Source organism: Sediminihabitans luteus (genome assembly GCF_002797595.1).
Lineage (GTDB): Bacteria > Actinomycetota > Actinomycetes > Actinomycetales > Cellulomonadaceae > Paraoerskovia > Paraoerskovia lutea.
Genome location: NZ_PGFE01000002.1, coordinates 570,721 through 801,406, shown reverse-complemented (window position 1 = coordinate 801,406; position 230,686 = coordinate 570,721). Strand labels below are relative to the sequence as shown.

The following is a 230,686-nucleotide window of genomic DNA, read 5'->3' as shown; positions in this document are numbered from 1 at the left end:
GAGGCCTGGGCCGCACACCTGGCCGAGTCGCTGCTCGCGGACTTCTGGGGACCCCGGCAGCTCGCGGCGCTGCGCCGCGTGCACGTCGAGCGTGACAACCTCGGGCAGGCGCTGCGCTGGGCGATCGCCGACGAGCGTCCCGACGCCGCCGTGCGCGTCTACGCGCTGCTCGCGCGGTACTGGCTCATGCGCAGCGCGGTCGGCGAGATGGCCGAGGTCGCGCTCGACGTCACCGACGCGCTCGCGGGCACGACGCTCACGGGCGCGGACGCCGCGTGGTCGGTCTGGGCGCTCATGGTCGGCGGGTCCCCGCTCGGGGCCGTCATGGACGCCTCGCGGTCGGCGCGCGCGCACGCCCGCCTGCGCGGGCTCCTGCGGCGGGACCGCGCCGAGGCCGTGCTGACACCCGCGGGCCGGGTCTACGCGCGGTTCGTCGAGGCCGCGACCAGCGAGCCGACGGACTTCGCGGGCGCGGTCGGCGTGCTGCGGTCGGGCGACGGGTGGAGCCTCGCGATGGTCGCCGACCTCCTCGCGTCGCAGCTCGCGGAGAACGAGGGCCGGATCGCCGACGCGGTCGAGCTCGCACGCCGGGCCCGCACGGTCGCGACCGACCACGCGGACGCGTGGGGCGCGGCGGCGGCGGCGCAGTCGCTCGCCGAGCTGCACGCGCAGCACGACGAGCCCGCGCAGGCGTTGCACTGGTCGGCCACGGCCCGCGCGGGGCTGTCCGCGTTCGACGCCGCACCGTTCCTGCTCCAGCTCGAGGCGGTCGACGCGGGCGCGCTCACGGCGCTCGGGCGTCTCGACGAGGCCGCGGCGCTGTGCGAGCGGATGGTCGCGACGCCCGACGGGGCGCCGACCGAGGCGGCGGGCCGGAGCGCGGACGAGTCGATGTACAGCCCGGCGGACCGTCGGACCGCGGGTCTCGTCGGGCTCGCCCAGGTCGCGTTCGCGCGCGGGGACGCGGCGGCGGCGCTCGCGCTGTCGCAGCGCGCGATCGACGAGGTGCGTGCCCAGCGTGAGCGCGGGGGCTTCCAGGCGCGGATCCTGCACTGCGCGTCGCGGCTCGCGATCGCCGTCCTGTCACCCGGTGTCACGGCGCCCGGTGTCGCGGCGCTCGGTGTCTCTGCGCCCGGTGCCACGGCGTCCGGTGTCACGGCGTCCGGTGCCACGGTGCCCGGTGTCTCTGCGCCCGGTGTCCTGTCGCCCGGTGTCTCTGCGCCCGGTGCCACGTCGTCGCACGAACGTGAGGCCTGGGCGCGCGACCTGCGGGCCCGCACGCGCGCGGTGCTGCGCGCCGGTCGCGGATTCACCGACCGTCCGGTGCTCGGGGCGGCGGCGCTCGTGCTCGGCACGTACCTGTGGTCGTCGCCCGGGATCGGCCGCGTCGACGACGGGCTCGAGCTGCTCGGGATCGCGGAGGTGCTGACGTCGCGCGAGGACTGGCTCGCGGTGCGCCGCGAGCGTCACCGTGCGGCGGCGCTCGCGGCGACGTCGGCCGACGCGGTGCGGGCGGGGCTGGGGAGGGCGCGCGAGCTCCCGGACCCGGTCGCCCGGGTCCGGGAGCTGCTGGAGACCGGCCCGTGGGGGCCGGCGGCCTGAGCCGTCAGGCCTTGCGCATGTAGGCGCGCACGGCGAGCGGTGCGAAGACCGCGACGATCACCGCGGACCCGAGCAGGGCGATGCCCACCTCGTGCGTCAGCGTCCCGCTGCCGGCGAGCTCTCGCACCGCGGTCACGAGGTGGGAGACGGGGTTGACGTTCACGAACCCCTGGAGCCAGCTCGGGAGCGTGTCGACCGAGACGAACGCGTTCGACAGGAACGTCAGCGGGAACAGGACCATGAACGAGATCCCCTGGACCGAGGACGCCGAGCGGGCGATCACGCCGAAGAACGCGAAGATCCAGCTGATCGACCAGGCGCACACGACCACGAGGAGTCCGGCGAGGGCGACGCCGACGAATCCGCCGCCCGGGCGCCAGCCCATGACGAGGCCCATGGTGATCGTGATCGTCGTGGCGATCAGGTAGCGCAGCACGTCGGCCAGCAGCGCACCGGCCAGCGGGGCGATGCGCGCGATGGGCAGCGACTTGAAGCGGTCGAACACGCCCTTGTCCATGTCCTCGCGCAGCTGCACGCCCGTGACGACCGACGTGGTGATGACGGTCTGCACGAGGATCCCGGGGATCACGATCGGCAGGTAGCTCGCGACGTCGCCGGCGACGGCGCCGCCGAACAGGAACGTGAACATCACGGTGAAGATGATGGGCTGCAGCGTGACGTCGAACAGCTGCTCGGGGGTGCGCCGCACCTTGATCAGGCCGCGGCGTGCCATCGCGAGCGAGTCGCGCACCGTCTGGCCGGGCGTGACGCGGTTGCGCAGCGTGCGCTGCGCGCCGGGGACGATGGTCGGGCGGGTCGGGTCGAGGGTCCGGGTGCTCATGCGCTGACCTCCATCGTGTCGGAGCGGGTCTCAGGGTGCGTCTTGGTGCGGGTCTCGATGCGAGTCTCCGTGCGGGACCCCGCGGCGGGGACGTCACCGGCGGGGACGTCACCGGCGTCGTCGGTGCCGGTGACGTCGGTGTCGGTGGGGGAGCCGGTCAGGGCGAGGAACACCTCGTCGAGCGTCGGCTTGTCGAGGCTCAGCCCCGCGAGGTCGATCGCGGCGGCGCGCAGCGCGGTCAGGACGTCGGTCACGCGCGTCGCGTCGTCGACCGGGACGGTGAGCCGGCGGGCCTCGGGCGACGCGACGGGGCTCGTGCCCAGGACCTGCTCGACGGTCCGGCTCGCCGCGGTGACGTCGTCCGCGTCCACGAGCGTGAGCTGGAGCGACTGCGCCCCGACCGAGGCCTTGAGCTCGTCGCCCGTGCCCTCGGCCACGACGCGACCGTGGTCGATGACCGCGATGCGGTCGGCGAGCTGGTCGGCCTCCTCGAGGTACTGCGTGGTCAGCAGCACGGTCGACCCGGTCGCGACGAGCCGGCGGATCGTGGCCCACATCTGGGCGCGCGTGCGCGGGTCGAGCCCGGTCGTGGGCTCGTCGAGGAACAGCAGCGGCGGCTGGGCGATGAGGCTCGCCGCGAGGTCGAGGCGACGACGCATGCCGCCCGAGAAGTTCTTGAGCGGCCGGGTGGCCGCCTCGGTCAGGTCGAACTCCTCGAGCAGGTCGTTCGAGCGGCGTCGCGCCGCGGCGCCGTGCAGCCCGTTGAGCCGGCAGAAGAGCTGGAGGTTCTCGGTCGCGCTGAGCGTCTCGTCGACCGACGCGTACTGGCCGGTCACGCCGATGAGCTGGCGGACGACGAACGGCTCGCGGCCCACGTCGTGGCCGAAGATCGTGGCGCTGCCCGCGTCGGGACGCAGGAGCGTCGCGAGCATGCGGATGGTGGTGGTCTTGCCGGCCCCGTTGGGGCCGAGGACGCCGTAGACGCTCCCCGTGCGGACGGAGAGGTCGACGCCGTCGACGGCGCGGTGGGAGCCGAAGGTCTTGACGAGGCCGTGGGCCTCCACGGCCCGGTCGGTGCTCGACATGGTGCCTCCTGAGGTCTGGGTTCCGGTGGTGCTGGTCCCCAGCCTCGAGGAGGCCGCTGTCAGGCCGGTGTCACCCGGCTGTCACGCCCGCTGTCACGTCGTCCGTGGCGCGAGGGTCGGCGGAGGTCGTTGCCCGCGTGCGCATCGTCAGCGGCACGCGCACGGCCCCCGCGACGAGCAGCGCCGCGCCGAGCATGTGGATCCCGACGAGCACCCAGGGCAGGCCCGTGAAGTACTGCACGTACCCGACGACGCCCTGCGCGAGCGTGATCGCGAGCAGGATCCACAGCGACCGTCGGACGGCGTCCGGCGCGGCGGTCCGCAGCGCGACGACGACCGTGGCGACGAGGACCGCGACGAAGAGCCACACCGACGCCGCGTGGAACCGGGTCACGAGCGCCGGGTCGACCGCGATGCGGTACGCGATCTCGTCGTCGCCGCTGTGCGGCCCGGCGCCCGTGACGATCACGCCGAGCACGACGACCGGGACCATGAGCACCACGAGCGTCGTGCCGAGCGCGTGCAGGCGTGGACCGACGGTGGGCACGGGCGGGCCGTCGCCCTCGCCCGACCGGTGCAGCAGGTAGAGCGAGAGCGCGACGAGCGCTCCCGAGATCAGGAAGTGCACCGAGACGAGCGCGGGGTGCAGGTGCATGCGCACCACGATCCCGCCGAGCACGGCCTGCGCGACGACGCCGAGCAGCGGGGCGAACCCGAGCAGGCGGTACGAGCGCGTGCGCGTCCGGTCGGACCACACGAGGATCGCGACCGCGATCGCGATGACGCCGAGCACGCCGGTGAGCGTCCGGTTCCCGAACTCGACGTACTGGTGGTACGACGTCTCGGCGTGGAACTTGGCGGTGAACTGCCCGGGCTCGCACTCGGGCCAGGTCGAGCAGCCCAGCCCCGAGCCGGTCAGGCGCACGGCGCCGCCCGTGACGATGATCCCGATCTGCGCGACCAGGTTCGCGACGAGCACGGGGTGGGTCCACCGCCGGGCGGCGGCGAGCCCCCGGCCGAGGGCGGACGGCGGTGCCGCGGCGGAGGGCGGCGTGGTCTGGGTCGGCTCGCTCACACGCCCACGGTAGTCGGCGCGGGGGTGCCCGTGCGCCGCGCGGGGTGTGAGATTCCCAGGATCGTCGGCACGTGGCGGGCGCGGACGTCGAGCAGTCGCAGGCCGCGCGGCAGGCCGAGCGGGACCGCGACGGCGGCGACGGTGAGCACCCACGCGCTGTAGTCGAGGCCGAGGAACGCCCAGATGCTCGTGTGCATGACGGCGACGGAGACCGCGAACGGGATGCGCGCGACCCGCACCGCGAGCCAGACGGGCGCGCTGAGCTCGAGCAGCAGCGCCCCGGCGGCGAGCAGGGACGGCAGCAGCGGGAGGTTCGCGACGGCGTGCGTGAACCCGTCGCCGAACGGCGACGTCCCCTGCAGCATGACCCAGCGCATGTTGTCGCTCGTGACCCACGAGATCCCGCTGACCCGGAGCTTCTGGACCCCGCAGAACAGGTAGACGACGGCGATCACCGCGAGGGCTGCGCGCGGGGGCCAGCCCCAGCGCGCGTCGTCGGGCACGCGCCCTGTCCCACGGCGCGGCGGGACGGGCCCGAGGACGAGCACGAGCCCGACCAGCACGGTCAGCACGTCGTTGTGCATGACCTTGCCCGAGCTGCCCCACAGGGCCGTGAGCACGAGGTACGCGGACCACGCGACGACGAACCCGGCGCGCGGGGCCCGGCCCGCGACGACGAGCGCGACCGCGGCGAGCCCGGCGACCTGGAGCGCGACCAGGACGCTCGCGGGCAGGGGCGCCGGCAGCCAGCTCATGACCGTGAGGTTGCTCGTGAGCACCGCGGGCCGGTCGGCGACCAGGGTCCAGTCGCGCGTCGCGAGGCGCAGACCGATCACGAGCGCGACGAGCGTGCGGACCTCGACCAGCCGCGACGCCTCGCCCGCCGCCAGGAGCGCGCGGTCGACGCCGCGCACGATCGCGCTCACGGCCGGACCTCGGTCACGAGCTCGCGCGCGTCCTCGTGCCAGACGCCGTCGGGGTCGGCGAGCCGGTGCACGCGCTCGAGCCGTACCGCGGAGACGTCCGCCGGGTCGACGTGCGCGGCGTCGAGCCACGCGGCGACCATGCGCCGCTGGTCCGCGGGCGTCGCGCCGGGCAGGTCCCCGAACTCGTGGGCGGTCGTCACGAGGACGGGGTGCGCCGGGTCGAGGACGACGGGGGCGCGCGACCCGTCGTCCGCGACGGCGACGAGCTCGAGCCCGACCGACGTCCCGGTCCGCACCGCGCTGAACAGGTGGAACGACGTCAGGGGCCAGACCTCGACCTTCGCCAGCGCGCCGACCACGAGGACCCCGACGAGCCCGTACGTCACGACCCGCGCGCGCACGCGGGCACGCCGGTCGGGGCGCGGAGCCTCCGGCACCGTCGCCGTGTCGTCCATGTCGTTCTCCTGCCCCCGGGATGCTCGTGCGACGCCGTCGCCGGGCCGCTGCCGTGGGAGGATACCGGAGCAGCGGGGCAGGACGTGCGAACGTGTCATGCCACGGAGAACGGGTGAAGCAGACGATTCACGGCGCGCGTCGCCGGGGCGGGGGCAGGATGGCCGTGAACAGCTCGGGCAGTCCGTCGGGCGGGGACGGCGCGACAGACGTCGTCGTGGTCGGCTCGGGCCCCAACGGGCTCGCCGCCGCGGTCACGCTCGCACGGGCGGGCCTCGGCGTCGTGGTGCTCGAGGCCCAGCCGACCGCGGGCGGGGGAGCGCGCACGCTCGCGCTCGGGCTCGCGGACGGGGTCGTGCACGACGTCTGCTCCGCCGTGCACCCCATGGCCTGGGCGTCGCCGTTCTTCCGCGCGTTCGACCTCGCGGCGCGCGGCGTCGAGCTGCTCGTGCCCGAGGTCTCGTACGCGCAGCCCCTGCCCGGCGCCCGGGCGGGCCTCGCGTTCCACGACCTCGACCGCACGGTCGAGCACCTGGGGGCGGACGGCGCGCCCTGGCGCGCGCTCGTGGGCCGGCTCTCGCAGCACTGGCCGCACGTCGCGCGGGCTGCACTGTTCGACAAGCGCAGCGTCCCGGCGGGCCTGCTGCCGGGCGGGGCGCTCACGGCGGCCCGGTTCGGCGCGGCCGTGCTCGAGCAGGGCACGCGCGCGTGGGACCGCCGGTTCTCGGGCGACGTCGCCCCGGCGCTGCTCACGGGCGTCGCGGCGCACGCGATCACGCCCATGCCCTCGCTCGCGGCGGCGGGCACCGCGCTGCTGCTCGCGTCGCTCGCGCACGCGCCCGGCGGGTGGCCCGTGCCGCGCGGCGGGTCGGGCGCGATCGTGGCCGCGCTGCGGGCGGACCTCGAGGCGCACGGGGGAACCGTCCGCACGGACCGTCGCGTGACGGGCGTCGCCGACCTGCCGCCGGCGCGCGCCTACCTGTTCGACACCACGCCGCGCACGCTCCTGGACGTGCTGGGTGCGCAGGTCCCGGCCTCGGCCGCCCGGGCGCTCGACGCGTTCCGGTACGGCGACGCGGCGGCCAAGGTCGACTTCGTGCTGTCGGGCCCCGTGCCGTGGGCGGTGCCCGAGGTCGCGCGCGCGGGCACCGTGCACGTGGGGGGGACGCGGCCCGAGATGGCGGCCGCGGAGGCCGACGTCGCGCAGGGCCGGCACGCGGCGCGGCCCATGGTCCTGGCGAGCGACCCGACCGTCGTCGACCCGTCGCGCGCCGCGGGCGGTCTGCGACCGCTGTGGACGTACGCGCACGTGCCGCGCGGGTCGGACGTCGACGTGACCGAGGCCGTGACCGCGCACGTCGAGCGCTACGCGCCGGGGTTCCGCGACGTCGTCGTGGGCTCGCGCTGCGTGCCCGCGGCGCACATGGACCACCACAACGAGAACTACGTGGGCGGGGACATCGCGGCGGGTGCGGTGAGCATCCGGCAGATGTTCGCCCGGCCGACCCTGCGGTGGGACCCGTACCGGGTGCCCGTCGAGGCGGGCCCGCTCGGCGGTGCGGCCGGGCCGGCGCCCGCGGTGTACCTGTGCTCGGCGTCGACGCCCCCGGGCCCGGGGGTGCACGGCCTGGGCGGCTGGTACGCCGCCACGCGTGCCCTGCGGCAGGTGTTCGGCGTACGCACGCCGCCCTCGCTCGCGCCCTGACGCGCGCCGGTGCCCGCGGTCGGCGCGGCTACTGCCAGCGGAACAGCTTGCCCGCGCCCCAGCCGAGCGCCGCGGTCCAGCCGAGCAGGACCACCACGGAGAACGCGGGCACCGACCCGTCGAGGAACGCGCCGCGCATCGCCTCGCCGAGCGCCCCGGACGGCAGCACGACGGCGACGTGCTGCATGATCCCCGGCATCTGCTCGGGCGGCACGAGCACGCCACCGCCGACCGCGAGGAGCACGAGCACGAGGTTCGCGACCGCGAGCACGCCCTCGGCCCGCAGGGTGCCCGCGAGCAGCAGCGCGAGCGACGTGAACGCCGCGGTGCCCAGCAGCACGGCGAGCAGCGCGGGCAGGAAGCCCGAGAGCTCGGGCTCCCAGCCGAGCAGGAGCGCGACCGCCGAGATCACGACGACCTGCACGAGCTCGACCAGCAGGACGCCCAGCACCTTGCCCGCGAGCAGCCCGCCGCGGCCGAGCGGCGTGGTCGCGAGCAGGCGCAGCACGCCGTTGCGCCGGTCGAACGCGGTCGCGATGGCCTGCGACGTGAACGCGGTCGACATCACGGCGAGCGCGAGCACGCCGGGTGTCAGGAAGTCGACGCGCGACGCGCCCTGCGTGTCGAGGTCGATCACGTCGGTCTGCGTGAGCCCGACGAGGATCATCACGGGCAGGATGATCGTGATCAGCAGCTGCTCGCCGTTGCGCAGGATCATCCGCGTCTCGAACGCGGTCTGCGCGGCGACGCGGCGCCAGACGGGCGCGGCGCGGTCCTGCACCGGGCGGTCGTCGGTCGTGGTGCTCATCGCAGGTGCCGTCCCGTCAGGTCGAGGAACACGTCTTCGAGGGTGCGGCGGCCCACCGTCAGCTGGGTGAGCAGCGCGCCCTGGTCGGCGAGCCACCGGGTGGTCGCGGCCACGGTGACCGGGCTGACGTCGCCCCGCACGGTGTAGGCCCCCGGCTCGTCCTCGGTCACGACGAACGGTGCGGGCGACGCGCCGTCCGCCCGGGAGGTCGTCGCGGCCCCCGTGCTCGTGGTCGTCGTGCCCCTGGCCGCTGCGCCCGCGAGCACCGTCGCGAGCGCGGCGACGTCGAGCCCCGGCCGCGTGCGCACCCGGACCGCGGTCTCGCCCGCGGCGAGGAGCTCGGCGGTCGCGCCCGAGGCGATCACCTGCCCGTGGTCGACGACGTACACGTGGTCGGCGAGGTCCTCGGCCTCGTCCATCAGGTGCGTGGTCAGCACGATCCCGACGCCCTGCCCGCGCAGCTCGCGCACCAGGTCCCACACGGCGTGCCGCGACTGCGGGTCCATGCCCGCGCTCGGCTCGTCGAGGAACACGACCTCGGGGCGCCCGACCACCGCGGCGGCGAGTGCGAGGCGCTGGCGCTGGCCGCCCGAGAGCCGGCGCACCGTGGTGCGGGCGAAGCTCTCGAGGCCGAGGCGCTCGGCGAGCTCGTCGACGTCGCGCGGGTCGGCGTACATCGCTGCGACGTGGCGCAGCATCTCGAGCGCGCGGACGCCGGTCGGCAGACCGCCGTCCTGCAGCATGACGCCCACGCGCGGGCGCAGCGCGCGCGCCTGGGCGACGGGGTCGAGGCCGAGCACGCGGACCTCGCCCGCGTCGGGGGTGCGCAGGCCCTCGCAGCACTCGACGCTCGTGGTCTTGCCGGCGCCGTTGGGGCCGAGGACGGCGGTCACGGCGCCGCGCTCGGCGACGAGGTCGAGCCCGTCGACCACGGCGCGGCCGTCGTACCGCTTGACGAGGCCGCGGACGACGACGGCGGGGGAGTCGGGCACGGGCCGAGTCTAGGCGGGCCGAGGGAGGGCCGGGGTGCCGGGACGCCCAGGTGGCTCCCAGGAACGCGCTCCCGCGGTGTCGCGTGCGCCACATCCCGGGGCGCCCGGGGGTGTGCGGGGCGGCTCGGCGCGGTGCGCGAGGGTTGAGGTGAGGCGCACCTTCCTTGCCACGGCCGAAATAGGGAACGAAGATGTTGTCAATATCGACGACGTCCTCGACGGCCGCGTCGAGCCCGCACGACGCACCCGCCGGAAGGAGCAGGCCATCTCACCGCAGACCGCGACCCGTCCGCCGAGCCCGGCGCTGCGTCCCGCCGCGGACGACGTCGACACCTCGACGCGCGAGCGCGTCCTGACGCACGTCGTCGCGGACGGCCCGGTCAGCGCCGCGGCGCTCGCGCGCACGCTCGGGCTCACCCCGGCGGGCGTGCGCCGTCACCTCGCGGGCCTCGAGACCGACGGGCTCATCGCGCCGCACGTCGCGCCGGCGCCCACGGGCAGCCGCGGGCGCCCCGCGCGCCGGTTCGTCGCGACCTCGACCGGTCAGGCCGAGCTCGCGGGCGCCTACCCGGACCTCGCCGCGCAGGCGCTGCGGTTCCTGCGCGACTCGGCGGGGGAGGCCGCGGTCGAGGCGTTCGCGCACGCGCGACTCGACGAGTTCGCCCGCCGGCACGCGCACGCGATCACCGCGCCCGACGTCGAGGGGCGCGCCGCCCAGCTCGCGGCCGTGCTCGTGGCCGAGGGGTACGCGGCGAGCGTGCGCCCCGTCGGCGGCACCCACACGGTCCAGCTCTGCCAGGGGCACTGCCCCGTGCAGCACGTCGCGCAGGAGTTCCCGCAGCTGTGCGAGGCCGAGGCGCAGGTGTTCTCCCGCCTGCTCGGCACCCACGTCCAGCGGCTCGCGACCCTCGCGGGCGGCGGGCACGCGTGCACCACGAGCGTCCCGATCCACGACCCACCGAGCACGACCGCACCACCCGCAGGACCCACGCACGAGACCACCCCCCCAGCACGTCCCAGGAACGCGGAAGGACTGACATGAGCGCTCCCACGCAGGACAACGTCACCCCGCAGTCGGACGAGGAGATCATCGCCTCGATCGGCTCGTACGAGTACGGATGGCACGACAGCGACGCCGCCGGCATGAGCGCCCAGCGCGGGCTCTCCGAGGACGTCGTCCGGAACATCTCCCACCTCAAGAGCGAGCCCGAGTGGATGCTCAAGCGTCGGCTCAAGGCGCTGAGCCTCTTCGACAAGAAGCCCATGCCGAACTGGGGCTCCGACCTGTCGGGCATCGACTTCGACAACATCAAGTACTTCGTCCGCTCGACCGAGAAGCAGGCGACGAGCTGGGACGAGCTCCCCGAGGACATCAAGGCGACCTACGACCGCCTGGGCATCCCCGAGGCCGAGAAGCAGCGCCTCGTCGCGGGCGTCGCCGCGCAGTACGAGTCCGAGGTCGTCTACCACCAGATCCGCGAGGACCTGGAGGAGCAGGGCGTCATCTTCGTCGACACCGACACGGGCCTGCGCGAGCACCCCGAGCTGTTCGAGGAGTACTTCGGCACCGTCATCCCCTCGGGCGACAACAAGTTCGCGGCGCTCAACACCGCGGTGTGGTCGGGCGGCTCGTTCGTCTACGTGCCCCCGGGCGTCCACGTCGAGATCCCGCTCCAGGCCTACTTCCGGATCAACACCGAGAACATGGGGCAGTTCGAGCGCACCCTGATCATCGCCGACGAGGGCTCGTACGTGCACTACGTCGAGGGCTGCACCGCGCCGATCTACTCGAGCGACTCGCTGCACTCGGCCGTCGTCGAGATCATCGTCAAGAAGAACGCCCGCGTGCGCTACACGACCATCCAGAACTGGTCGAACAACGTGTACAACCTCGTGACCAAGCGCGCCACGGCCGCCGAGGGCGCGACCATGGAGTGGGTCGACGGCAACATCGGCTCCAAGGTCACCATGAAGTACCCCGCGATCTACCTGCTCGGCGAGCACGCCAAGGGCGAGACGCTCTCCATCGCCTTCGCGGGCGAGGGCCAGCACCAGGACGCGGGCGCCAAGATGGTCCACGCGGCCCCGCACACGTCGTCCTCGATCGTGTCCAAGTCGGTCGCGCGCGGCGGCGGGCGCACCTCGTACCGCGGGCTCGTGCAGGTGCTCGAGGGCGCCGAGCACTCGGCCTCGACCGTGCTGTGCGACGCGCTGCTGGTCGACCAGATCTCGCGCTCCGACACGTACCCGTACGTCGACGTCCGCGAGGACGACGTCTCGATGGGGCACGAGGCCACGGTCTCGCGCGTGAGCGAGGACCAGCTGTTCTACCTGATGTCCCGAGGCATGCCGGAGACGGAGGCCATGGCCATGATCGTGCGCGGGTTCGTCGAGCCCATCGCGCGCGAGCTGCCCATGGAGTACGCGCTCGAGCTCAACCGCCTCATCGAGCTCCAGATGGAAGGTTCCGTCGGCTGATGACGACCACTAGCACTGTGAACACGCCCACGCCCGAGGAGTCCGCGGCGTTCGGCGCCGAGGAGCCCGCGGGGCTCACGACCGACCACTCGCGCGCGAGCGCGGACGCCGCGCACTCGCACGGCACGGGCGGCACCCCGCAGGGCTCGCGCGCCGAGCGGCTCACGTCGTTCGACCTCGCCGACATCCCCGTGCCCACGGGGCGCGAGGAGGAGTGGCGCTTCTCCCCGGTCTCGCGCATCGCCCCGCTGTTCGACGAGGCGATCTCCGGCCGCGGCGTCATCACGACGGTCGTGGACGCGCCCGAGGTCACGGTCGAGATCGTGCCGCGCGACGACGCCCGCCTGGGCACCGTCGGCAAGCCGGGCGACCGCACCGCGGTCGTCGCGTGGAACGCCGTCGCCGAGGCGACGGTCGTGACGATCCCCGAGGGCGTGACCGCCTCGGACGTCACCTCGATCCGCGTCGAGGGCACCACGTCCGACCCCACGGCCACGCACCTGCTGGTGCACGCCGAGGCGAACAGCTCGGCCGTCGTCGTGCTCGACCACGTGGGCGACGCGACGCTCACCGAGACCGTCGAGGTCGTCGTCGACGAGGGCGCGCACCTCACGCTGGTCTCGGTCCAGGACTGGGAGGACGGCGCGGTGCACACGAGCTCGCACCGCTCCCGCATCGGCAAGGACGCGCGCCTCAAGCACGTCGTGGTCACGTTCGGCGGCGACGTCGTGCGCGTGACCCCGGACGCCGAGTTCGGCGGCGAGGGCGGCGAGGTCGAGATGGTCGGCCTGTACTTCGCGGACACCGACCAGCACCAGGAGCACCGGCTCTTCGTCGACCACAACCTGCCGCGCAACAAGTCGCGCGTCACGTACAAGGGCGCGCTGCAGGGCGAGGGTGCGCACGTGGTGTGGGTCGGCGACGTGCTGATCCGCGCCGAGGCCGAGGGCACCGACACGTACGAGCTCAACCGCAACCTCGTGCTGACCGACGGCGCGCGCGCCGACTCGGTGCCGAACCTCGAGATCGAGACCGGTGAGATCGAGGGTGCGGGTCACGCGTCCGCGACCGGCCGCTTCGACGACGAGCAGCTCTTCTACCTGCAGGCCCGTGGCATCCCCGAGGCCGACGCGCGTCGGCTCGTGGTGCGCGGGTTCTTCGCCGAGCTCATCCAGGAGATCGGCGTCGCGTCGGTCGAGGAGCGACTGCTCGCCTCGATCGAGGACGAGCTCGCCAAGTCGATGAGCGTGATCGAAGGCGCCGGAGCATGACCGCGCAGCTCGTGTGCAGCACCGGCGACCTCGCACCCGAGGAGGCCATGAAGGTCGAGGTCGACGGCGCGAACGGTCCGGTCGAGGTCGCGCTCGCGCGCGACGCCGACGGCGGCTGGCACGCGATCTCGGACGTGTGCTCGCACGGCGCCGTGTCGTTGTCCGACGGCGAGGTCGAAGGCTGCCTCGTCGAGTGCTGGTTGCACGGGTCGCAGTTCGACCTGCGCACCGGCGCCCCCCTGCAGCTGCCCGCGATGCGTCCCGTCCCGGTGTACCCGGTGACGATCGACGGCGACCGCGTCCTCGTGGACGTCGACGTCACCGTCACCGCGGGCACCCACTGACACCCCGAAACTCCAGGAGAAACCCGAATGTCCACTCTTGAGATCCGCGACCTGCACGTCAGCGTCGAGACGAAGGAGGGCCCCAAGCCCATCCTCCGTGGCGTCGACCTGACGCTCGACAGCGGCCACACGCACGCCATCATGGGCCCCAACGGCTCGGGCAAGTCCACGCTGGCCTACTCGCTCGCCGGGCACCCCAAGTACCAGATCACCCAGGGCACGGTCACGCTCGACGGCGAGGACGTCCTCGCGATGAGCGTCGACGAGCGCGCCCGCGCCGGCCTCTTCCTCGCGATGCAGTACCCCGTCGAGGTTCCCGGCGTGAGCGTCTCGAACTTCCTGCGCACCGCCAAGACCGCGCTCGACGGCGAGGCCCCCGCGCTGCGTCACTGGGTCAAGGACGTCAAGGTCGCCATGGAGCAGCTGCGCATGGACCCGGCGTTCGCCGAGCGCTCGGTCAACGAGGGCTTCTCGGGCGGCGAGAAGAAGCGTCACGAGATCCTCCAGCTCGAGCTGCTCAAGCCGAAGTTCGCGATCCTCGACGAGACCGACTCGGGTCTCGACGTCGACGCGCTGCGCATCGTGTCCGAGGGCGTCAACCGCGTCAAGGAGAACACCGACGCGGGCGTGCTGCTCATCACGCACTACACGCGCATCCTGCGCTACATCAAGCCCGACTTCGTGCACGTCTTCGTCGACGGTCGCATCGCCGAGGAGGGCGGCCCCGAGCTCGCCGAGCGCCTCGAGAACGAGGGCTACGACCGGTTCCTGACGCCGGCCGCGACCGCGTGACCTCCGGTGCCGGCCCGCGAGGGCCGGCACCGCACCCGGGCGGCACGCGCCGTCCGCCACCGGCCGACGACCGGCCGACCCACCGCCCAGCACCCCGGAGGACCAGATGACGACACTCGCCGACCGGCCGCGCCTGAGCGCCGCCGAGCTCGCCGCGGTCCGCGCGGACTTCCCGATCCTGGACCGCAGCGTCCGGGGCGGCAAGCCGCTCGTCTACCTCGACTCGGGGGCGACGTCGCAGAAGCCCGACCCGGTGCTCGACGCCGAGCAGGACTTCTACGTGCGGCGCAACGCGGCCGTGCACCGCGGCGCGCACCAGCTCGCCGAGGAGGCGACCGAGGCGTTCGAGGACGCCCGCGCGCGCGTGGCCCGGTTCGTGGGTGCCGACGTCGGCGAGATCGTGTGGACGTCGGGCGCGACCGCCGCGATCAACCTCGTGACCTACGCGCTGTCGAACGCGACGCTCGGGCGCGGGGGAGAGGCGGCCCGACGCTTCGCGCTCGCTCCCGGTGACGAGATCGTCATCACCGAGGCGGAGCACCACGCGAACATCGTCCCGTGGCAGGAGCTCGCGGCCCGCACGGGCGCCGTGATCCGCTGGCTCGGGGTCGACGACGACGGACGGATCCGCGTCGAGGAGGCCGCCGACGTCGTGACCGAGCGCACGCGCGTGCTCGCGTTCACGCACGCCTCGAACGTCACGGGCGCGATCACCCCGGTCGCGCCGCTCGTCGCCCGGGCGCGCGAGGTCGGGGCGCTCACGGTGCTCGACGCGTGCCAGAGCGTGCCGCACCTGCCCGTCGACCTGCACGAGCTCGGCGTGGACCTCGCCGCGTTCTCGGGCCACAAGATGCTCGGGCCGACGGGCGTCGGCGCGCTCTACGGGCGTCGCGAGATCCTCGAGGCGCTCCCGCCCGTGACGACCGGCGGGTCGATGATCGAGGTCGTCACGATGACCGAGTCGACGTACATGCCGCCCCCGCAGCGGTTCGAGGCGGGCACGCAGATGGTCGCGCAGGTCGTGGGCCTGGGCGCCGCCGCGCAGTACCTCGACGAGCTGGGGATGGAGGGCGTCGCGGCGCACGAGGCCGAGATCGCGGCCGAGCTGCTCACGATCGGCGACATCCCGGGCGTGCGGATCATCGGACCGCGCGAGGCCACGGACCGCCTCGCGGTCGTGTCGTTCGTGGTCGACGGCGTGCACGCGCACGACGTGGGCCAGGTGCTCGACGACGCGGGCGTCGCCGTCCGCGTGGGCCACCACTGCGCGCAGCCCCTGCACCGGCGCTTCGGGATCGCCGCCACGGCGCGCGCGTCCGCGTCGGTGTACACGACCCACGAGGACGTCGAGGCGTTCCGGGAATCCCTCGCGGGTGTCCGGGCGTTCTTCTCCCTGTAGCGTCCAGCAGCACCGGTCGCCCGGCACCAGCCGCCGGGCGGACCAGCGGCCAGACAGCCAGACAGTCCGACAGACCAGCCGACCAGCAGACCGACAGGAGCCGACCCACCGATGAGCTCGCTCGAGCAGATGTACCAGCAGGTCATCCTCGACCACGCCAAGCGCCCGCACGGCAAGGGCCTCGTCGACCCGGCCGACGGCACCGCGCACGGCGAGTCGCACCAGGTCAACCCGACCTGCGGCGACGAGGTCACGCTGCGGGTCGAGGTCGCGGACGTCGTCCCCGCGGACGGCGGCCCCGCGGTCCCGACCGTCACCGGCCTGAGCTGGGACGGGCAGGGCTGCAGCATCTCGCAGGCCTCGATCTCGGTCCTGACCGACCTCGTGGTCGGGCAGCCCGTCGCCGAGGGCGAGCGGCTCGGCGAGCTGTTCCGCGAGCTCATGGGCTCGCGCGGCAAGGGGCTCGACGAGTCCACCGAGGACCTGCTCGGCGACGCGACGGTCTTCACCGGGGTCTCGCAGTACCCCGCCCGCATCAAGTGCGCGCTGCTCGGCTGGGCCGCGCTGCGCGACTCGCTCGTCCTGACGGGCGTGCCGACCACCAAGGAGCACTCATGAGCACCGACACGCCCGCGGCGCCCGCCGCCGGCCCGACCCCGCCGACCGCGGCCGACGTCGAGGAGGCCCTGCGCGACGTCATCGACCCCGAGCTCGGCATCAACGTCGTCGACCTCGGCCTCATCTACGGCGTGCAGGTCGACCAGAACAACCACGCGGTCATCGACATGACCCTGACGTCCGCGGCGTGCCCGCTGACCGACGTCATCGAGGACCAGTCGGCGCAGGCGCTCGACGGGCTCGTCGACGGGTTCCGCGTCAACTGGGTCTGGATGCCGCCGTGGGGCCCGGAGAAGATCACCGACGACGGCAAGGAGCAGCTGCGCGCGCTCGGCTTCAACGTCTGAGTCCCGCACGCTCCCGACGGCTGCCCCTCGCGAGAGGGGCAGCCGTCGTCGTGCCCGCCCGGACCACGGGCGGACCGTAGACTCGTGGGCGGCCTCCGGCCGTCCACCCCACCCTTCTTGGAGGAACCCTTCCGTGATCACTGCCCAGGGCGTCGAGCTGCGCATCGGTGCACGCGTGCTGCTCGAGAGTGCGACCTTCCGCATCGCCCCGGGGGACCGGATCGGTCTCGTCGGGCGCAACGGCGCCGGCAAGACGACGCTCACCAAGACGCTCGCGGGCGAGACCCAGCCCACGGCCGGGACGATCGTGCGCGGTAACGAGATCGGTTACCTGCCGCAGGACCCGCGCACGGGCGACCTCGAGACCATCGCGATGGACCGCGTGCTCTCGGCCCGCGGCCTCGACCAGATCGTGCGGCAGATGCGCGAGACCGAGGGCGCCATGGCCTCGGCCGACCCCGAGACGCAGGAGGCCGCCATGGAGCGGTACCCCAAGCTCGAGGCCCGGTTCGTCGCCGCCGGCGGGTACGCCGCCGAGTCGGAGGCCGAGACCATCACGTCGAACCTCGGCCTCGAGGACCGTGTGCTCGCGCAGACCCTCGGCACGCTCTCGGGCGGCCAGCGCCGCCGCATCGAGCTCGCGCGCATCCTGTTCTCGGGCGTCGAGACCCTCCTGCTCGACGAGCCGACGAACCACCTCGACGCCGACTCGATCATCTGGCTGCGCGAGTACCTGCGGAACTACTCGGGCGGCCTGATCGTCATCAGCCACGACAACGACCTGCTGCGCGCGATCGTCAACAAGGTGTTCCACCTCGACGCGAACCGCGGCGAGATCGACCAGTACAACATGGGCTGGGACGCGTACCTCGAGCAGCGCGAGGCCGACGAGCGTCGTCGTCGTCGCGAGCGGCAGAACGCCGAGAAGAAGGCCTCGACCCTGCTCGCGCAGGCCGAGAAGATGCGCGCCAAGGCCACCAAGGCCGTCGCGGCGCAGAACATGATCAAGCGCGCCGAGCGCATGCTCTCGGGCCTCGAGGGCGAGCGCGTGAGCGACAAGGTCGCGCACCTGCGGTTCCCCAAGCCGTCGCCGTGCGGGCGCACACCGCTGACCGCGTCGGGGCTGTCCAAGGCGTACGGGTCGCAGGAGGTCTTCACGGGCGTCGACCTCGCGATCGACCGCGGGTCCCGCGTCGTGATCCTCGGGTTCAACGGTGCGGGCAAGACGACCCTGCTGCGGATCCTCGGCGGCGTCGAGGACCCCGACTCGGGCGAGGTGCACGCCGGCCACGGCCTCAAGCTCGGCTACTACGCCCAGGAGCACGAGACGCTCGACATGGACCTCACGGTCGTCGAGAACCTCAAGCACGCGGCGCCCGACCTCGGCGAGTCCGAGGTGCGCGGCGTGCTCGGGTCGTTCCTGTTCTCGGGCGACGACGCCGACAAGCCGACCCGGGTGCTCTCGGGCGGCGAGAAGACGCGCCTCGCGCTCGCGACCCTCGTGGTCTCGTCCGCGAACGTGCTGCTGCTCGACGAGCCGACGAACAACCTCGACCCTGCCTCGCGGGCCGAGATCCTCGGCGCGCTGTCGACCTACGAGGGCGCCGTGGTCATGGTCACGCACGACGACGGTGCGGTCGCCGCGCTCAACCCCGAGCGCGTGCTGCTGCTGCCGGACGGCGACGAGGACCTCTGGAACGACTCGTACGCCGAGCTCGTCTCGCTCGCCTGAGCGGACGCCGCCCGGCCGGACGGTCGTCCGTGCGAGGGGCTATCCGCCCTGGGCGTCGATGAGCGCGTCCTCGTGGTCCTCGTCGCTCTCGCGGCGTCGACGCGGACGGCGCGTGCCCGGCTCGGCCCCGGTGGCGTCGTCCTCGAACAGGTCGCCCGCGACGACGGCCGGCCCGCGCTCGCGGCGGATCAGCACGAGGAACCCGCCGACCGCGCCGAGCGCGAAGATGACCCACTGCACGGTGTACGACAGGTGCGAGCCGGGGTCGGTGTCGGGCACGGCGAGCGGCAGGAGCGCCTGCGCGGGCGCCGGGTCCTCCGCGTCGAACGACGCGTAGACGCTCGTGGTGCGGCCGTCGGCCCAGTCGCCGCCGCCCGGGGCGGCGTCGAGCACCTGCGCGGTCGAGATCGCCTGGACCTGCCCGGGGGGCGCGTCGCGCGAGGACTCCGGCTCGTCGGGGCGCAGGTGGGCGGTCACGGTCACGGTGCCCGTGGGCGCGGGTGCGACGGGTCCCGGCTCGTTGGGCGTCTCGCCCCACGTGACGTACCCGCGGTCGACCACGACGACCGTCCCGGCGAGGTCGCCCTCGGTGATCTCGAAGGGCAGCAGGACGTGGAACCCCGGGTTGCCGTCGACCGGGCGGTTGCGCAGCAGCACCTGGTCGTCGACCACGTAGCGGCCCGTCATGGTGACCCGCCGCCACTCGTCGCCCCGGTCGAACGCCACGCCCGGCGTGGGCACGAGCTCGTCGGCCGGGACCGGCGCGGCGTCGTAGTTCGCGTCGACGATCGCGATCTGCGCCTCGCGGCTCTCGTACCGGTGCCACTGCCAGCGGGCCGCGACCAGGCACAGCGCGGCGAGCACGACGACGCCGACCGCGAGCACGATCCAGTCGCGGCGCGTGCGGGGTGCACGCTGGCGTGCACGGGCGCGTTCCTCCTGGGCCTGCAGCGCGCGTGCGGACTCGTCGGACGTCGTGCTCATGCCCCGTCCGTGCGCTCGAGCTCGGCGACGGGCACGGTCGAGCGCCAGAAGTCGCGCGCACCGAGGAACGTCTCGAGGTGCTCGCGGTGGTCGTCGCACGCGAGCCACACCTTGCGGCGTGCGGGGGTGTGCAGCTTCGGGTTGTTCCACAGCAGGCCCCACGCGGCCTCGGCGCGGCAGCCCTTGGCGCTGCACACGAGCTCGCCGGTCACGACGTCGGGGGTGCTCACGGGGTCTCCTCGCGGGGGTTCTCGGGACGCGTCGCGTCCTGTGCGTGCTCGTGGTCGACCGTCTCGTGGTCCACGGTCTCGTGGTCCACCGTCTCGTGGTCCACCGTGCGGTGCTCGACGGTCTCGTGCTCGACGGTCCCGTCGTCCATCGCTTCCTGCCGGGGCGTGCGGCCGGTGGACGCGCGGGGCGGCTCGGGCGCGGTGCCGAGCCGGGCGTGGTCGACCGGGGTCACCGACCGCGACGTCACGTCGCGCCCGGCGTTGACCAGGAGCACCGCGACGTACGGCAGCAGGACGGCGCCGAGCGCGAGGATCCAGCGCGTCCAGTGGTCGATCAGCACGAACCCGAGGAAGCAGGCCGTGCGCACCGACATCTGGAAGGCGTAGCGGCGGAACCTGCGCGCCTGGTCCTCCTCGAGCGAGTCGGGGGCGTCGGTGATGCTCTGCACGGGGTCGTCCGTGCGCGTGCTCTTCACCCGGTGAGTCTAAGCCCCTGCGCCGGGCCTTTGTGGGAATCCGACAAGCAGGGCCGAGGTCGTTGGACCCGTGCCCGCGCCCCGGCGGTGCGCCCGCGGGGTAGCGTCGGACCGTCCCGCCACATCCTCGAGGAGAATCCTGTGACGAGCCCCACCGCCGCCCCCGCCCCGCGCACCGTCGTCGTCACGGGGGCCAACCGCGGCATCGGCCGTGCGATCGCCGAGCGCTTCGTCGCCAACGGCGACCGCGTCGCGACGGTCTACCGCAGCGGCGACCTGCCCGACGGCGTGTTCGGCGCGGTCGCGGACATGACCGACTCGGCCGCGGTCGACGCCGCGTTCACGCAGATCGAGGCCGAGCTCGGCCCGGTCGAGGTGCTCGTCGCGAACGCGGGGATCACCAAGGACCAGCTGCTCATGCGCATGACCGACGAGGAGTTCGAGTCGGTCGTCGACGTCAACCTCACCGGGACGTTCCGCTGCGTGCGCCGCGTGTCCAAGGGCATGATCCGCATGCGCCGCGGCCGCATCGTGCTGGTCTCCTCGGTCGTCGGGCTGTACGGCGGCCCGGGCCAGGTCAACTACGCGTCGTCCAAGGCCGCGCTCGTGGGCATGGCCCGCTCGATCACGCGCGAGCTCGGCGGTCGCGGCATCACCGCGAACGTGGTCGCCCCGGGCTTCATCGAGACCGCCATGACGGCCGAGCTGCCGGCCGAGCGTCAGACCCAGTACGAGGCCACGATCCCCGCGGGCCGGTTCGCGCAGGCGGACGAGGTCGCGGGCGTCGTGCAGTTCCTCGCGTCGGACGACGCCGGGTACGTCACGGGCGCCGTGATCCCGGTCGACGGCGGCCTCGGCATGGGTCACTGACCCGTCCCACCACTCGTCGGTCCGTGGCTCGGTGCGCCGCGGGCCAGTACGCTCCCACCAGCACCACGAACGAAAGGTCACCATGGGTCTGCTCGAAGGCAAGAAGCTCCTCGTCACGGGGGTGCTCACGGACGCCTCGATCGCGTTCCACGCCGCGCGCCTCGCGCAGGAGGAGGGCGCCGAGGTCGTGCTGTCGTCGTTCGGACGTCAGATGAAGCTCACGCAGGCGTTCGCCAAGCGTCTGCCGCAGCACGCTCCCGTCGTGCAGCTCGACGTCACCGACGCCGACGACCTCGCCGGCCTGGCGGACCGCGTGCGCGAGCACGTCGACACGCTCGACGGCGTGGTGCACTCGATCGGCTTCGCCCCGCAGAGCGTCATGGGTGGCAACTTCCTGAGCGCGCAGTGGGAGGACGTCGCGACCGCGCTGCAGGTGTCGACCTTCTCGTACAAGTCGCTCGCGACGGCCGCGCAGCCGCTCATGACCTCGGGCGGCGCGCTCGTGGGCCTCACGTTCGACGCGCAGTTCGCGTGGCCCGTGTACGACTGGATGGGCGTCGCGAAGGCGGGCCTTGAGTCCGCGAACCGCTACCTCGCGCGCGACCTCGGCCCTTCGGGCATCCGGGCGAACCTCGTCTCGGCCGGCCCGATCCGCACGACCGCCGCGAAGTCGATCCCCGGCTTCGAGTCGATGGAGGCCGGCTGGCCCGAGCGTGCGCCGCTCGGCTGGGACCAGACGACCGCCGAGCCCGCGGCCCGTGCCGTCGTCGCGCTGCTCTCCGACTGGTTCCCCGCCACGACGGGCGAGATCGTCCACGTCGACGGCGGCGTGCACGCGATGGGACTCTGAGGACATGACCTCGACCGGGACGAGCGCCACGCACCGCCTGGTGCTCCTGCGGCACGCCAAGGCGGAGCCTGCGGGAGGCGTCGACGACGTGCTGCGACCGCTCGCGCTCAACGGACGTCGGCACGCCGGCGCCGTGGGGGCGGCGCTCGTGCAGGAGGCGCTCGTCCCGGACCTCGCGCTGCGGTCCTCGGCCGTGCGCACGCGCCAGACGTGGGACCTCCTCGCGGCGCAGCTCGGCGACGTCGAGCCCGAGGTCGAGACCCTCGACGCGCTCTACTCCGCGGGCGTGCGCGAGCTCGTGACGATCCTCAAGGGGGTCGACGCGCGCGTGCGCACCCTGCTCGTCGTGGGCCACGAGCCGACCATGGCGGCGACCGCCGAGCACCTCGCGGGCCCCGGCTCGGACGCCTCGGCGCTCGCGCAGGTGCGCGTGGGCGTGCCGACCGCGGCCTACTCGGTGCTCGAGGCCGACCTGCCGTGGGCCGAGTGGGGGCCGCGTGCCGCGACCCTCGTGGACGTGCGGCGGCCCGCCCGCTGATCGACGGGCCCGCTGCCCGGCGTCAGGCGCCCGCGGGCACCGCGACGCGGTCGATGACGTCGAGCACCGCGTCGAGGCGCGGTCCGTCGACCGCGTAGGGTGCCTGCGCGCGCACCACGGGCTTGGCGGCGAACGCGATCCCGATCCCGGCCGCGGCGATCATGTCGAGGTCGTTCGCGCCGTCGCCGATCGCGACGGTGTGCTCGAGGGCGATGCCCTCGGCGGCCGCGAACTCGCGCAGCGCCACGGCCTTGGCCGCCCGGTCCACGACCGCGCCGGTCGTGCGACCCGTGAGCGCGCCGTCCGCCACCTCGAGGTGGTTGGCGAGGAAGCGGGTGATCCCGAGCGGCTCGGCCAGAGCGCCCACGACCTCCGCGAACCCGCCCGAGACGAGGGCGACGACCCAGCCGCGCCGGTGCAGCTCGGCGACGAGCTCGGGGGCGCCCGGGGTGTAGGTCGCGGCCGCGCGCACCGCGTCGAGCGCGTCGACGCGCACGCCCGCGAGGGTCGCGACGCGTTCGCGCAGCGACGCCGCGAAGTCGAGCTCGCCGCGCATCGCGCGCTCGGTGACCTCGGCCACGAGCTCGCGCGTGCCGGCGTGCTCGGCGAGCAGCTCGATGACCTCCTGGGAGATCAGCGTCGAGTCGACGTCCATGACGACGAGGCGGCGCGGGCCGGGGTGGTGCTCAGTCAACGATGGTTCCCTTCGGGACGACGGTGATGCCGGACTCGGTCACCGTGAAGCCGCGTGCGAGGTCGTGCTCGGGGTCGAGCCCGATGCGCGCGCGCTCGCTGACGACGACGTTCTTGTCGAGGATCGCGCGATGCACCTGGGCGTACCGGTGCACCTGGACGTCGTCCATGAGGACGCTGTCGGCGACCGACGCCCAGGAGTGTACGTACACCCCGGGGGACAGCACCGATCCGACCACGCTCGCGCCCGAGATGATCACGCCCGGCGAGACGATCGAGTCGGCCGCGTGGCCGACGCGGCCCGCGCCCGCGTGCACGAACTTCGCGGGCGGCAGGCCCGTGTAGCCGGTGAACAGCGGCCACTGCGTGTTGTAGAGGTTGAACACGGGCTCGACCGCGATGAGGTCCTTGTTGGCCTCGTAGTACGCGTCGAGGGTCCCCACGTCGCGCCAGTAGTCGCGGTCCCGGTCGGTCGAGCCGGGCACGTCGTTGCGGATGAAGTCGTAGACGCCCGCGGTCCCGCGCTCGACGAAGTACGGCACGATGTCGCCGCCCATGTCGTGGCGCGACGAGCCGTCGGCGGCGTCGCGCGTGACGGCCTCGACGAGGGCGTCGGCGTTCACGACGTAGTTGCCCATCGAGGCGAGGATCTCGCCGGGGGAGTCCGGCAGCCCCGTGGCCTCGGTCGGCTTCTCGAGGAAGTCCCGGATGCGGGTCGGGTCCTCGGGGTCGGTGTCGATGACGCCGAACTGGTCGGCCTGGTCGATGGGCTGGCGGATGCCCGCGACGGTGATCTCCGCGCCCGAGGCGACGTGCGCGTCGACCATCTGCGAGAAGTCCATGCGGTAGATGTTGTCGGCGCCCACGACGACGACGATGTCGGGCTTCTCGTCGTCGATGATGTTGAGGCACTGGTAGATCGCGTCGGCGCTGCCGAGGTACCAGTGCTTGCCCACGCGCTGCTGCGCGGGGACCGGGGCCACGTAGTTGCCGAGCAACGGCGACATGCGCCAGGTGCGTGCGATGTGCCGGTCGAGGCTGTGCGACTTGTACTGCGTCAGCACGACGATCTGCAGGTAGCGCGAGTTGACGAGGTTCGACAGCGCGAAGTCGACCAGTCGGTACAGCCCGCCGAACGGGACCGCCGGCTTCGCCCGTGCCGTGGTGAGCGGCATGAGCCGCTTGCCCTCGCCACCGGCGAGGACGATCGCGAGTACCCGAGGAGCAGCCATGGGCCGACCCTATGCCGTGCGCGGACCTCGTCGCACCTGGGCGCCGCGATCCGGGCACGCTAGCGTGGGGCCGTGAGAATCGACCTCCTGAGCCGCGAGTACCCGCCCCACGTCTACGGGGGCGCGGGCGTCCACGTGGCCGAGTTGTCCGCCGTCCTGCGCCGTCGTCTCGACGTGCGCGTGCGCTGCTTCGACGGGCCGCGCGACGAGCCCGGCGTGACGGGGTACGCGCCGCCGCCCACGCTCGCCGGGGGCGACGCGACGCTCGCGACGTTCGGCGTCGACCTGCAGATGGCCGCCGACGTCGCGGGGGCCGACCTCGTGCACTCGCACACCTGGTACGCGAACCTCGCGGGCCACCTCGCGGGCATGCTGCACGGGATCCCGCACGTGCTCTCGGCGCACTCGCTCGAGCCCCTGCGCCCGTGGAAGGCCGAGCAGCTCGGCGGCGGGTACCGGCTGTCGTCGTGGGCCGAGCGCACCGCGTACGAGGCGGCCGACGGGATCGTCGCGGTCTCGGGCGGCATGCGCGAGGACATCCTGCGCAGCTACCCCGCGGTCGACCCCGACCGCGTGCACGTGGTGCACAACGGCATCGACCTGGCCGGGTGGGCCCGGCCCACGGGCGAGGCCGCCGTCGCCGCCGACGCGACGGTCCGGGCGCTCGGGATCGACCCGGACCGCCCCGCCGTGGTCTTCGTCGGGCGCATCACCCGGCAGAAGGGCCTTCCGTACCTCCTGCGCGCGGCGCGCGACCTGCCGGCCGACGTCCAGCTCGTGCTGTGCGCGGGCGCCCCGGACACGCCCGAGATCGCGCGCGAGGTGTCGGACGCCGTCGCCGGCCTCGCGCGCGAGCGCTCGGGCGTGGTGTGGATCGAGCGGATGCTCTCGCGGCCGGACCTCGTGGCGGTCCTCGCCGCGTGCACCGTGTTCGTGTGCCCCTCGGTGTACGAGCCGCTCGGGATCGTCAACCTCGAGGCCATGGCGGTCGGCCTGCCCGTCGTCGGCTCGGCGACGGGCGGCATCCCGGAGGTCGTCGACGACGGGGTCACGGGCACGCTCGTCCCGATCGACCAGGTCGACGACGGCACGGGCACCCCGACCGACCCCGACCGGTTCGTGGCCGACCTCCTGGCCGCCCTGACCGCCGCGGTCGGCGACCCCGACCGCGCGCGCGAGATGGGTGCGGCCGCGCGCCGCCGCGTCGAGGACCACTTCGCGTGGGAGGCGATCGCCGACCGGACCGTCGAGGTCTACGAGCAGGTGCTCGCGGCCCGCTGAGGCGGGTCAGTCGAGCCCGGGCTGGGTGAGCGTCGCCGCGGACGTCGCGTGCCGGGCCGCGCGGTCGACCTGGGCGAGCGCCGCGGTGCGCTGGTCGGCCTGCCACAGGTTGACCGCGCCACCGTCGTCCGCGGTCGCGAGGTCGACGATCGCTCGCAGCCGGGTCGCGAGCGACAGCGCGCGCACGCGCCGCTGGTCGAGCCGTGGCGGCAGGGGCCACCCGAGCTCGCCCCCGCGCAGCGCGGCGATCTGCTCGGCCGCGTCCTCGCGCCAGCGCGCGACGTCGAGGTGGGTCAGCGCCTCGGTCGCGGTCACGAGCGCGGTGCGCAGCCCCCGCTCGGCGTCCGCGAGCGAGCCGACCGCACCGAACGCGCGGGCGTGCCACGGGTCGACCTCCCGGCACGCCCAGGTGACCTCGACGCCGGGCTCGAGGTGCGAGCCGAACCACGTGACCTCGGGAACCAGGGCCCACGCCGCGTCGTCGACCGCGACGAGCACGCACTCGCCGGCCTCGGTCGCGGACGGGTTGACCGCGGCGGGCACGCCGCTCGCGTCGCCGGGGACCGGCAGCAGCGCGCACGTGCGCACGTCACCCTCGGTCAGCGCGGCCACGAGGACCGCCAGCGCGTCGGACTCCGGCTCGCCCACGCCGGGCGGAGTGCCGCCGACGACGCGGTGCGGCTCGTCGTCGCCCGTGACCGCGCGCACGGCGTCCGTCAAGGCCGCCGCGCCGCGGGCGACCTCGGCGATCCAGGTGGCGAGCACCACGCTGCGCGCCGGACGGACGGAATGGGAATCCACGTCGTCCAACCTATAGGGTCGGGCGCATGAGCTCGGTTCTCGACCTGCAGGGCGTCTCGGTCCGGCGCGACAACTCCACCATCCTCGACGCCGTCGACTGGCAGGTCGCCGAGGGCGAGCGCTGGGTCGTGCTCGGCCCCAACGGGGCGGGCAAGACCACGCTCCTGCAGATCGCCTCGGCGCGCATGCACCCCACGAGCGGCAGCGCCGAGATCCTCGGCGAGCGGCTCGGCGCGGTCGACGTGTTCGAGCTGCGGCCCCGCATCGGCCTGGCGAGCGCGGCGCTCGCGGGGAACATCCCCGACGACGAGCGCGTGCGCGACGTCGTGGTCACGGCGGCCTACGGCGTCACCGGCCGCTGGCGCGAGGCGTACGAGGACTTCGACGACGAGCGTGCGGCCGACCTGCTCGCGGCGTTCGGGGTCGACGCGCTCGCGGACCGCACGTTCGGCACGCTCTCCGAGGGCGAGCGCAAGCGCGTCCAGATCGCGCGCGCCCTCATGACGGACCCCGAGCTGCTGCTGCTCGACGAGCCGGCCGCGGGTCTCGACCTGGGGGGCCGCGAGGAGCTGGTCGCGGCGCTCGCCGAGCTCGCGGCCGACGAGGCCTCGCCCGTGCTCGTGCTCGTGACGCACCACCCCGAGGAGATCCCGCCGGGGTTCACGCACCTGATGCTCCTGCGCGACGGCGCGGTGCACCGCGCCGGGCCGATCGCCGAGGTCATGACCTCGCAGAACCTGTCGGACGCGTTCGGCACCCCGCTCGAGGCGACCCTGGTCGACGGCCGGTGGAGCGCGCGCGCCGCACGCTGACGCCCCGGCCCGCCTGGACGGGTCGGGCTATGAATCCGGGCCGCAGTTCGGTAATGTGATCGTCAAGACCCGGGTAGAGGTGTACCCGGTGGCATCGCGGGACCTCCCGGGGTGCGGCACAGCCTGCCGACGCCGGCGGGCACGGGGGAGGGGAGTGCGCGATGGCATGGCTCTGGTGGATCGGCGCGGGAGCGCTGCTCGGGCTGCTCGAGATCATCTCGCTCGACCTGGTGCTCATCATGTTCGCGGGAGGCGCCCTCGCGGGTGCCGCGACCGCCGGGCTCGGCGGCCCCGTCTGGCTCCAGTTCGTCGTCGCGATCGTGGTCGCGGCCCTGCTGCTGTTCACGCTGCGCCCCTGGCTGCTGCGTCACCTGCGCGCCCGCGTGCCGCTCGCGGAGACCAACGTCGCCGCGCACCTCGGCCGTGAGGCCCTCGTCGTGGAGACCGTGACCGAGCACGAGGGTCGGGTCAAGCTCGCGGGCGAGGTCTGGTCGGCACGCACCGAGGACGACGCCCCCGCGCTCGAGGTCGGCCGCGAGGTGCGCGTCCTGCGCATCGACGGCGCCACCGCGGTCGTCGCCGATGCCCCCGCGCCCAAGCGCACCGACCCCGGTCACGCCGGGCCCGCGCTGGGCAGCACGAGCGCCGCCTCCTGAGGCGGCCGCACCCCACGCATCCGGCGTGCGCGGAGCGTCCACGGACGCCCCGGCACCGCCGCGCACGACGGCGCCGCAGCCGCGGCGTCCGAGACGTCCACGTGGAAGGAACCCCATGAACGACCCAGGAGCCGGGACCATCGTGCTGTACGTGGTGCTGGCGATCGTCGTGATCTTCGTCCTCGTCGCCCTCGCCAAGGCCGTGCAGGTCGTGTCGCAGGCGACGGCCGTGATCGTCGAGCGGCTCGGACGCTACTCGCGCACGCTCGACGCCGGCCTGCACCTGCTCGTGCCGTTCATCGACCGCCAGCGCGCGACCGTCGACCTGCGCGAGCAGGTCGTGTCGTTCCCGCCGCAGCCCGTGATCACCTCGGACAACCTCGTCGTGAGCATCGACACGGTCATCTACTTCCAGGTCACGGACCCGAAGTCGGCGGTGTACGAGATCGCGAACTACATCACGGCGATCGAGCAGCTCACCGTGACGACCCTGCGCAACGTCATCGGCTCGATGGACCTCGAGCAGACGCTCACGAGCCGCGACCAGATCAACGGCCAGCTCCGCGGCGTCCTCGACGAGGCCACGGGCCGCTGGGGGATCCGCGTCAACCGTGTCGAGCTCAAGTCGATCGACCCGCCCGCGAGCGTGCAGGGCGCGATGGAGCAGCAGATGCGCGCCGAGCGCGACCGCCGTGCCGCGATCCTCACGGCCGAGGGCGTCAAGCAGTCGCAGATCCTGCGCGCCGAGGGCGAGAAGCAGTCCGCGATCCTCACGGCCGAGGGTCAGGCGCAGTCCGCGATCCTGACCGCCGAGGGTGAGGCACGCGCGATCCTCCAGGTCTTCGACGCGATCCACGAGGGCGACCCGGACCCGAAGCTGCTCGCGTACCAGTACCTGCAGATGCTGCCGCAGATCGCCAACGGCTCGTCGAGCAAGATGTGGATCGTGCCGACCGAGTTCACGGCCGCGCTCGACTCGATCACCAAGGGCTTCGGCGGCGGCGCCCCGAGCCCGACGGGTGGCGGCTCGGGCGGCGACCACGGCGGGGACCAGGGCGGGGAGCACGACGGCGGGGACGCCGCGCAGCGCCGCCGCTCCAAGCTCGAGTCGTCGCTCGTCGACCCGGCCGAGGCGCTCGCCGAGGCCCGCCGCCAGGCGCAGGCCGCGACCGCGGACGCGACGAGCGCCGGCACCTACTCGGGCCGCCCGTTCGACCCGGCCGCCGAGCAGGGGCAGCACCCGGGCGGCGCCCGCCCGGCCCCGGCGCCCAAGCCCGAGCAGCCGGCCCCCGCGCCGCGCCCGCTCGACGGCGACCCGGAGCAGCCGCAGGGCTGACCCGACCCGGCCCCGCGCGAGCGCGCGGGACCACGTGCCACGCCGTGCGCCGTCCGCGAAATCGCGGGCGGCGCACGCGTGTGCCGGGATACGCTGCCGAGGCTTCGACGCGTGCCCGGGGCGACGTCCCGCAGCGGACGGCGCGGGCCGCGCAGGGCGGCGTCCGGCACCGGGCGTCCCGGAACCGACGGAGGCTCGATGCTCATCCGGATGCTCAGGGAGTACCTGCGGCCCTACCGCACCGCCATCGTCGCGGTGCTCGTGCTCCAGCTCGTGCAGACCATGGCGACGCTCTACCTGCCGAGCCTCAACGCCGACATCATCGACCAGGGCGTCTCGACGGGCGACACCGCGTACATCCTGCGCACGGGCGGCTGGATGCTCCTGATCAGCCTCGGGCAGGTCGTGTGCGCCGTGGTCGCGGTGTACTTCGGGGCGCGCACCGCGATGTCGTTCGGTCGGGACGTGCGCCGCGGGTTCTTCGCCCAGGTGCAGACGTTCTCGGCGCGCGAGGTCAACCAGTTCGGGGCGCCGTCGCTCATCACTCGCTCGACCAACGACGTGCAGCAGGTCCAGATGGTCGTGCTGCTCGGCTTCACGATCATGGTCATGGCGCCGATCATGCTGGTCGGCGGCGTCATCATGGCCCTGCAGGAGAACGCGCAGCTCTCGCTCCTGCTGGTCGTGGTCGTCCCCGTGCTGGTCGTGGTCGTGGGGCTCATCGTCTCGCGCATGGTGCCGTACTTCCGGACCATGCAGAAGCGCATCGACCGGATCAACCAGGTCATGCGCGAGCAGATCACGGGCATCCGGGTGATCCGCGCGTTCGTGCGCGAGCGGCACGAGGAGGAGCGGTTCGCCGAGGCCAACGAGCGCCTGTACGACACCTCGCTGCGCGCCGGCAAGCTCATGGCGCTGATGTTCCCCGTCGTCATGTGCGTCATGAACCTCTCGACCGTCGCGGTCATGTGGTTCGGCGGGCGCCAGATCGACCAGGGCCAGCTGCAGATCGGCGAGCTCACCGCGTTCCTGAGCTACATCATGTACATCCTCATGGCCGTGATGATGTCGACCATGATGTTCGTCATGGTGCCGCGGGCCGCGGTCTCGGCCGAGCGCATCGGCGAGGTGCTCGACACCGAGTCGAGCGTCGTCGAGCCGGAGCGCCCGACCCCGCTGCCCGAGCGCCCGACCGGTCGCGTCGAGCTCGTGGGCGCGACGTTCGGCTACCCCGGTGCCGAGGAGCCCGTGCTGCACGAGGTCGACCTCGTCGCCGAGCCCGGACGCACCACGGCCATCATCGGCTCGACGGGCTCGGGCAAGACGACGCTCCTGAACCTCGTGCCCCGGCTGTTCGACGCGACCGGGGGCGCGGTGCTCGTCGACGGGATCGACGTGCGCGAGCTCGCGGGCGCCGACCTGGGCTCGCTCATCGGCCTCGTGCCGCAGAAGGCGTTCCTGTTCTCGGGGACGATCGCGGACAACCTGCGCTACGGCAACCCGCACGCGACCGAGGCCGACATGTGGTCGGCGCTCGAGGTCGCGCAGGCCAAGGACTTCGTCGAGTCGCTCGAGGCGGGTCTCGACGCGCCCGTCGCGCAGGGCGGGACGAACTTCTCGGGCGGTCAGCGCCAGCGGCTCGCGATCGCCCGCGCCGTGGTCCGGGACCCGCGCATCTACCTGTTCGACGACTCGTTCTCGGCGCTCGACTACGCCACGGACGCGCGCCTGCGCGCCGCGCTCGCGCCCCGCACGCGCGAGTCGACCGTCATCATCGTCGCGCAGCGCGTCGCGACGATCCGGCACGCCGACGTGATCGTGGTGCTCGACGGCGGGCGCGTGGTCGGCACCGGCACGCACGCCGAGCTGCTCGAGACCAACGAGACCTACCAGGAGATCGTCTACTCCCAGCTCTCGGCCGAGGAGGCTGCAGCATGAGCGAGTCGCAGACCACGCCGCCGCAGCCCGCGGCCGAGAAGGGTGCCGCCGCACCCACGCCCCCGCCCGCCCGACGCGGCCCCGGCGGCGGCGGACCCATGGGTGGCATGGGCATGCCCGGCGAGAAGGCCATGGACTTCGGCGGCTCGCTCAAGCGCTTCGCGGCACGGCTGCGTCCCGAGCGGCTGCGCATCGCGGTCGTCATGGTGCTCGCGGTCGCCTCGGTCGCGCTCGCGGTGACCGGCCCCAAGATGCTCGGCAACGCGACCAACGTGATCTTCGAAGGCGTGATCAGCGCGCAGATGCCCGCGGGCGCCTCCCAGAACGCCGTGGTCGAGCAGATGCGGGCCTCGGGCGACGGCGACCTCGCCGACATGGTCGCGGGCATGGACCTCGTTCCCGGCCAGGGCGTCGACTTCGGGGCGCTGGGCACGATCCTCGCGTGGGTCGTGCTGATCTACCTCGGCTCGTTCCTGTTCGGGTGGATCCAGGGCCGGCTGACCGCCGTCGTCGTGCAGCGCACCGCACGCGACCTGCGTGCCGAGGCCGAGGCCAAGCTCAACTCGCTGCCGCTGTCGTACTTCGACCGCAACCAGCGCGGCGAGATCCTCTCGCGCGTGACGAACGACATCGACAACGTGTCGCAGACCATGCAGCAGACGCTCTCGCAGCTCGTGACCGCGGTGCTGACGGTGGTCGGCGTGCTCGGCATGATGTTCTGGATATCGCCCCTGCTCGCCGTCATCGCGCTCGTGACGATCCCGCTGTCGGTCGTCATCACGATGATGATCGCCAAGCGCTCCAAGCCGCAGTTCGTGCAGCAGTGGGCCGCGACCGGTCGACTCAACGGGCACGTCGAGGAGATGTTCACGGGCCACACGCTCGTCAAGGTCTACGGCCACCAGGCGACCGCGCTCGAGGACTTCGACCGTGAGAACGCCGCGCTGTACGAGGCGAGCTTCAAGGCGCAGGCGATCTCGGGCAGCATCCAGCCCGCGATGGGCTTCGTCGCCAACCTCAACTACGTGATCGTGGCCGTGGTCGGCGGGCTCAAGGTCGCCTCGGGCACGATGAGCCTGGGCGACGTGCAGGCCTTCATCCAGTACTCGCGCCAGTTCACGCAGCCCATCACGCAGATCGCGTCGATGATGAACCTCCTGCAGTCGGGCGTCGCCTCGGCCGAGCGGGTCTTCGGCCTGCTCGACGCCCCCGAGCAGACGCCGGAGCCGGCCGCGGGCAGCGCGGTGCGGCCCGTGCGCGGTCGGGTCGCGTTCGAGGACGTGTCGTTCTCGTACGACCCCGACGCGCCGCTCATCGAGCACCTCGACCTCGTGGTCGAGCCCGGCCAGACGGTCGCGATCGTCGGGCCCACGGGCGCCGGCAAGACGACGCTCGTCAACCTCGTGATGCGGTTCTACGACGTCGACTCGGGGCGGATCACCCTGGACGGCGTCGACACGCGCACCATGACCCGCGACGAGCTGCGCTCGGGCATCGGCATGGTGCTGCAGGACACCTGGCTGTTCGGCGGCACGATCGAGGACAACCTGCGCTACGGGGTGCGCGACGGCGCGGACGTCGACGCCGAGGCGTTCCTCGCCGCGACGACCGCGACGCACGTCGACTCGTTCGTGCGCACCCTGCCCGACGGCTACGCGACCACGATCGACGACGAGGGGTCGAGCGTGAGCGCGGGGGAGAAGCAGCTCCTGACGATCGCGCGCGCGTTCCTCGCCGACCCGGCGATCCTGATCCTCGACGAGGCGACGAGCTCGGTCGACACGCGCACCGAGGTGCTCGTGCAGCAGGCCATGAACGCGCTGCGCTCGGGCCGCACGTCGTTCGTCATCGCGCACCGGCTCTCGACCATCCGCGACGCGGACGTGATCCTCGTCATGGAGTCGGGGTCGATCGTCGAGCAGGGCTCGCACGACGACCTGCTCGCGGCGGACGGCGCGTACGCGCGGCTCTACGCGAGCCAGTTCGCCTCGGCCGTCGCCACGGCCGAGGAGGAGTGAGCGGGCGGGTCGGGGCCTGCGGGACAATCGTGCCGTGCCCCGACCCGACCTGAGCAAGCGTGCCGCCCGCGAGTCCGTCGCAGGCGGCACGACACCGCTGACCGACCTGCCCGGCCTCGTACGCGTCACCGACCCCGCGGACCCCCGCATCGCGGACTACACGAACCTCACGGACGTGCGCCTGCGCTCGCGGCACGAGCCCGAGAAGGGCCTCTACATCGCCGAGAGCTCGACCGTGGTCGAGCGTGCGGTCGCGGCCGGGCACCGGCCGCGCTCGTTCCTCATGGCCGAGAAGTGGCTCGTCGACCTCGCGCCGATCATCACGGCGCTCGGCCCGGGGGACGACGGCGAACCCGTGCCCGTGTTCGTCGCCGAGCCCGACGTGCTCGAGTCGATCACCGGGTTCAACCTGCACCGCGGGGCGCTCGCGGCGATGCACCGCCCGCCCCTGCCCGACGTCCACGAGCTGCTGCGCTCGGCGCGCGGAGGCCGGGGCGCGCGCCGGGTCGCGGTGCTCGAGGACATCGTGGACCACACCAACGTCGGTGCGATCTTCCGGTCCGCGGCGGCGCTCGGCGTCGACGCCGTGCTCGTGTCGCCGCGCTGCTCCGACCCGCTGTACCGGCGCTCGGTGCGGGTGTCGATGGGCACGGTGTTCCAGGTGCCGTGGACGCGCCTCGAGTCGTGGCCCGGCGGCCTCGACGACCTGCGCGAGGCCGGGTTCACGGTCGCGGCGCTCGCGCTCGACGAGGACGCGGTGTCGTTGGCGGACGTCGAGGCGGACCCGCCCGAGCGCCTCGCCCTGGTCCTGGGGACCGAGGGGCACGGGATGTCCGCGGCGGCGATCGCCGCGTGCGACACGACCGTCATGATCCCGATGGCGGGGGACGTGGACTCGCTCAACGTGGCGGCGGCGTCCGCGGTCGCGTTCTGGGCGACGCGCGTGGCGCCGGGGCCGAGCGGCACGGTGGCGTGACACGCCCGGGTGACGCAGTTCACCAAAGGTAAGCCTTCCTAAGGTTAGGCAAGCCTATGGGTGCGGGGTTAGTGTGGCCGTCGTGAGCACGACACCTGCCCCGGCCCGACTCGTCGGCACCGACCTGAGCGCCTCGTACGACGGCCGCACCGTGGTCGACGGCGCGTCGATCCGCCTGGTCCCCGGTGCGGTCACCGCACTCATCGGGCCCAACGGCAGCGGCAAGTCGACGCTCCTGCGCTCGGTCGCCCGCCTGCACCAGCCCGACGCGGGTCAGGTGCGGCTCGAGGACGGCAGCGACGCGCTCGCGCTCGGCGCCAAGGAGTTCGCCCGGCGCGTGACCCTGCTCTCGCAGAGCCGCCCCACCCCGGGCGGGGTGAGCGTGCGCGACGTCGTCGGCTACGGCCGGCACCCGTACCGCGGCCGGTTCCGCGGCGGGGACCCGGACGGCGCCCGGCTCGTCGAGCACGCCATGACCGTCACGGGCGTCGCCCCGATGGCCGAGCGCGGCGTCGACGAGCTCTCGGGCGGCGAGCTGCAGCGCGTGTGGTTCGCGACCTGCCTCGCGCAGGACACGGGCGTGCTCCTGCTCGACGAGCCCACCAACCACCTCGACCTGCGCTACCAGGTCGAGGTCCTCGACCTCGTGCGCGACCTCGCGGACGAGCACGACGTCGCCGTCGGCGTCGTCCTGCACGACCTCGACCAGGCCGCGGCCGTCGCCGACCACGTCGTGCTGCTCGGACGCGGCGCGGTCGTCGCGTCCGGCACCGCGAGCGAGGTCATGACCGCCGAGACGCTCACCGCGACGTACCAGATCCCGATCGAGGTCGAGACCCTCGCCGACGGCGTGCTGCGCACGCGCGCCGTCGGGCGCCACAGCCGCCGCGCACGCGTCGGCGTCTGACCTCACGGGCGACGCGCGCGTCGCCCCCACGACCCTGTCCCACCCCTGACCGAAGGAACACCATGGCACCCCTGCGCCCGATGCGCGTCGCCGCGGCACTGTCCGCGACCGCGCTCGCCCTGACCCTCGCCGCGTGCGGCACGACCGAGGAGGCCGCGGACGACACCGCGTCGACCGCGTCCGCCGGCCCGGTGAGCGTGACCGACGAGCGTGACGGCGTCGAGCTCGACGCCCCCGCGACCGCGGTCGTCTCGCTCGAGTGGGGCCTGACCGAGAACCTCCTCGCGCTCGGCGTCGAGCCCGTCGGCGCGGCCGACGTCGCGGGCTACAACACGTGGGACACGTCCGCGCCGCTCGACGCCGCGACGCCCGACGTCGGCACGCGCGGCGAGCCCAGCCTCGACGCGATCTCCGCGCTCGAGCCCGACCTCGTCGTCACCACGACCGACCTGCCCGAGAACGTCATCGCGCAGATCGAGGAGTTCGCGCCTGTGCTCACGCTGCGCGGGTCCGACGGCACCGACCCGCTCGGCTACATGCGCACCACCGTCACGACGCTCGCCGAGGTGACCGGCACGCAGACCGCCGGCGAGGAGCTCCTCGCGGACTTCGACACCGCGATCGCCGACGGCAAGGCCGCGCTCGCGGAGGCCGGCAAGGACGGCGCGACGTTCACCATGGCGGACGGCTGGATGACCAACGGGACCGTCTCGGTGCGCATGTACACCGCCGGGTCGTTCCTCGGCGCGATCGGCGCCGAGCTCGGCCTCGAGAACGGCTGGGAGGGCGAGGGCGACCCCGACTACGGGCTCGCGCAGACCGACGTCGAGGGTCTGACGGCGCTGGGTGACGTCACGTTCGTCTACGCCGCGAGCGACGGCGACGGCGGCGACCCGTTCGCGGTCGGCCTGGCCGACAACAAGGTCTGGAACTCCCTCGCGTTCGTCCAGGCGGGCGACGTGCACCGCGTCCCGGACGGCATCTGGATGTTCGGCGGGCCGCTGTCCGCCGAGGCGTACGTCGACGCGCTCGTCGACGCCCTCACGGCATGACCCCGAGCGCGCCGGGCGCCACCGCGACGCGCGGCGCGCTCACCCCCGGGCCGTCGACCGCACGGTCGGCGGCTCGCGGGCCCGTCGTGCTCGCGTTCGTCCTCGGGCTCGTCGTGCTCGCGGTGCTCTGCCTGGCCGACCTGCTCCAGGGCACGGCCGAGCTCGGCGTCGGGGACCTGCTCGGCGCACTCGTCGGGCACGGTGACACCGCGACCGCGGTGCTGCTCGACTCGCGGCTGCCGCGCCTGCTCGCCGGGCTCCTCGTGGGCGCCGCGCTCGGCGTGAGCGGGCTCGTGCTCCAGGCGATCTCGCGCAACCCGCTCGCCTCGCCCGACACGCTCGCGGTCAACGCGGGCGCCTACACCGCCGTCACGACGGTCGCCGTGGTCGGGCTCGCGGTCCCGTTCTACCTGCAGGGCACCATCGCGTTCGCGGGCGGCCTGCTCGCCGCGCTGCTCGTGCTGCTGCTCGCGCGCGGCGGTGCCGACGGGCCCGCGCGCCTCGTGCTCGCAGGCTCCGCCATCGCGCTCGCCCTCAACGCGCTCACCACGACCCTCCTGGTGCTCTTCCAGGAGGAGACGCGGGGCCTGTTCGCGTGGGGCAACGGCACGATCGTGCAGTCCGGCACGCGGGGCGTGACCCTCGCGCTGCCCGTGGTCGTGCTCGGCCTGCTCGGCGCGCTGCTGCTCGCGCGCCGTCTCGACCTCCTCGCGCTCGGCGACGACGCCGCGCGCGTGCTCGGCGTCGACGTGCGCAGCACCCGGACCCTCGGCGTCCTGACGGCGGTGCTGCTCGCCGCCGTCGCCGTGACCGTGGCCGGGCCGCTCGGGTTCGTCGGCCTCGCCGCACCCGTGATCGCCCGCCTCGTCGCCCGCCGCGTGCGCGGCCTCGGGCGGCACGCGCTGCTCGTCCCGTTCGCCGCGCTGTGCGGCATGCTCGTGGTCCTCGCGGCGGACGTCGCGCTGCGCCTCGTGCTGCCCGTCAAGGCCTCGATCACCGTGCCCACGGGCGTCGTGACGACGCTCGTCGGTGCGGCGCTCATGGTCTGGCTCGCGCTGCGGCTGCGCGACTCGGGCGGTGCCGCGAACGGCGTGCGGGGGCGCCCCCGCAGCCGCGCGCGTGCCGTCGTCGTGCTCGTGGTGCTCTCGGTGCTCGTGGTCGTCGCGCTCGTGGCCGGGCTCCTGCTCGGCGACCGCCTCGTGCTGCTCGGCGACGTCGCGAACTGGCTCGCCGGGACCGCGGGTCGCCAGGTCGGGTTCGTGCTCGACCAGCGCGTGCCGCGCGTGCTCGTCGCCCTGCTCGCCGGCGCCGCGCTGGCGCTCGCAGGCGCCGTGGTCCAGGGCGTGTGCCGCAACCCGCTCGCCGAGCCCGGGCTGCTCGGGGTCTCCGCGGGGGCGGGCCTCGGTGCGGTCGCGGTCGTCGTGCTCGTGCCCGGCGCCGCTGCGGGTCCCGTAGCGCTCGCCGCGGTCGTCGGTGCGCTCGCGACCTTCGCGCTCGTGTACGGGCTCGCCGCGCGCGGGGGGCTCGGCACGGACCGGCTCGTGCTCGTGGGCGTGGGTGTCGCCGCAGCCGCGGGGGCGGCCACGTCGCTGCTCGTGCTCGTGGTCTCGCCGTGGGACACCAACCTCGCCCTCACCTGGCTCTCGGGATCGACCTACGGGCGCTCCATGGCGCAGGTCGTGCCCGTGCTGGTCGCGCTCGTCGTGCTCACGCCCGTGGCCGTGCACCTGCGGCGGGACCTCGACGTGCTCGCGCTCGACGAGGACACCCCGCGCGTGCTGGGCGTGGCCGTCGGCCGCAGCCGCCTCGTGCTGCTGACCGTCTCGGCGCTGCTCACGGCCGCGGCCGTGAGCGCCGTGGGCGTGATCGGGTTCGTCGGCCTCGTCGCCCCGCACGCGGCCCGCGCGCTCGTGGGGGCCCGGCACGTGCGCGTGCTGCCCGTCGCGATGCTCCTGGGCGCGCTGCTCGTGAGCGTCGCCGACACGATCGGGCGCACCGCGTTCGCGCCCGTGCAGCTGCCCGCGGGACTCGTCACGGCCGTCGTCGGCGCGCCGTACTTCGTGTGGCTCCTGTGGCGCGACCGACGCGCCTGACGCCGGTGTGATCCGGGCGACATGTGCTCGGGCAACCTTCCGTCGTCCGCGGGGGTGAGGTTAGGCTTACCGACATGACGGACGTCGCGCAGGCCGCACCCCTCGAGGACACGGCACAGGTCACCGACCAGCCCTACCGGATGTTCGACGTGACCGTCTCGCGGATCACCCGGCTGTGCGCCTCGTTCGTGCGCGTGACCTTCACGGGCGACGACCTCGACGAGTTCGCCGACAACGGCCGCGACCAGCGCATCAAGTTCGTGCTCCCCGCGCCCGACGGCGGGTACGTGCACCTCGACCGCAGCGCCGAGTGGTTCGCCGCGTGGCGCGCGCAGCCCGAGGAGCGTCGCAACCCGCTGCGCACCTACACCGTGCGCGCGGTGCGGCACGACCGCAAGGAGGTCGACGTCGACGTCGTCCTGCACGGCGACCTCGGCCCCGCCTCGCGCTGGGCGATGTCCGCCGGGCCCGGCACCCCGCTCGTGATCCTCGGCCCCAACGCCCGTCACCAGGGCGTGCACGGCGGCCTCGAGTTCACCCCGCCCGCGTGCAGCCACGCGCTGCTGCTGGCGGGCGACGAGACCGCGGTGCCCGCGATCACGTCGATCTGCGAGTCGCTCGACGACGACGCGGTCGGCGAGATCTTCATGGAGGTCCCCACGGCCGACGACACCTGGACGTTCGACGTGCCCGCCGGCGTCCGCGTCACCTGGCTGCCCCGCGACGGCGCGGCGCACGGCGCGCACCTCGTGCCCGCGGTGCGCGACGCCGCCGACCGGCTCCTCGCGATGGGCGTGCGGCGCTCGCAGGCCGAGCTCGCGGAGCCCGAGGCGCTCGAGGACGTCGACGTCGACGAGGGCATCCTGTGGGAGGTGCCCGTCGACGAGCACGGCGCCCCGCTCGTGCAGGACACCGTGCTCTACGCGTGGCTCGCGGGCGAGGCCGGCGTCATCAAGACCCTGCGCCGCTACCTCGTGAGCGAGCTCGGCGTCGACCGCCGGGCCGTCGCGTTCATGGGCTACTGGCGCGAGGGTCGCGCCGAGAACTGACCCCGGTCAGCCGAGGAACCGCACCGCGATCGGCGTCTCGACCGCGCCGTCGCCCTCGCGCACGACCCGGAACGCCTGCCCGTCGGGCCGCTCGCTCACCGCCTCGACGAGCTCGCCGTCGCGCCACAGCAGCGCCACGCCGTCGTCGGCCGCGTACCCGTCGCCGAGGGCGCCGCCCGCGACCATCGCCCGGTAGCCGGCGCGCCGGTCGGCCTCGCCGAGGTAGTGCGGGCACGCCGAGCCGGGCAGCAGCCCGAGGCCGTCGGGCAGCGCGGCGAGCGGCCCGAACGAGTCGGTCGACGAGCCCTCGTACCAGCAGTTCATCCCCGCCGAGATGCCCGCCATGATCGTGCCGCGCGCGGCCGCCCGCGCCAGGAGCGTGTCGAGGCCGTGCAGCCGCCAGAGTGCGAGCAGGTTCGCGGTCGAGCCGCCGCCGACGTACACGACGTCCTGCTCGAGCACCTCCTTGAGGCGGTCGACCGTGATCGACCCCTCGGGGCCGCTCCCGAACAGCGACAGCACCCGTGCCTGCGCACGGCCCTCGAACGCGGCCAGGAAGCGCTCGGCGTAGACCGCCGCGTCGCCGCTCGCGGTGCCGACGAAGCACACGCGCGGGTCGTCCGTGCGCGCCAGGGACAGCAGGAAGTCGTCCAGGAGCGGACCACGGTCGCCCGCGACGTCGGGCATCGAGAACCCGCCGCCGCCGAGGGTCAGGAAGGTCCCGGTGCGCGTCGTCATGCGGGGACGATAGCGGACGTCGTGGTCCCGAGGTGCTGCGGTCGCGTCGTCACGCGTCGTCACGCGTCGATCGCGGTCGCGAGGTCCTCGACGACCTCGACCCCGGGGGCGGCCGCGAGCAGGTCGCCCGGCAGCAGCAGCTTGGACCGCCGCACGCCCGAGCCGATCAGCGCGAGCGTCCCCGGCTCCGCGACCCGCGCGTCTGCGAGCACCCGCCACCCGGCGGGCACGCCGAGCGGCGTGATACCGCCGTGCTCCATGCCCGACTCCGCGACCGCGCGCTCGTGCGCGAGGAACGACGCCTTGCGCACGTCGAGCAGGCGGCGCACCCGGGTGTTGACGTCGGCGCGCGTGGTCGCGCGCACGACCACGGCCGCGACCCGCTCGTCGTCGCCGCGCCGGCCGGCGACCACGACGCAGTTCGCGGACGCCTCGGTCGGCAGGCCGTGCACGGCGTTGAGCGTCGCGGTGTCGGCGTGGTCGGGGTCGATCGGCGCGACCGCGACCTGGGTGCGGACCCGCTCGTCCTGCTCCGCCCACGCGGTCAGCGCCGCGAGCACGGGGGCGGCGAGCAGGTCGGGGCGGTCGAGGGCGGGCTCCCACGCGAGGGATCCGAGGCGCGGCAGGTCGTGCCCGCTCATGCGGGGATCTCGTACGTGCCCGTCAGGGTCGCGCGCCCGATCGTGCGGAACAGCGCCGTGAACGCGACCTTGGTCGGCGGTGCGTCGGCGTCCAGCCCGAGGCTCTCGACGTCGAGCGCGTGCACCGCGAAGACGTAGCGGTGCGGCCGGTCGCCGGGCGGCGGTGCCATGCCCGTGTACCCGGTGCCGCCGCCGTCGTGGCGGACGTGGAACGCGCCGTCCGGCAGGCCGGAGCCGTCGGGTGCGCCCGCGCCCGCGGGCAGCGAGGTCACGTCGGCCGGGACGTCGACGACGGTCCAGTGCCAGAACCCGGCGGGCGTCGGGGCGTCCGGGTCGAAGCAGCTCACGACGAACGAGCGTGTTCCGGCGGGGTGGCCCGACCACGCGAGCGCGGGGGAGCGGTCGCCGCCGTCGGCGACGAAGGCCTCGTCGATCGGGGCGCCGGCGGCCAGGTCGTCGCTCGTGAGCGTGAATCCGGGGACGGCGGGCAGCTGGGCGTAGGGATCGGGTGCCTGGGGGCGGTCCTGGAGGTTCATCACAGCATCGTGTGTCATCGCGGGCCCTCCCGCACGGCCGCGGACGACGCGTGGCCGGGTGGGTGGGAGCGTGCCGAGCGGCGTGCCGACCGGTGTACGGCCGGCGTGTCCGGGCGGGTGTCCGGGCGGGGACGTGGGCCTCTCGCAGGGCTGTGTCAGCGGTGCGAGAACCCTCATCCTCAGGTGGAGCCTGAGGTGCGGCGATATGTCTGGATGTGTCCTTGAGGGTTGCCGCAGCCGCAGGATCGTGCGGCTGCGGCGGGGTCGTCGCCCGGTTGACACGGCGCGCGCGGAGGCGTGTACTTGAACTGTTCGAACATGCGTTCGAACAGTCACCGTTCGACCGGTCACCACCGGCAACGCACGATCTGCTGGGAGGCGAGATGAGCGTCGTCGTCGAGCCGCGTGCAGGTCTCCCGGAAGAGCGGGGCGCGCTCGATCGTCCTGCCACTGATCGCCCGGTTCCTGATCGTCCTGCCGTTGATCGCCCGGTTCCTGATCGGGCGAGCGCCGCCCGGGCCGCGCTCGCCGCGGCCGAGCTGCGCACCGGCGTGCGCACCCCGGGCCGCGTCGGTGTCCGACCGCTCGCCCCCACGGTGCTGCGGCCGGAGATCGCGACCGCGGCGCGCGAGGGCACGCACCAGGAGCCCGTCGAGGCGTCCGCGCGCTTCTGGCCCGTGCACCCCGACCTCGCCGACCTTCTGCCGCAGGGTGCGGTCCAGCGGGGCACCGTGCTCGTGGTGCAGGGCTCGACGGCCCTGCTGCTCGCGCTCGTCGCCGAGGCGTCCCGCGCCGGGGCGTGGACGACCATGGTCGGGCACGCGCGCGTCGGGATGGTCGCGGCGGTCGACGCCGGGATCGACCTCGAGCGCACCGCCCTCGTCCCGGCGCCCGGACCGGACGCCGCCGCCGCGGTCGGCGCGCTGCTCGACGGCGTGGACGTCGTGGTCGTCGGCCCCGAGGCCGCGCTCGACGACGCCGACCGCCGTCGGCTCCTGGGCCGGGCGCGCGAGCGGGGGAGCGTGCTCGTGGCAGCGCAGCCGTGGCCCGGGGCGCACGTCGTGCTCACGGCCGGCGCGAGCACCTGGGCCGGCGTCGACCACGGGGCGGGGTGGTTGCGCAGCCGGACCCTCCCGGTCGAGCGTGCCGGGAGGGCGGGCGCCGCGCGTCCGCGCCGCTTCGAGGTCACGCTGCCGCTGCGTCCCCTCGCGCCCGGGCGCGCGCCCGGGACGGTCGGGGGCGCGCAGGCTGCCGCCGGCTCGCTCCTCGCCGACCCGCCCACGCGCGGCCCGGCCCCGCCCGTCCTGCGGAGGGTCGGATGACGCCGTCGATCGGGTCGACGGGCCCGAGCATGTCGACGAGCCCGAGCGGGTCCCCGGCCCGGAGCGCACCCACACGCCCGGTCGCGCCCACGCGCACCGCCGTGCTCTGGGTGCCCGACTGGCCCGTCCTCGCCGCGATGCGCGTCGCGGACGTCCCCGCGCACACGCCCGCGGTGATCCTCGACGGCCACCAGGTGGTCGCGGCCTCGGCGACCGCGCGCTCGCAGGGCGTGCGCCGGGGCATGCGCCGACGTCGCGCGCAGGAGTGCTGCCCCGAGGTCGCGCTGCTCGCGCTCGACGAGGCCCGCGACGCCCGCGAGTTCGAGCCGGTGGCCGCGGCGGCGGAGAGCGTCGTCGCGGGCGTCGAGATCGCGCGCCCGGGGCTGCTGCTCCTGCCCGCGGGAGGGCCTGCGCGCTACCACGGCTCGGAGACCGCGCTCGCCGAGGCGCTCGTCGCCCGGGTCGTCGAGCGCACGGGCGACGAGGCGCAGGTCGGCGTCGCCGACGGGATCCTCGCGGCCGTGCTGGCGGCCCGGGGCGACCGCGTGGTCGCCCCGGGCGGGTCGCCCGCCTACCTCGCGGGCCACCCCGTGGGCGAGCTCGTGCACGCCGTCGCGGGCGACGCGGCCGAGCGCCGTGCGGTGGGCGACCTCGTCGACCTGCTCGGGCGGCTCGGCGTGCGCAGCCTGGGTGCGCTCGCGGCGCTCCCGCCCGAGAGCGTGCACGCCCGGTTCGGCGCGCTCGGCGCGTGGGCGCACCGGCTCGCGACGGGCGCCGACCTGCGCCCGCCCGCGCGCCGACGGCTCGAGCCCGACGTCGAGGTCTTCACCGAGCTCGACCCGCCCGCCGAGCGGGTCGACGTCGCGACGTTCGCCGCGCGCAGGCTCGCCGAGGACCTCCACGACCAGCTCGTGCGCCGGTCGCTCTCGGCCGGGCGGCTGCGCATCACGGCCCGCACCGAGGCCGGCGACGACCTCGACCGGGTGTGGCGCTGCGGCGACGACGCGATGGGCGGCCTCACGCCCGCCCGCATCACCGAGCGCGTGCGCTGGCAGCTCGAGGGCTGGCTCACCGCGGCCTCGCTCCAGGTCGGTGCCCGCACCGGGAACCTCGTCGCGCTCGGCATCGCGGCCGAGGAGCTCACGCCCGCCGGTGCCCAGCAGCCCCGGCTGTGGGGCACCTCGAGCGGCGAGGACCACCGCGCGCGGCGCGCGCTCGGGCGCGTCCAGGGCATCCTGGGCGGCGACGCGGTGCTCAGCGTGCAGCTCCAGGGCGGCCGCGACCCGCGCGACCGCGTGCACCTCGTGCCGTTCGGGGAGTCCGCGCCCCCCGCGCGGGACCCGGCGCTGCCGTGGCCCGGCGCCCTGCCCAGCCCCGCCCCGGCGAGCGTCCTGACCGAGCCCGAGGACGTCACGGTGCTCGACGCCGCCGGCCGGCCCGTCGTCGTCGGCTCCCGGCTCGGCATGAGCGCCCCGCCCGCCACGGTCCACCGGGCGGACGGCGCCCGGCCGGGCGCCGTCCGCGGGTGGGCGGGCCCCTGGCCGGTCGCCGAGCGCTGGTGGACGGCTGCCCCGCGGCGGCGCGTGCACCTGCAGGTCGTGCTCGACGACGGCACGGGGCTGCTGCTCGCGGCGACCCGGGGCTCCTGGGCGGTCGAGGCGATCTATGACTGAGACGTCCACGACCGGGAGACCGACCGCCGGGCGACCCCGGTACGCCGAGCTCCACGCCCACTCGGCGTTCAGCTTCCTCGACGGCGCCTCGCACCCCGAGGAGCTCGCGGCCGAGGCCGCCCGCCTGGGCCTGAGCGCGCTCGCGGTCACCGACCACGACGGCCTGTACGGCGTCGTACGGTTCGCGCAGGCGGCGCGCGCGGTCGACCTGCCCACGGTGTTCGGCGCCGAGCTGCACCTGCCCGCCCCCACGGCGTCCGGCCCGGTGCTCGACGCGCCCACGGGCGTGCCCGACCCGCGCGCGACCCATCTGCTCGTGCTCGCGCGCGGCGCCCAGGGCTACCGCAACCTCTCGAGCGCGATCGCGACCGCGCACCTCGCGACCGGCACCAAGGGCGCGGCGCGCTACGACCTCGGCACGCTCGGCGAGCAGTCCGCGGGGCAGTGGCTCGTGCTCACCGGCTGCCGCAAGGGGGCCGTGCGCCAGGCTCTGACCGGCACGACGGGTACGGGGACGGCCGCCTACGACCTGCCCGCGGCACGCCGCGAGCTCGACGTGCTCGTCGACGCGTTCGGACCCGACAACGTCGCGGTCGAGATCACCGACGGCGGCGACCCGCGCGACGCCGACCTGTGCGACGCGCTCGCGGACCTCGCCGCCGACGCGCGCCTGCCGCTCGTCGCGACGGGCAACGTGCACTACGCCCGGCCCCGCGACGCCGACCTCGCCGGGGCGCTCGCGGCGGTGCGTGCCCGCGCGTCGCTCGACGACATGGACGGCTGGCTCCCCGGCGCCCCGACCGCGCACCTGCGCTCGGCGACCGAGATGCTCGCCCGGCACCGACGGCACCCGCAGGCCGTGGCGACCGCGGCCGCGCTCGGCGACGAGTGCGCGTTCGACCTGTCGCTCGTGGCGCCCGACCTGCCGCCCTACCCGGTGCCCGACGGGCACGACGAGGCGTCCTGGCTGCGCGTGCTCACCGAGCGCGGCGCGACCGAGCGCTACGGGCCCCGCGACGCCGAGCGGCTGCCCGGCGCGTGGGCGCAGATCGACCACGAGCTGCGCGTCATCACCGACCTGCACTTCCCCGGGTACTTCCTCATCGTGTACGACCTCGTCGAGTTCTGCCGCGTGCGGGGGATCCTCGCGCAGGGGCGCGGGTCGGCCGCCAACTCCGCGGTCTGCTACGCGCTCGGCATCACGGCCGTCGACGCGGTGCGGCACGGACTCCTGTTCGAGCGGTTCCTCGCGCCCGAGCGCGACGGGCCGCCCGACATCGACGTCGACATCGAGTCCCGGCGTCGCGAGGAGGTCATCCAGCACGTCTACGAACGGTTCGGGCGCACGCACGCCGCGCAGGTCGCGAACGTCATCTCGTACCGGCCGCGGTCCGCGGTGCGCGACGCCGCCCGGGCACTCGGGCACGACGTCGGCCAGCAGGACGCGTGGAGCAAGTCGATCGAGCGGTGGGGGTCGCTGCGCGGCCCCGACCCGACGTCGCCCGCGGCCGACCGCGCCGCCAAGGCCGCGGGCATCCGCTCCAAGACCGCCGTCAAGGACGAGAAGGTCGCCTCCCTGTGGGGTCCGTCGCCCGCGGTCGAGGACCCGCTGGCCGCCGCCCGTCGGGGGCGCGCCGACCGGGCGCACACCGGCCACGCGTCGGCCGGCAGGGGTCCGGTCATGGCGGCAGGTCCGGTCACGACGGCGGACGGCCACGACGTCGTGCCCGCGCACCGACCGGCGTCCGCGGCCGAGGACGGCGAGATCCCCGACGACGTCCTCGACCTCGCCGAACGGTTCCTGCGCCTGCCGCGGCACCTCGGCATCCACTCGGGCGGCATGGTGCTGTGCGACCGGCCGGTCATCGAGGTGTGCCCCGTCGAGTGGGCGCGCATGCCCGGACGCACGGTGCTGCAGTGGGACAAGGAGGACTGCGCCGACGCGGGGCTCGTCAAGTTCGACCTGCTCGGCCTCGGGATGCTCACCGCGATCCGGCTCGCGTTCACCTCCGTGCGCGAGCACGAGGGCGTCGAGCTCACGCTGCACGGGCTGCCGCCCGAGGACCCGGCGGTCTACGACCTGCTGTGCGCGGCCGACACGGTCGGGGTCTTCCAGGTCGAGTCGCGCGCCCAGATGTCGACCCTGCCGCGCCTGCAGCCGCGCTGCTTCTACGACATCGTGATCGAGGTCGCGCTGATCCGCCCCGGCCCGATCCAGGGCGGCTCGGTGCACCCGTACATCGCCCGGCACGCGGGCCGCGAACCCGTGACCTACCTGCACCCGCTGCTCGAGAAGTCCCTCGCCAAGACGCTCGGGGTGCCGCTCTTCCAGGAGCAGCTCATGCAGATGGCGATCGACGTCGCCGACTTCACGCCGTCCGAGGCCGACCAGCTGCGCCGGGCCATGGGGTCCAAGCGGTCGGTCGAGCGCATGGAGGCCCTGCACGCGCGCCTCATGCAGGGCATGGCCCGCAACGGCATCACGCCCGACGTCGGCGAGCAGATCTTCGACAAGCTCAAGGCGTTCGCCGACTTCGGGTTCCCCGAGTCGCACGCCTACTCGTTCGCGTTCCTCGTGTACGCGAGCGCGTGGCTCAAGGTGCACCACCCGGCCGCGTTCTACGCGGGACTCCTCGCCGCGCAGCCCATGGGCTTCTACACGCCGCAGTCGCTCGTGGCCGACGCCCGCCGGCACGGCGTGCAGACCCTGCGCCCCGACGTCAACGCCTCGGCCGTGCAGGCGTGCGTCGAGCGCCTGCCCGACCAGGCGCTCGCGGTGCGCACGGGGCTCGCGACCGTGCGGGGCGTCGGGGAGCCGGTGGCCGAGCGGATCGTCGCGGCCCGGCGTCTGGACGCGGACGGCGCCCCGCTGGCTCCCGGCGCCCCCGACCGGCCGTTCGCCGACCTGCGCGACCTCGCGCGCCGCGTCGACCTGACCACGGCCCAGCTCGAGGCGCTCGCGACCGGGGGCGTGCTCGCCCCGCTCGGGGTCGGGCGGCGCGAGGCGCTGTGGGCGGCGGGGGCGCTCGCGCAGGAGGGCCCGGGCACGCTGCCGGGCGTGAGCGTCGGGGTCGACGCGCCGACGCTGCCCGGCATGAGCGAGGTCGAGACCGCGGTCGCCGACGTCTGGGCCACGGGCGTGTCGACCGAGTCGTACCCGACGCAGTTCGTGCGCGACGGGCTCGTGCGCGCGGGCGTGCTCACGGTCGCCGAGGTGTTCGGGCACGAGGAGGCGCGCCGGGTCGCGGTCGCGGGCGTCGTCACGCACCGCCAGCGCCCGGGCACGGCCGGGGGAGTGACGTTCCTGTCGCTCGAGGACGAGACCGGGATCCTCAACGTGGTCTGCTCGCCCGGCCTGTGGCGGCGCTTTCGCACCGTCGCGCGCTCGGCGCGGGCCATGGTCGTGCGCGGCCGGGTCGAGCGGGCGGACGGCGCGACGAACCTCGTCGCGGAGCACCTGGCTCCGCTGTCTCTGCAGGTCGCGACGAGCTCGCGCGACTTCCGGTGAGCGCGGCGCAGCCGTTCGGCGAGCCGTCGTCGCCGGGTGTCAGTCACCACGGCGGGGTGACGCCGTTCTCTTCAGCACTCAGCGCCGCGAGGCGCGCGGTGGTCTGCACGCACTCGCGCCACCAGGCGTGCACGTTCTCGAACTCGTAGTCGTCGGTCACGGACAGGTGGATGACTGGGAATCCACCGTCGGTGAGCGGTCCGTTCATCCAGATGATGCTGGTCCACTGTCCGCCAAGGGGCGCGGGACGCGAGGGTGACGCCATGACGATTCCTGCCAGCGCACAGAGCCCCACCGCACAGCGTGCCGCCGCACCCGTGACCTCTCCCCGGGATGCCGCGATTCCCCGACTCACCGCGATCGGCGGGCCGACGGTCCTGATCGAGTGGGGTGGCGTCCGTCTGCTCACCGACCCGACCTTCGACGGGCCCGGCGTGTACCCCGTGGGGTCGCGCTCCCTCGTCAAGACCGCGGGCCCCGCGCTCTCGGTGGAGCAGGTGGGACGGGTCGACGCGGTGCTGCTCTCGCACGACCAGCACGCCGACAACCTCGACCGGTCGGGCCGGGCCCTGCTCGCCGACGTCCCGCGCGTGCTCTCGACGCCCGAGGCGGCGGCCCGGCTGGCGGGCAGTGACTGGAGGCCGGGCCGGGACGGTAGAGCGGGTCGCGACGGTAGAGCGGGTCGGGACGGCACAGCGGGTCGCGCTGCGGACCGGGAGGGTCTGGCGGACGTCGCCGGACCGGCGCGCGTCGAGGGGCTCACCCGCTGGGGGACGACCCGGGTCGGGGACCTCGTCGTGACCGCCGTCCCGGCGCTGCACGGACCGCCCGGGTGCGAGCGGGCGACGGGGACGGTCACCGGGTTCCACCTGCGCGCCCCGGACGGCGTGTCGCTGTACGTCTCGGGCGACAACGCGTCGCTCGAGCTCGTCCGGGAGATCCGGGCGCGCCTGGGTGCGGTCGACGTCGCCGTCCTGCACCTGGGGGCGGCACGGTCACCGCTGCTGGACGCCGATCTCACGCTCGACGCCGCCGGTGGCCTTCACGCGGCGGCGATCCTCGGCGCGGTGCACGTGCTGCCGGTGCACGCCGACCAGTGGGCGCACTTCACGCAAGGGTTGGACGACGCGCGTGCGGTGTTCGCCGCGGCGGGCCGTGAGGTGCTCGCGGGGTGAGTGGCCTCAGCGCAGGGCGCCGGTGAGCGCGTCGAGCGTGCCCTGGGTGTCGAACCCCATCTGGGTCAGCAGCGCCCACCCGACGCCGAACACCGCGTAGATGCTCACGGGCGTCATGACGATCCACTCGCGGACCGACCCGGCGTCGCCGAGGATCGGCAGCGCGAAGCCGCCCCCGGACTTCCAGATGCTGCCGAGGAACCTGTTGCGCCGCACCCAGCGGGGCGACTTGATCTCGATCGGCCACAGCAGCGGGCACCCGCCCGTCGTCAGGACGTCGCCGAGGATGTGCACGATGCAGCCGAGCGCGACGGCGAACGGCATCCAGTTCCACTCCTCGGGGGCGAGCAGCGCGATGAGCACCGCGAGCGTGACCGACGAGACCCAGGGGCCGAACTTCCCGTTGCGGGTGAGCTTGAGCGCCTTGAGCGCGAACGCGGCGAGCAGGATCGTCATGATGCCCGCGCCCACGCCGATCTCGCCGAACGCCTCGGTCTGCACGGTCCACGTGCCGGCGAGCCAGGCGATCGCGGTGAACACGACGACGCCGAGGATCGAGTGGGTGCCGTTGCGGTGCCCGCCAGAGATCGCGCCGATCGCGCGCGTCATGTGCTCGGAGACCGGGGGCAGCGAGTGGGCGATCGTGCCCGAGTGGTGGTCGGCGTCGGGCAGCAGCGCGGCGCCGGCGCACACGATCGCCCCGGTGATCACGCCGACGTTCGACACGGGGTGCACGCCGAGCGTCAGGGGAGCGGTCGAGGCGAGCGCGACCCAGGCCGCCGCTCCGCTGGCGGCGTGGTGGCCACCCATCATGGGTCTGATTCCTCATCTGTCGCGAAGTACGTCGGCTTCTGCCGGGATGCGCGGTTCACTCTACCGGAACAAATAGTGTGCCAAGCAGAGTTGTCGCAGGTCAGCGGCCCGAACGACCCGGTCGCGAGGAACCCCAGGTGTCGGCTTCCTGCCAGGGTGCCCCGCCTGCCCTGAATCGTTGCTTCGGTCCAGCAGGACGATGTGCGCACCGTGTGACAGTCTCGTGACGAGCATCACGACATCTCAGGCGTGCGCGCGCCGGCGGCAGGGCACCCGCCGGGGTGCGAGGACAGGGAAGACGAGGGGCCTTGATGGGGCGGAACGGGTCGATGCACGGAGCTCGGACGGCACGGCGGTCGGGAGGTCGGCGGGCGGGATCCCACCGGTCGCGTGCTCAGGGTTCGTGGGCCCGGCGCGGCTGGGCCGCGCTCGGCGCGGTGCTGCTCGCGATGCCGCTCGCGGTCGTGCCGGCGCTGCCGGCTGCGGCCGCGCCGGCCTGGGGGATCTCGAAGCTCGAAACGAGCACGGGACCGTACCTGCCCGGACAGACTGTCACCTGGGTCGTGACCGTGTCGTGTTCCGACCCCAACTTTGACCCGTGCGTCCCTACCACCATGACCGACACCTTGCCCGACGGTGTGGAGCTCGTCAGCGCGTCCATCCAGAACCAGGAAGGCGCGTCCGGCGGCTCGTTGGACGTCGACACCGAGACGGACACCGTCACCTACATGGCCGACAGCGTGAACAACGGCGGGCAGGTGCAGATCCTTGTCACGGCGCAGATCGCCGACGACATCCCCTACAGCGCGAGCGGCGAGCCGATCACCAACACCGCGACGGTCGACTCGGACAACACGGACTCGAAGTCAGCCACGGACGACATCGTCGCGAACGTGCCGCTCGTGCTCGACTCGACGACCACCAAGACGATCAACCCCGAGGGGGCGATCGCGAGCCCCGGCACGCCGGCGACCGTGACCCTGGGCAGCACCAACACCTCGAACGACCCCGTGAGCTCGCTCGTGATCACCGAGCCGACGGCGGACACCGACCCGAACCCGTTCACGTACCTCGGCTTCACCGGGTGGGGTGCCGTGACCTGGCCCGAGGGCGCGACGTCCGCCGACGTGACCTTCGCGTGCGCCGACGGGACGTCACCGGTCGGGACGAGCACGACGCCCGACACCCTCCCGGACCCGCCGGCCGGCTGCGAGGTCGAAGGCTTCACGATCGAGTTCGACGGAGCGATCGAGATCGGGGCGTCCGCGTCCGTGCCCTTCGACGTCGAGCAGACCGACGAGGTGACCACGCTGACCGACACGACGACCGTCGCCGACACGACCGAGTCGAACGTCGTGCACGCCGAGGGAGAGTCCACGCCCCGTCCCGCGAGCGACACCTACGTCCTGACCCCGCCGAACAACTCGGTGATCCCCAGCAAGTCCTTCACACCGCCGGTCGTGAGCGCGGGGGACCCGGCCACGGTGACCCTGGGTGCGGTCAACGACGGCGACCCGACGACGTCGCTGTCGATCACCGAGCCGTCACCCGACACCCCGAGCCCCTTCGAGGGCGACGACGCCCTGACCTTCACCGGGTGGGGCACGGCCGACGAGCCGGGCGTCGTGCAGTGGCCGAGCGAGGCGACCGCCGCGAGCGTGACGTACACGTGCAGTGACAGCTCCACGCCGACCGTCCCCGCCACGGCGGAGGACACGCTGCCCGAGCCGCCGGCCGGATGTGTCGTGGTCGGGTTCACGGTCGACTTCACGGGTGACATCGTCACGGGCGCCGAGGCGTCCCTGCCGTTCCAGGTCAGCACGGACCTCGACCAGGAGACGGACAACGTCCTGCACCCCAACGAGATCACGGTGAGCATCCCCAACGACTCCCAGACGGCGGACGCGACGCTCGAGACGCTCACCGACCGGCTCGCGACCGAGTCCTCGAAGACGATCTCGCCGTCGAGCATCCCCGCGCTACCGGGCCAGACGGTCGTCGTGGGCCTCCCGACCCAGCTCCTGCCGTTCGGCGAGGACGGGTCCACGACGAACGCCGACCAGATCGTGGTGCAGGACCCGACGAGCACGGACGACCCCGCCGAGTTCTGGGACGACTTCACCGCCTCGTCGGTTCGCTCGACCGAGGTCCCCGCCGGGACCTCGCTCACCGTCAACTACTGGGACGGGACCGCCTGGGTCGAGGCGCCGGGCTGCGGCAGCCCCGTCGAGGGTGCGGCGACCGTCAACTGCGACCTGCCCGACGGCGCCCAGGGGGTGCAGTTCGTCTACGACGACACGACCGGCGAGGGGATCCCGCCCGGCACGAGCGTCTCGCCGAACTTCGTCGCCGCGTACGACGGTCCGCAGGACCGTGACGCCCCGATCGAGAACTGCGGCGCGTCGAGCTCGTCCTCGACGTCGGTCAACCCGACCGAGCAGGCCGAGGGCTGCGACAGCGTCGACCCGTTCCCCGTGCCCACCAACCCCGGCGATCTGAACTTCGTCGCGAAGGACTTCCTCGCCCCGGCGGGGCAGTCCGACACGCCGTACTCCGTGCGGGCCCGCACGCAGGACGAGATCACCGCGCAGATCACGTGGTCGACCAACGGGTTCGAGGGTGTGGACCCCATGGTGATCAGCGACCTTGCGGACCCCGTGGCCGCTGACGACCCGGCGATCGACGGGTCGTTCTACGACGCGTTCGACCTCGTCTCGATCCCCGCGATCGACGCCTCGCTCGACCCGCTGATCCGGTACGACGCGATCACCGCGGTCGAGCTCTACGTCGACGGCGCCTGGGTCCCTGCGGGCGGTGCTGCGACACCCTGTACCGTCGCCGACCCGTGCGTCGGCTCGTTCCCGGGATACACGCTGACGGACGACGAGAGCGCGGCCGCGACGTCCGTCCGACTCACGTACACCGAGGCGCCGAACAGGTCGCAGTTCCCGGCCGACCCGACCGTGCCCGCCCAGGGCGAGGGCGTCGCCCGCTCGACGCAGGCCGACGGGCGCCACGTCGACCTGGAATTCCGTCTCCGCGACGACCGCCGTAGCGGCGGGCCCGCGCTCGGGCGGGACCAAGGCGAGATCTACAACACCACCGACGCGGGACTGGTGACGGACACCGCGCGTGCCACGGCGACGTTCCAGGGTGCAGAGCGGACCGACACCGATGACGACGACGTGCTGATCCTCGACGAGCCGATCAACGTGGGGATCGGCAAGCAGTGGGCCGGCGGGCCGCTCTCCGTCCCGCCGCAGGGGACGCCGTACGCCGACTTCCCGACCACAGTCGTGACGATCACCGCGTCCAACAACTCGGTCGCGCGGGTCGACGAGCTGCGCATCGCCGAGCCGTCCACGGCCAACGGCGACAACGTCGTCGAGCCCGAGACGACGGCGGATGCGAGTCCCTTCGACGCGTTCACCCTCACGGACATCATCGACGTCTCGCCGCCCGACGGCACCGAGACGACGGTCGTGACGCTGACGAGGGTCGGGGGAGCGACCACCGACTACACCGAGGCCGAGGCGCAGGCCTTGACCGCCGACGAGCTCGCCGACGTGATCGGCGTCGAGGTCACCTTCGACGGAAGGATCGCCTCGACCGAGACAGGTGTCAACGAGGGCGTGCTCGAGATGCGGCTCAAGCTCCGCGAGCTCGACCGGTACACGGGCGAGCGGGTCACGATCGCCCACGACCCGAACCCGGTGCCGAACAGCGCCGGTGCGGAGGTCTCCGACCCGGGCGGGACGACGACGCAGACGCCCCAGGCGTGGGCCACGGCGGACATGGAGCTCCGGGACGCCGAGATCTCGATGGTCCAGACCAAGTCCTTCAGCCCCGGGGCGGTCGTCGAGCCGGGTTCGGACGCCGAGCCCAACCCCACGTCCGTGCTCGAGATCACGGGCCAGCCCACCGGGCCGTCTCGCGCCGTCGAGATGACCCTGACCGACGTCGACGGCAGCTTCTGGAACCAGTACGACCTCGTCGACCTCGCCGACACGACGTTCCGGGCCCCGATCGACCAGGTCCAGATCGACGCCTGCACGGGCGGCACCTACGACGAGGCGAGCGACACGTTCGCGGGCTGCACGTGGACCGACGGGGAACCGTCCGACGCGTTCGCCCTGCCGGACGGCGTGGACGCGGCCGACGTCGTCGGGCTGCGCTTCACGTTCACCAAGGCCGACGGGACCATCTGGGAGAACCCGTCCAACCCGACGCAGGTCGTGCACCTGACGGTCCGGGTGCGCGAGACGCTCCGGTCGGACCCGGACGTGCTCGTCCCGACCGACCTGACCCTCAACGACCCGGCACCCGGCGAGGACGCTCCCGGCATCGCGACCAACGACGTGACCGCGACGGTCACGGGCGCCGACCTCGTCTTCGACCCTGCCGACCCGGACAACCCCGCCCCGGTGAGCAGCGAGGCCGATGCGAGCGGGACGATCACGTACGCGCACGCGGAGAACGGCGTCAAGATCGTCAAGGACTTCGACTCGGACATCTCGGAGGGCACCAAGCCCCCGGGCGTGGCGTTCCCCATGAACATCACGGTGACGAACGTCGGCAACCGGCCGATCGTCGACCCGGTCATCAGCGACCCGATGCCGACCGACGCGGACGGGCCGCAGCTGCGCCTCGCCGACGTCGACGAGCCGTACTCCTACGCACTGACCGAACCGGCGGCCGCACCGCCCGGACAACCCAACGGGCCGCAGCTGCCGACCGACCCCGACGCCGTGACGGTCGACCGCACGGGCAACGTGGCCGGTCTGACGTGGACGTTCCCTCCGGGCACGGTGCTCGAGGTCGGGCAGTCCTACACGATCACCGTGCAGGTCATCTTCCGTACGACGCTCGCCGCGAACACGACGGTCGAGAACACCGCGGGAGTCACCGGCGACAGGCCCTGGGACGTCTGCCGCGCGCAGTCGGGCGACACGGGAGCCGACATCGACGGGCGGCTCGACGCCGAGACCGGTGCGTGCGAGGCGGACGCGGACGTCACGCCGATCCCGTCGGGCGTCCTCGCGGAGTCGAAGCTCGTCAAGGCGACGAACGACGAGTACCCGCTCGGCGTCATCGTCGACCCCGACCAGCCCGGCTCCGTCACGGCCGACGACTGCTCGCCGAACATCTCGGGCTTCTACGCGTACCCCTGCACCCCCGTCATCCCGCCGGGGCAGAACGAGACGTGGCGCATCCGGGTCGACAACGTCGGCAACCTGCCCATGGACAAGGTGGTCATCTACGACCGCTTCCCGAGGCCGGGGGACACGGGGTCGGACCCGACGAGCAGCTCGCAGCGTGACTCGCAGTTCACGCCGGTCTTCACCAACGACCCGCCGCCCGAGGTCGTCAACGCGCCCGCGGGAAGCACGACGACGTTCTACTACACGACGGTCACCGACTACTGCCCCGACGACCTCGCCGACCCGCTCAACGAGCCGTCGTGCTCGGCCGACCCGTCGGCCGGCGGGTGGGCCGAGCTGACGCCCGACACGCCCGAGGCGACGCTCGAGCAGATCACGGCGCTCAAGACGGTCATCGTCATGGCGCCCGACAACCTGTTCCGTCCGGGAGCCTTCATCGCCCTCGACGGCACGTCGACCACGCCGCCCGAGGCGCCCGAGTCCGGGGACGAGTCGATCGCCTTCAACTCCGCGGCGACGTCCGGCGTCATCGTGACGCAGAACGGTACCCGGTTCAGCTCGCTCTCGACGGAGGGCGTCAAGGTCGGCGTCGCGACCGCGACGGGCCCGCTCGAGATCGACAAGCTCGTCACGGGCGCGGGTGCCGACTACGCGCCCGACTCCTTCGAGATGGAGCTCGTGTGCACCTCGGCGGTCGGGTCGTGGCTCGAGACCGAGCTCGACCCGATCCCGGTGACCGTGACGCCGGGGACCCCGACGGTCGTGCCGAACCTCCCGTACGGCGCCGAGTGCACGCTCACCGAGGACACCGCGACCAACGGTCAGAGCGAGCTCCTCGTGGGCACGGTGACGATCGACAGCCAGGACCCGGAGAACCCGACGAGGCTGCTCGCGATCAACCGGTACGACCTGTCGACGATCGTGATCGACAAGCAGGTCGTGACGGACGCGGTCGACGAGACGGGTGAGCCCGTGCCGTTCGGTCCGTTCAGCGGCACGGTCGAGTGCACGTTCCTCGGCGAGGACGTCTACGCGTCCGGCTACTCGGCCGACGACCCGATGGAGTTCACGATCGAGGACGGCGAGTCGGTCGAGTTCGACGACCTGCCGGTCGGTTCGGACTGCGTCGTGACCGAGACGGACGACGGCAACGCGTCGTCCACCACGATCACGGTGCGCCACGGGCTGCAGGAGCCGGTCACCACCGCGGGCTCCACGGCGGTCCTGGACCTGCTGGGCGACGTCGTCAGCATCCCGCGCAACGCGGTCACGCTGACCAACACCTTCGACGTCGGGGTGCTCGACCTCGAGAAGGCCGTCGTGGGGACGGGGGCCGAGGCCTACGGCACCGGGCCCTTCACGATCGAGGTCGTCTGCACCTACGACGACGACGGTGACGGCCCGGGCGAGGCGCGCACGGTCTACGACAGCACGGTGGTGCTCGGGGGTGACGCGCCGCTGACCGCGGAGATCGCGAACCTCCCGGAGGGCGCGGTGTGTGCTGTGCGCGAGCTCGACGACGCCGGGGCCACGGGGGCCGTCGTGCTCCCGGACACCATCACCGTCGACTCCGAGACGCCCGCCCAGGTGGTCATCACGAACACGTTCGACACGGGCGAGATCCAGGTCGACAAGGACCTCGCCGGTCTCGGCGCGCTCTACGGGCCCGGACCGTTCGAGGTCGAGCTCGCGTGCACCTACGAGGACGTCGAGCTGACGATCCCCGACGGTGCGACGCGTGAGCTCGACGCGGGCGGCGACGGCGTGCTCTACACGGGCCTGCCGGTCGGTGCGGAGTGCACGCTCACCGAGACGAACACGTTCGGCGCCACGTCGACGACCATCGTGGTCGACGACGGCGACCCGTCCGAGTTCCCCGCCGGCCAGGACCCGACGGTCGACGTCACGGTGCCGGCCGCGGTCGACGGCGAGCCGACGACGGTCGAGGTGGGCGTGACCAACACGTTCGAGACCGCGCCGCTCGTGGTGCGCAAGGTCGTCGACGGCGACGGGGCGGCCTTCGCCCCGCCGATGCCCGAGCTGCCCGCGCTGCCGACCACGCTCGAGGAGCTCGCGGACTTCGACCTCGGGTCGGTGCCGTTCGACGAGTTCCCGTACGAGGTGCAGATCGCCTGCGAGTTCGACGGGCTCGACGTGCCCATCGTGGGCGGCGACACCCGCCGCTTCGGTCCTGGGTTCCCCGGCCTGTACTTCGGGCTCCCCGACGGCGCGGTGTGCACCGTGACCGAGCTCGAGAACGGCGGGGCCACGGACACGGCGTACGCCCCGAACCCGGTGATCGTCGACGGCGAGGCGTCGCTCGAGGACCCGGTCACGGCCGTGGTCACCAACACGTACGACGTCGGGTCGATCGAGGTCGACAAGGTCGTGGACGGTGACGGTGCGGCGTTCGTGACCGCGCCGTTCGAGGTCTCGCTCACGTGCACCTTCGAGGGGAAGGACATCGAGGTGCCCGGTGGTCCGACGCGCACCGTGACGCCGGACGAGCCCGCGACGTACGAGGGTCTGCCGATCGGCGCCGAGTGCGTCGTGACCGAGACCGACGACGCGGGCGCGGCGGAGGTCACGATCTCGTCCCAGACCGTGGGCCGGGACCCGAGCGACCCCGAGGCCGAGGGGGAGACCGGCGGTCCGGGCGAGGTCCAGGTGTCGCGCGAGGACTGGGACGACCCGGCGGTCGTCACGGTGACGAACACGTTCGACGTCGGCTCGCTCGAGGTCGACAAGCTCGTGGACGGCGACGGTGCCGAGGACTTCGGTGCCGGACCGTTCGAGTCGACGCTCGAGTGCACCTTCCAGGGTGAGCCCATCGAGATCCCGGGCGGCCCGACCCGCTCGCTCGTGCCCGGCAGCCCGGCGGTGTACGAGGGCCTGCCGGTCGACGCCGCGTGCGCCGTCACCGAGTCCGGCACGGGGGGAGCGACGTCCACGACGGTCGCGACCGTGGGGTCGGACGGCGTGCCGGGCGACGTCGTGGTCCCCGCGGACGACGCCGAGCCGGCCGTGGTCCTGCTGACGAACACGTTCGACGTGGGTCAGGTGCTCGTGACCAAGGAGCTCGACGGCGACGGCGCGGGCCTGCACGAGGACGACACGTTCACGGTCGAGCTCGCCTGCACGCAGGACGTCGACGGCGAGCAGGTCGCGGTCGAGGTCCCGGGCGGGGCCGAGCGCGGGCTCACGGCCGATGCGGACTGGTCGACCACGTACACCGTGCCGCAGGGCGCGACGTGCACCCTGACCGAGACCGGGACGGGCGACGCCGAGGAGGTCGCCTTCACGGTCGACGGCACCACGCAGGCCGCGGACCTCGCCGCGGGCGATCCCACGACCGACGAGTTCACGGTGCCCGTCGCCGAGGTCTCGGAGGTCGACCTCACGGTCACCAACACGTGGTCGGCGCCGCCGTCCGACGGGACGCTCCCGTGGACCGGTGCCACGGTCGCGTGGGCCGCGGTGCTCGCGGCGCTGTTCCTCGGGGCCGGGACGCTCATGATCGTCGAGGGTCGACGCCGCCAGGAGTGATCCGACGCGAGCACCGAAGGCCGCGGTCGGGATCCCTCCCGGCCGCGGCCTTCGGCGTCGCCGCCTCGGGGTCGAACGTGGCACGTCGATCGCGACGCGTCCGCGCCTCTAGGGCGCGGCCTCAGGGCGTGGTCAGCGCGGCCGGCCTCAGGAGGGCGAACGTCTCGTCGAGGAGCTGCGCGATGCCCACGCCGCCGTCCCGGTGGACCCATTCCGCGTGGCTGACGTCGAGGCAGGTCAGCGCGGCGAGGGTGATCGCGCGTGCCTGGTACGCCGTGGTCGCGCCGGGCCCCGGCAGGGTGTCGGCGACGACGGGGACGAGCAGCGTCATCCAGGCGAGGTGCTTCTCGGTGTTGCGGGCGCGCAGGACCGGTGTGCGGATCATGACGCGCGTTGCTCGCAGCGCCCCGTCAGGATCTGCCTCGATCGTCGCGACGACGGGGTCGAACGCCGCCCGCAGGGCGTCCCACAGCGGCATCGTCCCCACGTTCTCGGCGAGGCTGGCCCGGACGGGCTCTCCGTAGACCATCGGGTCCCCGAGCACGATGTCTTCCTTGGCGGCGAAGTAGCGAAAGAAGCTCCGAGGCGACAGGCCGACCGCTGTCGCGATCTGGTCCACGGTCGTCTCGTCGAAGCCGCACTCGTCGAACATCACGAGAGCCGTTCGTGCGATCTGGTCGCGGACGGCGATCCGAGTGCGCTCACGAAGGCTCGGGCCCTGGCTTCCGCTCATCCGTCAAGCATACAGCGCCCGCCGTTTGTGGCAGTGACTGTCATGTAGGGCATATGCTGCCACCATGTCGTCGCGCCACTCGAGCGGCGCGGCCACGACTGAAAGGCGCACCATGCAGAAGAGAACTCTGGGCCGCCAGGGCCTGACCTCGTCCGCGATCGGCTACGGCTCGATGGGCATCTCACTCGGGTACGGGCCCGGCGACGTCGACGCCAGCACCGCGGCGATCCGGAAGGCCTACGACCTGGGCGTCACGCACTTCGACACGGCGGAGATGTACGGCTGGGGCGAGAACGAGGAGATCGTCGGCCGGGCGGTGAAGGGCTTCCGCGACGACGTGGTCATCGCCACGAAGTTCGGGTTCAAGGCGCCCGACTTCAGCTACGACTCCCGCCCCGAGCGGATCCGGGAGGTCGTCGAGGGAAGCCTGCGCCGTCTCGGCGTGGACCACATCGACGTCCTGTACCAGCACCGGCAGGACCCGAACGTTCCCGTCGAGGACGTCGCCGGGACCGTGAAGGAGTTCATCGACGCCGGCAAGGTCAAGTACTTCGGGCTCAGCGAGGTCGGTCCCGAGACGCTGCGGCGCGCGCACGCCGTCCAGCCGGTGTCCGTCCTGCAGACCGAGTACTCCTTGTTCGAACGCGAGGTCGAGGTCCTGTTCCCCACTCTCGCCGAGCTGGGCATCGGGTTCGTTCCCTACTCGCCGCTCGGGCGCGGGTTCCTCACCGGCGCCGCGAAGCCCGCGGAGGAGTACGACGCGACCGACATGCGTCGCGGTGACGCACGCTGGCAGCCTGGCAACTTCGAGAAGAACGTCGAGGCGACGCACAGGCTCACTGAGCTCGCCGCCTCGAAGGGCGCTACCGTCGCCCAGCTCGCGCTCGCCTGGCTCCTCGCCCAGGGCGAGCACGTCGTGCCGATCCCTGGAACCCGGAGCGCGAGCCGTGTCGCGGAGAACGTCGGTGCCGCCGAGCTCACGCTCACCGATGCCGACCTCGCCCGGGTCAAGGAGATCCTCCCCACCGGGGGCTTCGGGTCCCGTTACCCCGACGGCATGAACCCCGACTGGGAGTAGGGCCCGCAGGGGCGCGGGGTGGCACGAGCCGCCCCGCGCCTTCGTGTCCCGTGCGGGCTGCCGGGCGGCCGCAGGGCGCGTCACCCGGGAACGTCGAAGGCCGCGGTCGGGATCTCTCCCGGCCGCGGCCTTCGATGTCGCTGTCTCAACGAGTGTCCGGAGGGGGACTTGAACCCCCACGCCCGATAAAGGGCACTAGCACCTCAAGCTAGCGCGTCTGCCATTCCGCCACCCGGACAGGTGACCCGTTCGAACCTTTCGGCTCTCTCGGTGCGGGTAGAAATCTAGCACGGGTTTCGGGTGCAGCGTGCATCGGCCGGGTGGGGGAGACTGGCGTCACACCTGCCGGTGTCGTCAGGGTGCCGGCAGCGACCCGGAAGAGGTGCGCATGAGCGACAAGCAGGTGCCCGCACGGCCCACGGCGTCGGCCGGCCGCCGGTCGTCGGCGGTGCCCGTGCGCAAGGTCGCCGGGTCCCGCAGGGCTCCCGCGCCGGCCTCGACGGGCGACGACGTGCCGCGCTGGCTGCGCACGTCGGCCGGCTGGTCCTGGCGGGTCGTCGTGCTCGCGGTCGCCGTCGCGCTCGTGTTCGTCGGCACCGCGCGCATCCACATCGTGTTCACCGCGGTGTTCATCGCGCTCGTCCTGACGGCGGTGCTGCGGCCGCTCACCGAGCTCCTCGCCCGCGTCATGCCGCGGCCCCTGGCGACCACGCTCTCGATGGTCGGCGGGTTCCTCGCGTTCGCGGGGCTGCTCGCGTACGTGGTGTCGTCGGTCGCGGGGCAGTGGTCCGACCTGGGCGGGCAGTTCCGCACCGGCCTGGGCAAGATCGTCGACTACCTCGAGAACGGCCCGCTGCCCGTCGACGTGAGCGCGGACGACGTCTACGGCTGGATCGACAACGGCCGCGAGTGGGTCGGCGACCACGGGGGCGACATCGCGAGCCGGGCCGCGGAGAGCGCAGGGTCGGTCGTCGAGGGGTTCGCCGTGGTCGCGCTCGCGATCTTCTGCACCGTGTTCTTCCTCACGTCGGGCGCGAAGATCTGGGCGTGGTTCGTCGGTCAGCTCCCCGAGCGCGTGCGCGACGGCTGGAACGCGGCGGGCAGCGCGGGCTGGTACACGTTCTCGGGCTACGCGCGCGGCACGGTGCTCGTCGCACTGACCGACGGCGTGCTCGTGGCGATCTTCCTCGCGGTGCTGGGCGTCCCGCTCGCCGCGCCGCTCGCGGTCCTCGTGTTCATCGGGGCGTTCATCCCGATCATCGGTGCGCCCATCGCGATGGTCATCGCGATGGTCGTCGCTCTCGCGGCGGACGGCGTGGTGTCGGCCGCGATCGTCGGCCTGGGCATCGCCGGCATCGGCCAGCTCGAGGGGCACGTGATCCAGCCGCTGATCATGGGCAAGCAGGTGCACCTGCACCCGCTCGTCGTCGCGATCTCCGTCACGACGGGCACGGTGCTCGGCGGTCTGCTGGGTGCGGTCGTCGCCGTGCCGCTCGTGGCCGTGGCGTGGTCCGTGGCCGAGGTGCTGCGCCACCGGGACGAGGACGACGCCGGGCCGGACGGGCCGGACCCGGCCCCGTCGAACCCTGCGCGGCCGGACACGGCGACGTCGAACCCTGCGCGGCCGGACCCTGCGACGTCGAACCCTGCGACATCGGACGCCGTCGTCCCGGACGGCACGCAGGACGCCGGCTGATCGTGCGCCCGACGTGTGCGACCCGCGGGCGCGGGTGACACTGGCGGCATGAGGATCGGGGTCCCGGCAGAGGTCAAGAACCGTGAGTACCGCGTCGCGCTGACGCCCGCGGGAGCGCACCACCTGGTGCGCTCCGGCCACGAGGTGGTGGTCGAGCGGGGCGCGGGGTCGGGCTCGGGCATCGCGGACGACGACTACCGGGCCGCGGGCGCGGACGTGGCCGACGTCGACGCGGCCTGGTCGGCCGACCTGGTCTGCAAGGTCAAGGAGCCCGTGCCGGACGAGTTGGACCGGCTGCGCGACGGCCAGATCCTGTTCACCTACCTCCACCTCGCGGCCGACAAGGCGTGCACCGAGGCGCTGCTCGAGGCCGGCACGACGGCGGTCGCGTACGAGACGGTGCGCGGTGTCGGCGGGTCGCTGCCGCTGCTCGCGCCCATGAGCGAGATCGCCGGTCGTCTCGCGCCGCAGGTGGGCGCGTACCACCTGCTGCGCAGCGCGGGCGGGCGCGGCGTGCTGCTCGGCGGTGTCCCGGGCACCCCGCCCGGACGCGTCGTGGTGCTCGGCGGCGGGACCGCGGGTCGGCACGCCGCCGCCATCGCCCTCGGCCTGCGCGCCGAGGTCACGGTGCTCGACCTGTCGCTGCCCGTGCTGCGCGGCCTCGACGACACCTTCGGGGGGCGCGTGCGCACGGTCGCGTCGACGGCGCACGCGATCGAGGACGCCGTGCTGGGCGCCGACCTCGTCGTGGGCGCGGTGCTCGTCGCGGGCGCCCGCGCACCCCGGCTCGTGAGCGACGAGCTCGTGGCGGCGATGCGTCCCGGATCGGTGCTCGTCGACGTCGCGGTCGACCAGGGCGGCTGCTTCGAGTCGACCCGGCCGACGACGCACGACGACCCGGTCTTCGAGGTCGCGGGGTCGATCTTCTACTGCGTCGCGAACATGCCCGGCGTCGTGCCCGTGAGCAGCACGCAGGCGCTCACGAGCGCGACCCTGCCCTACCTGGCGCGCCTGGCCGACCACGGCCTCGACGCGCTCGCGGACGCGGGCCTGCGCGCGGGCCTGACGACGCACCGGGGCGCGCTGACGAGCACCGCGGTCGCCGACGCGCACGGGCTGCTCGCGACGTCGGTCGCGGACGCGCTCGAGCGCTGAGCCGCCCGGGGAATCCCCTCGCGCGGAGCGAGGTCCCGTGCCAGGCTGCCTGCGCATGGAACCTTTCGTGCTGACCGGCGACCGCGTGCGCCTGAGCGTGCCGACGCCCGCCGACGTCGACGAGATCACGCGGGCCTGCCGCACGCCCGAGATCCAGCGCTGGACCGTCGTGCCGAGCCCGTACGAGCGGGCCGATGCCGTGCGGTTCGTCGACGAGCTGTGCACGCAGGCGTGGGCGCAGGACACCGCGTACACGTGGGCCGTGCGCGACCCGGGGGACGAGGCGTCCGTGCTCGGCATGGTCGGGCTGCACGTCGACCCGGCGACGCCGGCCGCGCCGTCCGCCGAGATCGGGTACTGGCTCGCGCCCGAGGCGCGGGGGCGAGGGCTGATGAGCGCGTCGGTCGCGCTCGTCCTCGACTGGGGCTTCGACCCCGAGGGGCTCGGCCTGCACCGTGCGCTCTGGCACGCGTACGTCGGCAACTGGGCGTCGCGCCGGGTCGCGTGGCGGGTCGGGTTCCGGGTCGAGGGCACCGTGCGCGCGCACCTCGTCCAGCGCGGCGAGCGCCGCGACGCCTGGGTCGGCACCCTCCTGGCGGGCGACCCGCGCGAGCCGGTCGAGCCCTGGGTCGGGCCGTGAGCACGTGTGGGCGATGATGGGAGGCATGACTACCGATCCCACCCCCGGGACGCTCGACGCCTCCAACCCCCTGGCCGTCGCGTCCACGCTGCCCTACGAGCTGCCCGACTTCACCGCGATCCGCGTCGAGCACTACCTGCCCGCGATCCGTGCCGGCATGGCCGAGCAGCGCGCCGAGGTCGCCGCGATCGCGGCCGACGACTCCCCGGCGGGCGTCGAGAACGTCCTCGACGCGTTCGAGCGCACGGGCGTGCTGCTGCGCCGCGCCGCGACCCCGTTCTTCACGGTGCTCGCGGCCGACGCGTCGCCCGCGCTCGAGGCGATCGAGGAGGAGGTCGCGCCCGAGCTCGCCGCGCACCGCGACGCGATCTACCTCGACGCGGCGCTGCACGGTCGGTTCGTCGCGCTCGCCGAGGCGGCCGACGCGGGCGACGTCGCGCTCGACGAGGACCAGCAGTGGCTCCTGACCACGGTGCTCAAGGACTTCCGGCGCGCGGGCGTGAGCCTGGGCGACGACGAGCAGGCGCGGCTGCGCGCGATCAACGCGCGGCTGACGTCGCTCGAGGCGGCGTTCGGGCGTCGCCTGCTCGCGGGCGCGAACGCCGCGAGCGTGTTCGTGGACGACGTCGCGCGGCTCGACGGGCTGGCGGCCGACACGATCGCGGGCATGGCCGCCGCGGCCGAGAGCCGGGGCCGGGCGGGGGAGTACCTCGTCGAGATGCAGCTCCCGACGCAGCAGGGGCTCCTCGCCTCCCTGACCGACCGCGACCTGCGCGAGCAGGTGCAGCAGGCCTCGGAGCGTCGTGGTGCGACGGGCGACGAGCACGACACGCGCGAGATCGTGCTCGAGACCGCCCGGCTGCGGGCCGAGCGCGCCGCGCTCCTGGGCTACCCCCACCACGCCGCGTACGTCGCGGAGGGCGCGACCGCGGGGACGACGTCCGCGGTCTCGGCCATGCTGGGCCGGCTCGCCCCGGCGGCGGTGCGCAACGCGCGCGCCGAGGCCGCCGACCTCGCGCGGCACGCGGGGGCGGACGACGCGAGCGCCGTCCGCGCCTCGGACTGGGCGTTCCTGGCCGAGCAGGTCCGCAACGAGCGCTTCGCGCTCGACGACGCGACCCTGCGCCCGTACCTCGAGCTCGAGCGCGTCGTGCACCAGGGCGTGTTCGAGGCCGCGACCCGGCTGTACGGCGTGACGTTCGCCGAGCGCGACGACCTCGTGGGCTATCACCCGGGCAACCGCGTGTTCGAGGTCTTCGACGCCGACGGCTCGGGCCTCGGGCTGTTCGTCGCCGACTGGTACACGCGCGAGGCCAAGCGCGGCGGCGCGTGGATGAACAACCTCGTCGACCAGAACACCCTGCTGGGCGAGCAGCCCGTCGTGGTCAACAACCTCAACATCGTCGCGCCGCCCGCGGGCGAGCCGACCCTGCTGCGCTGGGACGAGGTCATCACCCTGTTCCACGAGTTCGGCCACGCGCTGCACGGGCTGTTCTCGCACGTGCGCTACCCGTCGCAGTCGGGCACGAACGTGCCCCGGGACTTCGTCGAGTTCCCGTCCCAGGTCAACGAGATGTGGGCCTGGGACCCGCAGATCCTCGCGTCCTACGCCGTGCACCACGAGACGGGCGAGCCCATGCCCGCCGCGTGGGTCGAGGCGATGCTCGCCTCGCGCCAGTTCAACGAGGGCTTCGCGACGACCGAGTACCTCGCCGCCGCGATCCTCGACCAGGCCTGGCACCTCCTGGCCGCGGAGGACGTCCCCGCGGGCGTCGAGGACGTCGTGCCCTTCGAGGTCGCCGCGCTCGAGGACGCGGGCGTCGCGTTCGCCCCGGTGCCGCCGCGCTACCGCACGACGTACTTCAACCACGTGTTCGGCGGCGGGTACGCCGCGGCGTACTACTCGTACATCTGGTCCGAGGTGCTCGACGCGGACTCGGTGCAGTGGTTCACCGAGAACGGCGGCCTGCGCCGCGAGAACGGCGACCTGTTCCGGGCGCGCCTGCTCGCGCGCGGCGGCTCGGTCGACCCGATGGAGGCGTTCCGCGACCTGCGCGGGCGCGAGCCCGAGATCGCGCCGCTGCTCGCACGCCGCGGTCTCGACGCCTGACGGCCGGGCCGGTCGGGTCGGTGCGACGGGTAGCGTGAGGCCATGACCTCCTCGACGCCTGCCGTGCCCGACCCGACCGCGCCCGCCGGCGCCGTCCCGCGCGCCGAGGACGAGGTCGTGCGCATCTGCCGCGACCTGCTGCGCATCGACTCGTCCAACTACGGCGACGGGTCCGGGCCGGGCGAGCGGGCCGCGGCCGAGCACGTCATGGAGCTCCTGCACGAGGTCGGTCTCGAGCCCGAGCTGTTCGAGTCCGCACCGGGCCGCGCCAACGTCGTGGTGCGACTCGAGGGCGAGGACCGCACGCGTCCCGCGCTGGTGCTGCACGGCCACCTCGACGTCGTGCCTGCGCAGGCGTCGGACTGGACCTACGACCCGTTCGCGGGCGAGGAGACCGAGGGCCTGCTCTGGGGCCGCGGCGCGGTCGACATGAAGGACATGGACGCGATGATCCTCGCGGTCGTGCGCCAGATGGCCCGCGAGGGGCGCAAGCCCGCGCGCGACGTCGTCGTGGCGTTCTTCGCCGACGAGGAGGCCGGCGGCGTGTACGGCGCGGGCTGGGCGGTGCGCGAGCGCCCCGAGCTGTTCGAGGGCGCGAGCGAGGCGATCAGCGAGGTCGGCGGGTTCTCGGTCGAGGTCGACGGGCGCCGCGCCTACCTGCTGCAGACCGCCGAGAAGGGGCTCGCCTGGCTGCGGCTCGTGGCCGACGGCACCGCGGGGCACGGGTCGCAGACCAACGACGCGAACGCCGTCACGCACCTCGCCGCGGCCGTCGCGCGCATCGGCGCGCACCGCTGGCCCTACCAGCTCACGCCGACCGTCGACGCGCTCCTGCGCGGCGTCGCCGACCTGACCGGGCTGCCCTTCGACGCGCAGGACCCGACCGCGGTCGACGCGCTCGTCGACGCGCTCGGGCCCGCGAAGAAGTTCGTCGGCGCGACCGTGCGGCACACGTCCAACCCGACGCAGCTCGCCGCCGGGTACAAGGCCAACGTGATCCCCGGGCGCGCCGAGGCGACCGTCGACGTGCGCCTGCTGCCCGGCTTCGAGGAGGCCGGGATGGCGACGCTGCGCGAGCTCGCGGGCGAGCACGTGCGCATCGAGCCGATCCACCAGGACATCGCGCTCGAGGTCCCGTTCGCGGGCGACCTCGTCGACGCCATGGTCGACGCCCTGCACGTCGAGGACCCGGGCGCGACCGTCCTGCCCTACACGCTCTCGGGCGGCACCGACAACAAGTCCCTCGCGCGGCTCGGCATCACCGGGTACGGGTTCGCGCCGCTGCGCCTGCCCCCCGAGCTCGACTTCTCCGGGATGTTCCACGGCGTCGACGAGCGTGTGCCGACCGACGCGCTGCGGTTCGGCGTGCGCGTGCTCGACCGCCTGCTGCGCACCTGCTGACGGCGCCCGCCCACGAGACCCGTCCCGCACCACACCGGAGGCACCCGTGACCGACCTGCGGATCACCACGCGCAACGCGCGGTTCCAGCAGCTGCAGACCCTCGTCGGCAACCGCACCAAGCGCGGCCGCGCGGGGGAGTTCCTCGTGCAGGGCGTGCGCCCGATCACCCTCGCCGTCGAGCACGGCTGGACCGTGCGCGCGCTGCTGCACGACGCCGACCGGCGCCTGTCGACCTGGGCGGAGGACCTCCTGCGCAGCACGCGCGCCGACCGCGTCGCGATGTCGCACGACCTGCTCGCGGAGCTCTCCGAGAAGCAGGACGGGTCGGTCGAGCTCCTCGCGGTCGTCGCCATGGCGCCCGACGACCTCGACCGCGTCCCCGCGCCCGCCGACCTGCTGGCGGTCGCGTTCGACCGCCCCACGCAGCCCGGCAACGTCGGGGCCGTCGTGCGCTCGGCCGACGCGTTCGGGGCGCACGGCGTGATCGTCACCGGGCACGCCGCCGACCCCTACGACCCCAAGGCCGTGCGCGCCTCGACCGGGTCGCTGTTCTCCGTGCCCGTCGTGCGCTCGCCCTCACACCGTGAGGTCCTCGCCTGGGTCGACGGGCAGCGCGACGCCGGCGTGCCCGTCGTGGTCGTCGCGACCGACGAGCACGGCGACGTCGAGCTCGCCGACGCCGACCTGACCCAGCCCGTGCTGCTGCTCGTCGGCAACGAGACCGCGGGGCTCTCGCACGGGTGGCGCGAGGCCGCCGACCTCACCGTCAGCATCCCCATGACGGGTGCCGCGAGCTCGCTCAACGCCTCGAACGCGGCCGCGGTCGTGCTCTACGAGGCGCACCGGCAGCGCCGCGCGCGCTGAGCCCCTGCCCGGGCGGGCCCGTCGGCAGGGACTCACGCCGACGCCGTCAGAGCGTGCTGCGCGCCCGGATGATCTTGCGGCGCAGCCAGACGCGCCGCTCGCCGCCCACGTACAACCGCGTGCGGGCGAGCTCCCAGCGGCCGTACTCGGCCTCCTCGGTCAAGACCTTGCGCGCGTCACCCGGCGTCGTGCTCCGGTCGAACGTGAGCACCCGGTACTCGTAGTGCCCGTGCGTCGACCAGGCCGACCGGTACGTCGTCTGCGTCATGCGACTCCTCTCAGCGGCCCGTCGTCTCTGGATGTCATTGTGCACCGCAGCGGGCTACCGTCAGGGTATGACCGTTGACCCGCGTGCCGCGCTCGACCGCTTCGTCGCCGCGCTCGAAGCCCACTACGACGCCGTCGTGTCCCGTCGCGGCGACGACGACCCCCGGGTCGACGACACCTACTACGTGCTCGGCGACGCGTTCGAGGTCTACGACGACGCGCTGGGCGAGGCGCACGGCGAGGCGACGCCGTTCGTGCTCGACGACGATGACGATGACGATGATGAAGACGACGAGCACGATCAGGACGATGACGAGCACGACGATGACGAGCACGACGATCATGACGACGACGACCGCACCGGCCTGAGCAGCGTCGACCTCGACGTGGCCGACGTGGACGGCGACGACCTGGAGAGCGACGACCTCGAGATCTTCGACACCCGCGGCGGGCGCTGACCGCGACGGCTGACCGTCGCCGTCGCGGGTAGTCGACTCAGCGGGCCTCGGGGTAGCCGAGCGTCGGTGCGCTCACGTCGTCGAGCGCGTGCAGCACGGCTGCGGGCAGCTCGAGGTCGAGCGCCGCGATCGACGCCCGCAGCTGGGCTGGCGTGCGGGCCCCCACGATCGCCGAGGCGACGTCCCGCGCCAGGAGCCAGGCGAGCGCGACCTCGAGCGGCGCCCGGCCGAGCCCGTCCGCGGCGGTCGCGACCGCCTCGACGACGCCCGACGACGCCCGGTCGAGATACGTCTCGACGAAGCCGGACAGGTGCGGGCTGGCGCCGCGCGAGTCCGCGGGCAGCGCGTGCCGGTACTTGCCGGTGAGCACGCCCCGCCCGAGCGGCGACCACGCGAGCACGCCCGTGCCGAGCTCGTCGGCGGCAGGCACGACCTCCCGCTCGATGCCGCGCTCGAGGAGCGAGTACTCGACCTCGACCGCCGCGAGCTCGGCGTCTCCGGACGCCTCGAGCAGGGTCGCGGCGCGCGCCGTCTGCCAGGCCGTGTGGTTCGACAGGCCGACGTAACGGGCCCGGCCGCTCGTGACCGCGTGCCGCAGCGCGGAGACGGTCTCGACGAGCGGGGTGCTCGGGTCGGGGCACTGCACCAGGAAGAGGTCGACGTGGTCGGTGCCGAGCCGCGTGAGCGAGGCGTCGAGCGAGTCGAGCAGGCCCGCGCGCGAGGCGTCCACGACGGTGCCCGAGCTCGAGCGTCGCACGCCCGCCTTGGTGCAGATCTGCACGTCCCGCCGGTCGACCGCGCCCCGCAGGATCTCGCCGAGCACCGACTCCGAGTCGCCGTCGCCGTACGACGCCGCGGTGTCCACGAGCGTGCCTCCTGCGGCGACGAACTCGCGCAGCTGCTCGGCCGCGTCGATCTCGTCGGTGTCCCGCCCCCACGTCATGGTGCCGAGCCCAAGGGCCGACACGTGCAGGCCGGTGCGCCCGAGCTGGCGAAGTTCCATGTCGGGCAGGGTACCGGGGGTCGGTGCGCTCGCGCCGGAGGCGTCCCGGACGAGCGCGTGTCGTCCCGCACGGGCGGATCGCGTGGCATGTCCGGGACCGCCCGCGCGGGTGTGTAGTGTGGCCGCTCGTGAACGGATGGGAAGCAATCCTCCTCGGCCTCGTGCAGGGACTCACCGAGTTCCTCCCGATCTCCTCGAGCGCGCACCTGAGCATCGTCGGGCAGCTCATCGGCTCGGACGACCCCGGGGCCGCGTTCACCGCGATCACCCAGATCGGCACCGAGACCGCCGTGCTGCTCTACTTCCGCCGTGACATCCGCGACATCTGCGTCGGCTGGTGGCGCGCCCTGCGTGGCGACGACGGCACCGACTGGCGCTCGCGCATGGGCGCGGCGAACGAGCACGCCCGCATGGCGTGGTTCATCGCGCTCGGCTCGGTGCCGATCGTCGTGCTCGGGTTCCTGTTCCAGGACGCGATCGAGACCAAGCTGCGCAACCTCTGGATCACCGTCGCGATGCTCGCGATCTTCGGCCTGATCCTCGGCTGGGCCGACTCGGTCGGCAGCAAGACCCGCACGATCCACGAGCTCACGCCGCGGCGCGCGATCGGGTTCGGGTTCGCGCAGTCGCTCGCCCTGATCCCCGGCGTCTCGCGGTCCGGGGGAACCATCACCGCCGGGCTTCTCATGGGGTTCACGCGCGAGGCCGCGGCCCGCTACTCGTTCCTGCTCGCGGTGCCCGCGGTGCTCGGGTCGGGGTTCTACCAGCTCGCGAAGTCGATCACCGAGCCGCCCGTAGCCGGCAGCGCCGGGTTCGGCGCGACGCTCCTGGCGACGGTGATCGCGTTCGTCGTCGGCTACCTCGTGATCATCGCGTTCCTCAAGATCGTGTCGCAGTACTCCTACAAGGGCTTCGTGTACTACCGCCTGGGCCTCGCCGCGGTCGTCGCCGTGCTGCTGCTCACCAACGTGCTCGACGCGACCGCCTGACGCACCCTGCGGCGTCCGGCACGGGTGCCCCCGGCACGTAGAGTGGTGGGGTGCTCACCTGGCCCGCCCCCCAGATCCCTGCCCTGCCCGGCCACGGCGGCCCGGTCCGCGTCCACGACAGCACGACCGGTGCGCCGGTCGTCGCGGCGTCCGGGCCGCGGGCGACCATGTACGTGTGCGGCATCACGCCGTATGACGCGACGCACCTCGGGCACGCCGCGACCTACATCGCGTTCGACCTGCTCAACCGCGCGTGGCGCGACGCCGGGCACGACGTCGTCCTGGCGTCCAACGTCACCGACGTCGACGACCCGCTGCTCGAGCGCGCGACCGCGACCGGCGTCGACTGGCGCGACCTCGCCGCCGACCAGATCGCGCTGTTCGCCGAGGACATGACGGCGCTCGGCGTGATCCCGCCCGACGTCTACGAGTCCGTCGTCGAGACCATCCCCGGCGTGCGCGCCGCGGTCGAGACCATGCTCGCCGACGGCACCGCGTACCGCGTCCCGCTCGAGGCCGGCGCGGGCGGCGACCGTCCCGACCTCGGCGACGTCTACGCCGACCTGGGTGCCGACCCGGCCTTCGGCGCCGTCGCCCGCCTCGACGACGCGACCATGGCCGCGCTGTTCGCCGAGCGCGGCGGCGACCCCGCCCGCGACGGCAAGAAGGGCGCGCTCGACCCGCTGCTGTGGCGGCGCGAGCGCGACGGCGAACCCACGTGGGACGGCGGCACCCTCGGCACCGGGCGCCCGGGCTGGCACGTCGAGTGCGCCGTCATCGCGCGCGACGCGCTCGGCCTCCCGTTCGACGTGCAGGGCGGGGGAGCGGACCTGCTGTTCCCGCACCACGAGATGTCGACGTCTCACGCCCGCGTGATCGACGCCGGGCACGGCGCCCGCACCCATGTCCACGCCGGGCTGATCTCGTACGACGGCCACAAGATGAGCAAGTCGCGCGGCAACCTCGTGCTCGTCTCGCGCCTGCGCGCCCAGGGCGTCGACGCCGCCGCGATCCGCCTCGCGGTGCTCTCCCAGCACTACCGCACCGAGTGGGAGTGGACCGACGCGATCCTCGCCGCAGGCGTCGCCCGGCTCGACCGCTGGCGCGACGCGGTCTCCGGAAACGGCGGCCCGGCCGCCGAGGAGACCCTCGCCGCGGTGCGCGCGGCGCTCGCGGACGACCTCGACGCACCGCGCGCCCTCGCCGCGGTCGACGCCTGGGCCGACCTCGCGCTCGCGCCGGGACGCGACACCGCGGACGACGTCGAAGGTGCCCCCGGGCTCGTGGCGCGCACCGTCGACGCGCTGCTCGGCGTGCGCTTCTGAGCGCGACGCCGGACTCTCCGGGCGAGGGTCAGGAGCCGCCGGGCCCGCGGTCGCGACGACGCAGGTAGCGCTCGAACTCGCGCGCGATCGCGTCGCCCGACGCCTCGGGCAGCTCGGCGGTGTCCTTCGCCTCCTCGAGCTGGTGCACGTACTCGGCGATCTCCTCGTCCTCCGCCGCGAGCTCGTCGACCCCGTGCTGCCACGCCTCGGCGTCGTCCGGCAGCTCGCCCAGCGGCACGGGCTCGCCCAGGAGCTCCTCGATCCGGGTCAGGATCGCGAGCGTCGCCTTGGGCGACGGCGGGTGCGCGACGTAGTGCGGCACCGCGGCCCACAGCGAGACCGACTGCATGCCGCGCTCGCCCGCGAGGTGCTGCAGCACACCCACGATCCCGGTCGGCCCCTCGTAGGTGCTCTCCTCGGCGTCGAGCGACGCGCGCAGCGCCGAGGTGTCCGCCGTCGCCGTCAGCGGGATCGGGCGCGTGTGCGGGACGTCCGCGAGCAGCGCGCCGAGCGTCACGACCGTCGTGACCTCGTAGCGCTCCGCGACGTCGAGCAGCTCGCGGCAGTACGAGCGCCACCGCATCGAGGGCTCGACGCCCCGCACCAGCACGACGCGACGGCCCGCCACGGGCGTGCGCGTCGTCGAGATCGTCGTGGTCGGCCACGTGATGACCCGCCGGCCGTCGTCGTCGGTCGACACCACGGGCCGGTTGACCTGGAAGTCGTGGTAGTCCTCGGGGTCGATCTCCGCGACGTCGACCGCGTCCCACGTGGCGTGCAGGTGGGCGACGGCCGCCGAGGCGGCGTTCCCCGCGTCGTTCCAGCCCTCGAACGCGGCGACCAGCACGGTGCCCAGGTCGTCGTCCGTCTCGTCCCACGTCTCGCTCATCGGTCCAGCCTAGGCCTACCCGGCGGAGTCATGGGGCTCACGACCGGCGGGCGGGTCGCGGCACGTAGGCTGGTCAGGACCCCGACCGTGAGGACCTGCTCCGCCATGCCCGTGCCCAGCCCCGCCACCGACGCCCTTCTCGACGGACTGCGCCCGCCCGCGGCCGTGCTCTGGGACATGGACGGCACCCTCGTCGACACCGAGCCGTACTGGATGGCCGCCGAGCACGAGCTCGTCGAGGCCCACGGCGGGGTCTGGACGCACGAGCAGGCGATGCAGCTCGTCGGCAACTCGCTCGAGACGTCCGCGACGATCCTGCAGGCGGCCGGCGTCGACCTCACGGTCGACGAGATCCTGGAGTTCCTCGGCTCGCGCGTCGCCGCGCAGATCGCCGAGCACGCCCCCTGGCGTCCCGGGGCGCTCGAGCTGCTCGTCGCGCTGCGCGAGGCCGGGGTGCCGTGCGCGCTCGTGACGATGTCGTACCGCAGCATCGCCGGTCGGCTCGTCGACGTGGCGCCCGCGGGCGCGTTCGCGCAGGTCGTGTGCGGCGACGACGTCGAGCACGGCAAGCCCGACCCCGAGGCGTACCTGCGCGCGGCCGAGCTCCTCGGCGTGGACGTGACCGACTGCGTCGCGATCGAGGACTCCCCGCCCGGCATCAGCGCGGCGCTCGCCTCGGGCGCGACGACGATCGGCGTGCAGGCCGTCGTGCCCGTCGAGCCGCGCCCCGGGCTGAGCCGCCTCGCGAGCCTCACCGGCGTCGACCTTGCGCGCCTCGCGCGCATCCACGCGGGCGAGGTCGTGGACGAGCTCGCCTGAGCCCTACGCGGCCTCGGGGCGGACGCCGATCGTGACCTCGACCCGGTCGCGCGGCGTCGGCGGCGGGGTGCCCCCGAACGCCGGGCACAACGACCGGTGCGCGCACCAGTCGCACAGGCGCGAGGTGCGCGGCTCCCACGTGTCGGTCACGGCGGCCTGCTCGATGGCAGCCCACAGCGTGCGCACCTTCTGCTCGGTCATGAGCAGCTCGGACTCGGTCGGCTCGATCCGCAGGATCTGCCCGTCGCCCAGGTACACGAGCTGGAGCATGCGGGGGAGCACGCCACGCTCGCGCCACAGCACCAGGCCGTAGAAGCGCATCTGGAACAGCGCCGACCCCACGTAGCGTTCCTTGGGCGCGCGCCCCGTCTTGTAGTCCACCACGCGCAGCGCACCGTCCGGGGCGACGTCGACGCGGTCGACGATGCCGCGCATCACCGGGCCGTCCTCGAGCTGCGTCTCGACGGACAGCTCGCGGGACTCGGGCGCGAGCCGGTTCGGGTCCTCGAGCGTGAAGTAGGTCTCGAGCAGCGCCGCCGCGCTCGCCAGCCAGTCGGCCTCCTGCGCCCCGTCCGCGTCGTCGGGGAAGAGCGCGCCGCAGCGCTCGTCCTCGGTCTGCAGCGCGGACCATCGGGGGGCGACCAGGGCGCGCGCGGCGTCCGGGGTGCGCTCGCCCAGCGGGAGGTCGTACAGGTGCTCCAGGACGGAGTGCACGAGGGTCCCGCGGGCGGCGGCAGGGCTCGGTGGCTCCGGGATCCGGTCGATGCTGCGCAGCCGGAACAGCAGCGGGCACTGCATGAAGTCGTTGGCGCGCGACGGCGAGAGGCCCGGCCTGCGGCGGGGGCGGGGCGTCTCGTCGGTCACGGTCCGGGCGCTCGCGGCGTCGTCGGACGTGGGCCCGCTCGACCGGTCGTTCGTCGCGGTCTCGTCGGTCGCTGTCATGCCACGAGGGTAGGCGTCGGCGCCGACATCAGTCGCCGACATCAGTCGCCGACCAGGCGGCTGCGGGCCTCGAGGACGTCGAGGGGCGGCGCAGTCGTGGTCGTGCTGGCCGTTCCGGTGATCGGGGTCCAGATCGACGAGCCGGTGATGCGGAACTCGCCGGTCCAGGTGGTGGTCAAGGTGATGGTCGCGGTGACCGGGGCGGTGTACGTGTGGGTCGTCGTGGCGTGCGGGTGGGGCGCGCCGGGGTCGGTCGTACTCACGGGTGGGGTCCCGTCGCCGTAGTCCCAGGTGTAGGTGCTGGACGTCGCGCGGATCTCGACGGGGACGGTCAGGAGCGTGGCGTCGAAGTGTTGGGGCGTCGGGGTCGTGTAGGTGATCGTGGGGACGTTCACGAGGGTCCAACCGTCAGGCGGTTGGACGCTCATCGGCGAGGGGGCGAGGGGCAGGCGTCGGAACTCGCGACTGGCGGCCGCGGCGAGGTCGGCCGCGGTCAGGCACGTTCCTGGATCGACGTTGATCCAGGAGGTCCAGTTGCCGTCGCCGTCGGACGTCTGACGGAACAGCGGCGGCAGTGCGTACTCGTCGGGTGCGCAGTCGAGGGCATCGCCGGCGAGCTGTTCGCCCTCGGTGCACGCGGTGCGCAGGACGGGATCGGCGTCGGGGACTTCGGCAAACTGGCAGGCGACCGCGTCGATCCGGCGGTAGCGCACGTCCGCCGTCGTTGCTGACTGAGCGTTCGACCCCGCGCCGCCGGAGTCGCTCGAGGTGCCGATGGTCAGCGCGTCCTGTGAGGCCCATGACTCGATTCCGACGAGCGGAGGATCGTCGCCGACCGCGCTGACGAGTGCGGGCGCGGTGCTCAGCGAGATAAGGATGGCTGCCTGCGCGAACATCAGGCGTCGACGCTCACTGCCGCGACTAGCCACCCCGTGTCGTCGCGGACGGTCTCGACGATCAACGTCGACGAGATGCCTTCGAGGACCTGGATGGTCGAACCGCTAGAGTCGAGCAGCGTGGAGTCGTCCTGCCGGATGTTCACGCGGACGGGGTAGATCCCGGTGAGGCTGTCTTTTGACAGCCGTTCCACCGCGCCGAGGTGCACGTCACCACCGGTGACCGACTTGCCCCCCGCGGAGTACGCGAGGGCCGCATCGCTGATCTTCGTGCAGAACTCGCAGGTCTTCTCGAACGTCATCGCGTCCCACTCCGCGGTGTCGCCGGTGGCCATGACGTAGGGGTACAGCTCCAGGAAGTAGGTCGCGGCGGCCTCGGCCCCGCGCGCGTCGGTGCGGTCGAGGTCGGCGGGGCGGACGGGCTTGACCGCGGTGCCGGTGGCCGTGGGCGTCGCCGCGGGGGTCGGGGTCACCGTGGTGGCGGTGGGCTCGGACGAGCCGCTGACGGTCGGCGCGGACGAGGCGGGAGGCGACGCCGCCCCCTGCGCGGCGCCACCTCCCGTGCACCCACCGGTCGCGAGCACGGCGCCGACCGCGACGGTCAGTCCGAGGACCAGCCCGGCGGTGCGGCGTCCGACACCGCGGACCGGGGCCGGGCGGCGACTCCCGGGATCGTCGTGGCCCGGCCGGCGGGGATCCCTCCCTGCTGGCCCATCGCCTGCGGTGCCCGGACGGTCTGCGCGACGGTGCGCGGTGCTGTCCACCTGATCTCCCCCTGCGGTCGGTGACGAGCCGAGACTAGCGACGCCGCGACGGACCGCACCAGACCAAACCCGCATGATGTGGACAACCCGCCACCGCCGACCGCGCCATCCGTCACGAGAAATCGCTGAAAGCGGTGACAGATGGCGCGCTCGGCGGTGGGGCGGCGGCCGGCTCGGCGGTGGGGCGGCGGCCCGGTCAGGGGGGGGCGGCGGCCGGGGACCGCCCGCAGGGGCGCGGGATAGTCTGGCCCGCGTGACGCACCCCGCGCCCGCACCGGGCACCCCGACCTCGGGCCGCAGGGCCCCCGAGCCCGCGCGCAGCCGCGGGTGGGTCATCGGCCGGATCGCCGACGCCCCCGTGATCATCACGCCCTCGTGGGCGATCGCCGCGGTCGTCCTGACGCTGCTGTTCGCCCCGCAGGTCGCGCGCGTCGCACCGTACGGCGGCGCGCAGGTGTACGTCGTGTCGTTCGCGTTCGTGCTGCTGCTGTTCGCGTCGGTGTTCCTGCACGAGGTCGCGCACGCCCTCGTGGCCCGGGCTCTCGGTCACCGCGTGACCGAGCTCGCGCTCACGGTCTGGGGCGGCCACACCGCGTACACGGGCACCACGCGGCGTCCGCGCGACGCGTTCTGGATCGCGGTCGTCGGCCCGCTGACGAATATCGTTCTCGCTGTCGGCTTCTTCGCGCTGTACCGCGCGGAGGTCGGCTCGGTCACGGTCTGGCTGCTGTGCTACGCCGCAGCCTTCTCGAACGCGTTCGTGGGCTTCTTCAACCTCGTGCCGGGCCTGCCGCTCGACGGCGGTCAGGTGCTCGAGTCGGCGGTGTGGGCGGGCACGGGATCGCGCGACCGCGGCACGGTCGTCGCAGGCTGGACCGGCCGTGCCGTCGCCGTGGGCCTTGTCCTGCTCGCGCTCGGGATCCCCGTCGCGCAGGGCCGCAGCCCCGACCTGTTCATCGTGCTGTGGACCGCCCTGATCGCCTCGTTCCTGTGGCAGGGCGCGAGCGCCGCGGTCGCCGTGGGTCGTGCCCGCGAGCAGGTCGCGCACCTGCAGGCCGCGTCGTTCGTGCGCCCGCACGCCGTCGTCACGGTGCACGCGACGGTCGCGGACGTCGCGCACGCGGCCTCGGCAGTCGGCGCGTACGCGGTGCTGGTGGTCGACGACGCAGGCCGCCCGGTCGCGGTCGTCGAGCCCTCGACGGCCGGCGCGGTGCCCGCCGAGGCGCTCGCCCGCACGCCCGTGGGCGCGGTGGCCGTGCCCCTTCCGGTCGGCGTCGTGGTCGACGTCGCCCTGCACGGCCACGCGCTCGTCACGACCGTGCTGCGCGCAGGCGGCGGCGCGGGCGTGCTCCCCGCCGTGCACGAGGGCCGTCTCGTGGGCGTGGTCATGGTCGCGGACGTCGCCACCGCGGTCCGGTCCGCCCACCGCTGACCCGGCCGTGCGGCGTCCGGCACGCGCGACGACCTAGGATGGTCGCTCGTGACCGACGAGCCGAGAACGCCCGCCCCCCAGCCCGACGCGACCGAGCCTGCCGCGACCGTGCCCGCCGCGACCCGGCCCGACGGCTCCGTGCCCGACGCGACCGAGCCCGTACCCGGGGCGACCGGGGCGCACGTGCGACGCGGCCCGCTGAGGCTGGGCGACAAGGTCCAGCTCACCGACCCGCGCGGTCGCCTGCACACCATCACGCTCGCCCCGGGCGGCACGTTCCACACGCACAAGGGCTACTTCACGCACGAGGAGCTCGTGGGCCGGCCCGAGGGCACGGTCGTGCGCAACACCGCAGGCATCGAGTACGTCGCGCTGCGCCCGCTGCTGTCCGACTACGTGCTGTCGATGCCGCGTGGCGCGGCCGTGGTCTACCCCAAGGACGCGGGCCAGATCGTCGGGATGGCCGACATCTACCCGGGCGCACGCGTCGTCGAGGCGGGCGTCGGCTCCGGGGCGCTGACGATGTCGCTGCTGCGCGCCGTGGGCGACGCCGGGTCGGTGCACTCGATCGAGCGGCGCGACGACTTCGCGGCGATCGCGCGCGGCAACGTCGAGTCGTTCTTCGGCGGCCCGCACCCGGCGTGGGAGCTCTCGGTGGGTGACCTCGCCGACGTGCTGCCGACCGTGGCCGAGCCCGGCACGGTCGACCGCGTGGTGCTCGACATGCTCGCGCCGTGGGAGAACGTCGGCGTGGTTGCCGACGCGCTCGCGCCCGGCGGCGTGCTCATCTGCTACGTCGCGACCGCGACCCAGCTCTCGCGCACCGCCGAGGACCTGCGCGAGGACGGGCGCTTCACCGAGCCCACCGCCTGGGAGTCGATGGTGCGCGGCTGGCACCTGGAGGGTCTCGCGGTGCGCCCGCAGCACCGCATGATCGGCCACACCGGGTTCCTGATCTCGGCGCGGCGCATGGCCGACGGCGTGCAGGCACCCGAGCGGCGGCGTCGTCCGGCCAAGGGCGCGTACCCCACGACGTCCGAGGAATGGACGCCCGAGGACATGGGCGAACGCCCGATCTCGGACAAGAAGATCCGCAAGGTGCGTCGCGACGTCGGGCAGGCGCCCGAGGCCTGACGCGGCACGTCGCGCGTCTCACAGGGTGTACGTCACGCATCCGGGGGCCGAACCTGCATAGAGTCGTGCCACCACGCGGGTGCGTCGTCCGTGCGCACCCGTGACGACGGATGGGCGGTGCGGCGATGACGGAACCAGGCCACGAGCGGTGGACCGGCGGCGACTCCCGGGACCACGACCGGCAGGTCGCGATCCTCTCGGCCAAGAACGAGCGGCTCGCCGAGGCGCTGCGGGCTGCGCGCGACCAGATCGTCGAGCAGCGCCGCCAGATCGACGAGCTCGCCAAGCCGCCGGGCACCTACGCGGTGTTCCTCGGTGCGCACGACGACGGCACGGTCGACGTGTCCGCGGCGGGGCGCAAGATGCACGTCGGCGCGTCGCCGTCGCTCGACGTGGCGACGCTGCGCCCGGGCCAGGAGGTCAAGCTCAACGAGGCGATGACCGTCGTCGCGGCGGGCGGGTACGAGCGCACGGGCGAGATCGTGACCGTCAAGGAGGTCCTCGACCCCGAGCGGGTCCTGGTCGTCGGACGGTCGGACGACGAGCGCGTCGTCCGCCTCGCGGGCTCGCTCGCGGCCGGGGTGCGGGTGGGCGACAGCCTCACGGTCGACACGCGCAACGGGTTCGTGTTCGAGGTCGTCCCGAAGTCCGAGGTCGAGGACCTCCTGCTCGAGGAGGTCCCGGACATCGACTACTCCGACATCGGGGGTCTCGGCCCGCAGATCGAGCAGATCCGGGACGCGGTCGAGCTGCCGTTCTCGCACCCCGACCTGTTCCGCGAGCACGGGCTGCGCCCGCCCAAGGGCATCCTGCTGTACGGGCCGCCCGGCTGCGGCAAGACCCTCATCGCCAAGGCCGTCGCGAACTCGCTCGCGCACACCGTCGCGCGGGCGCGCGGCGAGGACGTGAGCGCGGGCGCGCGCAGCTTCTTCCTCAACGTCAAGGGCCCCGAGCTGCTCAACAAGTACGTGGGCGAGACCGAGCGCCACATCCGGCTGATCTTCGCCCGCGCCCGCGAGAAGGCGTCGCAGGGCACCCCCGTCGTGGTGTTCTTCGACGAGATGGAGTCGCTGTTCCGCACGCGCGGCACCGGCTTGTCGTCCGACGTCGAGACCACGATCGTGCCGCAGCTGCTGAGCGAGATCGACGGCGTCGAGCGCCTCGACAACGTGATCGTGATCGGCGCGTCCAACCGCGAGGACATGATCGACCCGGCGATCCTGCGCCCGGGTCGCCTCGACGTGAAGATCAAGATCGAGCGCCCCGACGCCGAGGGTGCCAAGGAGATCTTCGCGAAGTACCTCACGCAGGACCTGCCGATCCACGCCGAGGACCTCACCGAGCACGGCGAGAGCCGCCCCGAGGCGGTCGCCGGGATGATCCGCGCGGTCGTCGAGCGCATGTACTCCGAGGCCGACGAGAACAAGTTCCTCGAGGTCACGTACGCGAGCGGCGACAAGGAGGTCCTGTACTTCAAGGACTTCAACTCGGGCGCGATGATCCAGAACGTCGTCGACCGGGCCAAGAAGTCCGCGATCAAGGACCTCCTGGCGACCGGTCAGCGCGGGATCCGCGTCGAGCACCTCCTCGCGGCGTGCGTCGACGAGTTCCGCGAGAACGAGGACCTGCCCAACACGACCAACCCGGACGACTGGGCGCGCATCTCCGGCAAGAAGGGCGAGCGCATCGTCTTCATCCGCACCATCGTGCAGAAGGAGGGCGAGGGGGCGGCGCCGCGCACCATCGACACGGTCACGAACACGGGGCAGTACCTCTGACGCATAGGGTGGCGTCGTGACCGTTCGACGCGTGATGGGGATCGAGACCGAGTACGGCGTGCTGCAGCCGGGACGCCCCCTGGCGAACCCGATGCTCATGTCCAGCCAGGTCGTGACGACGTACCGGGCGCTCGCCGCGAGCGCCGACGGGGTGCGCGGTCGCGCCCGGTGGGACTACGACGACGAGGACCCGCTCTCGGACGCGCGCGGGTTCCGGCTCCAGCGGGCGTCGGCGCACCCGTCGTTGCTGACGGACGACCCGGAGCACGCAGCGCCGGCGGGTCCGTCGGCGGGGCAGGACGCGTTCGAGGAGATCGCGCGCCCCGACGTCGACGAGTACGACGACCCGAGCGCGGCGAACGTGATCCTGACCAACGGTGCGCGGCTCTACGTGGACCACGCGCACCCGGAGTACTCCTCGCCCGAGGTCACGAACCCGCTCGACGCGGTGCGCTGGGACGTCGCGGGGGAGCGGGTCATGCTGGCCGCGAGCCGGGAGCTGCTCGCGATCCCGGGCTCGGAGGTCGTGCTGTACAAGAACAACGTCGACGGCAAGGGTGCGAGCTACGGCACGCACGAGAACTACCTGGTCGAGCGGTCCGTGCCGTTCGCGACGGTCGTGGACGGGCTCACGCCGTTCCTGGTGACGCGGCAGGTGTTCACTGGCTCGGGCCGGGTGGGCCTGGGTCAGTCGGGCCAGGAGCCAGGGTTCCAGCTCTCGCAGCGCGCGGACTACATGGAGGCCGAGGTCGGTCTCGAGACGACGCTGCGGCGGCCGATCGTCAACACGCGCGACGAGCCGCACGCGGACCGTGCGCGCTGGCGCCGGCTGCACCTGATCATCGGTGACGCGAACCACCTCGAGGTCGCGACGTACCTCAAGCTCGGCACGACGTCGCTCGTGCTGTGGCTGCTCGAGCACCTGGACGCGGCGGCCGAGGCCGGGTGCGCGGTGCGCGGGCGGCTCGCGGCCCTGCGGCTCGCGGACCCGGTCGCGGACGTCGCGCGCGTGAGCCACGACCTGACGCTGGGCGTCCGCCTGGCGCTGGCGGACGGCCGCGAGCTCACGGCGCTCGAGGTGCAGGGCGAGTACGTCTCGATCGTCCGGGACGCGCTCGCGGCCCTGGGCGGGGTGCCGGACGACGGCACTGCGGACGTCCTGGACCGGTGGGCCTCGGTCCTGGGCCGGCTCGCCCAGGACCCGGCGTCGTGCGCGCGCGAGGTCGAGTGGGTCGCCAAGCTCCGCGTCCTCGAGGCGATGCGGCGTCGGGACGGTCTCGCGTGGGACCACCCGCGCCTGGCGGCGCTCGACCTGCAGTGGTCGGACGTGCGGCCCGAGCGGGGGATCTACCACCGGCTCGTGGCGTCGGGCGCGGTCGACCGGCTGGTCGACGAGGACTCGGTCGCGGCGGCCGTGCACCACCCGCCGGCGGACACGCGCGCGTACTTCCGCGGCGAGGTCATGGCGCGGTACGGGTCGAACGTGTCGGCCGCGAGCTGGGACTCGGTGATCTTCGACGTCCCGGGCGCGCGGTCGTTGCAGCGCGTGCCGATGCTCGACCCGTTGCGCGGCACGCGCGGGCACATCGGCGCGCTGCTCGACGCGAGCCCGGACGCGGGCGCCCTGCTCGCGGGTCTGTCCGCGTCGCGGGGCTGATCAGGGCCTAGGCTGGACGGACGCACGACGTCGGAGCGCACGCTCCACGAGAACGAGGAGATCGACATGGCCGGTCAAGAGCACGCGCAGCCCCAGGACCGTCGCCCCGACGACGACGCGGACGCGGCCCCCGCGCCCGTCGCCCCCGCGGTCAGCAAGGACGACGCGGAGGTCGACTCGCTCCTGGAGGAGATCGACGAGGTGCTCGAGTCGAACGCCGAGCAGTTCGTGCGCGGGTTCGTGCAGAAGGGCGGGCAGTAGGACACGATGAGCGACGAGCGCAGCGCCCGCCTGCCCCACGCCTTCACGACCCCCGGGTCGTCCTCGTTCCTCGACTTCGTCTCGTCGCACGCCCCGCACCTGCTGCCGGGACGGCGGGACGGCGACTTCGCGGCGCCCGCCGTGCCGCACGCGACCACGATCGTCGCCCTCCAGGTCGACGGCGGCGTCGTCATGGCCGGTGACCGGCGGGCGACCGCCGGGTCGATGATCGCGCACCGCGAGATCGAGAAGGTCTTCCCGGCCGACGAGCTCTCGGCGGTCGGCATCGCCGGGACGGCGGGCATCGCGATCGAGCTCGTGCGCATGTTCCAGCTCGAGCTCGAGCACTACGAGAAGATCGAGGGCACGCTGCTGTCGCTCGAGGGCAAGGCGAACCGGCTCTCGACCATGATCCGCGGCAACCTCGGCCTCGCGATGCAGGGCCTCGCGGTCGTGCCGCTGTTCGCGGGGTACGACGTGGCCCGGGCGACGGGCCGCATCTTCTCGTACGACGTCACGGGCGGCCGCTACGAGGAGCGCGACCACCACAGCGTCGGGTCGGGGTCGGTCTTCGCGCGCGGCGCGCTCAAGAAGCTCTGGCGACCCGGCCTGAGCCCGGCCGACGGCGTCCGCGTCGCGGTCGAGGCCCTGTACGACGCCGCGGACGACGACTCCGCGACCGGTGGCCCGGACGCGGTGCGGCGCATCTGGCCGGTCGTCGCGTCGGTGACGGCCGCCGGGTACGTGCGCGTCGCCGACGACGACCTCGACCCCGTCGTGGCGGCGATCCTCGCCGACCGCGCCGACCGCCTGGGAGGGCCGCGCGCATGACCATGCCGTTCTACGTCTCGCCCGAGCAGCTCATGAAGGATCGCGCGGACTACGCGCGCAAGGGCATCGCCCGGGGACGCTCGGTCGTCCTGGTCGCCTACGCGGACGGGATCGCGTTCGCGACCGAGAACCCGTCGCGCGCGCTGCACAAGATCTCCGAGATCTACGACCGCATCGGGTTCGCCGCGGTCGGCAAGTACAACGAGTTCGAGAACCTGCGCGTGGCCGGCGTGCGATACGCCGACCTCAAGGGCTACTCGTACGACCGTTCCGACGTCAACGCCCGGGGCCTGGCCAACGCGTACGCGCAGACGCTCGGCACCGTGTTCACGACCGAGTCCAAGCCGCTCGAGGTCGAGCTCGTGGTCGCCGAGGTCGGCGCCGACGCCGCGGCCGACCAGATCTACCGCCTGTCGTACGACGGGTCGGTCACCGACGTGCACGACCACGTCGTCATGGGCGGGCGGGCCGACGAGCTCGGCGCCGTCGTGGCCGAGGGCTGGACGCCCGGCCTCGGGCTCGGCGACGCGCTCGCGCTCGCGGTCCGGGCGCTCGGGTGGTCCGAGGAGGGCGGCGAGCCGCGCGCGATCGCGCCCGCGCAGCTCGAGGTCGCGGTGCTCGACCGCACGCGCCCGCGGCGCACGTTCCGGCGGGTCGGGGGCACCGAGCTCGCAGGTCTGCTCGGCACGGACGACGGCGAGGTGCGCTGATGGACCGCAGGATCTTCGGGCTCGAGACCGAGTACGGCGTCACGTGCGCCGCGGACGACGGGCGTGGGCTCTCGGCCGACGAGGTCGCCCGCTACCTGTTCCGCAAGGTCGTCGCCTGGGGCAGGTCGTCCAACGTGTTCCTGCGCAACGGCTCGCGCCTGTACCTCGACGTGGGCTCGCACCCCGAGTACGCGACGGCCGAGTGCGACGACATCGCCCAGCTCGTCGCGTACGACCGCGGGGGAGAGCGGATCCTCGAAGGCCTCGTCGCCGACGCCCAGCAGCGCCTCGAGCACGAGGGCCTGCCGGGCACGATCCACCTGTTCAAGAACAACACCGACTCGGCGGGCAACTCCTACGGCTGCCACGAGAACTACCTCGTGCGGCGCCAGGGCGACTTCTCGCGCCTGTCCGACGTGCTCGTGCCGTTCTTCATCACGCGGCAGGTGCTGACCGGGGCGGGCAAGGTGCTCGCGACGCCGCGCGGGGCGACGTACTGCCTGTCGCAGCGCGCCGACCACATCTGGGAGGCCGTCTCGAGCGCCACCACGCGCTCGCGGCCCATCATCAACACGCGCGACGAGCCGCACGCCGACGCCGAGGCGTTCCGTCGCCTGCACGTCATCGTCGGCGACTCGTCGATGGCCGAGCCCACCACGATGCTCAAGGTCGGCGCCACCGACCTCGTGCTACGGCTCGTCGAGGCCGGCGTCCCGATGCGCGACATGGCGCTCGAGAACCCCATCCGGTCGATCCGCGAGATCAGCCACGACATGACCGGCAAGCACCCAGTGCAGCTCGCGAACGGACGCACCGTGACCGCGATCGACCTACAGGGCGAGTACCTGCAGCGCGTGCGGGACTTCGTCGAGGCGGAGTCGACCGTGACGCCGATCGTCAAGCAGGTCCTCGACCTGTGGGAGCGGGGCCTGCGTGCGCTCGAGTCGGGCGACCTGTCCCTCGTGGACCGCGAGCTCGACTGGGTCATCAAGCACAAGCTGATCCGGCGCTACCAGGACAAGCACGGGCTCGAGCTCGACGACCCGCGCATCGCTCGCCTCGACCTTGCGTACCACGACATCTCGCGCACGGGCGGGCTGTACAACCTGCTCGCGGCGCGCGGCATGGTCGACCGGGTCACGACCGACCTCGAGGTGTTCGAGTCGACCGCGATCCCGCCGCAGACGACGCGCGCCAAGCTGCGCGGCGACTTCGTGCGCGCCGCGCAGGAGGCCCGGCGGGACTACACCGTCGACTGGGTGCACCTCAAGGTCAACGACCAGGCGCAGCGCACGGTGCTGTGCAAGGACCCGTTCCGCAGCGTCGACGAGCGCGTCGAGAGGCTCATCGAGAGCATGTGACCCGGCACCCCGGGTGCCTGCCCCGCGCGGCGCAGGCACCGGGGGCCGCGCCGCGTGGCGCCGGCGGTGCACCGACGAACCGAGACACCGTCAGCGCAGTCCCGTCACGTCAGCGCACCGAGGTCACGTCAGCGCACCCCATCACGTCAGCGCATCGAGGTCACGTAGTCGGTCGCCCGACGAGCCTCCGCGATGCGCTTCTCGTAGGTGATCCCGAGGCCGAGCAGAATCGCCCCACCGACCGCCAGCACGACCCACCAGTCCAGCCGGCCGATCCCGGCCGCGATCGCGGGCAGCACCTGGATCCCGACGACGACGAGCGTCGTCACCGCGCCACCCACGAACGGCGCCTGCCAGCGGCGTGCGGCGCCGGTCGCGGTCGCCGCGACTGCGAGCGCGACCACGAGCGCCGTCCGCCAGTTCTCGGGTGCGGCGAGCGCGGCGACAAACGCGACGCCGAGGACCAGGGCGAGGCCCGGACCGAGCGCCACCCACGAGCCGACGGCCCGCGTGCGGAGCATGCGGCGTGCACCGACGACGAGGACGAGCGCCCCGAACACCTCGAGCGCCAGGTCGTTCGGGACGAAGCCCTCCTGAAGCACGAGCGGGACGGTGCCGAGCCCCGCGACGAGCAGGCCCGTGCGCGCGTCACGCAGGATCGTCCATGCGGCGCCGACGACTACGAGGACCGTGGCGCGCGCGTAACCGAGCGGCGCGTTCGCGGCAGCCACCGCGACCGGCGCCGCGACGAGGAGCGCGACCACCAGGACGCGGTGCGCGACGAGAGCGGCGACCAGCTGCAGGCCGGGCGCAGCCGACACCGGTGCCTGTCGTGGCGATGGGGACTGTGCTGACGGGGACTGTGCTGACGGGGACTGTGCTGACGGGGACTGTGCTGACGGGGACTGTGCTGACGGGGACTGTGCTGACGGGGACTGTGCTGACGGGGACTGTGCTGACGGGGACTGTGCTGACGGGGACTGTGCTGACGGGGACTGTGCTGCGGGTGCGCGGTCGGGCTCGGCGCCGCTCGCACGGAGCCGGCCGGCCAGTGCGCGCAGCGACGGGTGGGAGAGGACGACCGCGAGGAGCACGCACGCCGGCAGGGTCCACGCCTCGACCTCGTCGAGTCCCGGTGCGGTCGTGGTCGACTCGCCCAGCGACGTGAGCGCGACGACCAGTCCGTGCAGCCACGGCGCGACCAGGACCAGCAGCGTGCCGGTCCCGAGCATGAACGCGCCCGCGCGGCGCCGTCCGGCCGTGCCGCGCCCTGTCGATGCGAGTCCGAGCCCCACGAGCGCGGCTCCCGCCACGCCCCAGACGAGAGCGCGCCAGGGGAGCGGCGACGTGACCGCGGCGAGCGCGACGACGGCCACGGGCCCGACCCACAGCAACGGGTGCCGGTCCCCGGCCACGGTGCGGCCGAGGCACACGAGCAGCACGAGCGTGGCCAGGACGCCGGCGAGCGCGTCGAGCGGGAGGTGCGAGACCGGGCCGTCGCCGACGTCGGAGACGACGCCGAGGCCCGCGCCCGCGACGACGAGTCCGACCACGCTGCCCGTGCGCGGGGACGTCCTCCATGCGAGGACGCCGGCGTGCAGCGCACCGGCCCGGGGGGCGCTCGCGAGCGCGAGCGTCGCTCCCGCGGCCAGCATCGTGAGCCCGTCCACGCTCGCGCGCGCGGCGGGGGCGTCCAGCGCGGCCGCGACCGTGGGCACGAGCACGGCGGCCACCGTCACGATCCAGCCGTAGCGCGTGACGGGTCGGGCGACGACGGGCCGCTCTCGGCCCACGCCGCCGAGCGCGAGCGCGAGAGCGAGCGCTGCGAGCAGCGCCCACACCTCGGGCACGAGCTGCGTGCTCGCGGCGCTCCAGGGCGTCAGGGCCGCGCGCAGGGGTCCGAGGACCGTCAGCAGTGCCGCGACCCACACGATCGCCTCGCGGCGCGTGAGCTCCGGCCCAGTGGAGCGGGGAGCCGTGCGCAGACCCCAGACGAGCAGGACCGCGATCACGACGGCAGTCGCGGCGGCGCGCTCGACACCGGTGCCGCCGACCTCGACGAGCACGCCGTCGAGCACGGCGGTCGGCACGGTCGCGAGCGCCAGCCCCGCAGCCACGAGCGACCCCCCGCGCGGGGAACCCGCTCGGCTGCGGCGCAGCCCGACGAGCAGCAGCACGAGCCCCGGCGGCACGAGGTAGATCTCGAGGAGCTCGGCGCCCGACGCCCGCAGCGCCGTCCACCAGGCAGCGGTCGCGAGCACGAGGGCGATCCATGCCGCCCAGCGACGGTCGGGCGCGACGGCCCGCACACCCGCGGCCACGGCGGCGAGCGCGAGCGTGACGGTGGCCGTCGTCGCGTCGGTCGTCGGGAGCGCGCACAGGCCGATCGCGGCGACCACCGCCGCGGTGCCCTCACCGAGGTCGCGCACCCGCTGCGCCGCCGGCCCGCCGGGTGCGCCCGCGGCGACCAGGAGCGCGACGCACCCGGCGACCGTCACCACGAGCGGGACGTCGGGACGGGCAGGCAGGAGCGCGAGAACGGTCAGTGCGGCCGCGACGAGCACGGGCGCGAGCGTCACGGACGCGACGAGCCGCGCCTCGGGAGTCTCGCGCGTGTCGAGCGTGAACCAGGCCACGGCCACGAGCAGCACGAGCCAGGCGAGCGGGACGACGAGGTCGGTCGCGTCGAGCGCGCCCGACCCCGGTGTCGTGGCTCCGGCCGTCGCGCCCTCCCACGCGGCGCCCCACGTGGCGAGCGCGGCGACGAGGAGGATCACGCCACCGGTACCCATCAGCGCGAGCCTGTCCGAGGAGCCGCCGCGGGTCGACCACGACGCGGCCCCTGCCGGTCCGGCCACTCCGAGCAGGACGATCAGCAGGACGATCGCCGGGGCCGTCGCAGCGACCCCGTGCTCGACACCGCACGCGCCGAGCGCGAGGGCGACCGCCCCGTACAGCAGGGTGCACGCCGTGGCACCGAGCGTCGCGAGCGCGGGAGCGCCGACGACGTGCCGCCGTGCGACGTACGCCTGGAACGCGAGGCCGAGCAGCACGGACGCGATCTGCAGGGCGACGGTGGGCGCCGTCGCGGCGCTCAGGAGCGCGACGAGGGCAGCTACGACCGCCGTGACGACGATCGTGGATCGTGCACGGACCGTGCGCGTCGCGACCTCGGAGGCGACGGCGCCCCCGAGGGTCAGCGCGAGCGTCACGAGCAGGTGCGCCGGAACCGCGGTCGCCACCTGCGCCACGAGGTCGGCGACGGCCACGACCGCGCCGAGACCGGCGAGCGCAAGGAGCCACTCGCGCGCGGTCCGCGCCGCCGCGTCGGCGAGCGTTCCGTCGGACGGCGACCTGCGTCCTGTCGTCCTGTCGTCCTGCCTCCCGTCGGGCACGCCGAGCTCGCGCTGCTCGACGGTGCCACCCGTGCCACCCGTGCCACCCGTGCCACCCGTGCCACCCGTGCCACCCGTGCCACCCGTGCCACCCGTGTCGCGCGCGCCCCGGGCGATCACGGGGTCGTGCGGCTCTGCGGTGAGCCTGGGCTCGGGGAGAACGGTCGTGAGGTCAGGGAGCACGGTCGCCGCGGTCAGCGCGGCCAGGACGACGCTCGCGCACGCGACCAGGAGCGCGCCGGACGACGCGGCCGTGCTGCCTGCCGCGTTGCCGAGCGCGCCGTAGACCGTCGCCGCCACGGTGGGCAGGAGCACGAGGAGCATCGCGGGTCGCGCGCCGACGAGCGACTCGCGCACGCGAACGCTCCCGGTGCGCACCTCGACCGCGGCGAGGGCGGCGACCGCCCCCGTCGAGGCCGCCGACGCGTACGCGAGCAGCGTGACGGGAGAGGCGTTGCCGTCCAGCAGCGAGCCGTCCAGCACCGCCGCGACGAGGCTCACGGCGGCGGTCGAGGCGGTGAGGACCGCCGAGACGCCCGCCGCGGTCGACCAGGGGCGCGCGGTGGTGCGGTCGGAGCCCGGCGACCGGCCGGCCAGGTGCGCACTGGCGGCCACGACGGCGGTCGCGCCGAGCATGAGAGCGGCGCCCGTGAGGTGGGCCGGACGGAGCGAGAGGTTGCCGAGTCCGTCGCCGAGCCCGAGCAGGAGCGCGAAGGCGGCGGCGATCGCGCCGGTCGTGCCGAGCAGGGTGCGGGCGATCTCGTCGTGCCCGGGACCAGCGGTCGCTCCGAGAGCGGGTGTCGAACCGGTCGTCGCACCAGACGACCCGGCAGGCGACGGAGCGGACGACGGAGCGGGCGTCGCGCCGTCCGCCGCAGCGGGCGTCGCAGCGGGTGCGGCAACCGTCGCGGTCCGGGCCTGGCCCTCGGTCTCGCGAGCGCGTCCGGCGGCAGGGACGGCGACGAACCGCAGGAGCGTGAGCGCGGCGGTCACGAGCCAGGTCGCCCCGGCGCTCGCGAGCGTCGAGGTCGTCGGCAGCAGCAGGAGCGGTGCGAGGGCGACGAGCAGCGGCCCGGCGCTCGACCCGGCATGCAGGCGTGCTCGGCGCCCCCAGACGGTGAGCACGAGGCCGCACACGACGGCCGCGGCGACGCTGTACCAGGCGTCGTCGCCCGCGCTCACGAGCCCGGTCGCGCGGACGGCCCACGCGTCGAGCAGGAGGAGCACCGCGCCGAGCGCACCGAGGGCCTCTGCGCCCCCGACGACGCCGCGCGTGCGCAGGTGCCCGGCGCCGAGCAGGACGCCCGCGGTGGCGAGCGCGACCACGGCGGCGCGCACGCCGAGCGGCATCGACCCCCAGCTCAGGGCGAGGAACACGACGCTCGCGACCGCGAGCAGCACGACGCCGACGACCTGCAGCACGCTCTGCACGCGCAGCGGCGGTCGTGCGGGCCTCTGCGGCGCGGGTCGCTGCGGTGCCGGCCGCCGGACGCCCGAGGTCGTGCCCGGCGTCGTCGGCCCGCCCGTCGTCGGCCCGCCCGTCGACCGGTTGCCGGGCGCCGTCGGCACCCCGGGGGCAGGGGTGCCACCGGGTGGCGCGAACGGTGCGGACGCCGCCGACGGTCCGGACGTCGCCGGTGGTGCGGGTGGTGGGGGCGGTGCGCTCGCCCCGGGTGCGGCCGTGGACGCCGCCGGCGTGGCGACGGGCCGGACGGACGCACCGGTGTGGGCCGCACGGGCGAGGCGCTGCTCGTGCAGGATCTCGAGCGTGACCGCGCGTCGCAGGTCGATCGTCTCGACGGCTCGCCGGCTCAGCGACCACAGCCGTGCCCCGGCGTCGCCCGCGAGGTCGATCCCGCAGGCGTCGCAGACGCGTGAGGTCAGCAGGGCCGCGCAGGCGGGGCACCGCGACCGGTCGAGCAGCAGCGACCGGAGCGCGTGCGTCGGGTCGGGCGGCGGGGGTCCCGTCGGCCCCGAGGGCCCCGATGGCGCGGCCGAGGCCGGCCGCTGGGTCTCCGAGCGCTGGGGTTCCGGTGTGGTGGGCACGCTGCATCCTGGCATCGGTGACGCCTCTCACGTCGTGGGCGTCCACAGGGGTGGTCGGTTCGGGCGGATAGAGTTGGTCGGTCCCGCCCTCTCCCGAAGGAGCTCGTCCGTGCGCCGTGCCGTCGCCCTCGTGTGCGCGCTCGTCACGGTGCTCGTGCTCGGCGCGTGCGGCGAGGGGCTGTCTCCCGAGTTCAAGGACCCGGTCGCCGCGGCCCCCGCGACAGACTCGCCCGTCACGGTCACGGGCGCGGCCGACGTGCCGCCCGTGCTCGAGTACGAGGCGCCGCTCACGGTGACCCACGACCGGAGCCAGGTCGTGTGGCCCGGCGTGGGCGAGGTGCTGACGGACGGCGACCCGGTGCTGTTGAACATGTACGCCGAGGACGGCCGCAACCGCAAGATCGTGCAGGACACCTGGGTCGCGAGCCCGCGTCTGCTGCGCCTGGACCCGGCGGACGTCGGCGACCAGCTCTACGAGGCGCTGCTCGGGCAGCGGGTGGGCGCGCGCCTGCTCGTGGTGAGCACCGAGGAGGACACGTTGACCGAGGCCAGCGGGACGATGCCGCTGGTCCTCACGGTCGACGTGCTCCCGACGCGCGCGTCAGGAACGCCCGTGACGCTCGCCGAGGGCGAGCCGCAGGTGCGCACGGGCAAGGACGGGATCCCCACGGTGACGGTGCCCGAGGGCGACCCGCCGTCCGAGCTCGAGGTCCGCACCGTCGTCCGCGGCTCGGGGGCGCAGGTCGAGCCGGGGGACCTCGTGACGGTGCGCTACGTCGGGGTGAAGTGGTCCGACGGCGAGGAGTTCGACAGCAACTGGGAGTCCGGCAGCGTCCTGACGGCGCTGTTCGGGCTCGGCACGGTGGTCGACGGCTGGGAGCAGGGGCTGCTCGAGCACACCGCGGGAAGCCGTGTGCTGCTCGTGGTCCCGCCCGCGCTCGCCTACGGAGGGACCGACTCGCCGCTCGCCGACGAGACGCTCGTGTACGTCGTCGACATCCTGGACACGCGGTCGGCCGTGGCCGCGGACAACTCCTCGGGCGAGGGCACCTCGGCCGAGACGGAGGAAGGCTGAGCATGCCCGTATCGATCCGTGTGATCCCGTGCCTCGACGTCGACGCCGGTCGGGTGGTCAAGGGCGTCAACTTCGAGAACCTCCGCGACGCGGGCGACCCCGTCGAGCTCGCGTCGCGCTACGACGCCGAGGGTGCCGACGAGCTCACGTTCCTCGACGTCTCGGCGTCGTCGGGCAACCGTGAGACGACCTACGACGTGGTCCGGCGCACCGCCGAGCAGGTGTTCGTGCCCCTGACCGTCGGCGGCGGGGTGCGCAGCACCGACGACGTCGACCGGCTGCTGCGCGCGGGCGCCGACAAGGTCGGCGTCAACACGGCGGCGATCGCGCGTCCCGAGCTCGTCGCGGAGATCGCGGACCGGTTCGGCAGCCAGGTGCTCGTGCTGTCGGTCGACGCGCGCCGCGTCACGGGCGACACCCGCACGGAGTCCGGTTTCGAGGTCACCACGCACGGCGGACGGCGCGGCACGGGCATCGACGCGGTCGAGTGGGCTTCGCGGGCGGCGGCGCTGGGGGCGGGCGAGATCCTGCTCAACTCGATGGACGCCGACGGCACGACCTCCGGGTTCGACCTCGAGATGCTCGCGCGCGTGCGCGCCGAGGTCTCGGTCCCGCTCATCGCGAGCGGTGGCGCGGGCTCGCCCGCGCACTTCGTCGCGGCCGCCCGGGCGGGCGCCGACGCGGTGCTCGCCGCGAGCGTGTTTCACTTCGGCGCGATGACGATCGCGGAGGTCAAGGACGTCATGCGCGCCGAGGGCGTCGACGTGCGCTGAGCCTCAGCTCCCGGGGTAGGCGGCGCGGAACGCCGCGACGTCCGCGGGGTCGCCCGAGACCTGCACGTGGGCGCGCTCGCGACGCCCGAACGCGTGCAGCACGAGCTCGCCCGTGGCCCCGGTCACCTGGACCGTGCCCGCTTCACGTCGCGGGGGGCGGACGACGCGTGCGCCGTCCCCGGGGTCGACGAGCTCGACCCCGACCGGGCTGCGCCGGTAGGCGCGGCGGGCGAAGACCCGCAGCGGTCCGCGCAGGGCCCGCTCGACGTCGTCGGGCAGGTCGAGCGGGGCGACGTCCCCGGCACCGCGGCGCACGTCCTCGGTGTGGACGAAGAACTCGGCGACGTCCATGAGGTCGCCCGCCCACGCGTGCGGGCTGCGCCGGGACGGGGGCTGCGCCACCCGCGAGACGAGCGCGTCGTACGCGGGGCGGTCCCGCGCGTCGTCCGCCATCGACGCGAGCCGGCCGCCGACCAGGCGCCACGGTGCGTGCTCGCGCAGCACGAGGTGCGCGGCCAGGTGCCGGGCCTGCCACCCCTCGCACAACGTGGGCGCCTCGGGCGAGGCCTCCCGGAGGGTGTCGGCGAGACGGGCGCGGAGCATCGGGTGCCAGGGCATGCGCACATCCTGGCACGCCCCCGCTCGCTAGCATGCGGGCATGACCGCGTACCGGGAACGGACCGTCCGCGACGCCGACGGCGTCGACCTGCACACCTACACCTGGGACGCGGCCTCCCCGCGCGCCGTCGTGCACGTGGTGCACGGCGTGGGGGAGCACGCGCTGCGGTACGCGGAGCTCGCGCAGGTGCTGCGTGACGCGGGGTTCACGGTCGTCGCGGACGACCATCGGGGGCACGGCGCGACGGGGCTCGGGCACCGGGGCCTCGCGGAGCTCGGCGAGGGCCGCAACCACGCCGCGATCGCGGGGGTCGACGCGGTCGGGCGGGCGATCCGTGCCGAGCAGCCCGACGTGCCGCTCGTGCTGCTCGGGCACAGCTGGGGGTCGTTCATCGCCCAGCGGATCGTCGCGCGGTCGAGCGAGCGGTACGCGGGGCTCGTGCTCAGCGGGTCGTCGCTCGCGCTGCCGGGCCTGACCCGGTCGTCGGGCTTCAACCGGCGCTGGGCCGGGCCGGGCGCCACGGGGCTCGAGTGGCTGAGCCGTGACCCCGCGGTCTGGGAGAGGTTCGCGGCGGACCCGCTCACGTTCGACGTCGCGGTGACGCCGGCGTTCAGCTACCTCGAGTCCCTGCCGCTGTCGGGCCTGACCCCGCGGCGGCTCGCGCACGACCTGCCCGTGCTGGTCCAGGGCGGCGAGCTCGACCCGGTCGGCGGCGCGCGGGGCCTGCGGGCGCTCGCGTGGGCGTACCGGCGGTGGACCCGGCTGAGCGACGTGACGTGCCACGTGTACCCGGGGGCGCGCCACGAGGTCTACAACGAGACGAACGCGGACGAGGTGGTCGGTGACCTCGTGACGTGGCTCACCGCGCGCTTCTGACCTCGGCGGCAGGGGCTGTCGGTGCCGGGTGAGACGATGGGCTCACCGCCCCACGGATCGAGGTCACACCCATGTCCGACGCCTCCGCGAGCGCTCACGACGCGCCCCGCCGGACGACGTTCCGCACCCGCGACGGCTACGGGCTGAGCGGCTCGCGCACCCGCCGGGCGCTGCAGATCATGGGCCGGGGCATCCGGTCCGAGCCGCGCCTGTACACGCTCGCCATCGCGGCCTCGGCGCTGTTCGGCGCGCTCACGGTCGGCGTGAGCCGGGCCGTGGGCACGGTCACGGACGAGGTCGTCGTGCCCGCGATCGCCGGGGACGCCGCCGCACAGGGCCGGATCTGGCTCGCGGGCCTGGTCCTGGCCGGTGTCGCGCTGTCGCTCGCGGTGAGCGTCGCGGGCCGCCGGATCTTCGCGGGCATGGGCTTCGCCGCGCTCCAGGCAGGTCACCGCACGTCCGTGACCCGCCAGTACCTGCGCCTGCCGATGTCGTGGCACCGCGCGCACCCCACGGGCCAGCTCCTCGCGAACGCGAGCGCCGACGTCGAGGCTGCGACCGGCGTGTTCAACCCGCTGCCGTTCGCGCTCGGGGTCGTGGTCATGGTCGTCGTCGCCGCCGTGATGCTGCTCGCGACCGACGTGTGGCTCGCGCTCGCCGCGCTCGTCGTGATCCCGCTCGCGATCGCCGCGAACCTCGTGTTCCAGCGGTACATGTCGCCGGCCGCGACGCGCGCCCAGCAGCTGCGCGCCGACGTCGCCGACGTGGCGCACGAGAGCTTCGAGGGCGCGATGCTCGTCAAGTCCCTCGGCTCCGAGGACGCCGAGGAGCGCCGGTTCGCCGCCCGCGCGAACGAGCTGCGGGACGCGAACGTGCACGTGGGCACGGTGCGGGCCGTGTTCGACCCCGTGATCGAGCTGCTGCCCTCGCTCGGCACGCTGCTCGTGCTCGGCGTCGGTGCGGCACGCGTCGCCGCGGGTGCGATCGACACCGGCGACGTCGTGACCGCGGCCTACCTGCTGACCGTCATGGCGGTGCCCGTGCGCGCGTTCGGCTGGGTGCTCGGCGAGCTCCCGCGCGCCCTCGTGGGGTACGAGCGCATCACCGCGGTGCTCGACGCGCCGGTCGCGCTCGTGCCCGGCACGGGCTCGCTGCCGCCGGCCCGCGGGGGTGCGGCGCTGCGGCTCGCCGGAGTCGGCGTCGACGTGCCCTCGCACGGCGGCACCGCGACCCTGCTCGACGGCGTGGACCTCGACGTCGCGCCCGGGTCGACGGTGGCCGTGGTCGGCCCGACCGGCGCCGGCAAGACGACGCTCGTGTCGCTGCTCGCCCGGCTCTCGGACCCGACGCGCGGGTCGGTGCACCTCGACGGCGTCGACCTGCGCTCGCTCGCGCCCGAGGAGATCACCCGGACCGTCGCGTTCGTCGCGCAGAGCACGTTCGTGTTCGAGGACTCGATCCGCGCGAACGTCACGCTCGAGGACGTCGCGCGCGACGACCACGGCGACGTGCCCGACGCCGCGGTGTGGGCCGCGCTCGAGGCCGCGAAGGTCGCGGACGTCGTCCGCGCCCTGCCCGAGGGGCTCGACGCCCCGCTGGGGGAGCGCGGGGCGAACCTGTCGGGCGGTCAGCGGCAGCGCCTCGCGATCGCCCGCGCGCTCGTGCGCGGCCCGCGCGTGCTGGTGCTCGACGACGCGACGTCCGCGGTCGACCCGCGCGTCGAGCAGGAGGTCCTCACGGGCCTGGGCCGGTCGGACGGCGCGGACGTCGCGGACGCCCGCCCGACCGTCGTCATGGTCGCGTACCGCATGTCGAGCGTCGCGCTCGCCGACGTCGTCGTGCACGTCGACGCCGGGCGCGTGGTCGACGTCGGGACGCACACCGAGCTCCTCGCGCGCGACCCCGGGTACCGGGCGCTCGCGACCGCGTACGAGCGCGAGGCCGAACGGCGGGCCGACGACGCCGAGGCGCTGCAGGCGCAGGCGCTCGCAGGCGCCGCCGCGCCGGACGGCACGAGCACCAGCACCACCGAGAGCGAGGACGCCCGATGAGCGCGCACCACCGCATCGCCGTCGCGAGCGACCTCGGGGTGCTCGCGACCCTGCGCCGGGGCCTCGCCCTGTCGCCCGAGATGATCACGGGCATCTGGGTCACGCTGCTGCTCGCAGTCCTCGCGGCCGCGGGGCGCGTCGTGGTCCCCGTGACCGTCCAGCAGGCCGTCGACACGGGCATCTTGGCGGACGGCGGACCCGACGCGGCACGCGTCACGACGCTCGTGCTGGTCGCCGCGGTCATGATCGTGCTCGCCGGCACCTGCACCGCGCTCGTCAACGTCCGGCTGTTCCGCTCGACCGAGACCGGCCTCGCGAACCTGCGCACGCGCGCGTTCCGGCACGTGCACGACCTGTCGATGCTCACGCAGGGCACCGAGCGGCGCGGGGCCCTGGTCTCGCGCGTCACGAGCGACGTCGACACGATCTCGTTCTTCGTGCAGTGGGGCGGGATCATGCTCCTGGTCTCGGTGCTGCAGGTCGGCGTCGCGACGGTGCTCATGGCCGTGTACTCGTGGCAGCTCGCGATCGTCGTGTGGCTCGTGTTCGTGCCGCTGTTCTTCGTGCTGCGGCCCGCCCAGAAGCGCGTCAACCGTGCCTACGGCGCGCAGCGCGAGCGCGTCGGGGCGATGCTCGGCGCGATCTCGGAGTCGGTCGTGGGCGCCGAGACGATCCGCGCGTACGGCGCGCAGCGTCGCACCGCCCGCCGGGTCGACGTCGCGGTCGAGCGCACGCGCCGCGCCATGGTGCGCGCGCAGGCGCTCGTGTCGGTCGTGTTCTCCTCGGGGGTCCTCGTGGCGAACCTCGTGCTCGCGGTCGTCGTGGTCGTCGGCACGTATCTCGGGATCGCGGGCGAGATCACGGTCGGCCAGCTGCTGGCGTTCCTGTTCCTCGTGCAGTTGTTCACCGGTCCCGTGCAGATGGCCACCGAGATCCTCAACGAGCTGCAGAACGCGGTCGCGGGGTGGCGCCGCGTCATCGCGATCATCGACACGCCCGTGTCGGTCGTCGACGCGGGCGAGCGCGGCGTGCCGAGCCCCCGCGGCCCGGCGCACGTCGAGCTCGACGGCGTGCGCTTCGCGTACCCGGACGGCCCCGAGGTGCTGCACGGCGTCGACCTCGACCTGCCCGCGCGCGCCTCGGTCGCGGTCGTGGGGCGCACGGGCTCGGGCAAGACGACCATCGCGAAGCTCGTGACGCGGCTCATGGACCCGACCGCCGGGCGCGTGCTGCTCGACGGCACCGACGTGCGCGACGTCTCGCTCGCCCGGCTGCGCGAGCGCGTCGTGCTCGTGCCCCAGGAAGGGTTCCTGTTCGACGGCACGCTGCTCGACAACATGGTCTACGGCCTGCCTCCCGGGTTCGACGGGGACGCGCGCGCGGCCGCGGTCGACGCGGTCGACGTGCTCGGGCTGACCGACTGGGTCGCGGGGCTCGCGCGCGGCCTCGACAGCTCCGTGGGCCAGCGCGGCGAGGGTCTCTCGGCGGGCGAGCGCCAGCTCGTCGCGCTCGTGCGCGCCTACCTCGCGGGCGGTGACCTGCTCGTGCTCGACGAGGCGACCTCGGCCGTCGACCCCGCGACCGAGGTGCGCATCGCCCGCGCGCTCGACTCGCTGACCGCCGGTCGTACGACCATCACGATCGCGCACAGGATGTCGACGGCCGAGGCCGCGGACGTCGTCGTGGTCGTCGACGAGGGGCACGTCGTGGAGACCGGCCCGCACGACGAGCTCGTCGCCGCGGGCGGCGTCTACGCGCAGATGCACGACTCCTGGGTCGCGCAGACGCGGTAGGGGGCCGGGCATCCGCCGGGACCGGGCACCGGCGTCGGACCCCGAGCCCGGTGGACGCGTGCACGGGCCCGGCGCGGTCCGTGGCAGGATTCTCCGGTGGCCGAAAACACTGCACTCGACGCCGACGTCGCGGCGCGCCTCAAGCGCGACGCGGACGGTCTGGTCGCCGCGATCGTCCAGCAGCACGACACCGGAGAGGTGCTCATGCTCGGGTGGATGGACGACGAGGCGCTGCACCGCACCCTGACGACCGGACGCGTGACCTTCTGGTCGCGCTCGCGGCAGGAGTACTGGCGCAAGGGCGACACGTCGGGCCACGCGCAGTTCGTGAAGTCGGTCGCGCTCGACTGCGACGGCGACGCGCTGCTCGTGCGCGCCGACCAGGTCGGCGCAGCGTGCCACACGGGCACCCGCACGTGCTTCGAGGCCGGGGGAGACCTCGACGCCGCGGTGGGCGAGCGTCCCGCGGGCGGTGCCGCATGAGTGCCGCGACCGACGCCCGCGTCGACACGCTGCCCTGGGGCCGCACCTGGCCGACCGCTGAGGGCTTCGCGGCGCTCGCGGCCGACCGTCGCGTCGTGCCCGTGGTGCGTCGACTCCTGGCGGACGACGTCACGCCCGTGAGCCTCTACCGGACCCTCGCGCAGGGCCGGCCCGGGACGTTCCTCATGGAGTCGGCCGAGGTCGACGGGGGATGGGCCCGCTACTCGTTCGTGGGCGTGAACTCGCGCGCCACGCTCACGGTCGCCGACGGCTCGGCACGCTGGACGGGCGACGTCCCGGCCGGCGTCCCGACGTCGGGCGACGTGCTCGAGGTGCTCGAGCGCACGCTCGAGCTGCTGCACACCCCCGCGATCGAGGGCCTGCCACCGTTCACGGGCGGGCTCGCGGGCGCGCTCGGCTGGGACGTCGTGCGGCACTGGGAGCCGACGCTGCGCGGCGACGCGCCCGACGAGCTCGGGGTGCCCGAGGTCACGCTGTGCCTCGCGACCGACCTCGCGGTCGTCGACCACCGTGACGGCACGGTCTGGCTCGTGGCGAACGCGATCAACTTCGACGACACGGACGAGCGCGTCGACGAGGCGTGGGCCGACGCCGTGGCCCGCCTCGACGCGATGCAGGCCGCGCTCGTCGCGCCCGGCTCGCGCGGCGCCCTCACGGCGCAGGTCGACCCCGACGCGGTCGAGCCCGAGCTCGAGTTCCGCTCGACCCGCGAGGAGTTCGAGGCGAGCGTGCTCGCGGGCAAGGAGGCGATCCGCGACGGCGAGGTGTTCCAGGTCGTGCTCTCGCAGCGCCTCGACCTCGACTGCCCCGCCGCGCCGCTCGAGGTCTACCGTGCGCTGCGCACGATCAACCCGAGCCCGTACATGTACTACTTCCAGCTCCAGGACGCCGCGGGCCACGACTTCGCGGTCGTGGGGTCGAGCCCCGAGACGCTCGTCAAGGTGACGGACTCGCGCGTCGTGACGTTCCCCATCGCGGGCTCGCGCCCGCGTGGGGCGACGCCCGCGGAGGACGTCGCGCTGGGCGAGGAGCTGCTCGCCGACGCCAAGGAGCGGGCCGAGCACCTCATGCTCGTGGACCTCTCGCGCAACGACCTGGTCAAGGTCTGCGAGCCGACGTCGGTCGAGGTCGTCGAGTTCATGGCGACCAAGCGGTTCAGCCACATCATGCACCTGTGCTCGACGGTCGTCGGGCGCCTGCGCCCGGGCGCGACCGCGCTCGGCGCGTTCCGGGCGACGTTCCCCGCGGGCACGCTGTCGGGCGCGCCCAAGCCGCGCGCGATCGCCCTGATCGACGAGCTCGAGCCCGCCTCGCGCGGCATCTACGGCGGCACGGTCGGCTACTTCGACTTCGCGGGCGACATGGACATGGCGATCGCGATCCGCACCGCGCTGATCCGCGACGGCCGCGCGAGCGTCCAGGCGGGCGGCGGGATCGTCGCCGACTCGGTGCCCGCGCTCGAGTACGCCGAGTCGCGCAACAAGGCCGCCGCCGCGGTGCGCGCGGTCCAGCTCGCGGCCCGGTTGCGGGTGCTGCGGTGAGCGACGACCCGTGGCACGGCGAGCCCGCCGGGACCCCGGACGTCACGCCCGCCGACGCTCCCGGGGCCCCGCGGGTGCGGCGTCCGACGCGCCGCGACGCGCTGCTGTCCCTGCTGCTGCTCGGCGGGATCGCGCTGCTGCTCGCGGTGCCGACGTGGCTCACGTCGTCCGGGGCGACGGCGATCGACCCCGAGGTCGACGTCGTCGTGACCGGGACGGCCGCCGCGCCCGGCGTCGGTGCCGGCGCGCTGGTCCTCGTCGCGAGCGCCCTCGCGCTCGGGCTCGTCGGCCGGGTCGCCCGGTGGGTCGTGCTCGCGGTCGCCGCCGTCAGCGGCGTCGTGATCGGGGTCTCCGCGGCCGTCGTGGCGCTCGACCCGGTGCCCACGGCGACGTCTGCTGCCGCCGACGCGACGGGCGTGACCGACCTCACGGGGCCCGTCGACGTCGCGCCGTGGCCGTGGGGCGTCGTCGTGGTCGCGGTGCTGGTGCTGCTCGTCGTGGTGGCCGCGGCGCGCACGTCGGGCTCGTGGTCGCGCGGATCCGCGCGGCACGAACGGGGGGCGCAGACGGTCGCCGCACCCGCCGACGACCCGGCGGCGCTGTGGGACGCGCTCACGCACGAGGGAGACGACGACCCCGCGCCCGACGGACCCGAGGGCCCGGCCCGGTCCTGAGCGCCACGGGCGGGCACCCCGTTCGGTAGTCTTGGCGCAGTCATCTTCACGAAAGGCTCACACCATGGTTGGCACCACCCAGGAGACCGAGGTCTCGTACCTCCCGCCGCGCACGCCCCCCACGAACCACGGGCACACCGTCGCCGCGTGGGTCGCCATGATCGGCATCATCGTCGGCGCGCTCGTCGGCGCCGTCGCGTTCCTCGTCGCGGAGCCCTGGGTCTTCTGGGTCGGGATGGGCATCGTCGTCGTCGCGCTCGTCGTGGGCGGCGTCATGCGGCGCCTGGGCTACGGCCAGGCGGACGGCCACCGCAAGGACTGACGTGCGCGGGACGCGGACGCTCACCGAGAACGTCCGCGACCCCCTGCTCCTGGCGGGCGTCGTCGCCGCCGCGACCGTCGTCGTCGCGGTGGACGACCCGGGCGCGCGCCACTGGGTGACCTGCCCGTTCCTGTCTCTCACGGGGTGGAGCTGCCCCCTGTGCGGGTCTCTGCGCGCGACGCACGACCTCGCGCACCTCGACCTCGCCGCCGCCTGGGCGAGCAACCCGCTGTGGGTCGTGGCCGTCCCGGTCCTCGCCCTCGCGTGGCTCGGCTGGTTCCGGTCCAGGCTCCGCGCCGGGCGGACGGCGCCCCGCGGCGTCCGCCCACCGGGCTCGGGACCTGCAGGTGCGGGAGCGACCGGTGCACGTCCCCGCGGTGCGGGCGCCGTCCCGATGGTCGGCCCACGCGCCGACGACGCGACCCGGCGGCGGTCCACCGGGCGTTCGCACCTCGCGTCCGTGGCCGTCGTCGGGATCGTGCTCGCGTTCTGGGTGCTGCGCAACGTGCCCGCGCTGACGCCGTGGCTCGGCCCCTGACGCGAGCGGGCGACCGCCCCTGGGACGCGGGTGGCCCATCTCGCGAGATGGGCCGTGGTCCGGCGTCCCGCCGACCGCGCCTACGATGTGACCAGGACGGCAGCGCCCGCGCGCGACCGTCAGCGGCGCGCGCCGCCCGGGGGACAGGCACGAGCACGGGAGAGAAGCATCATGACGGTTCTTGACGAGATCATCGCCGGCGTGCGCGAGGACCTCGCGTCACGGCAGGCGACGACGTCCCTCGACGCGCTCAAGGAGCGCGCCGCCAAGGTCCCCGGGGCGCTCGAGGCGGTCAGCCGGCTCAAGCTCGACGACGCGATCGCCGTGATCGCGGAGGTCAAGCGGTCGAGCCCGTCGCGCGGAGCGCTCGCCGCGATCGCCGACCCGGCCGCGCTCGCCTCGGAGTACGAGAAGGGCGGCGCCGGCGCGATCTCGGTCCTGACCGAGCAGCGCCGGTTCAACGGCAGCCTCGCGGACCTCGACGCGGTGCGTGCGCGCGTGGACGTGCCCGTCCTGCGCAAGGACTTCGTGGTCACGCCCTACCAGGTCTGGGAGGCGCGGGCGCACGGCGCGGACATCGTCCTGCTGATCGTCGCCGCCCTCGAGCAGACCGTGCTGACGTCGCTCGTCGAGCGCGTCCACTCGCTCGGCATGACCGCGCTCGTCGAGGTGCACACCGTCGACGAGGTCAGCCGGGCCATCGACGCCGGGGCCCGCGTGATCGGCGTCAACGCCCGCGACCTCAAGACGCTCGACGTCGACCGCACGACGTTCGCCCGCTTGGCGCCCGCGATCCCCGACGAGATCGTCCGGATCGCGGAGTCGGGCGTGCGTGGCCCGCACGACGTCGTCGACTTTGCCCGCTCGGGCGCCGACGCGGTGCTCGTGGGCGAGGCGCTCGTGACGGACGACGCCCCGCGGGCCTCGGTCGCCGACCTCGTCGCGGCCGGTGCCCACCCGTCGTTGCGGGCGCTGCGGCACTGAGCCGAGACGTTCCGCCCTCAGACGTTCCGACCTCAGACGTTCCGACCCGAGACGACTGTCCCGAGACGATCGACCCGAGACGATTGACCCGACACGCACCGGCCCGCCGGGCGTGGACCGCCCGAGACCCCAGGAGGTCAGCCCCCGTGGCCGACGTCGCAGACTCCCTGCAGGACACGCAGGGTCCTTACTACGGTGACTTCGGTGGCCGGTTCGTGCCGGAGGCGCTCATCGCGGCGCTCGAGGAGCTCGAGGCCGAGTACCGCAGCGCGATCGTCGACCCGGCGTTCCTCGCCGAGCTCGAGCGGCTCCAGCGCGAGTACACGGGGCGTCCGAGCCCGCTGACCGAGGTGCCGCGCTTCGCGGAGCACGCGGGCGGCGTCCGCGTGCTGCTCAAGCGCGAGGACCTCAACCACACGGGCTCGCACAAGATCAACAACGTGCTGGGCCAGGCGCTGCTCGTCAAGCGCATGGGCAAGAAGCGCGTCATCGCCGAGACCGGCGCAGGGCAGCACGGTGTCGCGACCGCGACCGCCGCGGCCCTGCTCGACCTCGAGTGCGTCGTCTACATGGGCGAGGAGGACACGCAGCGCCAGGCCCTCAACGTCGCGCGCATGCGCCTGCTCGGCGCGACGGTCGTGCCCGTCACGATCGGCTCGCGCACGCTCAAGGACGCGATCAACGAGGCGCTGCGCGACTGGGTCGCGAACGTCGACGACACGCACTACCTGCTCGGCACCGTGACGGGCCCGCACCCGTTCCCCGAGATCGTGCGCGAGTTCCACAAGGTCATCGGCAACGAGGCGCGCGCGCAGGTGCTCGAGCGTGTGGGCCGCCTGCCCGACGTCGTCGCGGCGTGCGTGGGCGGCGGGTCGAACGCGCTCGGCATCTTCAACGCGTTCCTCGACGACGACGTGCGCCTCGTGGGCCTCGAGGCCGGGGGCGACGGCGTCGACACGGGGCGGCACTCCGCCCGGTTCAGCGGCGGCGCGCCAGGCGTGCTGCACGGCGCGAAGTCCTACCTGCTCCAGGACGACGACGGCCAGACGCTCCCGAGCCACTCGGTCTCCGCAGGCCTCGACTACCCGAGCGTGAGCCCGATCCACGCGTGGCTGCACGACTCGCACCGCGCCGAGTACCGGCCGGTCACCGACGACGAGGCCATGGAGGCGTTCCGCCTGCTGTGCCGCACCGAGGGGATCATCCCCGCGATCGAGTCGGCGCACGCGCTCGCGGGCGCGCTCGTGCTCGGGCGCGAGCTCGCGGCGCAGGGCCGCCAGGACGCCGTCGTGCTGGTCAACCTCTCGGGCCGCGGCGACAAGGACGTGGCGACCGCCGCCCGGTGGTTCGACCTCGTCGACGAGGAGGACATCGCGAAGGCCGCGACGACCGAGGGGAGCAGCCTGTGACCGCCACGACCGGCTTCGGCGAGGGGCGCACGGGCGCCCGGCTGGCCGAGCTGCGCGCCGAGGGGCGTGCCGCGCTCGTCGGGTACCTGCCCGTGGGCTTCCCCGACGTCGACCGCTCGATCGAGGCCGCGCTCGCGATGGTCGAGGCGGGGGCGGACGTCGTCGAGCTGGGTGTGCCGTACACCGACCCGGTCATGGACGGCCCCACGATCCAGCACGCGGTCGAGGCCGCGCTCGAGGCGGGCACCCGGGTCGCCGACGTGTTCCGGGTCGTGTCCGCGGTCGCTGCGACGGGCGTCCCGGTGCTCGTGATGACGTACTGGAACCCGGTGCTGCGCTACGGCGTCGACCGTTTCGCGGCGGACCTCGCCGCGGCCGGCGGCGCCGGGCTCATCACGCCCGACCTCATCCCCGACGAGGGTGCGGAGTGGCTCGCCGCGGCGGACGCGCACGGGCTCGACAAGGTCTTCCTCGTCGCCCCGTCGTCGACCGTGCCGCGCCTCGCGAGCACCGCGGCCGCCTCGCGCGGCTTCGTGTACGCGGCCTCGACCATGGGCGTCACGGGCGAGCGCACGCAGGTGGGCCCCCGGGCGGCCGAGCTGGTCGCGGCCACGCGCGAGGCGGGGGCCGGGCACGTGTGCGTGGGCCTCGGCGTCTCCACGGGCGAGCAGGCCGCGCAGGTCGCGCGCTTCGCGGACGGGGTGATCGTCGGCTCGGCGCTCGTGCGCCCGCTGTTGACCGACGCGCCCTGGGCCGAGCGGCTGACCGCGCTGCGCGCGGTCACGGCCGAGCTCGCGGCCGGCGTGCGCGGCGCCCGTGCGGAGGTCGGCGCGTGAACCACCTGCTGACTGTCCTGCCCGCGTCCATCCCGAGCCCCTCGCAGGGCGTGTGGCACCTCGGCCCGATCCCGATCCGCGCGTACGCGTTCGCGATCCTCGCGGGCATCGCCGTCGCGGTCTGGCTGACGTCCAAGCGCTGGGTCGCCCGCGGCGGCCAGGCCGAGGACGTGCTCGAGATCGCGTTCTGGGCGGTCCCGTTCGGGATCGTGGGCGGGCGGCTCTACCACGTCGTCACGACGCCGGACCCGTACTGGGGCGAGGGCGGCGACCCGTGGAAGGCGATCCGGATCTGGGACGGCGGGCTGGGGATCTGGGGCGCCGTCGCGCTCGGCGCGGTCGGTGCGTACATCGGGTGCCGACGGCTCGGCGTGAGCTTCCCCGGGTTTGCTGACGCGCTCGCTCCGGGCCTGCTGCTCGCGCAGGCGATCGGCCGGCTCGGCAACTGGTTCAACCAGGAGCTCTTCGGCGCACCGACGACAATGCCGTGGGGCCTCGAGATCGACTGGGACGTCGCCCGCACGACGTGCGAGAACGCCGGGATCACCTGCACGCCCGACACGCTGTTCCACCCGACGTTCCTGTACGAGATGCTCTGGAACATCGGTGCTGCCCTGCTCTTGATCTTCCTGGACCGCCGGTTCCGGCTGGGTCACGGTCGGGTATTCTGGCTCTACGTCGTGTTCTACACGCTCGGACGCGTGTGGATCGAGGCGCTCCGCATCGACACGGCGGAGGAGATCCTCGGTCTCCGGCTCAACGTCTGGACGTCCGTCCTGGTCGGCCTCGGTGCGTTGATAGCCTTCGTGATTGTCGGGCGCCGCCACCCCGGGCGCGAGGAGACAGTCGTGCTCGCTGCGAAGGAGCCTGAGACGGACGACGCCGCAGAGCCCGAACCGGGCGACTGAGACGTCGGCCGTCGAAACGTCGACGAAGACCGACCGGACCACGGTCCGGTCGCTTCGTCGTGTCCAGCGGGTCAAAGGCGCCCCATCATTTGGTACTAGTTCGTGTCCGAGCCCCCTCGGACACCTGTGAGGACGGTGTTGATGACCACGCCGCAGCATCGGACCAGCGCTCCCGGAGCGCAGGGTCTGTACGATCCTGCCGCCGAGCACGACGCATGTGGCGTCGCGTTCGTGGCCACGCTCCGCGGGACGCCGGGACGCGACATCGTCGACGCCGGCCTGACCGCGCTCCTGAACCTCGACCACCGCGGTGCGGTCGGCGCGGAGGAGAACAGCGGCGACGGCGCGGGCATCCTCACCCAGATCCCCGACGCGTTCCTGCGCGACGTGGTGGACGCCGACCTCCCGTCGGCCGGCCGCTACGCGATCGGCATGGCGTTCCTGCCGGGCGACACGGCCGAGGCCGACGCGCTCGCGCGTCGTGTCGAGGCCATCGCGACCGAGGAGAAGCTCGACGTCCTCGCGTGGCGCGACGTGCCCGTGACGGCCGACCTCGTCGGCCCGACCGCCCGTGCCACGATGCCGACGTTCCGCCAGCTCGTCGTCGCCGACCCGGCGCGCGAGCTCGAGGGCGTCGCGCTCGACCGCCGTGCCTACCGCCTGCGCAAGCGTGCCGAGAACGAGCTCGACCTGTTCTTCGCGTCGCTCTCCGCACGCACGATCACGTACAAGGGCATGCTCACCACGGCGCAGCTCGAGCCGTTCTTCCCGGACCTGTCCGACCCGCGCTACGCGTCCGAGCTCGCCCTCGTGCACTCGCGGTTCTCGACCAACACGTTCCCGTCGTGGCCGCTCGCGCAGCCGTTCCGCCTGATCGCGCACAACGGCGAGATCAACACGGTGCGTGGCAACCGCAACTGGATGGCGGCCCGCGAGGGCACGCTCGCGAGCGACGCGATCGGCGACCTCGCCCCGCTGCTGCCCGTGTGCTCCGAGGGGTCGAGCGACTCCGCGAGCTTCGACGAGGTGCTCGAGCTCCTGCACCTGTCGGGCCGCTCGCTGCCGCACTCGGTGCTCATGATGGTCCCCGAGGCGTGGGAGAACCACGCCGAGATGGACGCCGACCGCCGCGCCTTCTACGAGTACCACGCCGCGCTCATGGAGCCGTGGGACGGGCCTGCGAACCTCACGTTCACCGACGGCACGCTCATCGGTGCGGTCCTGGACCGCAACGGCCTGCGCCCCGGGCGGTACTGGGTCACCAAGGACGGCCTCGTCGTGCTCGCGAGCGAGGCGGGCGTGCTCGACCTCGACCCCGCGACGATCGTGCGCAAGGGCCGGCTCGAGCCGGGCCGCATGTTCCTCGTCGACACCGGCCAGGGCCGGATCGTCGAGGACGACGAGGTCAAGGGCCAGCTCGCCGCGCAGCGCCCCTACGCGCAGTGGGTCGCCGAGAACTCGGTCTACCTCGACCAGCTCCCCGAGCGCGAGCACGTGTCGCACTCGGCCGCCTCGGTGCACCGCCGCCAGCGCGCGTTCGGGTACACCGAGGAGGAGCTCAAGATCATCCTGAGCCCCATGGCGAACACGGGCGCCGAGCCGCTCGGCGCCATGGGCACGGACACGCCCATCGCGGTGCTGTCCAAGCGCCCGCGTCTGCTGTTCGACTACTTCACGCAGATGTTCGCGCAGGTCACCAACCCGCCGCTCGACGCGATCCGCGAGGAGCTCGTGACGTCGATCGGCGGCGCGATCGGCCCCGAGCCGAACCTGCTCGAGGACACCCCGGAGCACGCCCGCAAGCTCGTCGTGCCGTTCCCGGTGCTCGACAACGACCAGCTCGCGAAGATCGTGCGCGTGCACCGCGACCCGAAGCTCTACGGGATCTTCCGGTCGGTCACGATCCAGGGCCTGTACACCGCCTCGGGCGGGGGAGAGGCGTTGCTCGCACGGCTCCAGCAGATCTTCGCCGAGGTCGACGCGCACGTCGCCGCGGGCGCGAGCTTCATCGTGCTCTCGGACCGCGACTCGAACGCCGAGCTCGCGCCGATCCCGTCGCTGCTGCTCTCGAGCGCCGTGCACCACCACCTGCTGCGCCGTCACACGCGCACCCAGGTCTCGCTCATCGTCGAGGCGGGGGACGTGCGCGAGACGCACCACGTCGCGCTCCTCATCGGCTTCGGCGCTGCCGCGGTCAACCCGTACCTCGCGATGGAGACCGTCGAGGACCTCGCGGTGCGCGGCTACCTCGACGTGACCCCCGAGGTCGCGGTCAAGAACCTGATCAAGGCGCTCGGCAAGGGCGTGCTCAAGGTCATGTCGAAGATGGGCATCTCGACCATCTCGTCGTACCGCGGCGCGCAGGTCTTCGAGATCCTCGGACTCTCGCAGGACCTCGTCGACGACTACTTCACGGGCACGACGACCCGGCTGGGCGGCGTCGGCCTCGACGTGCTCGCGGCCGAGACCGCGGCCCGTCACACCGAGGCGTACCCGGCGTCCGGCAACCACCAGGCCCACCGCCGTCTGACCACGGGCGGCGAGTACCAGTGGCGTCGTGACGGGGAGGAGCACCTGTTCGACCCGGACACGGTGTTCCGCCTGCAGCACGCGACGCGCGAGCGCCGCTACGACATCTTCAAGCAGTACACGGACCGCGTGGACTCCCAGTCCGAGCGGCTCATGACGCTGCGCGGGCTGCTCGAGCTGCGCGGCGAGCGCGAGCCGATCAGCGTCGACGAGGTCGAGCCGGTCAGCGAGATCGTCAAGCGTTTCAACACGGGCGCGATGTCGTACGGCTCGATCTCGGCCGAGGCGCACGAGACGCTCGCGGTCGCGATGAACCGCCTCGGCGCGCGCTCCAACACGGGCGAGGGCGGCGAGGACCCCGAGCGCCTGTACGACCCGGAGCGACGCTCCAAGGTCAAGCAGATCGCCTCGGGCCGGTTCGGCGTCACGTCGGAGTACCTGACGAACGCCGACGACATCCAGATCAAGCTCGCCCAGGGCGCCAAGCCCGGCGAGGGCGGTCAGCTGCCGGGCCACAAGGTCTACCCGTGGGTCGCGCGCACGCGGCACTCGACGCCGGGCGTCGGCCTCATCTCGCCGCCGCCGCACCACGACATCTACTCGATCGAGGACCTCGCGCAGCTCATCCACGACGCGAAGAACGCCAACCCGTCGGCGCGCGTCCACGTCAAGCTCGTCTCCGAGTTCGGCGTCGGCACGGTCGCCACGGGCGTGTCCAAGGCGCACGCGGACGTCGTGCTGATCTCGGGCCACGACGGCGGCACGGGCGCGAGCCCGCTGACGTCGCTCAAGCACGCGGGCACGCCGTGGGAGATCGGCCTGGCCGAGACGCAGCAGACGCTCGTGCTCAACAACCTGCGCGACCGCATCGTCGTGCAGGTCGACGGGCAGATGAAGACCGGCCGCGACGTCGTCGTGGCGGCGCTCCTGGGTGCCGAGGAGTTCGGCTTCGCGACCGCCCCCATGGTCGTCGAGGGCTGCATCATGATGCGCGTGTGCCACCTCAACACGTGCCCCGTGGGTGTCGCGACGCAGGACCCGGAGCTGCGCAAGCGGTTCTCGGGCAAGCCTGAGTTCGTCGTGAACTTCTTCGAGTTCATCGCGCAGGAGGTGCGCGAGCACCTCGCCGCGTTGGGCTTCCGCACGATCGAGGAGGCCGTCGGCCAGGTCCAGAACCTCGACACGCGCAAGGCGGTCGCGCACTGGAAGGCGCAGGGTCTCGACCTCGCGCCGGTGCTCGAGCGTCCCGTGCCCGTCGAGGGCGCCTCGCTGCGCAACACCGGGGTCCAGGACCACGGTCTCGACAAGGCGCTCGACAACCAGCTCGTGGCGCTCGCGCAGGACGCGCTCGAGAACGGCACCCCGGTGCGCGTCGAGCTGCCCGTGCGCAACGTCAACCGGACCGTGGGCACCATGCTCGGTCACGAGGTCACGCGCCGGTACCGCGGCGAGGGCCTGCCCGACGACACGATCGACGTGACCCTCACGGGTTCCGCCGGCCAGTCGCTCGGCGCGTTCCTGCCGCGCGGCATCACGCTGCGCCTGTTCGGCGACGCGAACGACTACGTCGGCAAGGGCCTCTCGGGCGGCCGGATCGTCGTCCGCCCGGACCGCGCCTCGGTGCTCGCGGGCTCGAACGACGTCATCGCGGGCAACGTGATCGGCTACGGCGCGACCTCGGGGGAGATCTTCCTGCGCGGTCTCGTCGGCGAGCGCTTCGCGGTGCGCAACTCGGGCGCGACGCTCGTCGTCGAGGGCGTCGGGGACCACGGCTGCGAGTACATGACCGGCGGGACCGTGCTCGTGCTCGGCCGCACCGGGCGCAACTTCGGCGCGGGCATGTCGGGCGGTACCGCCTACGTGCTCGACCTGCGGGACAAGGCCCTCAACACGGGGGCCGTCGCGAACGGCGAGCTGCTCGTGACCCCGCTCGACGACGCGGACGCCGACGTCGTCGAGACGCTGCTGCGCAAGCACCTCGACGAGACGGGGTCGCCGCTCGCGGCCCAGCTCCTGGAGGACCCCGCAGCGACCCGTGCCCGACTCACCAAGGTCCTGCCGGCGGAGTACGCCCGCGTGCGTGCCGCGCTCGCGCAGGCCGCGACCGACGGTGTCGACCTCGAGGCGCCCGGCGCCTGGGAGAACATCTTGGAGGTGGCCCGTGGCTGACCCCCGCGGATTCCTGAAGACCCGGGAGCGCGAGCTCCCGACCAACCGACCCGTCGAGGTGCGACTGCAGGACTGGCGCGACGTCCACGAGCACCGGGTCGAGGGCCAGCCGTTCCTGAAGAACCAGGCGGGGCGCTGCATGGACTGCGGCATCCCGTTCTGCCACCAGGGCTGCCCGCTCGGGAACCTGATCCCCGAGTGGAACGACCTCGTGCGCCAGGACCAGTGGGCCGACGCGATCGAGCGCCTGCACGCGACCAACAACTTCCCGGAGTTCACGGGTCGCGTGTGCCCGGCACCGTGCGAGTCGAGCTGCGTGCTCGGCATCAACCAGCCGGCCGTGACGATCAAGAACATCGAGGTCTCGATCATCGACGAGGCGTTCGAGCGCGGTCTCGTGACGCCCGTGATCCCGCAGCGGCTCACCGGCAAGACGGTCGCGGTCGTGGGCTCGGGCCCCGCGGGCCTCGCTGCGGCGCAGCAGCTCACGCGCGCCGGCCACACGGTCGTCGTCTACGAGCGTGACGCCGCGATCGGCGGGCTCCTGCGGTTCGGCATCCCGGACTTCAAGCTCGAGAAGCTGCACATCGACCGTCGCCTCGAGCAGATGACGGCCGAGGGCACGCGGTTCCGCCCGGGCGTGGAGATCGGCAAGGACATCACCTGGGACGTGCTGCGCAGCCGCTTCGACGCGGTCGTGCTCGCGACCGGTGCGACGGTCCCGCGCCCGCTCGCGGTGCCCGGCGCCGACCTCGACGGCATCCACTTCGCGATGGAGTTCCTGCACCAGGCGAACACCGTGGTCGCGGGCGGCGAGGTCGCCGACCAGATCGTCGCGACCGGCAAGCACGTCGTCATCATCGGTGGCGGCGACACGGGCTCCGACTGCCTCGGCACGTCGCTGCGCCAGGGCGCCGCGAGCGTCACGACGCTCGCCATCGGCAAGAAGCCGCCGCTTGAGCGCGCCGCGCACCAGCCCTGGCCTACCGACCCGATCCTGTTCGAGGTGTCGAGCTCGCACGAGGAGGGCGGCGAGCGCGCCTACCTGGCCTCGACCGTCGAGTTCGTCGCCGGGCCGGACGGCGCGGTGCGCGCGCTGCGCGTCGCCGAGACCGAGTACCTGCCGGACGGCCGCCGCGTGCCCAAGGAGGGCACCGAGCGTGAGATCCCGGCCGACCTCGTGCTCGTCGCGATGGGCTTCACGGGCCCCGAGACCGAGACGCTGACGGCGCAGGACGGCGTCGAGCTCACGGCCCGCGGGCTCGTGGCGCGCGACGACGACTTCGCCGGGTCGCACCCGGGGCTGTTCGTCGCCGGGGACGCCGGCCGCGGCCAGTCGCTCATCGTGTGGGCGATCGCCGAGGGTCGGGCTGCTGCCGCGGCGGTGGACGCGTACCTTCAAGGGGAGACGGAGCTGCCGGCGCCGGTCGCGGCCAGCACCGTGTCCTTGCGACCCTGAGACCTGGCCCGGCGCGTGCGCCGGGCTGCCAGAGCGCGCGCCGTCCCGCGGCGTGCGCGGCCCGCGTGCCGGGCCTGAGAGAAGTGACGAGGCTGGAGACATGCGCAGAGCTAACATCGTTTGCACCATCGGACCCGCGACCGCATCGCGCGAGCAGATGCAGCGCCTGGTGGACGCCGGGATGGACGTCGCCCGGATCAACCGGAGCCACGGCGACGTCGCCGAGCACGAGGCGGTCTACCGCAACGTGCGCGCCGCGGCGGAGCAGGCGGGGCGCAACGTCGCCGTCCTCGTGGACCTGCAGGGCCCGAAGATCCGGCTCGGCCGGTTCGACGGCGACCAGAAGCACCACCTCGCGGTCGGTGACGTGTTCACCATCACGACCGACGACGTCGTGGGCACCAAGGAGCGCGTCTCGACGACGCACAAGGGCCTGCCGGGCGACGCGCGCGTCGGCGACCCGATCCTGATCGACGACGGCAAGGTCACGGTCCGCGTGACCGCGGTCGAGGGCAACGACGTCACGACGGTCGTCGAGGTCCCCGGTCCGGTGTCGAACAACAAGGGTCTGAACCTCCCGGGCGTCGCGGTCTCCGTGCCCGCGCTCTCGGACAAGGACCAGGAGGACCTGCGCTGGGGCCTCAAGATCGGCGCCGACTTCATCGCGCTGTCGTTCGTCCGCGACGCGGCCGACTACGACGACGTGCGCCGCATCATGGAGGAGGAGGGGCGCGTCGTCCCCGTCATCGCCAAGGTCGAGAAGCCGCAGGCGGTCGACAACCTCGCCGAGATCGTCGAGGCGTTCGACGGCATCATGGTCGCCCGTGGCGACCTGGGCGTCGAGCTCCCGCTCGAGCAGGTCCCGCTCGTGCAGAAGCGCGCGATCGAGCTCGCTCGTCGTGCCGCCAAGCCCGTGATCGTGGCGACGCAGGTGCTCGAGTCGATGACCACGTCGCCGCGCCCGACGCGCGCCGAGGCCTCGGACTGCGCCAACGCGATCCTCGACGGCGCGGACGCCGTCATGCTCTCGGGCGAGACCTCGGTCGGTGACTTCCCGATCGAGACCGTCGAGACCATGGCGCGCATCATCGAGAGCACCGAGCAGCACGGGCGCGAGCGCATCGCGCCGCTCGGCTCGACCCCGCACACGCGCGGTGGCGCGATCACGCGCGCCGCGGCCGAGGTCGGCGAGATCCTGGGCGTCAAGTACCTCGTGACGTTCACGCAGTCGGGCGACTCGGCCCGTCGCATGTCGCGTCTGCGCTCGTCGCTGCCGCTGCTGGCCTTCACCCCGAACGAGTCGGTGCGCAACACGCTCGCGCTGACGTGGGGCACGGACGCCTACGAGGTGCCCGAGGTCGACAGCACGGACGCGATGGTGAGCCAGGTCGACACGATGCTGCAGGCGAACGGCCTCGCCGAGGTCGGCGACCTCGTGGTCGTCGTCTCGGGCGCCCCGGTCGGCGTCTCGGGCACGACGAACTCGATCCTCGTGCACAAGATCGGCACGAGCGCGACCGTCTGACCCCCGGGGTCTTCCCCGACGACGACGCGAGCCCCCGGACCTGTGGTCCGGGGGCTCGCGTCGTGCAGGGACGTCGTGCTGGGACCGCCGGGTCGTGCTGGGACCGTCCTGCCGGGACCGCTGCGTCGTGCGAACCGCGTGCGTCGTGCTGAGCGCGTGGGTCGCGCTGCCGGGCTTCCGGGTGGTGCCGGGAGGGCGTGCGTCGTGGCGGACGCCGGCGGGCGGGCCGGTCCGTACGGCTCAGCCCGCCCGAATCAGCCCGCCCGGATCAGCCCGCGCGGTTCAGCTCTCGGTGCCGCTCGTGACGTCGTCGGCGGGCAGCGCGACGAGCCCGGCGGCGGCCTCGACCACGGCCCGCAGGCCCGCGACGGTCACCTCGAGGGGGAGGCCGCCCGCGTCGTCCGCGGGGACGTGCACGAACCCCGAGCGTACGGTCGAGGGCGTCGCGTGCTGGAGCGCGTAGAACAGCGCGTTGCACACGTACGTGCCGGCCGTGGTCGACGCGCGCGCGGGCACGCCACGTTCGCGCAGCAGCGCGAGCGTGCCGCGCACCGGCAGGTCGGTCCACAGGCCCACGGGGCCGCCGTCGACCACGGGCTCCTCGCGCGGCGACGCACCCGCGTTGTCGGGGATGCGCGCGTCGGCGAGGTTGATCGCGACGCGCTCGACGCGCAGGTGCTGCGTCCCGCCGGCGAGCCCGGCGGCGACGACGACGCGCGGGGAGTGCTCCTCGATCGCGGCGCGCAGCGCAGGCCACGCACCGTCGAAGGTCACCGGCAGGCGCACCGCGTGCAGCTCCTCGGCGTGACCCAGCGCGGGCCAGGACGCGGCCAGCGCGCGGGCGGCGTCCCAGGACGGGTTGGTCGCGGCGTCGTCGAACGGCTCGAAGCCGCTGACCAGGATCGTCACGGCGCGCTCGTTGTCATGTTCGGGCGCACGGTCGCGCTGCTACCGAAGACGGTCGCGGCGTTCAGCGCCCGACCTTGCGGTTGCCGCGCCCGACGAGCACGAGCGTGATCCCGACGACGAGGGCGACGATGCCGAGCGTGGTCAGGATTCCGGCGCCCGCTGCAGAACCCAGGATCACGAGCACGACACCAGCGATGAGCAGGACGAGCCAGAGGGCCATGGTGTTCCTTCCGTCGGGGCGAGCGCCGGATGCGGCGCGCCGTCACGCTACCAGCGTGGCGGTTCCCCGCACGTCCGCGCGGCGGCGCTAGCGTGCGACGGTGATCACGACCGAGCGCCGCGGGCTGCGGGCACGCACGGGGGTCGCCGTGCGGGCGATGGCCCAGCGGCACCCGCACGACGACTGGCTCGCCGCGTCTGTCGAGGGGCGCGTGTACCTGCGCACCTACCTGTACCTGCGTCTGACGATCGGCGTCGTCGGTCTGCTGCTGCCCGTGGTGCTCGTCCTGGGCGAGCTGCTGTGGCGCGAGCCCGGCGACCCCCTCGTGCGCGGCTCGCTCAGCGCGTACTACCACTCGGGCATGCGCGACTGGTTCGTGGGGTCGCTCCTGGTCGTCGCGGCATTCCTCGTCGCGTACCTGTGGAGCTTCCGCGACTGGGACAGCCGGATCAGCACGGCCGCCGGGATCCTGGCGGTCATCGTCGCGTTCTGCCCCACGAGCGGCGGCCCGCTCACGCCCGTGCAGCAGGCGCTGGGCGAGCAGGCGCTCGCACGCGTGCACATCGTCGCGGCGGCGGTGTTCATCGTGCTGCTGGGCGTGCTCAGCGCGCTCTACGGCTGGCGTGCCGGACGCCGCCCGGCGACCGTCCCCGGCCGCAGCCCCGCGTTCTGGCGAGCCCTGCACTGGTCGGCCGCCGGGGTCATCGCGGCCGCGGTGCTCGGGGTCGCGGTCGTGCGGCTGCTCCAGGCCACGGGGGTGCTCGGTGCGTTCGAGCGCGACCGCGTGCTGCTGGTCGCCGAGTGGGCGGCCGTGTGGGCGTTCTCCGTGTCGTGGCTCGCCAAGGGGTGGGACTCGGACCGGCTCCTGCGTCGTCGTACGGCGTGAACACAGCGTGAGCACGGGATGCGAACGGCGTGAGAACCGCGGGGTGGTGCGGAACACAGGCCTCAGGTTCGCGACGGACCCGCGGAAGGCGGAAGATGGACGCTGGGTCCGTGGGCCTGCGCAGCGAACGACGAGACGATGGGTCCAGGACTTGAACGGCAACGCAACGATGGTGCACCAGAACGTCGCCCTGCTGGCGCTCGCGACGACGCTCCCGGACGACGTCACGACGTCGGACGAGATCGACGAGCGTCTCGGCGAGACGCTCCGGCGGCTGCGCGTCCCGCGCCGCATGCTGCAGCGGGTCGCAGGGGTGCACGAGCGCCGCCGCTGGGCGAAGGACCAGTCGTTCGTCTCGGCCGCCGTCGCGGCGGGGGAGAAGGCGCTCGCCGAGGCCGGCGTCGCGCCGTCCGAGGTCGGGCTGATCATCAACACCTCGGTCACCCGGCCGCACCTCGAGCCCTCGGTGGCGGTCCGCATGCACGACGGGCTGGGCCTGCCGTCGTCGGCCATGAACTTCGACATCGCGAACGCGTGCCTGGGCTTCGTCAACGGCATGACGGTCGCGGCGAGCATGATCGACGCCGGGCAGATCCGCTACGCGATCGTGATCGACGGCGAGGACGCCGACGAGATGCAGGACCGCACGATCGAGCGGCTCTCGCGCCCCACGACCACGCGCGAGGACTTCATGAACGAGTTCGCGAGCCTCACGCTCGGCTCGGGCGCCGCCGCGGTCGTGCTCGGCCCGGCGGACGCGCACCCCGTGGGGCACCGGATCCTGGGCGGGGTCACGCGCGCCGCGACCCAGTTCCACGAGGTCTGCGTCGGCTCGGTCGACGGCATGATCACCGACACCAAGGCGCTGCTCAAGGGCGGCATGGAGCTCGTCGTCGCCGCCTGGAAGGACGCGCGCGAGCACTTCAGCTGGAGCTCCATGGACCGGTACATCCTGCACCAGGTCTCGGACGTGCACACCGACGCGATCGTCAAGGCCGCGCGCCTCGACCGCTCCAAGGTGCCGCTCACGTACCCGCGCCACGGCAACGTCGGCCCCGCCTCGATCCCGATCACGCTCGCCGAGCAGGCGCCGTCGCTCGCGCCGGGCGACCGGGTGCTGCTCATGGGCGTCGGCTCCGGCCTCAACACGTCGATGATGGAGATCGCCTGGTGAACCGCGCCCTCCCGGGCGCCGCGCGGCACGTCGCGGCGGCCTACCTCCCGCCTGCCCTGCCCGGTCTCGACCCGGCCTGGTCCCGGCTCGTGGAGGCGGACGACGCAGCCGGCGTCACCCGCACGTGGCACGTCCTGGACACCGGGCCCGCGCTCGCCGCGGCCGGCGTCGCGCCGCGGGGGACCGTGGTCTGCGTGCACGGCAACCCCACCTGGTCGTACCTGTGGCGCCGCCTGCTCGACGCCGCGACCGACCGGGCGCTCGCGGGCGGCCCGGCCTGGCGCGTGGTCGCGGTCGACCAGCTCGACATGGGCTTCTCCGACCGTACGGGCGCCCCGCGCGGGCTCGCCGAGCGCATCAGCGACCTCGACGCCGTGCTGGGCGCGCTCGCGCTCGACGGGCCCGCCGTGACGCTCGGCCACGACTGGGGTGGCGTCGTCTCGCTCGGGTGGGCCGTCGAGCACGCCGACCGGCTCGCGGCCGTCGCGACGCTCAACACGGCCGTGCACCCCGGCCCGAGTGAGGGCCGCGACCACGTGCCCGCGCCGCTGCGGCTCGCGCTCGCGCCGGGCGTGCTCGGTGCGGGCACGGTCACGACCGGCGCGTTCCTCGAGACCACGCTCGCGCTCGCGCACCCGCCGCTCGCGCCCGAGGTCAAGGACGCGTTCCGTGCGCCCTACCGCACCGCCACGGAGCGCGGCGGGATCGGGGCGTTCGTCGCCGACATCCCCGTGCCCGCGACCCACCAGAGCCGTGACGTGCTCGAGCGCGTCGCCGACGGGCTCCGCGCGCTCGAGGTGCCCGCGCTCGCGCTGTGGGGGCCGCGCGACCCCGTGTTCTCGGACCGCTACCTCGACGACCTCGGCGAGCGACTGCCGCACCTCGACGTGCACCGCTTCGAGGGCGCCGGGCACCTGGTGGCCGAGGACGTCGACTACGCGTCCGCGGTGCTCGACTGGCTCGAGGTGGTCCTCGAGCCGGCGGCCGACGCAGCCCCTGAGGCCGGCGACGCGGACGCCGTCCAGCCCCTGTGGCACCACCTCGACGCCCGCCGCGACGACGCGGACGTCGCGCTCGTCGAGATGGCGCCCCCCGGCGGCGCCGGCCCCCGCTCGGTGAGCTGGCGCCTGCTCACGCGTCGGGTCGACGAGATCGCGCGCGGCCTCGTCGACCTCGGCGTGCGCCCGGGCGACCGTGTCTCGCTGCTCGTTCCCCCCGGGGCCGACCTGACCGCCGTCCTGTACGCGTGCCTGCGCGTCGGCGCGGTCGTCGTCGTCGCGGACGCCGGGCTCGGTCTGCGCGGCCTCACGCGGGCCGTGCGCGGGGCTCGGCCGGCCTTCGTGATCGGCGCGCGGCCCGGCCTCGCCGCGGCGCGCGCGCTCGGCTGGCCCGGGGTGCGCGTGTCGACGACCGACCTGCCCGGACCGCTCGCACGCACGCTCGGGGTGCGGGCCTCGCTCGCGGACCTCGCCGAGCGCGGCGCGCTGCTCGCCGACCGCGCCGACGCCCTCGCGCACGTCCCGGCCGCCGACGACGTCGCCGCGGTGCTGTTCACGTCGGGCTCGACCGGCCCCGCCAAGGGCGTGGTCTACACGCACCGCCAGATCGCCGCGGTCCGTGACGCCCTGGCCGCGCAGTACGGCGTCGGCCCCGGCGCGTCGCTCGTCGCGGGCTTCGCGCCCTTCGCGCTGCTCGGCCCCGCGCTCGGCACGCGGTCGGTCACCCCGGACATGGACGTCACGGCCCCGCGCACGCTGACCGCCCGCGCGCTCGCGGCCGCGGTCGGTGCGGCCGACGCGACCGTCGTGTTCCTCTCGCCCGCCGCGATCGCGAACGTCGTCGCGACGTCCGACGCGCTCGACCCCGCCGACCACCGGGCTCTCGCCGGCGTCGAGACGTTCCTGTCGGCCGGCGCGCCGGTCTCGCCCGCGCTGCTCGCGCGCGTCGAGTCGCTCATGCCCGGTGCGCTCGCGCACACCCCGTACGGCATGACCGAGTCGCTCCTGGTCACCGACGTGACCGGGCCCGAGATCCGCGCGGCAGCGGCCGACCCCGCCCGCGGTCCCGGCGTGTGCGTGGGCCGCCCCGTGCGCTCCGCGCTCGTACGGATCAGCGCGCTCGACGCGACCGGCGCGGCCGTCGGCGAGCCGAGCGACGCCCCCGGCACGACCGGCGAGGTGCTCGTCGCCGCGCCGCACGTCAAGGACCACTACGACCGCCTGTGGCTCACCGAGCACGCGAGCCGCCGCGGACGCACGCCCACGAGCCCGCGCTGGCACCGCACGGGCGACGTCGGCCACCTCGACGCGCAGGGACACCTGTGGATCGAGGGACGCCTCGCGCACGTCGTGGTCACCGCGACCGGGGTCGTGACCCCGGTCGGCCCCGAGCAGGCCCTCGAGGCCTCGGACGCCGTGGCCCGGGCCGCCGTCGTCGGCGTCGGCCCGCGCGGGGCGCAGCAGCTCGTCGCGGTGCTCGAGCCCGTCGACCCGCCCCGTCGCCCGGCGCTCGCGGACGACGTCCTGGCGACCGACGCCCGCTCACGCACCCCCGTCCCGCTCGCGGCCGTGCTCGTGGTGCCCGACCTCCCGACCGACGTCCGGCACAACTCGAAGGTCGACCGCGCACGCCTGGCCACCTGGGCGGACGCCGTCCTGGCCGGTGGGCGGATGGTCGCACCGTGAGCGCGCACCGGGTGCTCGTCACGGGCGCGAGCGGGTTCCTCGGCCGGGCCGTCGCTACCGCCCTGGTCGCGGCCGGGCACGACGTGCGCACGCTCCAGCGGCGCCCCTCGGGCGTCGAGGGCGTGCAGGACGTGCTCGGCACGGTCACCGACCCCGCGACGGTCGCCTCCGCGCTGGACGGCCGTGACGCCGTCGTGCACCTCGCCGCGAAGGTCAGCCTCGCGGGCGACCCGGCCGACTTCGAACGCGTCAACGTGGGCGGCACCGCGACCCTGCTCGACGCCGCGCGCGCCGCGGGCGTCGAACGGTTCGTGCAGGTCTCCTCGCCGTCGGTCGCCCACCTGGGCACCGCGATCGTGGGCGCCGACGCCGACCCCGCCGACCCCGTCCACGCGCGCGGCGACTACGCCCGCACCAAGGCCGCCGCCGAGCTGCTCGCGCTGCGTGCCGACTCGGACCGGATGCGGGTCGTCGCCGTGCGTCCGCACCTCGTGTGGGGGCCGGGGGACACCCAGCTCGTCGAGCGCGTGGTCGAGCGTGCGCGGGCCGGACGGCTGCCCGTGCTCGGGCACGGGGCGGCGCTCGTCGACTCGACGTACGTCGACAACGCGGCGTCCGCGATCGTCGCGGCGCTCGCCGCGGTCGACCGTGTGCACGGCAACGCCTACGTGGTGACCAACGGCGAACCCCGCCCCGTCGGGGAGCTCATCGCCGGGATCTGCCGGGCCTCCGGCGTCCGGCCCCCCGCGTGGAGCGTGCCCGCGGGCCTCGCCCGCGCGGCCGGCGGGGTCGTCGAGGCCGTGTGGCGCGTGCGGCCCGGAGCGGACGAGCCCCCCATGACCCGGTTCCTCGCCGAGCAGCTCTCGACAGCGCACTGGTTCGACCAGCGCCGCACGCGCGCCGACCTGCGCTGGGAACCCGCCGTCACGATCGACGAGGGCCTCGCGCGGCTGGCGCCGCCACGCGCCTGACCGTGCCCCTGCCTGCGACCACCCGCCTGCGACCGACTGCCACCCTCAGGAGAACCAGATGCCCCAGGACGACGCCACCTTCGAGGAGGCGACCGAGCTCGTCGTCGACTACCGCTACGTCGAGGACGCCGAGACGGCGCTCCTCGAGCCCGGGGAGGTGCGCAGCGACGAGCCCGACGAGCCCGGCTGGGAGTTCACCGTCCGGCTGCGCGACGTCGTGCGGTCGCGAGGCGCGACTCTCAACGCGGGCGACTGGACGCAGGTCGTCACCGGCGTGATCCCCGCTGACCTCGACGAGACCGTCGCCGTGGTCATCGAGATCCTGCGCGAGCACATGCCCACGCTGATCCCCGTCGCGGTGCACACGGTCGACGGCTCGGTCGAGGAGTTCGAGGCGGAGTTCGACGACGCGTTCGACCTCGCGGTCGGGGCGCCCGAGCTCGCCTGACGACACCGCTGTCGGACGCTCCGGCGTCTCACGGTCGAGCTGGCGAGGCGTTCACCGTGCCGCGACGGCCGCCCGGCCGGGGTGCAGGACCAGAGTGACGAACCCGAGTCCGCCGCGGTACCCGCGGAGCCATCCGTCGCGGTGCGCCTCGACGGCGGCAAGCACCTCACCGGCCTCCGGGTGGTCGGGGTTCTCGACCGCCCACCGCGCGGGCGCCCCGGTCCACGACCACTCGTAGTCGTCCCACTCCTCCTGGGTGCTGACGTGCCCGTACACGGTCACCCACCCGTGCCGCGTGACGAGGTCGACGGTGTCGGGCAGGGTGAGGTACTCGTCCGGCGAGGCCCCGCCGAGACCCTCGAGGACCGCTGCCGTCGGGGGAACGGGCCAGAAGCAGTCGCCGAGCAGGAGGAGCCCGTCGGCGGCGAGGTGCCCACGCGCGGCCTCGAGCGTGGGCTCGAGGCCCCCGTAGGCGTACGCGGCGCCCACGCTGAGCACCGCGTCGAACGGCGCGTCGGCCATGAACCGGCGGACGTCGCCCTGCACCAGCGTCAGGCGGTCCGCCAGGCCGACGAGGGCAGCCTCGCGCATGGTCTTCTCGAACCCGACGTCGGACGTGTCCACCCCGACGGCGGTGAGACCCGGGTCGTGGCGCAACGCTCGCAACAGCCAGGTGCCGTCGCCGCACCCGAGGTCGAGGACACGTCGCCGGCCGCGTGTCGTCCGGGTCAGCATGTCGTCGACGCGTGCGTCGCTCAACGGTGCCGCGATCGGGTGCTCGGAGTGTGCGAGGCGCACGAGCGTGCGTCGTCCCATCGTCAGGACCTCCCGTCGCCAGCGTCGAGAACGCATGCGCGGCCGGACCAGCCCGCGTCGGCCACGACCTGCTGAGGTGCCCCGAGTGGGATTCGAACCCACACTGGATCGGGTTTGAGCCGATTGCCTCTGCCGGTTGGGCTATCGGGGCGCGGGCCTATCGAACCACAACCGCCGGGTGAAGCCAGCATCACACCGGCTCCGTGCAGGAGATTCTCAGCCTGTCCGCTTACGATGTGGGCGTGAGTGACGACAACGCGAGTGCACAGACGCCCGAGCCCCTGGACCTTCCGCCGCTGGTCGAGTCGCAGGACGCCGCACCCGCGGCCCCGGCCCGTCCCGTGCGGACCGCCGTGGTCGCCGAGGACGAGGCCCTGATCCGGATGGACGTCGTCGAGACGCTCCGTGACGCGGGCTTCGACGTGGTCGGCGAGGCGGGCGACGGCGAGACCGCGGTGCGCCTGGCGACCGAGCTCAAGCCCGACGTCGTCGTCATGGACGTCAAGATGCCCGAGCTCGACGGGATCTCCGCCGCGGAGCGCATCGGCAAGGCGCACGTCGCGCCCGTCGTCCTGCTCACCGCGTTCTCGCAGACCGAGCTCGTCGAGCGTGCGCGTGACGCGGGCGCCATGGCGTACGTCGTCAAGCCGTTCACTCCCGCCGACCTGCTGCCCGCGGTCGAGATCGCGATCTCGCGCTACTCGCAGATCGCGGCGCTCGAGTCCGAGGTCGCCGACCTTGCCGAGCGGTTCGAGACGCGCAAGCGCGTCGACCGGGCCAAGGGTCTGCTCATGACGAAGATGGGCCTGACGGAGCCCGAGTCGTTCCGCTGGATCCAGAAGACCTCGATGGACCGTCGCCTGACGATGCGCGAGGTCGCGGACGCCGTGATCGACCAGGTCGGCGGCGCGGCCTGATCCCAGGCCGGCCGATGCCGGTCGCGTCGTCGTCCACCGGGTGACGACGCTCCCTGGTGCGGGACACCCCGACAGGACTATGGTTCTGGTCGGTCGTCCATGTCGAGCAGGGCGACGGCACGACCCGTGTCGACGAGCCCGAGGAGGTACTCCGTGCGAACAGGTGCTCAGGTGCGGCGCGCCGAGGTCGACGACCTCTCCGCGCTGATCCCGATCTGCCTCGAGGCGCGCGCCGAGTCCGGTGCGGGGATCCAGCTCAGCACCGCGGAGGAGCGCGGGGTCCTGCGCCACCTCCAGCTGCTCGTCTCGCTGCCCGGCGGCGAGGTGCTCGTCGCCTACGACGACGGCGCGGTCGTGGGCTTCCTGCTGCTGCGGACCGTCACGTCCGCGATCCTCGTCGACGCGCCGACGGTCTACGTCGAGGCCGTGTACGTCCAGTCCGACGCACGCCGGCGGGGCGTCGGGCACGCGCTGCTCGCCGCGGTCGCGGAGATCGCCGACCACGAGGGCGCGGCCGACGTCTACGCGGTGCCGCTGCCCGGCGCGCGCGGTGTCCAGCGCTTCCTCGCCCGCCTCGGCTTCGCGCCCGCGGGCGGCCACCGCGTCGTCGCGACGCCCGTGCTGCAGCGCCGCCTGGCGACCGACGCGGCCCCGAGCCGCCGCAGCACGCGCAGCCTCGAGGACCTCATCGCCCGCCGACGCCGCGCCCGCACCGAGGGGCTCAGCGGCCCCGTCGACTTGCGGGCGTTCCAGCGGTCCTACCAGGAGGGCATGGAGCGGGACGCCCTCGAACCGACGCCGGTGCGCCGCTCGGCCGACGACGAGCACTTCGACCGGGCGGACGTCGACCCACGGTCCGTGCGGGCACGGACCGTCGACGGCCGCGGCCCGGAGCGCGTGGCCCGCTGAACGACCAGCGGCCCCCTGAACGATCCGCAGGACGCGCGACGGCTCAGGCGTCCAGCACGAGGCACGACAGCCGCGCCGTGCACACCCGGCGACCCGCGTCGTCCGACACCACGATCTCGTAGCTCGCGGTCGTGCGGCCCCGGTGCAGCGCGGTCGCGACCGCGGTGACGGTTCCCGTCCGCACGCCCCGGTGATGCGTCGCGTTGAGCTCCGTGCCGACCGAGGCCCTGCCCGGGCCGGCGTGGATCTGCGCGGCGATCGACCCGACCGTCTCGGCGAGCGCCGCCGACGCGCCACCGTGCAGCAGCCCGGCGGGCTGCGTGTTCCCCTCGACGGGCATCGTGGCGACCACCCGGGCGGCCGACGCCTCGAGGATCTGCGTCCCCGTGCGCTCGATCAGCGTCCCGCGCGTGCTGGCGACGAGCGCCGCGAGCTCGGTCGGGTCGAGCGGCCTGTCCGTAGGGGGAGCGGTGGTGGCGGGGCCGCCTGCCCTGGGGGCGGTGGCGACGGCGGGGTCGACGGGCGGGTGCGCTGCGGGTGCCGGGGTGTCGGTCATAGCGGATAGGTTGGCACCTGTGACGACCTCAGCGCGACCTCGGCTCCTGCTCATCGACGGCCACTCGATGGCCTACCGGGCGTACTTCGCCCTGCCGGTCGAGAACTTCTCGACCTCGACGGGCCAGTCCACGAACGCGGTCTTCGGCTTCACCTCGATGCTCATCAACCTGATGCGCGACGAGAAGCCGACGCACCTCGCGGTCGCGTTCGACGCCGGGAGCTCGACGTTCCGCACCGAGCAGCTCCCCACGTACAAGGCGGGCCGGTCGGCCACCCCCGAGCCGTTCAAGGGGCAGGTGCCGCTCATCAAGGAGGTCCTCGAGGCCCTCCGTGTGCCCGTGTTCGAGAAGCCCAACTTCGAGGCCGACGACATCTTCGCGACGTTCGCGACGCAGGGTGCGGCCGCGGGCATGGAGGTGCTCGTCTGCTCGGGCGACCGGGACGCGTTCCAGCTCGTGACCGACGACGTCACGGTGCTCTACCCGAAGCGTGGCGTCTCCGAGCTCGCGCGCATGACGCCCGACGCCGTCGCCGAGAAGTACGGCGTGCCCCCGGAGCAGTACCCCGACCTCGCGGCGCTCGTCGGGGAGACCGCCGACAACCTGCCGGGCGTTCCCGGCGTCGGGCCCAAGACCGCCGCGAAGTGGATCACCCAGTACGGCGGCCTCGAGGGCGTGCTCGACAACGCGGAGGCCATCAAGGGCAAGGCCGGCGAGAGCCTGCGCGCGCACCTCGACCAGGTCCGCACCAACCGACGCCTCAACGCGCTCCTGCGCGACATGGAGCTCCCCGTCGGCCCCGACGAACTCCTGACCCGCCCGTGGGACCGCGAGGCCGTGCACGGCGTGTTCGACGCGCTCGAGTTCGCCACGCTCCGCGAGCGGCTGTTCGCCCTCGCCCCCGACGCCGACGAAACCCCCGAGGCCGGCCTCGAGGTCACGCTCGACACGCTCGCCCCCGGAGAGCTCGGTGCATGGCTCGCCGAGCGCCGCGGCAGCCGCCTCGGCGTCGACGTGCAGGGCAAGACCTCCCCCGTGGGCGGGGACGCGTGGGCGGTGTCGATCGCGGACGTCAGGCACGCCGTCGCGCTCGACCTCGCCGACGTCGCGGGCGACGACGAGACGGCCCTCGAGCGCTGGCTCGCCGACCCCGACGCCCCCAAGGTGCTGCACGGGGCGAAGGCCGCCGCCCACGCGCTGCACGCGCGCGGCCTCGCGCTCGACGGCGTCGTGTTCGACACCGAGCTCGCCGCCTACCTGTGCCACCCCGACCAGCGCGGCTACGACCTCGGCGACCTCGCCGTGCGGCACCTGCGGCGCGAGCTGCGCGTCGAGGACGCCGCCGCGCAGGGCGCGCTCGACCTCGACGACGGCCTCGGCGCGCGCACCGCGGGCGCGGCCCGCGCGACCGCGATCCGCGACCTCGCGGACGTCCTGGGCGACGAGGTCGCCGACCGTGGCGCGGCAGCGCTGCTGACCGAGCTCGAGATGCCCCTCGCGCGCGTGCTCGAGCAGGTCGAGCGCACCGGCATCGCCGTCGACGTGGACTACCTGCGCGAGCTCGAGCGCCACTTCGCCGAGCTCGTCGCCGGCGCCGCGGCCGCCGCCTACGAGGTCATCGACCGCGAGGTCAACCTCGGCTCGCCCAAGCAGCTCCAGGAAGTCCTGTTCGACCAGCTCGACATGCCCAAGACGAAGAAGATCAAGACCGGGTACACGACCGACGCCGCGGCGCTCGCGGACCTCTTCGTCAAGACCGGGCACCCGTTCCTCGAGCACCTGCTCGCGCACCGTGACGCGACGCGCCTGCGGCAGACCGTCGAGGGCCTGCTCAAGTCCGTCGCGGACGACGGCCGCATCCACACCACCTTCCAGCAGACGATCGCGGCCACCGGACGCCTGAGCTCGACCGAGCCGAACCTGCAGAACATCCCGATCCGGACCGAGGCCGGGCGCCGGATCCGTCGCGCGTTCGTCGTCGGCGACGGGTACGAGACGCTGCTGACCGCCGACTACAGCCAGATCGAGATGCGGATCATGGCGCACCTGTCGGGCGACGAAGGTCTCATCGAGGCGTTCCGCTCGGGCGAGGACCTGCACCGCTACGTCGGCTCGCGCGTCTTCGAGGTCGACGCGCAGGACGTCACCTCCGAGATGCGGTCCAAGATCAAGGCGATGTCGTACGGCCTCGCGTACGGGCTCTCGGCGTTCGGCCTGTCGAACCAGCTCCGGATCTCGGTCGGCGAGGCGCAGACCCTCATGGACGACTACTTCTCCCGGTTCGGCGGGGTGCGGGACTACCTCACGGGCGTCGTCGACGAGGCGCGCGCCACGGGCTACACGGCCACGATCATGGGGCGCCGTCGCTACCTTCCGGACCTCACGAGCGACAACCGGCAGCGTCGCGACATGGCTGAGCGCATGGCCCTCAACGCCCCCATCCAGGGGTCGGCGGCGGACATCATCAAGGTCGCGATGCTCGGGGTCCAGGCCGAGCTCGCCGCGCGGGGCCTGCGCTCGCGCCTGCTGCTCCAGGTCCACGATGAGCTCGTGGTCGAGGTCGCGGCGGGGGAGCGGGACGCGGTCGAGGCGGTGCTGCGCGAGCGCATGGGCGCGGCGGCCGACCTGTCGGTCCCGCTCGAGGTGTCGGTCGGCGTCGGCACGAGCTGGCACGACGCCGGGCACTGACCCGCGGCGCGCTCGGCGTCAGTGCGCCGTGGCGACGACCACGAGCGTGCCTGGCAGGAGCCGACCGCGCACGGGACCCCACCCGCCCCAGACCTCGGTGTTCGCCGGGTCCCACTCGGGCTCGACGAGGTCGACCACGTCGAGGCCGGCGGCGACGACGTCCCGCACGTGGTCGCCGACCGTGCGGTGGTACTCCGCGTACGAGACCGCACCGTCGGCGTCGGTCTCGACGTAGGGCCTGCGGTCGAAGTACGAGCGTTGCGCGGTGAGCCCGTGCTCGCTCGGGTCGTCGGGGAACGCCCAGCGCAGCGGGTGCGTCGTCGAGAAGACCCACCGCCCGCCGGGGCGCAGGACCCGTGCGACCTCACGGTGGATGCGCGCGGCGTCCGGGACGAACGGCACGGCGCCGAACGAGGTGAACGCGAGGTCGAACGCGTCGTCCGCGAACGGCAGCGCGCGGGCGTCCGCCTGGACCAGGGGGACGGTGGCCCCGGTGCGGGTCGAGAGCTCGCGCGCGCCGCGCAGCATCCCCGCCGAGACGTCGGTCGCCACGACGCGGGCGCCGCGCCGGGCGAGCCACCGCGAGCAGTGCGCGGCACCTGCGCCGACCTCGAGCACGTCGCGCCCGGCGACGTCGCCCAGCAGGCGGGCGTCGTCCTCCCGCAGCCCTTCCGGCCCCCAGCGGAACCCGTCGGGGCCGAGGAACTCCCCGTGCTCGGTGAGGTACTCGTCGGCGTTGTCGTCCCACCAGGACCGGGCGGCGCTGCCCCCGGCGTGCTCGGGGACGTCGCGGTAGCCGGCGGATCCGAGGCTCGTCATGCCTCATTGTCCGTCACGTGCATCGTCCGTCACGTGCCCCTCGGGGCGGCGTCGCGACCGCCACGGGTCACCGCGCTGCGCCGGGGCCGTGCCGCGGACGCGGGGCGGAGGGTCGAGCGTCGGACACCGGCAGACCGGCCTGCGGGACGTCGCGGGCGAGCGTGGACCTTCGCGATAGGTTGGGGACGTCCGGCGGGGGAGCCGTCGGGGGGCGCGCCGCGGCGCGCCCGGACCCAGGACGAGGAGACAGCGTGCGGATCGGACTGCTCACAGGTGGCGGGGACTGCCCCGGGCTCAACGCGGCGATCCGGGCGGTGGTCAAGCAGGCGACGGGCGAGTACGGCTACACCGTGACGGGGTTCCGCAACGGGTGGCGCGGCGTCGTCGACGGCGACGTCGTCCCCCTGGGTCGGCCCGACATCCGCAACGTCCTGCCGGTGGGCGGCACCCTGCTCGGCACGGCACGGTTCCACCCGCACGCCGAGGACGGCGGGCTCGACGGCGTCCTGGCGACGCTCGAGGCGGAGCGCATCGACTCGCTCATCTGCATCGGCGGCGACGGCACCCTGCACGCCGCGCAGCAGGTCGCCCAGGCGGGGGTCGACGTGGTCGCGATCCCGAAGACGATCGACAACGACGTCGAGGGGACCGACCTGTCGATCGGCTTCCACACCGCGGTGAACATCGCGACCGAGGCGCTCGACCGGGTGCACACGACCGCGGAGAGCCACAACCGCGTGATGGTCGTCGAGGTCATGGGTCGGCACGCCGGGTGGATCGCCGTCAACGCCGGCATCGCGGGCGGTGCGGAGGTCGTGCTCGCCCCCGAGGAGCCCTTCGACATCGAGGCCGTGGTCAAGTACCTGCGGCACCGGCACCGTGCGCACGCGAACTTCTCGATCGTCGTGGTGGCCGAGGGTGCGCTGCCCAAGGCCGGCAGCGCGATGGAGTACGAGCAGGCCCTGGGCCGGTTCGGCGAGATCGTCGCGGGGTCGATCGGCGAGCGCGTCGCCGCCGAGATCGCCGAGCGCACGGGCTTCGACACGCGCCTGACGGTGCTCGGTCACGTGCAGCGCGGCGGGGAGCCGACCCCGACCGACCGCATCCTGGGCAGTCGGTTCGGCGTCGCCGCGGTGGACGCCGCGAGCCGCGGCGAGTCGCAGGTCATGACCGCGCTGCGGGGCGAGTCGGTCGTCATGGTGCCGCTCGCCGAGATCGCCGGCAAGGTCAAGCACGTGCCGAGCGAGCTGCTGCGGGTCGCGCAGGTGCTCGCCTGACGTTGATTTCGTGATGCTGCGCCGATATGATGCTCAACGGTGCAGTGCGCCTACCCCCTGATCGACAGACCGGCCGGCAATGCAGGCCGATCGTCGGGTCGTCGGCCCGGTCCTCGGACCAGGTCGGTCGTGGGCAGGTGTGCAGCCGACGTCGTCACCACGACGACGCGGCGCACCGGAACGATCCTTGTCCCCACTACGTCCTGTCCGCATCGGAGCATCGAACTCAATGACCATCTCCACCCCCGCGAAGTCCGCACCCCAGGTTGCCATCAACGACATCGGCACCGAAGAGGACTTCCTTGCCGCCATCGACGCGACCATCAAGTACTTCAACGATGGCGACATCGTCGAAGGCACGATCGTCAAGGTCGACCGTGACGAGGTTCTCCTCGACATCGGTTACAAGACCGAGGGCGTCATCCCCTCCCGCGAGCTGTCCATCAAGCACGACGTCGACCCCGGCGAGGTCGTGCAGGTCGGCGACGCGGTCGAGGCCCTGGTCCTCCAGAAGGAGGACAAGGAGGGTCGTCTGATCCTGTCCAAGAAGCGTGCGCAGTACGAGCGCGCCTGGGGCACGATCGAGAAGATCAAGGAGGAGGACGGCGTCGTCACCGGCACCGTCATCGAGGTCGTCAAGGGTGGTCTCATCCTCGACATCGGCCTGCGTGGCTTCCTCCCCGCCTCCCTCGTGGAGATGCGTCGCGTCCGCGACCTCCAGCCGTACGTCGGCAAGGAGATCGAGGCGAAGATCATCGAGCTCGACAAGAACCGCAACAACGTCGTCCTCTCGCGCCGTGCCTGGCTCGAGCAGACGCAGTCCGAGGTGCGCTCGACCTTCCTGCAGACCCTGCAGAAGGGCCAGGTCCGCCCCGGTGTCGTCTCCTCGATCGTCAACTTCGGTGCGTTCGTGGACCTCGGCGGCGTCGACGGCCTCGTGCACGTCTCCGAGCTGTCCTGGAAGCACATCGACCACCCGTCCGAGGTCGTCGAGGTCGGCCAGGAGGTCACGGTCGAGGTGCTCGACGTGGACTTCGACCGCGAGCGTGTCTCCCTGTCGCTGAAGGCGACGCAGGAGGACCCGTGGCAGACGTTCGCCCGCACGCACGCGATCGGTCAGGTCGTGCCGGGCAAGGTCACCAAGCTCGTCCCGTTCGGTGCGTTCGTGCGCGTCGAGGACGGCATCGAGGGCCTCGTGCACATCTCGGAGCTCGCGGTCCGTCACGTGGACCTGCCCGAGCAGGTCGTCACGGTCGGCGAGGAGGTGTTCGTCAAGGTCATCGACATCGACCTCGAGCGTCGCCGCATCTCGCTGTCGCTCAAGCAGGCCAACGAGGGCGTGGACCCGGAGTCGGACGACTTCGACCCCGCGCTGTACGGCATGGCTGCCGAGTACGACGAGCAGGGCAACTACAAGTACCCCGAGGGCTTCGACCCCGAGTCGAACGAGTGGCTCGAGGGCTTCGAGACGCAGCGCGAGGCGTGGGAGGCGGAGTACGCCAAGGCCCACGAGCGCTGGGAGGCGCACCGCAAGCAGGTCGCCGAGGCGCTCAAGGCCGACACCGAGGCCACGACCTCGGAGTCCGCTGCTCCGGCCGCCGGCAACGCGTCGTCCTACTCCTCGGCTCCGGCCCAGGAGGTCGGTGGCGGCACGCTCGCGTCCGACGAGGCGCTCGCCGCTCTGCGCGAGAAGCTCACGGGCAACTGAGTCCCACCGCTGAGGCGCTCGTCGAGCGCTGACGCCTGACACGGGCCCGTCACCCTTCGGGGTGGCGGGCCCGTCGTCGTCCCAGGCCTTCGCCGTCGACCCGCTTCTCTGATCCGTGTCGCTGACCCGCGTCCGGCGGTGGCGCGCCCCCTCGCGCACGGTGCCGGACGACGCGTGGCCGGGCCGTCCCGGACGCGCACCGTGGCCCGGCCGAGCGCAACGAGCTCGGGAGATTGGCGCGAACGCTCAGGCGGTGGGTGCGAACTGCGTCCGGTAGAGCTCGGCGTAGAGCCCGCCCACGGCGAGGAGCTCGGCGTGCGTGCCGTGCTCGACCACGCGCCCGGCGTCGAGCACGACGATCGCGTCGGCGTCGCGCACGGTCGAGAGCCGGTGCGCGATCACGAGCGAGGTGCGCCCGCGCAGCGCCTCGGCGAGCGCGGCCTGGACGGCGACCTCGGACTCGGAGTCGAGGTGGGCGGTCGCCTCGTCGAGGATCACGACGTCGGGCGCCTTGAGCAGCAGGCGGGCGATCGCGAGCCGCTGCCGCTCGCCGCCCGAGAGGCGATAGCCGCGGTCGCCGACGACGGTGTCGAGGCCGTCGGGCAGGGACCGGACCAGGTCCCACACGTGCGCCTGGCGCAGCGCGCGCTCGAGGGCCGCGTCGTCGGCGTCGGGGCGCGCGTACCGCAGGTTCGCCGCGATGGTGTCGTGGAACATGTGGGCCTCCTGCGAGACCACGCCGAGCGTCGCGCGGACCGAGGCGTGCGACGCCGCGCGCAGGTCGACGCCGCCGATCCTGACGGTGCCCCCGGTCGGGTCGTACATGCGGGTCACGAGCTGCGTCACGGTCGTCTTGCCCGCCCCGGACGGCCCGACGAGCGCGACCATTGCTCCGGCGGGCACCGTGAAGGTGACGCCGTGCAGCGTGTCACCCACGGGATCGCCGGTGGGAGCACCGACCGCCTCGAGCGAGGCGAGCGAGACCTCGGCCGCGCCGGGGTAGCGGAACCGCACCTGGTCGAGCTCGACCGAGGCGCCACGGACGGTCACGGCGGCGCGCAGGTCCTGGGGAGCGGGGGACTCCGCGACGGACGGCTCGAGGTCGAGCACCTCGAGCACCCGTTCGAAGCTCACGAGCGCCGTCATGACGTCGACCTGCACGTTCGACATCGCGGTGAGCGGCCCGTAGAGGCGCGACAGGTAGGCGGTGAGGGCGACGACGACGCCGACGGTGAGCTCGCCCCGGATCGCGAGGACCCCGCCGAGGCCGTAGATCACGGCGATCGCGATCGACGCGACCGTCGTCAGCCCGACGCGGAAGTACGTGCTGTACAGCGCCTGGCGCACGCCGATGTCGCGCACGCGTCGTGCCTGCGCCGCGTACGCCGCGGACTCGCGCCCGGGGTCGCCGAAGATCTTGACCAGGTGAGCCCCCGCGACGTTGAACCGTTCGTTCATGGTCTGCGCGGCCTCGGCGTTGAGGTCGTAGCTCTCGCGCGTGATCGCCGCGATCCGGCGCCCGAACCACCGGGCCGGCAGCACGAAGACGGGGAGCAGCACGAGGGACACGAGGGTGAGCTGCCACGACATCGACAGCATCGCGGCGAGCACGAACACCACCGTGAGCGAGTTGCTGACGACGTTCTGCAGCGTCGAGGTGAACGCCTGCTGCGCGCCGAGGACGTCGCCGTTGAGCCGCTGCACCAGGGCCCCGGTGCGCGCACGGGCGAAGAACGCGAGCGGCATGCGCTGCACGTGGTCGAACACGGCGGAGCGCAGGTCGAGGATCAGGCCCTCGCCCACGCGCGCGGAGATCCACCGCGTCACCACGCCGAGCGCGGCGGTCACGAGCGCGAGCCCTGCGACGACCGCCGACGAGCCGATCACGACGTCGGTGCGCCCGGCGACGATGCCGTCGTCGATGAGCCGGCGGAACAGCAGCGGCGTCGCGGCGCCCGCAGCCGCGTCGAGCGCGATGAGCACCAGGAACACCGCGAGCTCGCCCCGGTACGGCCGCGCGAACGCGACGACCCGGCGCAGCGTGCCGGGTGCGAGCCGGTGCGAGCGCACGCCCGCGTCCTGACGGAAGGAGGACATGCCGCCGCGCGGGGAGAAGTGGGGGACGCTCACCGTCCGAGGCTAACCCCGCTCGCGACGTCCGCCGGCACTGGCAGGATGGGGTGATGCTACGTATCGGACTCACGGGCGGAATCGCGGCAGGCAAGTCGGTGGCCTCACGCAGGCTGGGGGAGCGGGGGGCGGTCGTGCTCGACTACGACCTGCTCGCTCGCGAGGCCGTGCACCCCGGTTCGGTCGGCCTGGAGGAGGTCGTCGAGGCGTTCGGCCCGGGGGTCCTGGCCGCGGACGGCGCGCTCGACCGCCCGGCGCTGGCGGCCGTGGCCTTCGGCGACGACGGGGCACGGGAGCGGCTCAACGCGATCGTGCACCCCGAGGTGCGGCGTCTGGCGGCCGAGCGGGAGGCCGCGGCCGGTGCCGCGGACGCCGACGCCGTCGTCGTGCACGACGTGCCGCTGCTCGTCGAGACGGGTCGCACCGCGGACTTCCACCTCGTCGTCGTCGTGGACGCACCTCTCGCGCTGCGCGTCGAGCGGCTCGTGTCTGGGCGGGGGATGGGCGAGGGCGAGGCGAGGTCGCGGATCGCGGCCCAGGCGGACGACGACGCGCGACGCGCGCTCGCGGACGTCGTCCTCGACGGCAGCGGGACCGAGGACGCGCTCGTCGCGCAGGTCGACGCCCTCTGGGAGCGGCTGGTGCGGGAGACGGCGGAGGAGTCCGCGGACGACTAGCGGCGCGCACCGCGCGGGCGACGAGCGAAGGGCTGGTGCCGGGGGGTCTCCGGGCACCAGCCCTTCGTCATTCCCTACCGTGCGTCATGCTCGGCGTCGGCGGGCGATCAGGAGCGCCGTCACGCCCGTGGTCAGCAGCAGCAGGACCGCGGCGGCCAACGGGGCGACGTCCGAACCCGTGCTCGCGAGCGGCTTCTCGGTCGGTGCCGTGGTGGTCGGCGCCGACGTCGACGGCTGCGGCCCGGTGAACGTGTTCGTCACCGTGACGGTCGTCGCCGTGGCGGCGCCCTCGACGATGGTGAAGTCGCCCTCGGGGTCGATCGTGGACTCCCAGGTGCCGTTGTCGTCGGTCGGGGCGTCCTCGGTGACCGAGCACGTGGTGCCGACGGGGAAGCCGTCGAGCGCGAGCTCGTCGCCGTCCGTGAGCGTCCAGGTGCCGGTCGTGTCGCCGGCTGCGTTCGGGGCGTCGCACGTCCAGGTGCCGGTGAACTCGGTCGTGGACGCGCCGTCGTCACCGACGACGACCTTGGTGATCGTGAACCCGCCCAGCACGACGCCCTGCTCGAACGTGTTGGTCACGGTCACGGCGTCGATCGCCGTCTGGTCGGTGCTCCCGATCGTGATCGTGTCGGGCGTGATCTCGGCGGTCCACGCACCGTTCGGGTCCTCGACGGTCGGTTCGCTCACGGTGCAGGTCGTGCCCACCGGGAAGCCCCCGACGGCCGGCGACACCCCGTCGGCCTCGAGCGTGAACGTGCCCTCGCTGAGCCCGTCCTCGTTCGGGGCGTCGCACGACCAGTCGACCTCGAACGAAGTCGTGGCAGCGCCCTCGTCGCCCTCGACGACCTTGGTCACCTGGAAGGCACCCACGTCGCTCGTGAACGTGTTGGTCACGGTCACCGTGGCCGCGGTGGCGTCGCCCTCGACGATGGTGAAGTCGCCCTCGGGGTCGATCGTGGACTCCCAGGTGCCGTTGTCGTCGGTCGGGGCGTCCTCGGTGACCGAGCACGTGGTGCCGGTCGGGAAGCCGGCGAGCGCGAGCTCGTCGCCGTCCGCGAGCGTCCAGGTGCCGGTCGTGTCGCCGTCGGCGTTCGCCGCGTCGCAGGTCCACGTCCCCGTGAACTCGGTCGTGGACGCGCCGTCGTCGCCCGTGACCGCCTTGGTGATCGTGAAGCCGCCGACGGCGCGGGTGAAGTCGTTCGTGACCGTGACCGTGGTCTCGGTGCCGTCGCCCTCGACGATGGTGAACTCGCCGTCGGGGTCGATCGTGGACTCCCAGGTGCCGTTGTCGTCGGTCGGGGCGTCCTCCGCGACGGAGCAGGCGGTGCCGACCGGGAACCCTGCGACGGTCACCTCCCCGCCGTCGACGAGCGTCCAGGTGCCGGTCGTCTCGCCGTCCGCGTCCTCGGCGTCACAGGTCCACGTCCCCGTGAACTCGGTCGTGGACGCACCATCGTCGCCCGTGACCGCCTTGGTGATCGTGAAGCCACCCACGGGGGTCTGGGAGTAGGTGTTCGTGACGGTGACGGTGGTCGCGGTGGCGTCGCCCTCGACGATCACGAAGTCGCCCTCGGGGTCGATCGACGAGACCCAGCTGCCGTCCTCCTCGGTCGGGACGTCCTCGGTGACCGAGCAGGTGGTGCCGGTCGGGAAGCCGTCGAGCGCGAGCTCGTCACCGTCGGTCAGCGTCCAGGTTCCGGTCGTGTCGCCGTCGGTGTTCGCGGCGTCGCACGTCCACGTGCCGGTGAACTCGGTCGTGGTCGCACCCTCGTCGCCGGCGACGGCCTTGGTGATCGTGAAGCCGCCGACGGCGTGCGTGAACTCGTTCGTCACCGTGACCGTGGTCTCGGTGCCGTCGCCCTCGACGATCACGAAGTCGCCCTCGGGGTCGATGCTGGACTCCCAGGTGCCGTTGTCGTCGGTCGGGGCGTCCTCGGTCACCGAGCAGGTCGTGCCCGTCGGGAAGCCCGCGACCGCGGAGGATCCGCCGTCCGCGAGGGACCACGTGCCGGTCGTGTCGCCCGCCGCGTTCGGGGCGTCGCACGTCCAGGTGCCGGAGAACTCGGTGGTCGACGCGCCGTCGTCGCCCGTGACCTCCTTGGTGATCGTGAAGCCGCCGATGGCGTGCGTGAACTCGTTCGTCACCGTCACGGCGATCGCGGTCGCGTCACCCTCGACGATCACGAAGTCGCCCTCGGGCGAGATCGTCGGGCTCCAGTCCCCGTTGTCGTCGGTCGGCGCGTCCTCGGTGACCGAGCAGGTGGTGCCGGTCGGGAAGCCGTCGAGCGCGAGATCCTCACCGTCGGCCAGCGTCCAGGTGCCCGAGGACAGGCCGTCGGCGTTCTCGGCGTCGCAGGTCCACGTGCCCGTGAACTCGGTGGTCGACGCGCCGTCGTCGCCCTCGACGGCCTTGGTGATGGTGAAGCCGCCGACGGCGTGCGTGAACTCGTTCGTGACCGTGACCGTGGTCTCGGTGCCGTCGCCCTCGACGATCACGAAGTCACCGTCGGGGTCGATCGTGGACTCCCAGTCCCCGTTGTCGTCGGTCGGGGCGTCCTCGGTCACCGAGCAGGTCGTGCCCGTCGGGAAGCCCGTGACGGTCACGTCCTCGCCGTCGGAGAGCGACCAGCTACCGGTCGACTGCCCGTCGAGGTTCTCGGCGTCGCACGTCCACGTCCCCGTGAAGTCGGTCGTGGATGCGCCGTCGTCGCCCGTGACCGCCTTGGTGATCGTGAAGCCGCCGCGCTCGAGCGTGGCCGTGTTGGTCACCTCGACCTCGGCGACCGTGCCTTCGGCCCCGATGACCACCGAGTTGGGGGAGATGACCGGGGTGCCCCAGTCGACCCCCTCGATCTCGGGGAACGTCGGCTCGGAGAGAGTGACCTCGTCGCCCTCGGCCAGGTCGATCGGGCCGGTCACCGGCGTGCCGTCGGCGAGGACGTCGAGCGTGCCCGTGCGGCCAAGGTTCGGGCTGTCGCTCGGGGCCGTGACCTCCCAGTCGACCGTGAAGGTCGTGTCGTCGGGGACCTCGCCCACGCCGTCGCCCTCGACGGACTTGGCGACCGAGAAGGTGCCGGGCAGGGTCTGCACGCACCCGAGCGCACCCGTGAAGGGGAACGAGTGATACTCGAGGCCCGTGAGGTTGAAGACACTCCCCGTGTGAACCAGATCCCCGGCTGCGTAGATGCGCCCGTTGGTCCCCGAGAACCCGATGCTTGCCGTCGAGGCGGGGTTCCCGATCAGGATCGACCCCGGGAGCTGGGTGTCGCCGCCGAGCGTGACGTCCGTCGCGAAGGGGTAGTTCCACAGCACACGGTCGCCGGCCTCGAGCGTCGAGTTCGGGTCGCCGTCACCGACGATGATGTCGCTGATCCGCTGCTGCACCGTCCCGGTGCCGAGGGTGTTGACGAGCACCGTCGCGCCCGGCTTGACGCCGACGACGGAGACGGTCACGCTCTGGGTCGCCGAGCCGAGCATGTCAGGGATCGTGAACACAACGAGGTCGCCGGTCCCGTCGCTGGTCGCGGTGTAGACGTTGCCGACGTTCGAGAGCGTTCCCTGCTCCAGCGTCAGCGCGCCACCTTCGTTGACCACGGTGGTCGCGTCGGTCGTGCTGAGCTCGGCATAGCACTGCTGCGAATAGCGGGACATCTTCCCGTCCGGGCCGAACAGGTCGGTGTAGTGGTCATCGTCGATGACCGAGACGTCGGTGTACAGGTAGTTCTGCGTCGGCCCCAGGAGCGTGTCCTGATTCGCGGAGTCGACGTCGCCCAGGTCGCCGTACGTGCCGTTCGCCGTGTAGCTGGGGTCGGTGAAGTTGTGGGCGCCGCCGACGCGAAGCGTGGCTGTGCGATAGCCGCCCGAACCATCGGCTCCGTACGCCGTGACCCCGGTTGACGTGCCATTGACGGTCGTGTCTCCACCTGTGACGAACATGTCCTCGTCGTCGGCGGGAACGACGCCTGTGCCAGCGCCCACGACACCGACCGAGTAGCCGCGGTCGAACGTCGCGCTACCGTTGATCACCATGAGGCCTTCGGTCTCGGTGCCTCCGTCGCTCGGCACGGAGAAGTCGCCGCCCACGATGACGTTCGGACCGTTGTCGGTCCCGTAGAACTGGCCGAGGATATTGGGTGGGATGAGCCATCCGGAGCAGTTGTCGTCCGACTCGTCGTCAGGGACGCACGGGCCCCACGCTCCTGGTGCACCGGTCGAGTCCTCGGGTGCAGGCCCGGGGAGGATGCCCGAGGCGGGGGGGATGAGGTCGGCGGGGGCCGCGGCGGCCGTCTCCGAGGTGCTCACAGTCGCCACGACCGCGAGCGATCCCACGAGCGCGAGGCTCAGCGCTGCCGAGGCAGCGGTGAATCGTTGGAGTGGCGGCCGTGCGTGGCGGGGTGCGTTCGACATCGATTCCGTCCCTGGCGCTCGAGGTGGTGACGCGCGCCCGGACTTCGAGGCCGTACCCCGCGGAGCACGGCCCTGCCGGTCGAGCGCCCCCGTTCGACTACTTCCCACGACAGTAGGGGAGTTCATCCGCCTGCGCGACGCATGGGAAGAACGTGCCGCGGGTGAACATCCGCGGAGATGCGGGCGCAGCCGCGCGCACAGGGACGCCTGAGGGCCGTGCTCCGCGAGCTCTCGCTCGCGGAGCACGGCCCTCGGGCGTGCTGCATCAGCCTGTCGGGGCTGGACGGATCAGCCCTGCTGGGCGGCCCGACGACGCAGGATCAGCAGTGCCGCGCCGCCACCGGCGAGCAGCAGCGCGACGATCGACGCCGTGGCGACGGTCGCACCGGTCATCGCGAGGCCACCCTCCTCGGCCTCGGGCGACGGGACGCTCGTGCCGAGCACCTCGGGCGACTCGGACGGCGACGGGACGCTCGTGCCGAGCACCTCGGGCGACTCGGACGGCGTGCTCGACACCGACTCGCTCGGCGTGGCCGACGGCTCGTCGGACGGGGTCACCGACTCGGTCGGCGTGCTCGACTCGGTCGGCTCCGGGCTCTGCGTCGGGACCGGGGGGAGCGGCGGGACCGTCGGCACGACGACCGGCGGCTCGGGGATGTCGGTCGGTTCGCACCCGAGCTCGGAGGCGCCGATCCACGGGTAGTTGTGGTGCTCGAGGCCGCTGTACGAGCCGCCGAACGTCAGGTCGCCGCCGACCCAGAGGCGGCCGTTGGTGTGGGTGCTGTCGGCGACGTCCGCCTCGGGGGCGAGGATGCTGCCGACGAGCTGGCTGCCGCCCGCGAGGGTCAGCTCGGTCGCGTCGGGGAAGTTCCAGACGATGCGCGGTGCCCAGGCGCCGATCTTCGTGAAGTCGTCGATCCGCTGGCCGAAGTTGCCACCGGCGACGTAGGTCGAGTCGAGGCGCGCCGTGGTGCCCGAGACGTTGATGACGATCGGGGTGTCGGTCCCGACGTTCTTGAACGTCACCGCGCCGAGGTCGTCGGCCTGCTGCGCGGTGAGCGAGAAGACCTGCGTCGCGTCCGTGCCGTCGCCGATGAGGGCGGGCCAGCCCGAGTCCGTGCCGAGGGTGCCGTTCGCCTCGAGCGCGGCGAGCTTCTGGGACGCGGTCGCGAGCGTCTCGCGTGCGGCGTCGACCTTCGTGGAGGTCGCGCCCGGCTTGTTCGGCTTGGCCGTGCCGCCGTTGAGGTCCATCGTGCCGGTGATGTCGCCACCGGAGAGGACGTTGCCGCCCTTCTTGGTGCCCTTCTCGAGCCCGTGGCCCACGTGCAGGTTCGAGCCGGCGGTCACCGTCACCGCGCCGAGCGAGATGAGCATGTCGCTGCCGGGCGGCGGCGTGATCTGCGAACCGCCGCCAGCGCGGCCGAGGTTGAACAGCCCTGCGGAGATCGTCGTCGTCCCGCCGACGACGAGTCGGCCCTCGCTCTCGGCCGCCTCGGGAAGCGCGAGGTAGTCGCCCCCGACGAACACGGCGACACCCTTGTCCGTGAAGCTCTGGCTGCCCTGGGTGATGCCCGGGAGGATGCTCGTCTCGGTGCACACGGGCGCACCCTCGCTGTCGCCGTTCGTGGCCGACGCGAGCGTCGGGAACGCGGTCGCGAGCAGGCCCGCCGCGACGGCGGACGAGGCGATGAGGCGCGCGCGGCGTGCCCGCGAGCTGGTGGTCGGTGTGGCGCGGTGCGGCATCCGGGAACTCCAGGAACGTGTCGGGTCGTCTCGCCCGAGGGCGATGGGCGTACGGCCTCCCGCGACGTCGCGGAGGGCTCGGGCGGCGCCTGTCCCAGAGCCGTGGTTCCGGGGCTGCGGCCTAAGTTAGGGGCCTGTACAAGCATCGCCGCGGACACGCTATCAGCGCCCCCGAGAGCCCAACAGGACAAGACGGGTGAAAACAGGTAACGATCCTGCACGACGTCCCGCATCGCGAGACGTCGGTCACACGGGCGGGCCGGCAGGGCGGGCACGGGCCGGTGTCGGTGGTCCGGCGTAGCGTGGATGTATGCGCCCAGTGACCGACCTGCAGCGGACCGTCGCCCCCTTCGAGGTGGTCTCCGAGTACACCCCGTCGGGCGACCAGCCGACCGCGATCGCCGAGCTCGCGCAGCGCGTGCAGGCGGGGGAGAAGGACGTCACCCTCCTCGGTGCGACCGGCACCGGCAAGTCGGCCACGACGGCCTGGCTCATCGAGAAGCTCCAGCGTCCGACGCTCGTGATGGCGCCCAACAAGACGCTCGCCGCGCAGCTCGCGACCGAGTTCCGCGAACTGCTTCCCAACAACGCGGTCGAGTACTTCGTCTCGTACTACGACTACTACCAGCCCGAGGCGTACATCGCGCAGACGGACACGTACATCGAGAAGGACTCGTCGATCAACGACGAGGTCGAGCGGCTGCGTCACTCCGCGACGTCCTCGCTGCTCACGCGCCGCGACGTCGTCGTGGTCGCGTCCGTGTCGTGCATCTACGGTCTCGGCACGCCGCAGGAGTACGTGGACCGCATGGTGCGGCTCGACGTCGGCGACCACGTCGAGCGGGACGACCTGCTGCGCAAGTTCGTCACGATGCAGTACACGCGCAACGACGTGGCCTTCACGCGCGGCACGTTCCGCGTGCGCGGCGACACCGTCGAGATCATCCCGGTGTACGAGGAGCTCGCGATCCGGATCGAGTTCTTCGGCGACGAGATCGAGGCGATCCAGACGTTGCACCCGCTCACGGGCGACGTGGTGCGCGACGAGTCGAGCATCTTCGTGTTCCCCGCGACGCACTACGTGGCCGGCCCCGAGCGCATGGAGCGTGCGATCTCCTCGATCGAGGCCGAGCTCGCCGAGCGGCTCGACGAGCTCGAGCAGCAGAACAAGCTCCTCGAGGCGCAGCGGCTGCGCATGCGCACGACCTACGACATCGAGATGATGCGGCAGATCGGCTCGTGCTCGGGTATCGAGAACTACTCGCGGCACATCGACGGACGCGCCCCCGGGACGGCGCCCAACACGCTCCTCGACTACTTCCCCGAGGACTTCCTGCTCGTGGTCGACGAGTCGCACGTGACGGTCCCGCAGATCGGCTCGATGTTCGAGGGTGACATGTCGCGCAAGCGGAGCCTCGTCGACCACGGGTTCCGGCTGCCGAGCGCGACCGACAACCGGCCGTTGCGCTGGGAGGAGTTCGTCGAGCGGATCGGCCAGACGGTCTACCTGTCCGCGACGCCCGGCGCGTACGAGCTCTCGATGTCGGACGGCGTGGTGGAGCAGATCATCCGCCCGACCGGCCTGGTCGACCCGAAGGTCGTCGTGAAGCCGACGCAGGGCCAGATCGACGACCTGCTCGGCGAGATCCGCGACCGCGCGGCGCGCAACGAGCGCGTGCTGGTCACGACGCTCACCAAGAAGATGTCGGAGGACCTCACCGACTACCTGCTCGACAAGGGGGTGCGCGTGCGGTATCTGCACTCCGAGGTCGACACGCTGCGCCGCATCGAGCTGCTGCGAGAGCTCCGGCTCGGGGAGTACGACGTGCTCGTCGGGATCAACCTGCTGCGCGAGGGCCTGGACCTGCCCGAGGTGTCGCTCGTGGCGATCCTCGACGCCGACAAGGAGGGGTTCCTGCGCTCCGGAACCTCGCTGATCCAGACGATCGGCCGTGCCGCCCGCAACGTCTCGGGCGAGGTGCACATGTACGCCGACAAGATCACCGCGGCGATGGAGAAGGCCATCGGGGAGACCGAGCGGCGGCGTGAGAAGCAGGTCGCGTACAACCTCGAGCACGGCATCGACCCGACCCCGCTGCGCAAGCGCATCTCGGACGTGACCGACATGCTCGCGCGCGAGGACATCGACACAGCGGAGCTCCTCAAGGGCGGCTACCGCAAGCCGGGCGCGAAGGCGCCGGTGCCCGGTGGGCCCAAGGAGGGCGCGACCACGGGCAACCGGCTCGCGGGCGTCGCGGCGAGCGAGCTGGCTGACCTCATCCAGGAGCTGAGCGACCAGATGCACGCGGCGGCCGGCGAGTTGCAGTTCGAGCTCGCCGCGCGGCTGCGCGACGAGATCGGTGGGCTCAAGAAGGAGCTCCGCCAGATGCAGGCCGCGACGGCCTGACCGGGACGGCGGCCGCCCGGACCTCCGGCCGCGCAGCAGGCGGGGAGCACGGTCATGGCACGCACGATGCAGGTCACGTTCGACGCGAAGGACCCCGAGGCGCTGGGACGGTTCTGGTGCCACGCGCTCGGCTACCAGGTCGAGCCGCCGCCCGAGGGCTTCGCGACGTGGGACGACGCGCTCGAGGCGTGGGGCGTCCCGCCCGAGGGTCGCGGCGACGCGTTCGCGATCACCGACCCCGACGGCGTGGCGCCCCGGATCTTCCTGCAGAAGGTGCCCGAGCCCAAGGTCGCCAAGAACCGCGTCCACCTCGACGTCTCCGTGGGTGGTTCGAAGGACGGGCGGCCCGAGCGTGCGCGCGCGCTCGCCGCCGAGCTCGAGGGCCACGGGGCGCGCGTCGTCCAGGAGACGAGCGAGCGAGACGAGTTCTGGATCGTGATGCAGGACCCGGAGGGCAACGAGTTCTGCGTGCAGTAGCGGCACCCCGCCGGGAGAGACTCACGACGGTCGGGCCCGCGCCGGGCGGGCGCGGGTCGAGTGCCTCGAGCAAGAGTTGTACGGATGTACTGATACACGTGACACGGTGCAGGTTCGCCCCCTACAGTGGGGGTTCCTGAGGGGAGTATTCCCACGCGGTGGTGTCGTCAGTACGGTCGGTTCCGTAACCGGCCCGGTGCCCCGGTTCGCCCGCCAGCCCGTCGTCCTCGACGATGGACGTGTGAGCGGAAGAGACCTCTGGTGTCTCGCGCTACCCCGAGGAGAACTTCGTGGACGTCCCGTTCTGGGCATGGGCCCTGACCGTCGGCCTGATCCTGGCCATGCTCGCCGTCGACTACGTCGGCCACGTGCGCACCCCGCACGCCCCGTCGCTCAAGGAAGCCGCCTGGTGGTCGCTCGGCTACATCGCCGTCGCGGTCGTCTTCGGGCTCATCGTCTGGGGCGTCTGGGGTTCGACGTACGGCGGTGAGTACTTCGCCGGGTACGTGACCGAGAAGAGTCTCTCGGTCGACAACCTGTTCGTGTTCGTGCTGATCATGGCGTCGTTCCGCGTGCCGCGCCTGTACCAGCAGAAGGTCCTGCTGATCGGCATCACGATCGCGCTGGTCCTGCGCACGATCTTCATCCTCGCCGGTGCCGCGCTCGTCGCGAACTTCAGCTGGGTCTTCTACCTCTTCGGCGCGTTCCTCATCTACACCGCGATCGCGCAGGCCAAGGGCGGCGGCGAGGAGGAGACCGAGTTCCACGAGAACGGCGTGCTCCGTCTCGTGCGCCGGTTCTTCCGCACGACCGACGACTACGTCGACGACAAGCTAACGACGAAGATCGACGGCAAGCGCTACATCACCCCGATGCTCATCGTGATGATCGCGATCGGCTCGGCCGACCTGCTGTTCGCCGTCGACTCGATCCCCGCGATCTTCGGCCTCACGCAGGAGACCTACCTCGTCTTCGCCGCGAACGCGTTCTCGCTGCTCGGCCTGCGCCAGCTGTTCTTCCTGATCGACGGCCTGCTCGACCGCCTCGTGTACCTCGCGTACGGGCTCGCCGCGATCCTCGGCTTCATCGGCATCAAGCTCGTGATCCACGCGCTGCACACCAACGAGCTGCCGTTCATCAACGGCGGCGAGCACATCACCGCGATCCCGGAGATCTCGACCGGCGTGTCCCTGTCGTTCATCGGCATCGTGCTCGTGATCACCACGGTCGCGAGCCTCGCCAAGGACCGCAGCGACCGCCGCAAGGCCGTCGTCGCCGAGGCCCAGGAGCCGGCCGACGTCGAGGGCCCCAAGGCCTGACGCCGCGCCCGTCCGACGCACGACGAAGCCCCCGACCTCCCGGTCGGGGGCTTCGTCGTGCCGGCGTCAGGCGTGCTCGCGCAGAGCCCCGATCACGGGCGACCAGGACCGCACCTCGCGCGCGGCGACGAGCCCCTCGCGGTGGAACGGGTCCGCGTCGAGCGCCTCGAGGGCGTCCGGGGCGAGGACCGCGTCGAGCAGCAGCAGCGCGCCCGCAGGCGTGTCGCCCTGCGCGGCGAGGGGGCCCGAGGCGACGACCACGCCGCGCGCGGCGAGGGCTCCCAGGAACTCGCGGTGCTCGGGGCGCACGGCGTCGCGCCGCGCGTCGTCGTCGGTGTACGTGTAGGTCACGGCATGGATCGGCATGAGGTCGATTCTGGCAGGTTCGTCGGCGCCGGCGACCGGCCGGCCGCGATCGCCCTCAGCGGTGGGGCGGTCGTCGGCCTCGGGTTCATCGGCCTCGCGGTCACCACCCGCGTGCGCGCCACTCGCCGAGCCGTGGCCGCTCGGCCCCGAGGACGGTTCCGGCCCCGTGCCCGGGGTGCACGAGCGTGCGGTCGTCGAACCGGGCGAACACCCGCTCCTCGAGGTCGTCCATGAGCTGCGTGAAGTCCGCGCGCGACGTCGTGCGTCCGGGGCCGCCCGGGAAGAGCGAGTCGCCCGTGAACAGGTGCGCGCGTCCGGCGACCGCGTCGGGCTCCCGCGCGTCGCCGGGCTCGCGGTAGGCGAGCGCGACCGAGCCGGGGGTGTGTCCGCGCAGTGCGACGACGTCGAGCGTGACATGCCCGCAGATGACGGCGTCGCCGTGGACGAGGCGTCGGCGCGGCGTGACGCCGGTCGAGGCGACGACGGCGTCCGCGTCGTCCGACCCGACCAGGAGGTCCGCACCCGTCGCGGCGGTCACGGCGGCGAGCGCGCCGACGTGGTCGCGGTGCCGGTGGGTCGTGACGACGGTCGCGAGCCCGTCGCCCGACGCCCGCACGAGCGCGAGCAGGCGGTCGGCCTCGTCGGCCGCGTCGACGAGCAGCTGGGTGCCGCTCGCGCGGCACGTCAGGAGGTAGGCGGTGTTCTCCATCGGTCCCACGCACAGCGAGCTCACCACGAGCTCGTCCAGGACGCGGACGACGGCGGGCCCGCCGGGCCGGGCGGCCGGGGTCGGTCCGGGGCCGGTCATGACGGTCGCCCGGCGGCCGCCTCGGCGCGTGCGAGGCTGTGCACCGCGCGCACGAGGCCCAGGTGCGAGAAGGCCTGCGGGAAGTTGCCGAGCAGGCTGTCGGTCTCGCCGTCGTACTCCTCGGCGAGCAGACCGAGGTCGTTCGAGACGCCCATGAGCCGGTCGAGCAGGCGGCGCGACTCGTCGAGGTCCCCGATCCGGGCGAGCGCGTCGGCGAGCCAGAACGAGCACACGAGGAACGGGTGCTCGCTGCCCGAGAGCCCGTCGACGCCCGTCTCGGTCCGGTACCGGCGCACCAGGCCGTCGTCGCCCTCGAGCTCGTCCCGGATGCGGTGGACCGTGCCGACCACGCGTGGGTCGTCGGCGGGCAGGAACCCGACCTGGAGCATCTGCAGGAGTGCGGCGTCGGTGTGGTGGGCGCCGTAGTGCTGCACGAACGACCCGAGCTCGTCGTCGTAGCCGTGCGCGAGGACGTCCGCGTGGATCTCGTCGCGCGCGGCACGCCACCGGTCGACGGGTCCGTCGAGTCCGTGCACCTCGACCGCGCGCACGGCCCGGTCGACCGCGGCCCACGTCATGATCTTCGAGTGCACGAAGTGCTGCTCGGGCCCGCGGATCTCCCACAGCCCCCGGTCGGGACGGCGCCAGCGCTCGAGCTGCTCGGCCACGAGGTGCTTCTGCAGCGACCAGCTCGCGTCGGACTCGGCGAGGCCCGCGTCGCGGGCCATGTCGAGCGCGCACATGACCTCGCCCAGGACGTCGTTCTGCATCTGGTCGACCGCGGCGTTGCCGACCCGCACGGGCCGGGACCCGGCGTACCCGGGCAGGTGGTCGAGCTCGCGCTCGGGCAGCTCGCGCGAGCCGTCGACGCCGTACATGATCTGCACGTCGCCCGGGTCGCCGGCGACGGCCCGCAGGAGCCACTCGCGCCACGCCGAGATCTCCTCGTGGTAGCCGGACTCCACGAGCGCCTCGAGCGTGAGGGCCGCGTCGCGCAGCCAGCAGTAGCGGTAGTCCCAGTTGCGCTCGCCGCCCGGGTCCTCGGGCAGCGACGTGGTGGCCGCCGCGACGATGCCGCCCGTGGTCGTGCTCGTGAGCAGCCGCAGCGTCAGCAGCGACCGCACGAGCGCCTCGCGGTACGGGCCCTCGTAGTCGCAGGTGTCGATCCACGACTCCCAGTGCTCGCGCGCCGCGGCGATCCGCTCGTCGACGTCGAGCCGTCGGGGCACGGGCGCCCACGACGGGGTCCACGTCACCGCGAGCTCGAGCACCTCGCCCGCCGCGAGGTCGAACGTCTCGCGGTGGCGGTGGTCGTCCGCGGGCGGCAGCCGGTCGCCGCGCAGCAGGAGGGCCTCGGCGCCGGCGATCGCGCGGATCGCGGGGCGGGCGTCGGGCCCGTCGTCCGGTACGCGCACGACCCACGGCTGGACCTTGCCGTACCCGAACCGCACGATCCACTCGTGCTCGAGCGTGACCGAGCCCTCGTCGACCTCGACGCGTCGGACCAGGTCGGACGCGCCGTCCGACACCGGCATGAGGTCGGTCACGCGCGCACGGCCGGACGGCGAGACGTACGTCGTCTCGAGGGTGAACGTGTCACCCAGGTAGCGGCGCGTCACGGACGTCGCGTCCGGGACGGTGAGCAGCCAGCGGCCGTTGCGCTCGTCGCCGAGCAGCGCGGCGAAGCACGCGGGGGAGTCGAAGCGCGGCAGGCAGAGCCAGTCGACCGAGCCGTGCAGGCTCACGAGGGCGGCCGTCTCGCCGTCCCCCAGGACGGCGTGGTCGGCGATGGGGACGGGGCGGTGCGGGGAGCGGGTCATCCGGGCCAGTCTCGCGGACGCCGCCCGCCGTCGCAGGGCGGACGTCGCGTCGTTCGCCCTCGTCGAACATCCGTACGAACGTCGGTGGCGCGACGTACGATGCTTCGGTGGACAACCGCCTCGTCATCTCCGGTGCGCGTGAGCACAACCTGCGCAACGTCGACCTCGACCTCCCGCGCGACCGGCTCATCGTCTTCACGGGCCTCTCGGGCTCCGGCAAGTCGTCCCTCGCGTTCGACACCATCTTCGCCGAGGGGCAGCGCCGCTACGTCGAGTCGCTCTCGGCGTACGCCCGGCAGTTCCTCGGGCAGATGGACAAGCCCGACGTCGACTTCATCGAGGGCCTGTCGCCCGCGGTCTCGATCGACCAGAAGTCGACCAACCGCAACCCGCGCTCGACCGTCGGGACCATCACCGAGGTCTACGACTACCTGCGCCTGCTCTACGCGCGCGCCGGGACCCAGCACTGCCCGGTGTGCGGCGAGAAGATCGTCGCCCAGACGCCGCAGCAGATCGTCGACAAGCTCCTCGAGCTCGAGGACGGCACGCGCTACCAGGTGCTCGCACCCGTGGTGCGCGGACGCAAGGGCGAGTACGCGGAGCTCTTCGCCGAGCTCCAGACCAAGGGGTTCTCCCGGGCGCGCGTCGACGGCGAGGTCGTCCAGCTCACGAACCCGCCCACGCTCGAGAAGAAGCTCAAGCACGACATCGAGGTCGTCGTCGACCGCCTCGTCGCCAAGGACGGCGTGCAGCGTCGCCTGACGGACTCGATCGAGACCGCGCTCGGCCTCGCCGGCGGGCTCGTGCTCGTCGAGCTCGTCGACGCCGACATCGACGACCTCTCGCGCGTGCGCAAGTTCTCCGAGAAGCGCTCGTGCCCCAACGAGCACGAGCTCACGCTCGACGAGATCGAGCCCCGCACGTTCTCGTTCAACGCCCCCTACGGCGCCTGCCCCGAATGCACCGGCATCGGGTTCAAGCTCGAGGTCGACCCCGACCTCGTGATCCCCGACGACGAGAAGACGCTCGCCGAGGGCGCGGTCGCCCCGTGGGCGCAGATCTCGTCCGACTACTTCGCCCGCGTGCTCTCGGCGCTCGCGGACGACCTCGGCTTCTCGGTCGACGTGCCCTGGCGCGCGCTGCCCAAGCGCGCGCGCGACGCGGTGCTGCACGGGCAGGACCACAAGGTCCACGTGCGGTACAAGAACCGCTGGGGCCGCGAGCGGCAGTACTCGACCGGCTTCGAGGGCGTCATCGACTTCCTCCAGCGGCGGCACTCCGAGACCGACTCGGAGTGGTCCAAGGAGAAGTACGAGGCCTTCATGCGCGAGGTCCCGTGCCCCACCTGCGACGGCACGCGGCTCAAGCCCGAGGTGCTCGCGGTGCGGGTCGGGGACCGCTCGATCGCCGACGTGTGCCGTATGCCGCTGCGCGAGGCCGCCGAGTTCCTCGGGTCGCTCTCGCTCGGCGAGCGCGAGCGCGCGATCGCCGCCGAGGTGCTCAAGGAGATCCACGCGCGTCTGGGGTTCCTGCTCGACGTCGGGCTCGACTACCTCTCGCTCGAGCGGCCCGCGGGCACGCTGTCCGGGGGAGAGGCACAGCGCATCCGGCTCGCGACGCAGATCGGCTCGGGCCTCGTGGGCGTGCTGTACGTGCTCGACGAGCCGTCGATCGGGCTGCACCAGCGCGACAACCGTCGGCTGATCGACACGCTGACCCGTCTGCGGGACCTCGGCAACACGCTCATCGTCGTCGAGCACGACGAGGACACGATCCGCGTCGCGGACTGGATCGTCGACATCGGCCCCGGCGCGGGCGAGCACGGCGGGCGCGTCGTCCACTCGGGCGACTACGCGGGCCTGCTCGCGTCGCCCGAGTCGGTCACAGGCGCCTACCTCTCGGGTCGCCGGCAGATCCCGATGCCCGCCGCCCGGCGCCCGGTCGACCGCGCGCGCCAGGTCACGGTCGTCGGGGCGCGCGAGCACAACCTGCAGAACGTCGACGTGTCGTTCCCGCTCGGCACGTTCACCGCGGTCACCGGCGTCTCGGGCTCGGGCAAGTCGACGCTCGTCAACTCGATCCTCTACACCGTCATGGCGAACGAGCTCAACGGCGCCCGCAAGGTCGCCGGGCGGCACCGTCGCGTGACCGGCCTCGACCAGCTCGACAAGGTCGTGCACGTCGACCAGGGCCCGATCGGTCGCACCCCGCGGTCCAACCCGGCGACGTACACCGGAGTGTGGGACCACGTGCGCAAGCTCTTCGCCGAGACGACCGAGGCCAAGGTGCGCGGGTACATGCCGGGCCGGTTCTCGTTCAACGTCAAGGGCGGCCGCTGCGAGGCGTGCTCGGGCGACGGCACCATCAAGATCGAGATGAACTTCCTGCCCGACGTCTACGTCCCGTGCGAGGTCTGCCACGGCGCGCGCTACAACCGCGAGACGCTCGAGGTGCACTTCAAGGGCAAGACCGTCGCGGACGTGCTCGACATGCCGATCGAGGAGGCGTCCGAGTTCTTCGCGGCGGTCCCGGCGATCGCGCGGCACCTCAAGACCCTCACGGACGTCGGGCTCGGGTACGTGCGGCTCGGCCAGCCCGCGCCGACGCTCTCGGGCGGCGAGGCGCAGCGCGTCAAGCTCGCGACCGAGCTGCAGCGGCGCTCGACCGGGCGCACCGTGTACGTGCTCGACGAGCCGACCACGGGCCTGCACTTCGAGGACATCCGCAAGCTGCTCGGCGTCCTGCAGTCGCTCGTCGACAAGGGCAACACGGTCATCGTGATCGAGCACAACCTCGACGTGATCAAGAACGCCGACTGGGTCGTCGACATGGGCCCCGAGGGCGGCTCGGGCGGTGGCACCGTGGTCGCGGAGGGCACGCCCGAGCACGTCGCGTCGGTGGCCGCGAGCCACACGGGGCGGTTCCTGGCCGAGGTGCTCGACGTCGGCGAGGTCGCCGCGGCGGGCTGACGCGCCCGCTCGGCCGGTGCCCGGGCGGGCGTCGCGTGCTCGCGGCAGGGACCCGAGGCTCAGGCGTGCCGGCGGCAGGGGCCCGAGGCTCAGGCGTCGCGCACGCGCACGGGTGCCGGCTCGTGCACGACCGGGAAGTTCACCGAACGCGCGATGAAGCAATGGTCGTGCGCTGCGCCGTGCAGCGAGGCCAGCGTCGCGTCGTCCGCCACCGCGCCCTGCGAGGCGGACGCGACGACGACGCGGGGGCGCAGCGTGACGTCGGTGAACTGCCCCGCCCCCGCGGACTCGACGCGCATCGTGCCGGTCGGGTCGTCGTCGTACGCCACGACCACGACGCCCGCCGCCGAGGCCAGGTGCAGGAACCACAGCATGTGGCACTGCGCGAGGCTCGCGAGGAACAGCTCCTCGGGGCTGTGCCGTGCCGGGTCGCCGCGGAACGACGGGTCGGACGACCCGAGGATCACGGGACGGCCGTCGAACACGACCTCGTGGTCGCGCGAGTACGCCGTGTAGGAGGCAGTGCCGGCGTCGTGCGCGCCCGTCCAGCGGACCGTGCCGACGTAGGTGTGCGTTGCTCCGCTCATGCGCGTCACGCTAGACCGGATCCTGCGTCCCGGCGCGGGGGTGGGCCGGGCCGCGTGGGTGGCCTGAACTAGGCTCGTCCGCATGGCCGACCCCGCGACCTACCGTCCCCGCCCCGGCGAGATCCCCACGTCGCCCGGGGTCTACCGGTTCCGCGACGAGCACGGGCGCGTGATCTACGTCGGCAAGGCCAAGAACCTGCGCGCACGCCTCGCGAACTACTTCCAGGACGTCGCGAACCTCCACCACCGGACCGCGACCATGGTCACGACCGCCGCGTCAGTCGAGTGGACCGTCGTGGGGACCGAGGTCGAGGCGCTCGCGCTCGAATACACGTGGATCAAGGAGTTCGACCCCCGGTTCAACGTCAAGTACCGGGACGACAAGTCGTACCCGTACCTCGCGGTCACGCTCGGCGAGGAGTTCCCGCGCGCGCAGGTCATGCGCGGCGCCAAGCGGCGCGGGACCCGGTACTTCGGGCCGTACGGGCACGCGTGGGCGATCCGCGAGACGCTCGACCTGCTGCTGCGCGTGTTCCCGGTGCGCACGTGCTCCACGGGGGTGTTCCGCCGGGCGCAGCAGTCCGGCCGACCGTGCCTGCTCGGGTACATCGACAAGTGCTCCGCGCCGTGCGTGGGACGGGTCAGCGCCGACGAGCACCGCGCGCTCGTCGAGGACTTCTGCGACTTCATGGCGGGGGACACCGCGCGGTTCGTGCGCCGGCTCGAGGCCCGCATGGCCGAGGCGGCGCAGGCCATGGAGTACGAGCAGGCGGCACGCCTGCGCGACGACATCCAGGCGCTGCTGCGCGCGACCGAGAAGAACGCCGTCGTGCTCACCGACGGCACCGACGCCGACGTGTTCGCGATGGTCGGCGACGAACTTGAGGCCGCGGTGCAGGTCTTCCACGTGCGCGGCGGGCGCATCCGCGGGCAGCGCGGGTGGGTCGTGGAGAAGGTCGAGGACCTCACCGACGCCGACCTCGTCGAGCACCTGCTCCAGCAGGTCTACGGCGCGGTCGACGAGACCGCGCAGGCGGGCGGCCCCGAGGCGCGCGACGCCGTGCCGCGCGAGGTGCTCGTGCCCGTGCTGCCCACCGACGTCGAGCAGGTGGGCGCCTGGCTGCACGGCCTGCGCGGCTCGCGCGTCGACCTGCGCGTCCCGCAGCGCGGCGACAAGCGTGAGCTCGCCGAGACGGTGCGCAAGAACGCCGAGCACGCGCTCGCGCTGCACCGCACGCGACGCGCGGGCGACCTGACGACCCGGAGCCAGGCACTGCGCGAGATCCAGGAGGCGCTCGGGCTCGACGCCGCACCCCTGCGCATCGAGTGCTACGACATCTCGACGACGCAGGGCACGCACCAGGTCGCCTCGATGGTCGTCTTCGAGGACGGCGCGGCGCGCAAGAACGAGTACCGGCACTTCGCGATCCGCGGCGCCGAGGGCGACGGCGCGCGCGACGACACCGAGGCCATGCACGAGGTCATCACGCGCAGGTTCCGCCGCTACCTCGCCGAGCGCAGCGAGTCGCCAGACGTCGAGTCGGACTTCCACGACGACGAGCCGCCCCGCTCGGGCGAGGTCGGTGCGGACGTGAGCGCCGACCGCCGGCGGTTCGCCTACCCGCCCCACCTCGTCGTGGTCGACGGCGGGCCGCCGCAGGTCGCTGCGGCCCGGCGGGCCCTCGACGAGCTCGGTATCGACGACGTCGCGCTGTGCGGCCTCGCCAAGCGGCTCGAGGAGGTCTGGCTGCCCCACGACCCGTACCCGGTGATCCTGCCCCGCTCGTCCGAGGGGCTGTACCTCATGCAGCGCCTGCGCGACGAGGCGCACCGCTTCGCGATCACCTACCACCGGTCCAAGCGCGGCCGGGCGATGACGGTCTCCGCGCTCGACGGCGTCCCCGGCCTCGGGCCCAAGCGGCAGGCCGCGCTGCTCAAGGCGTTCGGGTCGGTCAAGAAGCTGCGGCAGGCCGACGTCGCCGAGATCGCCGCGGTGCCCGGCATGGGGCCCAAGAGCGCGCAGGCCGTGCTCGACGCCCTGGCGCCGGCGCCCGGCACGGCTGCGGAGCCCGGCACGGCTGCGGCGCCCGGCGGTCCTGCGCCCGGCACGGCGGCGGCGTCCGCGCCCGACGACCTGGCATCCTGAACCCATGAGCACCGAGCCCGACCCCACGACCGTCCCCACGGGGGTTCCCGAGGCCGACGCGGCCGCGGTGCGCGTCGAGGCGCCCGTGCGCGAGGTGCTCGTCATCACGGGCATGTCCGGGGCGGGGCGCTCGCGCGCGGCCGCCGTGCTCGAGGACCTCGACTGGTACGTCGTCGACAACCTGCCGCCCCGCATGATCGTCCCGCTCGTGGACATGATGACCCGGTCGACGTCGACCGTGGAGCGCGTCGCGGCGGTCGTCGACGTGCGCGGCGGCGACTTCTTCCGCGACCTGGTCGACGTGCTCGACCACCTCGGCCAGCTCGGCGCCAACTACCGCATCATCTTCCTCGACGCCGCGGACGACGTGCTCGTGCGCCGCTTCGAGCAGGTCCGGCGCCCGCACCCGCTCCAGGGCGACGGCCGGATCCTCGACGGGATCGCGCAGGAGCGCCGTGTGCTGTCGCACCTCAAGGCCCGCGCCGACGCCGTGATCGACACCTCGGAGCTCTCGGTGCACGACCTCGCGCGCGAGGTGCGCGACCACGTCTCGGACGGCACGCCGGCCGAGGTGCGCGTCAACATCGTCTCGTTCGGCTTCAAGTACGGGATCCCGCTCGACGCCGACCACGTGGCCGACGTCCGGTTCCTCGCCAACCCCTACTGGGTCAGCGAGCTGCGCCACCTCACGGGCCGCGACGCGCCCGTGCGCGACTACGTGCTCGGGCTGCCCGGAGCGCTCGAGTTCGTCGACCTGTACGCGGCCGCGCTCGAGCCCGTGCTCGCGGGCTACGTCGACGAGGAGAAGCGCTACGCGACCGTCGCGGTCGGCTGCACCGGGGGCAAGCACCGTTCGGTCGCGATGAGCGAGGCGCTCGCGGCCCGCCTGCGCGAGCACGGGCACCGCGTCATCGTGACCGCCCGCGACCTGGGCAGGGAGTGACACCGTGAGCAACCCGGCGATCGTCGCGCTCGGCGGCGGGCACGGACTGTCCGCGACCCTCTCGGCCCTGCGGCTCATGTCGGACCGGCTCACCGCGGTCGTGACGGTCGCCGACGACGGCGGCTCGTCGGGACGCCTGCGCGACGAGCTCGACGTGCTCCCGCCCGGCGACCTGCGCATGGCGCTCGCGGCGCTGTGCGATGACTCCGAGTGGGGTCGCACGTGGCGCGACGTGCTCCAGCACCGGTTCTCGTCCGCGGGCGACCTCGACAACCACGCGGTCGGCAACCTGCTGATCGTCGCGCTCTGGGAGCTGCTCGACGACCCGGTCGCGGGGCTCGACTGGGTCGGCCGCCTGCTCAACGCGCGCGGGCGCGTGCTGCCGATGGCGGCGGTCCCGCTGCGGATCGAGGCCGACGTGCGCACGTCCGCGGGGGTCGATCTGGTCGTGGGCCAGAGCCAGGTCGCGCTGACCACGGGCCGCATCGAGCAGCTGCGGCTCGTGCCGCACGACCCGCCCGCCTGCCCCGAGGTCGTCGAGGCGATCCACGCGGCGGACTGGGTCGTCCTCGGGCCCGGCTCGTGGTTCTCGTCGGTGCTGCCGCACCTGCTCGTGCCGCAGGTGCACGAGGCGCTGCACACGACCGCGGCGCGCCGGTGCGTGACGCTCAACCTCTCGAGCGACGGCGGCGAGACGTACGGCCTGGGCGCCGTCGACCACCTCGACGTGCTGCGCCGGCACGCGCCCGACCTGCAGATCGACGCGGTCGTCGCCGACCCGAGCGCGGTCGAGGACATCGCGGCGCTCGTCGACTCGACGCGCGAGCTCGGGGCCCGCCTGCTCCTGCGGCAGGTGAGCCGCGGCGACGGCACGGCGCGGCACGACCCGCTGCGGCTCGCGGCCGCCTACCGGGACGTGTTCGACGGCGTCGTCGGCGACGTGACCCCGGGCGGCTGACGGCGCCCGCCGTGGTCGGTGGTGCACGCGACGTGCTCCCGGGTGGCAGGATGTCGCCATGGCACTGACGGCTCAGGTGAAGGACGAGATCGCACGGGTCCAGGTCGACAAGACGTCGTGCCGGCGCGCGGAGGTCTCGGCGACGCTGCGGTTCTCGGGCGGCCTGCACATCATCTCGGGCCGGATCGTCATCGAGGCCGAGCTCGACACCGCGATCGCCGCGCGTCGGCTGCGGACCGCGATCACGGACCTGTACGGGCACACGAGCGAGCTCATCGTCGTCTCGGCCGGTGGTCTGCGACGCAGCGCGCGGTACGTCGTGCGGGTCGTGCGCGAGGGCGAGTCGCTGGCCCGGCAGACGGGCCTCCTGGACGCCCGGGGTCGCCCGGTGCGCGGGCTGCCGCCGCAGGTCGTCTCGGGCGGCGTGGGGGAGTCGGAGGCCGCGTGGCGCGGGGCGTTCCTCGCGCACGGGTCGCTCACCGAGCCCGGCCGGAGCTCGGCGCTCGAGGTCACGTGCCCCGGACCGGAGGCCGCGCTCGCGCTCGTCGGCGCGGCGCGTCGTCTCGGGATCTCGGCCAAGGCCCGCGAGGTCCGCGGCGTCGACCGCGTCGTGGTGCGCGACGGGGACGCGATCCACGCGCTGCTCACGCGGCTCGGCGCGACCGAGTCGGTCGTCGTCTGGGAGGAGCGTCGGCAGCGCCGCGAGGTGCGTGGCACGGCGAACCGGCTCGCGAACTTCGACGACGCGAACCTGCGACGCTCGGCGCGTGCCGCCGTGGCGGCGGGCGCGCGCGTCGAGCGGGCGTTCGCGATCCTCGGCGAGGACGTCCCCGAGCACCTGCGCGAGGCCGGCGAGCTGCGGCTCGCGCACAAGGAGGCGTCGCTCGAGGAGCTCGGCCAGCTCGCGGTGCCGACCCTGACCAAGGACGCCGTCGCCGGCCGGATCCGGCGTCTGCTCGCGACCGCCGACAAGCGGGCGGTCGAGCTCGGGATCCCCGACACCGAGGCCGGGCTCTCGGCGGACCTGCTCGACCTGTAGGTCACGCGCGCACCGCGGTCGTTCACGATCGCGTCCCCGCTCCCTCACGGTTCGGTGTGCGCGGGATTTCGGGTTCGTGAACGTGGGAGCGCACGTCTCACGCACTGGCCCCGAGTCTCACGACACGGCCTTGCGGGTATAGGGTTCAGGTATCTGGTCGACAAACCCGCAGGTCTGGGAGTGCTTCCATTCTCCCGAGCTCCGGCGCAGCACCACGAGGTGCTCACCGGTCGCCGCCCGCGCGGTGGATGTGGTGTGATCGGCCGGTCATCGCGTACGCCGTCGTACGTACTCGTTCGGTTATCAACCGTTCGCGTCGGCAAACCCGGCGCGCACTGAGGAGGGCACTGTGACCATCCGCGTCGGCATCAACGGCTTCGGCCGTATCGGCCGCAACTTCTTCCGCGCGATCATCGCGTCGGGGGCGGACATCGAGATCGTCGGGGTCAACGACCTCACGGACAACAAGACGCTTGCGCACCTGCTCAAGTACGACACGGTCCTCGGGCGCTTCCCGAAGTCGGTCGAGTTCAACGACGATGCGATCATCGTCGACGGCAAGGCCATCAAGGCGCTCGCCGAGCGCAACCCGGCCGACCTCCCCTGGGGCGAGCTCGGCGCGGACATCGTGATCGAGTCGACCGGCTTCTTCACGGACGCCAGCAAGGCCAAGGCGCACATCGACGCCGGTGCCAAGAAGGTCATCATCTCCGCCCCGGCGAAGAACGAGGACGCGACCTTCGTCATGGGCGTCAACGACGACCTGTACGACGCCGCCGCGCACCACATCATCTCGAACGCCTCGTGCACCACGAACTGCCTCGCGCCGCTCGCGAAGGCCCTCGTGGACTCGGTCGGCATCGAGCGTGGCCTCATGACCACGATCCACGCCTACACGGGTGACCAGAACCTCCAGGACGGTCCGCACAAGGACCTGCGCCGTGCCCGTGCGGCCGCGCAGAACATCGTGCCGACCTCGACCGGTGCGGCCAAGGCCGTGGCGCTCGTCCTCCCGGAGCTCAAGGGCAAGCTCGACGGCTACGCGCTGCGCGTGCCGACGATCACCGGCTCGGCCACGGACCTCACCTTCACGGCGAGCCGCGAGACCACCGTCGAGGAGGTCAACGCCGCGGTCAAGGCCGCCGCCGACGGCCCGCTCAAGGGCATCCTGTCGTACGTCGACGACGAGATCGTGTCGTCCGACATCGTCACGGACCCGCACCAGAGCATCTTCGACTCGAAGCTCACCAAGGTGATCGGCGACCAGGTCAAGGTCGTCTCCTGGTACGACAACGAGTGGGGCTACTCGAACAGCCTCGTCGCCCTGACCGTCAAGGTCGGCAACTCGCTCTGATCGTCCCTCAGGACGGTTGAGACCCTTGCGTCCGCGTGCGCGCACGCCCCTGCGGGGGCGGCGCGCACGCGGACGCTGCCATGTCACGACACGGGAGAGCATGAGATGAAGACGATCGACGACCTCGGCGACCTGCGCGGCAAGCGCGTACTGGTCCGCTCCGACTTCAACGTCCCGCTCGACGGGACCACCATCACCGACGACGGTCGCATCCGTGCCGCGCTCCCGACGCTCACGCGTCTGGTCGAGGCCGGCGCGAAGGTCGTCGTCACGGCGCACCTGGGCCGCCCCAAGGGCGTGCCGGACGCCAAGTACTCGCTCGCTCCCGTCGCCGAGCGCCTCGGTGAGCTCCTGGGCGCCCCCGTGACTCTCGCGGACGACCTCGTGGGCGAGTCGGCCCGCGCGACCGTCGCCGGGCTCGAGGACGGTCACGTGGCCCTGCTCGAGAACGTGCGCTTCGACGCGCGCGAGACGTCCAAGGTCGACGCCGAGCGCGCCGAGCTCGCGGGCGAGCTCGCCTCGCTGGCCGACGCGTTCGTCTCCGACGGGTTCGGCGTCGTGCACCGCAAGCAGGCGTCGGTGTACGACGTCGCGCAGATCCTCCCGGCCGCGGCCGGCGCGCTCGTGCTCAAGGAGGTCGACGCGCTCTCGCGCGCGACCACCGACCCGGAGCGGCCCTACGTCGTCGTGCTCGGCGGCTCGAAGGTCTCCGACAAGCTCGGCGTCATCGCCAACCTGCTCGAGAAGGCCGACAAGGTGCTCGTGGGCGGCGGGATGGTCTTCACGTTCCTCGCCGCGCAGGGCCACGCCGTCGGCTCGTCGCTGCTCGAGGCCGACCAGATCGACACGGTCAAGGGCTACCTCGCGACCGCGGCCGAGAAGGGCGTCGAGATCGTCCTGCCGACCGACATCGTCGCGGCGTCGGCCTTCGCGAAGGACGCCGACCACGAGGTCGTCGCGGCCGACGCGATCCCCGAGGGCACCATGGGCCTCGACATCGGCCCCGACTCGGGCGCGGCGTTCGCGCGCGCGATCGTGGACGCCCGGACCGTCGTCTGGAACGGCCCGATGGGCGTGTTCGAGTTCGACGCGTTCGCCGCGGGCACGCGCGCGGTCGCGCAGGGGCTCGTCGACTCGACGGCCGCTGGCGGCTTCACGATCGTCGGCGGCGGCGACTCGGCCGCCGCGGTGCGTCTGCTCGGCTTCGACGAGGCCGGCTTCAGCCACATCTCGACGGGCGGCGGCGCGAGCCTCGAGCTGCTCGAGGGCAAGGAGCTCCCGGGCCTCGCGGTCCTGCAGGACTGAGACCCGTCCACCGGGCGCCCCGCGCCCACCCATCACAACGTGAGGAGGCCCTCGTGGCCGACCGTACCCCGCTCATGGCGGGCAACTGGAAGATGAACCAGGACCACCACCAGGCGACGCACCTCGTGCAGAAGCTCGCGTGGTCGCTCAAGGACGCCAAGCACGACTTCTCGGCCGTCGAGGTCGCGGTGCTCCCGCCGTTCACGGACCTGCGCAGCGTGCAGACCCTCGTCGACGCCGACAAGCTCGACATCCGCTACGGCGCGCAGGACGTCTCGGCGCACGAGTCGGGCGCGTACACGGGCGAGATCTCGCCCGTCATGCTCGCCAAGCTCGGCGTGACCTACGTGGCCGTGGGCCACTCGGAGCGCCGCGAGTACCACCACGAGGACGAGGCGATCGTCAACGCCAAGATCAAGTCCGCCTTCGCGCACGGCATCGTGCCGATCCTGTGCGTCGGCGAGGGCCTCGACGTGCGCAAGGCCGGCGAGCAGGTGCCGCACACGCTCGCGCAGGTCGACGGCGCGCTCGAGGGCCTGCCGGCCGAGCAGGCCGCGCAGATCGTCATCGCCTACGAGCCCGTGTGGGCCATCGGCACCGGCGAGGTCGCCACGCCCGAGGACGCGCAGGAGGTCTGCGGCGCGATCCGTGCCCGCCTCGGCGAGCTCTACGACGCGCCTCTCGCCGACGGCGTGCGCGTGCTGTACGGCGGCTCGGTCAAGTCCGGGAACGTCGCCGCGATCATGGCGCAGCCCGACGTCGACGGCGCGCTCGTCGGCGGCGCGAGCCTCGACGCGGAGGAGTTCGCGAAGATCGCTCGCTTCACCGAGCACGCGGGCGCCTGACCGACGCGACGTCGGTCGCAGGGACCCTGTCCACCGCCCCGGAGGCGTGTTCGCCTCCGGGGCGGTTCGTCGCCTACCCTGTCCCACGAGCCGTGACACGGCTCACCACCGCTCGGCCCGCACGACGCGGGTCACTGAACAAGAGGTCGTACAAGTCGTGGACGTGCTAAGCATCATCCTCAACGTGCTGCTGGTCATCTGCAGCGGGCTGCTCATCCTCCTGGTGCTGCTGCACAAGGGCAAGGGTGGAGGTCTCTCCGACATGTTCGGCGGCGGTGTCACGAGCAGCGTCGGCAGCTCGGGCGTCGCAGAGCGCAACCTGAACCGCATCACCGTGTCGCTCGCGGTGACCTGGGCGGTCGTCGTCGTGCTGCTGGGCCTGATCCAGAAGCTCGACTGACCGTCGGACCACCAACCGTCCGGCACCGGTGCCGGACGCTCAGAAGGGGAGAGTAGTCGTGGCAGGTGGGAACGCGATCCGTGGCTCGCGCGTGGGTGCGGGGCCGCTGGGGGAGTCCGAACGAGGCGAGAGAGCCCCCCGGTTCGTCGTGTCGTACTGGTGCGCGAACGGTCACGAGACCGCGCCGGCCTTCTCGATCGAGGCCGAGATCGAGGCGCCCGAGACGTGGGACTGCCCGCGCTGCGGCTTCCCCGCGGGCCAGGACCGGGAGAACCCCCCGAGCCCGGCACGCAACGAGCCCTACAAGACGCACCTGGCGTACGTGAAGGAGCGTCGCAGCGACGAGGAGGGCGTGGCCATCCTCGACGAGGCGCTCGCCGCGCTGCGCGCCCGCCGCGGCGGCTGACCGGCACCGGCTCGCCTGCCGGGCCTGGGACCAGACCCGGCGCCCGCACCGACGACGAAGGACGCCTGCCCCGAGGGGCAGGCGTCCTTCGTCGTCGGCAGGCCTCGTCAGCAGGCCTTGTCAGAACGCGTCGTTGGCCAGGTGCCGTCCGTCAGGCGTCGCCAGCACGCGTCGTCAGCAGGCGACGTGAGCCTGCCTCCTCAGCGGACGTCGCGCGCGGGGACCGTCGATCCCGCAGCCGCGGTCCGAGCGGCGGCGGCGTCGATCAGCCACAGCGTGCGCTGCACGCCGCGCGCACCGGCCGCGGGTGCCTCGTGCACGGGCGCGTCCGCGAGGGCGGCGGCGACGGCGTCGGCCTTCTCCGCCCCGGCGGCGACGACCCAGACCTCGCGTGCGGCACGGATCGCGTCGAACGTGAGCGAGACGCGCAGGGGCGGCGGCTTGGGGGAGCCGTGCACGCCCACGGTCGCGACGCCCTCGACGTCGAGCGCCGGGTGCCCGGGGAACAGCGACGCGACGTGGGCGTCCGGGCCCATCCCGAGCAGCAGCACGTCGAACGTGGGCACGGACGCACCGGGTGCGGCGTGCCGGGCGAGCTCGTCGGCGTAGAGCGCGGCCGCGGCCTCGGGCGTCGTCACCTCGTCGTCGAGCGCCGGGACCGCGTGCACGTTCTGCGGGGGCAGCGGCAGCTCGTCGAGCAGCGCGTCGCGCGCCTGGGTCTCGTTGCGGTCGGGGTCGCCGTCGGCGAGGAACCGCTCGTCGCCCCACCACAGGTGCACGCACGACCAGTCGACGGCCTCGCGGACCGGGTCGTCCGCGACCTCGGCGAGGGTGCGGATCCCGACGGTGCCGCCGGTGAGCACCACGTGGACCTGGTCGCGCAGCGACTGCGCGTCGAGGATCGCGGTGAGCAGCCGGGCGGCGGTCGCGCGGGCGAGCACCGACGCGTCCGGGTGGACGACGACCTGGCGGGCGCTCATCCGCTCACCCCGGCGAGCCCCTTGGTCAGGACCTCGCCGAAGACCTCGTCGGGGTCGAGCCGGCGCAGCTCCTCGCTCAGGCACTCCTGGAGCGTGCGCAGGGGCATCGCGAGGTGCCGCACGGGCTTGCCGGGCTCGGTGAGCGTCGCGGTGCGCCCGTCGGGGCGGGACAGCTCGATCGACCCGCCGCGGCGCACGAGCTCGACGCGCGTGATGCCCTCGACGCCGTCGACGCGGGCCACGGTCGCGGGGCAGCGCAGCTGGCGGCCGAGCCACGCGGCGAGCAGGTCGACGGACGGGTGGTCGGCCGCGCCCTCGACGAGCACCGAGGTGACTGGCTCGTACGGGGGCTGGTCGAGCGCCGCGGCGATCAGGCCGCGCCAGACGGTGATCCGGGTCCAGGCGAGGTCGGTGTCCCCGGGCTCGTGGTGCTCCCCGAGCCGGTCGAGCACCTCGCGGGTGCCGGTGCAGGCGACCGCGTCGGTGATGCGGCGGTGCGCCATGCGGCCCACGAGGTCCCCGGCGGGGTTCTCGGGCGCCTGCCCGGGCCACCAGGCGACGATCGGCGCGTCGGGCAGCAGCAGGGGCATGACGAGCGTGTCGGTGTGCTCGCGCAGCGTCCCCGAGGGGCGCAGGACGACGACCTCGCTCGCGCCGGCGTCGCCGCCCACGCGGATCTGCGCGTCGAGCCCGGCCGACCCGCGGGTCGCGGTGGGCGCGACGACGACGATCCGGCAGGGGTGCTCGCGGCTCGCGCTGTTCGCGGCCTCGACCGCGTCCTCGAGCGAGTCCTCGTCGGTGAGGATCACGAGCGTCAGGACGCGCCCGAGCGCGATCGCGCCGCCCTCGTCGCGCAGGTTCACGAGCCGCTTGTTGACGGCGTTCGTGGTGGTGTCGGGCATGTCGATGATCATGGACGGCTCCTTCGGCGGGTCCGGGCGTCGGTGGCCCCCGCGACGGGGGCGGGCGGGCGGGTCACGGACGGCGCCAGGTGCGCCCGTCGCGCGCCATCATCGCGTCGGCGGACTCGGGGCCCCACGTGCCGGACCGGTACGGGTCGGGCTTGCCCTTGGACGCCCAGTGCGCGGTGATCGGGTCGAGGATCTTCCACGACAGCTCGACCTCCTCGTGGCTCGGGAAGAGCGGCGGGTCGCCGAGCAGGACGTCGAGGATGAGGCGCTCGTAGGCCTCGGGGGAGGACTCGGTGAACGCGTGGCCGTAGCCGAAGTCCATCGTGACGTCCCGGACCTCCATCGCGGTCCCGGGCACCTTGGCACCGAACCGGATCGTGACGCCCTCGTCGGGCTGGACGCGGATCACGAGCGCGTTCTTGCCGAGCTCGGACGTCGCGGACGACTCGAACGGCAGGTGCGGCGCGCGCTTGAACACCACGGCGATCTCCGTGACGCGGCGGCCGAGGCGCTTGCCCGTGCGCAGGTAGAACGGCACGCCCGCCCAGCGGCGGTTGTCGATGTCGACGCGGATCGCGGCGAACGTCTCGGTCGTGGACTCGGCGTCGAAGCCCTCCTCCTCGAGGTAGCCCACGACCTCCTCGCCGCCCTGCCATCCCGCGGTGTACTGGCCGCGCGAGGTGTGCCGCGCGAGGTCGCGGGGCAGCTTGACCGAGCTGAGCACCTTGATCTTCTCGGCGCGCAGGTCGTCGGCGTCGAACGAGACGGGCTCCTCCATCGCGGTCAGCGCGAGGAGCTGCAGCAGGTGGTTCTGGATGACGTCGCGGGCGGCGCCGATCCCGTCGTAGTACCCCGCACGCCCGCCGATGCCGATGTCCTCGGCCATCGTGATCTGGACGTGGTCGACGTAGTTCGCGTTCCACAGCGGCTCGTAGAGCTGGTTCGCGAAGCGCAGCGCGAGCAGGTTCTGGACGGTCTCCTTGCCCAGGTAGTGGTCGATGCGGAACACCGACTCCTGGTCGAACACCTCGGAGACGACGTCGTTGAGCTCGCGCGCGCTCGTCAGGTCGTGCCCGAACGGCTTCTCGATCACGACGCGCCGCCACGCGTCCTCGCCCGAGCGGGAGAGCCCCGACTCGGCGAGCTGGCGGCACACGACGGGGAACGCCGAGGGCGGGACCGACAGGTAGAACGCGTGGTTGCCACCGGTGCCGCGCTCCTCGTCGAGCTTCTCGACGGTCTCGCGCAGGCGCTCGAAGGCCTCCTCGTCGCCGAACTCGCCGCGCACGAACCGGATGCCCTCGGCGAGCTGGTTCCAGGTGTCCTCGTCGAAGGGCGTGCGCGCGTGCTTCTCGACCGCGTCGCGCACGATCTTCGCGAAGTCCTGGTCCTCCCACTCGCGCCGGGCGAACCCGGTCAGGGCGAAGCCCGGCGGCAGCAGGCCGCGGTTCGCGAGGTCGTACACCGCGGGCATGAGCTTCTTGCGTGCGAGGTCGCCCGTGACCCCGAAGATCACGAGGCCGCAGGGCCCGGCGATCCGGGGGAGCCGCAGGTCGCGGGGGTCGCGCAGCGGGTTCTGCTCGGCGCTGATCTTGGCCGGTCTCACCGGGTGGTACTCCTTCGGGTGGGGTGGGCTGCTGGGCGTGCTCGTCAGCCGCGGGCGGCGGCGAGCCCGTCGGTGGTCGTGGCGAGGAGCTCGGTCCAGCTGTCCTCGAACTTGCGCACGCCCTCGGTCTCGAGCCGGTCGGTGACCTCGGCGAGCGAGATGCCGAGCGCCTCGATCGCGGCGAGCGTCCCGCGCGCCTCGTCGTACGCGGCGCGGACGGTGTCGCCCGTGAGGGTGCCGTGATCGGCGAAGGCCTCGAGCGTCGCCTCGGGCATGGTGTTGACGACGCCGTCGGTCACGAGGCCGGTCACGTACAGCGTGTCGGGGTAGTCGGGGTCCTTGACGCCGGTCGAGGCCCACAGCGGTCGCTGGGGCTGCGCGCCGTCGGCCGCGAGCGAGGCCCACCGCTCGCCCCCGAAGACCTCCTCGCACGCCTCGAACGCGAGGCGCGCGTTGGCGAGGGCCGCGGTGCCGCGCAGGGCGAGCGCCTCGTCGGTCCCGATCTCCTCGAGCGCGGCGTCGACCGCGCTGTCGACGCGCGAGACGAAGAACGACGCGACCGAGCTGATCGGCGCGAGGTCGTGGCCCGCCTCGCGCGCCCGCTCGAGGCCCGTGAGGAACGCGTCCATGACGGCGCGGTAGCGCTCGAGCGAGAACACGAGGGTCACGTTGACGCTGATCCCGGCGGCGAGGGTGCGCGTGATCGCGTCGAGCCCCTCGACGGTCGCGGGGATCTTGATCAGGACGTTGGGGCGGTCGACGGTCGACCACAGGCGGGCGGCGGTCGCGACGGTCGCCTCGGTGTCGCGCGCGAGCCGCGGGTCGACCTCGATCGACACGCGGCCGTCGACGCCCCCGGTCGCCTCGTGCACGGGACGCAGCACGTCGGCCGCGGCGCGCACGTCGTCGGTGGTGATCGTCTCGACCGCGGCCTCGACGTCGGTGCCGGCGAGCTCGGCGAGCTGGTCGTCGTACGCGTCGCCCTCGGCGAGCGCCTTGGCGAAGATCGTCGGGTTGGTCGTGACGCCCACGACGTCGCGGTCGGCGACGAGCGCGGCGAGGTTGCCGCTGCGCAGCCGCTCGCGCGACAGGTCGTCGAGCCAGATGGAGACGCCCGCGTCGCTCAGCGCGCGGGTCGGACGGGTGTTCGTGCTCTCGGTCATGCTGCGCCTTCCCTCGGTGCGGATCTGCGTGTGCATGCCGTCGGGCAGGCGGTGGCCGCCCGGCGGTCCCGGGGGCGGGACTCCGCCCGCCCCCGGGTCTAGCCTCAGGCCTGGTCGGCCGTGCCGCCCTGCGAGGGCTGCGCGGACGCGCCGGGCGCGACGCCCTCGCGGGCCGCGGCGATCGACGCGCGTGCGGCGTCGGCGACGGCCTCGGCCGTGATGCCGAACTCGCGGTAGAGCGTCTCGGCGTCGGCCGACGCGCCGTAGTGCTCGATGCTCACGGTGCGGCCGGCGTCGCCGACGATCTCGTGCCAGCCCTGGCGGATGCCCGCCTCGACGGACACGCGGGCGCGCACCGCGGCGGGCAGCACCTGCTCGCGGTACCCGGCGTCCTGGGCGTCGAACCACTCGCGGCACGGCATCGACACGACGCGCGCGGCGATCCCGTCGGCGGCGAGGGCCTCGCTCGCCTCGACCGCGAGCTGGACCTCGGAGCCCGTGCCGACGAGCACGACGTCGGGCGTGCCCTCGGTGTCGCGGAGCACGTAGGCGCCCCGCGCGAACCCGGCGGCGTCGGCCGCGGCGTCCGCCCGCTCGAACGTGGGCACGTTCTGGCGCGTGAGGATCAGGCCCGCGGGGTTCGCGGTGTTCTCGAGGATCGTGCGCCACGCCCACGCGGTCTCGTTGGCGTCGGCGGGGCGCACGACGTCGAGGCCCGGGATCGCGCGCAGCGCCGCCAGGTGCTCGATCGGCTGGTGCGTCGGGCCGTCCTCGCCGAGGCCGATCGAGTCGTGCGTCCACACGAACGTCGACGGGATCTCCATGAGCGCGGCGAGCCGGACCGAGGCGCGCATGTAGTCGGAGAACTGCAGGAACGTGCCGCCGTACGGGCGCGTGAGGCCGTGCAGCACGATCCCGTTGAGGATCGAGCCCATCGCGTGCTCGCGGATCCCGAAGTGCAGCGTGCGCCCGTACTCGTGGCCCGGGAACTTCTTGGTCGCGTGCTCGACCGGGACGAACGACGGCTCGCCGTCCATCGTGGTGTTGTTCGACCCGGCGAGGTCGGCCGAGCCGCCCCAGAGCTCGGGCAGGGTGTCGGCGAGCGCGGTGAGCACCTTGCCGGACGCCGCGCGCGTGGCCACGCCCTTGGCGCTGGCCTCGAACACGGGCAGGGAGTCGGTCCAGCCCTCGGGCAGCTCGTGCGCCGTGAGCCGCTCGAGCAGCGCCGCGCCGGCGGGCGTCGCGGTCTTCCACGCGGCGAACGCGGTCTCCCACGCCTCGCGCTGCGCCGACTGGTGCTGCGCGACCGCGCGGGTGTGCGCCAGGACGTCGTCCGCGATCGCGAACGACTGCTCGGGGTCGAGCCCGAGCGCGACCTTGAGGCCCGCGACCTCGTCGGCGCCCATGGCCGAGCCGTGGATGCCACCGGTGTTCTGCTTGGTCGGCGACGGGTAGCCGATGATCGTGCGCAGGGCGATGATCGACGGCTTGCCGGTCTCGGCCTTCGCGGCGTCGAGCGCCGCGGCGAGGCCGTGCACGTCCTCGTCGTAGCCCGTGCCGCCGTTGGTCCAGTCCACGCGCTGGGTGTGCCAGCCGTAGGCCTCGTAGCGTGCGAGGACGTCCTCGGTGAACGCGATGTCGGTGTCGTCCTCGATCGAGATCTTGTTGTCGTCCCAGATCACGACGAGGTTGCCGAGCTGCTGGTGGCCGGCGATCGACGACGCCTCGGAGGTCACGCCCTCCTGCAGGTCGCCGTCGGACGCGATCACGTACACGTGGTGGTCGAACGGGCTCTCGCCGGGCGCGGCGTCGGGGTCGAGCAGACCGCGCTCGCGGCGGGCCGCCATCGCGAAGCCGACCGACGAGGCCAGGCCCTGGCCGAGCGGGCCCGTGGTGATCTCGACGCCCGCGGTGTGGCGGAACTCCGGGTGGCCGGGGGTCTTCGAGCCCCAGGTGCGCAGCGCGGCGATGTCCTCCATCTCGAGGCCGTAGCCCGCGAGGAACAGCTGGAGGTAGATCGTCAGGGACGAGTGGCCCGCGGACAGCACGAACCGGTCACGACCGACCCAGTGCGGGTCGGCGGGGTCGTGGCGCATCGTCTTCTGGAACAGCAGGTACGCGGCGGGCGCGAGGGAGATCGCGGTCCCGGGGTGCCCGTTGCCGACCTTCTCGACGGCGTCCGCCGCGAGAGCCTTGATGGTCTTGACCGCCTGGTCGTCGAGCTCGGACCAGTCCAGCGGCGAGATTGCCGGGTCGAACGCGTTCACCGAACCTCTTTCCCGTCCCGGGCGGGGCCGGGACCGTCTGCACACTTCGGAGCCGCCGGACGACGCCCGGCGACGCTCTGGCGTCGTCCGGGGGAGGACACGTGCCCGGGCTCGTCGAGGGTCGTGGCCCTCGGGAGGCAGGGGGAGCAGGTCGTCGCCGGTTGCACGTCCAGCCTATACACGCCGTGCGGCTGCGGCCCGGGGGTGCCCGCAGGGTGGAGCGTTTGTGAGGGATCGGGCGGATCTCACACCCCGGGCACCCCTCCGAGGGGCGCGGGGGCGTGGTCACGGACGTACGATGGGTCGATCGCCCAGGCGCGGTACGGCCCCCGGCCGGCCGGCCGGAACTCCGACGCAGAACGGAACCCCCAGCGCGTGCACACCACGAGCCAGGCACCGATGGACGACCTCGGCGCCGCCACGAGCGGGACGCGCGGCCCGGCGTCCCCGGCCCCGACCCGCACTCCCGGGTGGCGTGGACGGGTCGGTGCGTACGTCGCGCTGACCAAGCCGCGCATCATCGAGCTGCTGCTCGTGACGACCCTGCCGACCATGATCCTCGCCGAGGGCGGCCTGCCCGACCTGTGGCTCGTGCTCGCGACGCTCGTCGGCGGGGCCGCGGCCGCGGCGTCCGCGAACGTGTTCAACTGCTACCTCGACCGCGACATCGACGAGGTCATGAACCGCACCAAGCGGCGTCCGCTCGTGACGGGGGAGGTCACGCCCACCGCGGCCCTCGTGTTCGCGAGCGTCCTCGGCGTCGCCTCGCTCGTGTGGTTCGGCCTCCTCGTCAACGCGGCCACGGTGTGGCTCACGCTCGCCGCGATCGCGATGTACGTGGTCGGCTACACGATGCTGCTCAAGCGCCGTACGTCGCAGAACATCGTCTGGGGCGGCGTCGCGGGCTGCATGCCCGTGTTCATCGGCTGGGCCGCGGTCGACGGCGGCGTGAGCTGGAGCGCGGTCGCGCTGTTCGCCGTGATCTTCTTCTGGACCCCGCCGCACTACTGGCCGCTGTCGATCAAGTTCAAGGCCGACTACCGCACCGCGGGCGTCCCGATGCTCCCCGTGGTCGCCGACTCGACGCGCGTAGCCCGCGAGATGATCGCGTACACGGTCGCCATGATCCTCAGCTCGCTCGCGCTCGTGCCCCTGGCCGGCATGACCTGGGTCTACACGGTCGTCGCGCTCGGCCTCGGCGCCTGGTTCCTCGTCGCGTGCGTCGCGATGCTCCGCCGCGCCGAGCACCCCGAGCGCGGCAAGCTCCACGCCATGAAGGTCTTCCACGCGTCGATCACCTACCTGACCCTGCTGTTCGTGGCCGTCGCGGTCGACGTGTTCCTGCCGTTCTCGCCGCTGCTCGGCTGAGCGTGCCGCCCGCCCCGGACGACGACGTCCTGCCCGACGACGTCCTGCCCGGTGACGCCGCTGCGCCCGACACCGCCGCGGACGAGCTCCCGGCCCGGCTGCGCGTCGCCCTCGACGGATACCTCGCGCACCTCGCGGTCGAGCGCGGGCTGTCCGGCAACACCCTCGCCGCGTACCGCCGCGACCTCGCGCGGTACGCGCGCTACCTCGCGACCGGCGGGCGGGACGACGTCGCCGCCGTCGTCGAGCAGGACGTGACCGACTACGTCGTCGCCCTGCGCTCGGGGTCGGACGGCGGCAGCGCCCTCTCGCCCGCGTCCTCGGCCCGGGCGCTCGCCGCCGTGCGCGGCTTCCACCGCTTCTGCGCGGCCGAGGGCACGGCCGCGAGCGACCCCACCGCGGACGTGCGCGCCCCCGCCCAGGCACGCCGACTGCCCAAGGCCGTCTCGACGCGTGAGGTCGAGATGATCCTCACGGCCGCGAAGGAGGGCGAGGGCGCCGCGCCGTTGCGCGACGGCGCGCTCCTGGAGCTCGTGTACTCGACCGGCGCCCGGATCTCGGAGGCCGTGAGCCTCGACGTCGACGACCTGGACCTCGAGCGGGGCGCCGTGCGGCTGTTCGGCAAGGGCAGCAAGGAGCGCGTCGTGCCCGTCGGGTCGTTCGCGTGCCGAGCGCTCGAGGCGTACCTCGTGCGCGGGCGTCCCGACCTCGCGGCGCGCGGGACCGGCACGCCCGCGCTGTTCCTCAACACGCGCGGCGCGCGGCTCTCGCGGCAGAGCGCGTGGGCGGTGCTGCGTGAGGCCGCCCGACGCTCGGGCATCGACGACCCGGACCGGATCTCCCCGCACACGCTGCGGCACTCGTTCGCGACCCACCTGCTCGCGGGCGGTGCCGACGTGCGCGTCGTGCAGGAGCTCCTCGGCCACGCGTCGGTCACCACGACGCAGATCTACACGCTCGTCACTCCCGACACGCTGCGCGAGGTCTACGCGTCGGCGCACCCGCGCGCCCGCGGCTGATCCCGCGGCGCGCCGGGCCGCCCCGGAGGCGGAGCGTGAGCCCTGTTGTAGCGTGACGAGCGTGAGCAGCCCGAGCGAGATCACGAGCGACACCCTGGGTGTCGAGGTGCGCGTCGCGGACGAGGTCCGCCTGGACCCGGCGGGCCGGGCGATGCCCGACTTCGCCGTCCCGGCCCCGCTGGCGCAGCACGGCCCCGCCCGCATCATCGCGATGTGCAACCAGAAGGGCGGCGTGGGCAAGACCACCACGACGATCAACCTGGGTGCCGCGCTCGCGGAGTACGGGCGGCGCGTGCTGCTCGTCGACTTCGACCCGCAGGGCGCGGCGTCCGTCGGCCTCGGGGTCAACCCGCACGGCCTGGACCGCACGGTCTACAACCTCATGATGGAGCGCGACGCCGACGTGCGGGAGATCATCGTCGGCACCGCCGTCGACGGGCTCGACGTGCTGCCCGCGAACATCGACCTGTCGGCCGCCGAGGTCCAGCTCGTGGGCGAGGTCGCCCGCGAGTCGGTGCTCTCGCGCGTGCTGCGGCCCGTCGCCGACGAGTACGACGTGATCCTGGTCGACTGCCAGCCGTCCCTGGGGCTGCTGACCGTCAACGCGCTCACCGCGGCGCACGGCGTGCTGATCCCGCTCGAGTGCGAGTTCTTCGCGCTGCGCGGCGTCGCGCTGCTCGTGGAGACCATCGACAAGGTGCGTGACCGGCTCAACCCGCGGCTCGAGGTCGACGGTATCCTGCCGACCATGTACGACTCCCGCACGCTGCACTCGCGCGAGGTCGTCGCGCGCGTGCACGAGGCGTTCGGCGACCAGCTGCTGCACACCATCATCGCGCGCACCGTGAAGTTCCCCGACGCGTCCGTCGCGGCCGAGCCGATCACCGTGTACGCGCCCGCGCACGCCGGCTCGGAGTCGTACCGCCGCCTCGCGCGCGAGCTCGTCTCGCGCGGCAGCGTCGCCTGACCGTGGCGACCACCCCGTGACCGCGGTGGACGTGGCACCCGGCCCGGCGACGTCCGACACCGCGACCCCGCCGGAGCCTCGCAGCCCACGGGGCGGGTTCGAGGTCCACCTCGAGAACTTCTCCGGACCGTTCGACCTGCTGCTGTCGCTCATCACCAAGCACCGCCTCGACATCACCGAGGTCGCGCTCGGGCAGGTCACCGACGAGTTCATCGCCTACATCCGGGCAGCCGAGCGTGCGCCCGACGGCACGCTCGGGTGGGACCTCGGCACCGCGAGCGAGTTCCTCGTGGTCGCGGCGACCCTGCTCGACCTCAAGGCCGCACGCCTGCTGCCCGCGGGCGTGGTCGACGACGCGGAGGACCTCGAGCTGCTCGAGGCCCGCGACCTGCTCTTCGCGCGGCTCCTGCAGTACCGCGCGTACAAGCAGGTCGCGGGGATCGTCGCGGAGCGGCTCGCGACTGAGGGGCGCCGGTTCCCGCGCCAGGTGCAGCTCGAGCCGCACCTCGCGGCCATGCTGCCCGAGCTCGTGTGGCAGATCGGGCCCGACCAGCTCGCGCAGCTCGCGGCCCGCGCGCTCGAGCCCAAGGCGCCGCCGCCCGGCGTCGACCTCGCGCACCTGCACGCGCCCGTCGTGAGCGTGCGCGAGCAGGCGCAGATCGTCGTCGAGCACCTGCGGCGCGACGGCGCGGCGACGTTCCGGAGCCTCACCGCGGGCGCCGAGCCGGGCGTCGTGGTCGCGCGGTTCCTCGCGCTGCTCGAGCTGTTCCGTCAGGCGCTCGTGGGCTTCGAGCAGGTCGAGGCGCTCGGCGAGCTCACGGTGCGCTGGACTGGGGAGTCGGACGACGGGCCGGGCGGCTCGCCCGCCGGCGCGGACTTCGAGGAGTTCGACGGCGCCGAGGATCCGCCGGGGGGTGTGGACGTCGATGACGGGCCCCAGCACGCACCGCACGACGAGAAGCAGGACGAGGCCGATGACCGCTGAGACCGACCTGACCACCGAGACTGACCCAAACGCTGGGACCGACCCGACCGCTGAGTCGGACCTGACCGCAGTGCACGACGGGGCACCCGTCGTGCCCGCCGACGCGGACGAGCTCGCGTTCGACGCGCACGACCTGCCGGGCGGGCCCGCGGCAGCGCTCGAGGCGATCCTCATGGTCGCCGACGAGCCGATCCCCGCGGTCCAGCTCGCGTCGGCGCTCGCGCTGCCGCGCGACGAGGTCGAGGCGCTCCTGGGCGAGCTCGCGGCCGAGTACCGGGGCGAGCGCGGCGGACGTCCGCGCGGCTTCGAGGTGCGCGAGGCCGGGGGAGGGTGGCGCGTGTACTCGGCGCCCGCGTTCAGCGACGTCGTCGGACGGTTCGTGCTCGAGGGCCAGACGGCGCGGCTGACCCAGGCCGCGCTCGAGACGCTGTCCGTGGTCGCGTACCGCCAGCCGGTCACCCGGGGTCAGGTCTCCGCCGTCCGCGGCGTCAACGTGGACGGCGTGATGCGGACCCTCACGACGCGCGGGCTCGTCGCCGAGGTGGGGCAGGACCCGTCCACGGGTGCGATCCAGTACGGGACTACGGGATACTTCTTGGAGCGGATGGGGTTCACGTCGCTCGACGAGCTGCCGCCCCTGGCCCCGCACCTGCCCGACATGGCGTCGCTCGACGACGTCGACGGGTTCGACCGACCGAAGGACCTTTCCCCCTCATGAGCCCCACCCCGCACCGCCGAGGCAACTCCGGCGGGCGCCCGACGTCCGCACGACCTGCGCGCAAGCAGCCGGCCCGACGGGCCGTCGAGCCGCCGCGCGACGTCCACGAGCCCGACGGGGTACGGCTGCAGAAGATCCTCGCCTCGGCGGGTCTCGGGTCGCGTCGCGCGTGCGAGCGCCTCATCGAGGACGGCCGTGTGCAGGTCGACGGCGTCGTGGTCCGCGAGCTCGGGGTGCGCGTCAAGCCCGAGGGTGCGGAGATCCACGTCGACGGCATGCGCGTGCAGCTCGACACGTCGCTCGTGACGCTCGCGTTCAACAAGCCGCGCGGCGTGCTGTCGACCATGGACGACCCGGACGGCCGCTCGACCGTGTCGGACTTCATCCAGAACCGCTCCGAGCGGCTCTTCCACGTGGGCCGTCTCGACGCCGACAGCGAGGGCCTGCTCCTGCTGACGAACGACGGCGAGCTCGCGAACCGGCTCATGCACCCCAAGTACGAGGTCGCCAAGACGTACCTCGTGACGGTCGAGGGTCGCGTCAAGGGGAACCTCGCGAACGTGCTGCAGCACGGCGTCGAGCTCGAGGACGGCGTCGCGAAGGTCGACGGGTACCGCGTGGTCGACACGACCGCGACCCAGTCGATGGTCGAGGTCGTGATCCACGACGGCCGCAACCGGATCGTGCGTCGCATGTTCGAGGAGGTCGGGCACCCCGTGTCGGCGCTCGTGCGCACGCGTGTGGGCACCATCGCGCTCGGCAACCTGCGCCCCGGCACGACGCGCGTGCTGGGTCGCGACGAGCTCGGCTCGCTCATGGCGCAGGTGGGCCTGTAGTGGCGGTCCGCGCGATCCGCGGGGCCACGCAGCTCGACGTCGACGACCGCGAGCACCTGTTCGCGCGCACGACCGAGCTCGTGCAGGCGGTGCTCGACGCCAACGACGTCGACACCGCGTCGCTCATCTCGATCTTCTTCACCTGCACGCCCGACCTCGTCGCCGACTTCCCGGCCGCCGCGGCCCGCGAGATGGGCCTGGGCGACGTGCCGCTCATGTGCGCGGTCGAGATCGGCGTGCCGCACGCCCTGCCGCGCGTGGTGCGCCTCATGGCGCACGCCGACCTCGACGTCGCGCGCGCGGACGTGCAGCACGTGTACCTGCACGGTGCGGTCGCGCTGCGGCGCGACATCGCTCAGTAGGGGCACTTCTCGGTAGGGCACTTCTCCGTAGAGGCACTGGTCGCCGTGCGCCGCGGTCGGGACGCCGCGGGCGCACGCGGCCGCGCACGGGCACCTGCGGGTACCCTTCCGGGGGCGGCCCAGGCCGCCCGCGCGTCCTTCCCGTCCGTCCGACCCCTGGAGCCCCCGTGCCCGCTGCCGCCACCGATCCCACGACCCCCGCGCCGCTCGTCGTCGCGATCGACGGCCCGTCCGGCTCGGGCAAGTCGAGCGTGTCGAAGGCCGTCGCGCGCGAGCTCGGCCTGGCGTACCTCGACACGGGGGCCATGTACCGGGCGGCGACGTGGTGGTGCGTCGAGCAGGGCGTCGAGCTGACGGACGCGGACGCCGTCGCCGCGGCAGTCCGCGTGATGCCGCTGGTCATGGGCGTCGACCCGGCCGCGCCGGGCGTGCACGTCGGCGGCACCGACGTCGGTGAGGCGATCCGTTCGACCGCGATCACGGCAGCCGTGAGCGCGGTCGCGACCAACCTCGACGTGCGGGCCGAGCTGCGCCGCCTGCAGCGCGAGGCGATCGACGCCGAGCGCACGGGCGGGTTCTCGCAGGGTCGCGGCATGGTCGCCGAGGGTCGTGACATCACGACCGTCGTCGCGCCCGACGCCGACGCGCGGGTGCTTCTGACCGCGAGCGAGGAGGCGCGTCTGGCGCGCCGCGCGCTCGAGGTGCACGGCGAGGCCGGCGACGCCGCGGTCGAGGCGACCCGCGACCAGGTGCTGCGCCGTGACCAGGACGACTCCGCGGTCTCGCAGTTCCACGTCGCGGCCGACGGGGTCGTGACCGTCGACTCCTCGGCACTCGACTTCGCCCAGACCGTCGAGGCCGTGCTCGGGGTGGTCCGCGAGCACGCGAACCGCTGAGGCCCCCGCGATGAGCACGGGCGGCACCCACGCCGACGGACCCGCCGTCCCGTCGCCGCGCGGCCCGGCGTGGTCGCGCCACGTCGGACGCTTCGCCGCGACGGTCGTGTGGTCGACCCGCGTGACCGGCGCCGAGCACGTGCCCGCCACGGGCCCGGTGATCCTCGCCGCGAACCACACGGGCGTCGTCGACGGCCCCCTGTTGCTCGGCGTCGCGCCGCGAGGGCTGCACGTGCTGGTCAAGCAGGAGATGTTCCACGGGCCCGTCGGGGCGGTGCTGCGCGCCGCCGGGCAGATCCCCGTCGACCGTGACGGCGGCCGCGCCGCTCTCGTGACCGCGCGCGCCGTGCTCGAGCGCGGGGACGCCGTCGGCGTATTCCCCGAGGGCAACCGCGGTCGCGGCGACGCGTCGTCGGGCCGGGCGGGCGTCGCATGGCTCGCGCTGCACAGCGGAGCGCCCGTCGTGCCCGTCGCGATGCTCGGCACGCGGCGCACGGGGGAGTCCACGAACCACCTGCCGGGTCTGCGCCGGCGCATCGAGGTCGAGATGGGCGCACCCGTCACGGTGCGCCGCGCGCCGGGCACGAGCGGCCGCCAGGCGCTCGCCGACGCCAACGAGCAGGTGCGTGCGGCGCTCGCGGACCTCGTCGCGCGGGCCGTCGCGCGCACGGGCGTGGCCCTGCCCACGGACGGGCCCGAGGGCGGCTCGCGGCACCTGTGACGGTGCCCGTGCCACGGGTGTCGCACGTCTCGCGTGCGTCGGTTCGGTGAAGTCGCCCGAGCCTGGGAGAATGGTGGGCATGACCCACCCCGACGACGCCGACGTTCCCGCCATCGTGCCCGAGGACGACGCACCTGCCGGCGTCGAGACCATCGCCCCCGACGCGGACGACGCCGCGCGCGAACGAGCCCTGCGCGCGGGCCTCGACGACTACGAGCTCGGCGACGAGGACTTCTCGCTGCTCGACCGCGACGACGAGGACGAGGAGGTCGAGGCCCCCGAGGCCCCGCTGCCCGTGCTCGCCGTCGTCGGCCGCCCCAACGTCGGCAAGTCGACGCTCGTCAACCGCATCCTCGGGCGCCGCGAGGCCGTCACCGAGGACAAGCCGGGCGTCACGCGCGACCGCGTGAGCTACCCGGCCGAGTGGGCCGGACGCCGGTTCACTCTCGTCGACACGGGCGGCTGGGAGGTCGACGTCGCCGGGATCGACGCGCGCGTGGCCGAGCAGGCCGAGATCGCGATCTCGCTCGCCGACGCCGTCGTGTTCGTCGTGGACGCCGTGGTCGGCCCGACCGACACCGACGAGCGCGTCGTGCGCCTGCTGCGCCGCTCGGGCAAGCCCGTCGTGCTGTGCGCCAACAAGGTCGACGGCGCCTCGGGCGAGGCCGACGCGATGAACCTGTGGAGCCTGGGCCTCGGCGAGCCGTACCCGGTCTCGGCGCTGCACGGCCGCGGCACGGGCGACCTGCTCGAGGCCGCGATGAACGTGCTGCCGACCGAGTCCGCGCACGGCGAGCTGCGGCCCGAGGGGCCGCGCCGCGTCGCGCTCGTGGGCCGCCCCAACGTCGGCAAGTCGTCGCTGCTGAACAAGATCGCGGGCTCGCAGCGCGTCGTCGTCGACGAGATCGCGGGCACCACGCGCGACCCGGTCGACGAGCTCGTGCTGCTCAAGGGCGTGCCGTGGTGGTTCGTCGACACCGCCGGGATCCGCCGCCGCGTGCACCAGACGCGCGGCGCGGACTTCTACGCGTCGCTGCGCACGCAGGCCGCGATCGAGAAGGCCGAGGTCGCGGTCGTGCTGCTCGACGCGAGCGTGCCGCTGACCGAGCAGGACACGCGCGTGCTGTCCCAGGTCGTCGACGCAGGCCGCGCGCTCGTGATCGCGTACAACAAGTGGGACCTCATGGACGACGACCGTCGCCGCTACCTCGAGCGCGAGATCGACAAGGAACTCGTGCAGCTCCAGTGGGCCGAGCGGGTCAACGTCTCGGCGCGCACCGGCTGGCACACCGAGCGGCTCGTGCCCGTGCTCGAGCGCGCGCTCGCCTCGTGGGACCGCCGCATCCCCACGGGTCGCCTCAACGCGTTCCTCGGCGAGCTCGTGGCCGCGCACCCGCACCCGCTGCGCGGCGGCAAGCAGTCGCGCATCCTGTTCGCGACGCAGGCCTCGACGCGCCCCCCGCGGTTCGTGCTGTTCGCGACCGGGTTCATCGAGGCCGGCTACCGCCGGTTCATCGAGCGGCGCCTGCGCGAGGAGTTCGGCTTCGAGGGCACGCCCATCGAGATCTCGGTGCGCGTGCGCGAGAAGCGCAAGCGCTGATGTCGCGTCGTCCGTCGCGGGGATGTCGGACCAGCCCCTGAATGTGGGGTAGTATTTCCGAGGCTCGTAAGGGCCACCCGGGTCCGGGGAAACCATGGATTCGCGGGCTGTGGCGCAGCTTGGTAGCGCACTTGACTGGGGGTCAAGGGGTCGCAGGTTCAAATCCTGTCAGCCCGACGTTCAAGCCCAGGTGAGAGAACCTCTCACCTGGGCTTCGTCGTGTCTGGGCTTCGTCGTGTCTGCGCTTCGACGTGTGTGGGCATCCGTGTCCGGGTGCCGTCGTGTCCGGGTGTCCTCGGTCGGCTGTCGCCGTCGCGTGTACCGTCGACGGTGCAGGTCCGGTTCGCCGGACGCCGCTCGGCGGACGAGGTCGACGATGCACACGAGAACGTTGGGGCAGGGCCTCCAGGTGTCCGCGATCGGCCTCGGGTGCATGGGCATGTCCCAGAGCTACGGGCCCAACCCCGGGCCGCGGGACGAGATGCTCCGGGTGCTGCGGTCCGCCGTCGACCTCGGGGTCACGTTCTTCGACACCGCCGAGGCGTACGGCCCGTACGAGAACGAGCTGCTCGTGGGCGAGGCGCTCGCCCCGGTGCGGGACCAGGTGACGATCGCGACGAAGTTCGGCTGGCGGTTCGAGGGTGGGCGGGCCGTCGGGCTGGACAGTCGCCCCGAGACCGTGCGCCGGGTCGCGGACGAGTCGCTGCGCCGGCTGCGCACCGATGTCATCGACCTCTTCTACCAGCACCGTGTGGACCCCGACGTCCCGATCGAGGACGTCGCGGGTGCGGTGGCCGATCTCGTGCGCGCCGGGAAGGTGCGGCACTTCGGACTCTCCGAGGCGTCGGCGGCGACGATCCGCGCCGCGCACGCGGTGCTCCCCGTGACCGCCGTCCAGAGCGAGTACTCGCTGTGGACCCGCGACCCCGAGGCGCAGGTGCTGCCGACGCTGGCGGAGCTGGGCATCGGGTTCGTCCCGTTCAGCCCGCTCGGCAAGGGGTTCCTGACCGGCACGGTGGCGGCCGACCAGGAGTTCGCGCACGACGACATCCGCGCCACCATCCCGCGGTTCAGCGCGGACAACCTTGCGGCGAACCAGGCGCTCGCGGACCACGTGGCGTTGCTCGCCGACGCGAAGCGTGCGAGCCCCGGGCAGGTCGCGCTCGCGTGGCTCCTCGGCCGGCACCCGTGGGTCGTGCCGATCCCGGGGACGCGTCGGACCGCCCGCGTCGAGGAGAACGCCGCGGCGACGCAGGTGGCGCTCTCCGCGGACGAGCGCGCGTCGTTGGACACGCTGGCGGCGGACCTCGGTGTGCACGGCGAGCGGTACGGCGCATTCCACCTCGGCCTCGTGGGCCGGTGAGCGGGGCTCGCACGAGCGGGCGGCTCAGGTCGGCGGCAGCACCGGCGTCGGGCGGCCCGCACTGACGAGCGCGAGGCTCACCCCGGCCTGGCTCGCGGCGGCGGCGCACGCGGCGAGCGCGTCGCGTGCCACGGCGTCCGAGAACGAGGTCTGCACCAGGTGCGGGCCGTAGGTGTAGTCCGCGAGCACGTCGCTCAGCGCACGGGACACCTGCTGGGCGCCCTCGCCGGTGGGGGACAAGCCGTCGTTCATCGCGGGGAACCGTGTCCAGAGGATCTCGCAGTAGGCGCGCAGGCGCGGGCTCGTCGTCGCCGGGTCCTCGGTGTCGGCGTCGTCCGACCACGCGGCTCCGTCGAACCAGGCGTCGAAGTCGGCCTCGGTGTCTCGGCCGCCTGCGCCGACGGCGGTCTCAGGTTCCAGGGCGTCCTGCTCGAACGCGACCACGTCGTAGCTCATGGGGGCATCGTGCCCGACGCCGGTGACACGGGCGCCGGTGACACGGGCGCCGGTGACACGGGCGCCGGTGACACGGGCGCCGGTGACACGGGGTCCGCGTGCGACGGGGTCTGCGCGGGACGGTGTCAGTGGTCGACGGGCCAGTGGTCGACGGGTCAGTGGGCGACGGGGTCAGCGCGTGACCGGGTCAGCCTGTGGCGGGGACGGGTGGGCGGTCGCGCGCCCGGCGGTCACGAGCGCGTCGACCAGCGCCCCCGCGGCGGGCGGCGGCCGGTCGGCGTACGTCACTGCGAGCACGGTGCGGTGCGCGTCGGTCACGGCCTCGCCGCGCACGCGCGGGTCACGGTGCGCGGCGAGCGCGAGGCCGGGCAGCAGGCTCACGCCCATGCCGGCGGCGACCAGGGCCTGCACCGCGACGTAGTCGTCGGTCTCGAACGCGATGCGCGGCGTGAAGCCCGCGCGCTCGCACCGCCCGAGCAGGTCGGCGCGGCACCGCTCGCAGCCCGCGATCCACGGGACGTCGCGCCACCGGGCCAGGTCCGACCCGCCGTCCGACCCGTCCTCCTCCGGCTCCTCGGGCGCCGACCCGTCGTGCTCCGCGCGGCCGCCCGACTCGCCGTCACCTGTCGCGCCGTCAGCTGTCACGCCCCCGAGCGGCGTGATCAGGTGCACGGGATCGGTCATGACGGGGTGCGCGGCGAGCCCGTGGCGGTCGTTCGCGGCGTGATCGTGCTCGAACACGAGCGCGACGTCGACCGTCCCGCGCCGCACGAGCGAGAGCGCCTCGGGCGGCTCGGCCTCGACGAGCTCGACGTCGACGCCGGGGTGCGCGCGCACGAGGGCCGCGACGGCGGCCGGCACGAGCGTCGCCAGCGCCGACGGGAACGCGGCGAGCCGCACGCGCCCCGCACCCAGGTGGGCGAGGGTCCGCAGCTCGTCACGCGTCGCCTCGACGCGCCCGAGCAGCTCCTCGGCGCGGCGCACGAGCAGGGCGCCCGCGGCGGTCAGCCGCACGCCCCGACCGTCGCGCTGCAGCAGCGGGACCCCGACCTCGGCCTCGAGGCGTGCCAGGTGGTGCGAGACGGACGGCTGGGACGTGTGCAGCGACTCCGCGGCGGCGGTGATCGTGCCCTCGTGCGCGACCGCGACGAGCATGCGCAGACGGTGCAGGTCCATCAGCCCAGGCTACGCCGCACCCATCGGATCGATCGATGGTTCCAGCGAGAACAGGTATTGGACCGATGGGTCGCCCAGTTGCGACCGTGGAGGCATGACCCTGAGCCCGCTCGCCGCCCGTCCGACCGCGTCGACCCGCCCGTCCCCGCGCGTGCCGACGTTCGACGACGTCCGGCACGCCCGCGACCTCCTGGCCGCCCACGGCAGCGTCGTGCGGACCCCGACGCGCACCTGGGCCGCGCTCGACGACCTGACGGGCACCCGCGTCGTCGTCAAGCACGAGGAGCGGCAGGTCACCGGAGCCTTCAAGCTCCGCGGCGCGCTCACCCTGCTGCTCGCCATGGCGCCCGCGCAGCGCGCCCGCGGGATCGTCGGGTACTCGACCGGCAACCACGCGCAGGCGCTCGCGTACGCGGCGCGCGAGACCGGCACGGCGTGCACGATCGTCATGCCCGAGCATCCCAACCCCACCAAGGCCGCGGCCGTCGAGGCCCTCGGCGCGCGCCTCGTGCTGCACGGCCCGACCCTGACCGAGGCCGCCGAGCACGCGCAGGTCCTCGCGGCACAGGACGGCGCCCGGTACGTCACGGCCGCGGGCGAGCCCGAGATCGTGGCGGGTGCGGCCACGGCCTACGTCGAGATGCTCGAGGACCTCCCGCACACCGGCACAGTGCCATTCGACGAAGCGCCCCTCGACGTCCTGCTCGTCCCGGTGGGCGGCGGCAGCGGCGCCGCGGGCGCCTGCCTCGCCGCGGCCCACCTCGCCCCGGGCTGCGCGGTCGTGGGCGTGCAGTCCGCGTCGTCGCCCGCCGCGCACGACTCGTGGCGCACCGGCCGCCTCGTCGAGCGATCGAACACGTCGTTCGCCGAGGGCCTGGCGACCGGGGCCGGGTTCGCGCTCACGCAGCGCGTGCTCGCCGAGCACCTCGCGGACTTCGTGCTCGTCGACGACGCCGACCTGCGGCGCGCGCAGGCCGCGCTGCTCGTGCGCACCGGCACCGTGGTCGAGGGGGCCGGTGCCGCGGCGCTCGCGGCCGTGCTGGCCGACCCCGGTCGGTTCGCGGGCGCCCGGGTGGGTGTGGCGCTCACGGGCGGCAACGTGAGCCCGGCGGAGCGGGCGGACGTCGCGCGGTACGTGTGACGTCCGCGACAGCCGCGTCCCGGCGGGGTGCGGCGAGGCGCACCGTTCCGCGGTAAACGCGCGCGCCGCCCGTGGGCGCGGAGGGTTCGTCGCGAATGCCCGGTGCCCGGAGTGGGAGATGGGGTGTTTCGCCCGAGTGAGGATGGGCTAAGTTAGGCCAGCCAAACCTCAGACGAGTCGGGAGCCCGCCCATGTCCGCCCTGCTGTCCGCCGCGACCGCGGAACGCTACGCCACCACGCTGCACGGCGTCGTCGACACGCTCGCCGAGCGCTTCGCGACCACGACGCAGCCGTTCTCCGGCGCGAGCCGTGAGCAGCTCGAGCAGCTCGTCGACGCCGTCGACCTCGACACCGCGGGGGAGGGCACGCAGGCCGCCCTCGACGAGATCGGCGACCTCTACCTGCGCCACGCGGTCTGGTTCCACGACCCGGCGTACACCGCGCACCTCAACTGCCCGGTCGCGCTGCCCGCCGTGGCCGCCGAGGCCGTGCTCGCCGCGGTCAACACCTCGGTCGACACGTACGACCAGTCGACCGTGGGCACGCTCATGGAGCGCCGCCTCGTCGAGTGGACCGCACGCCGGATCGGGTACGCGCAGGGCGACGGCGTGTTCACCTCGGGCGGCACGCAGTCGAACCTGCAGGCGCTGTTCCTCGCCCGCGAGTCCGCGCTGCGCGCCCTCGGCGCCGCCGAGGGCGAGGCGCGCACCGCCGCGACCGCACGACTGCGCGTCCTGGCGACCGCGTCCAGCCACTTCAGCGTCGGCAAGTCCGCGCTGCTGCTCGGGCTCGCGCACGACGCCGTCGTCGAGGTGCCCGCCGACGCGTCCGGGCGCATGGACCCGGCCTCGCTGAGCGTCGTCCTGCACGACGTCGCGGCCGCGGGCCAGCACGTCATGGCCGTCGTCGCGACCGCCGGGACCACCGACCGCGGCTGCATCGACCCGCTCGACGCGATCGCGGACGCCTGCGACCCGACCGGGGCGTGGCTGCACGTCGACGCGGCCTACGGCTGCGGGCTCCTGGTCTCGCCCACGCGGCGTCACCTGCTCGCGGGCGTCGAGCGCTCGCGCAGCGTCACCGTGGACTTCCACAAGAGCTTCTTCCAGCCCGTGTCCTCGAGCGCGCTCGTCGTGCGCGAGCCCGCGGACCTCGCACCGGTCGCGTGGCACGCCGACTACCTCAACCCGCTCGCGAACGCCGAGCCCAACCAGGTCGACAAGTCGCTGCAGACGACGCGCCGGTTCGACGCGCTCAAGCTCTGGGTCACGCTCCGCGCGCTCGGCCCCGACGGCGTCGGGCGCATGGTCGACGCCGTGTGCGACCTCGCCGCGCAGGTGCACGCCGCGCTCGCGGACGACCCCGACCTGCACGTCGTGGCCCCGACCCAGCTCAGCACCGTGCTGTTCCGCTACGAGCCCGCCGGGCTCGACCCGGCGCGCGCCGACGCGATCGTGCCGGCCGTGCGTCGGCTGCTGTTCGACTCCGGTCGGGCGATCGTGACCAAGACCGTCATCGACGGCCGCCCCTGCCTCAAGCTGACCTTGCTCAACCCGGACTCGCGCCTCGAGGACGTGCTGCGCGTGCTCGAGCTCGTGCGCACGACCGCGCAGGTGCTCGCCGACCCGGACCGGCTGCTCGACGGCGCCGGCGTGCTCGACCTGGAGGCGAGCCGATGAGCGCGCACGTGCACGACGTCCTCGGCGTGGGCATCGGCCCGTTCAACCTGGGCCTCGCGTGCCTCGCCGACCCGCTCGACCTCGACGCGGTGTTCGTCGACCAGGCGCCCGAGTTCCGCTGGCACCCCGGCATGATGATCGACGGCGCGACCATCCAGGTGCCGTTCCTCGCCGACCTCGTGACCATGGCCGACCCGACGTCGCCGTACTCGTTCCTCGCGTACCTCAAGGACGTCGGGCGGCTGTACCCGTTCTACATCCGCGAGAGCTTCTACCCGCTGCGCGCCGAGTACGACGCGTACTGCCGGTGGGCCGCCGCCCGCCTCGGGTCGCTGCGCTGGGGCCGCCAGGTCGTCTCGCTCGAGCGTGACGCCGACACCTGGGTCGCGCGCGCCGAGCTCGCCGACGGCACCGTGGAGACCTACCGTGCCCGCCACGTGGTGCTCGGCACGGGCACGAGCCCCGTGCTGCCGCCCGCGCTGCGCGACCTCGGCGACAGCGCGGTGCACTCCGCGCAGTACCTCGCGCGCCGCACCGTGCTGCTCGCCGCCGGGCACGTGACCGTCGTCGGCAGCGGGCAGTCCGCTGCCGAGATCTACCGCGACCTGCTCGGCGAGCTGCGCACGCCGCACGGCGGCGGCCCGCTCGACCGGCTCGACTGGGTCACGCGCTCGCCGCGGTTCTTCCCGATGGAGTACACCAAGCTCACGCTCGAGATGACGTCGCCCGAGTACACCGACCACTTCCACGCGCTGCCGCTCGAGCTGCGCGACCGGCTCGGGCGCGAGCAGCGCGGGCTGTACAAGGGCATCAGCGGCGACCTCGTCGACGACATCTACGACACCCTGTACCGCCTGAGCCTCGAGCACCGCGTGCCCACGACCCTCCTGACCGACACCGAGGTCGTCGCGGCGAGCACGGACGTCGACGGCATCGAGCTGCGCCTGCACCACGCCCAGCTCGACCGTGGGACGACGCACCGCACGCGCGCCGTCGTCGTCGCGACCGGGTACGCCGCGGCGGAGCCCGCGTTCCTGGGCCCCGTGCGCGACCTGCTCGACCGCGACGCGCGCGGACGCCTCGCCGTCACGCGCGACTACACGGTCGAGCCCTCGCGGACCCTGCACGTGCAGAACGCCGAGGAGCACACGCACGGTCTGACCGCCCCCGACCTCGGCATGGGGGCCTGGCGCAACGCCGTGATCCTCTCGACGATCCTCGGCCACGAGCCCTACCCGGTCGAACGCCGCATCGCGTTCCAGCAGTTCGGACTGCCCGACGGGGGTGCCCGATGAACGAGCACACTGTCCGCACACGGGTCGGGACCGTCGTCCTGCGTCCCGCGACCCGCGACGACGCCCCGACCCTGCACGCCTGGCTCACCGACCCGCACGCCGCGTTCTGGGCCATGGGCGACCACGACCTGTCCCAGGTGCGCGACTACCTCGACGCGCTCGTGCAGGACCCGGCGCAGGCCCCGTGGCTCGGGACCGTGGACGGTGAGCCCGCCGTCTACGTCGAGACCTACGACCCGGCGCGCGTGCTGCTCGACCAGGTGCACGACGCCGCCCCCGGCGACCTCGGCATGCACCTGCTCGTCGCCCCGCCCGGGGACGCGCCCCGCCACGGCTTCACGTCGGCGCTCATGAGCGCCGTCGTCCGGTTCTGCCTCCACGGCCTCGGCGCCGCACGCGTCGTGGTCGAGCCGGACGTGCGCAACACCGCGATCGCGGCCAAGAACGCCGCCGCCGGGTTCCGCGTGCTGCGCGAGGTCGACCTGCCCGGCAAGCGCGCCGCGCTCTCGGTCTGCACCCGCGACGACTTCGCCGCGAGCCCCCTGGGCGACGGGGTCGACCTCGCGCCGCACCTGCGCGCGGGCGCCGACGTGCCGGACGCCGGCACGCCAGACACCGGCGACGCAGCGTCACCCATGGCCCGCGCGCACCGTCACCTGGTCGCCAAGACCCTCGCGGAGCTCAGCCACGAACGGCTGCTCGCGCCCCGCGCGCTCGGGGATGCCGAGGCCGACCCCCAGGACCGGGCCACGTGGGCCTGGTTCGAGCTCGCGCTCGACACCGACCACGGGCTGGTCGTGCACCGGTTCCGCGCCGCCCGGTTCGCGCTCGAGCACTGGGTGATCGACGAGCCGAGCATCACCCGCACGGTCGACGGCGCCGCCGCCGACCTCGACGCGCTCGCGCTCGTGGTCGAGCTCCAGCCCGTGCTCGCGATCCCCGACGCGCTGCTCGCGACCTACCTCGAGGAGGTCTCCTCGACGCTCGCCGCCGGCGCCGCGAAGGACCACGCGGGCGGCCCGCGCGCCGACGAGCTCGCCGACGCCGACCTGCCGACCGTCGAGGCCGCCATGACCGAGGGCCACCCGGCCTTCGTCGCCAACAACGGCCGCATCGGCTTCTCCCTCGACGACTACCTCGCCTACGCGCCCGAGCGCGGCGCCCGCACGCGCCTCGTGTGGCTCGCCGCGCACCGCGACCACACGCACCTCGCGCTCGGCGCGGGCCTCGACGAGGCCACGCACCTGGCGCGGCAGATCACCCCCGACGAGCACGCCGCGTTCACCGAGCGTCTCGCCGCGCGGGGGCACGACCCTGCCGCCTACCACCTGCTGCCCGTGCACCCCTGGCAGTGGCAGCACCGCGTGCCCGTCACGTTCGCCGCGGACGTCGCCCGCGGCGACCTCGTGCCGCTCGGCACGGGCGCCGACGAGTACCAGCCGCAGCAGTCGATCCGCACCCTGCTCAACCGCACCCGCCCCGGCGCCGACTACGTCAAGGTCGCGCTCGCGATCCAGAACATGGGGTTCCTGCGCGGCCTGTCGCCCGCCTACATGCGCGTCACGCCGCAGATCAACGACTGGGTGCACGACCTCGTCGCAGGCGACCCCGGGTTCGCCGGGTTCGAGGTGCTGCGCGAGCACGCGTCGATCGGCTACACCGGCGACGTGTACCACCGCACCGCCGCGCCGTCCGCGCACCGCAAGATGCTCGCCGCACTCTGGCGCGAGAACCCGACCGCCCGCACCGCGCCGGGGGAGCGCTGCGCGACCATGGCCGCGCTCCTGCACCGCGACGCCCACGGCGCCTCGTACGCGACCGCGCTCGTACGCCGCTCGGGCCTGGACGCCCGCACCTGGCTGCGCGCCTACCTCGACGTGTACCTGCGGCCCCTCGTGCACGCGCTGCTCGCGCACGACCTCGCGTTCATGCCCCACGGCGAGAACCTCATCCTCGTGCTGCGCGACCACGTGCCCGTGCGCGCGTACATGAAGGACATCGGGGAGGAGGTCGCCGTGCTCGGCGAGCGTGCCCTGCCGCCCGAGGTCGAGCGCGTGCGCGCCGTCGTCGACGACACCGAGAAGGCGCTCGCGATCTTCACCGACGTGTTCGACGGCGTGCTGCGGCACCTCGCCGGGATCCTCGCCGTCGACGGCACCCTGCCCGAGACCGCGTTCTGGGCCGAGGTCGCCGACGTCATCGACACCCACCGCGCCGAGCACCCCGACCTGCGCACCGGCGTCGACCTGCGCGCCCAGCGCTTCGCCCACAGCTGCCTCAACCGGCTCCAGCTGCGCAACACGCTCCAGATGGTCGACCTCACCGACCAGTCGTCGTCCCTGCTGTACGCCGGCACGCTCGCCAACCCCGCCCGCGCATGACCCACCGCTGGCGCACCTGGCGCGACGCCCACGGCGTGCCGCACCTGCGCGCTCCCGACGAGCTCACGCTCGCCGAGGCCCAGGGGTACGTCACCGCCCGTGACCGCGGCTGGCAGATCGAGGTCGACCGGTGGCGGTCCGAGGCGCGCCTCGCCGCGCACCTCGGCGAGACCGCCCTCGACTGGGACGTCCTGGCGACCCACCTGCGCCTCGACGAGACCGCGCGCCGCGTGTACGCCGCCCTCGCCGACCCCGAACGCACCTGGGTCGAGGCGTACGCGCGCGGCGTCAACGCAGGCCTCGCCGACGGCGGCCGCGACACCCCCGAGCACCGCACCCTCGAGACGCTGCCCGGCCCCACGCCCGACCCGGCCCCCTGGCAGCCGTGGACGCCGATCGGCGTCCTGCTCGTCGCGCACGTGCTGTTCAACGACTTCCCGCACCAGCTCTGGCGCGACCACGTCGTGCGCACCCTCGCGCCCCACCACCCCGACGTCCCCGCGACCGCGCTCGCCGACCTCTTCGCCGCGGACGGCGGCCCCGGCCCCGGCAGCAACGCGTGGGCCCTCGCCGGGGCGCGCACCGCCACGGGCCACCCCCTGCTCGCCGGCGACCCGCACCGCGTGCTCGAGCTGCCCGGCACCTACCAGCAGGTCCGCCTCGCGTGCGACGCGTACGACGTGCTCGGGCTCGCACTGCCCGGCGTGCCCGGCGTCGCGCACTTCGCCCACGCCGGCAGCGTCGCCTGGGGGATCACCAACGCCGTCGCCCACCAGGTCACCGTCACGCACGAGCACCTGCGCGAGCACACCGACGGCACCCGCGAGGCGCACGGCCCCCACGGCTGGGAGCCGGCCCCCACCGAGACCGTGCACCTCACCGTGCGGACCGTCGACGGCGTGCGCACCCACCCCGTGCGGCGCAGCACGACACCGCGCGGCGTCGTGCTGCCCGTCACGCCCGTGCCGGACCCCACGGAGACCGAACCCGTGGCCGCCGAGCAGCACGCCTACGCGCTCGACCTGCCCGGCCACCGCACCCACGACCTCGGCATCGCCAGCATGCGCACCCTCCTGTACGCCACGACCGCGCACGACGTCGCCACGGCGCTCGCGGGCTGGGTCGAACCGGTCAACCGGGTGCTCGTCGCCGACGACACGGGCGCGGTGCTGCGCCTGACGGCGGGCTTCGTGCCCGACGTCCCGCCCGCGCACGGGCACCTGCCACAGGCGCCCGACGGCGACCCCGTACCCGGACGCCGCGTGCTGCCCGCACCCGTGGTCGTCACGGACGTGGCCGTCGACGCGAACGAACGACCCGACGTCGCGTACGGCCACGCGTACGCCGCGCCGCACCGCGCGCGCCGCGTCCGCGCCCTGCTCGACGAGGTGCCCGGGACGCCCGAGGGGCAGCAGCAGGTGCACGCCGACACGTTCCTCGCGAGCGTCGCGGGGCTGCTCGCCCTCCTGCCGCCCGCCGACGACCCGCACCTGGGTGCCGGCGCGCGGACCGTGCTGCGCGAGCTGCGCGCCTGGGACGCCCGGATGGACGCCGGGTCGCGGGTCGCCGCCACGTACGCACGCTGGCGGTCGCACCTCGTGCGCCGCGTCGCCGGTCATTCCGCGCTCGCGCCGTTGCGTGCCGAGCACGGTCTCTCGCCCGAGCTCGCTCCGTGGTTCGACGTGACCGCCCGCGTGGGTGACGCGATCGAGCACCTGACGCGCGGCGGGACGGCGGCCGCGCTCGGCGTCGACGGTCGCGCGCTGGCCCGCGCCGCGCTCGACGACCTCGTCGCGGAGGACGCCCGGGACGACGGCACCACGACGGCAGGCACGACGACAGCGGTCATGGCGGCGGCGGGCACGGAGTCGCTCGCTACGGAGCCTGCTGGTGCGACGTGGGGCGAGTCACACACGCTGGTGCCGGTGCACGCGTTCCTCGGGGTGCCAGGCGCTCAGGTGCCGGGCCTGGGCGACGGCCGCACGGGTGGCACTGGCACAGACGATGACCTTGCAGGCGATGACGGTGCAGGAGATGACGGTGCAGGAGATGACGGTGCAGGCGGCGCGTCACGGCTCAGCGGCGACACCGACTGCGTCTGCAGCACCGTGAGCACGCCCGGCGCGAGCGACCTGTGCTGGCGCGGGCCTGCCGCGCGATGGGTCTGGGACCTGGGGGACCGCGACGCGAGCCGGTGGGGCGTGCCGTTCGGCGCCGCGGGCGACGCGCGCAGCCCGCACTTCGCCGACCAGCACGCGCACTGGCTCGCGGGGCGCACCGTGCGGGTCGAGACCCGGTGGGAGCGGCTCGTGCGCGACGAGTCCTGCGACGGTCCGCCCGCGCGACGCAGCCCGGCGCCCCCGCAGCACGCGGACGCGACCGCTCCGAAAGCCCCGAAGGGTACGAACGGCCCGACCACAGCGACCATACCGACCACAGCGACCACAGCGACCACACCGACCACGTCTGCGGAGGACCGATGACCCTGCTCCTGAGCGGCCGACCCGGCGAGACCGTCCACACCGCGACCGTGCACGGCGGCACGGCGAGCGTGCGCGTGCTCGACCCGGTCGCCGATCTCGACCTCGTGCACGCGTGGGTCACGCACCGCGGCAGCGGCTTCTGGGGCCTCGGCGGACTCTCCCGGGACGAGCTGCGCTCGACGTACGCGTTCGTCGACTCGCTCGAGACGCACCACGCGTTCCTGCTGTGCTGGGAGGGCGAGCCGTTCGTCCTGCTGCAGACCTACGACCCGGCGCACGACCCGGTCGGCGAGACGTACCCGGTCGCCGAGGGCGACGTCGGGCTGCACTTCCTGCTCGGCGCGAAGCCTGCCGCACCGGTGTCGGCGTGGGCCGTGCTCGGGGTGGTCCTCGAGAGCTTCGTGTACGCGGCCCCCGCGGCGCGGCGGGTGGTCGTCGAGCCTGACGCGGACAACGTCGCGGCGGTCGCGCGGGTGCAGCGGCTCGGCTTCGAGCTCGGCCCGCGCGTGCTGGTCGGGACCAAGCGGGCGCAGCTCGCGTTCCAGAGCCGCGAGGCGGCCCGGGCGATGGCTGACGCCGCGGGACGCGCGCGCGGCACCCGCTGAGAGGGAGCATCATGGCGGGCATGGCCCGCTACCTCGACGTCCACCCGCACGACCCGCAGCCCCGTGCGATCGCCCAGGCGGTCGCGATCCTGCAGGACGACGGGCTCATCGCCTACCCGACCGACTCGTGCTACGCGCTGGGCACACGGATGGGGAACACGCACGGGACCGACCGCATCCGCGCCGTCCGCCACCTCGACGCCAAGCACCACTTCACGCTCGTGTGCGCGGACTTCGCCCAGCTCGGCCAGCTCGTCAAGATCGACAACGCGGCGTTCCGGGCGATCAAGGCCGCGACGCCGGGGCCGTACACGTTCATCCTGCCGGCGACGGCCGAGGTGCCGCGCCGGCTCGCCCATCCCAAGAAGCGGACCGTCGGGGTGCGGATCCCCGACAACCGGGTCGTCGCGGCGCTCCTGCGCGAGCTGGGGGAGCCGATCCTGACGAGCACGCTCCTGCTGCCCGAGCACGCCGAGCCGCTGACCGACGGCTGGCAGGTCAAGGAGGAGCTCGACCATCTCGTCGACGCGGTGATCGACGCGGGGGAGTGCGGCACCGAGCCGACCACGGTCGTGGACTGGTCGGACGGCGCACCCGAGGTCGTGCGTGTGGGCGCGGGGGACCCCGACCGCTTCGCCTGAGATCCGGGCGAAGGCCCGATGATCTCCCACTTCGGAGAAAATAGTGTGCCAAGCAGTGCGGCCCGCAACGGTCCGTCCCGCCGCGCGTGACGTCCCACGAGCCACGACCCGGGGGGTGGGCTCGGCGTGTGACCGACGCCTCGGGACGCGCGCCGCGCCGGGAACGCGCCCACCGCCTAGCGTGAGACCCATGAGCAGCGACGGACTCGCCCAGGCCCGCACGAAGATGACCGACGGGGGAGTGCACCCCACCGCGATCGACGTGTTCAGCCGGTTCTACGACCTCCTCGCCTCGGGCGAGACGGGGACCATCCCGGAGTCGGACGTGAGCCCGCTGGGCGACGTCCCGCGGCACGCCGACCTCGACGTCGACCCGGACGCCGCGCGCGAGGCCCTCGCGGCCACCGCGATCATCAAGCTCAACGGCGGCCTCGGCACGTCGATGGGCATGGAGCGGGCCAAGTCCCTGCTCACGGTGCGGGACGACGCCCCCGACGGCAGTGGTCCGCTGACCTTCCTCGACGTGATCGTCGGGCAGGTGCGCGCTGCCCGTGCGGCGACGGGGGCGCGGCTCCCGCTCGTGCTCATGAACAGCTTCTCGACGCAGGACGACACGCTCGCCGCGCTCGCCGCGCACCCCGACGTCGCCGTCGACGGGCTGCCGCTCGACTTCCTGCAGAACCGCGAGCCCAAGCTGCGCGCCGACGACCTCACGCCGGTCGAGTGGCCCGCCGACCCGTCGCTCGAGTGGTGCCCGCCCGGGCACGGTGACCTCTACACGGCCCTGTACGCCTCGGGCGTGCTGCGCGCGCTCCTCGACGCCGGCTTCCGGTACGCGAGCGTGTCGAACTCCGACAACCTCGGCGCGGCCCCCGACGCGGCGATGGCCGGCTGGTTCGCCGGCACGGGCGCCCCCTTCGCGGCCGAGGTCGCGCGGCGCACGCCCGCCGACCGCAAGGGCGGCCACCTGGTGGTGCGCACCGCGGACGGGCGGCTCGTGCTGCGCGAGAGCGCCCAGGTGCTCGACGCCGACAAGGACGCCGCGGGCGACATCGACACGCACCGGTACTTCAACACCAACAACCTGTGGTTCGACCTCGAGGCCCTCGCGGCCGAGCTCGAGCGCACCGACGGCGTGCTCGAGCTCCCGCTGATCCGCAACGACAAGACCGTGGACCCGCGCGACGCGTCGTCGACGAAGGTCGTCCAGGTCGAGTCCGCGATGGGCGCGGCGGTCGAGGTGTTCGACGGCGCGCTCGCGATCGAGATCGACCGCTCGCGGTTCCTGCCCGTCAAGACCACGAACGACCTGCTCGTGCTCCGCTCCGACGTGTACGCGCTCGGGGACGACTACCGCCTCGTGGCACGCACCGACGCGCCGTTCGTCGACCTCGACACCGCGCACTACAAGCTCGTGGCCGACTTCGACGCGCGGTTCCCCGCGGGTGCCCCGTCGCTGGTCGAGGCGTCGTCGCTCACCGTCGAGGGGGACTGGACCTTCGGCGCGGACGTGCGGGTGGCCGGGGACGCCGTCCTGCGCGGCGAGGGCGGCGAGGTGCCGGACGGCGCGGGGCTGGGTCCCGACGGGATCACGGCCTGACGGAGCCACGGCCTGCCGTGCGGGTGGCCGCACGGCAGCGCTGCCTGACAGGAACGGGACTGGCCTGAACCAGACCGGCCGGAACCGGGCCGGCCGGACGTGAGTCGCCCGGAACCGCACCGACAGCGGCGCTCAGGGGACGCTGACGACGCGCACCTCGCCGTGGAGCGCGGTCACGGCGCCGAGCGTGAGGGCCGCGAGGTCGGCCTCGAACGTCCCCACGTCGTCGAGCCGGACGAGTGCGCCCAGGCGGGCGCTCGCGCCGTACTCGGGGTCGAGCGCGACGGCGCGGTGCTGGGCGGCCCAGGAGTGCACGAACGCGCCCACGCGCCCCGCCTCGGCGTGCGGCACGTCGACCACGAGCTCGCGCACACGCTCGCGCCGCAGCACCGTCGCGGCGTCGCACGCCTGCGACACCGCCCCGGAGTAGGCGCGCACGAGCCCGCCCGCGCCGAGCAGCACCCCGCCGAAGTACCGCGTGACCACCACGACGACGTCGGTCAGCGCGCGGTGACGGAGCACGTCGAGCATGGGCGAGCCGGCGGTGCCCGCGGGCTCCCCGTCGTCCGACGAGCGTTGCTGGTCGGCGTGCGTGCCGAGGATCATCGCCGTGCAGTGGTGCCGGGCTTCCCAGTGCTCCTTGCGGCACCGGGCGATCACGGTCTCGGCGGCGCTGAGGTCGGCGGCGGGGGAGAGGTGCGCAAGGAACCGGGAACGCTTGATCTCGAGCTCCACGGAGACCGGCGCGGCGACGGTCGAGGGCAGGTCCGGGGGCACCGACCCAGCCTAGGTCGTCCCTGCCCGTGGACAGGTGAAGTCGCATCGCCGCGAGGACCGCGGCTCCGTCGTCCGACACGCCGACGAACCTGACCAAAATAGTATGCCAAGCGGATAGAGTCCGCTCATGGCTCAGACACCCGAGCAGGAACCGACAAGCCCCGACCAGGGAAGGTACCCCCGGCCGCCGGTGACACGTGCGGAGGCGGAGACCGTGTGGCGCGACCTCGCGACCGCCGCGATGGACCCGGCGGTCAAGCCCGAGGTCGTGCGGCTCGCGGTGATCGTCGGGCTCACGCGCGCCACGGGTGCGCGCTACGGCGACCTGCTGCGCTGCACCGTGGACTCGTTCGACCTCGGCCCGGAGTCGGCTCGCGCGGTCGAGGGGAAGGTCGTGGTCCAGCACGGCAAGCACCGCACCGTGCGCGAGCACCGGCTCGACGCGAGCGAGGTCGTGCTCGTGCGCCGCTGGTTCGAGGTGCGTGCCCAGCTCTGCGCCGAGCTCGAGGGGTCCGTGCCGCGCGCACTGCTGCTCACGGTGCACCACACGCACGACAACGGCGTCACGGTCGCGAGCGGCCTGCCGATCACCAAGCAGGGGCTCGTGCTCTCGTGGCGTCGGCACGTGCAGCGCACCAACGCGCGCTGGGCCGGGATCCGCCCGCCGCTGCCGACGCGGTTCGAGCAGGTGCGCAGGGCCTGGCACGACGGCGACCCGGAGGCCGACCGGGCGCCGGCCGCAGCGCGGGCGCTGCGCGAGGATGAGGCGTCGTGAGCGGGACGTCCCGGGCGCGCGGCTACTGGGAGCAGGTCGTGCGACCGCTCGTCGTGGACCGCTGGCCCGGCCTGGGGTACGCCGCGGGACGGCTCGGCAGCGGCTCCGACGTCCTCGGCCTGGACGACGGGACGTCGACGGACCACGACTGGGGCAACCGGCTCACGCTGCTGGTCGACGCCGACCGCGTCGCCGACGTCGACGCGTGGCTCGAGGACGTGCTGCCGCCGGCGTTCGACGGGCTCCCGACCCGGTTCGCCACGACGTGGTCGCCGCAGGTGCGCCACGGCGTCGACGTCGCGAGCGTCGCCGGGTTCGTGCACTCCCGGCTCGGGGTCGACGCGACCGCCCCGCTCGAGCCGTCCGCGTGGCTCGGGCTCACCGGGCAGAGCGTCCTCGAGGTCGTCGCGGGCGACGTGTTCGAGGACGTCGCGGGGGAGCTGACCGCGGTGCGCGAGCGACTCGCGTGGATGCCGCACGACGTGTGGCTCGCGGTGCTCGCGGGCGAGTGGGCGGCGATCGCGCAGGAGCTGCCGTTCGTGGGCCGTGCGGGGGAGCGGGGCGACGACCTCGGCTCGCGGGTGGTCGCCGCGCGCCTCGTCGAGCGCACCGTGCGCCTGGGGTTCTGGCTCGACCGACGGTGGCCGCCGTACGCGAAATGGCTCGGGACGTTGCACGCGCGCCTGCCCCGGGCGTCCGTGACCGCCGCGCCGCTGGGCCGCGCGCTCGCCGCGGACGACTGGCGCACGCGCGAGGCCGCGATCGTCGAGGCGCTCGAGACGCTGCACGACCTGCAGCGCGACACGGGGCTGCCTGCTGCGGCGAGCGCCGTCGTGCCGTTCCACACGCGCGGCTTCGCGGGGGTCGGGGACGTGCCGGAGCTGCTGCGCGACGCCGTGGACGACGCGGGCGTGCGGGCCTGGTCGGCCGGTACGGCGTCCGTCGAGCAGTGGGCCACGTCGGTGCCCGTGCTCATGGACCCCACGGCCCGCTCCCGCGTCGCGGCGGCGGCGCTCGGCCCGGAACCACGACGGGGCCCCGACGCGTGACGTCGGGGCCCCGGGGTCGGTGCGTGGGAGGTCAGGCCTCGTCGGCCGCGCCCGCCTCGGCGAGCTCGGCGGAGTCCTTCTCGCCCTCGCTGTCGGCGGTGCTGAGCGCGCCGCCCGAGGACTCGAGGTGCGCGCGCACGAACCAGTGGAAGAGCTCGAGCTCGTGCAGGTGCCCCACGAGGAGGTCGTTCGTCACGTCGTCGAGGTCGGCCGTCGCGGTCGCAGCCTCGCGGTGCGCGGTGATGATCCCCTGGTACACGGTGTCGAGCGCACCCAGGTGGGCGATGGTCGACGCACGGCCGATCGAGTAGTCGTCCCACGAGCGCGCCTCGACCAGGGCGCCGGGGGTGCCCACGGGCGGGACGCCGAGCGTCGCGATGCGCTCCGCGATCGCGTCGACCATGGCGCGCACGGCGTCGACCTGCGGGTCGAGCATCTCGTGCACCGCGATGAAGTGCGGGCCGACGACGTTCCAGTGGATGTGCTTGAGCGTGAGCTGCAGGTCGTTCAGGGCGTGCAGGCGGCCCTGCAGGATCCCCGCGACCTTTGCGCCGTCCGCGAGCGTGAGCGACGGGACGGTGTACTGGGGCAGGTTCTCTGCGGCCATGAGGTCCTCCTTCGGGGTCGACGGTGCGGCTCTGGCGCCGCGTCCCCATCGTGACCCGGGCGGCCGTGGCTCGCAGGTCGGGAGGCTGTGGCCGTCACCACGCCCGTGCGATCACCCCGGTCAGGACCACCACGCGCGCGGGATCACGAGGTAGGTCAGCGCGCCGAGGGCGAGGGCCGCGACGCCGAGCAGCCACACATTCTGGTACCCCGAGACCAGCAGCGCCGTGACGCCGAGGAGCTGGGTGCCGCACTGGACCACGAGGCTCGAGCGGACGTCGTCGCGCAGGGCGGCCGTCTCGACCCGGGCGGACCACGGCACGGCCGTGCACCACGCGTCGGCACGCAGCGCGAGGTGGGCGAACGGGAGCGCGGCGAGCACGACGGGGTCGAACGGCCCGTCGATCGAGGCGAGGAACCCGATCGCCGCGGCGGCCACGGCAAGCTGCGTGAACGGGAGCCCGCGGTAGTAGACCGCGACCAGCGCGACCAGCACGGCGATGCCTGTCGCGGTGCCCAGGCCGACCGTCTCGACCGTGAACTTGTCCCCCCCGCCTTCGACACGGAAGAAGGCGAGGGTCAGCAGCACGACCAGGGAGCCGGCCAGTGCCATGCGCAGCACGGCACCGTGGATGGTCGCGTCGACGGTCAGCCCGACCTCGGGCAGGTTCTCGTCGACGACGGCGTCGGCCGTGGGACGGCGGACCGCCCGGGCGAGGGCGGTGCGGACGGTGCTCATGCGCGGCTCCGGTGGCTGCGGGACGTGGTGCGGGCGAGTGCCGCGAGCGCCGCGGTGGGTTCGTCGAGCCAGCGCACGACGTGCACGCCGTGCGCGCGCAGCGCGTCGAGGCGGACGGCGCGCTCGGCGCGGGTGATGCGCCAGGCGAGCTCGAGCGCGGAGGTGCTCGACCAACCGGTGACCTCGGGCAGGACGTCCACGGCGACGACGGTGTGCCCCTCGTGGCGCCAGTCCTCGGCGGTGCGGGCGGCGGCGTCGTCGAGGAACGTCGAGAACAGGTAGACGATCGCGTTGCCCGGGATGCGGGGCGCGCGCGCGCGGGGGGCGGGTTCTCCCACGGGGTGGGACAGCGCGAGGCCGTGCAGGACGCGGCGCAGGTGACGACGGCCGCCCGCGGCGGGCAGGGGGCGGCGCGCGCGGCCGAGGTCCTCGAGCGCGACGCGGTCGCCACGGTCGACCGTGGCGCGGGCGACGGTGGCCGCGGCGTTGCGGGCGAGGTCGAGGGAGGTGGCCTCGTCGACGCGCAGGGTGCCGCCGTTCCAGGTGCTCACGTCGGGCCCGACCTCGTCGCGCGAGTCGATGACGACGACGACGGTGGCCTCGGCGGTCGCCCAGGTGCGGCGCACGTACAGGGTCTCGAAGGTGGGTGAGCGCCGGGCGGTCGCGCGCCAGTCGATCCGTCGCAGGGAGTCGCCGGGGCCGAGCTCGTGGACGTCGCGCAGCTCGTCGCCGTCGCCGGGGCGGCGCGAGGTGTGCGGGCCGGTGAGCCCGAGCAGGCGGGCGGGCGTCGGGAGGGCTCCGAGCCGGCTGGTCCCGGGGAGCACGACCCGGCGAGGGGCGTGGGACACCGCGGGGACGCCGACGACGTCGCCGAGGATCGACCGTCCGACGTGGTCGACGCGGAACGTGTCCTGCGGCCCGGTGCGGACGCTGCGCGCGGTGGCCGTGAGGTCACGCTCGCCGTCGACCAGCACGACCCGCTCGACGGGCTCGTGCCCGGGGGCGGCGACGCGCACGTGCGCGGCGACACGCTTGCCCCCGGCGTCGAGGTGGAGGTTCGCGCGGCGCTCGGAACCCTCGGACGGACGGGAGGACACCTGCACGGTCAGGTCGGTCCGGGGGGTGCGTGCCCGGGCGAGGACGGGGCCCAGGACCGCGGGCACGCCGAGCAGCGCGACGTCCGCCCGACCGACCACGAGGCCGAACCCGAGCAGCCCGACCCCGAGCACGACGCCCGCGACGTACGACCGGGACGGCGACCAGGTGGATCCGGGGGTCGTCATCCGACGGTCGCGGGGCCGGGGACGACGTCGCAGATCTCGCGGACCACGGACTCGGTCTGCACGCCCGAGGCCCAGGCCGCCGGGGTGAGCGTGAGCCGGTGCGCGAGGACGGGCACCGCGACGCGCTTGACGTCCTCGGGCACGACGAAGTCGCGTCCGGCGAGGACTGCGACGGCGCGGGCCAGGAGCAGGAGGTTCTGCGACCCGCGGGGCGAGGCGCCGACGTCGAGCACGGGGCTCGTGCGGGTCGCCGCGGCGAGGTCGACGCAGTAGGTCAGGAGCGAGTCGTCGACCGTGACGGCCTCGACCGCGGCCTGCATCGCGAGGACCGTGGGGGCGTCCACGACGCGGCGCACGGCCGTGGCCTCCTGCCGGCGGCCGATGCGGCGCGCGAGGACGTCCTTCTCCTGGTCGCGACCGGGGTAGCCGACCGACAGGCGGACCATGAACCGGTCGAGCTGCGCCTCGGGCAGCGGGTAGGTGCCCTCGTACTCGACGGGGTTGGACGTCGCCATGACGTGGAACGGGTGGGGGAGCGGCCGCGTGACCCCGTCGATCGAGACCTGGCGCTCGGCCATGGCCTCCAGGAGCGCGGACTGGGTCTTGGGGGCCGTGCGGTTGATCTCGTCCGCGAGGAACAGGCCCGTGAACACCGGCCCGGGCCGGAACTCGAAGCGACCCGAGGCCGGGTCGAAGACCGAGGAGCCCGTGATGTCGGAGGGCAGCAGGTCGGGTGTGCACTGCAGGCGTGCGAAGTCGAGCCCGAGAGCGGCGGCGAGGCTGCGCGCCGCGAGGGTCTTGCCCAGGCCGGGCACGTCCTCGAACAGCACGTGCCCTCCCGCGAGCACGGCCGCGAGCGCCAGCTCGAGGGTGTCGCGCATGCCGACGACGGCGGTGCCGACCTCGTCGAGGACGGCGGTGGCGTGGTGGTGGACGTCGGTGGGGGTGAGGGCGGGCTGCTGCGTCGTGGGGGTGTGCGTGGCGGTGGGTTCGGTGGTCACGGGTGGTTCTGCCTCTCGGGTGTGCGGGCGGCGAGCTGCTCGAGGGTCGTCATGACGGCGGCGGCGGTGCGGGGTGTGGGCATGCGGGTGGTGTCGGTGAGCGCGTCGTGGGCGCTGGGGCCGAGGAGGGCGCGGGCGCGGTCGGCCTGGGTGGGGTCTGCGAGGTCGACGCCGTGGGTGGCGAGGGTCGTGGTGGCGAGGTCGCGCAGGCGGCGGATGACGCGTTCGCCGACGCGTCGGTCGCGGCCGTGGACGGCCCAGGCGAGCTGGGAGACGTCGCGGCGGGTGCCGTCGCGGCTCCAGCCGGGGGTGGCGGGCAGCTCGACGGGGGAGTCGTCGGGTGCGGTGTTCCACAGGGCGGCCGCGCTGACGATGAGCGCGAGCAGGGCGAGCACGTGGAGGGGTTCGATCCCGAGGACGGCGGCGGCGACGGCGGCCAGGGTGGCGCCGACGGCGAAACGGCGGGTGGTGCGGACGCGGTCGCTGGGGCGTGGTCGGCGGCGGCGGCGGCTCATGGCGCTCCGGGGGTGCTCGTGGTGGTACCGGGGGTCTCGATGTCGCGGGCCTTGGTGTCGCGGGCCTCGGGGGTGAGCGTCTCGGTGAGTCGTTCGAGCGCGGTGCGGGCGGTCGTGACGGCGATGGGGTCGAGGGGGTGGTCGCCGAACCGGGCCTGGAGGTACAGGTCGCGCAGGGTCGTGACGGCGTGGGGGTCGGCCTGGGTGCGGTGCAGGACCTTGGTGGTGAACTCGGTGGGTGTCTGCGCGGGGTCGCGGTGGGCGCCGAGGTCGGCGGCGGACTCCTCGAGCGCGACCCAGGCGGCGACGACGCCGTCGGTGGGGGTGGCGGCTGACTCGAGGCGGTCGGTCGCGGTGCGCACGCCTCGGCGCAGGGGTGCGGGCGTGAGGTCGTCCGGGTCGGCGTCGAGGGCTTCGCCGGTGCCCCCGGCGTCGGTGGCGCGCATCCGGATGGTGCTGGTGCGGCGCAAGGACACGCCACGGAACCAGCTGACGATCACGGCGGCGACGAGCAGCGCGATGCCGGCGAAGACGATCTTGACGAGGGTGCGGGTGAGGGTGCTGTCGCCGGCTTCCTCGAGGAGGCGGGTGGGGGTGGGCGTGGGGACGGGCGTGGCCGCGGGAGGTGTGAGCTCGGGGGCGGGGCCGTCGAACACCCCGAGGTCCGAGATCCAGGCGTTGACGCTCCAGGCGGGGGCGAGCGCGGCGGCGAGCACGACGGTCGCGACGAGGGCACCGACCCAGGCGGCGAGGCGGGTGCGGCTCATGCGGTCGGGACCGGGGGCCCGGCGAGGTCGGCGGCGTGGGCTCCCGCGACGGCCGCGGCGACGAACGCGGCGGGGTCGCCGTCGAGGTCGCGTCCCATCGTCGAGAGCCCGCCGGGGGTCGCGCGCAGGGCGGTGAGCAGGTCGGTGCCGGCGTCGATCGTGACGAGGCGGTGGCGTCCGTGCGCGGTGACGAGGTCGTGGGCCTGGCGGTGCACGCGGGTCTCGAGCGCCTCGCCCCAGGCCGCGAGCGCCGTGAGGTCGGCGGTGGCGCGGGGGACGGGGATGTCGGCGCCGTGGTGGGCGACGCGCCCGTAGGCGGTGAGGGTGTGGTGGGAGATGCCGAGGTGGCGGTCGCGGGCGTCGGCGCCGGACACGCGCAGGGACCCGATGCCGCGTCCGCGCAGGGTCGCGGCGGCGTTGAGGGCTTCTCCGGTCGCGACGCCGGAGTAGCCCCAGCGGGTGCCGGTGCCGAGGTTGCCGGGGCCTTGGGCGACGACGGCGAGGTCGGCGTGGGTCACGAGGTGTGCGGTAAGGAGCCCGGTGTGGACGGTGACGGCCTCGTGGTCGCCGCCGTAGGTCTGCCCGGTGGTGATGCAGGCCTCGATCCAGCCGGCGTCGCGCAGGGTGGCGACGGTGCGGGAGAACGCGGCGGGCAGGGCCCCGCCGTCGGTCATGACGTAGGCGATCCGGGGGGCGGGGCGTCCGGCGCGGGCGGCGGCGTGCCGGGCGCCGGCGACGATGGCGGGCAGCGCGGAGTGCAGGTCGGCGACGACGACGGGCATGCCGTGCAGGTCGTCGGCGTCGGCGAGGGCGGCGTGGTGGGGGGACTCCTGCTCGTCGGCGCCCAGGACGAGGGCCTGCAGCGGCGTGTAGCGGGCCTTGACGAGGTGTCCGGGGCCGGGGGGCGGGTCGGCGGGCAGCGTGTCGGGGGTGGCGACGACGAGCGCGTACCCGCCGGTGCCGAGGCCACGGGCGAGCGCGGAGACGTTGAGGGTCACGCGGTCGCCGACGGCGGGGGTCCCCACGAGGTCGGTGTAGGCGAGGGCGCGCACCTGGGCGGGAAGCCGGGCGGGTTCTTCCGCGTCCGGTGCCGCCGTCGCCTCGTTGCGCGCTCCGGCATCCACCTCGGCGCGCACGGCCGGGTCGACGGGGGGTGGCGCGGAGGTGTCGTGCGACAGGTCGACCCTCAGCTCGATCGCCCCCTGCCACGTGCGCCCCTGCGACACCACGAATCCTTCTCGCCACGTGATCACCCGCGAAGGCTACCGTGCGCTGTAGGTTGAGCGGGATGGCGTACAGATCTCAGGCACACGAGCGGCTGCTGAACCTCGTGATCGCGTTGGTGAACACGAGCGCGTCGATGACCAAGCAGCAGATCCGTTCGAAGGTCAACGGGTACGCGCACGCACCCACGGTCGAGGCGTTCGAGCGCATGTTCGAGCGCGACAAGGACGCGCTGCGCGAGCTCGGCGTGCCCGTGATGACGGTCGACTCGGGCGGGCACGCGGACGACGTCGGGTACCGGATCGACCTGGACGCGTACGCGCTGCGCGAGCTGGACCTGACGCCCGCCGAGCTGGGCGTGCTGTCGTTGGCGGCGCAGTTCTGGGCCGACAAGAACGTGCGCGCCGACATCTCGCGCGCGCTGACGAAGATCCGTTCGGCGGGCGTCGCGGAGGCCGCGGGCGACGTCGTCGCCGGCCTGGCGCCGCGCGTGCGGGCCGTGGGCGAGGCGTACGGGCCGCTGCTGGACGCGATCGGGTCGCGCACCGCGGTGACGTTCACGTACCGGGCGGCGTCCACGGGCGAGGTGCTCTCGCGCGTGGTCGAGCCGTGGCGGATCGCCGCCCGCGGCGGCGGCTGGTACCTGCTCGGGTTCGACCGGGAGCGGGGGGCGGCGCGCGCGTACCGGCTCTCGCGGGTCGTGGGCCGGGTCCGTGCGATCGGGACGGCGGGCGCGTACGCGCTGCCCGACGACGTGGACGTCGACGCCCTGCTGGGCACGCGCGGCGGCGAGCCGCGCACCGCCCGCCTGGCCGTGCTCGCCGAGCGGGCGGGTGCGCTGCGCGCCCGCGGCACGGCCGTCGCCCCGGCCGCCGAGCCGACCGTGGCCGAGCACACGGTGGCCGAGCCGACCGTGGCGGGCTCCGAGTCCGCCCGCGACGTCGTCGACGTGCCGTTCACCTCCACGACGTCCCTCGCGGACGAGATCGCCGGGTACGCCGACGCGGTGCTCGTCCTCGCACCGCAGGACCTGCGCGACGCGGTCGTCGAACGGCTGCGGCTCGCCGCCGCACTGGGCCGCACCGAAGCGCACGACGACGATCACGCCCACGACGACGACGACAGGGGGAGCCGTGGCTGAGCGGGCCGACGACCGGGTGGTGCGACTGCTCGGCATCGTGGCGTTCCTGGAGAACGCGGGACCCGTCCGGGTCGAGGACCTCGCGGACCGGTTCGGCGTCAGCAGCGAGCAGATCGTCAAGGACGTCGACGCGCTGTGGGTGACCGGCACCCCCGGGTACTGGCCCGACGACCTGATCGACTTCGACGCGTCCTCGCTCGAGCGGGGCGTGGTGCGCCTGACGCAGTCGCGCGGCCTGACCCGCCCCCTGCGCCTGGGCACCCGCGAGGCGGTCGCGCTCGTCGCGTCCCTGCGCGCCATGCGCGGCGTCCTGGCACCCGACGACGAGCGGGTGCGCGTCGTCGACTCCGTCCTGGCGAAGCTGACCGAGGCCACCGGCGAGGCCGCCTCCGCCCTGGACGTGCGCCTCGCACCACCCGGAGACCCGCAGGTCGTGCAGACCGTCACCCGCGCCCTCACGGACCGCCGCCGGCTGCGCATCCGGTACGTGACCGCCGCGGACGTCGTCACCGACCGCGAGATCGACCCCGTGCTGCTGCACACGCAGGACGAGCACGCATACCTGCTCGCGTGGTGCCACCGCGCGCAGGGGCGGCGCACGTTCCGCCTCGACCGCATCCTGTCGGCGCAGACCCTCGACGCCCCCGCGCAGGACCACGGCATCACGCTCGACGTCGACGACCCCGGGTACGCCCCGCACGCCGACGCGCCCCTGGCCACCATCGGGTTCGCCTCGCCCGCCCGGTGGGTCGCCGAGCAGGTGCCCGTCGAGTCCGTCCACGACGTCGACGGCGGGTTCGAGGTCACCTTGCGCGTGACCAACCCCGTGTGGCTGCGGCACCTGCTGCTCGAGCAGGCCCGGCACGTGCGCAGCGTCGAGCCGGCCTGGCTCGTCGAGGACGTCGTCACGTCCGCGAGCGCCGCCCTGGACGCGTACGAGCACCTGGCGGGCACCCCGTGACCGGGGTCCTGGGCGGCCTGGACGCCGCGACGTGGTGGCTGGTGTGGGCGCAGCTGGTGGTGCTCGCGTGCGCGGTGCTGTCCGTGGTCGTGGGCGACACGCTGCACCGCGCCCGCCGGTTGCAGGGGGCGATCGCGGACGCGTCGGGCGTGGTGGACCGTGTCGCGGACGTCGCCGCGGAGCTCGAGGACGCCCGCGAGCGGGCCGGGGGGCCTGCGGCGCGCGTGTTCGACGACCCGCGGGTGGTGCGGGCCGAGTCGGACGCCGCCCGGGCCCGGTACGCCGCGCACCGGGCGGGTCGGCGTGCCGCGCGGGCCCGCCGCGACCGTGCGGTGCAGGAGCGGTGGCTGCGCGACGAGCTGTGAGCGGGCCTGCGCACCATGCCCGTGAACCGGGCCTGACGTGCGGCGGCATGTCCTACGATGTGGGGGAGCGGCGCCGAGCGTGCCGCGCTGCGACATCAGTGAACGTCGACGATCAGTGAAGCGTCGAAGCGTGAACGTTCGCTGGGCCCGACATCGAACGACCTCGTCGTGCACCGCTGGTGCACCGTCACCGCGACACCGTCTGGAAGTGGGAACCGTGAAGATCCTGAGCCATCCCGCGACGATCCTGATCCTGATCCTGATCATCGTCCTGCTCTTCGGGTCCAAGCGGCTGCCGGACCTCGCGCGCAGCGTCGGCCAGTCGCTGAAGATCTTCAAGAAGGAGGTCACGGACCTGCGCGGCGACGACAAGCCCGCGACCCCCACGACCCCCGCGGCCGGCCCGGCGCCGTCCGACACCACGACGGGCGCCACCACGACGGGCGCCACCGGAACCCCGGGGGGCACGACGGCGCACGGCACGCCAGGAGCGGGGGTTCCCGCGGCGCCGCTCGTGCCAGGCACGGCGGCGGGTCTGCCCGACGCCTCCCCGGCCGCGAGCGCGCCGGCTGAGTCGACGACGTCCGCCCGCCCCGGCACCGACGACGGCGACGCGAAGGCCTGACGGCGGTGTCGCGCGCGCGGCGCGCCAACCCTGAGGGGCGCATGCCCCTGCGGTCCCACCTGGTCGAGGCGCGCCACCGGGTGTTCCTGGCCGCGATCGGCGTGGTCGTGGGTGCCGTCGTCGGCTGGATCCTGTACGAGCCGATCTTCGAGGCGCTGCAGCAGCCGCTCGCGGACGTCTCGGCCGAGCGCGGCATCCTCGCGACCCTGAACTTCTCGGGCGTGGTGACCGCGGTCGACATGAAGGTCAAGGTGTCGCTGTTCCTCGGCGTCATCGTGTCGAGCCCGTGGTGGCTGTACCAGGTGTGGGCGTTCATCACCCCCGGGCTGCGCAGCGCCGAACGCCGGTACGCGATCGTGTTCATCGGCTCCGGGGTGCCGCTGTTCCTGCTCGGTGCGGCCGCGGCGTGGCTCGCGCTGCCCCGCACCGTGGGGATCCTCAACGAGTTCGTCCCGGACGGGTCGGCGAACCTCGTCGACGCGGGCGCCTACCTGGGGTTCGTGATGCGGTTCGTCCTCGCGTTCGGCCTGGTGTGCCTCGTGCCGCTGATCATGGTCGCGCTGACGTTCCTCGGCGTCGTGCCGGGCGGTACGTGGCTCGCGGGCTGGCGCTGGGGCGTGCTGTTCGGGTTCGTGTTCGCCGCGGTCATGACCCCCACGCCCGACGTGCTGAGCATGTTCCTGGTCGCGCTGCCCGTGGTCGCCCTGTACTTCGTCGCGGTCGGGGTGTGCCTGCTGCACGACCGGCGCGCCCGCCGGCGCGCGCCGGTCGAGCACGACGTGCCTGCCACGTGAGCGCGCGCACCCTCGGGCTGGTCGTCAACCCGACGGCCGGCCGCGGGCGCGGGCGCGCAGCCGGGCAACGCACGGCCACCATCCTGCGCGCGGCCGGGCACGCCGTCGTCGACCTGTCCGCCGCGGACGCCGCGACCGCGCTCGACGCCGCCCGCGCGGCCGTGCACGCACACACGATCGACGCGCTCGTCGTCGTCGGCGGCGACGGGATGGTCCACCTGGGCGCGAACGCGGTCGCCGGGACCGACGTCCCGCTGGGCCTGGTCGCCACCGGCACGGGCAACGACGCCGCGCGCGAGCTCGCGCTGCCCGTGCGCGACGTGCCCGCCGCCGTCGCGACCCTCCTGGACGCGCTCGCGCACGGGCGCACCCGACCCCTCGACGCGGGCCTGGCGCGCACCGCCACGGGGGACCGCTGGTTCGTCGGGGTGCTCTCGGCCGGCCTCGACGCGGCCGTCAACGCCCGCGCCAACACGCTCACCTGGCCGCGCGGGCGCGCCCGGTACGTGCGCGCCGTCGCGCTCGAGCTCGCCCGGTTCCGGCCCTACGGGTACCGGATCGTGTCCGACGAACGCACCTGGGACGCGCCCGGGACGCTCGTCGCGGTCGCGAACGGTCCCGCGATCGGCGGCGGGATCCGCATCGCCCCCACTGCCGCGTTCGACGACGGGTGGCTCGACGTCGTGCTCGCCGCCCCGTTCTCCCGCGCCCGCGTCGTGACGATCTTCCCCGGCATGTACCGGGGCACCCACCTGCGGGTGCGCGGCGTGCACACGTTCCGCACCCGCGCGATCACGCTCGAGGCGACGCACGCCGGGGCGCCGCCTCCGCACGCGTTCGCCGACGGCGAGCGCCTCGGCCCCCTGCCGGTGCGCGTCGAGGTCGTCCCCGGGGCGCTGCACCTGCTCGCCTGACGCGCGCCCGACGTGCACGCCCCCGGGTGCGCGGCGCTCCCACGGCGGGCCCCCCGCACGGCCGTACGCTGGGCGCATGGCACGCGAGCGCACCACGACCGGTGACGGCAGCACGACCCGGAAGACCCCCGCCGGCACCGGCACCCGGACCGGCACGACAAGCAACAGGACCGGCGGCACACCCAGCGGCACGGCCGGCGGCACGGCCGAGGTTGACCTCTCGCCCGCGCAGCGGTACGCCGCCGCGCAGGCCCGCGCCCGCGCCGAGGCGAGCGAGCTCGGGGCGTTCCGCCGCCTCGTCGGGTTCGAGCTCGACGCGTTCCAGGTGGACGCCTGCGAGGCGCTCGAGGCCGGGCGGGGGGTGCTCGTGGCCGCCCCCACCGGCGCCGGCAAGACCATCGTCGGGGAGTTCGCCGTCCACCTGGCGCTCGGCGCGGGCCGCAAGGCGTTCTACACGACCCCCATCAAGGCCCTGTCGAACCAGAAGTACGCCGACCTCGTGCGCCGGTACGGGCCCGACGACGTCGGCCTGCTCACGGGCGACTCGTCGGTCAACTCCGACGCGCCCGTGGTCGTGATGACCACCGAGGTGCTGCGCAACATGCTGTACGCGGGCTCGAGCGCCCTCGACGGGCTCGGGTACGTCGTCATGGACGAGGTGCACTACCTCGCGGACCGGTTCCGCGGGCCCGTGTGGGAGGAGGTCATCATCCACCTGCCGGACGACGTGCAGCTCGTGTCGTTGTCCGCGACCGTGTCCAACGCCGAGGAGTTCGGCGACTGGCTCGCGATGGTGCGCGGCGACACCGCGGTCGTGGTCTCCGAGCACCGGCCCGTGCCGCTGGGCCAGCACGTCGCGGCCGCGCCCGCCGAGCCGCGCGGTGCGCCCCGCCTGCTCGACCTGTACGCGCACGACGTCGACCCGACCGATCCCGGCACGAACCCGCCCATCAGCCCCGACCTGCTCGACGCCCTGCGCAGCGCGCGCCCCGACAGCCGCGACCAGCGCGGGGGCCGTGGCGGGTACGACAGGCGCCGCGGCGGGCCACGGCGCGGGCGCGGCGGACCCCCGTCCCGCGGACCCCGCGGCGAGAGCCTGGGCCGTCGCGCACCGCTGCGCTGGGCCGTGGTCGACACCCTCGCCGAGGCACGCCTGCTGCCCGCGATCTACTTCATCTTCTCCCGCGCCGGGTGCGAGGGCGCCGTCACGCAGTGCCTGACCGCGGGCCTACGCCTGACCAGCCCCGCCGAGCAGGCCGAGATCCGGGCCGCGGTCGACGCGCGCGCGGCGACCCTGCCGCCCGAGGACCTCGACGTGCTCGGGTTCTCGACGTGGGCGAACGCCCTCGAACGCGGCGTCGCCGCGCACCACGCCGGCATGCTGCCCATCTTCAAGGAGACCGTCGAGGACCTGTTCTCCCGCGGCCTGGTCAAGGTCGTGTTCGCGACCGAGACCCTCGCGCTCGGCATCAACATGCCCGCCCGGTCCGTCGTGCTCGAGAAGCTCGTCAAGTGGAACGGCACCACGCACGTCGACCTCACCCCCGGGGAGTACACCCAGCTCACGGGCCGGGCCGGGCGGCGCGGCATCGACGTCGAGGGGCACGCGGTCGTCGTCGAGCAGCCCGGCCTCGACCCCGTCGCGCTCGCGGGCCTCGCTTCCAAGCGCCTGTACCCGCTGCGGTCGAGCTTCGCCCCCACCTACAACATGGCCGTGAACCTCGTCGAGCAGGTCGGACGCGACCGCGCCCGCGACGTCCTCGAGACGTCGTTCGCCCAGTTCCAGGCCGACCGCGGCGTCGTCGGGCTCGCCAAGCAGGCGCAGGCGCACGCCGAGGCCCTCGACGGGTACGCGCAGGCCATGCGCTGCGACCGCGGCGACTTCGCCGGGTACGCGCGCCTGCGCCAGGCGATCGGCGCACGCGAGAAGGACCTGTCGCGCACCGCGCACAAGGCCCGCCGCGCCGAGACCGTCGCCGCGTTCGACGCGCTGCGCCCCGGCGACGTCGTCGAGGTCCCCACCGGCCGGCGCGCCGGGCACGTGCTCGTCCTGGCCACCGGCGACGGCGGCTTCGACGGCCCCCGCCCCACCGTCCTGACCACCGACGCGCAGGTCAAGAAGCTGACCGTCGCCGACGCCCCCGCCGGCATCGAGACCCTCACCCGGGTGCGGATCCCCGCCCGCTTCAACCCCCGCACCCCCCGCGAGCGCGCCGGGCTCGCGGGCACCCTGCGCGAGGCCGTGCACGACGCGCACGACACCCGCGAACGTGACGCCGGCCGTGCGGGCACGTCCCGACGACGCACCCAGCGCTCGTCCGCGCACGACGACCGCGAGCTCGCCCGCCTGCGCACCGCGCTGCGCGAGCACCCCTGCCACCAGTGCCCCGAGCGCGAGGACCACGCCCGCTGGGCCGAACGCTGGACCAAGCTGTCCGCCGAGCACGCCGCGATCGTGCGCCGCGTCGAAGGACGCACCGGGTCGATCGCACGCACCTTCGACCGCATCTGCGACGTGCTCGAGACCCTGCACTACCTCGAGCGGGAACCCGCCAGCACGCCCGGGCTGCACGACCCCGAGCTGCAGAGCCCCGCGCTGCAGAGTCCCGAACTTCAGAGCCAGGGCGCCCTGCGCGTGAGCGACGACGGGCGCTGGCTGCGCCGGCTGTACGCCGAGAACGACCTGCTGCTCGCCGAGTGCCTGCGCCGCGGCGCATGGGACGAGCTCGACCCCGCAGGCCTGGCCGCCGCGGTGTCGACCATCGTGTACTCCGCACGCCGCGACGACCCGAGCGACCCGCACGTGCCCGGCGGACCGCACGGCCCCCTCGCCCGCGCCCTCGACCAGACCGTGCGCGTGTGGTCCGACGTCGAGGACCTCGAGGTCGCGCACCGCCTCGACCCGACCGCCCAGCCCGACCTCGGGCTCGTCAGCGCCGTGCACCGGTGGGCCACCGGCCGCTCCCTGGACCACGTCCTGCGCGGCTCCGAGCTCGCCGCCGGGGACTTCGTGCGCTGGTGCAAGCAGGTCATCGACGTCCTCGACCAGCTCGCCAAGGCCGCCCCCGACGCCCGCACCCGCAGCACCGCCCGCAAGGCCATCGACGCCCTGCACCGCGGCGTCGTGGCCTACTCGAGCCTGTGAACCACCCGACACCCGCACGCACCTGGCTAGGAGCACCCCGCCCGGGTGGCCTAGTGTTCGACGCGTGACGACCACCCTCTACCGCGGCGGCGTCGTCCACTCCGCCGCGGACCCCTTCGCCGAAGCCCTCCTCGTCGCCGACGGCGTCATCACCTGGATCGGTGCCGACGACACCGCCGACGGCCTCGCGCACCGCGCCGACCGCGTCATCGACCTCGACGGCGCCCTCGTCGCGCCCGGGTTCGTCGACGCGCACGTGCACACCCTCGAGACCGGCCTCGCCCTGCACGGCGTCGACCTGTCCGCGAGCGCCGGCGTGCACGGCCTCGACGACGCGCTCGCCGCGATCCGCCGCGCCGTGGACGCCCGCCCCGCGGGCGACGCCGACGACGTGCTGCGGGCCTTCGGGTGGGACGAGACCACGTGGCCCGAGCACCGTGCCCCCACCCGGGCCGAGGTCGACGCCGCCGCCCGCGGGGCGCGCGTGTACGCCGCGCGCGTGGACGTGCACTCCGCCGTGGTGTCGTCGGCGCTCGCGGAGGCCGCGGGGCTGGCGCGCCTGGACGGGTGGACCGACGAGGGCTGGGTCACGGGCGACGCGCACCACGCGGCCCGGGACGCGGCCCGTGACCTGAGCGCCGCGCGCCGCACGGCCGTGTACCGGGACGTGCTCGAGCACGCGGCCCGCCGTGGCGTGGTCGCGGTGCACGAGAACTCCGCCCCGCACATCGACACGCGCGCGGGCCTGCGCGAGCTGCTCGACATGACGCGCGACCCGGCGTCGGGCCTGCCGCTGGTCGTGGGGTACCGGGGCGAGCTGTGCGTGACGTCGGACGACGCGCGCGACCTGGCCGCGGACGTGCCGGGCCTGACTGGGATCGGCGGCGACCTCGACGTGGACGGGTCGATCGGGTCGCGCACCGCGGCCCTGCGGCACCCGTACGCCGACCTGGGCGGCGACCTGGCCCCCGGGGCGGGCGGCCCGGACGGGCGCGGGCTGCTGTACCTGCGCGCCGAGCAGGTCGCGAACCACCTGTCCGCGGTCACGGCCGCGGGCCTGCAGGGCGGGTTCCACGTGATCGGCGACCGGGCGATGGACGAGTTCCTGCTGGGGTTGCGCGTGGCGGGGGAGACGAGCGGCAACGGTCCGATCCGCGCGGCCCGGCACCGGGTCGAGCACGCGCCCATGGTCGACGCGTCCGCGCTGGCCACGCTCCTGCTGTTCGGGGTGCACCTGAGCGTGCAGCCCGCGTTCGACGCGACCTGGGGCGGGCGTGACGGGATGTACGCGACCCGCCTGGGCGCGACCCGCATCGACGGGATGAACGCGTTCGCGGACCTCGCGGCGGCCGGCGTGCCGCTCGCGTTCGGCTCCGACGCGCCCGTGACACCCGTGGACCCGTGGGGTGCGGTGCGCGCATGCCTCGAGCACGCCGACACGGACCAGCGCATCAGCGCCCGAGCGGCGTTCCGCGCGCACACCCGCGGCGGGTGGCGCCTGGCCGGCCTCGACGGCACGGGCGCGGGCGAGATCCGGGTGGGTGCCCCCGCGCACCTGGCGGTCTGGCGGGCCGAGCACCTCGCCGTGCAGGGCGGCAAGGCCCGCACGTCGTCCTGGTCGACGGACGCACGCTCCGGCACACCCCTGCTGCCGGCCCTCGGCGCCGACGAGCCCGCCCCCGAGTGCCTGCAGACCGTGCGTGACGGCGTCGTGCTGCACGACACGTTCTGACCGTGCCCACCCACGACGAGCCCATCCACGACATGCCTGCCCCCCACGCGCCTGCTGCGACCGCGTCCGCCTCGCGCACGCCCGCCTCGCGCACGCCCACGACGCACGGACCCGGGCGCCCCGGACCCTCGCGCGGCCTGAGCCTGCTGCTCGCTGTGGCCGGCGGGTTCGCGACCTACCTCGCGTTCCCCGACACCGGGTGGTGGCAGCTCGCGATCGTCGGCACGGGGCTGCTGTTCGCAGCCCTGCGCCGCGACACCCCCGGCTGGAACGCGCTGCTCGGCCTCGCGTACGGGCTCACGTTCTTCCTGCCGCACCTGTGGTGGTCGCGCGTGGCGACCGACGTCGTGCCGTGGCTCGCCCTGTCCGTCCTGCAGGCCGTGTTCCTCGCCGTCCTCGGCGCCGCCTGGACGTGGGCGCGCCGCACACGGGTGCTGCACCGGCACCCCCTGGTGCAGGGCCCCGCCTGGGCGGTGCTGTGGGTCGCGGTCGAGCAGCTGCGCTCGTGCGTGCCGTTCGGCGGATTCCCCTGGGGCAAGCTCGCGTTCTCGCAGGCCGACTCGCCGCTGGCCGCGTACGCGCACCTCGCCGGGACGCCCGCCGTCGGGTTCGCGGTGGCGCTCGCGGGCGCTCTCGTGGTGCTCGGGGCCCTCGCGCTGCTGGACCGGCAGCTCGTGCGCGCGGGCGTCACGATCGGTGTCGTGGCGGCGGTGGGTGTGGGGTCGCTGCTCGTGCCGCTGGACACCCGCGCGCAGTCCGGAACGCTGCGCGTGGGCGCGGTGCAGGGCAACGTCAGCGAGCCCGGCCTCGAGTCGTTCGCGAACCGGGGCGAGGTGCTCGACAACCACCTCGACGGCACGCGGGCGCTGCTGCGGCAGGTCGACCCGGGCGACCTCGACGTGGTGCTGTGGCCCGAGAACGGCTCCGACCTGGACCCGCAGACCACCCCGGACGTGGCTGCGGCGATCGACGACGCCGCGACCGCGGTGGGCGCGCCGATCCTCGTCGGCGCGCAGGAGTTCCCCGAGACCGGGGGCCGGTACAACGTGCTGCTGCTGTGGGAGCCGGGCGTCGGCGTCGTCGACCGGTACGCCAAGCAGCACCCCGCCCCGTTCGGGGAGTACATCCCGATCCGCGGGTTCGTGCGGCACTTCTCGGCCGAGGTCGACCGGATCACGACCGACATGCTCCCCGGCGTCGGGGTCGCCACGATCGACCTGCCCGTGGACCGGCTCGGGCGCGACGTGCCCCTCGGGACGGTGATCTGCTTCGAGGTCGCCTACGACGAGCTCATCCACGCGTCGGTGCGCGCGGGCGCCGAGGTGCTCGTCGTGCCCACGAACAACGCGTCGTTCGGGATGACCGCCGAGTCGACGCAGCAGCTCGCGATGTCCCGCCTGCGGGCGATCGAGACGGGCCGCGCCACCGTGCAGGTCTCGACCGTCGGCGTCTCCGGCGTCATCGCCCCCAACGGGGCGCTGCTCGAGTCGACGGACCTGTACACCGCCGAGCAGATGGTCGCCGACCTGCCGCTGCGCACCGACCTCACGCCCGCCGTGCGGGCGGGGGCGTGGCCGCAGCGCGTCGCGTGGGCGCTGGCCGCGCTGCTCGTCGCCGCAGGGTTCGTCTCAGGTATCCGCGAGCGCCGGCGCAGCGCGGAGGCCTGACCACCGGCGCCTGACGACGGCCCCTGGCGGACGCTGTCAGGCACACACGGACGAGGGTGCAGCACGGCGAAGGCCCGGACCCCTCGGGGGTCCGGGCCTTCGCCGTCAGGTCAGGTCGTGCGGGTCACGCGCCGCGGCGCAGCTTGCCCGCGCGCAGGAGCTCCATGCGCTCGTCGAGCAGCTCCTCGAGCTCCTTGACGGTGCGACGCTCGAGCAGCATGTCCCAGTGGGTGCGCGGCGGCTTCGTCGCCTTGGGCTCGGGGCGCTCGCCGTCGCGCAGGAGCGCCTCCTCGCCGCAGCGGCACTCCCACACGGGGGGAACGTCGGCCTCGGTCGAGAACGGCAGGATGATCGTGTGCCCGTTCGGGCAGTCGTAGTGGGCCTGGAAACGCGGAGCGAAGTCGACGCCCTCGTCCGTCTCCATGCTCTTCGACCCGATGCTCATTCCACGCAACGATCGGTCAGGCATGTCATCCTCCAAGGGGTAGCGGAAGTGGCGTCACTCGCATACAACGGCCGCACGGTGAGCGATGTTCCGGCGACGCGTGAAGGTCCCGTGAACGTGTGGGTCGGCGGGACGTCGCGCGTCGAAAGCGCTCGACCAGAGTGCCCGGACCGGCAGCGGCCTGCAAGTCGGTCCCGCCGCACGGCCCCCGGTGCCGGACGACGCGGGCCCGGGCCCGGGCCCGCAGCCGCACGATCCCGGGGGCCCGGTGCCGTGAGGGCTGCGGGCGTCGGGGATCGCATGAGCAAGTTCACACGGTCCGCGGGCCGTCCGGGCGCGCGCGGGGCGGTGCCGGCGGGCCCAGGCGGGGCCGCGCGTGCGCGGTGTCCGCACCCCCGACCCGGTTGGAGCGCTCGGTCAGCGCGACCAGGTCCAGGTGCCGGTCCGCCGTCCAGCACACCACGCGCGAACGGTGGTCCTTGGTCCGTCCCAGCACCCCGGCGTCCGCGGCCTCGACCAGGGCGCGGTGCGCGGCGACCGGGGACACCCCGTGCCGTTGCGCGACGCCCTCGATCGTCAGCACCGGGTCCGTGGCGAGCATGTCCAGCACCCGCCACACGACGGCGTCCGCGCGCGGGCGGGCCGGGCGCAGACCCTTGGCCTCGCGGTGGGCGATGAGGTCCTCGCGCACCTGCTCGTCCAGGGCACCCACGTCCTGGCTGAGGCGGACGGCGCTCGCCGCGGCCCGCTCGGCCGCGGCCGCGAACCCCAGCACCCACGCGTCCAGGTCGGGCGGGTCCTGCCGGTAGGCGCCCAGGCCCGCGACGTACGCGGTGGTGTCCCCGGCGAAGACCGTGCTGATCGGGATCAGGGTGTTGCGCAACGCGTCCGCACGCGCCAGGACCGTGTGGATCAGCGCACGCCCCGTGCGCCCGTTGCCGTCGACGAACGGGTGGATCGTCTCGAACTGCGCGTGCGCGATCGCCGCGCGCACCACCGGGTTGCCGTCGGTCGCGCTGACGAACCGGGCGAGGTCCTCCACCAGGCGCGGCACCTCTCCGGGCGGGGGAGGCACGAAGTCCGCACGCAACGGCGACCAGCCCGGACCACCCACCCAGTTCTGCTCGCGCCGCAGCCCGAACGCCAGCGTCGGCTCGATCACGTGCTGCAGGTGCTCCACGTCCGCCGTGGTGATCGGCCGCGACCGGTCCGCGAGCGCGTCGATCGCCTCCTCGGTCGCGCGCACGTTCGCGATCACGTCGAGCGCCGCCCGCGAGCCCGCCGCGAGGATCTCCGCGACCGCGAGCTTCTTCGGGGTGATCCGGTTCCCCTCGATCCACGACGACGAGATGCTCTCGGACCGGATCAGCAGATGGTTCAGGTAGCGCCCGCGCGCACCGATCCGCTCGTCCGCGCGTGCCAGCACCGTGACCGCGTCCTCCGCGGCCTGCCGCGCCTGCTCACCCAGGCGGGGGAGCGCAGCACCCAGCTCGTCCGGCACGTACGCCCGGTACCGGCCCGGGGCACGGTCGCGCCGCGACAGGTGCGCAGAGTCCTGCGGGTCCCACACCAGCTCGACGAACCTCGCCACGTCACCCTCCCCGCCCGGCCGTGCGACGTCCGCGGCCCGACGGCGCCGGGCACCCCGGGCGGCGACAGCCGGAACGCACCACCCGTTCGATACACGCTACCGCACCTAAAGTTAATTCAGCAGAGCGGCGCGCAACGCTCCACGAAGACCCCCACACGCACCCGCACACCAGCACCCGACACACCGGCGCTCGCGGACACCTGGACGCTCACGACCCCGCCAGCACCACCAGCTCCTGCGTCGCCCGCGTCATCGCCACGTACCGGTCCACCCCACCGGCCACACCCTCGCCGAAACCCTCCGGCTCGACCAGCACTACCCGGTCGAACTCCAACCCCTTGACCAGGGCGGGGGAGAGCACCCGCACACCCCCCGACCCGGCCCCCGGAACGCCGTCCGCCGAACCGACCTCGCGGAGCACCGGAGCGACCACCCGCCGCACGACATCCGGCACCGCCACCACGCACACCGTGCCCGCACCGCCCGCCCACCCGGCCAGCACCCCACCCAGCTCCGCCACCCGCCCGAACCGCACCGGCACCCCCGCACGCCGCACCGACGTCGGCACGTTCGCATCCGGCAGCACCGCACGGATCACCGGCTCCGCCGCCCCCATCACCTCCACCGGCGTGCGGTAGTTCACCGACAACGACGCCACCCGCACCCGCCCCACACCCACCCGCGCCAACCGCTCACCCCACGACTCCGCGAACCCCGCACGCGCCTGCGCCCGATCACCCACCACCGTCACGCTCCCCGACGGGCACCGCGCCAGCAGCATCCGCCACTGCGCGTCCGAGAGCTCCTGCGCCTCGTCCACCACCACGTGCGCGAACGGCCCCGCCAACCCGTCCGACACCACCACCGGCTCCTCGACGTCCACCAACGCCGCCCGCAGGTCCTGCCCCCGCAACATCGACATCACCCGCATGTCCGAACCGTCCGACGCCACCAGGTCCTCGACCACGTCCGCCCTGCGCGACAGCTCCACCTCCCGCGCCGCCGCCGCACGCCGCCGCCGCCCCGACACCCCCGCATCACCCAACCGACGCCGCGCCGCATCCAGCAACGCCAGATCCGACACCGTCCACGCCGACCCCTCCGCCCGACCCAGCAACCCCACCTCCTCGACCGACAACCACGGAGCACACCGACGCAGGTACGCCGGCACCGCCCACAGATCACCCACCAGATCCGTCGCCTCCAGCACCGGCCACGCCCGACCGAACGCACCCACCAACCCCGGATGCACCGCGAGCGCCGACCGCAACGCCTCCACCGGATCCACCCCCGCACGCCCCGCGGCCCCGTACGCGTCGAACCCCTCGTCCACGCCGTCCAGGCCCACATCACCCAGGTCCCCGCCGTCCAGCCAGTCCTCGTCCGGACCCGCCCCCGCCAGCACGTCACCCGCACCCCACGGACCACCCCGGTCCCCACCCTCGGCGCTCGCGGTCAGCTCGTCCGCGGCCTTGTCGACCGCGATCGCCAGGAGCGCGTCCCAGATCTCGTCGCGGGCCTCGTTGTGGGGCGTGCCCGGGTCGACGGCCCCGAACGCCTCGGCCCAGTCCTCGGGCGAGATCCACACGTCCGCGACGGGCGTCTCGACGAGAATCCCCTGCGTGGGGGGCTGCTCGTACAGGGCCACGGCGGGCTCGATCGCGTCGACCATCGCGGCGCGCGCCTTGAGATCGGCCACGCGCGGGTCGCTCTCCTCGACCGCGGACGCCCCCTCGGGCACGAGGTCGCGCAGCGTGCACGTGCGCACGCCCTCCTCGCCGAGGCTCGGCAGCACGTCCGCGACGTACGCGAGGTAGGGCTGGTGGGGGCCGACGAACAGCACGCCGCCGCGCCGGTGGCCCAGGCGCGGGTCCGCGTACAGCAGGTAGGCGGTGCGGTGCAGCGCGACGACGGTCTTGCCGGTGCCCGGGCCGCCGTCGACGACGAGCGCGCCCCGCGACCCCGCCCGCACGATCGCGTCCTGATCGGCCTGGATGGTGCCCAGCACGTCGCGCATGCGGTCCGAGCGGGCGGCGCCCAGGCTCGCGACGAACGCCGACTGGTCGTCGAGGGCCGCGTGCCCCTCGAGCGCGTCAGCCGTGAAGACCTCGTCCCAGAAGTCGACGACCCGTCCGTGCGCCCACCGGTAGCGGCGCCGGCTCGCCAGGCCCATCGGATTCGCGTGCGTCGCCCCGAAGAACGGCTCGGCCGCGGGGGAGCGCCAGTCCACGAGCAGCCGGCGCCCGTGCGCGTCGGTCAGTCCCAGACGTCCCACGTGCGCGACCGTGCCGTCGAGGCCCACCACCCGGCCCAGGCACAGGTCGATCCCGTACCGGCGCAGCGTGCGCAGGCGTGCCGTGGTGCGGTGGATCTCCTGGTCGCGCTCGACCGCGGCCTGCCCGCTGCCCGCGGGGGAGCGGCGCGCGACGTCGAGGCGGTGCTCGAGCTCGGCGACCTGGTGCTCGATGCTGTCCGCGATCGCGGCGAAGTGCACCTCGTCGTCGGCGACGAGCGCCGGGTCGGCCTTGGCGTGCAGCGCGTCGGGCAGGTCGAAGGCAGAGGGCGTGCGCACGGGCGGCTCCGATCGTCAGGCAGGGCGGAGGACCGAGTGTGCGCCCTGCAGGGGGCCTTGCCGCAAGACCCCCTGTGCGATATATCTTTGAGATGCAGGCAGAGTCGGACGACGCGCCTGCGGGTGGAGTCTCCCCGCCCACCCCACGGCCTGAGCTCACGACCCTCGGGTCCCGCACCCGTGAATCCCTCAGAGGCGACGCTCCCGGCGACGAGACCCTCAGCACGGGCCCGCTCAGCCCGCTCAGCCTGTACCCACTCACCCCCGCCCAGCGGCAGCTCGTCGCGCGCTGGGCCCCGGGTGCCGACGTCGTCGCCGACCACTCGTGGGGGCTGATGGGCACGACGGTGCTCGAGCTCGTCCGGCCCGACGGGGAGCACCTCGTCGTCAAGGCCGGCGACGCCGCCGACACGCACATCGCCCGCGAGATCCGGGCGCACGAGTCGTGGCTCGGCCCGTGGGCGTCGCTCGGGCGGGCGCCCGCGCTCGTCGCGGCCGACCGTGACGCGAAGCTGCTCCTGACCCGGTACCTGCCCGGGACGCTCGTGCTGGGCCACCCGTGCGAGCACGACCCGGACACGTACCGGCAGGCCGGCGAGCTCCTCGCGTCCCTGCACGCCCAGCTCACGGTGTCGGACGACGGGCAGTTCGCCCGCCGCGAGCAGGCCGACGCCCTCGCCTGGCTCGCGCGCCCGCACCGCATCGACGCCGACGACGCGCGGGTGCTCGAGGACGCGATCCGCCGGTGGCCGACGCCCGCACAGTCCGTCGTGCCCACGCACGGCGACTGGCACCCGCGCAACTGGCTCGTGCACGCCGGGCAGATCCGGGCGATCGACCTCGGGCGCGCTGACCTGCGACCTGCCGCGACCGACCTGATCCGGCTCGCGTTCCTGCGCTTCGGCGACGCGCCGGAGCTCGAGCGCGCGTTCCTCGACGGGTACGGCCGCGACCCCCGTGAGCCGGGCGCGTGGCAGCGCACCCGGGTGCGCGAGGCCGTGAGCGCCGCTGCCTGGGGCTACGCCCACGCGACCCCTGAGCTGGAGGACGCGGGGCTGCGCCAGGTCGCGACCCTCGTGCGCGAGCTCGGCGGCTGACGCGCCGTCATTGCGTCGAGCGCTCGGCCACGCCGCCGAGCAGGGCGGCCAGGTCGGCGGGCCGCGACCACATGGGCCAGTGGCTCGTCGGCAGATCGACGTACTGCACGTCGTGCAGCTCGGTCAGCCCGCCCACGAAGGCGAACCCGGCAGCGGCGGCCTCGCGATACTGCTGCTCGGTGAACGAGGTGCAGATCACGACGGTCGGTACGTCAAGACGTGCCGGGTTCTCCAGCACGGGCGCGTCGCGCTGCGGGCCCGCAGGTTCTGCGACGGCGCGCGCCTCGAAAGCCGCGAGCTGCTCGGGGCTGATGCCCTCGAGGCTCTCGTCCTCGCCGAGCTGGGCGAGGGTCGGGGGACCGGTCTGCGCGCCAGTGACGTCCGGGTCGAGGGCGCCGGTCGCGGGTCCCGTGTCGACGTAGACCATGGTCGCGATCTTCTCGGGCAGACGGTCGGACGCCGCGTAGCCGGGCGCGCCGGCTCCGCTGTGCACCGCGAGCACGACCCCGTCGCCCGCGGCCTCGACCGCGGCACAGATCGCGTCGACGTGGTCGGAGAGCGTGATCCCGGACCGGTCGACGTCGGCGCTCTCCAGCCCCGGCAGGGTCAGCGCGGTGACGTCGTGACCGTCGGCGCGCAGGATCGCCGCGACCTCGTCCCACGCCCAGGCGCCCAGCCAGAAGCCGGGGACGAGGATGATCGGTGCTCGTGTGGTCTCCATCACTCCAGGCTAGAACGAGGGTCCGACACGAGGCGCGTCGCAGGCGGGGGAGCGCGGGGCACCTGGAGCGGGCTCAGCGTCCCTGCGCCGCCTGCAGGATCTGCTCCACGACGCTCCGCGCGACGTCCACGGGCGCGACGGGCTCGCCCGCGCCCGGGCGGGCGATCGTCCACCACGGCTCGACCCGCGCCATCGCCAGCTCATGCGACGCGCCCGCCGCGGCAGTGGCGGGGGAGAACCCCGCGGCCGTGAACGCCGTCCGCACCGAGTCGAGCGCCGCGCTGATCGCCCACGCATCGTCCGACGACGCGCCCTCGGGGAACGGCAACGTCACCACGGGCAGCGACGGCCGCGCGAACGCCAGGAGCGTCAGGATGCGCCGCAGCCACGCCGGGCCGACCCCGGCGCCGCGCAGCACGGGTGCGAGGGCGACGTGGTCGACGCTCGCGCCGGCCTTGGCGCCCTGCAGCCCGCGTGCGTGGGCGCGCAGACCGAACAGGGTGCGCACCACGAGCTCGCGGTCGGCGAGGTCGCGGTCAGCAAGGTCGTCGCCGGCGGAGTCCACGCCCGGCCCCCTGGATCCACCGTGCACGACGTGGGGGAGCAGGGCGCCCAGGTCCTGGTCGAGCCGGAGGTCCACGAGCAGCCCACGAGCCTTCCCGACGACGATTCCCTCGCCGGTCTGCTGCTCCCGCGACGGCGCGCCCGTCGCGTCGATGTCCGTCGCGTCGAGCCTCGACGTGTCGAGGCTCGCCGTCAGGGCGGCGCCCCACCCGAGCAGGCCGGTCGGTGCGTCGGAGCCCGCGTGCGGGGCCGTCAGCGTGAGCGACGTCGTGAACCGGAGACGATCGCTCAGCTCGTCGAGCATGTCGGGACCTGGCGACGGGTGGACGGCGTTCACGGACCGACCGTACGGGCGGCGTCCGACACGCACGGGACGGCCTACAGTTGGCTCGACCCGAAGGGATGAGCCATGGACTGTCTGAGCGACCACCACGTGATCGAGCACGAGGCCGTGCGCGTGACCAAGCGCCTGGTCCTGGAGACGCTGACCTGCGGGACCTGCGGCGAGCAGGTGCGGACCGTCGAGCTCAGCACTGCGTGACGACGCGCCGGCGCGCGCTACCGCGCGAGCGTCACGTTCCGGCCCGGTCCCGCGTGCGCGAAGGGGCCAGGACGTGACGCTCGCGGTGAACGAGGCCCGGCGATCCGGAGGCCTCTGGGACAGCGCGTTCGTCGACGCCACAGCGCGCCGATAATGTACATTATGTCATTTCGCGGGTGAGATCCGCCCCAGGACGCATCATCCGGCCGCCGCGCCCTCTCCCCGTCATGCATGGACGCGATCCGCTCGTGCCGCACCGCACCGGCAGCTCCCGTGCGCCCGACAGCTCGACCGACGCCGCACGTGCGGTACCGAGCTCGTCGCGGCCGACAGCTTGACGTCGACCATCGGCCGACGTTCGGCAGGCTCGTCCTGGGAACGCTCTGGACGACGCTGCTGGGCCTTACCCTGGCCGCGCTGGTCCTCGTGGCGCTCGCTTCCCTGCCGATCATCGCGCTTGTGGCATTGGCCGCATTGGCCGGACCTGCAGCGCGGCGGCCGTTCGTCGCTCGCCGCGAGCGCCGGCGCCGGCGGTCGGCTCGCACGCCCTCCGCGCCCGCGCTAGTGTGCGAAGAATAGGACAAAGCATGTCAAACCATTGTGTATGTCACAACACAATGGTTTCGCACACCTGTTCGATCCGAGTCGCCCTCCCCTGCGCGGTGCGCCGCACTCGCCGAGTGACGCCGCGGCCCTGACGCCATATCGGGGACGTCATGCCCCGACGTCCGCGGATGCCACTCCTCCCGCAGCCGCTCCGGCAGGCACACGGCAGGGCACGGCGCGACGGCGCCACCTGACGCCTCACCGCTCCCCCGCGCTCGCCGCCGCACGCTGACTCACCACGAGCGCCGCACGCCCCTCACCTGCATCGATGCTCGCGTCCGGTGTCCGGAACGTGTCGGTGGTGGCACGTACGATCCGGTGGCAACGCCTCTCGAACCAAGGAGCCGATCGTGGCAGCCCCTCCTCGCGTCGAGCGACTCACCGTCGCGGACGCCGTCGCGACGTACCTGACGGCGGTGGCCTCGCAGGCGGCGCGCGGGGTGCTGGCGCGCACGACGCAGCGCAGCTACGAGCGGGACCTGCGGGAGTTCGCGCGTCTGGTCGGGGGCGACGTCGTGCTTGACGACGTCAGCGGGACGGACATCGACGACGTGCTGGTGCGCTACCAGAGCACCCCGGATGGGCGGTACCGCGACCGCGCCTCGAGCGCTGCCGCGCAGGGCCGCTCCCCGGGCACGGTGAACAGGTTCCGTCAGTCGGTGTCGCGGTTCTTCACGCACGCGGCGCTCCAGGGGTGGGTGCAGGCCAACCCGTTCCAGTGGGCCGCGCCGCCGGCGCGCCTGCGCGGCGGTCTGCGCACGGCCCGCACGGCGTTGTCGGGGACGGCGGCGCGGTCGTTGCTCGAGGTGTCGGACGGCGCGGGCGCGGCGGCGTCGTCGGGCGCAGTCGGTCGGGCCGACCACGACCTGGGCCTGCGGGACCGTCTGGTCGTGGCGCTGCTGGTGATCCTCGGACCCCGGGTCTCGGAGCTCGTGGGGGCCGATCTCGACGACTTCGTGCGCGAGCCCGGGCAGGTGCGGTGGCGAGTACGGGGCAAGGGCGGTGGGGTGCGCACCCTCGCGCTCTCCCCTGCGCTGGTCGCGGTGTTCGACGCGTACGTCGGCGAGCTGCGTCCGCGCCTGGTCGATCGCGGTCCGGGCGATCCTGACGCTCGCAGGGCGTTGTTCATCACCTGGCGCGGGCGGCGGCTCGACGCGCAGGGCGTGCGGGGCGTGGTTGCCCGCGCGGTGCGGCGCATGCCCGCCGAGTACCGCCGCGAGGCCACCCCGCACGCGTTGCGGCACACGACCGCGACCCTGCTCGTGGCGAACGGGTGGGACGTCAAGGTGGTCGCTGAGCTCCTGGGGCACGCCTCGATCGCCACGACGGGCGTGTACCTGGACCGGATCGAGGGCGAGCTGGCGGCGGCGATCCGCGCGCATCCCCTGGCCGACGGCACGGCGTGGACGAACCGTTCGGCGAGCATCTCCGCCGCCGAGCCCCCGCTCGATCATGAGGCCGGGGATGCCGTCACGCAGGATTCATGACATCCATCATGCGCTGATTCGTCCCATATTTGCCTATTCGTAAGCAACATGACCTAATGTCGGTACTGCGAGACGCGGGGCTGCTGATCGCACGACAGGTGCGTCGTCGGGCCTCGCTCCGACGCTCTTCGTCGTGCCCTCGAGCTGCTCGAGGGCGAGGCCCCGCAGTCAGAGGTCCGCGAGCGCCGTGGGTGTTCGGGGCCTGGTGGATCGATCGAGGGATCTCGAACTTCATGAAGAGCTGTGTTTCTGTGCGCGCGGTGGCGTCGGGTGTGGCGGCTGTCGCGCTGACGGTGGGTGTGCTGTCGGTGGGTGTGGCCGCGCCGGTGGTGGCGGCGCCTGCGCCGTCCGACCCGCCGGTGGTGTCTGCGCCGGGGGCGGTGTCGTCGTCCGAGGTGGAGGCGACGGACCGTTTCGTGGTGACGTACCGGGACGAGGATGACGCGCCGGCCGTGCCGGCGGAGGTGGCGCGGCAGGATGCGGCGTTGACCGAGGCGTTCGCGCAGGTGTCGGGGTCCGTGGCGCCGGTGCGTGAGACGGGGACGGGTGCGCGGGTGTGGGCGTTGGACGACGTGGTCGCGGTGGACGCGGTCGAGGACGTGGCGGCGCAGATCGTGGCGCAGGACGCGTCGATCGAGTCGGTCGTGCCGGACGTGATGGTGTCGGTGGGCTCGGCTGCGCCGAACGACGGTGAGTGGTGGCGTCAGTGGGGTGGTGCGGGTGCCCCGGGTGTGGACCTGCTGGGTGGCGCGTGGGACGTGACGCGTGGTGCGGGTGTGACGGTGGCGGTCCTGGACACGGGGTATCGGCCGCACGAGGACTTCGGCTCCGCCCTGGTGGGTGAGTACGACATGGTCTCGGCGCTGGTGCCGGCGAACGACGGGGACGGGCGTGATGGTGATGCGCGGGACCCGGGGTACAGCGAGGAGTGGTGCCCGTCGCAGTGGCACGGGACGCACGTGACGGGCACGATCGCGGCGCGTGAGGGCAACGGGATCGGTGTGGCGGGTGTCGCGCCCGAGGTGGACGTGCTGCAGGTGCGGATCCTGGGTGCGTGCGGCGGGTACATGTCGGATGCGATGGACGGTCTGATCTGGGCGTCGGGTGGTGCGGTGCCGGGTGTTCCGTCGAACCAGCACCCTGCTGACGTGGCGAACCTGTCGATGGGCGCGCGTGTGGCGTGCTCGGGGTTCGAGCAGGCGGCGGTGGACGTGGCGCGGGCGAACGGCACGGTCGTGGTGGCTGCGGCGATGAACAGCGCGGAGGACGTGGCGTTGGCGACCCCGGCGAGCTGCGCGGGTGTGGTGGCGGTGGCCGCTCATGACGCCTCCGGGGGCCGGGCGGGCTTCTCGAACTTCGGTGCGGGGGTCGCGTTATCGGCTCCGGGGGTGAACGTCATCTCGACGTACAACACGGGTGGCGCGACGCCGGGCGTGGACGCGTACGGGTACATGTCGGGTACGTCGATGGCTGCTCCGCACGTCGCGGGTGCGGCGGCGCTGGTGCGTGCTGCGGACCCGACGTTGAGCGTGGACCAGGTGGCGCAGGTGCTCAGGGACACGGCGCGGCCGTCGTCGCCGTGGTGCGACGGGTGTGGTGCGGGCGAGCTGGACGTGACGGCTGCGGTGCGTGCGGTAACCGGGTCGACTCCGGTCTCCCCCACGCCCGTGCCGTCGGTGTCGGTGTCGCCGTCTGCTGCGCCGTCCTCCCCTGCGCCGTCCGTGCCCGTCCCGTCCTCGACCCCCGTGCCGTCCGTGTGCTCGGCGCCGGCGTGGCAGGCCGGGCAGACGTACACCGGTGGTGAGCGTGCTGCTGACGGGGGCCGGCTGTGGGAGGCGAAGTGGTGGACGTTCGCCGAGCGCCCGACGTCGGCCGTGACGTGGGGCCCGTGGAAGGACCTGGGGTCGTGCTGACCCCGTGCCGCCGGTAAGACGCGCGGGCCCCGACCGTCGGTCGGGGCCCGCGTCGTTCGCCTGGTGGTGCGTGCTCGTGCTCCGGGTCGGCGCCTCGGCGACGACCCCTGCTCCTCCCGGTCTACCGCTGCACCCCGTCGTCCTCCGGGGAAGGGCGCGGCGGCGCCCCGTGCGCGACGCGCAGCGGCAGCACGACCCACAGGACCGCGAGCGCCGCGAGGACGCAGACGCCGGCGACGGTGCCGGCGCGGGTGTCGAGGACGACGTCGACGAGCAGGACGACGCAGCCGGTGATGGTCAGGGCCAGGACGGCGAGTCCGGCGCGGGCGAGGCGGTCGGCGATGTGGACGAGCTCGGCCTTGCGTTCGCGGCGGAACAGCACGCGGTGGACGCTCACGGGGGCGACGAGCAGGCCGGTGGCGAGGACGGCCAGCAGGACCACGACGAGGTACGTGGTGCGTTCGAGGTCGTCGAGGGTCTCGAAGCGGGCGGAGAACGGGACGGTGAGCAGGAACCCGGTGAGGATCTGGGTGCCGGTCTGGGTGACGCGGAGCTCTTGCAGGAGCTCGTTCCAGTTGCGGTCCATCTGTTGCTCGCGGGTCTCGCCGCGGCGCTCGCGGGCGGTGGTGACCGGGGAGGCGGTGGAGTCCGGGGCGTCGTCGGTCGGGGGCCGGGTGTCGTGCCGGGGGTGGTCGTCGGTCGTGGACGTGTCGTCGCGCATCGGCTGGTCGGGCATGGGGTGATCGTCGCGTGCGCGGTGCGTGGTCGCACGCGGTGATCGCCACGGTGCAGAGCGCCACGGTGCAGAGCGCCACGGTGCAGAGCGCTGTGGTGCAGAGCGCTGTGGTGCAGAGCGCTGTGGTGCAGAGCGCCGCGCTGGCGAGCTGGGGGCCGGGGGCCGGGGTGCGTGCGGCGTCGGGCGTGCGCACAGTGGTGGGGTCGGTCGTCGAGCACGGGGAGGGATCATGCCGGGACGTCGTCCGGGTCCGAGCGTCAAGGACCCTGAGCTGTACGAGAAGTTGCGGGACGAGGGCAGCTCGAAGGAGAAGGCGGCGCGGATCGCGAACGCCGCGGCCGCGTCGTCCCGCAGCGCGGTGGGTCGCAAGGGCGGCGAGGCGCCCGCGTACGAGGAGTGGACGGTCGCGGACCTGCGCCGGCGTGCCGCGGAGCTCGACGTCGAGGGACGGTCGTCGATGCGCAAGGCCGAGCTGATCGAGGCGCTGCGCGACAGGTGATCGTGCCAGGGTCGTCCCGGTGCCGGCGGCGTGCCGCCCGCCGGGTGGGTGCGGTCACCGCGCCGCGCGCACCATCCGGATCTCGGTGAGCCCACCGAACCAGTCGAGTCGCCCGCGAGCGCCGTCGGGGACGAACCCGTTGCGGGTGTAGAACGCGACGGCGCGGGGGTTGTCCTCGACGACGCCGAGCTGGATGCTCGCGGTGTCTGGGAGGGCGGCGTCGAGCAGGGCTTGTCCGATGCCGGTGCCGTGGTGGGTCTTGAGCAGGTAGAGGGCGCTGAGCTGGCGCTCGGCGACGGTCGTGCGGGTCATGTCGTCGGGGCGTGCGGGGCCGGCGAGGGCGAACCCGACGATGTCGGCGACTCCGGACGCGGGGACGACCTCGGCGACGATGGCGCGTTCGTCCTGGGGGTCGCGGGGTGCAGCGGGTGTCCCGAGGATCGCCGTCCACATGCGCTGCCTGCTCTCGAGGGTGCCGCGCTGCCAGAACTCCTCGGGCACGAGGCCGGTGTAGGTCTCGACCCAGCAGGCGTGGTGCACGCGGGCGATGGCGTCGGCGTCCGCGGCCTGTGCTACGCGCACCCGCCATCGTGGGGCGGTGGAGGACTCGACGCGGGCCTGGGCGCAGGACTCGTCAGGGGAATCGACGTCGCGGGGCATCGCCGTAGGCTACCGGCGTTCGGTAGGTTCGGGACATGCTTCCCCCCGACACGGCCCGCCTGCGTCTTCGTGAGATGACCCGGGCCGACGTCGACGCGATGGCCGCCCTGCTGGGTGACCCGCAGGTCATGGCGCACTACCCGGCCCCGAAGACTCGGGACGAGGCCCGCGCGTGGATCGACTGGAACCTGACGAACTACGCCGAGCACGGGTACGGGCTGTGGATCGTCGAGACCCGGGCGGGCGAGTTCGTCGGTGACTGCGGGCTCACGTGGCAGCGCGTCGACGGTGTGCGTCGCCTCGAGGTCGGCTACCACGTGCGTCGCGAGCTGCAAGGCCGGGGGTACGCGAGCGAGGCGGCGGCCGCGTGCCGCGACCTGGCCCGGGACGTGATCGGCGCGGACGAGCTCGTCGCGATCATCGCGCCGGCGAACGTGGCCTCACGACGCGTGGCGGAGAAGATCGGCATGACCCGCGAGGCGGACGGCGTCGGCGACGGCGGCCGCACCTGCACCGTCATGTCGTCGAAGTTCCGCCCGCCGCGGGGGCTTGCTCCCCACTAGCGGTCGGCTCGCTGGCGGTCGGTGCGACGAACTGCGCGGCCAACGCCTCGGCGGGTGAGGCGTCGAGCGCTCCGGCCGCGGTGACGTACCGCTGGGTGGTGGCGAGCGAGGCGTGCCCGAGCATCGCGCGCACGGCCTCGATGTTGGTGCCGCCCGCGAGCGCCAGGGTCGCGGCGGTGTGCCGCAGGGCGTGCGGGTGCAGGCCCATGAGGCCGCAGCGTCGCCCGAGGCGGGCGAGGTGGTCGCGGGCCTCGTCGGCGCTCCACCGCTTGCCGGTGCGGGTCACGAACAGCGCGGCGGTGCGCCCGCGCTGGCCGGCGATGACGGTGCAGCGGTGCGCGGCGAGCTCGGGCACGACGACGGTGCGGACCTTGGAGCCCTTGCCCGTCACGGTGAGCAGGACGCGGCCGTGGGTGTCGGGGCGCAGGTCCCCGACGCTGACGCTCAGGGCCTCGGAGATGCGCAGCCCGGTGGTCAGCAGCAACGCGACGAGCGCGGCCGAGCGGGGGTGGTGGGCGTCGGCGGCGCTCATGAGGGTGCGGGCCTCGGTCGCGGACAGCCCGCCGAGGCGGGCGGCGTCCAGGCCGCGCACCCGGGGTGTGGAGCGCCGCGGCGGGTTCGGGTCCGCGTCGCTCGCTCCCTCGTCGCGGGCCCACGCGTAGAACGAGCGGACGGCGGCCAGGCGGCGCGCGCGGGTCGCGATCGACACGGTGTCGGCGAGGGTGTCGAGGTACTCCCCCAGGTCGCGCCCCGACGGGTGCCCGGCGTCGACACCGTGCGCGGCGCACCATGCGAGCCAGGCGGCGACGTCCGCGGAGTACCCGCGCCGGGTCGAGGGTGCGAGCCCGGCCAGCCACCGGCGGTGGGCGCGGTCGAGGCGGACGTCGGCCGCCGCCGTCCGACCGGAAGGAACCACGTCGAAGACCACGAAACGGACTTTACCTGAAAAGACCTGTTATCGGGTAGTTCAATGTCACGGACCGCATTCGAACAGGCGTTCGATCCGACGGGTCCCCCTCTCCCCCGGAGCGACTCGGCAGCCCTGCTCGGCGGAGCCACCCAGAAGTTCGGGGCCGCCGGACCCGCGGGACCGGATCTGCGGACGGCCCGCAGGATCGTTCTGGGACAAACGCATCGTCCAGCACGAAGCACCGGACAGATCACCCTCGGACGCGCCGTCGTGCGGCACCGTTCGACCGGTGGACACCCGCCACGCCCCGTAGTCTTCGGTGCGTGCCCGATGACTACCTCGCCTCGCTGCTGCCCACCATCACCCCCGGCCGCCCCCTGACCGAGCGTGCCCGCAAGGTCGTGACCCGCACGGCGCTCGTCGCGGCCGCGGTCCCGTTCGCCGTCGCCGGCGCGATCACCGTCTCGGACATGATCCGACGGCGCTCGCGGCCGCTGTCCGGCAAGTTCCCCATCACTCCCCCGAGCGACACGAACGTCGGGGACAACAGCGCGCGCGTGTACACGTACGGCGAGGACCTGTTCGCCGACATGCTCGCCGCGATCCGCGGGGCGCAGCGCACCGTGATGATCGAGTCGTACATCTGGAAGGACGACCAGGTCGGGCGCGAGTTCAAGGACGCGATCGAGGACGCCGCCGCGCGCGGCGTCGACGTGTTCGTGGTCTACGACGGGTTCGCGAACCTCGTCGTGCCGCGCAAGTTCCTGACGTTCTCCCCGCAGGTGCACGTCATCCGGTTCCCGGTGTTCCGCCCCGGGATACTCGCGCTCAACGTGCGCAAGTCCGGCCGTGACCACCGCAAGATCCTCGTGGTCGACGACGAGGTCGGGTTCGTCGGCGGGTACAACATCGGCGCGGACTACGCGAACCAGTGGCGCGACACGCACTGCCGCCTGACCGGCCCGGCCGTGTGGGAGCTGCGCAACGCGTTCGTCGACTTCTGGAACGTCAACCGGGACGCGACGCAGCCGCCGCTGGAGGACCCGGGCTCGCCCGTGTGGGACCCGCACGTGCGCGCCGCGCGCAACGCTCCCGCGCACCTGACGTTCCCGATCCGCAACATGTACCTCGACGCGATCGACCGCTCGACCGACCGCATCTCGATCACCCAGGCGTACTTCATCCCCGACGCGGAGATCCTCGACGGGCTGCTCGTCGCGGCCGCGCGCGGCGTCGACGTGCGGGTGGTCGTGCCCGAGCGGTCCAACCACGTGCTCGCCGACTGGCTCTCGCGCGGGCACTTCACGACGCTGCTCGACGGCGGGGTGCGCATCTTCTTGTTCCGCGACGCCATGGTGCACGCCAAGACCATGACGATCGACGGGGCCTGGACCACGATCGGCACCGCGAACATCGACCGGCTGTCGCTGACCGGCAACTACGAGGTCAACATCGAGATCGTCGACGAGGGCCTCGCGGCGCGCATGCAGGACGTGTTCGACACCGACCTGACGAACTGCCGCGAGCTCACCCTCGACGAGTGGGTCTCGCGCCCCGTGGTCGCCAAGCTCTCGGAGATCTCGCTGCGCCCCCTGCGCCCCCTGCTGTAACACTTTCCCGCTATAACACTCTCCCGATGTAGCACTCACCTGCTGTCGTACTCACCGCGCCACGCCCTGCGGGGCGTGGCGCGGTGTGGCGTTCACCGGTCGCGGACGGCGTCCGCGACCTCCTCCTCGGGGCGCGGGGGCACGCTCTCGTCGTCCTCGAGCATGTGGGGCTCGGCGAACTCGGGGTGCTCGCGCAGGATCTCGTCGCTCACCGCGGACGGTTCGGGCGGGGTGGGTGCACTCATGTCGGCTCCTCGCTGGTGGGCTCACCCCAGGGTAGGACGACGCCCGCCCCCCGCACGCGGGGAGCGGGCGTCGCGCCCGGGTGGCCGGGGATCAGCGGTTGCGGATCTCGAACGAGATCGTCTTCTCGGTGGTGCGCCCGTCGATGCCCACGGCGTCGATCTTGAGCCCGTAGGTGCCGTTCGGGTAGTCGCGCGTGTCGATCACGAGGGTCGGCTTGCTGCCGGCGTTGGTGCTGCCGGGGGCCTTGGTGTTGTCGGTCTTCCACACGCCGGCCTTGTTGAGCTCGATGTACGTGTACTTCGGGCTCGCGTCGAGCGTGACGACGATCTTCTTGCGGCCCGAGAGCACCGCGCCGTCGGAGACGGACACGTTGCGGATCTCCGGGGCGCCGGGCAGATCGAGGGAGTCGTCGAGGCGCAGGGCGTCGCGCATCGTGAAGAACAGGTCCGTCTGGTCGGTGAGGCCGACGACGTTCGCCGCGCCCGGCCCGTACCCGGCGACGCGCACCTGGGTGCCTGTGTGGTCCTGCGACCCGCCCTCGTCGGCCGTGCCGTACGCGATCGTCATGGGCTGGCCGTCGACCGTGGTCAGGGTGCGGGTCAGGCCCGGCGTGGTCGAGTTCGGGTACACGATCTGGCTCGAGTGACCGTGGTCGGCGGTGACGACCACGAGGGTGTTCCCGTCGGCCTTGGCGAACTCGAGTGCCGTGGACACGGCGTGGTCGAAGTCGACCGTCTCACCGATCTGCGCGCACGGGTTCGCGGCGTGGTCCTGCTTGTCGATGCTCGCGCCCTCGACCTGCAGGAAGAAGCCCTTCTTCGCCCCCGGGGCGTCGAGCAGGTCGATGGCCTTGGTCGTCATGGCCTCGAGCGTGGGCACCTCGGACGTGTGCGCGGGGTTCTCGGTGCACGTCACGGCGGGCTCGGTGCCGCCGGTGCGCGTAGCGGCCGGGCCCTGCCACACGGTCGGCATGTTCCCGGCCGTGAAGAGCCCCAGGACGGGCTTGGTCTGGTCGGCGCGCGTGACCGCGTCGAGGCCTGCGGCGTCGTCGACGACCTGGAAGCCGCGCGCGGTGGCCTGCGCGGCGAGGGTCTTGCCCTTCCACTGCCCGGCGCGGGCGGTGTCGGCGAACGACGCCGCGCCGCCGCCGAGCGTGACGTCGGGGCGTGCGTCGAGCAGCTGCTCGGTGATCGACCCGGCGCCGCCGTTCTCGAGCGCGTTCGTCGGGCACTTGGCCGCGGTCGAGGTCGGCGAGTAGCAGCTGCGGCTCGTCACGTGCGAGACGAGCACCGCCGGGGTGGCGTCCTGCAGCTCGGCGGTCGACACGTCGCCCGTGCGCAGGCCGTTGGCCTTGGCGATCTCGAGGATCGACTTCTGCGCGACGCCGTCGACGTCGACGGAGATCGCGCCGTTGTACGTCTTGGTGCCGGTCGCCCACCCGCTGCCGGACGCCGCGGAGTCCGTGACGTAGTCGGGCTTGCCGTTGCTCGGGTCGAGCGAGTAGGTCGTGTACTGGCCGGTCATCGGCATGGCGTCGATGCCGGGCAGGCGGCCCGCGGCGCCGTAGGCGTAGTTGCGGGCGATCGTGATCTCGGAGTCGCCCATGCCGTCGCCGATGAGCAGGATGACGTTCTTGGCCTTGCCGCCCTTGACCTCGGCCTTGACCGCGCTGGTCTGGTCGCCGCTCAGTCGGCGTGCGTCGCCGTGGCCCGTGAGGTCGGTGCCGCTCGCGTACGCGCCGGCGGCGCCCAGGACGAGGGCGCCCGCCAGGATCGAGGACACGGTGATCCGCTGCGCTGTGCTTCGCACAGGAATGCTCCTTCGTGAGAGGGATGCGGCGTGTGCCGCGGTACCTCACGAAAACGCACCCGTGTGACGTGCCGGTGGCGCCGGGGTGACGTGCCAGGGTGGCCGGGCCGAACTTCTGGCACCCGGGGCAACCGTCGGCGAGAGCCTCAGACGGCCTCGGTGCGCGAGCGGCGGCGGGCCGCGAGCTCGTCGCCGGGGACCTCGGCCACCTCGGCCCCGTCGAGGGACTCGGTGGGCAGCTCGGCGAGGGTCCCCTCGACCTCGCGCCACACGCGCCCGACCGCGATGCCGAACACGCCCTGGCCGCCCTGGACGAGGTCGACGACCTCGTCGGGAGACGTGCACTCGTACACGCTCGCGCCGTCGCTCATGAGGGTGATCTGGGCGAGGTCCTCGACGCCGCGCTCGTGCAGGGCGTCGACGGCGGCGCGGATCTGCTGCAGGGACACGCCCGTGTCGAGCAGCCGCTTGACGACCTTGAGCACGAGGATGTCGCGGAACCCGTAGAGCCGGTGCGTGCCGGAGCCGGTCGCGGAGCGGATCGACGGCTCGACGAGCCCCGTGCGCGCCCAGTAGTCGAGCTGTCGGTAGGTGATGCCGGCGGCACGGCACGCGGTCGGCCCGCGGTAGCCGGTCGAGGCGTCCTGCTCGGACAGGTCCTCGCCGAAGAGCAGTCCCTGGGCGCCGTGCGGCAGGGCGGGGCGGGCGTCGGCACCCATCGGTCCGCTCGTGTTCACAATGCCTCCAGCGATCGTGTGCTCGTCAACGCTATGGGGCGGCCGGTGGGCCGTCAACGACCGGGGCTCGCCGGCCTGGTGCGTGTCGTGCGGGCCCGCTGCCGGGCCGGACGTTCAACCTCTGGTTCAACCTTAGGGGCGGGACCTCGTGCTCGAGGTGAGGCTCGCCGTGTCGTGCCCGGGTGCGGTGCGTGTCACATGAAGTCCTCGGGGGTGAGGCGCTCGACGAAGACGTGGAACCGTTCCAGGTCGCGGCGCTGGGCGCTGGAGACGATCTCGACGCCGGACGTCGCGACGACCTCGGCCGAGCACAGCACCGGGCTGCCGGTGCGCACCGCGAGCGCGATCGCGTCCGACGCGCGTGCGTCGAGCCGGCGCCCGTTGCTGAGCACGAGCT

At 73.7% G+C, this 230,686-nt stretch carries 194 protein-coding genes, 3 tRNA genes and 2 pseudogenes (2 of these 199 running past the window's edge); 129 read left to right on the top strand and 70 right to left on the bottom strand.

The annotated features are described in order from the left end of the window. On the top strand, positions 1–1,602 hold the final stretch of the coding sequence (locus tag CLV28_RS15675) for an ATP-binding protein (protein ID WP_100423030.1). The gene continues 1,857 nt to the left of window position 1, outside the view; 1,602 of the gene's 3,459 nt are visible here — the last part of the coding sequence; the start codon falls outside the window, past its left edge; the stop codon is at positions 1,600–1,602. Between the two features lie 4 nt (positions 1,603–1,606). Here the strand turns inward: CLV28_RS15675 and CLV28_RS09590 are convergent, their stop codons facing one another. From CLV28_RS09590 to CLV28_RS09570, 5 genes are all read right to left on the bottom strand, one after another. Next, a complete protein-coding gene (locus tag CLV28_RS09590) occupies positions 1,607–2,443 on the bottom strand; it encodes an ABC transporter permease (protein ID WP_100423029.1) in 837 nt (278 codons plus the stop codon). Further along, entirely contained in the window at positions 2,440–3,528 is a 1,089-nt protein-coding gene (locus tag CLV28_RS09585) for an ATP-binding cassette domain-containing protein (RefSeq protein ID WP_100423028.1), read from the bottom strand. Before CLV28_RS09585 ends, CLV28_RS09590 begins: the two co-directional genes overlap by 4 nt. Before the next feature lie 70 nt (positions 3,529–3,598). Further along, positions 3,599–4,603 carry a COX15/CtaA family protein gene (locus tag CLV28_RS09580; RefSeq protein WP_100423027.1) on the bottom strand — a complete coding sequence of 335 codons (1,005 nt, stop codon included), beginning with the start codon at positions 4,601–4,603 and terminating at the stop codon, positions 3,599–3,601. Then, on the bottom strand, positions 4,600–5,529 hold the full coding sequence (locus CLV28_RS09575) for a hypothetical protein (RefSeq protein ID WP_157802580.1): 930 nt from the start codon (positions 5,527–5,529) through the stop codon (positions 4,600–4,602). Before CLV28_RS09575 ends, CLV28_RS09580 begins: the two co-directional genes overlap by 4 nt. Next, positions 5,526–5,984: a hypothetical protein gene (locus tag CLV28_RS09570; protein WP_100423026.1), complete on the bottom strand. Its 459-nt coding sequence runs from the start codon at positions 5,982–5,984 to the stop codon at positions 5,526–5,528. The genes CLV28_RS09575 and CLV28_RS09570 overlap by 4 nt, the downstream gene beginning before the upstream one ends. 164 nt (positions 5,985–6,148) lie before the next feature. Here CLV28_RS09570 and CLV28_RS09565 point away from each other — a divergent pair, with 164 nt between their 5' ends. Further along, positions 6,149–7,687, top strand: coding sequence for a phytoene desaturase family protein (locus tag CLV28_RS09565; protein WP_239073339.1), 1,539 nt, complete (start codon positions 6,149–6,151; stop codon positions 7,685–7,687). A gap of 28 nt (positions 7,688–7,715) precedes the next feature. Here the strand turns inward: CLV28_RS09565 and CLV28_RS09560 are convergent, their stop codons facing one another. Then, positions 7,716–8,495 carry an ABC transporter permease gene (locus CLV28_RS09560; protein ID WP_100423024.1) on the bottom strand — a complete coding sequence of 260 codons (780 nt, stop codon included), beginning with the start codon at positions 8,493–8,495 and terminating at the stop codon, positions 7,716–7,718. After that, positions 8,492–9,487: an ABC transporter ATP-binding protein gene (locus tag CLV28_RS09555; protein WP_100423023.1), complete on the bottom strand. Its 996-nt coding sequence runs from the start codon at positions 9,485–9,487 to the stop codon at positions 8,492–8,494. Before CLV28_RS09555 ends, CLV28_RS09560 begins: the two co-directional genes overlap by 4 nt. Before the next feature lie 148 nt (positions 9,488–9,635). On the opposite strand from CLV28_RS09555, the gene CLV28_RS09550 reads away from it, so the two are divergent. From CLV28_RS09550 to CLV28_RS09510, 9 genes are all read left to right on the top strand, one after another. After that, a complete protein-coding gene (locus CLV28_RS09550; protein WP_239073340.1) occupies positions 9,636–10,529 on the top strand; it encodes a helix-turn-helix transcriptional regulator in 894 nt (297 codons plus the stop codon). Beyond that, a complete protein-coding gene (gene sufB / locus CLV28_RS09545; protein ID WP_100423022.1) occupies positions 10,526–11,965 on the top strand; it encodes a Fe-S cluster assembly protein SufB in 1,440 nt (479 codons plus the stop codon). Before CLV28_RS09550 ends, sufB begins: the two co-directional genes overlap by 4 nt. Then, positions 11,965–13,236, top strand: a complete 1,272-nt coding sequence (gene sufD, locus CLV28_RS09540) for a Fe-S cluster assembly protein SufD (RefSeq protein ID WP_100423021.1) — start codon at positions 11,965–11,967, stop codon at positions 13,234–13,236. Before sufB ends, sufD begins: the two co-directional genes overlap by 1 nt. Then, positions 13,233–13,580 (top strand): non-heme iron oxygenase ferredoxin subunit, encoded by a 348-nt coding sequence (locus tag CLV28_RS09535; protein ID WP_100423020.1) that lies wholly within the window; start codon positions 13,233–13,235, stop codon positions 13,578–13,580. Before sufD ends, CLV28_RS09535 begins: the two co-directional genes overlap by 4 nt. Before the next feature lie 27 nt (positions 13,581–13,607). Then, positions 13,608–14,372: a Fe-S cluster assembly ATPase SufC gene (sufC, locus tag CLV28_RS09530; protein WP_100423019.1), complete on the top strand. Its 765-nt coding sequence runs from the start codon at positions 13,608–13,610 to the stop codon at positions 14,370–14,372. Between the two features lie 106 nt (positions 14,373–14,478). After that, positions 14,479–15,771 (top strand): SufS family cysteine desulfurase, encoded by a 1,293-nt coding sequence (locus CLV28_RS09525; RefSeq protein ID WP_100423018.1) that lies wholly within the window; start codon positions 14,479–14,481, stop codon positions 15,769–15,771. Positions 15,772–15,882: 111 nt separating this feature from the next. After that, on the top strand, positions 15,883–16,389 hold the full coding sequence (sufU, locus tag CLV28_RS09520) for a Fe-S cluster assembly sulfur transfer protein SufU (RefSeq protein ID WP_100423017.1): 507 nt from the start codon (positions 15,883–15,885) through the stop codon (positions 16,387–16,389). Then, positions 16,386–16,736 carry a metal-sulfur cluster assembly factor gene (locus CLV28_RS09515; protein WP_100423016.1) on the top strand — a complete coding sequence of 117 codons (351 nt, stop codon included), beginning with the start codon at positions 16,386–16,388 and terminating at the stop codon, positions 16,734–16,736. Before sufU ends, CLV28_RS09515 begins: the two co-directional genes overlap by 4 nt. 133 nt (positions 16,737–16,869) lie before the next feature. Further along, entirely contained in the window at positions 16,870–18,468 is a 1,599-nt protein-coding gene (locus tag CLV28_RS09510; RefSeq protein ID WP_100423015.1) for an ABC-F family ATP-binding cassette domain-containing protein, read from the top strand. A gap of 39 nt (positions 18,469–18,507) precedes the next feature. On the opposite strand, the gene CLV28_RS09505 is transcribed toward CLV28_RS09510, so the two are convergent. The 3 genes from CLV28_RS09505 to CLV28_RS09495 are packed head-to-tail and all read right to left on the bottom strand — an operon-like array spanning position 18,508 to position 20,158. Further along, positions 18,508–19,452: an SURF1 family cytochrome oxidase biogenesis protein gene (locus CLV28_RS09505; protein ID WP_100423014.1), complete on the bottom strand. Its 945-nt coding sequence runs from the start codon at positions 19,450–19,452 to the stop codon at positions 18,508–18,510. Beyond that, positions 19,449–19,682: a hypothetical protein gene (locus CLV28_RS09500; protein WP_100423013.1), complete on the bottom strand. Its 234-nt coding sequence runs from the start codon at positions 19,680–19,682 to the stop codon at positions 19,449–19,451. Before CLV28_RS09500 ends, CLV28_RS09505 begins: the two co-directional genes overlap by 4 nt. Beyond that, a complete protein-coding gene (locus CLV28_RS09495) occupies positions 19,679–20,158 on the bottom strand; it encodes a DUF3099 domain-containing protein (RefSeq protein ID WP_203968258.1) in 480 nt (159 codons plus the stop codon). Before CLV28_RS09495 ends, CLV28_RS09500 begins: the two co-directional genes overlap by 4 nt. Before the next feature lie 141 nt (positions 20,159–20,299). Here CLV28_RS09495 and fabG point away from each other — a divergent pair, with 141 nt between their 5' ends. From fabG to CLV28_RS09480, 3 genes are all read left to right on the top strand, one after another. Beyond that, positions 20,300–21,028 carry a 3-oxoacyl-ACP reductase FabG gene (gene fabG, locus CLV28_RS09490; protein WP_100423012.1) on the top strand — a complete coding sequence of 243 codons (729 nt, stop codon included), beginning with the start codon at positions 20,300–20,302 and terminating at the stop codon, positions 21,026–21,028. Positions 21,029–21,110: 82 nt separating this feature from the next. Beyond that, positions 21,111–21,878, top strand: coding sequence for an enoyl-ACP reductase FabI (gene fabI / locus CLV28_RS09485; RefSeq protein WP_100423011.1), 768 nt, complete (start codon positions 21,111–21,113; stop codon positions 21,876–21,878). 4 nt (positions 21,879–21,882) lie between these two features. Beyond that, positions 21,883–22,416 carry a SixA phosphatase family protein gene (locus CLV28_RS09480; protein WP_100423010.1) on the top strand — a complete coding sequence of 178 codons (534 nt, stop codon included), beginning with the start codon at positions 21,883–21,885 and terminating at the stop codon, positions 22,414–22,416. 22 nt (positions 22,417–22,438) lie between these two features. On the opposite strand, the gene serB is transcribed toward CLV28_RS09480, so the two are convergent. Further along, a complete protein-coding gene (gene serB, locus CLV28_RS09475) occupies positions 22,439–23,110 on the bottom strand; it encodes a phosphoserine phosphatase SerB (RefSeq protein ID WP_275405090.1) in 672 nt (223 codons plus the stop codon). Then, positions 23,103–24,341 carry a glucose-1-phosphate adenylyltransferase gene (locus CLV28_RS09470; RefSeq protein ID WP_100423008.1) on the bottom strand — a complete coding sequence of 413 codons (1,239 nt, stop codon included), beginning with the start codon at positions 24,339–24,341 and terminating at the stop codon, positions 23,103–23,105. The genes serB and CLV28_RS09470 overlap by 8 nt, the downstream gene beginning before the upstream one ends. A 72-nt stretch (positions 24,342–24,413) precedes the next feature. Between CLV28_RS09470 and glgA the strand changes: the two genes are divergently transcribed. Then, positions 24,414–25,622, top strand: coding sequence for a glycogen synthase (gene glgA / locus CLV28_RS09465; RefSeq protein ID WP_100423007.1), 1,209 nt, complete (start codon positions 24,414–24,416; stop codon positions 25,620–25,622). Between the two features lie 6 nt (positions 25,623–25,628). Here the strand turns inward: glgA and CLV28_RS09460 are convergent, their stop codons facing one another. Further along, complete coding sequence (locus tag CLV28_RS09460; protein WP_100423006.1) at positions 25,629–26,423, bottom strand: hypothetical protein; 795 nt, start codon at positions 26,421–26,423, stop codon at positions 25,629–25,631. Positions 26,424–26,449: 26 nt separating this feature from the next. Here CLV28_RS09460 and CLV28_RS09455 point away from each other — a divergent pair, with 26 nt between their 5' ends. From CLV28_RS09455 to CLV28_RS09410, 10 genes are all read left to right on the top strand, one after another. Further along, positions 26,450–27,235, top strand: a complete 786-nt coding sequence (locus tag CLV28_RS09455; RefSeq protein WP_100423005.1) for an ABC transporter ATP-binding protein — start codon at positions 26,450–26,452, stop codon at positions 27,233–27,235. Positions 27,236–27,396: 161 nt separating this feature from the next. Further along, positions 27,397–27,891 (top strand): NfeD family protein, encoded by a 495-nt coding sequence (locus CLV28_RS09450; protein ID WP_100423004.1) that lies wholly within the window; start codon positions 27,397–27,399, stop codon positions 27,889–27,891. A gap of 115 nt (positions 27,892–28,006) precedes the next feature. Then, positions 28,007–29,227, top strand: coding sequence for an SPFH domain-containing protein (locus tag CLV28_RS09445; protein WP_100423003.1), 1,221 nt, complete (start codon positions 28,007–28,009; stop codon positions 29,225–29,227). 198 nt (positions 29,228–29,425) lie between these two features. Further along, complete coding sequence (locus CLV28_RS09440; RefSeq protein WP_100423002.1) at positions 29,426–31,165, top strand: ABC transporter ATP-binding protein; 1,740 nt, start codon at positions 29,426–29,428, stop codon at positions 31,163–31,165. Continuing rightward, positions 31,162–33,183 (top strand): ABC transporter ATP-binding protein, encoded by a 2,022-nt coding sequence (locus tag CLV28_RS09435; protein WP_100423001.1) that lies wholly within the window; start codon positions 31,162–31,164, stop codon positions 33,181–33,183. Before CLV28_RS09440 ends, CLV28_RS09435 begins: the two co-directional genes overlap by 4 nt. A gap of 97 nt (positions 33,184–33,280) precedes the next feature. Continuing rightward, a complete protein-coding gene (locus CLV28_RS09430) occupies positions 33,281–34,159 on the top strand; it encodes a TrmH family RNA methyltransferase (protein ID WP_100423139.1) in 879 nt (292 codons plus the stop codon). An 82-nt stretch (positions 34,160–34,241) separates the two neighbouring features. Beyond that, positions 34,242–35,066: an ABC transporter ATP-binding protein gene (locus CLV28_RS09425; RefSeq protein WP_100423138.1), complete on the top strand. Its 825-nt coding sequence runs from the start codon at positions 34,242–34,244 to the stop codon at positions 35,064–35,066. A gap of 62 nt (positions 35,067–35,128) precedes the next feature. Next, positions 35,129–36,118, top strand: a complete 990-nt coding sequence (locus tag CLV28_RS09420) for an ABC transporter substrate-binding protein (protein WP_275405091.1) — start codon at positions 35,129–35,131, stop codon at positions 36,116–36,118. Next, positions 36,115–38,211, top strand: a complete 2,097-nt coding sequence (locus CLV28_RS09415; protein ID WP_100423000.1) for an iron ABC transporter permease — start codon at positions 36,115–36,117, stop codon at positions 38,209–38,211. The genes CLV28_RS09420 and CLV28_RS09415 overlap by 4 nt, the downstream gene beginning before the upstream one ends. A gap of 74 nt (positions 38,212–38,285) precedes the next feature. Further along, entirely contained in the window at positions 38,286–39,260 is a 975-nt protein-coding gene (locus CLV28_RS09410; protein ID WP_100422999.1) for a siderophore-interacting protein, read from the top strand. Positions 39,261–39,266: 6 nt separating this feature from the next. Here the strand turns inward: CLV28_RS09410 and CLV28_RS09405 are convergent, their stop codons facing one another. The 3 genes from CLV28_RS09405 to CLV28_RS09395 are packed head-to-tail and all read right to left on the bottom strand — an operon-like array spanning position 39,267 to position 41,175. Further along, positions 39,267–39,998, bottom strand: coding sequence for a Type 1 glutamine amidotransferase-like domain-containing protein (locus CLV28_RS09405; RefSeq protein WP_100423136.1), 732 nt, complete (start codon positions 39,996–39,998; stop codon positions 39,267–39,269). Between the two features lie 59 nt (positions 39,999–40,057). Continuing rightward, complete coding sequence (locus tag CLV28_RS09400; protein ID WP_100422998.1) at positions 40,058–40,639, bottom strand: YbaK/EbsC family protein; 582 nt, start codon at positions 40,637–40,639, stop codon at positions 40,058–40,060. Then, positions 40,636–41,175 carry a YbhB/YbcL family Raf kinase inhibitor-like protein gene (locus tag CLV28_RS09395; protein ID WP_100422997.1) on the bottom strand — a complete coding sequence of 180 codons (540 nt, stop codon included), beginning with the start codon at positions 41,173–41,175 and terminating at the stop codon, positions 40,636–40,638. Before CLV28_RS09395 ends, CLV28_RS09400 begins: the two co-directional genes overlap by 4 nt. A 383-nt stretch (positions 41,176–41,558) precedes the next feature. Between CLV28_RS09395 and CLV28_RS09385 the strand changes: the two genes are divergently transcribed. Genes CLV28_RS09385 through CLV28_RS09375 form a run of 3 tightly spaced genes read left to right on the top strand, consistent with a single transcriptional unit; the run spans position 41,559 to position 47,678 of the window. After that, the gene (locus tag CLV28_RS09385; protein ID WP_157802579.1) at positions 41,559–42,497 is read left to right on the top strand and encodes a hypothetical protein; all 939 of its coding nucleotides are present in this window, start codon (positions 41,559–41,561) and stop codon (positions 42,495–42,497) included. Then, entirely contained in the window at positions 42,494–44,170 is a 1,677-nt protein-coding gene (locus tag CLV28_RS09380) for a DNA polymerase Y family protein (RefSeq protein ID WP_239073342.1), read from the top strand. Before CLV28_RS09385 ends, CLV28_RS09380 begins: the two co-directional genes overlap by 4 nt. Further along, positions 44,163–47,678, top strand: coding sequence for an error-prone DNA polymerase (locus CLV28_RS09375; RefSeq protein WP_100422994.1), 3,516 nt, complete (start codon positions 44,163–44,165; stop codon positions 47,676–47,678). The genes CLV28_RS09380 and CLV28_RS09375 overlap by 8 nt, the downstream gene beginning before the upstream one ends. Before the next feature lie 43 nt (positions 47,679–47,721). Here the strand turns inward: CLV28_RS09375 and CLV28_RS15520 are convergent, their stop codons facing one another. Continuing rightward, positions 47,722–47,886 (bottom strand): hypothetical protein, encoded by a 165-nt coding sequence (locus CLV28_RS15520; RefSeq protein ID WP_157802578.1) that lies wholly within the window; start codon positions 47,884–47,886, stop codon positions 47,722–47,724. A gap of 55 nt (positions 47,887–47,941) precedes the next feature. Between CLV28_RS15520 and CLV28_RS09370 the strand changes: the two genes are divergently transcribed. Continuing rightward, entirely contained in the window at positions 47,942–48,853 is a 912-nt protein-coding gene (locus tag CLV28_RS09370; RefSeq protein WP_100422993.1) for an MBL fold metallo-hydrolase, read from the top strand. A gap of 6 nt (positions 48,854–48,859) precedes the next feature. On the opposite strand, the gene CLV28_RS09365 is transcribed toward CLV28_RS09370, so the two are convergent. Next, positions 48,860–49,666 carry a metal-dependent hydrolase gene (locus CLV28_RS09365; RefSeq protein ID WP_100422992.1) on the bottom strand — a complete coding sequence of 269 codons (807 nt, stop codon included), beginning with the start codon at positions 49,664–49,666 and terminating at the stop codon, positions 48,860–48,862. 394 nt (positions 49,667–50,060) lie between these two features. Then, entirely contained in the window at positions 50,061–50,192 is a 132-nt protein-coding gene (locus tag CLV28_RS16205) for a hypothetical protein (protein ID WP_275405092.1), read from the bottom strand. An 88-nt stretch (positions 50,193–50,280) separates the two neighbouring features. On the opposite strand from CLV28_RS16205, the gene CLV28_RS09355 reads away from it, so the two are divergent. Then, positions 50,281–58,374, top strand: coding sequence for a DUF5979 domain-containing protein (locus CLV28_RS09355; protein ID WP_157802577.1), 8,094 nt, complete (start codon positions 50,281–50,283; stop codon positions 58,372–58,374). Positions 58,375–58,495: 121 nt separating this feature from the next. Here CLV28_RS09355 and CLV28_RS09350 read toward each other — a convergent pair whose 3' ends face one another. Then, positions 58,496–59,107, bottom strand: a complete 612-nt coding sequence (locus tag CLV28_RS09350; RefSeq protein ID WP_100422989.1) for a TetR family transcriptional regulator — start codon at positions 59,105–59,107, stop codon at positions 58,496–58,498. 112 nt (positions 59,108–59,219) lie between these two features. Between CLV28_RS09350 and CLV28_RS09345 the strand changes: the two genes are divergently transcribed. Beyond that, complete coding sequence (locus CLV28_RS09345; RefSeq protein WP_100422988.1) at positions 59,220–60,185, top strand: aldo/keto reductase; 966 nt, start codon at positions 59,220–59,222, stop codon at positions 60,183–60,185. Between the two features lie 153 nt (positions 60,186–60,338). Here the strand turns inward: CLV28_RS09345 and CLV28_RS09340 are convergent. Further along, positions 60,339–60,423: transfer RNA gene (locus tag CLV28_RS09340), tRNA-Leu, on the bottom strand. Positions 60,424–60,573: 150 nt separating this feature from the next. Between CLV28_RS09340 and CLV28_RS09335 the strand changes: the two genes are divergently transcribed. Genes CLV28_RS09335 through CLV28_RS09310 form a run of 6 tightly spaced genes read left to right on the top strand, consistent with a single transcriptional unit; the run spans position 60,574 to position 68,052 of the window. Next, positions 60,574–61,881, top strand: a complete 1,308-nt coding sequence (locus tag CLV28_RS09335) for an AI-2E family transporter (protein ID WP_100422987.1) — start codon at positions 60,574–60,576, stop codon at positions 61,879–61,881. Between the two features lie 48 nt (positions 61,882–61,929). Beyond that, positions 61,930–63,036 (top strand): alanine dehydrogenase, encoded by a 1,107-nt coding sequence (gene ald / locus CLV28_RS09330; RefSeq protein ID WP_100422986.1) that lies wholly within the window; start codon positions 61,930–61,932, stop codon positions 63,034–63,036. A gap of 55 nt (positions 63,037–63,091) precedes the next feature. Next, a complete protein-coding gene (locus CLV28_RS09325) occupies positions 63,092–63,676 on the top strand; it encodes a GNAT family N-acetyltransferase (RefSeq protein ID WP_100422985.1) in 585 nt (194 codons plus the stop codon). A 25-nt stretch (positions 63,677–63,701) separates the two neighbouring features. Continuing rightward, a complete protein-coding gene (locus CLV28_RS09320) occupies positions 63,702–65,786 on the top strand; it encodes a M3 family metallopeptidase (protein WP_239073343.1) in 2,085 nt (694 codons plus the stop codon). A 42-nt stretch (positions 65,787–65,828) separates the two neighbouring features. Further along, the gene (locus CLV28_RS09315; RefSeq protein ID WP_100422983.1) at positions 65,829–67,187 is read left to right on the top strand and encodes a M20/M25/M40 family metallo-hydrolase; all 1,359 of its coding nucleotides are present in this window, start codon (positions 65,829–65,831) and stop codon (positions 67,185–67,187) included. A gap of 46 nt (positions 67,188–67,233) precedes the next feature. Beyond that, positions 67,234–68,052: an RNA methyltransferase gene (locus CLV28_RS09310; RefSeq protein WP_100422982.1), complete on the top strand. Its 819-nt coding sequence runs from the start codon at positions 67,234–67,236 to the stop codon at positions 68,050–68,052. 46 nt (positions 68,053–68,098) lie between these two features. Here CLV28_RS09310 and CLV28_RS09305 read toward each other — a convergent pair whose 3' ends face one another. After that, positions 68,099–68,320 (bottom strand): DUF5703 family protein, encoded by a 222-nt coding sequence (locus tag CLV28_RS09305; RefSeq protein ID WP_100422981.1) that lies wholly within the window; start codon positions 68,318–68,320, stop codon positions 68,099–68,101. A 67-nt stretch (positions 68,321–68,387) separates the two neighbouring features. Between CLV28_RS09305 and CLV28_RS09300 the strand changes: the two genes are divergently transcribed. Further along, positions 68,388–68,777: a primosomal protein gene (locus CLV28_RS09300; RefSeq protein ID WP_100422980.1), complete on the top strand. Its 390-nt coding sequence runs from the start codon at positions 68,388–68,390 to the stop codon at positions 68,775–68,777. 37 nt (positions 68,778–68,814) lie between these two features. Here CLV28_RS09300 and CLV28_RS09295 read toward each other — a convergent pair whose 3' ends face one another. Next, positions 68,815–69,780, bottom strand: a complete 966-nt coding sequence (locus tag CLV28_RS09295) for an aldo/keto reductase (protein ID WP_100422979.1) — start codon at positions 69,778–69,780, stop codon at positions 68,815–68,817. A gap of 128 nt (positions 69,781–69,908) precedes the next feature. Here CLV28_RS09295 and CLV28_RS09290 point away from each other — a divergent pair, with 128 nt between their 5' ends. Both CLV28_RS09290 and mshC read left to right on the top strand, forming a co-directional pair. Continuing rightward, positions 69,909–70,769, top strand: a complete 861-nt coding sequence (locus CLV28_RS09290) for an undecaprenyl-diphosphate phosphatase (RefSeq protein WP_100423134.1) — start codon at positions 69,909–69,911, stop codon at positions 70,767–70,769. A 50-nt stretch (positions 70,770–70,819) separates the two neighbouring features. Next, positions 70,820–72,094: a cysteine--1-D-myo-inosityl 2-amino-2-deoxy-alpha-D-glucopyranoside ligase gene (gene mshC, locus CLV28_RS09285; protein ID WP_100422978.1), complete on the top strand. Its 1,275-nt coding sequence runs from the start codon at positions 70,820–70,822 to the stop codon at positions 72,092–72,094. 28 nt (positions 72,095–72,122) lie between these two features. On the opposite strand, the gene CLV28_RS09280 is transcribed toward mshC, so the two are convergent. Continuing rightward, entirely contained in the window at positions 72,123–72,983 is an 861-nt protein-coding gene (locus tag CLV28_RS09280) for a PAC2 family protein (RefSeq protein ID WP_100422977.1), read from the bottom strand. Positions 72,984–73,088: 105 nt separating this feature from the next. Between CLV28_RS09280 and CLV28_RS09275 the strand changes: the two genes are divergently transcribed. After that, on the top strand, positions 73,089–73,802 hold the full coding sequence (locus tag CLV28_RS09275) for an HAD family hydrolase (protein ID WP_100422976.1): 714 nt from the start codon (positions 73,089–73,091) through the stop codon (positions 73,800–73,802). A gap of 3 nt (positions 73,803–73,805) precedes the next feature. Here the strand turns inward: CLV28_RS09275 and CLV28_RS09270 are convergent, their stop codons facing one another. Genes CLV28_RS09270 through CLV28_RS15515 form a run of 3 tightly spaced genes read right to left on the bottom strand, consistent with a single transcriptional unit; the run spans position 73,806 to position 76,113 of the window. Next, positions 73,806–74,744 (bottom strand): RecB family exonuclease, encoded by a 939-nt coding sequence (locus CLV28_RS09270; protein ID WP_100422975.1) that lies wholly within the window; start codon positions 74,742–74,744, stop codon positions 73,806–73,808. Between the two features lie 41 nt (positions 74,745–74,785). Beyond that, positions 74,786–75,640, bottom strand: a complete 855-nt coding sequence (locus CLV28_RS09265) for a hypothetical protein (RefSeq protein WP_100422974.1) — start codon at positions 75,638–75,640, stop codon at positions 74,786–74,788. Next, on the bottom strand, positions 75,640–76,113 hold the full coding sequence (locus CLV28_RS15515) for a DUF6318 family protein (protein ID WP_157802576.1): 474 nt from the start codon (positions 76,111–76,113) through the stop codon (positions 75,640–75,642). Before CLV28_RS15515 ends, CLV28_RS09265 begins: the two co-directional genes overlap by 1 nt. 544 nt (positions 76,114–76,657) lie before the next feature. Here CLV28_RS15515 and CLV28_RS09250 point away from each other — a divergent pair. The 8 genes from CLV28_RS09250 to pafA all read left to right on the top strand — a co-directional run bounded on the left by CLV28_RS09250 (position 76,658) and on the right by pafA (position 85,568). Beyond that, a complete protein-coding gene (locus CLV28_RS09250; RefSeq protein ID WP_100422972.1) occupies positions 76,658–77,836 on the top strand; it encodes a site-2 protease family protein in 1,179 nt (392 codons plus the stop codon). Positions 77,837–77,974: 138 nt separating this feature from the next. Then, the gene (locus tag CLV28_RS09245) at positions 77,975–78,970 is read left to right on the top strand and encodes a tRNA (adenine-N1)-methyltransferase (RefSeq protein WP_203968263.1); all 996 of its coding nucleotides are present in this window, start codon (positions 77,975–77,977) and stop codon (positions 78,968–78,970) included. A 125-nt stretch (positions 78,971–79,095) separates the two neighbouring features. Then, positions 79,096–80,748 carry a proteasome ATPase gene (arc, locus tag CLV28_RS09240; protein WP_203968259.1) on the top strand — a complete coding sequence of 551 codons (1,653 nt, stop codon included), beginning with the start codon at positions 79,096–79,098 and terminating at the stop codon, positions 80,746–80,748. 34 nt (positions 80,749–80,782) lie between these two features. Next, on the top strand, positions 80,783–82,405 hold the full coding sequence (gene dop, locus CLV28_RS09235) for a depupylase/deamidase Dop (protein ID WP_100422970.1): 1,623 nt from the start codon (positions 80,783–80,785) through the stop codon (positions 82,403–82,405). A gap of 66 nt (positions 82,406–82,471) precedes the next feature. After that, positions 82,472–82,666 (top strand): ubiquitin-like protein Pup, encoded by a 195-nt coding sequence (locus tag CLV28_RS09230; protein WP_100422969.1) that lies wholly within the window; start codon positions 82,472–82,474, stop codon positions 82,664–82,666. A 6-nt stretch (positions 82,667–82,672) separates the two neighbouring features. Further along, positions 82,673–83,497: a proteasome subunit beta gene (gene prcB, locus CLV28_RS09225; protein ID WP_100422968.1), complete on the top strand. Its 825-nt coding sequence runs from the start codon at positions 82,673–82,675 to the stop codon at positions 83,495–83,497. Continuing rightward, on the top strand, positions 83,494–84,207 hold the full coding sequence (prcA, locus tag CLV28_RS09220; RefSeq protein WP_100422967.1) for a proteasome subunit alpha: 714 nt from the start codon (positions 83,494–83,496) through the stop codon (positions 84,205–84,207). The genes prcB and prcA overlap by 4 nt, the downstream gene beginning before the upstream one ends. Further along, complete coding sequence (gene pafA / locus CLV28_RS09215) at positions 84,207–85,568, top strand: Pup--protein ligase (protein WP_100422966.1); 1,362 nt, start codon at positions 84,207–84,209, stop codon at positions 85,566–85,568. The genes prcA and pafA overlap by 1 nt, the downstream gene beginning before the upstream one ends. A 146-nt stretch (positions 85,569–85,714) precedes the next feature. On the opposite strand, the pseudogene CLV28_RS16330 reads toward pafA, so the two are convergent. Beyond that, a pseudogene (locus CLV28_RS16330) lies at positions 85,715–86,248 on the bottom strand (SCO7613 C-terminal domain-containing membrane protein); the annotation flags it as partial. On the opposite strand from CLV28_RS16330, the gene CLV28_RS16325 reads away from it, so the two are divergent. Continuing rightward, entirely contained in the window at positions 86,233–86,736 is a 504-nt protein-coding gene (locus tag CLV28_RS16325; protein WP_100423132.1) for a pentapeptide repeat-containing protein, read from the top strand. The pseudogene CLV28_RS16330 and the gene CLV28_RS16325 overlap by 16 nt on opposite strands. 820 nt (positions 86,737–87,556) lie before the next feature. Here CLV28_RS16325 and CLV28_RS16320 read toward each other — a convergent pair. After that, a pseudogene (locus tag CLV28_RS16320) lies at positions 87,557–88,360 on the bottom strand (hypothetical protein); the annotation flags it as partial. Between the two features lie 2,758 nt (positions 88,361–91,118). Here CLV28_RS16320 and CLV28_RS09205 point away from each other — a divergent pair. Both CLV28_RS09205 and hisF read left to right on the top strand, forming a co-directional pair. Then, entirely contained in the window at positions 91,119–92,084 is a 966-nt protein-coding gene (locus tag CLV28_RS09205) for an FKBP-type peptidyl-prolyl cis-trans isomerase (RefSeq protein ID WP_100422965.1), read from the top strand. A gap of 2 nt (positions 92,085–92,086) precedes the next feature. Further along, positions 92,087–92,857 (top strand): imidazole glycerol phosphate synthase subunit HisF, encoded by a 771-nt coding sequence (hisF, locus tag CLV28_RS09200; protein ID WP_100422964.1) that lies wholly within the window; start codon positions 92,087–92,089, stop codon positions 92,855–92,857. Between the two features lie 3 nt (positions 92,858–92,860). On the opposite strand, the gene CLV28_RS09195 is transcribed toward hisF, so the two are convergent. Beyond that, positions 92,861–93,475, bottom strand: a complete 615-nt coding sequence (locus tag CLV28_RS09195) for a TIGR03085 family metal-binding protein (protein ID WP_100422963.1) — start codon at positions 93,473–93,475, stop codon at positions 92,861–92,863. Positions 93,476–93,515: 40 nt separating this feature from the next. Between CLV28_RS09195 and CLV28_RS09190 the strand changes: the two genes are divergently transcribed. The 15 genes from CLV28_RS09190 to pyk all read left to right on the top strand — a co-directional run bounded on the left by CLV28_RS09190 (position 93,516) and on the right by pyk (position 113,594). After that, a complete protein-coding gene (locus CLV28_RS09190) occupies positions 93,516–94,352 on the top strand; it encodes an alpha/beta fold hydrolase (RefSeq protein ID WP_100422962.1) in 837 nt (278 codons plus the stop codon). Between the two features lie 179 nt (positions 94,353–94,531). Continuing rightward, positions 94,532–96,403, top strand: coding sequence for an ABC transporter ATP-binding protein (locus tag CLV28_RS09185; RefSeq protein WP_100423131.1), 1,872 nt, complete (start codon positions 94,532–94,534; stop codon positions 96,401–96,403). Continuing rightward, positions 96,400–98,196: an ABC transporter ATP-binding protein gene (locus tag CLV28_RS09180; protein WP_100422961.1), complete on the top strand. Its 1,797-nt coding sequence runs from the start codon at positions 96,400–96,402 to the stop codon at positions 98,194–98,196. Before CLV28_RS09185 ends, CLV28_RS09180 begins: the two co-directional genes overlap by 4 nt. Before the next feature lie 96 nt (positions 98,197–98,292). Continuing rightward, complete coding sequence (hisI, locus tag CLV28_RS09175; RefSeq protein ID WP_100422960.1) at positions 98,293–98,679, top strand: phosphoribosyl-AMP cyclohydrolase; 387 nt, start codon at positions 98,293–98,295, stop codon at positions 98,677–98,679. Beyond that, complete coding sequence (locus CLV28_RS09170; RefSeq protein ID WP_100422959.1) at positions 98,676–100,241, top strand: anthranilate synthase component I; 1,566 nt, start codon at positions 98,676–98,678, stop codon at positions 100,239–100,241. Before hisI ends, CLV28_RS09170 begins: the two co-directional genes overlap by 4 nt. Beyond that, complete coding sequence (locus tag CLV28_RS09165; protein WP_100422958.1) at positions 100,238–100,915, top strand: Trp biosynthesis-associated membrane protein; 678 nt, start codon at positions 100,238–100,240, stop codon at positions 100,913–100,915. Before CLV28_RS09170 ends, CLV28_RS09165 begins: the two co-directional genes overlap by 4 nt. Before the next feature lie 64 nt (positions 100,916–100,979). After that, entirely contained in the window at positions 100,980–101,237 is a 258-nt protein-coding gene (locus CLV28_RS09160; RefSeq protein WP_100422957.1) for an HGxxPAAW family protein, read from the top strand. 1 nt (position 101,238) lies between these two features. Further along, positions 101,239–101,775 (top strand): DUF2752 domain-containing protein, encoded by a 537-nt coding sequence (locus CLV28_RS09155; RefSeq protein ID WP_100422956.1) that lies wholly within the window; start codon positions 101,239–101,241, stop codon positions 101,773–101,775. Positions 101,776–101,946: 171 nt separating this feature from the next. Further along, positions 101,947–102,759, top strand: a complete 813-nt coding sequence (trpC, locus tag CLV28_RS09150; RefSeq protein WP_100422955.1) for an indole-3-glycerol phosphate synthase TrpC — start codon at positions 101,947–101,949, stop codon at positions 102,757–102,759. Positions 102,760–102,905: 146 nt separating this feature from the next. Next, positions 102,906–104,168 carry a tryptophan synthase subunit beta gene (gene trpB / locus CLV28_RS09145; RefSeq protein WP_100422954.1) on the top strand — a complete coding sequence of 421 codons (1,263 nt, stop codon included), beginning with the start codon at positions 102,906–102,908 and terminating at the stop codon, positions 104,166–104,168. Beyond that, the gene (trpA, locus tag CLV28_RS09140) at positions 104,165–105,004 is read left to right on the top strand and encodes a tryptophan synthase subunit alpha (RefSeq protein ID WP_100422953.1); all 840 of its coding nucleotides are present in this window, start codon (positions 104,165–104,167) and stop codon (positions 105,002–105,004) included. The genes trpB and trpA overlap by 4 nt, the downstream gene beginning before the upstream one ends. Next, positions 105,001–105,912 carry a prolipoprotein diacylglyceryl transferase gene (gene lgt, locus CLV28_RS09135; RefSeq protein ID WP_373314342.1) on the top strand — a complete coding sequence of 304 codons (912 nt, stop codon included), beginning with the start codon at positions 105,001–105,003 and terminating at the stop codon, positions 105,910–105,912. Before trpA ends, lgt begins: the two co-directional genes overlap by 4 nt. Positions 105,913–106,053: 141 nt before the next feature. Further along, positions 106,054–110,610 (top strand): glutamate synthase large subunit, encoded by a 4,557-nt coding sequence (gene gltB / locus CLV28_RS09130; protein ID WP_100422952.1) that lies wholly within the window; start codon positions 106,054–106,056, stop codon positions 110,608–110,610. Beyond that, the gene (locus CLV28_RS09125; protein WP_100422951.1) at positions 110,603–112,069 is read left to right on the top strand and encodes a glutamate synthase subunit beta; all 1,467 of its coding nucleotides are present in this window, start codon (positions 110,603–110,605) and stop codon (positions 112,067–112,069) included. The genes gltB and CLV28_RS09125 overlap by 8 nt, the downstream gene beginning before the upstream one ends. Before the next feature lie 100 nt (positions 112,070–112,169). Further along, complete coding sequence (gene pyk / locus CLV28_RS09120) at positions 112,170–113,594, top strand: pyruvate kinase (protein WP_100422950.1); 1,425 nt, start codon at positions 112,170–112,172, stop codon at positions 113,592–113,594. Positions 113,595–113,876: 282 nt separating this feature from the next. On the opposite strand, the gene CLV28_RS09115 is transcribed toward pyk, so the two are convergent. Together CLV28_RS09115 and CLV28_RS15670 are read right to left on the bottom strand one after the other, a co-directional pair. After that, a complete protein-coding gene (locus CLV28_RS09115; protein WP_100422949.1) occupies positions 113,877–114,503 on the bottom strand; it encodes a pyroglutamyl-peptidase I in 627 nt (208 codons plus the stop codon). 61 nt (positions 114,504–114,564) lie between these two features. Then, on the bottom strand, positions 114,565–114,723 hold the full coding sequence (locus tag CLV28_RS15670) for a hypothetical protein (protein ID WP_170062648.1): 159 nt from the start codon (positions 114,721–114,723) through the stop codon (positions 114,565–114,567). 100 nt (positions 114,724–114,823) lie between these two features. Here CLV28_RS15670 and CLV28_RS09110 point away from each other — a divergent pair, with 100 nt between their 5' ends. The 5 genes from CLV28_RS09110 to CLV28_RS09090 all read left to right on the top strand — a co-directional run bounded on the left by CLV28_RS09110 (position 114,824) and on the right by CLV28_RS09090 (position 120,886). Then, complete coding sequence (locus tag CLV28_RS09110) at positions 114,824–115,609, top strand: hypothetical protein (RefSeq protein WP_100422948.1); 786 nt, start codon at positions 114,824–114,826, stop codon at positions 115,607–115,609. Positions 115,610–115,760: 151 nt separating this feature from the next. Further along, positions 115,761–116,783, top strand: coding sequence for a 3-oxoacyl-ACP synthase III (locus CLV28_RS09105; RefSeq protein ID WP_239073369.1), 1,023 nt, complete (start codon positions 115,761–115,763; stop codon positions 116,781–116,783). Beyond that, the gene (locus CLV28_RS09100) at positions 116,780–119,467 is read left to right on the top strand and encodes an alpha/beta fold hydrolase (protein ID WP_100422946.1); all 2,688 of its coding nucleotides are present in this window, start codon (positions 116,780–116,782) and stop codon (positions 119,465–119,467) included. The genes CLV28_RS09105 and CLV28_RS09100 overlap by 4 nt, the downstream gene beginning before the upstream one ends. After that, positions 119,464–120,438, top strand: coding sequence for an NAD-dependent epimerase/dehydratase family protein (locus CLV28_RS09095; RefSeq protein ID WP_100422945.1), 975 nt, complete (start codon positions 119,464–119,466; stop codon positions 120,436–120,438). The genes CLV28_RS09100 and CLV28_RS09095 overlap by 4 nt, the downstream gene beginning before the upstream one ends. 58 nt (positions 120,439–120,496) lie before the next feature. Then, positions 120,497–120,886: a hypothetical protein gene (locus CLV28_RS09090; RefSeq protein WP_100422944.1), complete on the top strand. Its 390-nt coding sequence runs from the start codon at positions 120,497–120,499 to the stop codon at positions 120,884–120,886. A gap of 51 nt (positions 120,887–120,937) precedes the next feature. Here CLV28_RS09090 and CLV28_RS09085 read toward each other — a convergent pair whose 3' ends face one another. Together CLV28_RS09085 and CLV28_RS09080 are read right to left on the bottom strand one after the other, a co-directional pair. Then, positions 120,938–121,702 (bottom strand): SAM-dependent methyltransferase, encoded by a 765-nt coding sequence (locus tag CLV28_RS09085; RefSeq protein WP_100422943.1) that lies wholly within the window; start codon positions 121,700–121,702, stop codon positions 120,938–120,940. A gap of 77 nt (positions 121,703–121,779) precedes the next feature. Further along, positions 121,780–121,853, bottom strand: a tRNA-Leu gene (locus CLV28_RS09080). A gap of 91 nt (positions 121,854–121,944) precedes the next feature. Here CLV28_RS09080 and CLV28_RS09075 point away from each other — a divergent pair. Together CLV28_RS09075 and CLV28_RS09070 are read left to right on the top strand one after the other, a co-directional pair. Further along, positions 121,945–122,619, top strand: a complete 675-nt coding sequence (locus tag CLV28_RS09075; RefSeq protein ID WP_157802575.1) for an ANTAR domain-containing response regulator — start codon at positions 121,945–121,947, stop codon at positions 122,617–122,619. Positions 122,620–122,772: 153 nt separating this feature from the next. Then, the gene (locus tag CLV28_RS09070) at positions 122,773–123,528 is read left to right on the top strand and encodes a GNAT family N-acetyltransferase (protein ID WP_157802574.1); all 756 of its coding nucleotides are present in this window, start codon (positions 122,773–122,775) and stop codon (positions 123,526–123,528) included. Between the two features lie 43 nt (positions 123,529–123,571). Here the strand turns inward: CLV28_RS09070 and CLV28_RS09065 are convergent, their stop codons facing one another. After that, a complete protein-coding gene (locus tag CLV28_RS09065; RefSeq protein ID WP_373314345.1) occupies positions 123,572–123,928 on the bottom strand; it encodes a hotdog fold thioesterase in 357 nt (118 codons plus the stop codon). A gap of 175 nt (positions 123,929–124,103) precedes the next feature. On the opposite strand from CLV28_RS09065, the gene polA reads away from it, so the two are divergent. Continuing rightward, positions 124,104–126,773 carry a DNA polymerase I gene (polA, locus tag CLV28_RS09060; RefSeq protein ID WP_275405096.1) on the top strand — a complete coding sequence of 890 codons (2,670 nt, stop codon included), beginning with the start codon at positions 124,104–124,106 and terminating at the stop codon, positions 126,771–126,773. A gap of 18 nt (positions 126,774–126,791) precedes the next feature. Here the strand turns inward: polA and CLV28_RS09055 are convergent, their stop codons facing one another. Continuing rightward, a complete protein-coding gene (locus CLV28_RS09055; protein ID WP_100422940.1) occupies positions 126,792–127,592 on the bottom strand; it encodes a class I SAM-dependent methyltransferase in 801 nt (266 codons plus the stop codon). A gap of 251 nt (positions 127,593–127,843) precedes the next feature. Here CLV28_RS09055 and CLV28_RS09050 point away from each other — a divergent pair, with 251 nt between their 5' ends. After that, entirely contained in the window at positions 127,844–128,869 is a 1,026-nt protein-coding gene (locus CLV28_RS09050) for a 6-phosphofructokinase (protein ID WP_100422939.1), read from the top strand. A 229-nt stretch (positions 128,870–129,098) separates the two neighbouring features. Continuing rightward, positions 129,099–130,577, top strand: a complete 1,479-nt coding sequence (gene rpsA / locus CLV28_RS09045; RefSeq protein ID WP_100422938.1) for a 30S ribosomal protein S1 — start codon at positions 129,099–129,101, stop codon at positions 130,575–130,577. Positions 130,578–130,823: 246 nt separating this feature from the next. Here the strand turns inward: rpsA and CLV28_RS09040 are convergent, their stop codons facing one another. Continuing rightward, positions 130,824–132,674 (bottom strand): ABC transporter ATP-binding protein, encoded by a 1,851-nt coding sequence (locus CLV28_RS09040; RefSeq protein ID WP_100422937.1) that lies wholly within the window; start codon positions 132,672–132,674, stop codon positions 130,824–130,826. Positions 132,675–132,760: 86 nt separating this feature from the next. Between CLV28_RS09040 and coaE the strand changes: the two genes are divergently transcribed. Then, positions 132,761–133,384: a dephospho-CoA kinase gene (coaE, locus tag CLV28_RS09035; RefSeq protein ID WP_100422936.1), complete on the top strand. Its 624-nt coding sequence runs from the start codon at positions 132,761–132,763 to the stop codon at positions 133,382–133,384. A gap of 84 nt (positions 133,385–133,468) precedes the next feature. Here coaE and CLV28_RS09030 read toward each other — a convergent pair whose 3' ends face one another. Both CLV28_RS09030 and CLV28_RS09025 read right to left on the bottom strand, forming a co-directional pair. Beyond that, positions 133,469–137,791, bottom strand: a complete 4,323-nt coding sequence (locus CLV28_RS09030) for a DUF5979 domain-containing protein (RefSeq protein WP_157802573.1) — start codon at positions 137,789–137,791, stop codon at positions 133,469–133,471. A 288-nt stretch (positions 137,792–138,079) separates the two neighbouring features. Continuing rightward, complete coding sequence (locus CLV28_RS09025; RefSeq protein ID WP_100422934.1) at positions 138,080–139,534, bottom strand: choice-of-anchor A family protein; 1,455 nt, start codon at positions 139,532–139,534, stop codon at positions 138,080–138,082. Between the two features lie 310 nt (positions 139,535–139,844). On the opposite strand from CLV28_RS09025, the gene uvrB reads away from it, so the two are divergent. The 3 genes from uvrB (at position 139,845) to CLV28_RS09010 (ending at position 143,737) form a co-directional block, all read left to right on the top strand. Beyond that, complete coding sequence (gene uvrB, locus CLV28_RS09020; protein WP_100422933.1) at positions 139,845–141,941, top strand: excinuclease ABC subunit UvrB; 2,097 nt, start codon at positions 139,845–139,847, stop codon at positions 141,939–141,941. A gap of 54 nt (positions 141,942–141,995) precedes the next feature. Beyond that, on the top strand, positions 141,996–142,418 hold the full coding sequence (locus tag CLV28_RS09015) for a VOC family protein (RefSeq protein WP_100422932.1): 423 nt from the start codon (positions 141,996–141,998) through the stop codon (positions 142,416–142,418). Positions 142,419–142,708: 290 nt separating this feature from the next. Beyond that, a complete protein-coding gene (locus CLV28_RS09010) occupies positions 142,709–143,737 on the top strand; it encodes a TerC family protein (protein WP_100422931.1) in 1,029 nt (342 codons plus the stop codon). A 66-nt stretch (positions 143,738–143,803) separates the two neighbouring features. Here CLV28_RS09010 and CLV28_RS09005 read toward each other — a convergent pair whose 3' ends face one another. The 3 genes from CLV28_RS09005 to CLV28_RS08995 form a co-directional block, all read right to left on the bottom strand. Then, positions 143,804–144,103, bottom strand: coding sequence for a YciI family protein (locus CLV28_RS09005; protein WP_100422930.1), 300 nt, complete (start codon positions 144,101–144,103; stop codon positions 143,804–143,806). Positions 144,104–144,203: 100 nt separating this feature from the next. Further along, entirely contained in the window at positions 144,204–144,911 is a 708-nt protein-coding gene (locus tag CLV28_RS09000; RefSeq protein ID WP_100422929.1) for an MBL fold metallo-hydrolase, read from the bottom strand. Beyond that, on the bottom strand, positions 144,908–146,731 hold the full coding sequence (locus CLV28_RS08995; RefSeq protein WP_100422928.1) for a glycoside hydrolase family 15 protein: 1,824 nt from the start codon (positions 146,729–146,731) through the stop codon (positions 144,908–144,910). The genes CLV28_RS09000 and CLV28_RS08995 overlap by 4 nt, the downstream gene beginning before the upstream one ends. Before the next feature lie 107 nt (positions 146,732–146,838). On the opposite strand from CLV28_RS08995, the gene uvrA reads away from it, so the two are divergent. Further along, positions 146,839–149,700 (top strand): excinuclease ABC subunit UvrA, encoded by a 2,862-nt coding sequence (uvrA, locus tag CLV28_RS08990; RefSeq protein ID WP_100422927.1) that lies wholly within the window; start codon positions 146,839–146,841, stop codon positions 149,698–149,700. Between the two features lie 89 nt (positions 149,701–149,789). Here the strand turns inward: uvrA and CLV28_RS08985 are convergent, their stop codons facing one another. Then, positions 149,790–150,287, bottom strand: coding sequence for an OsmC family protein (locus tag CLV28_RS08985; protein WP_100422926.1), 498 nt, complete (start codon positions 150,285–150,287; stop codon positions 149,790–149,792). 82 nt (positions 150,288–150,369) lie between these two features. Here CLV28_RS08985 and uvrC point away from each other — a divergent pair, with 82 nt between their 5' ends. The 9 genes from uvrC (at position 150,370) to CLV28_RS08940 (ending at position 159,683) form a co-directional block, all read left to right on the top strand. Next, the gene (gene uvrC / locus CLV28_RS08980) at positions 150,370–152,433 is read left to right on the top strand and encodes an excinuclease ABC subunit UvrC (RefSeq protein WP_100422925.1); all 2,064 of its coding nucleotides are present in this window, start codon (positions 150,370–150,372) and stop codon (positions 152,431–152,433) included. A gap of 4 nt (positions 152,434–152,437) precedes the next feature. Further along, positions 152,438–153,376 (top strand): RNase adapter RapZ, encoded by a 939-nt coding sequence (gene rapZ, locus CLV28_RS08975; RefSeq protein ID WP_100422924.1) that lies wholly within the window; start codon positions 152,438–152,440, stop codon positions 153,374–153,376. Positions 153,377–153,380: 4 nt separating this feature from the next. Continuing rightward, positions 153,381–154,334 (top strand): gluconeogenesis factor YvcK family protein, encoded by a 954-nt coding sequence (locus CLV28_RS08970; RefSeq protein WP_100422923.1) that lies wholly within the window; start codon positions 153,381–153,383, stop codon positions 154,332–154,334. Positions 154,335–154,392: 58 nt separating this feature from the next. Then, on the top strand, positions 154,393–155,373 hold the full coding sequence (gene whiA / locus CLV28_RS08965) for a DNA-binding protein WhiA (protein WP_100422922.1): 981 nt from the start codon (positions 154,393–154,395) through the stop codon (positions 155,371–155,373). A gap of 349 nt (positions 155,374–155,722) precedes the next feature. Next, complete coding sequence (gene gap / locus CLV28_RS08960; protein ID WP_100422921.1) at positions 155,723–156,727, top strand: type I glyceraldehyde-3-phosphate dehydrogenase; 1,005 nt, start codon at positions 155,723–155,725, stop codon at positions 156,725–156,727. A gap of 105 nt (positions 156,728–156,832) precedes the next feature. Then, the gene (locus tag CLV28_RS08955) at positions 156,833–158,032 is read left to right on the top strand and encodes a phosphoglycerate kinase (protein ID WP_100422920.1); all 1,200 of its coding nucleotides are present in this window, start codon (positions 156,833–156,835) and stop codon (positions 158,030–158,032) included. Positions 158,033–158,085: 53 nt separating this feature from the next. Then, the gene (gene tpiA / locus CLV28_RS08950; protein WP_100422919.1) at positions 158,086–158,877 is read left to right on the top strand and encodes a triose-phosphate isomerase; all 792 of its coding nucleotides are present in this window, start codon (positions 158,086–158,088) and stop codon (positions 158,875–158,877) included. 157 nt (positions 158,878–159,034) lie between these two features. Then, the gene (gene secG / locus CLV28_RS08945; RefSeq protein WP_100422918.1) at positions 159,035–159,277 is read left to right on the top strand and encodes a preprotein translocase subunit SecG; all 243 of its coding nucleotides are present in this window, start codon (positions 159,035–159,037) and stop codon (positions 159,275–159,277) included. 58 nt (positions 159,278–159,335) lie between these two features. Then, positions 159,336–159,683 (top strand): RNA polymerase-binding protein RbpA, encoded by a 348-nt coding sequence (locus tag CLV28_RS08940; RefSeq protein ID WP_100422917.1) that lies wholly within the window; start codon positions 159,336–159,338, stop codon positions 159,681–159,683. A gap of 200 nt (positions 159,684–159,883) precedes the next feature. On the opposite strand, the gene pgl is transcribed toward CLV28_RS08940, so the two are convergent. The 5 genes from pgl to tkt all read right to left on the bottom strand — a co-directional run bounded on the left by pgl (position 159,884) and on the right by tkt (position 166,610). Next, positions 159,884–160,663 (bottom strand): 6-phosphogluconolactonase, encoded by a 780-nt coding sequence (pgl, locus tag CLV28_RS08935; RefSeq protein ID WP_100422916.1) that lies wholly within the window; start codon positions 160,661–160,663, stop codon positions 159,884–159,886. After that, positions 160,660–161,577, bottom strand: coding sequence for a glucose-6-phosphate dehydrogenase assembly protein OpcA (opcA, locus tag CLV28_RS08930; RefSeq protein ID WP_100422915.1), 918 nt, complete (start codon positions 161,575–161,577; stop codon positions 160,660–160,662). Before opcA ends, pgl begins: the two co-directional genes overlap by 4 nt. Positions 161,578–161,638: 61 nt before the next feature. Next, entirely contained in the window at positions 161,639–163,180 is a 1,542-nt protein-coding gene (gene zwf, locus CLV28_RS08925; protein WP_100422914.1) for a glucose-6-phosphate dehydrogenase, read from the bottom strand. A 44-nt stretch (positions 163,181–163,224) separates the two neighbouring features. Next, the gene (gene tal, locus CLV28_RS08920; RefSeq protein ID WP_100423127.1) at positions 163,225–164,343 is read right to left on the bottom strand and encodes a transaldolase; all 1,119 of its coding nucleotides are present in this window, start codon (positions 164,341–164,343) and stop codon (positions 163,225–163,227) included. A gap of 104 nt (positions 164,344–164,447) precedes the next feature. Then, entirely contained in the window at positions 164,448–166,610 is a 2,163-nt protein-coding gene (gene tkt, locus CLV28_RS08915; RefSeq protein ID WP_100422913.1) for a transketolase, read from the bottom strand. Between the two features lie 399 nt (positions 166,611–167,009). On the opposite strand from tkt, the gene CLV28_RS08910 reads away from it, so the two are divergent. The 12 genes from CLV28_RS08910 (at position 167,010) to CLV28_RS08855 (ending at position 177,445) form a co-directional block, all read left to right on the top strand. Next, entirely contained in the window at positions 167,010–167,978 is a 969-nt protein-coding gene (locus tag CLV28_RS08910) for a heme o synthase (protein ID WP_100422912.1), read from the top strand. A gap of 44 nt (positions 167,979–168,022) precedes the next feature. Then, complete coding sequence (xerD, locus tag CLV28_RS08905; protein ID WP_100423126.1) at positions 168,023–168,997, top strand: site-specific tyrosine recombinase XerD; 975 nt, start codon at positions 168,023–168,025, stop codon at positions 168,995–168,997. A 151-nt stretch (positions 168,998–169,148) separates the two neighbouring features. Continuing rightward, complete coding sequence (locus CLV28_RS08900; protein ID WP_100423125.1) at positions 169,149–169,964, top strand: ParA family protein; 816 nt, start codon at positions 169,149–169,151, stop codon at positions 169,962–169,964. A 25-nt stretch (positions 169,965–169,989) separates the two neighbouring features. Next, positions 169,990–170,949: a segregation and condensation protein A gene (locus CLV28_RS08895; RefSeq protein ID WP_239073212.1), complete on the top strand. Its 960-nt coding sequence runs from the start codon at positions 169,990–169,992 to the stop codon at positions 170,947–170,949. After that, complete coding sequence (scpB, locus tag CLV28_RS08890; protein ID WP_100422910.1) at positions 170,939–171,667, top strand: SMC-Scp complex subunit ScpB; 729 nt, start codon at positions 170,939–170,941, stop codon at positions 171,665–171,667. The genes CLV28_RS08895 and scpB overlap by 11 nt, the downstream gene beginning before the upstream one ends. After that, entirely contained in the window at positions 171,664–172,503 is an 840-nt protein-coding gene (locus CLV28_RS08885) for a pseudouridine synthase (protein WP_100422909.1), read from the top strand. The genes scpB and CLV28_RS08885 overlap by 4 nt, the downstream gene beginning before the upstream one ends. After that, the gene (gene aroH, locus CLV28_RS08880) at positions 172,503–172,865 is read left to right on the top strand and encodes a chorismate mutase (protein WP_100422908.1); all 363 of its coding nucleotides are present in this window, start codon (positions 172,503–172,505) and stop codon (positions 172,863–172,865) included. The genes CLV28_RS08885 and aroH overlap by 1 nt, the downstream gene beginning before the upstream one ends. Positions 172,866–173,032: 167 nt before the next feature. Beyond that, positions 173,033–173,761 (top strand): (d)CMP kinase, encoded by a 729-nt coding sequence (gene cmk, locus CLV28_RS08875; RefSeq protein ID WP_100422907.1) that lies wholly within the window; start codon positions 173,033–173,035, stop codon positions 173,759–173,761. 10 nt (positions 173,762–173,771) lie between these two features. Next, positions 173,772–174,482, top strand: a complete 711-nt coding sequence (locus tag CLV28_RS08870; protein WP_100422906.1) for a lysophospholipid acyltransferase family protein — start codon at positions 173,772–173,774, stop codon at positions 174,480–174,482. Between the two features lie 79 nt (positions 174,483–174,561). Beyond that, positions 174,562–176,082 (top strand): ribosome biogenesis GTPase Der, encoded by a 1,521-nt coding sequence (gene der / locus CLV28_RS08865; protein WP_100423124.1) that lies wholly within the window; start codon positions 174,562–174,564, stop codon positions 176,080–176,082. Between the two features lie 103 nt (positions 176,083–176,185). Further along, positions 176,186–176,259 (top strand) — tRNA-Pro (locus CLV28_RS08860). A gap of 199 nt (positions 176,260–176,458) precedes the next feature. Then, entirely contained in the window at positions 176,459–177,445 is a 987-nt protein-coding gene (locus tag CLV28_RS08855) for an aldo/keto reductase (protein WP_100422905.1), read from the top strand. A gap of 24 nt (positions 177,446–177,469) precedes the next feature. Here CLV28_RS08855 and CLV28_RS08850 read toward each other — a convergent pair whose 3' ends face one another. Next, positions 177,470–177,901, bottom strand: coding sequence for a hypothetical protein (locus CLV28_RS08850; RefSeq protein WP_100422904.1), 432 nt, complete (start codon positions 177,899–177,901; stop codon positions 177,470–177,472). Between the two features lie 171 nt (positions 177,902–178,072). Beyond that, entirely contained in the window at positions 178,073–179,077 is a 1,005-nt protein-coding gene (locus CLV28_RS08845) for a LysR family transcriptional regulator (protein ID WP_100422903.1), read from the bottom strand. A 94-nt stretch (positions 179,078–179,171) separates the two neighbouring features. Between CLV28_RS08845 and CLV28_RS08840 the strand changes: the two genes are divergently transcribed. From CLV28_RS08840 to CLV28_RS08800, 8 genes are all read left to right on the top strand, one after another. Next, positions 179,172–180,218: a threonine ammonia-lyase gene (locus CLV28_RS08840; protein ID WP_100422902.1), complete on the top strand. Its 1,047-nt coding sequence runs from the start codon at positions 179,172–179,174 to the stop codon at positions 180,216–180,218. Positions 180,219–180,409: 191 nt separating this feature from the next. Beyond that, positions 180,410–181,897 carry a pyridoxal phosphate-dependent decarboxylase family protein gene (locus tag CLV28_RS08835; protein ID WP_100422901.1) on the top strand — a complete coding sequence of 496 codons (1,488 nt, stop codon included), beginning with the start codon at positions 180,410–180,412 and terminating at the stop codon, positions 181,895–181,897. Beyond that, on the top strand, positions 181,894–183,192 hold the full coding sequence (locus tag CLV28_RS08830; RefSeq protein ID WP_100422900.1) for a lysine N(6)-hydroxylase/L-ornithine N(5)-oxygenase family protein: 1,299 nt from the start codon (positions 181,894–181,896) through the stop codon (positions 183,190–183,192). The genes CLV28_RS08835 and CLV28_RS08830 overlap by 4 nt, the downstream gene beginning before the upstream one ends. After that, entirely contained in the window at positions 183,189–185,573 is a 2,385-nt protein-coding gene (locus tag CLV28_RS08825; RefSeq protein WP_100422899.1) for a GNAT family N-acetyltransferase, read from the top strand. Before CLV28_RS08830 ends, CLV28_RS08825 begins: the two co-directional genes overlap by 4 nt. After that, positions 185,570–188,056, top strand: coding sequence for a penicillin acylase family protein (locus tag CLV28_RS08820; protein ID WP_157802572.1), 2,487 nt, complete (start codon positions 185,570–185,572; stop codon positions 188,054–188,056). The genes CLV28_RS08825 and CLV28_RS08820 overlap by 4 nt, the downstream gene beginning before the upstream one ends. Further along, positions 188,053–188,661 carry a GNAT family N-acetyltransferase gene (locus CLV28_RS08810; RefSeq protein WP_100422898.1) on the top strand — a complete coding sequence of 203 codons (609 nt, stop codon included), beginning with the start codon at positions 188,053–188,055 and terminating at the stop codon, positions 188,659–188,661. Before CLV28_RS08820 ends, CLV28_RS08810 begins: the two co-directional genes overlap by 4 nt. A 20-nt stretch (positions 188,662–188,681) precedes the next feature. Beyond that, positions 188,682–189,302, top strand: a complete 621-nt coding sequence (locus CLV28_RS08805) for an L-threonylcarbamoyladenylate synthase (protein WP_100423123.1) — start codon at positions 188,682–188,684, stop codon at positions 189,300–189,302. Between the two features lie 190 nt (positions 189,303–189,492). Continuing rightward, a complete protein-coding gene (locus tag CLV28_RS08800; RefSeq protein WP_100422897.1) occupies positions 189,493–190,902 on the top strand; it encodes a UTP--glucose-1-phosphate uridylyltransferase in 1,410 nt (469 codons plus the stop codon). 132 nt (positions 190,903–191,034) lie between these two features. On the opposite strand, the gene CLV28_RS08795 is transcribed toward CLV28_RS08800, so the two are convergent. Further along, the gene (locus CLV28_RS08795; protein ID WP_100422896.1) at positions 191,035–191,679 is read right to left on the bottom strand and encodes an IMPACT family protein; all 645 of its coding nucleotides are present in this window, start codon (positions 191,677–191,679) and stop codon (positions 191,035–191,037) included. Positions 191,680–191,806: 127 nt separating this feature from the next. Here CLV28_RS08795 and CLV28_RS08790 point away from each other — a divergent pair, with 127 nt between their 5' ends. Continuing rightward, the gene (locus tag CLV28_RS08790; RefSeq protein ID WP_239073206.1) at positions 191,807–192,454 is read left to right on the top strand and encodes a hypothetical protein; all 648 of its coding nucleotides are present in this window, start codon (positions 191,807–191,809) and stop codon (positions 192,452–192,454) included. Beyond that, positions 192,451–193,503, top strand: a complete 1,053-nt coding sequence (locus tag CLV28_RS08785) for a DUF4037 domain-containing protein (RefSeq protein ID WP_100422895.1) — start codon at positions 192,451–192,453, stop codon at positions 193,501–193,503. Before CLV28_RS08790 ends, CLV28_RS08785 begins: the two co-directional genes overlap by 4 nt. Positions 193,504–193,534: 31 nt before the next feature. Here the strand turns inward: CLV28_RS08785 and CLV28_RS08780 are convergent, their stop codons facing one another. The 7 genes from CLV28_RS08780 to CLV28_RS08750 all read right to left on the bottom strand — a co-directional run bounded on the left by CLV28_RS08780 (position 193,535) and on the right by CLV28_RS08750 (position 199,667). Further along, entirely contained in the window at positions 193,535–194,110 is a 576-nt protein-coding gene (locus CLV28_RS08780; RefSeq protein WP_100422894.1) for a Dps family protein, read from the bottom strand. A gap of 120 nt (positions 194,111–194,230) precedes the next feature. Continuing rightward, positions 194,231–194,848, bottom strand: coding sequence for a hypothetical protein (locus CLV28_RS08775; RefSeq protein ID WP_100422893.1), 618 nt, complete (start codon positions 194,846–194,848; stop codon positions 194,231–194,233). After that, complete coding sequence (locus CLV28_RS08770; protein ID WP_100422892.1) at positions 194,845–196,131, bottom strand: DUF58 domain-containing protein; 1,287 nt, start codon at positions 196,129–196,131, stop codon at positions 194,845–194,847. The genes CLV28_RS08775 and CLV28_RS08770 overlap by 4 nt, the downstream gene beginning before the upstream one ends. Further along, positions 196,128–197,132, bottom strand: a complete 1,005-nt coding sequence (locus tag CLV28_RS08765) for an AAA family ATPase (protein WP_239073211.1) — start codon at positions 197,130–197,132, stop codon at positions 196,128–196,130. Before CLV28_RS08765 ends, CLV28_RS08770 begins: the two co-directional genes overlap by 4 nt. Continuing rightward, positions 197,129–197,647: a hypothetical protein gene (locus CLV28_RS08760; protein WP_100422891.1), complete on the bottom strand. Its 519-nt coding sequence runs from the start codon at positions 197,645–197,647 to the stop codon at positions 197,129–197,131. The genes CLV28_RS08765 and CLV28_RS08760 overlap by 4 nt, the downstream gene beginning before the upstream one ends. Beyond that, on the bottom strand, positions 197,644–198,414 hold the full coding sequence (locus tag CLV28_RS08755) for a DUF4129 domain-containing protein (RefSeq protein WP_100422890.1): 771 nt from the start codon (positions 198,412–198,414) through the stop codon (positions 197,644–197,646). Before CLV28_RS08755 ends, CLV28_RS08760 begins: the two co-directional genes overlap by 4 nt. Then, complete coding sequence (locus CLV28_RS08750; protein ID WP_100422889.1) at positions 198,411–199,667, bottom strand: DUF3866 family protein; 1,257 nt, start codon at positions 199,665–199,667, stop codon at positions 198,411–198,413. Before CLV28_RS08750 ends, CLV28_RS08755 begins: the two co-directional genes overlap by 4 nt. 35 nt (positions 199,668–199,702) lie before the next feature. Between CLV28_RS08750 and CLV28_RS08745 the strand changes: the two genes are divergently transcribed. The 9 genes from CLV28_RS08745 to lnt all read left to right on the top strand — a co-directional run bounded on the left by CLV28_RS08745 (position 199,703) and on the right by lnt (position 210,982). After that, positions 199,703–200,779, top strand: coding sequence for a helix-turn-helix transcriptional regulator (locus CLV28_RS08745; protein ID WP_100422888.1), 1,077 nt, complete (start codon positions 199,703–199,705; stop codon positions 200,777–200,779). After that, positions 200,772–201,740, top strand: coding sequence for a helix-turn-helix transcriptional regulator (locus CLV28_RS08740; protein ID WP_100422887.1), 969 nt, complete (start codon positions 200,772–200,774; stop codon positions 201,738–201,740). The genes CLV28_RS08745 and CLV28_RS08740 overlap by 8 nt, the downstream gene beginning before the upstream one ends. Beyond that, positions 201,737–202,105: a hypothetical protein gene (locus tag CLV28_RS08735; RefSeq protein WP_100422886.1), complete on the top strand. Its 369-nt coding sequence runs from the start codon at positions 201,737–201,739 to the stop codon at positions 202,103–202,105. The genes CLV28_RS08740 and CLV28_RS08735 overlap by 4 nt, the downstream gene beginning before the upstream one ends. Positions 202,106–202,313: 208 nt before the next feature. Beyond that, positions 202,314–202,730 carry a twin-arginine translocase TatA/TatE family subunit gene (gene tatA, locus CLV28_RS16255; RefSeq protein ID WP_308440383.1) on the top strand — a complete coding sequence of 139 codons (417 nt, stop codon included), beginning with the start codon at positions 202,314–202,316 and terminating at the stop codon, positions 202,728–202,730. Between the two features lie 41 nt (positions 202,731–202,771). Then, on the top strand, positions 202,772–203,524 hold the full coding sequence (gene tatC / locus CLV28_RS08725; protein ID WP_100423119.1) for a twin-arginine translocase subunit TatC: 753 nt from the start codon (positions 202,772–202,774) through the stop codon (positions 203,522–203,524). Next, positions 203,521–204,438, top strand: a complete 918-nt coding sequence (locus CLV28_RS08720; protein ID WP_100422885.1) for a diacylglycerol/lipid kinase family protein — start codon at positions 203,521–203,523, stop codon at positions 204,436–204,438. Before tatC ends, CLV28_RS08720 begins: the two co-directional genes overlap by 4 nt. A gap of 76 nt (positions 204,439–204,514) precedes the next feature. Beyond that, the gene (locus CLV28_RS08715) at positions 204,515–207,583 is read left to right on the top strand and encodes a DEAD/DEAH box helicase (protein ID WP_100422884.1); all 3,069 of its coding nucleotides are present in this window, start codon (positions 204,515–204,517) and stop codon (positions 207,581–207,583) included. Between the two features lie 64 nt (positions 207,584–207,647). Further along, complete coding sequence (locus tag CLV28_RS08710) at positions 207,648–209,315, top strand: amidohydrolase (protein WP_100422883.1); 1,668 nt, start codon at positions 207,648–207,650, stop codon at positions 209,313–209,315. A 2-nt stretch (positions 209,316–209,317) separates the two neighbouring features. After that, positions 209,318–210,982 (top strand): apolipoprotein N-acyltransferase, encoded by a 1,665-nt coding sequence (lnt, locus tag CLV28_RS08705; protein ID WP_239073205.1) that lies wholly within the window; start codon positions 209,318–209,320, stop codon positions 210,980–210,982. Positions 210,983–211,106: 124 nt separating this feature from the next. On the opposite strand, the gene CLV28_RS08700 is transcribed toward lnt, so the two are convergent. From CLV28_RS08700 to CLV28_RS08690, 3 genes are all read right to left on the bottom strand, one after another. Further along, positions 211,107–211,451: an RNA polymerase-binding protein RbpA gene (locus CLV28_RS08700; protein ID WP_100422882.1), complete on the bottom strand. Its 345-nt coding sequence runs from the start codon at positions 211,449–211,451 to the stop codon at positions 211,107–211,109. Between the two features lie 286 nt (positions 211,452–211,737). Continuing rightward, the gene (locus tag CLV28_RS08695; protein ID WP_100422881.1) at positions 211,738–213,018 is read right to left on the bottom strand and encodes a Fic family protein; all 1,281 of its coding nucleotides are present in this window, start codon (positions 213,016–213,018) and stop codon (positions 211,738–211,740) included. A gap of 208 nt (positions 213,019–213,226) precedes the next feature. After that, the gene (locus CLV28_RS08690; protein WP_100422880.1) at positions 213,227–215,590 is read right to left on the bottom strand and encodes a HelD family protein; all 2,364 of its coding nucleotides are present in this window, start codon (positions 215,588–215,590) and stop codon (positions 213,227–213,229) included. Positions 215,591–215,682: 92 nt separating this feature from the next. On the opposite strand from CLV28_RS08690, the gene CLV28_RS08685 reads away from it, so the two are divergent. Then, entirely contained in the window at positions 215,683–216,687 is a 1,005-nt protein-coding gene (locus tag CLV28_RS08685; protein ID WP_157802571.1) for an aminoglycoside phosphotransferase family protein, read from the top strand. Positions 216,688–216,694: 7 nt separating this feature from the next. Here the strand turns inward: CLV28_RS08685 and CLV28_RS08680 are convergent, their stop codons facing one another. Both CLV28_RS08680 and CLV28_RS08675 read right to left on the bottom strand, forming a co-directional pair. Beyond that, the gene (locus CLV28_RS08680) at positions 216,695–217,408 is read right to left on the bottom strand and encodes an alpha/beta fold hydrolase (RefSeq protein WP_100422878.1); all 714 of its coding nucleotides are present in this window, start codon (positions 217,406–217,408) and stop codon (positions 216,695–216,697) included. Positions 217,409–217,481: 73 nt separating this feature from the next. After that, positions 217,482–218,309 carry a hypothetical protein gene (locus tag CLV28_RS08675; protein WP_157802570.1) on the bottom strand — a complete coding sequence of 276 codons (828 nt, stop codon included), beginning with the start codon at positions 218,307–218,309 and terminating at the stop codon, positions 217,482–217,484. Positions 218,310–218,381: 72 nt separating this feature from the next. Here CLV28_RS08675 and CLV28_RS16200 point away from each other — a divergent pair, with 72 nt between their 5' ends. The 3 genes from CLV28_RS16200 (at position 218,382) to CLV28_RS08665 (ending at position 222,519) form a co-directional block, all read left to right on the top strand. Continuing rightward, the gene (locus tag CLV28_RS16200) at positions 218,382–218,513 is read left to right on the top strand and encodes a hypothetical protein (RefSeq protein WP_275405057.1); all 132 of its coding nucleotides are present in this window, start codon (positions 218,382–218,384) and stop codon (positions 218,511–218,513) included. Positions 218,514–219,469: 956 nt separating this feature from the next. Beyond that, entirely contained in the window at positions 219,470–220,606 is a 1,137-nt protein-coding gene (locus CLV28_RS08670) for a tyrosine-type recombinase/integrase (protein ID WP_100422876.1), read from the top strand. Between the two features lie 191 nt (positions 220,607–220,797). Continuing rightward, entirely contained in the window at positions 220,798–222,519 is a 1,722-nt protein-coding gene (locus CLV28_RS08665; protein ID WP_100422875.1) for a S8 family peptidase, read from the top strand. 121 nt (positions 222,520–222,640) lie between these two features. Here CLV28_RS08665 and CLV28_RS15510 read toward each other — a convergent pair whose 3' ends face one another. Further along, positions 222,641–223,255, bottom strand: a complete 615-nt coding sequence (locus tag CLV28_RS15510) for a DUF6328 family protein (protein ID WP_275405056.1) — start codon at positions 223,253–223,255, stop codon at positions 222,641–222,643. A gap of 229 nt (positions 223,256–223,484) precedes the next feature. On the opposite strand from CLV28_RS15510, the gene CLV28_RS08655 reads away from it, so the two are divergent. Beyond that, on the top strand, positions 223,485–223,754 hold the full coding sequence (locus CLV28_RS08655; RefSeq protein ID WP_100422874.1) for a DUF7218 family protein: 270 nt from the start codon (positions 223,485–223,487) through the stop codon (positions 223,752–223,754). A 54-nt stretch (positions 223,755–223,808) separates the two neighbouring features. Here the strand turns inward: CLV28_RS08655 and CLV28_RS08650 are convergent, their stop codons facing one another. Further along, positions 223,809–224,336 (bottom strand): GNAT family N-acetyltransferase, encoded by a 528-nt coding sequence (locus CLV28_RS08650; RefSeq protein ID WP_100422873.1) that lies wholly within the window; start codon positions 224,334–224,336, stop codon positions 223,809–223,811. Positions 224,337–224,449: 113 nt separating this feature from the next. Between CLV28_RS08650 and CLV28_RS08645 the strand changes: the two genes are divergently transcribed. Continuing rightward, the gene (locus CLV28_RS08645) at positions 224,450–224,977 is read left to right on the top strand and encodes a GNAT family N-acetyltransferase (RefSeq protein WP_100422872.1); all 528 of its coding nucleotides are present in this window, start codon (positions 224,450–224,452) and stop codon (positions 224,975–224,977) included. Here the strand turns inward: CLV28_RS08645 and CLV28_RS08640 are convergent. Further along, the gene (locus CLV28_RS08640; protein ID WP_100422871.1) at positions 224,931–225,905 is read right to left on the bottom strand and encodes a tyrosine-type recombinase/integrase; all 975 of its coding nucleotides are present in this window, start codon (positions 225,903–225,905) and stop codon (positions 224,931–224,933) included. The genes CLV28_RS08645 and CLV28_RS08640 overlap by 47 nt on opposite strands. A gap of 305 nt (positions 225,906–226,210) precedes the next feature. Between CLV28_RS08640 and CLV28_RS08635 the strand changes: the two genes are divergently transcribed. Beyond that, positions 226,211–227,497 (top strand): phospholipase D-like domain-containing protein, encoded by a 1,287-nt coding sequence (locus CLV28_RS08635; RefSeq protein WP_239073204.1) that lies wholly within the window; start codon positions 226,211–226,213, stop codon positions 227,495–227,497. A gap of 92 nt (positions 227,498–227,589) precedes the next feature. Here CLV28_RS08635 and CLV28_RS15665 read toward each other — a convergent pair whose 3' ends face one another. The 4 genes from CLV28_RS15665 to CLV28_RS08620 all read right to left on the bottom strand — a co-directional run. Next, positions 227,590–227,742 (bottom strand): hypothetical protein, encoded by a 153-nt coding sequence (locus tag CLV28_RS15665; protein WP_170062647.1) that lies wholly within the window; start codon positions 227,740–227,742, stop codon positions 227,590–227,592. 91 nt (positions 227,743–227,833) lie between these two features. Continuing rightward, positions 227,834–229,552: an alkaline phosphatase gene (phoA, locus tag CLV28_RS08630; protein WP_239073203.1), complete on the bottom strand. Its 1,719-nt coding sequence runs from the start codon at positions 229,550–229,552 to the stop codon at positions 227,834–227,836. 146 nt (positions 229,553–229,698) lie between these two features. Beyond that, positions 229,699–230,271, bottom strand: a complete 573-nt coding sequence (locus tag CLV28_RS08625; protein WP_100422869.1) for a MerR family transcriptional regulator — start codon at positions 230,269–230,271, stop codon at positions 229,699–229,701. 212 nt (positions 230,272–230,483) lie between these two features. Further along, a protein-coding gene (locus CLV28_RS08620; protein ID WP_239073202.1) for a bifunctional nuclease family protein crosses the window boundary here: on the bottom strand, positions 230,484–230,686 show its final stretch. Its footprint extends 280 nt past the window's final position; the window shows 203 of its 483 coding nt (coding positions 281–483); its start codon lies off the right edge, out of view — the gene reads right to left on this strand; the stop codon is at positions 230,484–230,486.

Coding starts and splice junctions, on each gene's coding strand:
- CLV28_RS08820 (WP_157802572.1), top strand. CDS start 185,570: ATGACCCACCGCTGGCGCACCTGGCGCGACGCCCACGGCGTGCCGCAC.
- CLV28_RS09505 (WP_100423014.1), bottom strand. CDS start 19,452: ATGAGCACGACGTCCGACGAGTCCGCACGCGCGCTGCAGGCCCAGGAG.
- CLV28_RS08680 (WP_100422878.1), bottom strand. CDS start 217,408: ATGGAGACCACACGAGCACCGATCATCCTCGTCCCCGGCTTCTGGCTG.
- uvrB (WP_100422933.1), top strand. CDS start 139,845: ATGCGCCCAGTGACCGACCTGCAGCGGACCGTCGCCCCCTTCGAGGTG.
- dop (WP_100422970.1), top strand. CDS start 80,783: ATGGGGATCGAGACCGAGTACGGCGTGCTGCAGCCGGGACGCCCCCTG.
- CLV28_RS09325 (WP_100422985.1), top strand. CDS start 63,092: ATGGAACCTTTCGTGCTGACCGGCGACCGCGTGCGCCTGAGCGTGCCG.
- tatC (WP_100423119.1), top strand. CDS start 202,772: ATGCCCCTGCGGTCCCACCTGGTCGAGGCGCGCCACCGGGTGTTCCTG.
- CLV28_RS08625 (WP_100422869.1), bottom strand. CDS start 230,271: ATGGGTGCCGACGCCCGCCCCGCCCTGCCGCACGGCGCCCAGGGACTG.
- CLV28_RS09350 (WP_100422989.1), bottom strand. CDS start 59,107: ATGAGCGGAAGCCAGGGCCCGAGCCTTCGTGAGCGCACTCGGATCGCC.
- CLV28_RS09535 (WP_100423020.1), top strand. CDS start 13,233: ATGACCGCGCAGCTCGTGTGCAGCACCGGCGACCTCGCACCCGAGGAG.
- CLV28_RS09090 (WP_100422944.1), top strand. CDS start 120,497: ATGCCCCAGGACGACGCCACCTTCGAGGAGGCGACCGAGCTCGTCGTC.
- CLV28_RS09315 (WP_100422983.1), top strand. CDS start 65,829: ATGACCTCCTCGACGCCTGCCGTGCCCGACCCGACCGCGCCCGCCGGC.
- CLV28_RS08790 (WP_239073206.1), top strand. CDS start 191,807: ATGGCTCAGACACCCGAGCAGGAACCGACAAGCCCCGACCAGGGAAGG.
- CLV28_RS09275 (WP_100422976.1), top strand. CDS start 73,089: ATGCCCGTGCCCAGCCCCGCCACCGACGCCCTTCTCGACGGACTGCGC.
- CLV28_RS09295 (WP_100422979.1), bottom strand. CDS start 69,780: ATGGAACTTCGCCAGCTCGGGCGCACCGGCCTGCACGTGTCGGCCCTT.
- CLV28_RS09280 (WP_100422977.1), bottom strand. CDS start 72,983: ATGAGCGAGACGTGGGACGAGACGGACGACGACCTGGGCACCGTGCTG.
- CLV28_RS16325 (WP_100423132.1), top strand. CDS start 86,233: ATGCGGCGCCGACGACTACGAGGACCGTGGCGCGCGCGTAACCGAGCG.
- rpsA (WP_100422938.1), top strand. CDS start 129,099: ATGACCATCTCCACCCCCGCGAAGTCCGCACCCCAGGTTGCCATCAAC.
- CLV28_RS09180 (WP_100422961.1), top strand. CDS start 96,400: ATGAGCGCGCACCACCGCATCGCCGTCGCGAGCGACCTCGGGGTGCTC.
- CLV28_RS09470 (WP_100423008.1), bottom strand. CDS start 24,341: ATGGCTGCTCCTCGGGTACTCGCGATCGTCCTCGCCGGTGGCGAGGGC.
- CLV28_RS08910 (WP_100422912.1), top strand. CDS start 167,010: ATGGACGACCTCGGCGCCGCCACGAGCGGGACGCGCGGCCCGGCGTCC.
- CLV28_RS09455 (WP_100423005.1), top strand. CDS start 26,450: ATGAGCTCGGTTCTCGACCTGCAGGGCGTCTCGGTCCGGCGCGACAAC.
- whiA (WP_100422922.1), top strand. CDS start 154,393: ATGGCACTGACGGCTCAGGTGAAGGACGAGATCGCACGGGTCCAGGTC.
- CLV28_RS09395 (WP_100422997.1), bottom strand. CDS start 41,175: ATGAACCTCCAGGACCGCCCCCAGGCACCCGATCCCTACGCCCAGCTG.
- prcB (WP_100422968.1), top strand. CDS start 82,673: ATGAGCGACGAGCGCAGCGCCCGCCTGCCCCACGCCTTCACGACCCCC.
- CLV28_RS09000 (WP_100422929.1), bottom strand. CDS start 144,911: ATGACCGGCCCCGGACCGACCCCGGCCGCCCGGCCCGGCGGGCCCGCC.
- CLV28_RS09015 (WP_100422932.1), top strand. CDS start 141,996: ATGGCACGCACGATGCAGGTCACGTTCGACGCGAAGGACCCCGAGGCG.
- CLV28_RS09365 (WP_100422992.1), bottom strand. CDS start 49,666: ATGATGGGTGGCCACCACGCCGCCAGCGGAGCGGCGGCCTGGGTCGCG.
- CLV28_RS09370 (WP_100422993.1), top strand. CDS start 47,942: ATGACGATTCCTGCCAGCGCACAGAGCCCCACCGCACAGCGTGCCGCC.
- CLV28_RS09590 (WP_100423029.1), bottom strand. CDS start 2,443: ATGAGCACCCGGACCCTCGACCCGACCCGCCCGACCATCGTCCCCGGC.
- sufD (WP_100423021.1), top strand. CDS start 11,965: ATGACGACCACTAGCACTGTGAACACGCCCACGCCCGAGGAGTCCGCG.
- CLV28_RS08800 (WP_100422897.1), top strand. CDS start 189,493: ATGAGCAGCGACGGACTCGCCCAGGCCCGCACGAAGATGACCGACGGG.
- CLV28_RS09230 (WP_100422969.1), top strand. CDS start 82,472: ATGGCCGGTCAAGAGCACGCGCAGCCCCAGGACCGTCGCCCCGACGAC.
- CLV28_RS09440 (WP_100423002.1), top strand. CDS start 29,426: ATGCTCATCCGGATGCTCAGGGAGTACCTGCGGCCCTACCGCACCGCC.
- CLV28_RS09170 (WP_100422959.1), top strand. CDS start 98,676: ATGAGTGCCGCGACCGACGCCCGCGTCGACACGCTGCCCTGGGGCCGC.
- CLV28_RS09435 (WP_100423001.1), top strand. CDS start 31,162: ATGAGCGAGTCGCAGACCACGCCGCCGCAGCCCGCGGCCGAGAAGGGT.
- CLV28_RS08655 (WP_100422874.1), top strand. CDS start 223,485: ATGCCGGGACGTCGTCCGGGTCCGAGCGTCAAGGACCCTGAGCTGTAC.
- CLV28_RS15665 (WP_170062647.1), bottom strand. CDS start 227,742: ATGAGTGCACCCACCCCGCCCGAACCGTCCGCGGTGAGCGACGAGATC.
- CLV28_RS08810 (WP_100422898.1), top strand. CDS start 188,053: ATGACCCTGCTCCTGAGCGGCCGACCCGGCGAGACCGTCCACACCGCG.
- tal (WP_100423127.1), bottom strand. CDS start 164,343: ATGACCGAGAGCACGAACACCCGTCCGACCCGCGCGCTGAGCGACGCG.
- CLV28_RS09450 (WP_100423004.1), top strand. CDS start 27,397: ATGGCATGGCTCTGGTGGATCGGCGCGGGAGCGCTGCTCGGGCTGCTC.
- CLV28_RS09585 (WP_100423028.1), bottom strand. CDS start 3,528: ATGTCGAGCACCGACCGGGCCGTGGAGGCCCACGGCCTCGTCAAGACC.
- CLV28_RS09355 (WP_157802577.1), top strand. CDS start 50,281: ATGACCGACACCTTGCCCGACGGTGTGGAGCTCGTCAGCGCGTCCATC.
- CLV28_RS08825 (WP_100422899.1), top strand. CDS start 183,189: ATGAACGAGCACACTGTCCGCACACGGGTCGGGACCGTCGTCCTGCGT.
- CLV28_RS09405 (WP_100423136.1), bottom strand. CDS start 39,998: ATGACGACGCGCACCGGGACCTTCCTGACCCTCGGCGGCGGCGGGTTC.
- der (WP_100423124.1), top strand. CDS start 174,562: ATGACCCACCCCGACGACGCCGACGTTCCCGCCATCGTGCCCGAGGAC.
- CLV28_RS08775 (WP_100422893.1), bottom strand. CDS start 194,848: ATGAGCACCGTCCGCACCGCCCTCGCCCGGGCGGTCCGCCGTCCCACG.
- CLV28_RS15510 (WP_275405056.1), bottom strand. CDS start 223,255: ATGCCCGACCAGCCGATGCGCGACGACACGTCCACGACCGACGACCAC.
- trpC (WP_100422955.1), top strand. CDS start 101,947: ATGACGGTTCTTGACGAGATCATCGCCGGCGTGCGCGAGGACCTCGCG.
- CLV28_RS09300 (WP_100422980.1), top strand. CDS start 68,388: ATGACCGTTGACCCGCGTGCCGCGCTCGACCGCTTCGTCGCCGCGCTC.
- CLV28_RS09375 (WP_100422994.1), top strand. CDS start 44,163: ATGACTGAGACGTCCACGACCGGGAGACCGACCGCCGGGCGACCCCGG.
- opcA (WP_100422915.1), bottom strand. CDS start 161,577: ATGATCATCGACATGCCCGACACCACCACGAACGCCGTCAACAAGCGG.
- ald (WP_100422986.1), top strand. CDS start 61,930: ATGAGGATCGGGGTCCCGGCAGAGGTCAAGAACCGTGAGTACCGCGTC.
- pgl (WP_100422916.1), bottom strand. CDS start 160,663: ATGAGCGCCCGCCAGGTCGTCGTCCACCCGGACGCGTCGGTGCTCGCC.
- CLV28_RS09160 (WP_100422957.1), top strand. CDS start 100,980: ATGGTTGGCACCACCCAGGAGACCGAGGTCTCGTACCTCCCGCCGCGC.
- CLV28_RS09005 (WP_100422930.1), bottom strand. CDS start 144,103: ATGCCGATCCATGCCGTGACCTACACGTACACCGACGACGACGCGCGG.
- CLV28_RS08850 (WP_100422904.1), bottom strand. CDS start 177,901: ATGAGCTACGACGTGGTCGCGTTCGAGCAGGACGCCCTGGAACCTGAG.
- CLV28_RS08885 (WP_100422909.1), top strand. CDS start 171,664: ATGAGCCCCACCCCGCACCGCCGAGGCAACTCCGGCGGGCGCCCGACG.
- CLV28_RS09320 (WP_239073343.1), top strand. CDS start 63,702: ATGACTACCGATCCCACCCCCGGGACGCTCGACGCCTCCAACCCCCTG.
- prcA (WP_100422967.1), top strand. CDS start 83,494: ATGACCATGCCGTTCTACGTCTCGCCCGAGCAGCTCATGAAGGATCGC.
- arc (WP_203968259.1), top strand. CDS start 79,096: ATGACGGAACCAGGCCACGAGCGGTGGACCGGCGGCGACTCCCGGGAC.
- rapZ (WP_100422924.1), top strand. CDS start 152,438: ATGAGCACCGAGCCCGACCCCACGACCGTCCCCACGGGGGTTCCCGAG.
- CLV28_RS09480 (WP_100423010.1), top strand. CDS start 21,883: ATGACCTCGACCGGGACGAGCGCCACGCACCGCCTGGTGCTCCTGCGG.
- CLV28_RS09515 (WP_100423016.1), top strand. CDS start 16,386: ATGAGCACCGACACGCCCGCGGCGCCCGCCGCCGGCCCGACCCCGCCG.
- sufB (WP_100423022.1), top strand. CDS start 10,526: ATGAGCGCTCCCACGCAGGACAACGTCACCCCGCAGTCGGACGAGGAG.
- CLV28_RS09030 (WP_157802573.1), bottom strand. CDS start 137,791: ATGTCGAACGCACCCCGCCACGCACGGCCGCCACTCCAACGATTCACC.
- CLV28_RS08645 (WP_100422872.1), top strand. CDS start 224,450: ATGCTTCCCCCCGACACGGCCCGCCTGCGTCTTCGTGAGATGACCCGG.
- gltB (WP_100422952.1), top strand. CDS start 106,054: ATGACCACGCCGCAGCATCGGACCAGCGCTCCCGGAGCGCAGGGTCTG.
- CLV28_RS09265 (WP_100422974.1), bottom strand. CDS start 75,640: ATGTTCGCGCAGGCAGCCATCCTTATCTCGCTGAGCACCGCGCCCGCA.
- CLV28_RS09055 (WP_100422940.1), bottom strand. CDS start 127,592: ATGACGAGCCTCGGATCCGCCGGCTACCGCGACGTCCCCGAGCACGCC.
- CLV28_RS09195 (WP_100422963.1), bottom strand. CDS start 93,475: ATGCCCTGGCACCCGATGCTCCGCGCCCGTCTCGCCGACACCCTCCGG.
- CLV28_RS09560 (WP_100423024.1), bottom strand. CDS start 8,495: ATGAGCACCACGACCGACGACCGCCCGGTGCAGGACCGCGCCGCGCCC.
- CLV28_RS09185 (WP_100423131.1), top strand. CDS start 94,532: ATGGGCCGGGGCATCCGGTCCGAGCCGCGCCTGTACACGCTCGCCATC.
- CLV28_RS15520 (WP_157802578.1), bottom strand. CDS start 47,886: ATGAACGGACCGCTCACCGACGGTGGATTCCCAGTCATCCACCTGTCC.
- CLV28_RS09525 (WP_100423018.1), top strand. CDS start 14,479: ATGACGACACTCGCCGACCGGCCGCGCCTGAGCGCCGCCGAGCTCGCC.
- CLV28_RS09190 (WP_100422962.1), top strand. CDS start 93,516: ATGACCGCGTACCGGGAACGGACCGTCCGCGACGCCGACGGCGTCGAC.
- CLV28_RS15670 (WP_170062648.1), bottom strand. CDS start 114,723: ATGGCCCTCTGGCTCGTCCTGCTCATCGCTGGTGTCGTGCTCGTGATC.
- CLV28_RS08685 (WP_157802571.1), top strand. CDS start 215,683: ATGCAGGCAGAGTCGGACGACGCGCCTGCGGGTGGAGTCTCCCCGCCC.
- fabI (WP_100423011.1), top strand. CDS start 21,111: ATGGGTCTGCTCGAAGGCAAGAAGCTCCTCGTCACGGGGGTGCTCACG.
- CLV28_RS08900 (WP_100423125.1), top strand. CDS start 169,149: ATGCCCGACTTCGCCGTCCCGGCCCCGCTGGCGCAGCACGGCCCCGCC.
- pyk (WP_100422950.1), top strand. CDS start 112,170: ATGCGCAGAGCTAACATCGTTTGCACCATCGGACCCGCGACCGCATCG.
- CLV28_RS09570 (WP_100423026.1), bottom strand. CDS start 5,984: ATGGACGACACGGCGACGGTGCCGGAGGCTCCGCGCCCCGACCGGCGT.
- CLV28_RS08700 (WP_100422882.1), bottom strand. CDS start 211,451: ATGCCTGACCGATCGTTGCGTGGAATGAGCATCGGGTCGAAGAGCATG.
- CLV28_RS08955 (WP_100422920.1), top strand. CDS start 156,833: ATGAAGACGATCGACGACCTCGGCGACCTGCGCGGCAAGCGCGTACTG.
- CLV28_RS09025 (WP_100422934.1), bottom strand. CDS start 139,534: ATGCCGCACCGCGCCACACCGACCACCAGCTCGCGGGCACGCCGCGCG.
- CLV28_RS08995 (WP_100422928.1), bottom strand. CDS start 146,731: ATGACCCGCTCCCCGCACCGCCCCGTCCCCATCGCCGACCACGCCGTC.
- CLV28_RS09415 (WP_100423000.1), top strand. CDS start 36,115: ATGACCCCGAGCGCGCCGGGCGCCACCGCGACGCGCGGCGCGCTCACC.
- CLV28_RS08805 (WP_100423123.1), top strand. CDS start 188,682: ATGGCCCGCTACCTCGACGTCCACCCGCACGACCCGCAGCCCCGTGCG.
- CLV28_RS09400 (WP_100422998.1), bottom strand. CDS start 40,639: ATGAGCGGGCACGACCTGCCGCGCCTCGGATCCCTCGCGTGGGAGCCC.
- CLV28_RS09345 (WP_100422988.1), top strand. CDS start 59,220: ATGCAGAAGAGAACTCTGGGCCGCCAGGGCCTGACCTCGTCCGCGATC.
- CLV28_RS08845 (WP_100422903.1), bottom strand. CDS start 179,077: ATGGACCTGCACCGTCTGCGCATGCTCGTCGCGGTCGCGCACGAGGGC.
- CLV28_RS08715 (WP_100422884.1), top strand. CDS start 204,515: ATGGCACGCGAGCGCACCACGACCGGTGACGGCAGCACGACCCGGAAG.
- hisF (WP_100422964.1), top strand. CDS start 92,087: ATGCCCGTATCGATCCGTGTGATCCCGTGCCTCGACGTCGACGCCGGT.
- CLV28_RS09420 (WP_275405091.1), top strand. CDS start 35,129: ATGGCACCCCTGCGCCCGATGCGCGTCGCCGCGGCACTGTCCGCGACC.
- CLV28_RS08840 (WP_100422902.1), top strand. CDS start 179,172: ATGACCCTGAGCCCGCTCGCCGCCCGTCCGACCGCGTCGACCCGCCCG.
- uvrC (WP_100422925.1), top strand. CDS start 150,370: ATGGCCGACCCCGCGACCTACCGTCCCCGCCCCGGCGAGATCCCCACG.
- sufC (WP_100423019.1), top strand. CDS start 13,608: ATGTCCACTCTTGAGATCCGCGACCTGCACGTCAGCGTCGAGACGAAG.
- coaE (WP_100422936.1), top strand. CDS start 132,761: ATGCTACGTATCGGACTCACGGGCGGAATCGCGGCAGGCAAGTCGGTG.
- pafA (WP_100422966.1), top strand. CDS start 84,207: ATGGACCGCAGGATCTTCGGGCTCGAGACCGAGTACGGCGTCACGTGC.
- CLV28_RS09380 (WP_239073342.1), top strand. CDS start 42,494: ATGACGCCGTCGATCGGGTCGACGGGCCCGAGCATGTCGACGAGCCCG.
- CLV28_RS08760 (WP_100422891.1), bottom strand. CDS start 197,647: ATGAGCCGCCGCCGCCGCCGACCACGCCCCAGCGACCGCGTCCGCACC.
- CLV28_RS09335 (WP_100422987.1), top strand. CDS start 60,574: ATGAGCGACAAGCAGGTGCCCGCACGGCCCACGGCGTCGGCCGGCCGC.
- CLV28_RS08770 (WP_100422892.1), bottom strand. CDS start 196,131: ATGACGACCCCCGGATCCACCTGGTCGCCGTCCCGGTCGTACGTCGCG.
- CLV28_RS08780 (WP_100422894.1), bottom strand. CDS start 194,110: ATGGCCGCAGAGAACCTGCCCCAGTACACCGTCCCGTCGCTCACGCTC.
- CLV28_RS08745 (WP_100422888.1), top strand. CDS start 199,703: ATGGCGTACAGATCTCAGGCACACGAGCGGCTGCTGAACCTCGTGATC.
- CLV28_RS08830 (WP_100422900.1), top strand. CDS start 181,894: ATGAGCGCGCACGTGCACGACGTCCTCGGCGTGGGCATCGGCCCGTTC.
- CLV28_RS08835 (WP_100422901.1), top strand. CDS start 180,410: ATGTCCGCCCTGCTGTCCGCCGCGACCGCGGAACGCTACGCCACCACG.
- CLV28_RS08985 (WP_100422926.1), bottom strand. CDS start 150,287: ATGAGCGGAGCAACGCACACCTACGTCGGCACGGTCCGCTGGACGGGC.
- CLV28_RS08855 (WP_100422905.1), top strand. CDS start 176,459: ATGCACACGAGAACGTTGGGGCAGGGCCTCCAGGTGTCCGCGATCGGC.
- CLV28_RS09445 (WP_100423003.1), top strand. CDS start 28,007: ATGAACGACCCAGGAGCCGGGACCATCGTGCTGTACGTGGTGCTGGCG.
- CLV28_RS09385 (WP_157802579.1), top strand. CDS start 41,559: ATGAGCGTCGTCGTCGAGCCGCGTGCAGGTCTCCCGGAAGAGCGGGGC.
- CLV28_RS09270 (WP_100422975.1), bottom strand. CDS start 74,744: ATGACAGCGACCGACGAGACCGCGACGAACGACCGGTCGAGCGGGCCC.
- CLV28_RS09305 (WP_100422981.1), bottom strand. CDS start 68,320: ATGACGCAGACGACGTACCGGTCGGCCTGGTCGACGCACGGGCACTAC.
- CLV28_RS09410 (WP_100422999.1), top strand. CDS start 38,286: ATGACGGACGTCGCGCAGGCCGCACCCCTCGAGGACACGGCACAGGTC.
- CLV28_RS09085 (WP_100422943.1), bottom strand. CDS start 121,702: ATGGGACGACGCACGCTCGTGCGCCTCGCACACTCCGAGCACCCGATC.
- scpB (WP_100422910.1), top strand. CDS start 170,939: ATGACCGCTGAGACCGACCTGACCACCGAGACTGACCCAAACGCTGGG.
- CLV28_RS08755 (WP_100422890.1), bottom strand. CDS start 198,414: ATGAGCCGCACCCGCCTCGCCGCCTGGGTCGGTGCCCTCGTCGCGACC.
- CLV28_RS08870 (WP_100422906.1), top strand. CDS start 173,772: ATGAGCACGGGCGGCACCCACGCCGACGGACCCGCCGTCCCGTCGCCG.
- sufU (WP_100423017.1), top strand. CDS start 15,883: ATGAGCTCGCTCGAGCAGATGTACCAGCAGGTCATCCTCGACCACGCC.
- CLV28_RS16200 (WP_275405057.1), top strand. CDS start 218,382: ATGGACTGTCTGAGCGACCACCACGTGATCGAGCACGAGGCCGTGCGC.
- CLV28_RS09040 (WP_100422937.1), bottom strand. CDS start 132,674: ATGTCCTCCTTCCGTCAGGACGCGGGCGTGCGCTCGCACCGGCTCGCA.